The following is a 230,686-nucleotide window of genomic DNA, read 5'->3' on the forward strand; positions in this document are numbered from 1 at the left end:
CTTGGGCTCGCGGTAGAGCCGGCGCTCGGCATCATCGTCCGCGCCAAACCACCGCTGGCCCTGGGCATAATTGACGTCCAGGTTCCACACCGCAGTGTCGAGCCAGAACAGATTCAGCCCGGCTTCGGCCACGGTCAGGGTCGGGCTCTGAATGCCCAGGTGCGCGGTCCCCAGGTAGCTGTCGACCTCTTTGTGGGCCAGTTGCAGATTGGCGCTGAGTTGATGGCCCTGGCCGCGCCATAACACCCGATCGGTGCGCAGGCTGAGCTGATCGGTCGTGCCGGTACTTTGAAACGTCAGGTAGCCCAGCTTGAATGGCGCCCGATATTCCCCGTGGCTGGCAAAGACACTCCAGGTCCAGTAGCCGTAAGGAATGCTGTAATACAGGCTGGCGCTGCGGCTGTAGCGATCGCCCTGGTTGAGGGTGTCGCTGAAGCTGACATTGAACACATCATTGATTTGCAGCGGCGAGTCGAGTCCAAGATTGAGCGTATGACGATTGCGCCCGGTGATGGCGCTGCCGAGATTGTCCAGCCCCAGGTTCAACGCCCAGCGCGATTGATCGCGGGTGCGCGAACGCAAGATGATCCGCGAGGCGCCAGGCTCGCTGCCGGGTGCGATGTCGGCGCTCAGGTCCACGGAGCGCAGGCGGTTCAATTGATCCAGACCTTGCTCCAGGTCCCGCAGATTCAGCGCCTTGCCGAGCATCCCGGGAAATGCGCCGCCAAGGGCAACGGGCAGGCTCTGGTCGGCCAGTTCGATGGACTCGACGTAGCCTTCATCGACCAGGATATCCAGCGACTGCCCGGCCTCTGGCGTCGTGCTGAGGTACGGCCGACTGGCGATGTAACCCGCTTGCACATAAAGCCCGGTGATGGTCGCCAGCACCTGGTTGATCTGGTTTACGCCCATGCACGGCGACAATGTCGGGGTGAGGCGCTGGTCGAGTGCCTTGCGGTCGATCAGCGTGACGCCACCGACGCGCACCCCGCTGACGGACCAGCATCGCTCATCGACAACCTTTGTGTCGGCTGCCGCTGGCGCGGTCGGCGCGCCACTGAAACTGCCGCGCTCAAGTTGTCGGCGGCGTTGTTCCAGTTGTAGTTGTTGCAGGTCAATTTTTTGCTGTTGTTGCTGGCGTAATACTTCCTGTCCAGGCGCGGAAGGCTCGGCGGCATACAACGGTAAAATACTAAAACCCAGTAACAAGACCGATAAGGGCGAGCGAGTCTTGGGACGACGAGGTACAACGCGAATACTATTCGGCACCTGACTTCCTGGCGTTCTTGAAAGGGCGCGATGCCGTTTCGTCTGTGCGTTTAATAGTTAAAGCATCGTCCTATTTATGCAATACGGCGATTACGGACTTTTAAACGATTTAGAGTTTACACATTACTCGCGTCTTACTTTTCACCTCCCGACTCCTACTAAGGAGCACCTACTTATTACTTGCCACCTACTACTTTCATCAGGCAACTTCCTAATTCCTACATACTAGTTCATTGCGTCCTACTACCGACTTCTTACATTCAACTTTCAGCGTCCTATTTCCTACGCAAAGACTGGAAACCAAAAACAATTGGTACAAAATATTAATGGATAGTGATCTTCGAGAGTGAACGGGCGCGAGCCTGCTCGCGACGGCGGCTCTCAGGCAACCGAGACGAAAATCGATAAATCACTGGCCCTTGCGCTGTAGCCTGATCCCGGCCAGCACTAATGCCAACGCAGCGCACAGCATCAAGGTTTCACCCAGCGCCTGACCCCAGCCCACAATTATCAGCCCGCCGCCAATCAGCAGGTAATAAAGCAAACCAAACAACGCGCCCGCCGTGCCCAACCGGTCGCCATAGTTCACCAAGGCCGAGCCAAGGATGTTAGGGATCGCCATGCCGAACCCAAGCACCACCAGCAACATCGCCAGTACCAACAGAACACTGTCCTGCATCAGCCAAACGCCCATACCACCCAGCAGCACCGACACCGCCGCGAGCCGAATCAGCCGAGGGCCGCTGTAGTTTCTACCTAACAGTCGTTTGTTGAGCCAGGCACCCAGGCCGGAACCCAGGGCCAGGATCACGCCGCTGTAGCCGAACCATTGCGCACTCAAGCCCTGTCGCTGAAACACGAAGGGGCCAAGGCTGTAGTAGCTGAACAGGGCAATGTTGAACAGCGCCACCAACAGCGTCGAGCGCCAGATATCGAGGTCCTGGAGCATTCTCCATAGCGTCTCGAACAGCGCGGGTGTCGCCACATTCCGCGGCAAGGTTTCCGGCAAGGTTCGCAGGCACCACAGCCATAACATCGAGGCCAACAGCAACAGACATCCGACCACACCTCGATAGCCATAGGCATGTACCAGACTCGCTCCAGTGAACAGGCCGATCGCCGGGCTGGCCGCCAGCGCGATGCCCATCACTGAAAAAACCTGGGCCAGTTCCGCGCCCTTGAAGCGGTCGCGCAACAGGGTTTGCGTGACGACCGAGCCCACCGCGGCCCCAAATGCGGCCAGTGCCTGGGCCGCCAACAAGGCATTGAAGTGGCTGACATTCAGCGCCAGTACCGATGCAGCGGTGTACAGCGCCAGCCCGGCAAGCATCGTCGGCCGGCGCCCGATCCGGTCGCACATCCGGCCCCACACCACCACGCCAAAGGCGAAGGCCAGGAAAAACACCGACAGGCTTTGTGCCGCCTGTTGCGGCCCGACGGCAAAGACCAGGCTGATGTCGGCCAGGGCCGGGCTATACAGGGTTTGGGCGATTTGCGGAAACATCAGCAATGCAATCGCCAACATCAACAGATTTCTGGAATTCATCAAAGACATCGCTCTGCAAGATAATTGCCGAGCAGCATACGAAGTCAGGCCTGTCGTATTATCCAGATCCTGACAATCTATCGATGAAATCGGACAAACCATGGCATGGCTTGACGCCCGCGCGCGATTCGATCCCGACAGCTACCCAGCACCCGTCATTGGCATCGCGGCAATCCTGGGCGATCACGATTCCGGCGTGCATCGACATCATCGAGGGCAACTGCTGTTCACCCGTCAGGGCTGCACGCGCATCACCCTGGCGCAACAGTTGTGCCTGTTGCCGCCCTCCCGCGCCGCCTGGATTCCGCCCGGGGTTACCCACCGCGCCGTGATGCAGCAAAGCGTCGACTACCGCTCCATCTACCTGATTCCCGCGTTGTGCGCCGAACTGCCACAACACACCTGCGTGATTGAAGTCAGCCCATTGCTGCGAGCCGTGCTGGAGCCGATGGCCGACGCCGACTTCGACAGCGATTGGCAGCGAGGCAAGTTCGTTCATCTACTGGCGCTGTGCCTGAGCGAAATCCGTGACGCCGCGCACCAACCGATGCTGTTGCCACTGCCCTGGGACAAACGCCTGGCACCGCTACTCGCAACGCTCGAACAGCTGCCAGCGGAACTTCAAGTCCTGGAACGACAGATCGGCGCCAGCAGCCGAACCATCGGGCGAATCTTCCAGCGGGAAACCGGCATGGGTTATCAACAGTGGCGCCAGCAATGGCGGCTGATGCGCGCCATCGAACTCCTGGCCACCGGGCGAAACATCAGCTACAGCGCGTTCGAGCTGGGGTTTGCCAGTGACAGTGCATTCATTGCCTTCTTCAAGGACATGACCGGCGTCACGCCGGGTGCCTGGCTGAAATAGCCGCCTGACGACCGCAGTGAAAAACCAATTGCCACAAAATATTACATACGTCATATTATAGATGTAATATAGGCCCGTTCCCCACAGGTAATTCTCCATGACCAGCATGCCCACACTTGAACCCGACCTTGCTGCCTCGGTGAACACGGCCAAGCCTCGCCTGTTCAAGCGCGTGCTCCTGTTGACTGCCTCCGTGGCAGCCCTGGTATGCGCCGGGCTTTACGCGACTCACTGGTGGACCGCCGGCCGTTTCATCGAAGAAACCGACGATGCCTACATCGGTGCCGATGTGACGGTGATCGGGCCCAAGGTCGCGGGTTATATCGAAGAAGTGCTGGTCACTGACAACCAGCAGGTCAAGGCCGGCGATGTGTTGATTCGTCTGGATTCCCGTGACTACCGCGCCAACCTGGCCAAGGCCGAAGGTGCGGTGGCTGCCGAGCAAGCATTGCTGGCCAACCTCGACGCCACCGAACAATTGCAACATGCGGTGATCGGCCAGGCCCGCGCCGGGATCGATGCCGCCGGCGCCGAAACCGCTCGGTCACGGGACGACAATGCGCGCTACAAACGCCTGGTGAGCAGCAATGCCGTCTCGGTGGAAAGTGCCCAGCGCGCCGATGCCACCTTCAAGACGGCCCAGGCGTTGAGTGCCCGGGCCCAGGCCGAACTGCTGGCCGCGCAACGCCAGTTGGCCGTGATCGAAACCCAAAAACAACAAGCCCGCGCTGCATTGATGCAGGCCCGGGCCGAGCGTGACCTGGCGCAACTGAATGTTGGCTACACCGAACTGCGGGCGCCGATCGATGGCGTGATCGGCAATCGTCGCGCGCGGGCCGGCGCTTATGCCCAGGCCGGTTCACAACAGTTGTCGGTCGTGCCGGCCCGCGGGCTGTGGGTCGACGCCAACTTCAAGGAAGATCAACTGGCGCGCATGACACCGGGCCAGCGGGTGATCATCCATGCCGACGTGCTCTCGGGGCACGAATTCCACGGTCACCTCGACAGTCTCGCCCCGGCCAGCGGTTCGCAATTCAGCGTGCTGCCACCGGAAAACGCCACCGGCAACTTCACCAAGATCGTGCAGCGGGTGCCGGTGCGAATCCTGCTCGATCCGGCCGACGGCGTGCTTGGCCACCTGCGTCCGGGCCTGTCGGTGACCGCGGAAGTGGACACCCGCCAAGGGCCTGAAACCCCAGCCGTGGCCAGCGCACCATGAGCCGCGCCCTCCCCGCTCCCCCGCAACCATTCGATGCCGCGGGCATGGCGACGGCGACCAAGGTCTTCGCCTTCGCCAGCATGTGCATCGGCATGTTCATCGCCCTGCTGGATATCCAGATCGTCTCCGCCTCGTTGCGTGACATCGGCGGTGGACTTTCTGCCGGCACCGACGAAACCGCGTGGGTGCAGACCAGTTACCTGATCGCTGAAATCATCGTGATCCCGCTGTCCGGCTGGCTGTCCCGGGTGTTCTCGACCCGCTGGCTGTTCTGCGCCTCGGCGGTGGGTTTCACCCTGGCCAGCCTGCTGTGCGGCGTGGCCTGGAACATCCAGAGCATGATCGCCTTCCGTGCCCTGCAGGGGTTTCTCGGCGGTTCGATGATCCCGTTGGTGTTCACCACCGCGTTTATTTTCTTCAGCGGCAAACAGCGGGTGATCGCTGCTGCAACCATCGGCGCGGTGGCCTCACTGGCACCGACCCTGGGGCCGGTGATCGGTGGCTGGATCACCGACATTTCGTCCTGGCACTGGTTGTTCTATATCAACCTGATACCGGGGATTTTCGTCGCGCTGGCGGTGCCGATGCTGGTGAAGATCGACCAGCCGGAACTGTCGCTGCTCAAAGGCGCCGACTACCTGAGCATGCTGTTCCTGGCGCTGTTTCTCGGTTGCCTGGAATACACCCTCGAAGAAGGCCCGCGCTGGAACTGGTTCAGCGACAGCACGATCCTGACCACGGCGTGGATCAGCGGCCTGGCCGGCCTCGCCTTCATCGGTCGCACCCTGCACGTGGCCAACCCGATCGTCGACCTGCGTGCGTTGAAAGACCGCAACTTCGCCCTCGGCTGCTTCTTTTCGTTCGTCACCGGGATTGGCCTGTTCGCCACGATTTACCTGACGCCACTGTTTCTCGGCCGGGTGCGTGGTTATGGCGCGCTGGACATTGGCCTGGCGGTTTTCTCCACCGGCGTGTTCCAGATCATGGCGATTCCGCTGTATGCCTTTCTGGCCAACCGCGTCGACCTGCGCTGGATCATGATGACCGGCCTTGGGCTGTTCGCCCTATCGATGTGGGACTTCAGCCCCATCACCCACGACTGGGGGGCCAAAGAATTGATGCTGCCCCAAGCCTTGCGCGGGATTGCCCAGCAACTGGCGGTACCGCCCGCCGTCACCCTGACCCTCGGCGGCCTGGCGCCCTCGCGGCTCAAGCATGCCTCGGGATTGTTCAACCTGATGCGCAACCTGGGTGGCGCCATCGGCATCGCCGCGTGCGCGACCATCCTCAATGACCGCACCAACCTGCACTTCACCCGGCTGGCCGAAAACCTCAACAGCAGCAACGAAGCCCTGAACCAGTGGCTGGCCCAGGTCGGCAACAACTTCGCCGCCCTCGGCCAAAGCGGCGACGTCGGCGTCACCGCCAGCCTGCGTCAACTCTGGCTGCTGACCTACCGCGAAGCCCAGACGCAAACTTACGGCGACGCGTTCCTGATGATCATGGTCGGCTTCATCCTCGCCACGGCAATGGTGCCCTTGATGCGCAAGGTGCAACCACCGGCCGCGCCGAGTGCGGATGCTCATTGAGAACGCTCGTGGGTCTATACGTTAGATCAATATCACTGGAGGCTGCGCGGCCTCCAATCAACCAGTCAACTACGACGCACCCTCTTATACCGGCCCTGTTGCGACACCTTGAACTCGCCAACCCTATTGAACCTGAACCACGATCTGTGATTTCAAATCGCTTACCATAGAACCAATCACTGAACTCATGCCTTTGAAATCATCAGGACTGCACAACGCACTGGGGTTGTAAAACTTCAAGTATCGACGAACGACCACTGCGCCAGGCTCTTTTGAGTAGTTGGAAATGTACTCAAATTTTTCATGGCGCAAGGTCATGGACTTAGGCACCGCGACAATACTGACCTCTTTCGCAAACTCAAAACGCGCCTGCTCTTCAGTCTCTCCCGAGATGCAGGTAAAGGCCTGACCACGATCGCTCTCCGCTGCGAACGTAAAAACGTTCTGCGCAATACCTCCAGCGAAGCTGCTCATAGTGAAAACGCCCGTAGGCCCAGGAAAGCCAACAAGATTCTCCGACAGACCGATCATTTTTATTGAAAGTTCGTTAGTGTCAGCCTCGAGTTGGGCGGCGCTGAACTCTCCTTTACCCGTCTGTCCGTAGCTCGCCAGGACTTTTTGCACCCACTGGTTTCTATCAACGGCGCTCATGGAGTTAACGGCGTAACGATTGGGTTCTGCGGCCCAACCTGTGATTCGGGATGAGTGAGTAAAGTCGGCGTCACCGTTTGCGTGAACCTTGAACACCGTGTTGCTCTCAACCTTTCCGTCCTGGGTAGAAGGTGTACGTCCCAGCGTTCCTGACTTGCTGAAAACGACAGGCTTATCGAGATTGAAAATGGGCAGATAACCGCCCGCAACCCCTTCTGCGGTCGAGTCCAGATAAAGGTCCAGAGTCGGAATATAGGTAATTACATGATTGATCACACCCAGGGTTGGCACCTTGGGCAAGGTATACGCATTCTCGGCGTTAAGCAGCGCAGGCGTACTCTCTATAGCCACAGCCGCGAGCAATGACTCCAACAACACTACGTGATCTTTGCAGTCGCCATAGCGATTGGCGAGAATCGTTTCGACCGGATTAGGAACGACACTGCCCGCGCCCACATAGACTGCGACATAACGGATATTTTTTCGTACCCAATCATTCAGGGCAATCGCTTTGTCCCGAGGGTCAACCAGATGGGCGGTTATCGTTTGTGCCAACTGACTGATGTCTGCTGTTACACGACTCTTCGCTCGGGCATCGTAAGCCTGGGCAAAGGCCTGGAAGTCAGGAAATGTAGAAACGGCTAAATACTGACCGTAATCCTGGTAAGCGACAGAGCCATGTTCGATACGAGCTTTTTTTTCAGGGATATTGTCCCAACGGTAAAGGGTTCGTCCCGCCATAGTGACAGGATCGCTGGCCTTGAAGCCTCGAGCATCGGCGTACAACGGCATGCTTTGCGGCAAGTCATAAACAAGCGTGTACTGCTCGGCAGGGTGAAAAGTGGGATGCGATAACGACTCGAAGTGCTGCGGGAACAATGCAGTGTTGCGATGTGTTTTGTATCGAATAGAAAGACGGTCACCCACAGCAACGTCGGGAAAGATGACCACCTTGACCAATGTATCCTGAAACATTGGTGCGCCCGCTGAACCGCGCTCTTGTTGTTCTTTGATCTGGTCAGGCTTGACCACAAACTTGCGACCATCCGGCTTTTGCGTGAATGCCTCGACGACCTCCAGGTTTTCCAAGGTGCGGTTGTAGCTCAAGTGATGTTGTGCATAAACGTTGATGGCACGTTCTTCGTTAATCAAGATCACCCTGTCATTGGTGGCTATGAAGCTGCCGTCTGCGTTAATGACATGCTTGCGAATATCTTTTTCGATGGTGATCGAGGTGTCTGTGCCATCGTTGTTGGCCAACGCTGAGGTTACTGCCATAAGACAGCAGGCGATGAAACCAAGCAATCGCAAACACTGGAAGATATAAAGTCGCATATATGAACACACTTGATAAATGAGATGTGTTCGCAATATACCGCAGCATTACATCAAAAGTGCGCCTCCCTCGACGCTGAAAGTAGAATCAGAACACTCCTACATCGGTCCTACAGAAACGTCCTTCAGATGTCCGTAGTCCGTTTCATCCTCGCCACGGCGATGATGCCCTTTATAAGTAAGGTGCAACTACGGGCCGTGGCGAGTGCTCATTGAACCTTGCGTGTTACTCCTGAGGCATCTTGCGAAAACCTACCGCCAACCGGTTCCAGCTGTTGATGGTGGAGATCGCCACGGTCAGGTCGACCATTTCCTTGGGCGTGAACTGGGCCGAGGCCAGTTCATAGTCTTCATCCGGTGCGTGGGTCAGGCTGAGCTGGGTCAGGGATTCGGTCCAGGCCAGGGCGGCGCGCTCGCGGGCGGTGAAGAACGGCGCCTCGCGCCAGGCGGTCACGGCGAACAGGCGACGCGGGGTTTCCCCCCCTTTGATCGCATCGGCGGTGTGCATGTCGATGCAGAAGGCGCAACCGTTGATCTGCGAGGCGCGCAGCTTGACCAGTTCGATCAGCGACTTTTCCAGCGGCAGCTTCGACACCGCGGTCTCCAGGGCGATCATGGCTTTGAGGGCGTCGGGGGAAGCCGTGTAGAAATCGATACGAGGTTGCATGGTGGACTCCGGTAACAAAGGATGTGGCGCTACGTTAATCCCGCACCGACAGGCAGCAAATAGCCAATTATTGGGAAGTCGAGGATGCCAATTGAGGTTTGGCAACATACGTCGTTCGAGGACTGGAGCAGCTATGACCGCACCCTGGTCGGTAAACAGCTGGTCCGCCAGGCGCCGACTGACGGCCCACTCGATTGCAGCCGCCCCCATGACCTTCGAACCCCTACGTTCGATTGCGCAACCACTGCAGGAACCCCCTCTTCTCCTCGACCTTAGGCACTTCTTGGGTGAGCGTGCGAGCCTTGTTCAAGCGGAAATCCAGCAGCGCCGTCATCGCCTCGCTGATGTCATGCCGCGCATCCAGGCAGGGTTTGAGGTATTCCTTCTCGATCCGGTACAGGCTGCAGAACGTCTTGGCGGTGAATTGCGCCGGGAGCGCCGTATCGGACAATATCCCGCCCTCGCCGATCACCTCGCCCGGCCCCATGCGTCCGGACTCGAACATGACGCCGCCACGGCTCAGCTCCACCGAGACCACGCCGGATTCGATGATCAACAAATGATCGCTGACCTCTCCTGCCGGCAGGATCAGTTCCCCGGCGCGGAAGGTTTGCAGTGTCATGTTCTGGCTGAAGGTTTCCTTCTCTTCCTGACGCAGGGTCGAGAAGATGTTCGAGGTGTCGAGCAATGCCCGTGGCCGTGACAGATTGGCCGGTGCATTCGGTTCGACGTTCGACAACAGGTTGACACCGGAGGCTTGCAAGTGCCGGAACGCCAGGTCGAACAGCTGGTTGCGCACCATGCGCTTCTGATCCATGGACTCGACGAAACCACTGATTTCGTATTCCATGCCGGCGCTGCTGGCGCTTTTCAACGAGACGCTGGGCGCCGGTTTGCTCAACAACTGGCGGCAGCCCTGCATGGCTCGTTCCAGGGCTTCGATCACCGTGTTCGGACGCGCATGAGGGCTCAGTTGCAGGCTGATCGAGACGCCGAAAATGTCGCTCGGGCGGCTGAAGTTGATGATCTTGGCCTTGGCCGCCAGCGAATTGGGGATCACCGCCATGCTGCCCTGGGCGGTTTGCAGGCGCGTGGCGCGCCAGTCGATGTCGGTGACCCGGCCTTCGGTGCCGTCGATGGAGATCCAGTCATCCAGTTGATAGGGTTTGGTGGTGTTGAGGACGATCCCGGAGAACACGTCACTGAGGGTGCTTTGCAGGGCCAGGCCGACGATGATCGCCAATGCTCCGGACGTGGCCAGGACGCCCTTGACCGGGAGTTCGAGCACGTAGGCCAGGGCGGCGATAATGGCGATCAAAAAGATCACCGCTCCGAGCAAGTCTTGCAACAACCGCCCGGTGTGCCCGACCCGCTGCATCATCGCCGCGCCGATCAGCACCGTCAGGGTTCGCGCGCCGAACAGCCACCATCCAATCTGCAATCCGATCGCTGCCAGGTGCAGCGGGATGTTGTCAGCCCAGGGTGCCGGCTCCAGCGGGTTCAAGCCTTCGTTGAACAGCACGACGCTGAACAGCGAGAAAATCACCAGGCGCACCACCAGTTTCCAGTGGCTGCCATTGGCACTGATCAACCGCCACAGGCCGAGATCGATCAGGATCAGGACCAGGGCGCAGAGCAAGGGGTGATCGGTGAGCAGGGACAGCATCGAGCAGCTCCAGACAGGTGCGGATGGGCACAGTGTAGGAGCAAACGCAGACTCGAGAACAACACAAAAACCTGTGGGAGCGGGCTTGCCCGCGATGGCGGTTGAGCAGACACATTTGCAGTGACTGATCGATCGCTATCGCGGGCAAGCCCGCTCCCACAGGTTATGTGTGTTTCCAGGTTTATTTGCTGTTGGTCAGCGTGTTGTAGCTGGTCATCAGGTTGCGATAGTCCGGGATGTGGTTGGAGAACAAGGTGGCCAGGCCTTCCACGTCATTGCGCCAGTCGCGATGCAGCTCGCAGGCCAGGCCGAACCAGGTCATCAATTGCGCACCGGAGGACGACATGCGGTCCCAGGCCGATTGGCGGGTCAGTTCGTTGAAGGTGCCGGAAGCGTCGGTGACCACAAACACATCGAAGCCTTCAGCCAACGCCGAGAGTGCCGGGAACGCCACGCACACCTCGGTCACTACGCCCGCGATGATCAGTTGTTTCTTGCCGGTGGCCTTGATCGCCTTGACGAAGTCTTCGTTGTCCCAGGCATTGATCTGGCCAGGACGGGCGATGTACGGCGCGTCCGGAAACAGCGCCTTGAGCTCGGGCACCAGCGGGCCGTTGGGGCCGGTTTCGAAACTGGTGGTGAGGATGGTCGGCAACTTGAAATACTTGGCCAGGTCAGCCAGGGCCAGCACGTTGTTCTTGAAACGGTCCGGTTCGATGTCGCGCACCAGAGACAGCAGGCCCGCCTGATGATCCACCAACAAAACGGCGGCGTTATCCTTGTCGAGACGTTTGTAAGAAGCAGTCATGGGGAAATCCTCGCTTTTAATCGATGCCGAAGGTGCCGGCGTGAGTGAACTCTGTTTTTTCGTCAAATGCGGCCAGGCAAGCGTAGTCAGCCAAACCTGGCACGCCACAGGGTTGTCGCATTGATTCAACCGCTCATCCGGCCGAAACGGCCGGATTGGAAATCGGCGAAGGCCTGATGGATTTCCTGCTCGCTGTTCATCACGAACGGACCGTGACCGACGATCGGCTCGTCGATCGGTTCGCCGCTGAGCAGCAACACCACGGCGTCGTTGTTGGCTTCCAGGCTGAGCTGATGGCCGTCGCGTTCGAACAACGCCAACTGCCCTTCCCGCACCGGTTCCCGACCGTTGACCTGAACCGTGCCGCGCAGCACCACCACGGCGGTGTTGCGCCCTTCGTGCAGGTCCAGGGTCAGCAACTTGCCGGCGTTCAAGCGAAGGTCCCAGACATCGATCGGCGTGAAGGTCCGCGCCGGGCCGGTGTGGCCGTCGAACTCGCCGGCGATCAAGCGCAGGTTGCCGGCGTTGTCCTTGAGCGGGATGCTCGGGATGTCGCCATCGAGAATCGTCTGGTAGCCGGCGTCGGCCATTTTGTCCCTGGCCGGCAGGTTGACCCACAGCTGCACCATTTCCAGGGTGCCGCCGGTTTTGGCAAATCCTTCGGAGTGGAACTCTTCGTGGAGAATCCCCGACGCCGCCGTCATCCATTGCACGTCGCCGGGACCGATCTTGCCGCCGCTGCCGGTGGAGTCGCGGTGCTCCAGCTCGCCCTTGTAAACGATAGTCACGGTTTCGAATCCGCGGTGCGGGTGCTGACCAACGCCACGACGTTCGGTGGTCGGGGTGAAATCAGCGGGGCCGGCGTGATCGAGCAGCAAGAACGGGCTGATGTGTTTGCCCAGGTTGTCGTAGGAAAACAGGGTGCGAACAGGAAAGCCGTCGCCGACCCAATGGCTGCGTGGGCTGGTGTAGATACCGATGATGTTTTTCATCCTGCCTCTCCAATTCTGTTGCAAAAAGCTGATGTGTGATGCGATGGATAAAGCTTAAAACCAGCGCCTTTGATGCACTAGACTGCAAAAATCAGCCTTAGCGTTCTATCTGGAGAACGATGGTGGAAGACCTCAACACCCTCTACTACTTCACCCAAGTGGTGGAACACGGCGGTTTCGCTCCGGCTGGACGGGCACTGGACATGCCCAAGTCCAAGCTCAGCCGACGCATCGCCGAGCTCGAAGAGCGCCTCGGTGTGCGCCTGCTGCACCGCACCAGTCGGCATTGTTCGCTGACCGAAATCGGCCAGGCCTATTACCAGCGCTGCCTGGCCATGCGCGTGGAAGCGCAAAGCGCCGCCGAGCTGATCGAACGCAACCGTTCCGAACCCCAGGGGCTGGTGCGCATCAGTTGTCCCACCGCCCTGCTCAATTCCTGGGTCGGGCCGATGCTGACCCGCTATATGCTCAAGTACCCCTTGGTGGAGTTGTTCATCGAAAGCACCAACCGCCGGGTCGACCTGATCCACGAAGGGTTCGACATCGCCTTGCGGGTGCGCTTTCCGCCGCTGGAAAACACCGACATGGTGATGAAGGTCTTGGGCAACAGCACCCAGAGCCTGGTGGGCAGCCCGGCTTTTTGCGAACGCCTGTCGGCACCCGCGGCCCCGGCCGACCTCAGCGGTCTGCCGAGCCTGCATTGGGGCGCGGCGCAGCGTGAGTATCAGTGGGAACTGTTCGGCGCCGATGGCGCCAGTGCGCTGATTCGACATGCGCCGCGGATGGTCACCGATGACCTGTTGGCGCTGCGTCATGCGGTGCTTGCGGGGATCGGCATCGCCCACCTGCCCAACGTGGTGGTGCGCGATGACATCGCCGCCGGACGCCTGGTGGAACTGGTGCCGGGCTGGACCCCCAAGTGCGGGATCGTCCATGCGATATTCCCGTCGCGCCGCGGGTTGCTGCCGTCAGTGCGGGCGTTGATCGACTTTTTGGGGGAGGAGTTCAGTCATAGCGATATTGCTTAGGGCATGGTTTTTGAGGGGCGGGGGTAGAGCGGAAGATCTTTTGATTTTGATTCGTGACTTGCGGTAAACATTGCTTTGCCGATCCAGCGGTTTTTCTCAAGGATTCAGCCGGGGATACTCGTGTCCATTCCCACTGCAACCCCTGGAGTCATTGATGTCTATTCCCGCATTCGGTCTGGGTACGTTTCGCTTGCAAGGCCAGGTGGTCATCGATTCGGTGAGCACTGGCCTTGAGCTCGGTTATCGGGCCATCGATACCGCGCAAATCTACGAGAACGAAGCCGAGGTCGGCCAAGCCATTGTCGCCAGCGGCATTGCCCGTGAAGACATGTTCATCACCAGCAAGATCTGGGTCGCCAATTTCGCCAGGGACCGCCTGATCGACAGCCTCAAGGAGAGTCTGCAGAAACTGCAGACCGACTACCTGGACCTGACCCTGATCCACTGGCCGTCGCCGGAAGACCAGGTGCCGGTGGCAGAATTCATGGGCGCCCTGCTCGAAGCCAAAAAACTCGGCCTGACCCGGCAGATCGGCGTGTCCAACTTCACCGTCGACCTGATGAAACAAGCGATCGCTGCGGTCGGTGCCGACCACATCGCCACCAACCAGATCGAACTGCACCCGTACCTGCAAAACCGCAAGGTCGTCGAGTTCGCGCAGAGCCAGGGCATTCGGATCACCTCGTACATGACCCTCGCTTACGGTGAAGTACTCAAGGACCCGGTCATCCGGCAGATCGCCGATCGCCTGCAGGCGACACCGGCACAGGTCACCCTGGCCTGGGCCGTACAACGGGGTTACGCGGTGATTCCCTCGTCCACCCAGCGCGCCAACCTGGCCAGCAATCTGAAAGCCAGTGCGATGAAATTGAGCGACGCCGACATGGCCTTGATCGCTGACCTGGATCGCGGCCAACGGTTGACCAGTCCCAAAGGTATTGCCCCGGACTGGGACTAAACGTCAGCCCTGTGCAAGGCTTTGATCCAGGCGCGTCATGGCCTGTTGCAACTGATCGACGGCCTCGTCGATCAGTGCCGCGCGGCCCTCGCCACAGGCCTGCTCCAGTTGCTCGCAACACTGGGTCAGCCGGGCGGCGCGAACCATCAGCGCGCCGCCCTTGATCCGGTGCGCCAGTATCGGCAAGTCATGGAGATTGCCACTGGTGTGCAGCTGCAGCAGCAGCTCGCGGTCATCGCGGTTGCTCACGGCCAGATCGCGCAGCAATTGTTCGATCAGCTCACGGTCTGCGCCGACGTAGAGTTCCAGGCCGCTCAGGTCGATCTCGGCCGTTGCAGGTGCGGCAATCACCTTGGGCCATTCGCCCGCAAACCTCGATGCCAACCATGCACTCAGATCGGCCAGCCGGATGGGTTTGAACAGGCAATCGTCCATCCCCGCTTCGATGCAGCGGATCTTTTCCTCGGGCTGCGCATTGGCGGTAAACCCCAGAATCAGCATCGGTTGCAATCCCTGGGCCCGCTCCTCATCGCGAATCGCCCCCGCCAATTCATATCCACTGATCAGCGGCATGTTGCAGTCGGTAATGATCAGATCGAACTCATGTTCGCGCCATTGCACAAGACCGCGCGCGCCGTCCTCGGCCTCGAGCACCTGGTGCCCCAGAAAGCTCAGCTGCCGTGACAGCAACAATCGATTGGCCGGGTAATCGTCCACCACCAGGATCACCAGCGCCCGGGTGGGCACCTGAACTTCGCTGGCCGACGACTCGCGCGAAGGCAACGCTTGCAACGCCGCAAGTTCCAGGCTGACGTCGATCCGGGTGCCCTGCCCGAGAACGCTGTTGAGCTGCAAGCGACCGCCCATCATTTCACACAAGGAACGGCTGATCACCAACCCCAGGCCGGAACCACTGCGGCCGGACTGCTGGCTGTTGCCGCCCTGAACGAACGGACTGAACAACCGCTGCTGATCCACGGTGCCGATGCCGATGCCACTGTCTTCGATGCACACGCTGACCGCCAGATGCCCCGACAGGACAGGCTCGACCCGCAGCGTCAGGCTCACTTCACCCTGGTGAGTGAACTTGATGGCATTGCTCAACAGATTGGACAACACTTGCTTGAAGCGCGTGGGGTCGATCAACACGTCGCAGTCGCTGTGCCGGTCCAGATCGACTCGCCACTCCAGGTGCTTGTGCCGTGCCAGGCCCTCGAAAACCCGACACACCGATTCCACCAGTGTCCGCAGGTTGGCTCGCTCAGGGGTCAACGATAAATGCCCGGATTCGATGCGGGCGATGTCCAGGATGTCGCCGATCAACGCCAGCAATTGTTGCCCGGCATTCGACGCCACCTCGATGGCGGAACGGTCGGCAATCCCTTCATCGGCACGTTTCTGCGCCAGTTCGAGCATCCCGAGCAGGGCATTCATCGGCGTGCGGATCTCATGGCTCATGTTGGCCAGAAACGTGGTCTTGGCTCGATTGGCCTCGTCGGCGGCGTCCTTGGCGTCCTGCAGTTGCCTGAGCAACAGCTGGCGCTGGCGGATTTGCCGGCGCTGATAACCGATCCAGACCAGGGCGAGCACCAACAAGGCGCCAGCGCCGGCAAATGCCTGAATAATGGCCTGGCGATGACGCAGCCAGAAGCTTTGCTCCACCATCAGATCATTGCGCCAATAGAGCGTCAGTTCATCGATTTCTTCAGGGGCGATACTGAGCAGCGCCTTGTCCAGGATCGAATGCAGTTCAACGGCCTCGCGACTGGTCGCCAGGGTACTGCGGGCGGGGTCGGTGCCGACAGTGCTGGTCACCCGCAGCTGACCCCGATAGCGCCGGGAAATCATGTAGCGGGCAGCGATCAACGAGTTGATACCGCCGTCAGCCTTGCCCCGGGCGACCATGTCCATCGCATCCGCGGTCAAGGGTGCATTGACCAGCCTGATCTGCGGGAAATGCTGACGAATGAATTCACCGGCACTGTTGCCCTGGGTGACCGCCAGAGTTTTGCCGGCCATTTCATCCAGAGTCGTGGGGTTGTTCGGCCCCGAGCGAGTCACCAGCACATTCGGGCTGGTGAGAAACGGCCGGGTGAAGCGCAACTCGACCTCGCGTTCGATACTGGGGCTTATCCCCGCTACCAGATCGATCTCTCCGGTCTTGAGCGCCTCCAACATCTCGGCGATCGATCTGGCAGGCCGTATATCGAACTGCAAGCCGGTGCGCAGACTGATTTTTTCCAGCACGTCAGCGCTGATGCCGCGAAACTTGCCATCGCTGTCGATAAACGAAATCGGCAGGATGTTTTCGTTCATGGCCACCCTTGCTCGCGGATGTCGATCGAGCCAACGCTGCTCGGCCTCGCTCAATTGCAGCGCTTGCGTACCCGGGATGGAAGTCCCGCTGGCGCCCCATCGACGCAGGATGTTCATCTGTTCATTGGTGCTCACCGCCGCCAGCGCGCTGTTGACGATGCGATGCAAGGGTTGATTGTCGCGGGCCATCGCGAATGCAAAGAGACCAGGCTCCATGGACGAAAAATCGGCCAACTGCACGTTGTTCAGATAGTTCTTGCTGATCAGGTAATGAGCGCTGATCGCGTCGCCCAGATAAACGTCCGCTTGCCCGAACGCTACGGCCCCCACCGCACTCAGGGTAGAGGGAAACAATTGGACGCTGGCCTCGGGGTAGAACGCCTGCACGTCATGCTCAGGTAAATAGTGGTACAGCGTCGCCAGCCGTTTGCCGGCCAGGTCCGGGTCCAGCGGCTGCGATGACTCTGTGTGCGTCACCAGCACCGGTTGGTCGACGGCATAGGCACTGGACATGCGCAGCGCTGTGTTTTCGGCCTCATAACTGTTGGCCGTGCCAAGTAAATCCGCGGCACCTTGCTTGATGGCTTGCACCGCCTCCTCTCGCGATTCGTAACGCTGAACGTCGATCTCTACCTGCAGAAGCTGCTGCAGCAGACCGGCATAGTCAGCGGTCAATCCCTCGTAGTCAGTGCCGGTGGTCGTGATGTCGAAGGGCGGATAATCCGGTGCGGAGACGGCGAGCACCAATCGGCCCTTTTGCCGCAGCCAGCGTGAATCGGACTCCGACAGTTTGGCGACATGCCCCTCGGCACTGGAGCGCCCCAGCAACGTCAGTGCCTGCGGCTGCGCACAGACACTCGATATCCAGAAACATCCCGGTAGCAGCAGGAATGTCAGGCTGCGCCAACGCCGCAAGGTTCTCATTCAGATCAAATGATTGCGCAGGGCGAAATCCCTCAGGTGCACCGGGGATTCCACATTGAGTTTTTCTATGGTCCGGGTCTTGTAGGTGCTGACCGTCTTGTGGCTCAGGTTCATGATTTCGGCGATTGCCTTGTTACTCATGCCATGGGCCAGATACTGGAAGATCGTCAATTCCCGGTCGGAGAGTTTGTCGATCAACTCTTTTTCGCTGCGTTGCAAGCTATTGAGCGACACCGAGCTCGTCGGCAGCCTGGCGAAATAACTGTAGCCGGCCATGACCGCCTGCACGGCTTTGTGCAGATGTTCCAGATCATTGGCCTTGGACACATACGCCGAAGCACCGGCACGCATGCAACGATCTTGATAAAACAGGCCTTCCAGGGAGGTGAACACCACGACCCGGCACGGCACGTCACCGGACTGGATCCGTGCCAGCACATCAAGCCCGTCCAGCGAGGGCATGATCAGGTCCTGCACCACCAGATCAGGTTTATGTTCGCGGATCATCGGCAAGACCTCGTTACCGTTGGACACCTCGTAGATCTGTTTGAACCCCTCCTGTGTAAGCAAGATTTTCACAGCAGCGCGAACCACCGGATGATCGTCCGTTGTACGAAGCCAGCAAAGGCGTATAGTAAGGACACGCCAAACCACCCTGTAACACCCGAAAATACTGGCCTTAAGGCTCAGATCGTTGTTCGTTGCTACCCGCTGCTGAACATTGCTTACTGGGGGCATAGGGGGCACAATTGGCGGCACATCACCCCACGCCCGAACAGGATGCCCCCAGATGAAGGCCCTCAGCGATACCAAAGTCAGATCCTTGAGCGAACCCGGCAGGCACACCGACGGTACGGTGCCGGGGCTTTATCTGGAGGTGAGCAAACCCCGCAAAGATGGAAAACCCGGCTCGAAGCTGTGGCGCCTGAAGTACCGCCTGCACGGCGAGGAGAACCGTTTTGCAATGGGTGCCTATCCAGACATTTCGCTCGCCAGAGCCCGCGAACTGGCACAGGAAGCGCGCACCTCGGTAGCCAATGGCATTGCCCCATTGAAAGCCAAGAAGGACAAGATTGAGGCCGAGCTCGAAGCCCAGCGGATGAAGGAAACCCACACCTTCAAAGCAGTCGCCGAGCAGTGGCTCGAGTTCAAATCGAAGCTCGCGCCAAAGACCCTTTCCGGTTACCGCGGCGGGTTGGAAAACCACGTCTATCCATTGATTGGCCATCTGCCGATAGCCGACGTCAAGTACAGCCACGCACTGACCCTGGTGGACCGTCTGCGCGATTCGACGGCTACGGTTAAGCACGTCATGAGTCTGCTGAAGATGGTGCTCGACCACGCCGAAGGACGCTTCGTGGAAGGCAATGTGTTGGCCGGCCGACGCGTCGCACTGCCGAAGCATAAAAAAGTCAGCCGCAAGGCGCTGGAAGACCCGGTCGACCTCGGCAACTTCCTGTGCCTGCTGGACCAATACCCGAGGCGCAACGGCATCAGCGTGCTGTCGGCACTGCGTCTGCTGACCTTGTTGCCGGTGCGCCCGGTCGAGCTGGTGTGCATGCGCTGGCAGGACGTGAACCTCGAGGAAGCGAAGTGGGTTTACAAGGTTTCCAAGACCGGAAAGATTTTGCAGGTTCCGTTGCCGACACAGGCGCTCGACATCCTGCGCACCCTGAAGGCCGAGAGCCTCACCGACTGGGTGTTCCCCTCCCCCATGCACGCGGCTCGGCACATCGCTCGCGACAGCCTGCTGGCGGGGCTGATATACAGCCTTGGGTGCGAGCGCGGATCGATCTCGGCGCATGGTTTCCGCGCCACATATCGGACGCTGGGCGAGGAAGAGCCACTCAGTATTGATCCGATCGTTCTGGAGTTGGCATTGGGGCACAAGATGCCCGGTGTGCTGGGCGACACCTACGCTCGGGCGCAGCTGTTGGATAAGCGCCGTGCCGCTGCACAGCAATGGGCTGACTATCTGGATCAACTGAAAACCGAAGCCCTGCGCAGAGCCTGACGAACGGTAGACACTAGTTTCATATCTCGTATTTACCTCCCGAATTCCCACCTATCATGGGCCTCAGTTGCTCGTTGCTACCCGCCACTGTTTGCTGAGGAAGACCGCTATGAACGACGCCAACCAACCACTAACTCTAATCACCGGCAGTGCCGATGCCTTGTTGGAATTTGAGGTTTTCTCGGCGCGTCTTGGTGGTCTGGGCAAGACGACTATCGACAAGCTGGAGAGGACCGTCCCCAACTTTCCCAAACGCATTGCGATTGGCGAAGTTCGTGCGAACGGGCGTCCTGCGCGTGTGGCCTGGCTCGAATCTGAAACCACAGCGTATATCCAAGATCTGGTCGCGAAGGCACGGTCGAAGGACTCGAGCGGTGCCGGTCAACCGGCCTAAATAGCGCGCAAGAAAAAGCCCGGTGAACGCTACCAACATTCGATCCGGGCTGAGCGACATCTTGGGGACGATCCAAAATGAAGAAGTTACATAGTAACATTCCAGCCACCGAAAATCAGCCGTCACCATCCATTTTCGACCTCGTCGACCAGCTTCGAGCCGATAAGGCGAAGGCGCCGGCTACAGGCTCCGTTGTGGAACATCAGAAACGAGCGAGCCTGGGGCCGACTACTCTGCTTTCGCAGCCTATCGACGTTCTTAACGCGCAGCGGCCTGACTGGCTGGCCGAGACCGATTCGAAGCGGGTGGAAGCTGAGGAGGCAGCCAGGGAAGCGAAGGAAGCGCAGCAGACAGCCAGGGACGCCGCACTCGAGGCAGAAGCGCAGAAGTCCTACAAGGACCAACCGTCCGCCCACGGCAGCGGTGACAAAGAAGGCGACGCCCGAAAGCGCAATCCATCTGATGACAGCACCACCGGAGTGCGCATTGACCACGAATCCCGCGAGATTCTGAAATACATCTCCGAAGACTTCGTCATGCTGGCCAGCGGTTCCAAGCTGGTGGCATATCACATCAAGGACGGTGACGAACTAGGAAAGGAAGGTCTTCAAAAGTACTGTGCCAAGCATTACGGGGCGATCGTCGTCCTGGCGCCGCCTGACAAGGAAGGCAGACCAGTCGATCCGAAGCGGGCACCGGCTGGCAACATCTGGTGGGAGTGGGACGACCCTGCTCGCCGGGTAGTCCGTCGAATCGTGATGGAGCCAACTAGCAAGTCTGAGGCCGACGACAACCCGGAGGTGTTCAACCGCTGGCATGTGCTCAAGCACACCATGGCTGAACGCAACACGAACGCCACGGCCGACGACATCGCGATCCTGGCCAACCATCTGATGTACCTATCGGGCGGTGACGTGGTTGGTGTCACCTTCTTTCTGTGCTGGCTCGCGCAGCTGTACCAGACGCCAGAGATCAAGATGCCAACGGCCATCCTGATGTATTCCAAGTTCGGCCGGGTAGGTAAGAACCTGATGCAACGGCTGCTGGTGAAGGTGTTCGGCAAGCCCCTTGTCACTGGCTGTACAGGCAAGGTACTGCAGAAGAACTTCGACGACGCCGTCAAGCATCGGCGCCTGGTGTTCATCAACGAGCTGGCCCGATCGGAGAAGGTTGACGGCTACGAGAACTTCAAGAGCCAGGTGTCCGAAGAGTTCGTGCAGTTCGAGGGAAAGGGCGACAAGTCGGTAGAGATCAAGAACATCACGCACTATGTGATCACTACCAACCACGAAGACGCGCTGCCGCTGATGGAAGGTGACGGCCGGATCGCGGTGCTGCGCTGTCTTGAGCCGCGCAAGGATGACAGTTACTACGACGAACTAGTGAAGTGGATCGATGGGCCTGGCGCACCGGCGCTGGCACAGATCCTGGCTACTTGGCGGTTCCCGGTAGGTTGGAACCCGCACGCGCCTGTACCACAAACGGCAGCGGCTAAGGCTATGCAGAAAGCGTCGCGGGATGAGCTGGAGGTCTTGCTGGCGGAACTCGTAGAGGCCGGCACAGCGCCGTGTGAAAAAGACATCATCATCGTCGACGACCTGTGCGCGCAGCTGAACACCCTCTATGGCAAAAGCCTTAAACGTCCAGCCAACCGGACTTCAGCCGGCAAGGCGTTGCAGGCCATCGGCGCCGAGTTTTGCGAGAAGCGCATAGAGATCCAAGGGAAAAGCACGCCGCGCAAACACTACGTCATTCGCAACGCAAAGCAGTGGGAGAAGGCAACACCCAAACAGCGTGGCGACCATCTGAATACCGGTGCTCGACTGTTCGCCGTTCAATCACCGGAAGACGAGGTGAGTGAATCATGAATGAATCACGCAAAGCGCTGGTACGGGTGCACCGCGAGGGGCAGCTGACACTTGCCACCTACAAGATCGGTCGTCGACGAGTGGTGCACATGACAGTCGATGCTAAACCTGACACGTTACTCGTCTGTGCCGAAGAACTGGAGCGCCTGCGCACGCTGTGCGAGGAGGAAGCGCGATGACTGAATGCTCATCCGAAGTCGATTGCGACGATGCGCTTGTAGGACGGTATCAGTTGAAGCTGCTCTTTTGAAAGCTCACCAGGGAGAAGCGGGCTCGCAGCCAACCGGCGCAGCACATCAGCCAGTTCACAGATCGGCCCGGCGTTCTGGAGGACAATAGCGCCAGTAATGCGCCAAAGTTGATTCAGGCGAAATGCAGACTTCGCCGCCACCCCCGTTGCAGGATCAATTTCTACCGGCATCATGTTGTGCAGCAGCTGTATAGATTCCATCGCGGTGGCGTAATCGATCGCCGCCCCTGTGTCGCCTTCAGTCAAAATTTTCCATGCCTGATCCGCATCAACTGCAAGCGTCGCATTATCTAGCGTCTCAGCCAACGCGCCGGCAAGCAGCGTGATGATCCTTCGCTGAAGGTAACTCTGAACCTCCTCTGGTGTTTCCAAACGAGCGCTGAGGTCCTGCTTGCATTTGCCTCGATGAACCTCAAGGCTTTGTACTTGCAGACTAACACCGAGGGGGTCGAACCCAAGCGCTGTGGCCACGACAAAATGTCCAAGCTCATGCTGAGCAAGAGCCCGAGTCCTTGCAACGAGGGGGTCAACAGTCAAGGTATTCATCAACGGCTCAGGATTGGCGGGAGGGGGCACAATACTACTTGCTCGCTGCAGCGCCCGAAAGCTCTCGCCTGAGTGCCTCATTGAACTGGGGGTCAGTCGAAGGCTACTATCGGCATGCCAATTGGCTATCACACAGGGAAATTGTAATGCCGAAGCAAGAAGCTTTTCAGGTTGGGAATATCGTCAAACTCAAGTCAGGCGGTCCAGGCATGACAGTCCAAACGGTCCCAGAAAAACGGGAGGGCTACAGGTGTCAATGGTTCGCGGGCAAGAAGTTGGAATATGGTTACTTTCAGTTTGAGTCGCTGATGTCAGTAGACGCCGAGCAATAACCATGGACGCAAAAAACGTCGCTGATTGGATGCTTGCACAGGTTGATAAGGACGGGTGCATCTACCAAGACGATGCCGTTGACCACATCGTCAGGGCCAAGGCCGAAGAACTTCTACGCGAAAATAGCGATGGGAACCTTGTGCTTGGAACCACAGTGCTGAACGCTTTCAAAAATCTGACTCCCGACTCGGTCGTTTGGGTCGGTCCAGATCGGTACTGGAGATGGCGTGTTGCGGAGGATGAGCCGGGGCGAAATGCCCGCGGCTGACACCCCCATCAAAAATAAAGGGCGCCACCTATAGCACCCGGCGCCCGACTCCCTTCACCACCCGATTGCTGCGCAACCTGGCTGCTGCCGCTATGATCGCCGGCTATTTGCCACGAATCATCGCGGCGTCGAGCAAGAGGGATCGTGATGGCAAGTCTATGGGAGCCAGTGTCGGGCGTGTTTTGGAGCGCGCCTCCTGCTGCGCCGGACGAGGGGTGGCCACTGTCAATGGTTATCATCGGCGCACTGGTAGTAGCGTTTGCAGTTGTGGCAGTGCTAAAGCGCGTCGCGAAGCACAGCAGGCCAAACGGGTGGCACCTGCGCCAGCATCTGGGGGAGATCGGCGGCACCCTCACTCTCACTTACCTCGTCATAGTCGTCGTAGTGATTTGGGGTCGCGCAGATACCCTTATGACCATGCCGTTGAACGAGGTGGGTGACTTCCTGGCTGGTGCGTTCGGGCCGGTAGCATTCCTCTGGTTGGTTTTTGGCTTCCTCCAGCAGGGCGACGAGTTACGGCAAGGCACCGAGGCATTGAAGCTACAGGCTATCGAACTCAGGAATTCGGTCGAGCAGCAGTCAATCATGGCAGCGGCAGCGTTAGATCAAATAGAAGCGCAGCGCGCCGCGCTACAGATGCAACTGAATGAACGAGACAAGGCGCTCATGGCGAATTTCTCGATTCGCCCCATATCTAGCGGCGGCGGCGGACCTCAGGGCATGGCGAAGAACACGATCAGGATCTGGAATGAGGGCGCGAACGCCACCGATCTGGCGATCAGTTTTGAACCTCAGATCCCTGGAGCCCACCCACTTAATCTCGGGGAGATGAGAACCGACGCCAGTGTTGAACATACATTCTTTTTCCCCCCAGCGGAGAGCCCCGACGAGGGCGCGACTCACATTGCTTATCTCGACACCGAGGGCACTATCCGGCATCAATCCTTCGCGTACACGCTCGACAGGGAAAAAATGAGGTACGTATTCAAGAAGGTTCACGAAAAGTTCAGGTGAATAGCGAAAGGGGCCACCCGTGAGAGTGGCCTTGTCGTCTGTGCTGCACACCGTCAATTATCATACGGTTGCTTCGGTGCCTTCTTCTGGCTGGGTTGTACGTCCTTCGTCGGTAGTTCCGATTTCGTCCGTGGGAACCACGGCTCCTGACTCGGGATTGGCTTCTTGGTTTCACCTTCGCGCTTGTCTATCATTTCACACCTCATCGTCGGTTGTTGTGCCGGATTGGCACAGTTCATCATCTTCGGCCACCACCGGCAGCGCATGGCCGAACAGCTCAGCACGCAGCACCTGGGCGAGTTCACCCAGCTTCGGCTTGTTGGCCATCGTCCACAGGCCTGCACGAAACCCCTTGAGCAGCAGCCGGCGACGTTGCTTCACGCGCTCATCGCCGTACACTTCGATGTCGTTCTGCAAGCCACGTAGCAGGGCTTCGATGTTCGCCGCATTGGTCGGCTTGTTCATCTGTCGTGGTCTGTAATAGGCCATGGCACACCTCCGTCAAAACTTCGGCCCGATAGCGCTGTCGCCCTTCATCTGCGACCAGAACTTGTCGAACTCAGCTTCGGACATGCTGCTGATATCAGACACGCCGATCGAACCGTGCTCGTCCGGTGCTCGAGCACTGCCGCTCAGGGTGCCCAGGCTGGTGTTTGGCTGCACACGTGGTGCTCGACTGGCCGGCTTGAAGCCCATTGCCTGCGCACGCTGATACAGATACTCGGCTGGGTTAACACCCTGTGCCTGGCACTGCTTCGCGAGTGTGACCAGTGCAGCGGTCTTCAGCATCCCGAGCTGTTGGTCGTTAATGCCTGGGTGCTGGGCGCGCATGTTAGCCTCAACGGCTGCCAGAGCGTGTTGGGCTGCCTGCGGGTAGTCCGGGTTAGCAGCTTCGAACCGTGCCTCAGCGTCGACGACTACAGGGCCAAGCACAGCGGCTTCCTGCATCACCTGCTGCTCGAGCTGCTGGTGTTGTGGTTGCTGGCCTTGCTGGTTTTGTAGCTGCTCGAGCTGCTGTGCGAACTGCTTCTCCTTGGCTTCGATATACCCGCGTGGGTCTTCGTCGAAGTCAGGGATGGCAGCTTCCTGTTGTGCCTGCAACTGTGCCTGCTGTGCGGCCTGCTGTTGCGCCATGAACTGTTGCAGCTGTTGGGCTTGGGCCTGGAGCTGCACCTCCAACGCTTGACGCTTGGTGCGCTCTTCGTGCAACGCGGCCAACGGCACTTTCTTGCCACGCTGCTGGGACTGCTCGACGTCTTCAGCACGGGTGGCTTCGTCTTGACGGGTGTCATCGAGGTCAGAATTTACCGGGATGTCACGTTCCGCAGCATGCTGTTCCTGCTCAGCCACGGCATCGAGCACATCGTCCGGTGCGTTACCGCCGTCTTCGGTCATGCCAGTGGTGCCGGTCAACTCAGCCGCGAGGCTCTGGCTCAGATCTTCGTTAAGGTCGCTCATTATACGTTTGCTCCGCGAGAGGGATTGCGTTGACGTTTGGCGCTAGGCGTTGTGGCTGCCTGCACCGGCTTGTCTGGGGTCTTGGTCGGTGCCGATAAGCCGTATCGAGCACCGAGCTCAGCCTCGCCGGCAGCGGTGGTTGCAGCGATGGCATTCGACTCGACCACCTGCGCCAGTTCCTTGGTTAACCGGGCAACCTGTGCCTTATGGGCGACCTCGGCCAGGTATTCATCGACCTCGGCCTTGGTCAGCAGGCGTCTGGAAATCTGATCGCCGCTAAGGCCGAAGCAACGGCCAATGCGCAGCTTCTGACGCTCACTTCGCTGGATCAACAGCAAGCCTGTCAGCAGCTGAAATTCCGCGTCGGAAGCGGTGTGTGCATCACGCTCGGTCGGCACATCGTCCGAGGCAAGCAACGGCGCACAGTCGAACAGTGGCTTGTCGAAGGTCACGGTGTAGCCGCCGCCTTTGGCTTCGCGGATATGACCACGGGTGAAGTCGATGGAATTCAGCTTGGCTTCCTGGCGAAGCTGCTCCAGCTGTTTGGCGTCATACATTTCGGGCCACCTCAAGTTTCTGTTTCAGAAGGTCGAGTTCGTGTTTGCGACTGGCACTGCGGGTTGGCCGGGTGGCGGCGCGCAACTTCTTGTTGGCGGCATGGAACGACGCCCATGCGGCCGGCAATTCGGTCTCGAGCATCCGCTCGATTTCCAGAAGTTTGTCGAGCGCTTCACGCGCTACCGTCACGGCACGGGCGGCATCGACCGCCTGTTGGTTGTGAATCATTTCTTAACTCCAGGGTGCCCCGTTGCCCGGAGCAGGTTGTCGATGGCGCGGCGGTTACCGTTGGCCACCAGTGGGATGAGCGCAAGACGCACAGCGGTGCGAGCCTTCTTCAATTCGGTATCGAGGAAATCGCGTTTTTCGTCGTCGTCCATCGCGGCCCAGCCCTTGGATTGCATGGCGCGCTGCACAGACTTGCGCATCAGCTTCCCGGTCAGCTCGTTGAACTCGCCCATCTGTTCATCGTTGAGGTCGTAACGCTTACCTTTGACGGTGAAGTGGTCCTGCGCCTTGCCTGGCGCCCAACCAATGCGAGCGGCTTCTAAGCGGACTGGGTCGGTCGTCTCTTTCGACTGCGCAATAGGTGCGGCAATGGAGAGCGGTCCACCCGGGTAAGTACGATTCGGGACGGGCTCGCCGAAGTGATCGACCTTGGCGCGCAGGTCCTCGCGCAGGCCTGGCGTCCTGTAACGGATCTGGTCCAGCACAGAGTTGGTTTCGCGGGCGTAGGGGTCGTTCTCGCTGGCGATGTTGCTGGCCAGGGTAACGGGCTGCGCAAGCGTCCCGGCCATCTGCCGCACATACCAGCCGGCGTTGCGCTGAGGGTCTTGCAGGAACTCGACGAGATTAGAAACGCCCTGCATGTAGGTCTTGTTGACGGTGTTGTTTACCAGCGACGACAGCGCGGTAGTCGCAAGGTCGCCGGCGTCCTTGTGCTGGTAGTCCATCGTTGCCAAATCGCTAGCCAGGCCCAGCCACTGGCTGAACGGATCCAGACGACTGTATTCGTGGTAGGTGTCCCCGGACTTGATGCTATATGGACGCCACCCTGTCGCCATGAGCGCGGCTTTTTCTTCCTTGTCGTCGGGTCCGGCACCGGTGAGGTAGCCCGCCTGGGCCAGTGCACCGGCACCAACCATGACACCGGTGCCCCACAAAACCCGGGCAATGGCACGTTCCTGCTTGGCACCACCGGCCATGATGTCGGCGCGCACCGAGGGCATGAGGCCCGCAAGCGGCGTGCGCTTGATGCCGTACTTGACGATGTTGACGGGCGTGCGAATGAACGGGACGATCAGGTTTAACCACGGCATCTTGGTCTTGGCGCGCATGATCGCCTGGGTGAAGTCACCCGCCTGAGTGTTGAACGTGGCCGTCCGGGCATGTTCCCCCGCGGCTTCGATCATCTTGGACGTGGGGTTCTGCACAATGGCGTCGATGCGTTGGCTGAGCTTCACGCCTGGCGGCAGTGTGCCGAGTTTCTTTTCAGCGACCGCCTGTTGACGGGCAATCGTGCGCATTTCCGCAGCGTACCCAAGGCTGGCGAACCAAGCATCTTCAGCGCCGAGGGCGCGGTAAGGGAGGGAGGCGACTCGGTCTGCGGCCCATGCCGCTGTAGGCAGTGCGCCAGTCGGGCGCGGGCTGTTCATGTTGGGGGTACCAGTCTCCTGTTTGCCGCCACCCAGCATAGGTGAGTCGCCCGTCACAAAAGCATCGGCGGCAGCGCGACCCGCCTGCATGGTGTTCTTCGCCATGCCCACCAGCATGTCTACGGGTTCCGCGAAAACCGTCTGGCCAGAGCCTGGCTTGAAAATGTTCTTCACACCCGACACGCCAGCGGCAACGCCGCGCTCGATGATCTCGTTGCCCAGGGTCATGGTGTTGGAAGTGATGTTTACCGCGTGGGTGCGAACACCACTGAGCAGCGCGGCACGGTAGTAATAACCCAGCAGCCGGGACATCTTGCCTTCAGGCTGGCGAATAAGTTTCGCGGCGTTCGACAGGCCACCACTCTGCATGGCCTTGCCCAGCGCCTTGGCGGCATTATCTGCACCACCGGCACCGTTGACCGCTTCAAGCACCGCTTGAGCCTGGTTGTAGTCCATCGCCTGACGTTTGTAGGCGGACAATGCGCGGCCTGCCTCGGCCCTGGCCCCAGCGAGGTCGGCAAAGGTGCTGCGCAGTTGGCCCAACGACTGGACAAAACTCGCCCGTTCGATGTCACTGGCCTGGCCGGTGACGATTCGTTGCTGTAAGGACAGCACGTCTTTGAGGTGATCTTGTACATTTGTGACGGCAGCCACCGTCTGTTCGGCGTTCAGCGCTTCGCCGATCTTGCGATTGAAGACCCGTGCGTCAGTGCCCTGTAGACCGATCAACTGCGCCAGTCGATCACGATCGGCATTGGACTGCACCCCGCGCCGGGCATCCTGCACATTGTGTTCGACCGGCTCCAACAGCTTGAGCGTGGTGTTGCGCTGCTCGCCTTGTACGCCAAGACGATCGAGCAGGGGCGAGATATCGGAACCGGCAAATGGTGTTGGTGCTGGTGCGGCTGGCGCTGCCTGTGGTGCGATTGGGGCGGCGGTGGCGGCTGGGCCTGGTGTTGGCATGGACACAGGGGCCGGTTGCGGCAAGCCTTGTTGCTGCTGTGCTGGCTGTTGCATCGGCACAGGTTGCGGTGTGACCGGTCGACGAAGACCACTTGCCCCACCCATGAGGCCACCCAGAACCGCGCCTTGTCCTGCAGCGTTACCGATACCCTGGGTCAGCGGGTTGCCCAGTGAGTAATTCTGCGCCATCTGTTCCTGCGACGACTGCAGCGTCTCTTCGCCCGCTTCCATGCCAGCACCGATACCCGCCCTCGCGAGCATGCCACGACCAGCCGCTGGGCCAGCCGCGCCACTCAAGATGGCGTCAATATCAGACGCGCCAAGACGGCCACCCAGGCCAGCAGAGCCGGCACCGATAATCCCGGTCAGTGCGCCCGAACCCAGCGCGGCGGCGGTTTGTTCCAGCGTCAGGCCGCCCGTTTGCTGCACAGTGTTTGACGCTTGCCCCCCAGCGGCGACAAGCCCTTCACCTGTACCGGCACCAACGAGTGCGGCGCGACCAGCATTCAACCCTGCCGCTCGAGCACCAAGCGCGGCGCCTTTTCCCGCCACGCCCCCCAACGCCATGGGTCCAACGCTCTCAATCACTTGGCCCCCAGCGTACGCAGGGTTTTGCAGCAGCGCCTTGACGGTCGGACCGAAGCCCTGTGCGTTCTGCACTGCGTCACGCTCGGCGCGTGCTTGCGGCGACATTTCAGCATCGAGCTTGGCTCGCGCTGCCTTGGAATCCATACCGTGTTCGACGAGCCACGGCGTCACCTTGCCCCCGGTCAGGATATCGCCAACACCCGCGCCCGCATCGAACGCGTTGTAGGCACTGCGCCCGATGTTTCCACCGACGCCTGTCGCCCACTGGCCGGCTGTACGGTTGGGCAATGGCGATTGACCGGCCATCAGTGCACCGGCCATACCACCGGCGGGCGCAGTTTGTGGCTGCGCGTAATCCGCCCAAGGTGGGACATCGTCCGCTGTGGCCTGCGGCGTATCGGCCGCGTAGTCATCCCACGGCATACCGGCCATCAGACTTTGCTCCAGCTCTTAGGATCGGCCGGGTTGCCACCGAGGAACTTGAAACCCTTGCGCACAGTTCCGACGGCAGGCGCGCCGGGGTACTGCGGCTGACTGGCCTTAGGCGGCGTGGCGTACTTGGGTGTGATGTTGTTGAGGATTCCATCGGCCACCCCTTGGCCGTCGGGAATCGTGACGCTGGCGAGGACGCCGTCCGCGGTGCTGTTTGATGGCGGACGTGCCATCGGATTAGCCCCGTTGCTGTGTTGTAGGAGCTCGGCACCCTGCATCGGCTGCTTGGTGTAGCTCGACAACGGCGCATTGCCTGGGAGTTGCCCAAGACCAGCACCGACGTCTGGGGTCAGTTGGTCGACAGTCTCTTCCACCGCGCCGGACTTGCCAGGGGCGAAGGCTGGATAGGCCCGGCCGTAAGGTTTGTAACTGCCCGACGCAGCGTCGTACAGATGCTTCTGGAGCATATTATTTTCAAGCGGTTCGATGATCAGCTGGCGCGGGGTCGGTGCTTTCGGACCACGATCACCACCACCACCACCACCAACGTGTGCCTGGCGCATGTCGAACTGGCTTTGATTCTGTGCCAGTTGAGCAGCACGGTGGGCTTGCAGGTTATCGCCACTGGCAGCCTTCAACACGTCATCCAAAGGCATACCCAACCCGGCAAGCGTTTTAGCTAATGGGCCGAGCTGGCTTTGCAGGTTTGGGTCTTGCAGTGCCTGGGCTTGGCGCTGTTGCTGCTCGGCCTTGGCCTGAGCTTGCTGTTGCTGGAAGGTTGCCGCCTGCTGTTGCTGAGCGATCATCTGCTGGCGGTACTGGGCAAGCCCCTGCTGATGCTGCTGTTGCTGCATGAGCTGTGCGGCCTGACTGCCGGCCTGGCCGAGTGCCTGAGCACCGGAGCCTTGACGCCCTTGGGACATCATCTGCAAGCCCAAGAGCATGCGCGGGTCGCTCATCAATTTGTTTACCGATTCTGCCGAGAAGGCGTCAGCGAAGGCCATGGTTGTATCCCCCAATCGGGCAACGCCCGGTATTCAGTCTGTGAACAGGCGCATTACGTTGCGCGCAGTACGAAGTGGTGCCCACCAGATCCAGAGCACCCGCGCCATAAAGTCAGCGCGGCGATGAGCCTTGAGAACCTGTTTCAGGGTGTTGGCGGTCAACCGCGCTGACAGCTCAGGGTCGAGCGACGTCTGGCCAGCCTGGGCGAGTACGTGACCCATGGTGTGATGGATGACTTTGTTTTCTACGGTCATGGCTGCGTACCTTCTGAAGTGGTGTGGCGGGGTTGGCGGCTGGCACCGCGGCGGGTGCGCAGCGCGGCCTGTTCCTGGGCCATCAGGGCTTCGACCTTGGCGCGCAGTTCAGGCGTCAGGGCACCGTGGTCGCGAGGGACTACCTCGAGGACGCCATCGACTTCAATGAGGCTGTGGGCATCAAGGAAGCGGGCCATGGGCGATCTCCTTTTGCGCAGGTTGGCGCTCAAGGCCACGCGCAAACGGCACTCGGCGTCGGTCAGGAAACTGGTTTCGTTCAGGATGAAGTTTGCGAGGGCTTCTAGCGGGAACATGTGCATCGGCTTACCCCCTTGCGGGTTGCCAGTCGGCACAGCGAAGTGATTCGGCAAGACGTCCTTGAGGTTGCTGATCGAGGCCGGGGAATAGCCGGTAAGGCTGCACAACTGGCGCACGCTGATCGCGTTGGCCGGGTCGGCTTTTTTGGTGGCTTCGGGCTGCTCGTTCATTTTCCTGACCTCCCCAGTCAGGTGTGTTCACGAACTAAACATACTCCTCAAACGCAACGTGATCACGTCACATTAGACGAACGGTATCTGTGATGGCATGAAAATAGCAAGTGGGTAATCCGCGTGTTTTAGGCGTTAAAAATTAAGTGCTGAAATAGACAGCTTTTTAAGTTTGTGTCTTGGTGCTTAGCGGGCTGGCTTTACGGGCGACTGACTTAATTTTATTTTATAAGGCTCTAGCACAGTGGTTATGGCTGTGATGACTTAAAATTATGGGGGCGGCGGCTAAAACTATCTGGGGAAATTTTGGGAAAATAGACAGTTGTCACGGTTCGTTTAACCGGCTCTGGAATTTTAAAAAATAGTATTGAGGCCTCACTACCCTATTTACGTGTATTACGTGATCGAAAGCCCTGCACCCCTGGCACCCACCCCCTTCGAATGCGCCTTATAAATCAATGACTTACGTGTTTCCCAGGCGGCCAGTTGATCCCTTGCGAATCAATGACTTGCGTTCGGCTTACGAGTTGACGAGTTGGTCAGCTTTCTACATGAATCAACGATCTGATTGTGTGCGGGTGGGGCACAATGATCTGAGGGCAAAGGGTCTTTTCCCTAGCTCAAAAGGTACACCTTATGAGCCACTCGTCCGATGTGCATCACGGGATAGCTCAAAGGTGTTGATTGATTGTGAGCTAGGTAGTTATATATGAGCCATAGATTGTGAGCTACCCCAGCCACAAGGTGATGAGGGTTCAATCATGGCTACCATCGGATACCTGCGCGTCAGCACAGATGAGCAAAGCGTCGAGGCCCAGCGCCACGCACTCAGCGGCGATCTCTACAACATCGAGCATTGGTACGAGGATGTCGGCGTATCAGGCGCTGTGAAGGCCCTGGAGCGTCCTGGGTTCGCAGCGCTGGCAGCGTACGCCCGCAAAGGCGATGTCGTCGTGGTGGGGGCTATCGACCGATTGGGGCGCGATACCATCGATGTGCTGAGCACAGTGGAAATGCTGAAGGGCAAAGGCGTTGGCATCATCAGCAGGCGCGAGGGCTTCGACCTGAGCACTGAGCACGGCCAGTTCATGCTCACCATGCTCGCGGCTGTGGCGCAGCTCGAGCGCTCCAACATCAAAGCGCGGCAGATGGCCGGGATCGAAAACGCAAAGGCGCAGGGCAAGGCGCTGGGGCGCAAGCGGACCATTGACCAGGGCGAGGTAGCTCGGTGGCGGGCCGAGAACGCCGCGAGTATCACCAAGACGGCTGAGCACTTCGGCATCAGCGAGGCGTCAGTGAAGCGAGCGATGAAGGGGTGACCCAGTCAAAACTGCCGAATAGCACAGTGGCGGGGAAACCCGCCTTGTCGCTATGTTTCGCTATGTCGCTATGTTTTCCCCTATTCCGGTCAGCACATAGGGTTTATATGGGTATACATGGAGTTATATTGTAACAATATACCTCTTTTCCATCTCTCTCTCTAAATCATAAAAAAACATAGAGACATAGCGACAACAACTGTGCAAGCCACGGCCTAGAGCTGTGCAAACTTGTCGCTATGTGCTGATAAAACACAGCGACACGGCCTCATGACCCCGCGACATAGCGACAGCTAAGCGGCCTTAGCCTCTCGATGTCGCTATGTGTCGCTGTGCTTGTCGCGGAGTAACATAGCGACAACGTCGACAGCTCGCCCTCCGACACCACGCAACAATACCTGTCGTTTTTAACTAAAAACAGACTCCAGCCACCTGTGCCGAAAGCCCTCCCCGCTACGCTCCCATGCCAAGATTTCAGCACCGGCCACCTTGCCCCAGTCCGAGACCCTCCCCACCAAGGCTCCGTGCCCCTGGTGGCATATCTGGGGGCATATCCCGCACGACCAACCGCAACACCATTGCGGTAGAGCCTTCCAAGCCATAATTCACGGATGATCGTCCGCTATCAGCGCTGACTTCGCTGACTTCATGGCAACTCCCCGTGCAATGGCACTACGAGTGGGCAATCAATGCCCTTGGGCCAGGCCCGGGTTAACACAACGGCTGCGCAGAGACTGTTGCATGGAATTTCGGGTGAATCTACCTGACAGAAATGACAGTACCGACGAACGGTACCGGGCGATCAATGATCGCCATCAGCCGTTCAATGGACGCCAGATCGGGCAGCGAACCATGGCTCACTTGAACCTTCTGCTGCCCGCAGGCTGGAATCGGCGGCAAATGCGCCTGCTGGCCGTCGTAGATCAAGGCGTAATGAACCTGCGGGTGATCGAGGAAAAAATCGAGCAGGTCCAGCGCGCCGCCGGCCAACGAGGCATTGATGACCACCAGATCCAATGGCGTGTCGCTGAATTCGACCAGCGTCAGCAGCTCCGCCAGGTTTTGCACCGGTGCCACCCGGTAATAGCCAAGCTGGTTGAACAGGCGCTCGATTCTCATCCGCTGAAAATGTTGCTCGTCGGCAATCAGGATACGTAACGCTTTGTTCGACAACAGAGGCCCCCGGCAGGGTGTGAGTTTCGCGAGGGCACAAGACTACGCAAGAGCCGGCAAGCTTTCTGTAGGACTATTCCTAAAAACAGGAGCGCCTGATCCGGTGTCGTGTAGGGATGTCGGTGGCGAGCGAGTAAAGGCTGCATTGCGGGGGAGAATTGCGGGGGTTTTCAGGAAGGGTTCAGGATTGTGGATTTGTGGTGTCTGTAAGGCCCTCATCGTCGGAACGCCGCCCGGGGCAAGCCCGCTCCCACAGGGATCCTCAGTGGCCACAGCATTTGTGACAGAAGACCAACCTGTGGGAGCGGGCTTGCCCCGGGCGGCGTTCCGACGATGGCGGCTTAACAGGCGCTACATTTTTAACTGGCAGTAGCGAGTAATACATCCATCACCGACCGCCCCTGCCCACGCGCCTTGCCATGCTCATACAACGAACCGGCAATCTCATCGGCACGAATCGGCAGGATCGACAACAAGGTATCGCTCAAGCCGTGACTGGCCTGGCAGAAGCCCTGCATATAGATGCCGGCCTTGCAGCGTTCGTCGGTGATGAGTTTGTAGTTGCGATCCACTTCGAAATCGCCCAGGTACTGTTCCAGTGGCGCCAGCAGCTTGCGGTGCATCTGCCGCTCGTAACCGGTGGCCAGCACCACGGCATCATACTGACGCACCGTCACTTCACCGGTGGCGTTGTTGCGCACGGCCAGTTCGATGCCGTGCTCGGTGGCGGTGGCTTTTTCGAGGGTGGTCAGGGTGCGGAACGCATGACGGGCGATGCCCGAGACTTTCTGCCGGTAGAAGATGCCGTAGATGCGTTCGATCAGGTCGATGTCGACCACCGAATAATTGGTGTTGTGGTACTCGTTGACCAGACGCTCGCGCTCGCTGCTCGCCTGCTGGAACACCAGGTCGGTGAACTCCGGCGAGAACACTTCATTGACGAACGGGCTGTCATCGGCCGGTTTCAGTGCCGAGCCGCGCAGGATCATGTCCACCTGCACCGACGGGAAGCTGTCGTTCAAGTCGATGAAGGCTTCCGCCGCGCTCTGCCCGCCGCCGATGATCGCAATGCTCATCGGTTGGTTGTTCACACACGGCTGCCTGGCCATCTGTGCCAGGTACTGGGAGTGATGGAATACGCGACTGTCATTTTTCAGCGCCTTGAACACTTCGGGAATGCGTGGGGTGCCGCCGGCGCTGACCACCACCGAACGGGTGGTGCGAACGTGCTGCTGACCCTGGGTATCGCGGGAGATCACCCGCAGCGCTTCGACCTGCTGGTTGTGCAACACCGGCTCGATCGTCAGCACTTCTTCACCGTAACGGCTCTGCGCTTCGAACTGCGCGGCAACCCAGCGCAGGTAATCGTTGTACTCCATGCGGCACGGATAAAAGGTGCCGAGGTTGATGAAGTCCACCAGACGTCCGTGGTGCTTGAGGTAATTGACGAACGAGTAAGGGCTGGTCGGGTTGCGCAGGGTCACCAGGTCCTTGAGGAAGGAAATCTGCAGCTCGCTCTGGGTCACCAGGGTGTTGCCGTGCCAGCGATAATTGGCCTGCTTGTCGAGAAACACGACATCCAGTTCGCCCTGGCTCGGCCCGCGCTCTTGCAGAGCGATGGCCAGCGCCAGGTTCGAAGGGCCGAAACCGACGCCGATCAGGTCGTGAACGATGGGCGATGCAATTGCCTGTGTCATTTCCAGTGTCCTCTGGATGAACCCCCCAGCAGCGGGGCATAAGCCTGAATGACCTGACCGGCCTGGGGCAGGACAGCAGATCGTCTGTTGATAGGGAACGAGGACAATGAAACAAAATTTAATATAGTTTTTTCATGAGCCCGACGAGGTCAATGGGCATCCCACTGACGCATCCGTACGCGGCAATGCTTCATGGCATTGACGATGTGCTTCTCCACCAGGGCCCGGGAAATCCCCAACTGTGCGGCGATCTCGGGGTGGGACAAACCCTCGATCTTGCGCAGCAGGAAACTCTCGCGGCATAGCCGCGGCAGTTCCGCCAGGGCACGCTGGAGCATGTCCAGGCGCTGGCCGTGATCGAGACTGTTATGCGGCGAGGGGGTGAAGTAGCGTTCTTCGTTGTCGAGCACTTCCAGCGACTCGACCTGACGCAGGGCATTGCGCCGATGGTCATCGATCACCAGATTCAGCGCGGTGCGATAAAGGAAGGCCCTGGGCTGCTCGATCGGCGTGTCGCTGGAGCGCTCCAGTATCCGCAAATAAGCGTCATGCACCACATCTTCGGCCACCTGACGGTTGCCCAGCTTGGCGTTCAGGAAACACACCAGCTCGCGATAGTAGTTTTCCAACATGACTCCCGTCCGCACCCGCGCGGTCTTGAGCCACCGCGACAACCACCGAAACAGGCAGTGGCACGATAGTGGCAATTTGAGTCGCGTAATTTATAGTAATTCTCATATAGATTTAAAGTGTTGGTTTGGCTTGCCTGATAAATAGTCACGTTTGGGGCCGCCACTTCATCTTTTGATCTTGATCTTAAAAAAAATCAAAAGATCGCAGCCTCGTTTCACTCGGCAGCTCCTACAGATATCTCCTACAGACAGCCCCTATAGGTGTTACGCCATATGTCTGGGGCTAAATTCGCCACTGCGTTTCTCGTTTACAGGACAGCTCCCCGTCCCTGCCGACTCCCCGGCAGTGTTCAACTGAACGACGGGCCGATACTCATTGGCCGGAACCCTGCATGAAACGTCCCCGACAGACCCGACGCGCCCTGCTAGTAGCACTGTGTCTGATCCCCGTTATCGCCGTCGCCGCCTGGCAGATCATCCCCCCCGGTCGCGAGCAGTTCGCCACCGTCCCCGTGACCCGGGGCGACATCGAAAGCAGCGTCACGGCCCTGGGCACGTTGCAGCCGCGGCGTTATGTCGACGTGGGCGCCCAGGCGTCGGGGCAGATCCAGAAGATCCACGTGGAAGTCGGCGACGTGGTCAAGGAAGGCCAGCTGTTGGTGGAGATCGATCCCTCCACGCAGCAGGCCAAACTCGACGCCGGACGTTACTCCATCGAAAACCTCAAGGCGCAGTTGCAGGAACAGCGGGCGCAGCACGACCTCGCCCGACAAAAATACCAGCGTCAGCAGCACCTCAAGGCCGGCGGCGCCACCCGCGAAGAAGATGTGCAGACCGCCGAGGCCGAACTGCGCGCCACCCAGGCCCGCATCGACATGTTCCAGGCGCAGATCCGCCAGGCCCAGGCCAGCCTGCGCAGCGATCAGGCCGAGCTCGGTTACACCCGAATCTATGCGCCCATGGGCGGCACCGTGGTCGCACTCGATGCCCGGGTCGGCCAGACCCTCAACGCCCAGCAACAGACGCCGCTGATTCTGCGCATCGCCAAGCTGTCGCCGATGACCGTCTGGGCCGAGGTGTCGGAAGCCGACATCGGCCACGTCAAACCCGGCATGACGGCGTGGTTCACCACCCTCAGCGGTGGCCAGCGTCGCTGGAACAGCACCGTGCGGCAAATCCTGCCGGTGCCGCCCAAGCCGCTGGACCAGACCGGCCAGGGCGGCGGCAGCCCGGCCAGTTCGAGCAAAAGCGGCAGCGCGCGCGTGGTGCTGTACACCGTGTTGCTCGACGTCGATAACGCCGACAACGCGCTGATGGCGGAAATGACCACTCAAGTATTCTTTGTTGCCGAGCAGGCGAAAAATGTCCTCACCGCGCCGATTGCGGCCCTGCAAACCAGCACGCAAGCGCACAGCCAGACCGCCCAGGTCGTCGCGAAAAACGGCCGCATCGAGCAACGCGACGTCCGCACCGGCATCAGCGACCGCCTGCGGGTACAGATCCTCGACGGCTTGCAGGAAGGCGATCACTTGCTGATCGGTCCGGCCGACGGGAGTGGCGGCTGAATGCTGACGCCCCTGATCGACCTGCAGGACATCCGCAAAGCCTACGGCGGTGGCGATTCACCTGAAGTTCACGTGTTGCGCGGCATCGACCTGTCGATCCACGCCGGGGAATTCGTGGCGATTGTCGGTGCCTCCGGTTCCGGCAAGTCGACGCTGATGAACATCCTCGGCTGCCTCGATCGCCCCACGTCGGGCGAATACCGCTTCGCCGGGGAAAACGTCGCCGGCCTCGACAGCGACGAACTGGCCTGGCTGCGCCGCGAAGCCTTTGGTTTTGTGTTCCAAGGTTACCATCTGATCCCGTCCGGCTCGGCCCAGGAAAACGTCGAGATGCCGGCGATCTATGCCGGTACTCCGGCGGCCGAACGTCATACCCGCGCCGCCGCCCTGCTCGACCGCCTCGGGCTGGCCTCGCGTACCGGCAATCGCCCGCATCAACTCTCCGGCGGCCAGCAGCAACGGGTGTCCATCGCCCGCGCCTTGATGAATGGCGGGCACATCATCCTCGCCGATGAACCCACCGGCGCCCTCGACAGCCATAGCGGCGCCGAGGTCATGACCCTGCTCGACGAACTGGCGAACCAGGGCCATGTGGTGATTCTCATCACCCACGACCGCGAAGTCGCGGCCCGGGCCAAACGCATCATCGAAATTCGCGACGGACTGATCATCAGCGACAGCGCCGTGGACAACCCTGATGCACAGATGTCCGCCAATCCCGGCGCGCTGCAGGCGGTGGACCTGCGCAAGCGCCTCAGCGAAGGCGCCGAAGCCACCGGTGCCTGGAAAGGCGAACTGGTGGATGCGGTGCAAGCGGCCTGGCGGGTGATGTGGATCAACCGCTTTCGCACGGCGCTGACGTTGCTCGGGATCATCATCGGCGTTGCGTCGGTGGTGGTGATGCTGGCTGTCGGTGAAGGCAGCAAGCGCCAGGTGATGGCGCAGATGGGCGCGTTCGGCTCCAACATCATTTACCTCAGCGGCTCGTCACCGAACCCACGCACGCCATTGGGCATCGTCACCCTGGACGACGTCGCCGCCGTGGGCAGCCTGCCGCAGGTGACACGGATCATGCCGGTCAATGGCCAGGAAGCCGGGGTGCGCTTCGGCAACCTCGACCACTTGAGCTACGTCGGCGGCAACGACACCAACTTCCCGGCGATCTTTAACTGGCCGGTGGTGCAAGGCAGCTATTTCACCCAGGAAGACGAACGCAACGCCGCAGCGGTCGCGGTGATCGGGCACAAGGTCCGGACCAAACTGCTCAAGGATGTGGCCAACCCGATCGGCCAGTACATCCTGATCGAGAACGTGCCGTTCCAGGTGGTCGGGGTACTCGCCGAAAAAGGCGCCAGTTCCGGCGACTCCGACAGCGACGACCGCATCGCCATCCCCTACTCCGCCGCCAGTGTGCGGCTGTTCGGCAGCCACAACCCCGAATACGTGGCCATCGCCGCCGCCGATGCGCGCAAGGTCAAGGAGACGGAACACGCCATCGAGCAATTGATGCTGCGCCTGCACAACGGCAAAAAGGATTTCGAACTGACCAATAATGCGGCGATGATCCAGGCCGAGGCGCGCACGCAAAATACCCTGTCGTTGATGCTTGGCTCTATTGCCGCGATATCCCTGCTGGTGGGTGGCATCGGGGTGATGAACATCATGCTGATGACCGTGCGCGAACGCACCCGCGAGATCGGCATTCGCATGGCCACCGGCGCCCGTCAGCGTGACATCCTGCGCCAGTTCCTCACCGAAGCGGTGATGCTCTCGGTGGTCGGCGGCCTCGCCGGGATCGCCCTGGCGCTGATCGTCGGCGGCGTGCTGATCCTCAGCGAAGTCGCCGTCGCGTTCTCCTTGATAGCGGTGCTCGGTGCCTTCGGCTGCGCCCTGGTCACCGGTGTTGTCTTCGGCTTCATGCCGGCCCGCAAAGCTGCCCGGCTCGACCCGGTCACGGCCCTTACCAGTGAATGATCGATTTATGAAGCCGTCACTCAGCCTGCTGACTCTCTGCCTGTTGCTCGGCGCCTGTGGCAGTCCCGCCCAGCGTCCGGACAGCGGCATCCAGCCGCCTTCGTCCTGGCAATCGCCGCACTCGCCACATGCCACGCAAAGTAACCTGCAATGGTGGACGCAGTTCGGCAGCCCGCAGCTCGATCGCCTGATCGAGCAAGCCAGGGTCGGTAGCTACGACCTGGCCGCCGCCATCGCCCGCGTACGCCAGGCGCAGGCCGATACGGTGATTGCCGGTGGCTCGTTGCTGCCGGAGGTCAAGGCCGGGCTGAACGCCAATCGGCAAAAACTGCTGCGTGGCAACGGCTACAGCCAACTCGACGCCGACAGCAGCAATAAGGCGGTGGATTACTTCGACGCCAACCTCAGCGCCAGTTACGAAATCGATTTCTGGGGTGGCCAACGCGCCTCCCGCGACAGCGCGCAGTTCGGTTTGCAGGCCAGCGAATTCGATCAGGCAACGGTGGAGTTGACGCTGCTCAGTGGTGTTGCCAACAGCTACGCGCAAGCCTTGTCATTGCGCGAGCAAAGCCGCATTGCCGGGTTGAACCTGGCCAACGCGCAGAATGTCCTGAAACTGGTGCAGACCCGTTTTGACTCGGGCTCGGCGACGGCGCTGGAACTGGCCCAGCAGAAGAGTCTGGTGGCGGCGCAACAACGGCAATTGCCGCTGGTGCAGCAACAGGCGCAGGACGCCTTGATCAGCCTCGCCGCCCTGCTCGGTCGACCGGTTCAGCAATTGCGCCTGGGTGCAGAACGCTTCGATCAACTGTCATGGCCGACCATCGCGGCCGGCGTGCCCAGCGAGTTGCTCACCCGTCGCCCGGACATCGCCCGGGCCGAAGCACAACTGGCCGCCGCGCAAGCCGACGTCACGGTTGCCCGTGCCGCCATGTTGCCGGCCGTGACCCTGAGCGCCGAACTGGGCTCCGGCGCCGACCGCGCCGCCGACATCCTGCGCAATCCGTTCTATAACCTCACGGCCGGATTGCTTGCACCGATCTTCAACAACGGCCGCCTGAGCGCCGAGCGCGACAAGGCCACGGCGCGCCAGGAAGAGCTGCTGGAGAATTACCGCGGGGCGATCATCAACGGTTTCGCCGACGTGGAAAAAGCGCTTAACAGCATTCGCGGGCTGGATGAACAGCGGCAGTGGCAAGGGGAAGAACTGAACCAGGCACAGACTGCGTTCAACATCGCCCAGAGCCGCTACGAGGCCGGGGCCGAGGACTTGCTGACGGTGCTGGAGACACAGCGCACCTTGTATGCGGCGCAGGATTTGAATGTTCAGCTGCGGCTGTCGCGGTTGCAGGCGAGTATTGCGTTGTATAAGGCGTTGGGTGGGGGGTGGCAGGCTTTGTGATTTTTCGGCGTCTGATCAGCCGCCATCGCGGGCAAGCCCGCTCCCACAAGGTTATGTGTCATACCCCAATCATGCGGCACACCTGAAACCTGTGGGAGCGGGCTTGCTCCGGGCGGCGTTCCGACGAAGAGGCCGGCACATCCAACATCAATGTCGCCTGCAAGACCGCCATCGCGGGCAAGCCCGCTCCCACAAGGTTATGTGTCATACCCCAATCATGCGGCACACCTGAAACCTGTGGGAGCGGGCTTGCTCCGGGCGGCGTTCCGACGAAGAGGCCGGCACATCCAACATCAATGTCGCCTGCAAGACCGCCATCGCGGGCAAGCCCGCTCCCACAAGGTTATGTGTCATACCCCAATCATGCGGCACACCTGAAACCTGTGGGAGCGGGCTTGCCCGCGATTGAACGATAACGTGGTCGACCGGTTTAACTGGTAATCGGCCTGGCCTTCAAATGCCGCGCGTACCAAGGCCGCTGCGGCACCTTGCGCAACAGGTCCGCCAGCTTCTGCTCATCCTCGCCAAAGGTAATGCGCAACGCCAGCTTCATGGTTTCCGGGTCCATTTCCACCGACTTGCCCGCCTGCAACCCCGGTGTAGTGCTGCAGCCATGGGTGCTCGGGCCCAGCCACGGGTCGTCGACTTCCACCCAGCGACCCGGCGCAAACCACGCCACGCCATTGACCTCCAGCCGACTGACCTCCCCCGGATGAAAGCGCTCATGGGCGCGGAACCAGTCTTCCAGGCGATCGTCGATCCAGCCGTGGAAATGCCAGAACACCGGACTCACATGGGACGAAAACGGATCGCCGAGGAAGTCGTTCTCCGGGGCAAACCAGCGTGCCGAGAAGTCCGCCGGATCCCGGGCGAACGGCACCGGCTGGCCGTTGGACGGATCGCGGGGCACCGAGGCCCAGCGCATGTGCAGCCAGTCGTGCAGCCCCAGCTCCACCTCTGAACCGAACTGACCCAAGGTCAGTTTCGACAGATAGCGCGGGTCACGATAGCGCGACTCCCAGACCTGGAAATTGCTGTGGTAGGTCTCGGCGGTCTTGATGTCGGCGACCCATTGCGAGTACTCGGCATCGTCGTCCGCCCGCCAGGTCGGCGGCAGCGCGGTGCCGTCGTGGTTGTCGCAATAATTGGCGAAACCGATGCGATCCCGCGCCAGCTCCGGCTGTGGCAACGGGAAATGTGGCCACGACGGCAACTCCTGCAGGGAGCGCGCCGTGCCGAGCATGTGCCGGTGCATGAAGAAAAAATCCACACCCGAGCCGTTGCGATCCTTGTGCGCGCCACGGGCATCACGCTCCTTGTCGCGAGGGCCAGGCTGCCAGCCGATACCGCGCAGGGCACCGCGTTTGTCTTCGGGCAAGGTGTGCCATTTGTCCCGGGAGGCATGCCAGAGCTGGTGAAACAGGCGATGCTCCGGGGACACCAGCCAAGCCAGCAGCGCCGGGTTGAGGCCGGTGCGTTCGCGGGCTTCGGGGAACACCCGCTTGACCGCGATGAAGCGGTTGTCCTGGGCGGTCATCATCAGCGGCCGATCCAGGTTCAACACCCGGCCACTGAGGGTGCCGCTGCCGGCGTTGCCAAAACCGGCCCAGACTTCGTCCAGCGCCATGCTGAATTCGTAATCCGGCGTGCCGTTGGCCGCGTTGGCGCTGACCAGCCGCCAACTCAATGCGGCGGGCTTGGCTTCGGCCAGGTCGCCAAGCACCCGGTAACGCGGTTCTTCGCTCGAGCGCAAACGCTCGGCGGTGTCGAGGAAGCCGATCAAGCCGCGTCCTTTATGACCGACGTCGAGGAACACTTCCAGTCCTTCCCGGGGCAGGCCTTCGATGCCGGCGTCACCCCCTTCGAAACGAATCTGCCAGACGCCGCGCAAGGTGTTTGCCAGGTGCTGGCCGGCGACGTCCGCAACATCGAACGACGCTTCGCCGGGGGTGATCGTCGGATCCGGTTTCGTCCATTCACGATGCCCATAAAAAGCCGCAGGCACGGCGGCGCCGGTCAGCGCCAGGCCTGCCATGAACCATCGTCGAGAAATCGTCATTGCCCTACCTGTGTCAGCCATGAAGCAGGCTTTATCCAAGCTAGAACGATTGTTGCCCGCATAAATTTAAAAGCATCGCGGGCAAGCCCGCTCCCACAGGTGTCTGCTGTGGACACAGATTGTGTGAACACCACCGGTCACTGTGGGAGCGGGCTTGCCCGCGATGAGGCCATAAGCCCCACTAAATTTCGCACTCGGTCACTCGTTCTTCCCAGATAGCAAAGGCCCCTGCGCACGCTTCGGGGGCGGCGAACCTGACAGAGACGGCAATGACCAAACCACGTTCGAAAAAGGCGCTCTACATCGGCCTGCCGCTGGCCCTGGCGATCTGCGCCGGTGCAGGCTATGCAGCCTGGGATTACTGGTTCAAGGACAACCCCGGTTACCCGGTCAAAGTGATGAAACAGGCCGATGACCTGCAGGAACGCATGCTTTCGTTCGACAGCCACATCACCGTGCCCATGGATTTCGGCACCGCCGGCAACGAAGCCGACAAAGACGGCAGCGGCCAGTTGGACCTGGTCAAGAGCGGGCGCGGACGGTTGTCCGGTGCGGCCCTGACCATCTTTGGCTGGCCGGAAATCTGGAACGGCGACAACGCCCCGCACCGCCCCACCGCCGGTTTCGTCGACGAGGCACGCTTCGAACAGGAAACCCGCTACAAAATCATCAGCACGATGGTGCGCGACTTCCCCAACCAGGTCGCCATCGCCTACACCCCCGACGATTTCCGCCGCCTGCACGGCGAAGGCAAGTTCGCGATCTTCCTGAGCATGCTCAATGCCTATCCCCTGGGTAACGACCTCAACGCCCTGGACAAGTGGGCGGCCCGCGGCATGCGCATGTTCGGCTTCAGCTACGTGGGCAATAACGCCTGGGCTGATTCATCCCGACCCCTGCCGTTTTTCAACGATTCCCGGGACGCCCTCGGCGGCCTGTCGGAGATCGGCAAACAAGCCGTGCACCGCCTCAATGACCTCGGCGTGATCATCGATGTCTCGCAGATGTCGACCAAGGCCCTGGAGCAAGTCGCCCAACTGAGCCGCACCCCGATGGTCGCCTCCCACTCGGCACCACGGGCCCTGGTGGACATCCCGCGCAACCTCAGCGACCAGGAAATGCAGCTGATCAAGAACAGCGGCGGTGTGGTGCAGATTGTCGGCTTCCCGACCTATATCCGACCGCTGAGCCAGGCCACCCAGGACAAGCTCAACGCCCTGCGCGCCCGCTTCGACCTGCAACCGCTGCAAGGGCTGGAGATGGCCCTGATGCCGGGCGATCCGGTGATCACCGTCTGGTCCGAGCAACGCTTCGGCGAGTACGCCAGCCAGCTCTACGCAATAGTCGACGAAGAACCCAAGGCCACCCTCAAGGACTACGGCGACGCCATTGATTATGCGGTGAAGAAAATCGGCATCGACCACGTCGGCATCAGTTCCGACTTCAACGACGGTGGCGGCCTCGATGGCTGGAAGGACGTCAGCGAGGGGCGCAACGTGACAGCCGAGTTGCTCAGCCGCGGCTACAGCGAAGCCGATATCGCCAAGCTCTGGGGCGGCAATTTCCTGCGGGTCTGGGACCAGGTGCAGCAGTCCTCCAGGCCTGTGGCCAAACACTGACCCCTCTTTTGCAAAAGCGAACCGAGCTCATGACCAACCGTCGTTCATTCCTCAAGCAGGCCGGCATTCTCGCGGCGGGCCTGCCCCTGGGTGCCGCCGTAAACCTGCCGGCGCTGGCCGCCAGCCCGGCACCGCTGGCCTTGGACAAATGGGCGCAGTTGCGCCAGCTGTTCAATCAGGACCCGAACTACCTGCACTTCGCCAACTTTTTGCTGACCTCACACCCAAGGCCCGTGCGCGAGGCGATCGAGCTGCACCGCGCCAACCTCGACCGCAACCCCGGGCTGGCGATGGATTGGGACCTGGGAGAAACCGAAAAACGCGAGCACCAGGTGCGGGTCTGGGCCGGGCGTTATCTCAAGGCCGCACCGGAACAGATCGCGCTCACCGGCAGCACCACCGAAGGCCTGTCGCTGATCTACGGTGGCATCCATGTGCGCCCGGACCAGGAAATCCTCACCAGCGAACACGAACACTATGCGACCAACTATGCCCTGGCGTACCGCCAGCAAAAGGATGGGGTCAAGGTGCGCAAGCTCACGCTGTTCGAGCACAGCCACAGCGTGTCGGTGGATGAAGTTGTCGGCACCATTGCCAAAGGGATTCGCCCCGAAACCCGCGTGCTGGGCATGACCTGGGTGCAATCGGGCAGCGGCGTGAAGCTGCCGATCGGCGAGATCGGCAAATTGGTGGAGGAACACAACCGCAATCGCGAGGAAAAGGACCGCATCCTGTATGTGGTCGACGGCGTGCACGGTTTCGGCGTCGAGGACCTCGACTTCCCCGACATGCACTGCGACTTCTTCATTGCCGGTACCCACAAATGGATGTTCGGCCCGCGCGGCACCGGGATCATCTGCGCCCGTTCGGCCGAGCTCAAGGACGTGACGCCGACCATCCCGACCTTCTCCGAGGCGACCACCTTTTCGACCATCATGACCCCTGGCGGCTACCACAGCTTTGAACATCGCTGGGCGCTGGACGAAGCCTTCAAGTTGCACCTGGAACTGGGCAAGGCCGAGGTCCAGGCGCGGATCCATGCCCTCAACACCTACGCGAAAAATCGTTTGCTGGAGCAGCCGCGGATCGAACTGGTCACACCGAAAAGTCCGCGGCTGTCCGCCGGTTTCACCTTCTTCCGGGTCAAGGATCGGGACTGCGAAAAAGTCGCGCTCCAGCTGATGCAGAACCGTGTGGTCTGCGACTCGGTGGACCGCGACGTCGGCCCGGTGATCCGCATCGCTCCGGGCCTGCTCAACACCGAAAACGACATCGACCGGTTCATGGCCTTGCTGGACAAGACCGCCTGATGCAGAACCGCTTTTCTGTAGGAGCGAGCTTGCTCGCGAAGGACGTCCGAGCACCGCGGTTCGTCAGGCAATCGCGCGTTATCGTTGACGTTTTTCGCGAGCAATCGAGCGTCGACCGGCTGCTCCTACAGTTATCACTTTTCCTTTATTCGAGATGACTCATGAACAGTGATCTATTGCCCCGTCCGCTCAAGGCCCTCGCCCTGACCGCCCTCCTGGCCGGCCTGCTGCCCGCCACCGCCCAAGCCGCTGCCGCCCCGCAACCCGGCAAAGTATTCAAGGACTGCCGCGATTGTCCGGAGATGGTGGTGCTGCCCGCCGGCACCTTCACCATGGGCACCCCTGACGACGAAGTCGGACGCGAGCCCGATGAAGGGCCGATGCACGAGGTGACCTTCGCCAAGCCCTTCGCCATGAGCCGCTTCCAGGTCACCGCCGGCGAATGGGACAGCTACGTGCGCGAAAGTGGCGTGACCATCGCCAATGGCGACCCCCGCCCCGGTCGCGAATGCATCGCCAGCAAGCCACGTTATCCGCAAAGCCCGCGCCAGCCGGCGGTGTGCATGAACTTCGATGACGTGAAGAATTACGTCGCCTGGCTGTCGAAAAAGACCGGGCACAAGTACCGCATGGTCAGCGAAGCGCAACGCGAATATGCGGCACGCGGCGGCACCAAGGGTCCATTCCCCTTCCCGTTCGATGAAGGCAAGGCATACAGCATCGCCAGGCACGCCAACACCTATGGCCCGGCGGACGGTTACAGCTACAGCTCGCCAGTGGGCAGCTACCCGCCCAACGCGTTCGGCCTGTACGACATGCATGGCAATGTCTACGAGTGGGTCGAAGACTGCGAACACCCGGACTACGTCGGCGCCCCCACCGATGGCAGCGCCTGGGTCGAGGCCCAATGCGAAGCCGTACGCATACGCGGCAACGACTGGGGTGAAGCCCCGGTGTTCTCGCGCTCCGGCAATCGCAACAGCCAGTACCCGCAAGAGCGCGGCGACTGGATGGGCTTCCGCATAGTTCGCGACCTCTAACCCCTACGCGCCCCCTGTAGGAGCCAGGCTTGCCGGCGAAGGCGATCTCTAGGACGCCTTCGCCGGCAAGCCTGGCTCCTACAGGTCCGCGTAGTGTCAGTTACCTCACCACCAGTCGGCGCCCTTGTAAATTAAGCCTCCCACCAGACGTTCTACTGGGTATCTGCCTTCACGACCCAAGGAACCTTCTTCCATGACCCAGCCAACCCGTGGCGCCATCGGCGAATTGTTCGCCCTGTTGAAACCCTTTCGGCTCATTGTCGCGGCCTCCATTTTCCTGGGCATGGTCGGCGGCCTGAGCGTCACGGTATTGCTGGCGACCATCAACAACGCCCTGCACTCGGAAACCGGCCTGAGTCAAGGTGTGGTCGCGCTGTTCGCCGGCCTGTGCCTGCTGGCGCTGGCCAGCTCGATCTGCTCGGACATCGGCACCAACTACGTCGGCCAGCACATCATCGCGACGCTGCGTAAACAGTTGGGTGAAAAGGTCCTGTCGGCCCCGATCGAACAGATCGAACGCTATCGCAGCCACCGCCTGATCCCGGTGCTGACTCACGATGTGGACACCATCAGCGACTTCGCCTTCGCCTTCGCGCCGCTGGCGATTTCGGTCACCGTGACCCTGGGCTGCATGGGCTACCTGGCGATTCTGTCGTGGCCGATGTTCCTGATCATGGTCGCCGCGATCCTGATCGGCACGGCGATCCAGACCTATGCCCAGAGCAAGGGCGTGCAGGGTTTCATGGCCGCCCGCGATGCCGAAGACGAGTTGCAAAAACACTACAACGCGATTGCCGAAGGCGCCAAGGAACTGCGCATTCACCGCCCTCGCCGCCAGCGCATGTTCGTCTCGGGCATCAAGGCCACCGCCGAGTTCATCTGCAACACCCAGGTGCGCTCGATCAACACCTTCGTCATCGCCAAGACCTTCGGCTCGATGCTGTTCTTTGTCGTCATCGGCCTGGCCCTGGCACTGCAAACCTTCTGGCCGAGCGCCGACAAAACCGTGATGAGCGGCTTCGTGCTGGTGCTGCTGTACATGAAAGGCCCGCTGGAGCATTTGATCAGCACCTTGCCGATCGTCAGCCGTGCGCAGATCGCCTTTCGCCGGATTGCCGAATTGTCCGAGCAGTTCTCCACCCCTGAGCCGCACCTGCTGCTCAGCGATCAGGGCAACGTCCAACCGGTGGTGCACGAACTGAAACTGGCCGATGTGCGTTTCGCTTTCCCGGCTGCCGAAGGTGCCGCACCGTTCCAGCTTGGGCCGGTGAACCTGACGATCAAGCAAGGCGACATCACCTTCATCGTCGGCGAGAACGGTTGCGGCAAGACCTCGCTGATCAAATTGCTGCTGGGCCTGTACACGCCGCAGCAAGGTGAAATCCGCGTCAACGGCGTGGGCATCGATGCGCAGAACCGCGACGACTATCGCCAGTTGTTCACCACCATCTTTGCCGACTATTACCTGTTCGATGACGTGGTCCAGGGCGATACGCACATCCCCGAAGACGCCAACAAATACCTGCAACGGCTGGAGATCGCGCACAAGGTCAGCGTCAAGGACGGCAATTTCACCACCACCGACCTCTCCACCGGCCAACGCAAACGCCTGGCCCTGGTCAATGCCTGGCTCGAAGAACGTCCGGTGCTGGTGTTCGATGAATGGGCGGCCGATCAGGACCCGACCTTCCGCCGGATCTTCTACACCGAGCTGCTGCCGGACCTCAAGCGCCTGGGCAAGACCATCATCGTGATCTCCCACGATGACCGGTATTTCGATGTGGCGGATCAGTTGGTGCGTATGGAAAGCGGCAAGGTCATCACCGAGCTGACGCCCGCCTGATCGGTATTTTCATGGCCTTGCGCGGACCTGTGGGAGCGGGCTTGCCCGCGATTGCGGTGGGTCAATCGCCATCTCTGTTGAACGTGATGACCCCATCGCGGGCAAGCCCGCTCCCACAGGTTCTGCGCAGTTTTCAACCTTCGCACATTTATTTTTCCGGTTTCTTTCCGGTTTTCCGTTCGTGCTGCGTCTAATAATCATTCCTATTAACAAAAACTCTGCACAACACTTTTTCAGGAGCTCAGGTAAGTAATGCGACCTCAACCCCCCCGCACACCTCTCGCGCTGGCCGTACAGCGCCCGACTTTGCATCGCACCCTGTTCACCAGCGTACTGCTGACCGCCACCTTGCTGGGGAGCTCGATGGCCAATGCTGCACCTGTAAAAGTAAGTATCCCGGTCCAGCCGCTGTCCAGCGCGCTGACTGAACTGGGCATGCAGACCAACCTGCAGATCCTCTACAGCCCGGACCAGGTCGCCGGGATCAAGTCCCGCGCGGTGTCCGGTTCGCTGGAGCCTTCCCAGGCCCTGGCGGAACTGCTCAAGGGCACCGGGATTTCGTTCCAGATCAACGGCAACACCGTCACCCTGGTCTCCGGCGGCGGCTCGAGCCTGCAACTGGGCGCAACCACCATTTCCGGCCAGGCCCTGGGCCTGACCACCGAAGACACCGGTTCCTACACCACCGGCGCGACCACCACCGCCACCAAGTTGCCGTTGACCCTGCGTGAAACGCCGCAATCGGTGACCGTGGTGACCCGTCAGCAGATGGACGATCGCGGCGTTACCAGCGTTGCCGACGCCTTGCGCAATACTCCGGGCGTTACGTCGCAGAAGTACGACAGCGACCGTACCGAGTTCTCCTCCCGTGGTTTTGCCATCACCAACTATCAATACGATGGCGTCAACATCCCCTACGACGGGGTTTACGGTGAGAACCCGAACAACAGCGACGACTCCGCCAGCCTCGACCGCATCGAAGTCATCAAAGGGGCTACCGGCCTGATGACCGGCTCGGGTGACCCGTCTGCCACCGTCAACCTGGTGCGCAAGAAACCGACCAAGGAATTCAAGGCCTCGGTCAGCGCCACCGCCGGTTACTGGGACAACTACCGCACCGAAGGCGACATCTCCGGTTCGCTGACCGAATCCGGCAATGTGCGTGGCCGCTTCGTCGGCGCCTACCAGGACAAAGATTCGTACATCGACCACTACAGCCAGAAGAAAGACCTGTTCTACGGCATCCTCGAAGCCGACCTGACCGACGACACCCTGCTGACCTTCGGCATCGACAAGTCCAGCGCCACCCCGCGCGGCAGTTCCTGGACCGGTAACTCGCCGTTCTTCAGCGATGGCGGCCGCACCGACTTCTCGCGCAGCTTCAACCCGGGGGCCGACTGGAGCCGTCGCGACTTCGAGAGCACCACCTACTTCGCCTCGCTGGAACAGGCCCTGGCCAACGACTGGAAACTCAAGGTCAGCCTCGACCAGAAAACCACCGATCACGATACCCGCCTGGCCTCGGCCAGCGGCGGCAACCCGGACCGCGCCACCGGTGAAGGCATGTTCCTGTACTGGGGGCGCTGGGAAGGCCATCGCGTGCAGAACACCGCTGACGTGAACGTCTCCGGCCCGTTCACCCTGGGCGGTCGCGAGCACGAACTGGTCGCCGGTTTCATGGCTTCGCACTCGCGCCAGACCGGTGCCACCTACGACACCAGCGCCTTCGAAATGGTCCCGGGCAGTATCTTTGACTGGAAAGGCAACCTGCCGGTCCAGGACTTCCCGAAAAACGGCAAGTACGAGCGCACCACCAGCCAGAATGGCGTTTACCTGGCCACGCGCCTGCGTCCGACCGACGACCTGTCGTTCATCCTTGGCAGCCGCCTGAGCACCTTCAAATACAACGAAGACTACAGCTACTACCCGGGCGGTACCCTGACCGACACTCACGCCAGCTACAAGGAACATGGCGTGGTCACGCCGTACGCCGGTGTGGTCTATGACCTGAACGACACGTACTCGGTCTATGCCAGCTACACCAGCATCTACCAGCCGCAGATCTACAAGGACGCCAGCGGCAAGACCCTGGAGCCGGTGGAAGGCGACGCCTACGAGACCGGCCTGAAAGCGGCCTATTTCGACGGCAGACTGAACGCCAGCCTGGCCTTCTTCCGCATCGAACAGGACAACGTCGCCCAATACGTCACCACCGACGGCACCGGCCAGGACGTGTACGAAGCCATCTCCGGCGCCACCACCAACGGTGTGGAACTGGAACTGGCCGGTGAACTGGCGCAAGACTGGAACGTCTCCGCCGGCTACACCTACGCCCGCACCCGCGACCAGGACGAACAGCGCATTTTCGGCTTCCCACTGGCCACCAGCAAGCCGGAACACAGCGTACGCACGTTCACCACCTACCGCCTGCCGGGCGCGCTGAACCAGGTCACCGTCGGTGGCGGTGTCAGCTGGCAGAGCGCGTTCTACGGCCAGACCTTCAGCCCTACCGATGGCAGCGTCAATCTCAAGCAAGGCGGCTACACCCTGGTGGACCTGATGACTCGCTACCAGTACGACGAACACCTGAGCTTCACCGTCAACGCCAACAACGTCTTCGACAAGAGGTACCTGACGGGCCTGGGCAACTTCGGCACCACCTTCTCCGGCGAGCCGCGTAACATGCAAGTCACCGCGAAGTATGATTTCTGAGCGCTGAGCTGAACTGAGAAATGCCCGTGTCGTGAGATGCGGGCATTTTTTTGGGCTTCAGGATTGTGGTGAATATGAAGCCGCCATCGCGGGCAAGTCGGATCGCCGCACCGCCGCTCCCACAGAGGTTCATGTTGGCCGCATGACTTGAGTACGACTCAAAACCTGTGGGAGCGGGCTTGCCCGCGATGGGGGTATGCCAGTGACAAAGATGCTGGATGTGCCGACCTTTTCGCCAGCAAGCCGGCTCCTACAGGTCTTGCGTTTAACAGGGCGGGTCGAGTCGATCCAACGCCCGATTCACCGCCAACTCCCCCAGCATAATGACCTGCGCAATCCCCAGCAGCGAATTGCGGCTCGGCCCCTCCATATGGTCCGCCAGGTCCATGGCCATGACATTGGCCGACGCCAGAGACTCGCAGGCATGGGCCAGCAGCGTCTCGGTATCGAGTTCGGGGTTGACGATGAACATGGTGCAGAGTTTGCGTGGGGTGGCGTTGATGTCGGCAGCTGAGGGAACGCGGCCGGCGGGTTCGTGGTGAATGTTTGAGTCGGCATTTTCTGAGGAGGATGTCGGATCGGGATCCGGCGGATTCGGTGTGACCTTGAACATGGGTACTTTCTCCAGTAGAGCCACGACTCTCTCGCGACTAAACGAGAGGGAGGCAGCTGTGCGCAAGTTAGTCGACCGGTAAAGAACCCAAACCCGGCGCGCCCGAAGACGCCATGCGCACAGCCACCATCAAGTACAGGTGGATACCTGTCTGGATGACACATGTGCAACCGTGAGGGAACTAGCCGGGCGACTAAACCCGATCACTGATGGGCAGTGATGGGTATCAAGTTACCGAGCGACCCCAAGACGCACAAGCCGGCGGATTCTGGCGTAACTGTAGGCAACGGCGCAAGGTGTTGTAGCTTGTAGGAAGCCATCTTGCTGACGCTTAAACAAACGCACACAAGCGCTGTTTAATGATCGGAAAATTAACAATGTTGTATCGCGAGATGTGGGCATTTTTCATGGCTCAATGATTGTGGTGACCCTGATGCCGCCATCGCGGGCAAGCCCGCTCCCACAGGTTTTGAGTCGTACTCAAGTGACATGGCCAACATAAATCCCTGTGGGAGCTGGCTTGCCTGCGATAGCGGTAGCCGCCCTACCAAAGATGCCCGCACCAGACACAAAAAACCGTCGTCACCTTTCGCATTTCCACGCAGAGCGTGGGAACGATCTGACTTCAGATCAAACCCGTGCCCGCACCCACCCCGCCACTTGCGTATGAATCCCTTCCACCTCACTCAGCAACCCACCCATGCGCATGAAGTCATGGGTCATGCCTGGCTGTTCCAGCAACGTCACCTCATTTCCGGCAGCGCGCAAGCGCTCGGCATAGGCCAGCCCTTCGTCATGCAACGGGTCATGCCCGGCCAGGTACACCAGCGCCGGTGCCAGGCCTGACAGGTCAGCCGCCAATAACGGCGAGCAGCGCCAGTCCGCCAGGTCCTGGGTTGTGCGGGCGTAATGGGCGTAGAACCAGTCCAGCGTCGGCGTCTCCAGCAGGTAGCCTTCGGCGAAGTCGCGGTGTGAGGCGCGTTGGGTGGTGGCATCCGTCACCGGGTACACCAGTACTTGCGCCTTGGGTTTCAACAGTAATTCTGCAGGTTCGCGCACGGCCATGATCGACAGCACCGTGGCCAGGGTCGCGCCCACGCTGTCACCGGCCACGGCCACCCGCGTTGCGTCCAGGCCGTGGGCCGCGCCTTCGCGCACCAGCCAGTTGCCGGCATCGCAGGCATCCTGCACCGGGGTCGGGAAACGCCATTCCGGTGCCAGGCGGTAATCCACCGTCAACAGGGCGAAACCACCTTGGGCTGCCAGGCGTCGGCACAGTGCATCGTGGGAGTCGAGGCTGCCGACCACGTAACCGCCGCCGTGGAAATACAGGACCACGGGCTGCAGTCCGTCGACCGGGGTGCCATCGCGATACAGCCGCGCCGACAGGCTATGGCCGTCCCGCGCGGCGATGGTGAAGTCTTCGCAGGCGACGCTGTCCAGCGGCACGTCGAGAAATGCCGAGGAGGCTTCGAAATCGATCCGTGCCTGTTGCGGCGACTGTTCGTGCATGGCGCGGCTTTTGCCGGTCAGGCGGCCGAATTCGGCGAGTTCGAGGAATGCTTCAAGTTCTGGCAAGACAGCCATGGGATGAATCCTTTTACACAATGGGGTCAATGATCGGGCGGTACACAATATTGAATTGAGCGAAGATCCCCTGTAGGAGCTGGCTTGCCAGCGAAGGACTCGAGAGCGCCGCGTTTTTCCAGGAAACACGCGTTATCGTTGACGACCTTCGCTGGCAAGCCAGCTCCTACAGGGGGCTTTGTTTTATGCCGTGGCCAGGCGGTGCTCCAGCAGGTTTTCCAGCTCGTCGAGCAACTCGTCACCGCGCAGCAGTTCGTAGTGCCCGCCCGCCAGCAGGCGATCAACGCCATGGCTACCGACCTGGGCCTCGAACACCCGACGCTCGTCGTCGCGCCCGGCGACCCACCAGCGATGGGCCGTGGCCTGGATCGCTGGCAGTTGTCGTTGCGCCAGTGACAGTTGTTTGAGCGATGAACCGGTGGCGAAGATCTGCGTCAGTTCACTGGCGCCCAACGCCGCGTGGTCATTGGCGCCGTGCATGGCCGCTTCGATCACTGCGGCGGCGCCTTCGCGCTCGTTCAGGCCTGCGGCTTTCGAGGCAATCAACGCCTGTGCTTCTTCAGACGGCTGACCGAGGACAAACTTCAGGAAGTCCGCCAAATCTTCGCGCCAGTCCCCCGCCTCTGCGGTGCCTGCCACATAACTGTCGACCAGCCCGGCAAACGCCACCGTCTCACCCTGGCTTTCCAGTTCGTGGGCCACCAGTTGTGTCAACGCCCCGCCCAAGGACCAGCCGAGCAAGTAATACGGCCCCATGGCTTGCTGGGCACGAATCCGTTGCGTATAGGCCTGGGCCATGGCCAGCAGCGACTCATCCTGCCACTGTGGATCGAGCAGCATCCGGCATTGCAGGCCGTACACCGTGCGTCGTCCTTCCAGGCGCCGCGCCAGCGGTTCGTAGTCGAACACTGTGCCGAAGCCGGCGTGCAGGCAGAACAGCGCTGGCACGTTGGGGATTCGCGCATTCAGCGCCAGCAAGGGGTCCGGCGCCGCGGCAACGGGCTCGGCGACTTGATAGCCGCTGAGTTCGGCGATGCAGGGTTTCTGCATCAGGTCGCGCAGTTTCAATTCGAAGCCCAGTTGCGGCTGGCTGCGCACCCGCGAGATGACCTTGAGCACCTGCAGCGAGTCGCCGCCCAGTTCGAAGAAGTTGTCGTCGATGCCCACCTGCACGCCAAGCACCTCTTGCCAGATCGCGGTCAGCGCCGTTTCCAGTGCGTTGCGCGGCGCGCGATAACCACCGAGGGCCCATTCAGGCACAGGCAGTGCGCGGCGATCGAGCTTGCCGTTGGCCGACATCGGGAAGCGTTCCAACACCAGGATCCGTGCCGGCACCATGTAGTCCGGCAGTTGCGCCTGCAGTTCAGATTTCAAGCGGCGATCAAGTCCAACAGCACCGGCAGCGACTACATAACCCACCAATTGCTTGCCAGTCGGCGTGTCGTGCACCACCACGGCGGCATCCTGCACCCCGGCGCAATCGCGCAGGCGGGCTTCGATTTCGCCCAGTTCGATGCGGAAACCACGGATCTTCACTTGCTGGTCGAGACGCCCCAGGTAGTCGATCAACCCACACTCACGCTGGCGCACCAGGTCGCCGGTGCGGTACATGCGGCCACCGGCCTCGAACGGATCGGGGATGAAACGTTCGGCACTCATGCCCGGACGCTGGTGATAACCACGGGCCAGGCATTCGCCACCCAGGTACAGCTCACCGCTGACACCGACCGGCAATGGATTGAGGTCGGCATCGAGCACATAGAGTCCACGCCCGGCCACGCCACGGCCGATCGGCGCATAGGCCGCATCGCAGGTTTCGCTGACTTCGGCACGCCACAACAGCGGCGTGACCACGGTTTCGGTCGGGCCGTAGCCGTTGACCAGACGCTGTGGACGCAAGGCCCGTTTGACCTGTTCGAAACTGGCTTCCGGCACTGCATCACCGCCGAAACAATACACCTCAACCGCTGGCGGATTGCCCAGGCGCTCGGCCACTTCCGCCATTTGTTGCAGGTACGCCGGCGGGAAGCAGGCCACGGTGACGTCGTGACGATGCAGCACGTCCAGGGTTTGTTCCGGGGTCCACAGACTGTCGTCGCGGATCACCAGGCTGCCGCCGGCCAACATCACACTCAGCCAGCGCTCCTGGGCGCCGTCGAAAGCGAAGGACATGAAGTGCAGTTCGCGGCTGCGCGGTGCCAGTTCGTAGAGGTCGATGATGCCGCGGCAATGCCGGGCAATCGGCCCCCGCGCCACCGCCACGCCTTTCGGTTGGCCGGTGGAGCCGGAGGTGTAGATCAGGTACGCCAAGTGTCCCGGCAACGGCTGGGAAACCGGGCACGCAACGTCGTCGGCAACGCTCAGTTGATCCAGCAACAGGCGTGGCGGGCTGTCGGCCAGGGTCACTCGATCCCCCAGATCGCTGTCGCACAGCACCAGGCTGGCCGCAGAATCGCTCAACATGTAGGCCAGTCGCTCGGCTGGGTACGCCAGGTCCAAAGGCAAATAAGCAGCCCCGGCCTTGAGCACCGCAAGGAACGCGACGATGGTGCGTTCGGAGCGCGGCAACGCCACTGCCACCAGGCTTTCCGCACCGATACCGCGACCAATCAGTTGCTGCGCCAGCCCGTTGGCCTGCGCCTCAAGCTCGACATAGCTGACTTGCCGATCTTCACAGATCAAGGCGATTTTCTGCGGCTGGCTGCGCACATGCTGATTGAAAGCGTGCAGCAGATCGGCAGGGTCATCGCTCGCTTGCGGCAAGCTGATAACCGCTTGCGGCAAACCGATATTGCCGAGCAGGCACGTGGCATCCTCAGGCAACGCACGCAGCAAGCCTTCAAGCTGCGCACGAATCCGCTGCACTTCCACTTCACTGAAGCGATCACGCAGGAACAGGTATTCAACCTCCAGGCCTTCCTCGTTGGCGCTGACCATCAAGTCCATCGGGAAGTTGGTGACTCCGCCGCTGCCGACTTCGGCAAAGCGCAGCTCACCTTCCTCGCCCCCTTTCAAGGCACGGTCTACCGGATGGTTTTCGAACACGATGATGCTGTCGAACAAGCCCTGGCCACCCTGCCCGGCCCAGCGCTGGATGTCCGACAACGGCGTGTGCTCGTAATCGCGGACCATCAGGTTGTAGTCCTGCAACGCACGCAACCACTCGCCCAACGGCTGTTGCGGGTCGAGGGTCTGGATCACCGGCAAGGTGTTGATGAACAGGCCGAGCATGTCCTGCGCACCCGCCAACCCGGTCGGACGCCCCGCCACCGTGGCGCCGAACGCGACGCTGCGCTGGCCGCTGTGCCGTTGCAGCAGCAACAGCCAGGCGCCTTGCACCAGGGTGTTGAGGGTCACGCGCTGGCGCTTGGCGAAGGTGTGCAGTTTGCGCGTCGCCTCGGCGTCGAGGTTGCTGTACATCACGCCGTGGCCGGAGCCCGCAGCACCGGAAGCCTTGGCCAGAATGGTCGGCGTTTCGAGCAGCGCCAGGCGCTCGCGCCAGAAGCCTTCGGCCTGGGCACCGTCCTGGCGTTGCAGCCAGGCGATGTAGTCGGCGTAGCGACCGGTCAGGGCCGGCAGGCTGTCGTTGTGGTACAGGCGCAGCATGTCGGCCAACAGTCGCGAGGCGCTCCAGCCGTCCAGCAACAGGTGATGGTAGATCCAGATCATCTGGTAACGATCATCGCCCAGGCGCACCAGGATAAAGCGCATCAGTGGCGGGCAGCTCAGGTCGAAGCCTTTTGCCTGTTCCGCTGCCGCCAGTTCGCTCAACGCTTGCTCGGTGTCGGTACGGTCGCGCCAGTCGAGTTCTTCGATCGGCAACTCGACGTCGGCGAACACCGCTTGCAGCGGATCGGCCAAGCCATCGCGCCAACGGAACGCCGCGCGCAGCACTTCATGACGTTCGACCAGGGTCTGCCAGGCCGCACGGAAACGCGGCACCTGCAAGCCGTCCACCGCCACGCTCAACTGGTTGACGTAGGGATTCAGCTCCGGTGAGTCGAGACAATGGAACAGCATGCCTTGTTGCATCGGCGACAGCGGATACAGGTCTTGCAGACCCTCGCGGGCGGCGATGTCGATGTGCGGCACCAAGGCGAAGGCATCGACTTTCGGCACTTCGATCAACACGGCTTCACGGCTGATCGCCACCGCTGCGAGGGCTCGAATGGTCTGCTGTTCGAACAGTTGCTTGGGACTGAACACCAACCCGCGCTGCCCGGCACGGCTCACCGCCTGCAGAGAGATGATCGAGTCCCCGCCGAGCTCGAAGAAGTTCTCGGTGACACCCACCGACTCCAGGCCCAGCAGTGCCTGCCAGATCTCCACCAGCAAGGCTTCGGCCGGTGACGCGGCGGCCACTTGATCGTGGGTTTCACGGGTAGCTTCGGGCGCCGGTAAACCCTGGCGATCGAGCTTGCCGTTAGGCGTCAGTGGCAACGCGGCCAGGCACATCAAATGCGCCGGCAACATGTGCGCCGGCAGACGGCTGCGCAGGTGCGACGTCAGCGCTTCACGCAAATCCTGCTCATCGGCGAGCGGATCGCGTGGCACCACATAACCGACCAACTGGCGGCTCACCGGGCCTTCGCGGTCGATCACAAAAGCTTCACGTACCCCTTCGTGCTCCATCAGGCAGGCTTCGATTTCGCCGAGCTCGATGCGGAACCCGCGAATCTTCACTTGCTGGTCGATACGGCCGAGGTATTCGACCACGCCATCGGCACGGAACCGCGCGAGGTCGCCACTGCGATACAAGCGACCGCCTGGCACGAACGGATCCGGCACGAAACGTTCGGCCGTCAGGTCCGGACGCTGGTGGTAACCCCGCGCGACGCCTTCGCCGCCCAGGTACAACTCGCCCGCCACGCCGACCGGCAATAGCTGCAAGCCGCCATCGAGAATATAGGCGCTGCGGTTACCGACCGGCCGGCCAATCGGCATGAACGCCGAGTCGAATTCGGTATCCGGATACGCCAGCCAGATCAGCGGCGTGATCACGGTTTCGGTCGGACCGTAGCCATTGATCAGACGCTTGGGTTGCAGCACTTGCTGGACTTCATCGAACGCATGTTTAGCCATGCCTTCACCGCACGGGGTGTAGGAACGAATCGGCAGATCACGCCCCGCTTCGCCCATGAAATCGGCGATCTGCGCCAGGTACGTCGGGGTGAAGCAGGCGATGGTGATGCCGTGCTTTTCGATCTCGGCGCAGGTGCGCTCCACGCTCCACAACTCGTCGTCGCGCGGCATCACCGCCGAGCCGAACACCAGCGGCGTCAGCCAACGTTCGTGGGCGCCGTCGAAGCTGATCGAGGCGAATTGCAGCTCGCGGTCGTCCGGGGTCATGCCGTACAACTCGCCGATCGACAGGCAATGCATGGCCAGCGGACCGTGGGCCACGCTCACGCCTTTGGGCCGGCCGGTGGAGCCCGAGGTGTAGATCAGGTAGGCCAGGTTCTCGCCGCAGGTCAGGTTGACCGGGTTGGTGTCGGCCATGGACGCCAGCGGTTCGCGGTCGATTTCCAGCACTGACAAGCCTTCGGGCAATGGCAGTTTATCTCGCAGCCACGATTGGCTGATCAGCAGTGAAATACCGCTGTCTTCCATCAGATAACGCAGGCGTTCGGCCGGGTACGCCGGGTCCAGCGGCACGTAGGCGCCGCCGGCCTTGAGGATGGCCAACAGGCCAATGATCATTTCCGGGGTTCGCTGCATCGCCAGGCCGACCCGCACTTCCGGGCCGATGCCCAATGCGCGCAAGCGATGGGCCAATTGGTTGGCGCGGCGGTTGAGTTGGTCGAAGCTCAATTCCTGGTCGCTGAAGATCAGCGCCGTGGCGTCCGGGCGGATGACAGCCTGATTTTCGATCAACTGATGCACGCAGAGCGGATTTTCCGTCGTGGTGAACGATGGGTTCCACTCGACCAACTGTTGCGCACGTTCCGGCGCGGTCAGCAGGTCCAGTTCACTCAACGCAGCCTGTGGCGCGGCGACCATCGCCGCCAGCAGCGCCGCCAGATGCTCGCTCATGCGGGCAATGGCGTCGCGGCTGAAGTGCGCGCACTGGTAGCTCCAGTTCAGGCTGAGCTGGCTTTCGGCGGTGGCCGCCAGCGTCAGCGGAAAGTTGGTGCGTTCATGGTTCTGCGGGATGGAGAAGCTCAAACCGGCCGGCGCGCCCTGTTGCAGCGCTTCGGCGACCGGGAAGTTTTCGAACACCAGCAGGCTGTCAAACAGCGGCTCGCCGGCACGTCCGGCCCAGCGCTGAATATCGCCGAGGGCAGTGAATTCATGCTCGCGCAATTCGAGGTTCTGCGCCTGCAAGCGGGTCAGCCACTGCTCGACGCTTTCGACAGCGTCCGGGCTGCTGATCACCGGCAAGGTGTTGATGAACAGACCGAGCTGGCTTTCAGCCCCCGGCAAGTCCACCGGCCGTCCCGCAACCGTCGCGCCGAACGCGACACTGCGCTGGCCGCTGTAGCGTTGCAGCAGCAGGGCCCAGGCGCCTTGCACCAGGGTGTTGAGGGTGACTTTCTGCTGCCGGGCAAAGTCACTGAAGCGCTTGCTGGTGGCGACATCAAAGGTCTGGCGGTGGTCGGCGAACTCCGCCTTCGACAGGTTTTTACTGGCGCCATGGGCCAGGCTCTGGGCCAGCAGGGTCGGGTTGTCGAGGGTCGCCAGTTGCTCGCGCCAGAACAGCTCGTCGGCCTGGGCGTCCTGGCGTTGCAGCCAGCCGATGTAGTCGGCGAAACGCCCGGTGGTTGCCTGCACCTCTTGCCCGGCATAACGCTGCAGCACTTCGCTCAACAGCAGCGAGTTGCTCCAGCCATCGAGCAACAGGTGATGGTGGGTGTAGATCAGTTGCTGGCGCTCGTCGTCGAGGCGCACCAGGGTCAGGCGCATCAGCGGCGCCCGGGTCGAATCGAGTTGCAGGCGTTCGCTGTCGATCAGTTGCACCAATGCTTCGGCCTGATCACTGCGGTCGCGCCAGTCGAGGCAGGTCAGCGGCAAGTGCAGGTGACGATGCACCAGTTGCACCGGCGCTTCGAAACCTTCCGGGAAATGGAAGCTGCTGCGCAGGATCGGATGGGTGTCGAGCACCGCTTGCCAGGCGCGCCCCAAGCGCTCGGCATCGAGCCCGCGGGCTTCGACGTTGAGCTGATTCACGTACGCGCCGGAATCGGACTCGTAGAGGCTGTGGAACAGCAGACCGGCCTGCATCGGCGACAACGGATACAGGTCTTCGATCTGCGCCGGCGGCACCGGCAGGCCATCGAGTTGCGCCTGGGTCAGACGCGCCAACGGGAAGTCCGCCGGGGTCACGCCGCCTGCGCCATCGCTCAGGCAGTGGGCGATCAGCGCCAGCAACTCGCTTTGGTAATCCGCAGCCAGCGCTTCGATTTCGCATTGGTCGAAGCATTCGCGGCTGAAGGTCCAGTCCAGTTTCAGTTCGCCGCCATAGACCTGGCCGTCCACCGACAGCCAGTTCGGCAACGGTGCGTCTGCCGATTGTGCGGCACCGCTGGATTCGCGCGCAGGGGTGAACAGCGCGTCCTCGGCGAAGCTCTGGTCGAACTGCCCGAGGTAGTTGAAGGTGACCCGCGCTTGCGGCAACGCGGCCAACGCCGCTTGGGTCGAGGCATCGCCCAGGTAGCGCAACAGGCCGTAGCCCATGCCTTTGCCCGGGATTTCACGCAGTTGCTGCTTGATCGCCTTGATCGAACCCGCAAGGTCGGCGGTCGGCGTCAGGCGCACCGGGAACAGGCTGGAGAACCAGCCGACGGTGCGGGTCAGGTCGATGTCGTCGAACAGCTCTTCGCGGCCATGGCCTTCAAGCTGGATCAATGCTGATTCGTGGCCGGTCCAGCGGCTGAGGGTGCGGGCCAGGGCGGTCAGCAGCAGGTCATTGACCTGGGTGCGGTAGATCGCCGGCGCCTGTTGCAGCAGCTTGGTGGTTTGCGCGCGGTCGAGGCCGATGCTGACGCCTTGGCGCAGATGCCCGGCCTGACTGGCTTGGGCATTGGCCGCAGGCAGCGAATCATTGGCGAGGCTCAGTTGCGCCTGCCACCAGCTCAGTTCGCTGGCAGCGGCTTCGGAGCATGCGTACGCGTCAAGTTTTTCGGCCCAGGCCTGGAACGAACTGGTCTTCGGTGGCAAGTCTTGCCCTTGGTAGGCCGCCTGCAGATCTTCCAACAGCACTCGCCACGACACACCGTCGACCGCCAAATGGTGGATGACCAACAGCAAACGCTGGGAGCCATCGGCCTGAGCGATCAAGGCCACGCGCAACAACGGCCCATCTTGCAGGCTCAGGCTGCGCTGGGCTTCGTCGCACACCGATTCCAGCGAGGCATCGCTGGCCACGCGGGCAGTCCAGAGCATGTCGATCACATCGGCGCTGTCGGCCCCGACATAACGCGCCGACCACTCTGTGGGAGCGAGCCTGCTCGCGATGAGGCCAGCACCGGCAACATTGATGTTGCCTGCCCCACCGCCATCGCGAGCAGGCTCGCTCCCACAGGGATCCTGCAGGGATTGCGGTGTCGTGGCGACCTGGCTGAAGCGCAAACGCAGGGCATCATGCTGTTTGAGCAAGCGTTGCAGAGCGGCTTGCAGACGTGGCAATTCGAGGGTTTCCCGTGGCACCAGCAGCACCGCCTGGTTCCAGTGCGCACGCTGCGGGATCGGTTCGTCGAAGAACCAGCGCTGGATCGGCGTGAGCTTCTGCACGCCGTCCACCGGCCCTTGTTGCGCCAGCGGAGCGGCCTGCTCTTTCACTACGGCGGCCAGTGCTTGCAAGGTTTGCTGCTGGAACAGATCACGCGGTTGCAGGCTCAAGCCGGCGCGGCGGGCACGGCTGACCACCTGGATCGAAATGATCGAGTCACCGCCCAGCTCGAAGAAGTTGTCCTGACGCCCCACCTGCTCCACACCCAACACGTCCTGCCAGATCTGCGCCAGCACCTGTTCGTGTTCGCTGCGCGGTGCTTCGAAGGCGCGTTGACTGACTTGTGCAGTCGGCGCGGGCAGGCGCTTGCGGTCGAGTTTGCCGTTGGGGCTCAGGGGCATCTGCTCGATCAGTACGGTCTGGGCCGGCACCATGTAATCCGGCAGGCTCGCCAGCAGATGGCTTTTCAGGGTTTCACGCCATGCGCCTTGCTGCTCGGCAGCGGCGCTGACCAAGACTCGATCCTGCGGCACGATGTACGCGACCAGTTGCTTGCCGCTCGGGCCATCGAGGGCCAGCACCACGGCTTCCTGCACGTCGGCATGTTCTTGCAGGCGCGCTTCGATTTCCCCCAGCTCGATGCGCAAACCGCGAATCTTCACCTGATGGTCGATACGCCCGCAGTAGTCGATGGCGCCATCGGCGCGGTAGCGCGCCAGGTCACCGGTGCGGTACAGGCGCTCGCCACTGCCGAACGGATCGACCACGAAACGCTCGGCGGTCAGCGCGCCACGACGGTGATAACCGCGCGCCAGACCGACACCGCCCAGGTACAACTCGCCCACCGCGCCCAGTGGCAAGGGTTGCAGTTCGCTGTCGAGGATGCAGGTGCGCAGGTTGGCGATCGGGCGACCGATCGGCACGCTGTCGCGGCCTTCTTCCACGCATGTCCAGTGGGTGACGTCGATGGCTGCTTCGGTCGGGCCATAGAGGTTGTAGAGATTGGCTTGGGGCAGGCTGCGCAGAGTCTGGCGTTGCAGCTCCATCGGCAGCGCTTCGCCGCTGCAGATGATCCGCTGCAGCGAGGTGCAGGCCAGCGACTCATCGGCACCGATAAACGCCGAGAGCATCGATGGCACGAAGTGCAGCGTGGTGATCGCCTGTTCGACGATCAACGCGGCCAGACGTTGCGGATCGCGGTGCTCGCCCGGCGCGGCGATGACCAGGGTGGCGCCCTTCATCAGCGGCCAGAAAAACTCCCACACCGACACGTCGAAACTGAACGGCGTCTTTTGCAGCACGCGGTCCGTAGGCCGCAAGTTGTAGGCTTCTTGCATCCATTCCAGACGGTTGTGCAGCGCCACATGACGGTTGCCTGCGCCCTTGGGTTTACCGGTAGAACCGGAGGTGTAAATCACGTAGGCGAGGTTTTCTGCGACCGCCCGGCTCTTTAAATCAGAAGCAGGCAGATCGGTGCCCGGCAGATCGCTCAGCCAATCGGCTTCGGCGCGCAGGCACAAGCTGCGTACGTTGTCCGGGGTCGGCAATTGCGCCAGCAGATGTTCCTGGGTCAGCAACAGCGAAATGCCGCTGTCTTCGATCATGTAGCTCAGGCGATCGAGCGGGTATTCCGGGTCCAGCGGCACATAGGCGCCGCCGGCCTTGAGAATCGCCAGCAGGCCGACGACCATTTCGAATGAGCGGTCGCAGGCAATCCCCACCAGCACTTCCGGGCCGACGCCTTGGGCGCGCAAGTGATGGGCCAGGCGGTTGGCGCGCAGGTTCAGCTCGGCGTAACTCAGGCGCTGGCCCTGGAACACCAGCGCGGTTGCGTCACCGTCTTCAACCACGCGCGCTTCAAAATGGCGCTGCACGCAGACTTCGCCCGGATAGCTTTGCGCGGTGTCGTTGAGCTCGTCGAGGATGCAAAGGCGTTCGTCGGCATCCAGCAGCGGCAATTCGGCCAGCGGGGTTTGCGGGTTCGCCAATACACCGGCCAACAGGTTGCGCCAATGGCGAGCCAGATGCTCGATGCGCTCGGCGTCGAACAGGTCGGTGGCATAGGTCAGGCTGGCGAACAGCTGGTTGCCCTCTTCCTGAGTATCCAGTTGCAGGTCGAACTGGGTGGTGTGCGCCGTCGCGTTCAACGCCTCGACCCGCAGCCCGGCGAGCAAGCCGCTGACTGCCGCCGGCTTGGCTTGCTGGTGGTTGAACATCACCTGGAACAACGGACTGTGGCTGAGGCTGCGTTCACCTTGCAGCGCTTGCACCAGACGCTCGAATGGCAGGTCCTGATAATCCTGGGCATCCAGTGAAGCGGCGCGGGTCTGGTCGAGCAATCGGCTGAACGGCTGGCGCCCATCGAGCTCGGCACGCATCACCTGGGTGTTGACGAAGAAGCCGATCAGGCCCCGGGTTTCCGTGCGATTGCGGTTGGCAATCGGTACGCCAACGCGCACATCGGACTGACCGCTGTAGCGATAGAGCAAGGCCTGGAAGCTTGCCAGCAACAGCATGAACGGCGTGACGCCGCGCTGTTTGGCCAGGCTCATCAGGCCGCTGGCCAAACCCGCATCGAGGGCGAAATCCAGACGCGCGCCGCGCTGGCTCGGTTGCGCCGGGCGCGGGCGATCCGTCGGCAATTCCAGCAGCGGTTGTTCGCTGCCCAGGGTTTCACGCCACCAGTTGAGCTGACGCTCCAGCTCGCCCGCTTCCATCCAGCGGCGTTGCCACAGGGCGTAGTCGGAGTACTGGATCGGCAGCGCTTGCAGCGCCGCATTCTGCCCTTGGCAATGGGCGGCGTAGAGTCGGGAAAACTCTTCGACCAACACGCCCATCGACCAGCCATCGGTGACGATATGGTGCAGGGTCAGCAACAGCACATGGTCTTCGGTATCGAGTTGCAACAGGCTGACCCGCAACAGCGGACCGTGTTGCAGATCGAACGGCTGGGCAATGTCCTGCTCGACCGCTTTCATCGCCCGTTCGAGACGTTGATCCCGGGGTTCGCCGCGCAGGTCGATCTGTTCGATCGGCAGCGAAGTGAACCCGGCCAGCGTCTGCACCACCTGACCGTCATCCTCGACGAAACGGCTGCGCAGGCTCTGATGCCGTTCCAGCAGCACATCGAAGCTCTGCTGCAACGCCGCGACATTCAGCGGCCCGTGCAACCGCAGGGCTGCAGGAATGTTGTACGCCGGGCTCTGTGGATCGAGCTGCCAGAGGAACCATTGGCGCTGCTGCGCATAGGACAGTTCGAAGCTCGCTTGCGGCTCGGCGGCGGGCGGAATCGGCAACTGGCCGAAGCTCACGCCCTGCTCTTGCATGCGTTGCACAAATTCGCGGCGCTTGTCGGCAGGCAGGCCGGCGAAGCGGGTGGCGATACGCTGGGCAGTGGTGTGTTCCATCAGTTGATCTCCATCTCGTCCAGAAGCGACTCAAGCGCATCAAGACGTGCATCGTTGTCAGCCGGGGCGTGGTGCCCGGCCATGGCGGCATAAGCCTGCAGGTCGGTGGCTTCGAACAGCGCGCGCAGCGGCAGATCGATGCCCAGTTCCAGTTCCGCGCGGGCGCTGGCCTGGGCGGCGAGCAGCGAGTGCCCGCCCAGTTCAAAGAAGTTGTCGCGCCGGCCGACCTGCGCCACGCCCAGCACGTCGGCCCAGATCGCTGCCAGTTGCCGTTCGAGGTTGCCTTCGGGGGCTTCGAAGGGTCGCTGCCAGTCCTCGGCATCGGGCAGCGGCAAGGCCTTGCGGTCGAGCTTGCCGTTGCCGGTCAGGGGCAAGGCCTCCAGCAGCAGCCAGTGGCTCGGCACCATGTAGTCCGGCAGGTCGACCTTGAGCGCGACGCGCAGGGTGTCGCGCCAGGCGATCGGGTCGTGCGGGGTGTGTTCGGCGACGACATAGGCGCAGAGCTGCGGCCCGGCGTCGCCTGAGTGCACGCTCAGCACCGCCTGGCGTACACCCGGTTGCGCCAGCAACGCGGCTTCGATTTCACCCAGCTCGATACGGAAACCGCGAATCTTCACTTGCTGGTCGATCCGCCCCAGGTAATCGATGCTGCCGTCGGCCCGCTGACGCGCCAGGTCGCCGCTGCGATACAGGCGTTGCGCGGCATCGAACGGGCTCGGCACAAAGCGCTCGGCGGTCAGGCCGGAACGCCCGTGATAACCCCGGGCCAGGCCGGCACCGGCGATGTACAACTCCCCCGCCACACCCACCGGCACCGGTTGCAACTGGCTGTCGAGCAAGTACCAGCGCAGGTCGCGGATCGGCAGGCCGATCGGGCTCTGGGCCTTGCCGTCGAGGTCGGCCCGGCGAATGGCGCGGTAGGTGACGTGCACCGTGGTTTCGGTGATGCCGTACATATTGACCAGGGTGGGCTGTTGGTCGCCGAAGCGTTCGAACCAGGGACGCAGGCTCGCGACTTCGAGGGCTTCGCCACCGAAAATCACCTGGCGCAGCGCCATATTCCGTTCGCTGGCGCAGGCCACTGGCAACAGTTGGCGGAAGGCGGTCGGGGTCTGGTTCAACACCGTCACGCCCTCATCACAGAGCAAGCGGTGGAACGCCTGCGGCTCGCGACTGATGTAATACGGCACGATCACCAGGCGCCCGCCGGTGCACAGCGAACCGAACAGCTCCCACACCGAGAAATCGAAGGCGTAGGAGTGGAACAGGGTCCAGACATCGTCCGGGCCGAAGTTGAACTGCGCAGCAGTGGCCGTGAGCAGCCGCCCGACATTGCCATGGCTGAGCAGCGCGCCTTTTGGCCGGCCGGTGGAGCCGGAGGTGTAGATCACGTACGCGAGATTTTCCGGGGACGCCAGCGCTGGCAGGTTGTCGGTGCTGTAGGCGTCCAGTTGCAACGACTCCAGGCTCAGCACCTGCACGCCGTCGCGGGCCGGCAACCCGTCGATCAGCTGTTGTTGAGTCAGCAGCAGGGTGATGCCGCTGTCGTCGATCATGTAGCTCAGGCGCTCGGCCGGGTATTGCGGGTCCAGTGGCACGTAGGCGCCGCCGGCCTTGAGGATCGCCAGCAAGCCGACCACCAGTGGCATCGCCCGCTCGGTGGCGATGCCGACCCGCACCTCGGGACCGACGCCCTGCTCGCGCAGTTTGCGCGCCAGGCGGTTGGCCTGGGCGTTGAGCGCGGCATAGGTCAGTTGCTCGCCTTCGTAGACCAGCGCGATTGCGTTCGGCCGTTGTGCGGCTTGAGCTTCGAACAATTGGTGCAAGGCAGGCGACGGCGGTTGCACCTGGAACGTCGGGTTCCAGTGCTGGATCAGCGCTTCGTATTGCGGTGCTCGCAGTATCGGCAGATCGGCAACCCGCTGCTGCGGATCCGCGACCACCGCTCGCAGCAGGTTCAGCCACTGCTCGGCGAGGCGCTTCATCGACGCCTCGTCGTACAGATCCGTGGCGTAGGTCAGGCTGGCGTCGAGGGTTTCGCCCTGCTCCTGGGTATCAAGCACCAGATCGAACTGGGTGGTGTGCTGTTGCCACTGCAGGCGCTCGACCTGCAAGTCTGCAACGTTGCGCTCGACACTCGCGCCCAACTGCTGCTGGTGGTTGTAGAGCACCTGGAACAAGGGGCTGTGATTGAGGCTGCGGTCAGGCTGCAGGGCATCGACCAGTTGCTCGAACGGCAAGTCCTGATGGGCCTGAGCGCCCAATGCGACCTGCTTGACCTGCTGCAGCAAGGCACTGAACGGTTGCTGCCCATCGATCTCGGCACGCAGCACCTGGGTATTGATGAAGAAGCCGATCAGGCCTTCGGTTTCGAGGCGCGAACGCCCGGCACTCGGCACACCGACGCGGATGCTCGACTGGCCGCTCTGGCGATGCAGCAAGCTCTGGAAGCTCGCCAGCAACAGCATGAACAGGGTCACCTGGTGTTCCTGGGCACGTTGGCGCAAACCGGTCAGCAACTCGCAATCAACGTTCAATGCCAGGCTGGCGCCGCGCTCCGTGCGACGAGCCGGACGGGTCAGTTCGCTCGGCAACTCAAGCGGTGCCTGGCTGCCAGCCAGTTGCTCGCGCCACCAACTCAGTTGCCGTGCGCCCTCGCCGGCTTGCAGCCAGTCGCGCTGCCAGCGGGCGTAGTCGCTGTAGTTCACCGGCAGGCTATTCAGGTTCGCAGCACTACCGTCGACGGCGGCCTGATACAGCGCACTGAACTCATCGACCATGACCTGCATCGACCAGCCATCGGCGGCGATGTGGTGCACGGTGAGCACCAGCACATGCTCGTTGGCATTGACTTGCAGCAGCAATACTCGCCACAGCGGGCCATTGCGCAGGTCGAACGGCCGGGCGATTTCTTCGGCGACGGCGCTGTCGATCGACAACTGATCGCAACGGCGTTCCTCCAGTTGCAGCGACAGGTTGTCGTGCAGCACGGGACGCGCCTGCTGACCATCCTGTTCGAAGGTGGTGCGCAGGGTTTGGTGACGGAGCTGCAACCGGGCGAAGGCTTCGCGCAGCGCTTCGCGGTTCAGCGGGCCCTTGAGGCGCAGCGCGGCCGGGATGTTGTAGGCCGGACTCTGCGGATCCAGCTGCCAGAGAATCCATTGGCGTTGTTGGGCGTAAGACAGGATCTGAGGCTGATCGGCCGCTGCACGCTGCAGGACCGGTTGCCCGCTGATGCTTGCCAGTGCAGCACGCTCGGCAAATTGCGCCAGATTCGTTGCAGAAAACAGACTGCTCACGGACAGTTCGAGCTGCAGTTGCTGGCGCACCCGCGAGATCACTTGCAACACCAGCAACGAGTGCCCGCCCAGCTCGAAGAAGTTGTCGTCGCGGCCCACGCGCTCGACCTGCAGCACCTCTTGCCAGATCAGCGCCAGCTGCGTTTCCAGCCCTTCGGCCGGGGCCACGAACTCACGTTGCGCAGCGCCAGCCTCAGCACGCGGCAAGGCTTTGCGGTCGAGCTTGCCGTTGTTGTTGAGCGGCAGTCTGGCCAGCAGGATCAGGTGGCTTGGCACCATGTATTCCGGCAACGACTGTCGCAAAACGGCTTTGAGCTCTTCCAGATAGTCAGCCTGGGAGACCACTGCACCGCTGGCCACGATGTACGCCACCAGTTGCGTCCCGTCCTGCGCGATGACGGCAGCTTCGCGCACTTGGTCCCGGGCTTGCAGGCAGGCTTCGATCTCGCCCATTTCAATGCGGAAGCCGCGAATCTTCACTTGATGATCGATGCGGCCGACGTATTCCAGATAGCCCTGCGCGTTGTAACGCGCCAGGTCGCCACTGCGGTACAAACGCGCACCCGGCTCACGGGCGAACGGGTCCGGCAGGAAACGTTCGGCGGTCAGTGCCGGGCGATCGAAGTAGCTTTGGGCGAGGCTGGCATTTGCACCGATGCACAATTCGCCCACGCCGCCGGTTGGCAGCAACTGACCCGCCGCGTCCAGCACGTACAGCGCCCGGCCAGCGATGGCGCGACCGATCGGGATGCCAAACGCGTCGCTGGCATCCTCAAGACGGCATTGATGAACGCTGGATACCACAGTCGCCTCGGTCGGGCCGTAGGTGTTGAGCAACCGCACATGGCTCAAACCGGCCTGATGCCACAAGCGCAAACCTTCCACCGACATCGCTTCGCCGCCGACGTGAACCTGGCGCAAATCGCCCAGGCTGCTCACCACGCCGCTCGCACATTCGCGCGCCAGCAAATACCAATAAGCCGCGGGCAAATCGGCAACCGTCACGCCGTGCTGGACGATTTCGGCGGCGAGTCGGCCGGCATCCCACACCTCGTCGCCACGCATGATCAACGCCGCACCGACGCACAACGCCGGGAAGCACTGCTCGACGAAGCCATCGAAACTGAAGGTCGCGAACTGCAACACGCGATCCGAGGCCGACAGCACTGAATAACCGGCGGCGGTCTGGCAGAACTCGCGCAATGCGGCATGGGTGATGGCCACGCCCTTGGGTTGGCCGGTGGAGCCGGAGGTGTAGATGATGTAGGCCAGATTTTCGGCGAGTGAGCCAGCGCTTTCGCGAGCCAGCATCGCGCCTGCAGGGACCGCGTGATTTCGCGGATTGCTGTCCGGGTAGTGGGCGTTATCTTCGAGGTCCAGACGCAGCACGCCTGGCACCTCTTCCAGCAGACCGGATTCGCACAGCAGCACATCGAGACGGCTGTCGTCGATCATGTAGGCCAGGCGCTCGGCCGGGTATTTCGGGTCCAGTGGCACATAGGCCGCGCCGCTTTTGAGCACCGCCAACAGGCTGACGATCAGTTGCGGACCGCGATGCAAGGCCAGGCCGACGCGCTTGCCAGGGCCGGCACCGGTTTCGATCAGACGATGCGCCAGGCGATTGGCCTGAGTGTTCAACTGGCCGTAGCTCAGGCTTTGACCGTCGACCCGCAATGCCAGCGCATCTGGCGTGGCGGCGGCTTGCGCAGCGATTTGTTCGTGCACCAGCAGGGTTGTGGATAACTCGACCGCCGCCGGTTGGCTGATCGCGATCACAGCCTCTTTGCCGTCGGCATCGAGCAACTCCAGCGCGCCGAGTGCCGCGTCCGGCAGCGCCACCAATTGCGTCAGCAGGTGCTGCAGATTGGCCGACAATTCGGCAACCTGCGCCGCACTGAATCGCGCCGTGTCATAGCTGAAATCCAGGCTCAGACCTTCGCCCAGTTCAATGCCCAGCGTCAGCGGATAGTGGGTGCGCTCGTGATTGCGCAGGTTGGCGAACGACAACCCGGCCGGTGCGCCCTGCTTCAGCGCTTCGGCCACCGGGAAGTTTTCGAACACCAGCAGGCTGTCGAACAGTGCAGCACCCTGCTGCCCCGCCCAACCCTGAATGTCGTAAAGCGGCACATGCTCGAACTCGCGCATCGCCAGGTTCAGCCCTTGCAGCTCGCCCAGCCATTGGCTGACGGTCTGATCCGGCTTCATCGCACACACTAGCGGCAGCGTGTTGATGAACAACCCGAGCTGTTCTTCAATCCCCGGCAGCGGCGCCGAACGCCCGGCCACGGTGGCGCCGAACGCCACGCAGTCCTGGCCGGTGTAGCGTTGCAGCAACAGGCTCCAGGCCGCTTGCAGCACGGTGTTGAGGGTGACTTTCTGCTGGCGGGCGAACTCGGCCAGACGCTGGGTTGCGCGGCTGTCGAGGGCGACGCGGTACGCTTCGCTACCCTCGGCGCCCACCGGTGGTCGCAGGGCTTCGGCCAGCAAGGTCGGGGCTTCCAGCGGCGCCAATGTCGCTGTCCAGAACTGCTCGCCAGCAACGGCCGATTGCTGCTGCAACCAGCCCAGATAGTCGCGGTATTGCCCGGATGGCACCGGCAGCGACCGCCCGGCGGCGTAATGCTGGATCACTTCGGCGAGCAACTGCGCGTTGCTCCAGCCGTCCATCAAAATGTGGTGGCTGGTGTAGATCAGGTGCCAGTCCTGTGCACCGGTGCGTACCAGTTTCAAGCGCAACAACGGTGCCGTGCCCAATTCGAAACCCTGGGCGCGCTCGGCGTCGGCCAGCGCATCGGTGTCAGTCGCTTCAAGCACTTCAAGCGGCAGCGTCACTTGGCGGGCAATCGCCTGATGCGCGGTGTCGAGGCCTTGCCAGTGGAAGCTGCTGCGCAGAATGTCGTGACGCTCCAGCGCGGTCTGCCAGGCCTCGGCGAAGCGCTGCGGATCGAGGCCTTGAATGTCCAGGCGCAGCTGACTGATGTAGGCGCCGACTTCGGGCTCATGCAAGGTGTGAAACAGCATGCCTTGCTGCATCGGCGACAGTGGATAAAGGTCTTCAAGCGTCGAGATGACGATCGGCAGCACGTCGAGTTGCGCCTGACTGAGCCGCGCCAAAGGGAAGTCCGACGGCGTGGCTTGCGGTGCCTCAACGGTGCAGCAATGTTCGATCAGCGCGTTCAGCTCTTGCGCATATTCATCCGCCAGACGCTGGATGGTCGCGGCGTCGAACATCTCGCGGCTGAAGCCCCAGCTCAGGGACAGCTCGCCACCGTAGACCTGGCCTTCGACCGTCAGCCAGTTGCCCAATGGCGCCGATGGATCCTGAGCCGCACCGTTGCCTTCAGTGGACGGGACAAACATCGCCGCGTCATCGAACTGACGATCGAACTGCCCCAGATAGTTGAAGGTGATGCGCGGTTGCGGCAGCGCGGCCAGTTCGGCACGAATCGCCGGTGTGCCGAGGTAGCGCAATGCGCCGTAGCCCAGGCCTTTGTCCGGCACGGCGCGCAGTTGTTCCTTGATGGTTTTGATCGAGGCGCCAAGATCGCCGGAAGGCATCAGGTTGACCGGGAACAGGCTGGTGAACCAGCCGACGGTGCGGGTCAGGTCGATGTCATCAAACAGGTCTTCGCGGCCATGGCCTTCCAGCTGGATCAGCGTGCTGCCCTGCCCGCTCCAGCGGCACACCGCCCGCGCCAGTGCGGTCAGCAGCAGGTCGTTGACCTGGGTGCGATAGGCCGCTGGCGCTTGCTGCAGCAGTTTGCGGGTTTGCTCGGTGTCGAACTTGAGCTCGAGCTTGTGCTCGAAACGGTTTTCCAGGGCACCGTTCGGACGATCGCAGGGCAGATCGGTGGGTGCGCCTTGCAGCTGGGTCTGCCAGTGGCCGAGGCAGTTTTCAAAGGCTGGAAGATGCTCCTGCAGACGGGCGACCCAGCGCTGATAGGTGCTGGTTTTCGCCATTGCAGCGTTGCCACTGTAGAACTGCTGCAGATCTTCCAGCAGCACGCGCCAGGAAACACCGTCCACCGCCAGGTGATGAATAACCAACAGCAAACGCTCGGTGCCGTCAGCCATTGCCACCAGCAGCGCGCGCAGTAACGGGCCGTTCTGCAAGTCGAGGCTGCGTTGGGCTTCATCGCACAGAGCGTTGAGTTCCTCCACCGACTGTGCCTGGCGCTGCCACAGTACCGATTCAGTGGTCGGCGCGGCGTAAGCCTGCTGCCAGCCGTTTGCGGTCTGCTGGTAGCGCAGGCGCAAGCTGTCGTGATGCGTCAGTAATTGCTCCAAGGCGCGATCCAGCGCCTCGACGTTCAACGCCTCGCGCGGCACCAGCAGCAGCGACTGGTTCCAGTGCTGACGCTCGGGGATGGCTTGCTCGAAGAACCACTGTTGCACCGGCGCCAGCGCCACCGCGCCAGTGGCCGGGCCTTGGTCGATCAGTGGCTGTTCACCGCTGCGAGCGGCCTGGGCCAGGCTGCGGATGGTCTGGTGCTGGAACAGATCCTTGGGGCTCAACAGGATCCCGGCCTGACGCGCGCGACTGACCACTTGCATGGAAACGATGGAATCGCCGCCCAGTTCGAAGAAGTTGTGTTCCAGGCCAACGCTGTCGATGGCCAGCACGTCCTGCCAAATCGCCGCGAGGGATTTTTCCAGGGCGCTGCGTGGCGCGACGTGTTGCCGTTGTTGCTGAGTGCCGTCGATGGCCGGCAAGGCCTTGCGGTCGAGCTTGCCGTTGGGAGTCAGCGGCAATTGGGCGAGGAACAGCAAGAACGCCGGGACCATGTAGTCCGGCAGATGCTGACGCAACGCCGCTTTCAGGGTTTCACGCAGGTGCGCTTGAGCGTCGATGTCATCCAGCAACGCCGGATCGGTCGGCACGATGCAGGCGACCAGTTGCTGACCGTTGACACCCTCCTGCGCCAGCACCGCCAACTCGCGGACCGCGTCTTGCTGCAACAGCCGCGCTTCGATCTCACCCAGCTCGATGCGAAAGCCACGGACCTTGACCTGATGGTCGATGCGACCGACGTAGTGCAGCGTGCCGTCGGCCTGATAACGGGTCAGGTCGCCAGTGCGGTACAGGCGCTCGCCGTTGCTGGCGAACGGGTTCGGCACGTACTTTTCGGCGGTCATGCCCGGACGTGCCAGGTAACCGCGGGTGATGCCGGCACCGGCCAGATACAGTTCAGCCGATACGCCTTGGGGGACCGGTTGCAGCTCGGCATCGAGGACATAACTGGCGGTGTGCTTGAGCGGTCGGCCAATGTTGGCGCGGCCACCGGCTTCGCGGCGGGTCCAGGTCGAATAGGTGGTGTCTTCCGAGGGGCCGTACAAGTCGTAGACGTGTTCGACGGTGGCCTGCTGATACAGCGCCTCCACCAGGCTCTGCTTCAGCGGCTCGCCGGCGAGATTGATGATGCGCACGCCCGGCGGGATCTGCCCGTCGCGCTGCAAGGCGTTGATCGCCGATGGCACGGTGTTGATCAGCCGCACCTGGTCCCGGGCCGGCAGTTGCGGCAATTCCAGGGCATTGCGGGCGATGATCACCGAGCCACCATTGGCCAGGGTGACGAACAGCTCCCACACCGACAGGTCGAAGCAGACCGAGGTCGAGGCCAGGACGCCTTGGATGTCTTCGCGGCGGTAGACCGAGGTCGACCAGTCGATCAGCGCCAGCACGTTGCGGTGGGCGATGGCCACGCCTTTGGGCTTGCCGGTGGAGCCGGAGGTGTAGATCACGTAGGCGAGGTTGTCCGGCGTGACAGGGGTCACCGGGGCGCTGCCGGGGTAATCGTCCCACGCCCTGTCTTCCATCAGCAGCACTTGGGTGTCGGCGGTCACATTGAGTGTTGCCGCGACGGGTTGCTCGGTCAGCAGCACCAGGGCACGGCTGTCTTCAAGCATGTAGGCGACCCGCTCGGCCGGGTAATCCGGGTCCAGCGGCACATAGGCGCCACCCGCCTTGAGCACGGCGAGCAGCGCCACCAACAGATGCTCGGAACGCTGCATCGCCACGCCGACCCGGGTTTCCGGGCCCACGCCCAGTTCGATCAGTTTGTGGGCCAGGCGATTGGCCTGGGTGTCGAGTTCGGCGTACGTCAGTTGCTTGTGAGCGAAGGTCACCGCCAGTGCAGTCGGATGCGCGGCGACTTGCTGGCTGATCAATTCGTGGATGCAGGCGTCTTGCGCGTAGCTTTCATCCGCACGATTCCAGTCATGCACGATGCGCTGGTATTCGGCGCTTTCAAGCAGCGGCAAATCACTGATGCGCTGTTGCGAATCGCTGACCATGCCCTGCAGCAGGTGCGTCCAGTGCCGGGCCATGCGCCCGATGGTCGGGGCGTCGAACAGGTCGTTGGCGTAGGTCAGCGCGGCGTGCAGCTTGCCGCCCTTTTCATAGGTGTCGAGGGTCAGGTCGAACTGCGTGGTGCGCCCTTCCCACTCGATCACGCCCAGCGCCAGGCCGGATGCGGTACTGACAGTGGAGATGTCCGCGACTAGCGGCTGGTGGTTGTACATCACCTGGAACAGCGGCGTGTGGCTGAGGCTGCGCTCCAGTTTCAACGCCTCGACCAGGCGCTCGAACGGCAGGTCCTGATGGGCCTGGGCGCCGAGGGCGGTTTCCTTGATGGCGCTCAGCAACGCGTCGACCCGGGTCTGGCCATCCAGTTGGGTGCGCAGTACCTGGGTGTTGACGAAGAAGCCGATCAGGCCTTCGATGTCGGTGCGGTTGCGGTTGGCGATCGGCACGCCGACGCGGATGTCGGTCTGCCCGGTGTAGCGGTGCAGCAGCACGTTGAAGGCGCCGAGCAACAGCATGAACAGCGTGATGTTGTGCTTCTGGGCGGTGGCCCGCAGCTGCTCGGCCAATTGCGCATCAACGGCGAACTCGTGACGGGTGCCGCGATAGCTCGGCATCGCCGGGCGCGGGTGATCGGTGGGCAGTTCCAGTACTGGGTGCTCGTCTCCGAGCTGCGCTTGCCAATAGTCGAGCTGACGCGCCTGTTCGCCGGCTTCCAGCCAGCGGCGCTGCCACAGTGCGTAGTCGCTGTACTGGATCGGCAACGGTGCGAGTTGCGGTTGGGTGCCCGCTTCAAAGGCGTCGTAGCAGCGGATGAATTCGTCGATCAGCACGTTCATCGACCAGCCGTCGGACACGATGTGGTGCAGGGTCAGCAGCAGCACGTGCTCCTGGTCGGCGAGCTTGAGCAAGGTGACGCGCAGCAGCGGACCGACCGAGAGGTCGAATGGCAGCACGGCTTGTCGCTCGGCCGCTTGGGCGACTGCCACTTCACGCTCCGCGGCCGGCAATGAGCTGAAATCCACCTGTTCAATGTCCAGCGGCGCACTGGCCGGCACTTGCAGCAGGGTGTCGTCGGTCTGGTGCTGGAATACCGTGCGCAGGGTTTCGTGCCGCTCAACGAGGCTGGCGAAGGCTTGCTCCAGGGCAGACAGGTTCAGGTGCCCGGTCAGGCGCACCGCGCCCGGCAGGTTGTACGCGCCGCTTTGCGGGTCCAGCTGCCAGAGAAACCACATGCGCTGCTGGGCGTACGACAACGCCTGGCGATCTTCGGCCTCGACACCGGCGGGAATCGGGAAGCGGGTGAAATCAACGCCTTCCTTGTGCAAGGCCGCCAGGAACATCTGGCGCTTTTCCAGCGGCAACCCGATAAACCGGCGAGCAAGTTTCAAGGAGTCTTCAGCATTCATTTCTGGGTATCCGGATCAGTGGCGGGAAGCACAAAGGCACGTCGTCCCTATAAAACGAATGCAGACCGGAAAAATTAGCGAATGAGAACAACTATCAGAAAGGAGCTGGATCGCGGACTGTGAGGCCGCCGAAAATCATTGTGGGAGCGAGCTTGCCCGCGATGGCGGCGGCACATTCAGCAGCTAGGTGACTGACAGACAGCTATCGCGGGCAAGCCCGCTCCCACAGGGATGGTGTGATGTTTGAGATGGGTTAACCGACAGTGTCCATGGCATGCCGCCGATGATGAACCTCAAGCTGATCCTTGATCACCCGCAACACCTTGGCCTCGTGCTCATGGATAAAAAAGTGACCACCGGCCAGCATGTCCACGGAAAAACTGCCGTGGGTTTCCTTGCGCCAGCCGATCAACTGCTCGGTGGTGGCCCGGTCAGTCGTACCGCCGAGCACGTGGACCGGGCACTGGAGCAAGGGTCGCTGAATGGGCTCGAATCGACCGCAGAGAAGAAAGTCCGCCCGCAAGACCGGCAACGTCAGGTTCATCAGCTCTTCGTTGGCCAGGACCTCTTCGCTGGTGCCATTGAGCGTGCGCAATTGCTCGATCAACTCGGCGTCCGACTTGGGTTCGGCAAAACCGCGGTCGTAATCGGCACGCAGGGTCGGCGCAGCGGTGCCCGACGCGAACAGTGCCACCGGCTCCGGGCAACCCAGCGAGCGCAGGGCATGGGCCATTTCACAAGCGAGCAACGCGCCCAGGCTATGGCCGAACACCGCGTAGGGTGCCTTGAGCGTGGCTTTCTGTTCATGGGCCAGTTGCAGCGCCAGGCGCCGCATGTCGGTGTGCAACGGCTCACCAAACCGCGCACCGCGTCCGGGCAACTCGACGGGCTGAAGCTTGAGCCACTCCGGCAACTTGCGCCGCCAGCGGCTGTAGACCATGGCGCTCGCGCCTGAATAGGGCAGGCACAGCAATGTCAGCTGGGTCACCGGGCTTACCTCGAAAAGTTGTCTGTATAGGAGAACGGATGAGGCAGGAGGGGAATTAGTCTCAATGTTGTAGAGGGGCTGGACACTGACATTGTGGCGAGGGAGCTTGCTCCCGCTGGGCTGCGAAGCGGCCCCACAATCTCAGCCCATGTCGAAAATTTTGCGAGCGCTTCGCACTCGAGCGGGAGCAAGCTCCCTCGCCACAGGTTCTGTGGTTCACTTATCTAAGGTGGCGAAAGCTTTGGATTGCAGAACCGAGCACCACAGCCCCCGCCCCGATCGCCACCCAGAACCCGCTGCGGGCGCCAAAGGCATCCACCAGCCAGCCCGAACCGGCCGCGCCGATCGCCACGCCGATACTCAACCCGGTCACCAGCCAGGTCAGGCCTTCGGTGAGCTTGGCCGGCGGTACGATTTGCTCCACCAACGCCATCGCCACAATCAGTGTCGGCGCGAAAAACAGCCCGGCCACGAACACCGCCAGCGACAACCCGAGAATGTTCGCCGCCAGCAGCAACGGCAAGGTGGTCACCGCCGTCGCCACCCCTCCGTACAGAAACAGCCGAGGCAACGGCACTGTCGAGCGCAACGCGCCGAACGCCAGCCCGGCCATGCAGGAACCGATGGCATACACCGACAGCACAATGCTCGCCGCCGCCGGTTGGCCCTGCTGCTGGGCGAAGGCGACGCTGACCACATCGATCACGCCGACGATGGTGCCCATGGCGACCATCAACAGCACCAGCCATTGAATTTCGCTGGAACGAATGATCGAAGCCTGATGGTGTTCTTCATGGGGATGCACCGGCGGCTCGGTGTCGCGTTGCAGCACAAACGCGGTGACCCCGATCGCCAGCATCAGCAACGCCGCCAAGGGCCCGGCTTCGGGAAACGCCACCACGCACAACCCTACCGACAATGGCGGCCCGACGATAAAACAGACCTCGTCGAGCACCGACTCCAGGGCATAGGCGGTTTGTAGCTGGGGCTGACCGCGATACAACTCGGTCCAGCGGGCCCGCACCATCGCCGACATGCTCGGCATGCAACCGGCCAGCGCCGCGAACAGGAACAAGGTCCAGTTCGGCGCCTGCAGGCGGGTACAAAGCAACACCAGCAACAGCGCCCCGCCACCGACCAGCGCCGAGATCGGCAAAATGCGCCGTTGCCCGAAACGGTCCACCAGGCGTGAAACCTGCGGTGCGCAAAATGCCGTGGCCAAGGCAAAGGTGGCGGCCACCGCACCCGCCAATCCGTACCCACCCTGCAGTTGCGAGAGCATGGTGATCAGGCCGATGCCGGTCATGGATATAGGCATGCGCGCGATCATCCCGGCCAGCACAAAAGCTCGGGCGCCTGGGGCTTTGAATAGCTCGCGGTAGGGGTTTGCCATGGGGTGCAGGTCTCGACAAGGGCCTGCAAGTTGCCATAAGGCCGATCGTGGGGGAAGCAGGTAATTGTTGGCTGAATGTGAAGGCCTTGAAGATCAAAAGATCGCAGCCTGCGGCAGCGCCTGCGCCATCACTTGCATACCGCTGGATTGTGGAAAACGCCGGACCCTGTAGGAGCCGGCTTGCTGGCGAAGGCGTCTTCATGGGCGCTGCAAGGCTCAAGGCCGCCTTCGCTGCGGTGCGGCGATCCGACAAGCCAGCGCCTGCAGAGAGTCGGAATGCCAAAAATTTGCGAATAAACGCGATCAATGCAGGAGCTGCCGCAGGCTGCGATCTTTTGATCTTGCCGCTGAACTCTTGAAGCATTCGGCCAGTCAGCTACTTAGGCCCTCAACTCAAGGCGCTAACGTTCATGCTGCTATCCCTCGCCCAACAAGTCGCCCTGGTCACCGGCGCCAGCTCCGGTATCGGCGCCGCTGCTGCCAAAGCCCTGGCCGCCGCCGGTGCCGCGGTGGTGATCAACTACCATTCCCAGGCCGAACCCGCCGAAGCACTGGCCCGGCAAATCAATAATGAAGGTGGTCGCGCCATCGCCATCGGTGCCGACGTTTCCCAGGAGGAGGACGTCGAGCGGCTGTTTGCGCAAGCCCTCGACGCCTTTGGTTACCTGGACATTCTGGTGGCCAATTCCGGGCTACAGAAAGACGCCGCCGCCGTGGACATGACCCTCGCCGACTGGAACCAGGTGATCGGCGTCAACCTCACCGGCCAGTTCCTCTGCGCCCGCGCCGCCCTGCGTATTTTCAACCGGCAAGGTGTTCGCGAAGGCGTGTCCCGGGCCGCCGGCAAGATCATCCACATGAGTTCGGTGCACCAGCGGATTCCCTGGGCCGGCCACGTCAATTACGCCGCGTCCAAGGGCGGTGTCGACATGCTGATGCAGACCCTCGCCCAAGAGGTCAGTCACCAGCGCATCCGCATCAACGGCATCGCGCCGGGGGCCATCCGTACGGCGATCAACCGCCGCGAAACTGCAGGTGCCGCCGAGCAGGAGTTGCTCAAACTCATTCCCTACGGCCGGGTAGGCGATGTCGAAGATGTGGCCAACGCGGTGGTCTTTCTCGCCTCCGATGCCTCCGACTACATCGTCGGCACCACCCTGTTCATCGACGGCGGCATGAGCCTCTATCCGGAGTTTCGCGGCAATGGCTGATCATCATCTTGAACGACAAAGCGCCATCGACGCCCACGGCATCATTGGCGACATGCGCAGCGCGGCGCTGGTCAACGACAAGGGCAGCGTGGACTTTTTCTGCTGGCCCGAATTCGACAGTCCGTCGATCTTCTGCTCGCTGCTGGACACGCCCGAAGCTGGCATCTTCCAACTGGCGCCGGACCTGCCCGACGCTCGATGTGAACAGATTTACCTGCCAAACACCAACGTGCTGCAAACCCGCTGGCTCAGCGACCGCGCGGTGGTCGAAGTCACCGACCTGCTGCCCATCGGCGACAGCGAGGATGATCTACCGGTGTTGATGCGGCGGGTGCGGGTCGTCAGTGGCCGGGTCACCTTTCATATGCGTTGCGCCGTGCGGCACGATTACGCGCGCGCCAAGACCCGCGCGCGCATGGATGAAAAACACGTCACCTTCGAGGCCAGCGATCAACCATCGCTGCGCCTGTCTTCGGATCAGCTGTTGCGCATCGATGACAACGCGGCGGTTGCCGAATTCACCCTGGAACAGGACCAGCATGCCGAGTTCCTGCTCGGCGGCATCGACGATCCGCGCTTCAAGGAAGGAGGCGCCACCCTGTGCCTGGAGCGCACCCTGAAGTACTGGCGCGACTGGTCCGGCCAATCCAGTTACCGGGGTCGCTGGCGGGAAATGGTCAATCGCTCGGCCCTGGCCCTGAAACTGCTGACCTCGCGCAAACACGGCGCGATCCTCGCTGCCGCGACCTTCGGCTTGCCGGAAACGCCTGGCGGCGAACGCAACTGGGATTATCGCTACACCTGGATCCGCGATGCCTCATTCACCGTCTACGCCTTCATGCGCCTGGGATACGTCCAGGAAGCCAACGACTACATGCGCTGGTTGCGCGGGCGGGTCAGCGATTGCCAGGGCAAGCCGATGAAAATCAACATCCTCTACGGCATCGACGGTCGCCAGCAATTGCCGGAAACCGAACTGTCGCACCTGTCCGGCCATGGCGGCGCGTTGCCAGTGCGTATTGGTAATCAAGCTTATGATCAGATCCAGCTCGACATCTTCGGCGAACTGATGGACGCGGTGTACCTGGTCAATAAATACGGCGACGCCATCTCCCATGAGGGCTGGAAACACGCCGTGGAAGTGGTCGATCAAGTCTGCGAAACCTGGGAGCAAAAGGATGTCGGCATCTGGGAAATGCGTGGCGAGCAACATCACTTCCTGCACTCGCGGCTGATGTGCTGGGTAGCGCTGGATCGAGCCATCCGTCTCGCCTCCAAACGCTCGTTGCCCGCCCCGTTCGCTCGCTGGGACCAGACCCGACAGGCGATCTACGCCGACATCTGGGAAAATTTCTGGAACGAGGAACGTGGGCACTTCGTCCAGCACATCGGCGGCACCGCCCTCGACGGTTCGATGCTGTTGATGCCGCTGGTGCGCTTCGTCAGCGCCAAGGATCCGCGCTGGCTGTCGACCCTGCAAGCCATCGAAAAAACCCTGGTGCGCGATGGCATGGTCTACCGCTACCGCAACGAAGACAGCGGGATCGACGGCCTCGCCGGCACCGAAGGCGCCTTTGCCGCCTGCTCGTTCTGGTACGTCGAATGCCTGGCCCGGGCGGGTCAGGTGGAAAAGGCCCATCTGGAATTTGAACAACTGCTGAGGTTTGCCAATCCGCTGGGGTTGTATGCCGAAGAATTCGACAGCCATGCCCGGCACCTGGGCAACACACCGCAAGCGCTGACGCATCTGGCGCTGATCAGCGCTGCGTGTTTTCTGGATCGGAAATTGAGTGGGGAGAAGAATTACTGGCAGCCGTGAAACCGCGCCGCCCCCTTCGCGAGCAAGTCGAATCGTCGCACCGCCGCTCCCGCATTTGATCTTCCGGGAACACAAAATCTGTGCACGACGGTAATCCAAATGTGGGAGCGGCGGTGCGACGATTCGACTTGCTCCGGGCGGCGTTCCGACGAAGAGGCCATCCGCCACAACACAAGACGGGATGAATAGCGGCGAAAGAACCGGCGGGCTATGTAGGACAACTCCTACAACCAGCAAACAAATCTGCCCAACCACCGCGGAATACCGCACTTCCACAACCGTTAATCCCTTGTTGCCAACTACCACATCCCTCCCTACCATCCACCCTCAACGGGCACAGCGGAGCTGTCCAACAAAACCCGAATTCAAGGAACCAGAATGTCCCAGCGCATCCACCGCAGCATCGACACCCCACTCCGTTCAGGCCTGAACCGCGAAGAACTGTGGGAAGCCCATGACAAAGGCCTGATCAAATGCTGGGAAGTCGGCCGCCAACGCGCCGCCCGCTTCCCCGACCTCGCCCAACAATGCCTTGCCGGCGAACTGCCAGTGCTGGGCTGGAAAGGTGGCGTCAGCCGCAGCCTGAAGAAACTCGAAAAATACGGATCCCTCAAGTACCTCGCCCAGTGGCAGGGGTTGCGCGGGGAGGATCTGGATATCGATCTGAGTGAAGAACGGGCGCTGACCTGTTCACGGACCAAAATGGTGGTGACCTTTACGCCGGATCGGTCGAAGTATTTCAATCAGGTGGCGGAAGCAGAAGTCTGACGGTCGTTGAGGAACACTCAGCTGTGTCTGGTAACCCGATGGGTGGCGACCGGATCTGTCAGGTACGAGATCCCTGGGGCAACTGCATCGGGCTCAGACAAAAGCTCGCTCAATAAAGCAATGACCCGGCGATTCAGTATGCTCAAATAATCTGGAGCTTGTCATGACTGGCTATGCAATCACGATTACCCGAACACCCCACCTTGACCTCGCCTATGAAGAACACGGTCCCATCACTGGCGAGCCGATAATCCTGCTCCACGGCTTCCCCTACTCCCCTCGCGCCTACGACGAAATCGCCCCGGTGCTCGCCGCGAAGGGCTACCACGTCATTGTCCCGTACTTGCGTGGTTATGGCCCGACCCGTTTCAACAGCCCCGACACCCCGCGCTCCGGGCAACAAGCCGCCCTCGCCCAGGATCTTCTGGATTTGATGGACGCCCTGGGCATCAAGCAAGCCGCCCTCTGCGGCTACGACTGGGGCGGTCGGGCAGCGTGTATCGTGGCGGCATTATGGCCCGAGCGGGTTCGCTGCCTGGTCACAGGGGACGGCTATAACCTTCAGGACATTCCCCACTCGACCCGACCGCGGGACCCGGAAACCGAACATCGCCTGTGGTACCAGTACTACTTCCACACGCCTCGCGGCGTTGAAGGCCTGACTGAAAATCGCCGAGCCCTGTGTGAATTACTCTGGACATTGTGGTCACCGACCTGGAGAAAAGCTCCCGAGTTGTACCCATTAAGCGCTCCGGCCTTCGATAACCCGGATTTCGTCGAGGTAGTGATTCACTCTTACCGCCACCGCTTCATGTACGCCCCCGGCGATCCGGCGCTGGAGTGGATGGAAGAAGCGCTGACCAGGCAGCCACCGATCAGCGTCCCGACGATTTCCCTGTGTGGTGCCGACGATGGCGTAGGACCTGCACCGGAAGTCGATGACGATGCCGACCATTTCACCGGGTGGTACGAACGGCGAATGCTGGCGGGCGTCGGGCATAACATTCCCGAAGAAGCGCCCGAAGCGACGGTCAAGGCATTACTGGATCTGCTTGAGCACTGACGGAAAAACGCTCGCGATAGGCCTGCGGCGTCACGCCCATGGCTCGCAGGAAACTGCGCCGAAGCGTCTCTTCACTGCCGAAGCCGCACTGCACCGCCACCCGTTTGATCGGCACGCCGGTGTCGCTGAGCAAACGCCGGGCAGTTTCGACCCGGATCAGTTCGATCGCCCGGGCCGGGGTCTGGCCGGTGTCGGTGCGGTAGTGGCGCACGAAGCTGCGCTCGCTCATGCCAGCCTGCAGGGCCAGGCTCGGGATGCCGAGGTCCATGGTGAGGTTTTCGCTGATCCAGGCGTGAAGGTTGTCGAAACGGCTGCCTTCCTTCTGTAAGGACAAGGTCACGCTGAACTGTGACTGCCCCCCCGGACGCTTGAGGAACACCACCAGTTGCCGGGCGACTTCCAGCGCCATGGTGCGGCCGAGGTCTTGCTCGACCATGGCCAGTGCCAGGTCGATACCGGCCGTGACGCCGGCCGAGGTCCACACCGGGCCGTCATTGATGAAGATCGGATTGGGTTCGACCCGCAAGCGTGGATGCTGCTGTGCCAACTGCTCGCAGCGGGTCCAGTGGGTCACCACCCGCCGGCCATCGAGCCAGCCGCTGGCCGCCAGCAAAAACGCCCCGGTGCACACCGATGACACCCGTCGACACCCCGCTGCATATTCACGCACCCAAGCCACCAACAGCTCATCTTCTGCCGCCGTGTACACACCCCAGCCACCGGCGATGATCAAGGTATCGCTGCCCGCTTCCGGCAACGGTTCGGCCAGCAACGCCAACCCCGCCGACGACATCACCGCCCCGCCGCCGCTGGCGATGACTGTCGGCGCATAGGGCGGCGGTAGACCTTTTTGGCCAGCAATGTCGTTGGCCGAGGCGAACACCTGCAACGGCCCGGTGACATCGAGCAGCTGTACGTTGGCAAACGCGAGGACGCGGATGGTTTTCGGCATTTTGGCGTAATTCGTGGGGTTATTGGCGTATGCGCCAAATCCTACGAGCCTAGAGTGAAGCCGTCCACCCACTTCAGGAGAAAAACACCATGACGTTGCAGATCGGTTTTCTGTTGTTCCCCCAGCTTCAGCAACTGGACCTGACCGGCCCTTACGACGTACTGGCCTCGCTGCCGGACGTGAAGGTGCATTTGATCTGGAAGGACCTGGTGCCGGTCACTGCGAGCACCGGCCTGGTGCTGAAACCGACCGTTACCTTCGACGATTGCCCGGCACTGGATGTGATCTGCATTCCCGGCGGCAGCGGTGTCGGGCCGTTGATGGAGGATGACGAGACGCTGGCGTTCATCAGAACTCAGGCGGCCAATGCGCGTTATGTCACGTCGGTGTGCACCGGCGCGCTGGTGCTCGGCGCGGCGGGTCTGCTCAAGGGCAAGCGCGCCACCACGCACTGGGCTTATCACGAACTGCTTGAACCATTGGGCGCAATCGCGGTGAAGGATCGGGTGGTACGCGACGGCAATCTGCTGACCGGTGGCGGGATCACCGCCGGGATCGATTTTGCCCTGACCCTGGCGGCTGAGTTGTTTGATAAGGACACGGCGCAACTGGTGCAACTGCAGCTGGAATACGCGCCGGCGCCACCATTTGCTTCGGGCAGTCCCGAGACCGCTCCGGGCAGCGTGCTGGAGCAAGCCCGGCAACGGGCGGCCGGTTCGTTGAAATTACGCGGCGAAATCACCGCTCGAGCAGCCGCGAAGCTCGATCAGATGCCTGCACGCTGATCCATTCCGGCCGGCAGTCAGTCATGGCTGCCGGTGCTCCTGGGCCAGAGTGATGCACCGAGGACTTTCCATCGATCAAAAAAAACCCGCCGAAGCGGGTTTCTCAAGACCATGGCGACATCCTGTCTGCGGCCATCCAGGCCTATGGTCGATCATCCGTGATCCTGAGTGCATCCTGCTCCTCAGTTGATGGATCCAGAATAAGTGCGTGGCCCAAGCATGAACAGAGGACATACCACCGCTCTGGTGTAAGCGATTGACCATCCGGATCCAGAATCGCACGCGCACCCTGTAGGAGCGAGCTTGGTCCGGGCGGCGATCCGACGAAGAACGATGACGCGGTCCCACTGATACACCGCGTTGCCTGCTTCGTCGGATCGCCGCCCGGACCAAGCTCGCTCCTACAGAATGATCAGTGGCATTTCAAACGGACGAAAAAAAACCCGCCGAAGCGGGTTTTCCCAAGACCATGGTCGACTCCCTGTCGGAAGCGTTCCTTGCGATGGTCGATCATCCGTGATCCTGAAGTACTTCCTGTGCTTCAGTTGATGAGGTGATATTACGCTTCGGATCCAATCCGTAATAGACGACATCGTTACTATCGCGTGTAAGACATTCGCTATACCACCCTGTCGAATAACCCTGGGCACACTTCAAATGGCGAGCACGGAGGCCGCGAGTTCCGCGACTTGCAGCTGACCTTCGGCAGCCAGGGCATCGTCGTCCTCCAGGAACCAGGCCGCCGACAATCCGGCAAACGCGAGCACCCATTGCAGTAACCGGCGGCGCTCGAGTCCGGCAGCAACGGTCACCACCTCGACCTGCCTGCAAAATCGTTGCGGATCGGTCGCCGTGGGCAATTCGGGGTTACAGAGCAGGTGGGCGTAATCGAATCCGCGCTCGCCGATTACCCGCTTGGGATCAATGGCCAGCCAGCCCCGCAGGCCAAAGTCCAGAACATTGTCGTGATGGAGATCGCCATGCAGTACGGCAACATCTCGCGGATCGGCCAGCAAGGCTTCGGCGGTGGCGAGGCAGAGGGAATAAGTGCCGCCATGCCGTGCGGCCGCCAGACGTAGCGACTTGAACCAGGGCGTGAGTGGAACCAGCGGTGGTGGCGGTAACGGTCGCGGCGCGTGCAACCGCGCCAACGCCGCACACATGATCTGGCTGGCTTGGTCGTCCTGACCGTTAAGCGCCATGTGCATCAGCGATCGCTGACCCATGGCACGCTCCATCAACAGCCCGTCACCTTCATGGGCATAGACGCGGGCAGCGCCCTCGCCGCCCCACCAGGTCATCAGCAGGTTGCCGAACTTTTCTTCGGCATCGACGGCAATCTTCAACATCGCGGGTACGTCATCCATGCGCACCGGCAGCAAACGACTGCCAGGCGTGATGATCGGCGCACCGTCCGGCACCAGCGCCCAGCGTTTCAACCAGGGTTCGAACATGCCGCCCTTACTCTTGCTGATGCTCGCGAGCCTTGGCGCTGACTTTCAGAAACTCTTCGATGTTGCTCATCTGCTCATCCCAGCCACGGCTGTCCATGCGAAATGCCTTGAGCCGGCGGGTTTGCGGTATATGGTCAAACCCGGACTCGGTGACCTTGAGCAAGGTGCCCTCATCCATGTCCTCGAGTTCAAACTTCACCAGCGTGGTGGGTTCCTGGGAATAATCGACTTCGGGCTCCACGGCATAGGGGTGCCAGCGAAACGAAAACACCCGCTCCGGCTCGACCCGCTCCACCAGTACATTCCACAGCAAGTGCTCGTAACCGGGGTAGGTAATCTGCCCCTGGGTCCACTCGCCGGCGACAAAACGCTTGCCTTCCAGCGCCACGCCAAACCATTGGCCGAACGCTTCGGCATTGGCCAGCACACGCCACACGTGCGAACGCGGCGATTTGAGCAGGATCTTCCTTTCGATGCGATCTGATGCTGGATTCATAAGTCACCTCCTGTACTGAACAGTAGGCCTGTAAGACCACAAGACCAACCCTAAGTTGTATCAATCGGGCTGAGCAATCAACCCTGTCTGTAGTATTCGGCTGCATTTACCGCGGTAAGTTCGCAATTTCCCTGCATTTCTCCCTTCAGCACAGGGGGTCACCAGGGGTTGGCCATCTGCTTGGCTACACTGCCCTCTATTTCCATGCCCACAGCGAGAATTTTCATGAACCCACGTGTTCTTCTGGCGTTGACGCCTTTGCTGTTCGCCTCAGTTGCTCATGCCGTGGACTGCGACAATGCCGCGGATCAGGCCACGATGAACCAGTGTGCGGCGCAACAGAACAAGACGGCGGACAAGGAGTTGAATGCGCTTTACCAGCAGATGACCGCGCGATTGAAAAGCAGCCCCGACGTCAAGAAGCTGTTGGTCGGCACCCAGCGGTCGTGGATTGCGTTTCGGGATGCCGAATGCAAGTTCTCGGCGTCCGGGGTGGAGGGTGGCAGTATTTATCCGCTGATCTACAGCAATTGCATCACTGACCTGACCAAGGCGCGGGTGGAGACGTTCAAGAATTACTTGAAGTGTCAGGAGGGGGATTTGGGGTGTCCGGTGCCTGGCGCTTGATGCGGCGGTGTCTGTGAGGGCCTCTTCGCGGGCAAGTCGGATCGCCGCACCGCCGCTCCCACAGGATCTCCAGTGTGATCACTATTGTGTGAACACCATATGACCCTGTGGGAGCGGCGGTGCGGCGATCCGACTTGCCCGCGAAGGCGTCAGTGCAGGCGCGACATTACCGGACAAATATCTGCGCGGTGGTGATCGCCATATCCCCACCCGGCAATTTGATGCTGCCGATCTGCTTCATGCTCTCGGGATCGAAGATCGCCACATCGTTGAACGTCCCGGCCAGGTAGATCTTGCTCCCGTCCTTGTTGAAGGAAATGCAGTAGTAGGAGTGATCCAGCGTCGCCGCCTGGAGCATTTTCTTCTGCTTGATGTCGTACTTGGCCAGACGGTTGAGTACGCCGAACATCAGGTTCGGGTCCTTCGGTGAGCGCATGCCGCTGAAGTAGATTTCCGTCAGCGGGCCGAAGTCGGTGGTTTCGGTCTTGCCGGTTTTCAGGTCGATGCTGAACAGCCCGTAGAGGTACTCGGCGGTGGCCGGGTCCTGCTTTTTGTCCTTGAATTTCGCCGTGGTGTAGAGCAGCGAGAAATCATGCCGATACGTCTGCTGGTTCCACACGTAGAGCACATCCGGTGCGCTGTAGTTCGGGCGTTTCCAGTGGCGGCTGGGAATCAGCACGTCGAACTTGCCGGTTTTGACATCGACCTTGTAGATGTCCGCCCCGGCCACATACAGCGTGCCATCGTCGCCGCTCTGCATGATAGTCAGCTGCCGGGGTGCCGGGAAACTGCGCACGGGCTTGGCGTCCAGGCCGGCGTCGGTCGCGTAGACATCCAGGCGTGGCTGCTGCACTTCGTAACGGTCATTGAGCATCAGTGTCGGGTTGGCAATGGCGAACAGTTCCTTGCCGTCATGGCTGAGGGTGAAGGCGAACATCGACTTCGCTTTCTCCCCCGGCTTCTGGGTGATGCTGGCGTGGAACACCTGCTTGCAGCTGTCGAGTTCGACGCCGTAGACATCCGCGTAGTGATTGTTCAGTACGTAGGCGGTCTTGCGATCCGGTGACATCTGCACGCTGCCGGGACCGAAAGCGTCCGGCATCTTGCAGGTCTTGAACAGAGTGTCCGTGGACAGGTCGATCACGTGCAGGTTGTTCGGGTAATTGGTGGTCACCATATACTCGTGACCGGTTTCGAGAGCGGTGTTTTCATCGGCCAGAACAGTGAACGAACAGGCGCTCAGGACGGCGAAAGCGGCCAGGCCGCAGGCTTTGATGCTAGGCATGCTGGAATCCTTCTTCTCTGTCCGGTCACTTGTCTTTAGGGAAGACAGTGCCAAGGTTGCGCCAATTGTCGTTGGACGCCTGGGCATCCTTGTTCCAGTCCGGGTAGGTGCTCATCATGTCGGGCACCTGGGCCGGCCACCAGCAAGGGTCGGAGCAGCCATACAGGTCGGCTTCCATCGGCTGGCACAGCGACGACACGCCGCCAAAGGCGTCGATTTCCCAGCCCGGGTCGGTGGTCGAGGCACAACCGGCGACGGAACTCATCGCCACCACTTCTTCGATGCGGTTTTCGGCCGCGGCCTCATCGAGTTTCAGCGCTTTGTTATTGATTGCCTTGAGATGTTTCATATCAGTGAGCCTTGCGCGGAGTGATGTAGCTGCTGATAAACGCAGGGTTGTGGGCCATGATCCGGGTGTAGACCTCGATGCCGAAGTCGACCCAGTCACGCATCAGTTCGCAGTAGTGATAGGTCGGATGGGTCGGGTCGCCGTAACGGGCGTAGCTCTCGTGATAGCAGCCGCCGGAGCACAGGTTGCGGATCTGGCAGTCTTCGCAGCCGGTGTTGGTACGGTCCAGGCGCTGGGACAGGAAGTCGTTCAACTCGACCTGTTTCACACCACTGTGGACGTTGCCGAAGGTCGGCAACGATGACCCGGTAAAGCGGTGGCACAGGTTCAGTTCGCCCTTGTGATCCACCGCCAGCATCTTCAGGCCCGCGCCGCAGGGCAGGGCTTTCTTGTGGCCTTCGTGGATATCGGTGATCAGTTGGTGCAGGTTGGAGAACCCGATGTTGCGGTGCTCCAGCGCCGCTTCCAGGTAACGCCGACCGAGCCTCTTCATGCTGGCGAAGACCTCGATCAGCTCGTCACTGGAGAGGTTGAAGGTGCTGATGTCACCGGAGGTCACCGGGGCAAACCCGACCTCGGCAAACCCCAGTTCGTTGAACAGGTGATCCCAGATGGTTTCGACGTCGGTGACGCCGGTGGTCAAGGTCACCCGCGCACCGACCGGGCGGCTGTTGTAGCGCGACAGCAGCATCTCGGCCTTGCGCCGCACCACGTCGTAAGTGCCCTGCCCGCCCACGGTGATGCGGTTGCGGTCGTGCACGGTTTTTGGCCCGTCGATGCTGACCGAGAGCCCGAACCGGTGGGCATTCAGGTAGTCCACGGTCTCCTCGGTGAGCAGCGTGGCATTGGTGGTCATGACGAACTCGACGAACTTGCCCGCCTCGCGGAAACGCTTCTCGCAGTAATCGACCATGTACTCGATCAGCTTGCGATTGCTCAGCGGCTCGCCACCGAAGAAGACCACGGTGAAACGCTCTTCATCCGGGGATTCGCGCAGCAGCATTTCCACCGACGCCACCGCGGTATCGATGTCCATCTTCTTGCCGGCCGACGGCTTGTCGAGGTCTTCCTTGTAGCAGTAGGTGCAGCTCAGGTTGCAGCCGGTGTTGACGTTGAGCACCACGGTATTGATCGCCGTGCGCTCGACCCGCTTGGTGCCGATGTCCGGGGTCAGCGGCGAGCCGTCGCTGACCAGTTCCAGGGACATCAACTCGCGCAAGGTCTCGGTGATTTCTTCGCCGTTGAAGCGTGAAGCCAAGCGCTGGATCAGCTCGTCCGAGGAACAGCCAGGGCCGCGCAAGGTGTCGATGATGGTGCCCGTCAGCTCATCGCTGGCGAACAGCGAACTGCTGGGGATGTGAAACAGCATGCGGTCGGCATCGACATGCACTTCGTGCAGGTTCCGTTCGACCAGATTCAAAATAGCGCCCATTGCAACCTCCTGTGCAAACCCCGTTTTACGGGGCCTGCGGTCATTCCGAAAAGTGTCTGAAACGGTTAGAACTCAGCCAACTCATGGAATGGGTGGATTGTTCCAGCGTTGCACGGTGACGATCATGTGGCCTTCGCCGGTCAGGGACTTCCCTGCATCGTCGACGGCGGCGATCACCTTGAGGTTGCCGGCATTGTTGGTGGACATTTTGCGTTGCGGGTTCGGCCCGGCGTCTCCCGGTGTGAACACGCCGCTGTCGGCCTGCATGGTGCCGGCAAACTTGACGTCCTCGTCTTCCCTGGCGCGATCGTCGAAGGCTTCGACCGACCACTGCGCCGGGAACACGCCGATGCGATACGGCTTGCCATCGGCACCCTTGCCCCAGGCTTCGGCATCGAACCGACCCTGGACTTTCGGCGTCGAACCACCGCCCTCGCCGATCCGCGCCACCGAGAACTCGGGCACGACTTTGACTTCGGCGATTTTGCTGTAGACCGACAGGGTCGGGCCTTTCAACGTGCCGACGGTGACATTGCGCAGACCTGGCTGGGCATTGGCAGCGGCCTTGAGCTTGACCTTGATCCGATCCGGGGTCTGCTCGACGACTTCGACCACTTCCACACCTTTGCCGAAGTTCGGCTTACCGGTGAGACCGCTGCCAATCAGGGTCACTTCAGTTTCGGCACCCGCCTTCAGGTAACCCGGCTGCACCGCCAGCAAACGACTGCTGCCCTGCTTGGAGGCGACGAAGTCGAGACCGCGCTCATCGTGCTCGGCCTCGAACATCCGGCCCTGCATCGCGTTGCCTTGGGCGGCGAACACCTGACGCATCGTCACGCCGTCGATGGTCACGTTGCCGCGCCATTCGTAGCCGGTGTAGAGAATCGCGCTGCCGTCGCCGTTGAACGGGCTGCCATCGGCGTATTGGCCTTTGACGCTGACCTTGAACGTGTCGCTGCCATCGGCCGTGACGCTCATCACCCCGGCCAACTCGCCTTTACCCGGCAAGTGGCCGCTGAAACTCCAGTCCCCGACCAACGCCTGGGCTTTCGGTGCGGTGCTCTGCCATTTTTTCCAGGCCGGGTTGTCCAGCGGATAACGCTTGGCCAACAGCGGCACCATTTCTTTGCGAGCCAGGTCGAACCAGTCGCGGTCACGGGACAGGGCCTGGTATTCCAGGGACGGCCATTGGCCGAGGTGGAAGTTCACCAGACGCTCCCATTCCTGGGCGGGACGCCGTTGCAGGGCGACCCGTGCGCCGGAGTGGCAGCGGCCACACATCTGGCTGGTCTGGTCGTCGAATTTCTCTACGGTATTGAGTCGACGCTCCAGCGCATAACGTACGCCGTCGGTCTCGCTTGGGGCCAGGCCTTGAGTGTCGGCCAGGTATTTGACCAGGGTGCGGCGGTCGTCATCGCTGATCTGCAAACCGTGCATGGTTTGCATCCGGGCGATGCTCATCAGCCAGCCTTCCGGGGTCTTGCGCTGGTGGCTGATGCGGCTCAGGGCATTGTCCGCTTCGGGGGTATGACAGCCCTGACAGGTTTCCTTGAGGATGGTCTGGGCGTCGCGAGCTGCCAGGCTGTAGGGCGAATGCAGCGCCACACAGGCCGCCACGGCCAGCAGGCTGGCGCTCAGGCCTGATCGGAGTTTTCTCTTCATCAACGTCGAACCTCGCACGGTGCTTTCTTATTTTTGTGGCTTCTCGTTTTTATGGTTTCTGCCGTCGGCGGCGGACCGCTGACGGAGGCAAGAGAAACGTCTGCGATGAGCAATACACGGAGCGTGCCAGCTTGCCGATAACCTTTCCTATCAAGCAGTTACGTGAAGACAAGGCCTGCGGGGCGCGTCTGGACGGGATCGACGGCGTCTAATATCGCGACAGGTGTTGCACTCTGAGACAGCATAGTTGCCGCGACCGGAACAGTTCATCGCCCGACGATTGACGACAATCCCCAGCGAGCGCGAAATGGGTATTCACCGATTGCCGACAGGGGATACAAAATGGCAAGCATCACTGTCCTGGCGGGGGACTTTCTGCAGGGTGATGGAGGGATGACAGGAAGCTGCTCGCTGCCGTGAATGGCAGCACATATGACGAGATTTACCGGCAGTTTTCCAGCTGATCGATCAGCGCAGGTCGCACCGGATCCCGACGGTGCGGCCTGATGCCCATTCAGATGTTATAGGTGGGGTGAAGGCTTTTGTGAGCCTCGATTTCCTGCCGCATGTCCGCCACCAGCGAGGCGATGGCATGGGGACTGTCCAGTGTCCACAGGGGAACATGGGTCGCCACCAGATCCACTTTGCCAGTCATGCAGTCGCAGACCCGAATGGTCAGGGACTGGTCTGCCTCCATGACGCATGTGCACACGGCGGGCAGCATTTGGTGTTCGATGATGTTTTGAATTTCCAGGGTTGAAAGGAACATTACTACCTCCCTCGCGCCAGATAGGTTGCCGGATGAACGGTTCGTCATTTCATCCACCGAGCCAGAAAATTCTATTCCTCAATAATGGCAGCCTCAAGGTCGCAACCCGGTTGCTCGTCGTCTCATATTGTCGCAATTTGCAACAGTCACGCAGCCCATCGATCCCGTTGATTGCCCCTGAACCCCGCCAATCAACCGTTATCCGGCTCTCTCGGGCACTTGGCACAGCCATTGCCAGCCGTTAAGAAAGCCACGTTTCACGAACAACAAGAGGTCTCGACAAATGTCCCTCCCCTATCTGCTTCCCGCCACCTCGGCATTCATCCAGCGCGCCCCGCGCATGCTTATCGGCGGTGACTGGGTCGAGGCCGCCGACGGTCAGACCATGCCCCTGCACAACCCGGCCACCGGCGAAGTGCTGTGCGTGGTGCCACGGGCCACACCTGAGGATGTCGACCGTGCCGTACTTGCCGCCCGCCAGGCGTTCGACGATTCGGCCTGGACCCGCACCCGGCCGCGGGAGCGGCAGAACCTGCTGTGGAAACTCGCCGACCTGATGGAGCGCGACGCCGAACTGCTGGCGCAACTGGAATGCCTGAACAACGGCAAAAGTGCCGCGGTCGCCCAGGTCATGGATGTGCAGCTGTCCATCGATTTCCTGCGCTACATGGCCGGCTGGGCGACCAAGATCGAAGGTTCCAGTGTCGAAGTGTCGATGCCGTTGATGCCCAACGATCAGTTCCACAGTTTCATCCGTCGCGAAGCCGTGGGCGTGGTCGGTGCGATCGTCGCCTGGAACTTCCCGCTGCTGCTGGCCTGCTGGAAACTCGGCCCGGCCCTGGCCACCGGCTGCACCGTGGTGCTCAAGCCCGCCGACGAAACCCCGTTGACCGCGCTCAAGCTGGCCGAACTGGTGCTGGAAGCCGGTTATCCCGAAGGCGTGTTCAACGTGGTGACCGGCACGGGCATCACTGCAGGCTCGGCGCTGACCCACAACCCGCTGGTGGACAAGCTGACCTTCACCGGTTCCACCGCCGTGGGCAAGCAGATCGGCAAGATCGCGATGGACTCCATGACCCGGGTCACCCTGGAACTGGGCGGCAAATCCCCCACCATCGTCATGGCCGACGCCGACCTCAAAACCGCCGCCGCGGGCGCCGCCAGCGCGATTTTCTTCAATCAGGGCCAGGTGTGCTGTGCCGGGTCCAGGCTGTATGTGCAGCGCAAGCACTTCGATAATGTGGTGGCGGACATCGCCGACATCGCCAACGCCATGAAGCTCGGCAACGGCCTGGACCCGAGCGTCGAGATGGGGCCATTGATCTCGGCGCGCCAGCAGGAGCGCGTGTACCGTTACATCGAAATGGGCCGGGAAAGTGGCGCGACCATTGCCTGCGGCGGCGAGCAGTTCGGGCCGGGGTTCTTCGTCAAGCCGACGGTGATTGTCGACGTCGACCAGAAGCACTCGCTGGTGCAGGAAGAAATCTTCGGCCCGGTGCTGGTGGCGATTCCGTTCGATGACGAAGCCGATGCGTTACGCATGGCCAACGACAGTCCCTATGGGTTGGGCGCGAGCGTCTGGTCCAATGATCTGGCGGCGGTGCACCGGATGATTCCGCGGATCAAGTCGGGCTCGGTGTGGGTCAACTGCCACAGTGCCCTGGACCCGGCGCTGCCATTCGGCGGGTACAAGATGTCGGGGGTCGGGCGGGAAATGGGGTATGCGGCGATCGAGCATTACACCGAGTTGAAGTCGGTGTTGATCAAGCTGTGACCCGCTCTTTGTAGGAGCGAGCTTGCTCGCGATGATTTCAACGGCGACGCGTTTATCCAGGATGAACGCGTTATCGTTGACGCCCTTCGCGAGCAAGCTCGCTCCTACAGGAATCAGAACGGCAGTTTCATGCCCGGCGGCAGTTGCATGCCCGCGGTCATGCCGGACATCTTGTCCTGGCTGTTGGCTTCGATCTTGCGCACGGCATCGTTGACGGCGGCGGCGAATACCGCTTCCAGCATTTCCTTGTCGTCTTCGCTCAGGCCTTCCACCAGGCTTGGGTCGATGGTCACGCGCTTGACGTCGTGACGACCGGTCATGACCACGGTGACCATGTCGCCGCCGGCTTTACCGATCACTTCGGCGTTGGCCAGTTCTTCCTGCATCTTGGCCATTTTTTCCTGCATCTGCTGCGCCTGCTTCATCAGGCCGGCCATGCCACCCTTCATCATGGTAATCACCTCAAAGTACTTGGATAAAAATAGCGCTCGGCCATCGGGGCCAAACGCCTTCAGTTATTAGCCCTGACTGGCCAGGGCTTCGACAGGTTCAATAGTATCGTTACGGACCACCGCACCGAACTGCTGCATCATTTGCTGGATGAACGGATCACCATGGATCGATTCCTCGGCCTCGCGCTGACGATTGACACGCCGACGGGACGCGGCCTGGGCTGGCGTTTCCTGCTCGGGCTTGATCAGCTCCATGCTCAGGGTCAGCGTCCGCCCGTGATGCTGGTTCAGCGCATCGTTGAGGCGACGTTGCTGGGTCGCATTGAACAAGGCGCTGTGGGCCGGGTCCAGGTGCAACAGCCAGTTGTCGCCATCGACTGCGATCAGGGTGCAGTTGGCGGCGATGCTACCGGTCATGCCGGAGATCGGCAATTTCGGGAACAGCTCCAGCCACTGCAGGGCCAAGCCGGTCGCCGGCATGGCGGCCGGTTCGGGCTCGGGCTCCGGAGCCGGCTCGGCGGCATGCTCGCTGGCCAGCTCGTCCAGGTAACTGTAGGACGAATCCATGTCCGGCTCGATGTAATCCTCGTCCAGCGGCGGCTCGTCGTCCTGGTCCATGCCCGGCGTCGCAGCCTCGACTTCGGTCACGGAGGGTTCCGGGATCGGCGCAGCGGCCCACTCCGGTGCGTCCGGCACGACGCTGTCGGGCGTCGGCAACGGCATCGGCGACAATTCGGGTTGTTCAGCAGCGGTTTCCAGAACCGGTTCGACCGCGGGCTGCTGGACGACTTCAGGTTCTACCGGGTCGTTCCACGGCAGGTCGACGACGGCCTCGACCGCTACCGCCTCAATCACCGGCTTGGGCGCGACGATCGGAACAACCGCTTCCTGCACCGGAGCTGGAGCTGGAGCTGGAGCTGGAGCTGGCGAAACCACCGGTGTAACCACTGGCGCAACCGGCGCAGAGACGACCGGTGCAACTGCCGCAGCCACTACCGGCGCAGCCACTCGCGCGGCAGCCACTGAATGGGCGGAATCAACTGTGGCCTGGCTGATCCCCACTGTCTTTAGCGGCTGCCTCGGGGCGTCCGCGGTGTCTGCCGGCCGGAACGCGAGCATGCGCAGCAGGACCATTTCGAAGCCACCCCGCGGGTCCGGCGCCAAAGGCAGGTCGCGGCGTCCGATCAGGCCCATCTGGTAATAGAACTGTACGTCTTCGGCCGGCAGCGCCTGGGCCAGCGCCAATACCCGATCACGGTCGCCATGACCGTTGTCGACGCCTTCAGGCAAGGCCTGGGCGATGGCGACACGGTGCAGCACGTTGAGAATTTCCGAGAGCACGCCGTTCCAGTCCGGGCCTTGTTCGGCCAGGTGACGCACGGCTTCGAGCAATGCCTTGGCGTCGCCCTCGATCAGCGCATGCAAAACGTCGTAGACCTGACCGTGATCGAGCGTGCCGAGCATCGCCCGCACGTCGGCGGCCATGACTTTGCCTTCACCGAATGCAATCGCCTGGTCGGTCAGGCTCATGGCATCACGCATCGAACCATCGGCGGCGCGGCCCAGCAGCCACAGCGCATCGTCTTCGAACGGCACGTTCTCGACACTCAGCACGTGGGTCAAATGCTCGACCACGCGCTCCGGTGTCATGTTTTTCAGGGAGAATTGCAGGCACCGCGACAGAATCGTTGCAGGAAGTTTCTGCGGGTCGGTGGTGGCCAGGATGAACTTGACGTAGGGCGGCGGCTCTTCGAGGGTTTTCAACAGCGCATTGAAGGAATGGCTGGACAGCATGTGCACTTCGTCGATCAGGTAGACCTTGAAGCGCCCGCGACTCGGGGCGTACTGCACGTTGTCGAGCAGCTCGCGGGTGTCTTCGACCTTGGTCCGGCTCGCGGCGTCGATTTCGATCAGGTCGACGAAACGGCCTTCATCGATCTCGCGGCACACCGAGCACTCGCCGCAAGGCGTCGACGTGATACCTGTTTCACAGTTCAGGCATTTGGCGATGATCCGCGCGATGGTGGTCTTGCCCACACCGCGGGTACCGGTGAACAGATAGGCATGGTGCAGCCGCTGGCTGTCCAAGGCATTGATCAGAGCCTTGAGCACATGGGTCTGGCCGACCATTTCGCCGAACGAGCGCGGACGCCATTTACGTGCAAGAACCTGATAACTCATCGAAAACCGTCGCAACGAAGGAACAGAAGCGGCTAATGCTAGCGGAGCAAGGCCGAAATTGCATCCGGTGTGCTCGTCTAATCTGGCTAAGATGCACTTTGGGGGGCTTTTATCGGCCAGGGATTGTTCAGGACCGGAGCGTTTATGCGGCTCGCCTTGGGGGCATTGCTGTTGATGAGCTGGAGTGTGGCGGGCGCCGAAGCGCCGCTGCGCTTCGTGGTGCCCGACAGTTGGGCAATGCCGATGGTCCAACTGGAACGCGGCCGCCCGACCCAGGGCATTCTGCATGACGTGATGGTCAGCCTGGCGACCCAGGTCGGGGTACCGGCCGAATTTCACGTCTTGCCCAGGGCGCGGGTGCAAAACGCCATGGAACACGGCGAGGTCGATGTGCGCTGCTATGCCGCGCAGTCCTGGCAACCGAATCAGTCCGGCGACTACATCTGGAGCATTCCGCTCTGGACCCAGCCCGACGTGCTGATCAGCCGGCCCGACCCGCTGACCGCCGTGGTGGCGGCGCACTTGCCACGACAATCCATCGGCACGGTCCACGGCTACAGCTACCCGACCCTGCAACCGCTGTTCGACACCGGCCGGCTGCTGCGCGAAGACGCGCGCAATCAGGAACAGGTGCTGGAAAAACTGCTGGCCGAACGCTATCGCTATGCCGTGAGCAACCAATGGACCCTGGACTGGTTCAATCAGCGTCTGTTGCCCGATCGGCAATTGCAGCGCGTGGCGGTGCTACAGGTGCAGAGCGTCGGTTGCTACGTGCGCAATGATCCGAAAGTACCTGTGCAACGCATCCTGCGCACATTGCTGCGAATGAAAATGTCCGGGGAGATCGATGACATTATCCGGCTCTATGTCGGTGTCGCGCCCGGAGCAAACCCATAACCCGTGGGAGCGAGCCTGCGATAACCTGTGGGAACGGGCTTGCTCCGGAACTAAGATGAGGATGAGAGCGGTGAGTGGCAAGCTGAATGCCCGGAGTGCTTAAAGCACGTGTGGGAGCCCATGCTGCCATCGCGCTGGCGCAACAAAACCTTCGACCCAAGCCGGCACCTCTGCGGGCGGCATCGGCCGGGCAATGAAATGGCCCTGGGCAACGTCGCAACCCAGCCGCAACAGCAGTTCACCGTGCTCGATACTGTCCAGCCCCTCGGCGATCACCTGCCGCCCGAATGCCCGGGCCAGGCCAATGACCGCTGTGGTCAGTGCCAGGTCGTCATCATCATGAAGAATGTCGCGGACAAAGGACTTGTCGATCTTGATGGTCTGGGTTCGCAGGCGCTTGAGATAGCTCAGCGACGAATAACCGGTGCCAAAATCCCCCAGCGAAAATTGCACGCCCAGTGCCTGACAGGCCTTTAGACAGGCGCTGACATGTTGAATGTTCTCGACCGCCACCGACTCGACTATTTCCAGGTCGAGCATCCGCGGTGCAACCTGGGCATGCCGGGCGAGCACCTGACCGAGCCGGTCGACGAAATCCGCCCGCTGGAAATGGCGCGCCGCGATATTGATGCTCACCGGCCACCCCTGACCCGCCTGCTGCCAATGATGCAACTGCGAAAGCACTTGATCCATGACCCATTCACCGATATCGACGATCAGATCCGTCTCCTCGACCAGCGGCAGAAAATCCCGTGAGGGCACCGTGCCGTCCAGGGGATGCTCCCAGCGCAACACTGCCTGGAAACCGACGACCTCGCCGCGACGCATGTTCACCCTGGGCTGGAAATGCAAACACAATTCACCCGCCAGCAGTGCCTGGCGCACTCGCTCGACGGTCTGGTGCGTGACCTTGACTTCCCGATCCCGGATCACGTCGAACAAATGAAAACGATTGCGCCCGCCCTGCTTGGCCACGTACATCGCCTGATCGGCATGACGCAGCAAGGTTTGCGCCTCTTCGTTGTCGTGGGGGAACAGGGTGACGCCGATGCTGGCAAACACATTGAGTTCTTTGCCATGCAGCGTGTATGGCGCCGAAATCGCGCCCAACACCCGGTTCACTGCCGCGCGCAGTTCCGGCAGATCCCGCACGTAACGCAACACCAGCACAAACTCGTCACCGGCCAGCCTGGCCACCACGTCTTCACCGCGCACGATACTGCGCAGGCGCCTCGCCACTTCCACCAGCAACAGATCGCCACTGGCATGCCCATAGCCATCGTTGACCGCCTTGAAGCCGTCGAGGTCGAGCATGCACACTGCCAGCGGGATGTTTTCCTGCCGGGAGAATTCGAGGGCCTGGTCCAGCAAATCCGAAAGGAACGCGCGATTGGGCAACCCGGTCAACACATCATGGCCGACCCGCCATTGCAAGGAATGCAGCAACTGGCGTTTTTCACTGATGTCGAAACGAATCGACAAGTAGCGATCAACCCGTCCGGTAGCGTCATCGAGCACCGGCACCATGGTGCTTTCGACCCAATACAGGCTGCCATCCTTTGCCCGATTGCAGATCTCGCCCTTCCAGACACTGCCCAGCGCGATGGTGCGCCACATGCCAGCGAAAAATTCAGTTGAATGCAGGCCGGAATTGAGCAGCCGATGGTTCTGCCCCAGCAGTTCCTCGCGGCTGTAACCGGACAAGGCGCAGAATTGCTCATTGACGTAGGTGATCCGGCCGCTCAGATCGGTCTCGGAAAAAATTGCTGCGGCATCCACAGCCCTGCGGTATTTCTCATCCATGAGTCAGGCTCTATGTCGCTAGCGATGGTACCGCTCGACCAGTGCAGGATGCCCGGAAGAGATGTTTTGAGACGGACTGCGCAGAAACACGTGATCACTCCATGAACAGCGTTTGATGTTCCCCCGGACAGCCTGAGATCAACTAATCTCAAAGTCCCGGTGAACGGGCAGCAACAGGGAATTAAGCGAGCATTCTGCAAGATTTCAGTGCGGCTTTGTGACTGTCTGCAAACCTTGCCTGTGCGCGCAATACTGGCGCTTTCGCATCACTCTCACTGTCGAGAACAAGTGACCGATTACCCTTTCGGAGCGGCGATTCTACGAAATGCATCACATTTTGCAAGGCAAGGTGATGGATCATGCAGTTGTCATACGCAAAAATCTATCGTTAAGTTCTTGATTCTAAATGGGAATCGAGCGATGCAAATTTCAAGTTTGGGTCCAGCCATACGGCGCTACCGCAAGGTCGCGGGGCTTACTCAGGCTGAACTCGGCGAAAAAACCGGTTTTGACCCCAAAACCATCAGCCGCTTCGAAACCGGCACCTATACCCCCAGCGTGGACGCCCTGTTCCTGCTTGCCGATGTGCTGGGGGTGAAGCTGAAAGCCTTCTTCGCCGATCCGGGCGATGAAGATGAACAGCGGGCGTACCTGTTCGGTGTCATTCATAAAGCCACCCCGAAGGATCTGGGAAAGCTGATTGCAGCGGTTGACCAGGCCTTGTCCAAGCCTTAGTCCGTAAATGAAAAGTGCGGATATGAAAAGCGCAGAAATGAAAAGGAGGCCGACTCGTCAGATGAGGCAGGTCGGCCTCCTTGTTCAGTACGATTTCAAACATCGGAAACGACAAAAATCCGCCCCGGAACGATGTCCATGGCAGAGCAACAGGAAAGTAGTTTTGAACAGAAAACGCGAGAGGGATCCGCGGTTCGTTAAGGTGGTAACCCCACCAGCCACACCCCGGCACACAATGTTCCCGCTGTGGCTGCTTCCTTCCGGATCTGACCAGGTTCACGGGTAATCGTTGCGGGGGGACCGATGGGGTCACCATAACGACGCTCACCTGTTGGCGAGCCGCGCCATTGTACCTATCTGAGACGAAGTTACAACCGTTCGGCCAGATTAAAAAAAATGAGTCGGCTCAAGGACATGCAGCGGCCTTTAAAAGATCGCAGCCTTCGGCGTTTTGAGTTGTTCACGAATGCAGCGCCCCGATAGCTCGGACAGTGGAACGGAAACGGAAACGGCAACGGCAAGATCAAAAGATCGCAGCCTCGCTTCGCTCGACAGCTCCTACAAGGGGGCGGTATGCATCCGAAGGCTGCGATCTGTTGATCTATTGCGCCAACACCTCATCCGCCCTGCCGCCCTCCTGCTGGATCACCAGGTGGATGAAGTGCAGCTTGGCGATCACTGCCGGTGGCAGGACGAAGGGATAGAAATCCGGCTGGCCCATGCTGCGCGACAGTTCGTTGAGCATGCCGGCCAGTTCGATCCAGGCGTTGACGAAGGACAGGAACGCCGCGCCTCCGGGATGTTGTGGATCGTAGAGGGTGCTGGAGGGAAATGGCTGGTAGTCGAAGTCCAGTTCCCGGGCGCTCATGCCGAACCCCAACGCGGTGTCCACGGCGTCCATCATGTGCAGGTAGTGCGCCCAGGTTTCGGCCCAGTCCTCCCACGGATGCATGGTGGCGTAGGCGCTGACGTACTGCTGTTGCCAGTCGAGCGGCGCGCCTTGCTGATAGTGGCGCTCGAGGGCATCGGCGTAGCTGGCGCGCTCGTCGCCGAACAGGCCGCGGAACGGTTCCAGCCAATGGCTGTTGGCGATCAGCCGGTCCCAGTAGTAATGCCCGACCTCGTGACGAAAGTGCCCGAGCAGCGTGCGATAGGGTTCATGCATTTGCACCCGGATCTGTTCGCGGTGGGCGTCGTCGGCTTCCTTGATATCGAGGGTGATCAAGCCATTGGCGTGGCCGGTGGTCGGTGGTTGGCCTTCGAGGTCGACGCCGATGAAGTCGAAAGCCAGGCCGTGCTCTTCATCCTGGTTTTTTGCAATCACCTGCAAACCAAGGCTGACCAACTGCGCGACCAGACGCCGCTTGGCGGTTTCGACCTTGCGCCAGCGTTCGGGGTTTTCGGCAATCGACAGGTCGGGAATGGTGTGGTTCAGGCTGCAGGCGATGCACAGCGCATCATGGTCGTTGGCGGAGAGCAGCCAGTTGCAGGCGGCCGGGGAGTCGAGATTGGCGCAGCGGCGGAAGATACCCGCCTCGGGATCGGCGTCGAGCAGCCACGTGTCCGCCTGCAAGCCGGGCTGCAGCGAGGACAGGCGGCTCTGCTCGGGTTGATATCCCAAGGCCGCCGAACAGGCCAGGCACTGGCTGTTGCGAAAGAACAGCGACTGCCCGCATCGGCACTGCCAGACTTTGCTGTTGCGCGGGCTCTCGGCCATGAACGGCGCGGCGATGCGTGAGCTGAGCTGTTCGAAGAAGCGGTACATGGCGATCTCTCCCTGGGACTGGCCAAGACTAGATCATGAATGGGTATCGATCGTTCCCGCTTTTTGTACGAGGGCTGACATCGCCTTCGCCGGCAAGCCGGCTCCTACAGGGGTTGGCGTTCACCACAATTCATCTGTATGCAGGTGATCATGTAGGAGCTGGCTTGCCAGCGAAGGCGGTCTTGAGCCTTGCAGCGCCCATGACGACGCCTTCGCCGGCAAGCCGGCTCCTACAGGGATTGGCGTTCACCACAATACATCTGTATGCAGGTGATCGTGTGGGAGCGGGTTCGCTCGCGAATGGCATCACACGGAAATATCGTGCTTGCTCAGGAACACGACAAACGCTTCTTCATCCAGCACTTTCAACCCCAGCTCATTGGCCTTGGTCAACTTGGAACCGGCCCCCGGTCCGGCAACCACGCAGTGGGTCTTGGCCGACACCGAGCCCGCCACCTTGGCACCCAGGCTTTCGAGTTTGTCTTTGGCCACCTCGCGGCTCATCAGCTCCAGCGAACCGGTCAATACCCAGGTCTGGCCAGCCAGCGGCAAGCCTTCGACGACTTTTTTCTCGCTCTGCCAGTGCATGCCGAAATCGCTCAGCTGCTTTTCGGCGGCCTCAGCGAGTTGGCGATTAGCCGCCTGCGCAAAAAACTCCCGAACCGAATTCGCCTGCTTTTCCGGCAACGCCTGACGCATGTCCAGCCAGTCGGCGTTCATCACCGCTTCCAGCGAACCAAATTTGTCAGCCAGCTTCTGCGCCCCGCCCGGCCCTACCGAGGGAATGTGCAGCTTGTCGAGGAAACCGCCAAGGGTGGTGCTGGCGGAAAATTCGGCGCCCAGCTCGCCCTGGTCCTGAATCTGCAGGCCGTGCTTGAGCAGTTCCGTGATCACCTGCTGGTTGTGCGCATCTTCGAAGAAGCTGTGGATCTCGTGAGCCACCTCCAAGCCGACATCCGGCAAATACGTGAGCACTTGCGGCAAGGCCTGCCGGACCCGCTCCAGCGAACCGAGGGAGCGTGCCAGCACCTTGGCGGTCTCTTCGCCGACGTCGGGAATCCCGAGGGCGTAGATGAAGCGCGCCAGGCCTGGTTGCTTGCTGTCTTCGATCGCACTGAGCAGTTTTTTGCTCGACAACTCGGCAAACCCTTCCAGGTCGACAATGTCGTCGAACTTCAGCGCATACAGGTCTGCCGGCGAACTCACCAGGCCTTCATCCACCAGTTGCTCGACGCTCTTGTCGCCCAGGCCTTCGATGTCCATGGCGCGACGGGAGACGAAGTGAATGATCGCCTGCTTGAGTTGCGCGCCGCAGGCCAGCCGACCGACGCAGCGATACACCGCGCCTTCGCTGATGGTCTCGCGCCCCTTGCTGCGCTTGACCAGCTGCGTGCGCTCGACATGGGAACCGCACACCGGGCACTGCTCGGGAATCTGCACCGGCCGCGCGTTATCCGGGCGGCGCTCGGTGACCACTTGCACCACCTGCGGAATCACGTCGCCGGCGCGACGGATGATCACCGTGTCGCCGATCATCAAGCCCAGGCGCGCGACCTCATCCATGTTGTGCAAGGTCGCATTGGCCACGGTGACGCCGGCCACCTTGACCGGTTTCAAGCGCGCCACCGGCGTCACCGCGCCAGTACGGCCTACCTGGAATTCCACATCGAGCAACTCGGTGAGTTCTTCCATGGCCGGGAATTTGTGCGCGATGGCCCAGCGCGGTTCGCGCGCGCGGAAACCCAGTTCACGCTGGGAGGCAATGCTGTTGACCTTGAACACCACGCCGTCGATTTCATAGGACAGCGCATTACGGCGCTCACCGATATCGCGGTAGTAATCCAGGCATTCATCGATGCCGTACGCCAGTTTCAGTTCATGGCTGATCGGCAGGCCCCAGGCTTGGAGCTGCTTGAGATTGCCAATGTGCGTGTCGGCAATATCCGCTGAAATCTGGCCGATGCCGTAGCAGCAGAATTCCAGAGGACGGTTGGCAGTGATCTTCGAATCCAGCTGGCGCAAGCTGCCCGCCGCCGCGTTGCGCGGATTGGCAAAGGTCTTGCCGCCGACTTCCAGCTGCGTGGCGTTGAGCCGCTCGAAACCGGCCTTGGACATGAACACTTCACCGCGCACCTCCAGGGTCGCCGGCCAGCCGCTGCCATGCAGCTTGAGCGGGATATTGCGCACCGTGCGCACATTGACGCTGATGTCTTCACCGGTGGTGCCATCGCCGCGGGTCGCGCCGCGCACCAGCACGCCATCCTGATACAACAGGCTGACCGCCAGACCATCGAGCTTGGGCTCACAACTGTATTCCACCGCGGCGGCGCTGCCGAACAAGTCGCCGGTCGGCAGATCCAGGCCTTCGGTGACCCGGCGATCGAACTCGCGCATGTCGGTTTCTTCGAAGGCGTTGCCGAGGCTGAGCATTGGCACTTCGTGGCGCACCTGGGTGAACGCCGACAGCGCCGCGCTGCCGACGCGCTGGGTCGGCGAGTCGCTGGTGATCAATTCGGGGTTGGCCGCTTCGAGGGCCTTGAGCTCGTGGAACAACCGATCGTATTCGGCGTCCGGAATGCTCGGCTCGTCCAGCACGTGGTAGCGATAGTTGTGCTGATCCAGCTCAGCGCGCAGCTCTAGAATGCGTTTGTTGGCGGCGGTCATGGGTGTTCTCTCATAAAGCAAAAGAGCAGCCGAGGCTGCTCAATCTGTTGATACTGTACATATCACTGTAGGAGCCAGGCTTGCCGGCGAAGGCGATCTCACGTACGCCTTCGCCGGCAAGCCTGGCTCCTACAAAAATCAGCGCTTCTGGGTCAAGGCGCGGCGTTCGAATTCGACGATGCGCTGACGGTAATGCTCGATCGTCTGGGCAGTCAAAACGCTGCGCTGGTCGTCTTTCAGTTCGCCGTTCAGTTCCTGGGACAGCTTGCGCGCCGCAGCCACCATCACGTCGAAGGCTTGCTTGGGATGACGCGGGCCCGGCAGGCCGAGGAAGAAGCTCACCGCCGGCGTGCTGAAGTGATCGATGTCGTCCAGGTCGAAAACGCCTGGCTTGACCGCATTGGCCATCGAGAACAGGACTTCGCCGTTGCCGGCCATGCTTTCGTGGCGGTGGAAAATGTCCATCTCGCCGAAGCGCAGGCCGCTTTCCAGAATATTCTGCAACAGCGCCGGGCCCTTGAAGCCGGCGGCGTCGCGGCAGATCACACTGATCACCAGCACTTCTTCGGCTTGCGGCTGTTCCCTGTCGGTGGCCGAGCCCGAGGTCTTGGTGTCGTCAGGGTAATCGTCGTCACGGCTGCTGAAGCTCGGGCCGCCTTCCAGATCCAGGTTGAGGTTCAAGTCGCCCTGGGAGGGTTCGCCCTGGCCACGCTTGCCGCGCTTGGCACCTGATTCGCGCTGTTCACGGGCCGACATGCTCACCGACGGCAGATCGTGCTCGTCCAGGTGCGGTTCCTTATGGGTATCCAACACCCGGGGCGGGCCCAACAGCTCGGCACTGGTGTCCTCGTCCGGCAAATTGGACAAATTGCGGTCAAGACGGAATTTCAGTTTCCCCTTGCCGCCGCGCATGCGGCGCCAGCCGTCGAAAAGAATCCCGGCAATGACAATAATGCCGATGAGGATCAGCCACTCGCGCAGACCGATTTCCATGTAATCCCGTGCCTCTATAAAAAATGCTGAAAAATAAGGGGTTTACAACTGGTAAACCGCTTTAAAACGTGGCGCCAACTCTATGTTCTGACAGGCGTTTTGCCCACGCATACGCTAAATTGACATTAAACTAGCACGACCCAAGGCAACTTTACACCGTCTGTCTCGATGGCTTGATCGAATATGTCGATTGGCCAGCAAGTAGCGACCGGTAATTCGTCCCGCTGCTCACGAATACTGAATCCTACATTGTCCTACAAGCCCGAAATTCAGGCATCGACCATCGCCATCGCCTCCTCGACATCCACCGCCACCAGACGCGAACAACCCGGTTCGTGCATCGTCACCCCCATCAGTTGATCGGCCATTTCCATGGCGATCTTGTTGTGGGTGATGTAGATGAACTGCACCGTCTGCGACATCTCTTTTACCAGCCGTGCATAGCGCCCAACGTTAGCGTCATCCAGTGGCGCGTCAACTTCATCGAGCATGCAGAACGGCGCTGGGTTCAACTTGAAGATGGCAAATACCAGGGCCAATGCGGTCAGGGCTTTTTCGCCACCGGAGAGCAAATGGATGGTGCTGTTCTTCTTTCCTGGCGGCCGCGCCATGATCGTTACCCCTGTATCGAGTAGATCTTCGCCCGTCAGTTCCAAATACGCGCTGCCTCCACCGAAAACTTTTGGAAAAAGGGCCTGAATACCGGCATTGATCTGATCAAAGGTATCCTTGAAGCGGTTTCGGGTTTCCTTGTCGATCTTGCGAATCACATTTTCGAGGGTGTCCAGCGCCTCCACCAGATCGTCGTTCTGCGCATCCAGATAACGTTTGCGTTCGGATTGTTGCTGGTATTCGTCGATGGCCGCCAGGTTGATCGCGCCCAGGCGCTGGATCCGCGCCGCGATGCGTTCGAGTTCCTCCTCGGCGTCTTTCTCGTTGGCCCCGGCCACCAGGGTGGCAAGCACGCCGTGCAGGTCGTAGCCGTCTTCGTGCAACTGATCTTCGAGGGCCTTGCGGCGCACGGTCAGGGCTTGCCATTCCATGCGCTGATGTTCGAGCTGGCCGCGGATCAATTGCGATTGCTGCTCGGCCTGGTTACGCCGTTTTTCCGCTTCGCGCAATTGGCGATCGGCATCTTCCAGGGCGATCTGCGCAGTCTTGAGTTCTTCATCGACGGTCATGCGCTTGTCGAGCAACTCTTCGAGCTTGAGCCGCAACTCTTCCAGCGGTGCCTCACCCTCCTCCAGATTGAGGCTCAGCTGTTCGCGTTTTTCGGTCAGGCGCTCGGACTGCATCTCCAGCCGCTCCAGCGCCTGACGCGTGGAATCGTGCTGGGCCTTGAGCGAACCCAGGCGCACCGCCAGTTGATGCGCGTGGTCCTTGTGCTGCCGGGCTTCCTGGCGCACCCGATCGAGGCGCTCGCGCAGGCTGTCGCGCTGGGCCAGCAGCAACTCACGCTGCTCGGTATCGAGCGCCATGCTGTCGAGGGCTTCCTGCAATTGCAGGCGTGCTTCGCCGATATTTTCGTGCTCCAGCGCGCGTTGCTCGCCGAGCTCGACCAGCTCTTCGTCCAGACGGGTACGGCGCAATGTCAGCTGTTCGACCTTGGCTTTACCGGCCGACAACTGGGCTTTCAATTCGCCCTGCTGGCGGGCTTCGTCTTGCAGCAAACGGCGCAGATGCTCGCGACCGTTTTCCTGCTGACGTTGCTGGGCCCGCAGGTTCTGCAGACGGGTTTCCAGGGTTTCCACCGTGGCTTCGCGCTCTTCGCGCTCAAGGCCCAGGCGCTGGATTTCCTGGCCTCGGGCCAGCACACCACTTTCCGCTTCGCTGGCCCGACGCACGCGCAAGAAGTGCGGGCCGACCCAGTACCCGTCGCGGCTGATCAGGCTTTGGCCGGCGCTCAATTGACTGCGCAGGGCCAGGGCCTGTTCGAGACTGTCGACCGGTTTGACCTGCCCCAACCAGGGCGACAGATCGATCTGCGCCTCGACCTTGTCGAGCAAGCTGCCGGCGATGCGCGCGCCATCGCTGGCCGGGCTGAGCAAGCGCAGATCGCCCTGGGCAAACCCGGCCAGGTCGAAAGCGGCAAAATCGTCCACCAGCACCGCTTGCAGATCGGCGCCGAGCACGGTCTCCACCGCCAGCTCCCAACCGGCTTGCACCTTCAGGCCTTCGGCCAGGCGCGGGCGATCCGCCAGGTGCTGTTCGCGCAGCCATTCGGCGGTGCCGGTGCCGGGATCGAGTGCGGCTTGCTGCAAGGCTTCCAGGGAAGCGAGGCGCCCGTTGAGGCGCTGCAAATCCCCCTGGGCCTGCTGCTGCGCCGACAGCGCTTGCTGCAGCTCCTGACGCAGTTGCTCCAGGCGTTCGACCTGCGCTTCTTCGCTGGCCTGCAAGTCTTCAAGGGTCGCTTCACTCGCGGCCAACTGCTCGCTGAGTTCGAGGATCGCCGCGTCTTCCGGATCCGCCGAGAGCAAGGCGCGCTCTTCGCCAAGACGCTTCTGTCGATCGGCCAGGCGCTCCATGCTGGTTTCCAGCTGCTGGATCCGCGACTGCTGGACTTCCGCCTGACGCCGGGGTTCGGCCGCCGAGAGGTTGAAGGTGTCCCACTGCTCCTGCCAGCCGTGCATGGTGGTTTCGGATTCTTCCAGCGCGGCGGCAGCCTCTTCGGCGGCGGCGCTGGTGACTTCCTGTTCCGGGGTGAGCATGTCCAGCTCTTCGCCCAGGGTCAGCAGCAACGTGCGGTCGTGGCCCAGATGAGATTCGGTTTCCAGGCGCGCGCGCTCGGCTTCCTTCAAGTCATCCTGCAACTGACGCAAGCGCTGCTGTCCGTGCTGGATGCTCTGCTCGACCCGGGCGATGTCGCCGCCGACCGAATAGAAGCGCCCCTGCACCAGATTGAAGCGTTCGGACAGGTCGTGGTGCCCGTCGCGCAGGCGTTCGATCGCCGCATCGGCATTGCGCTGCTCGGCCACCAGGGCTTCGAAGGTGATTTCCTGGGTGCCGATGATCGCTTCGCGCTGGCCGACCTGTTCGTTCAATGCCTGCCAGCGCAGGGCCGACAACTGGGCCTTGAGCTGCCGCTCCTCGCCTTTGTATTCCTGATACTTCTTCGCCGCCTCGGCCTGGCGGTGCAGCCGTTCGAGCTGACGCTCGAGTTCTTCGCGCAGGTCGGTCAGGCGGGCGAGGTTTTCGTGGGTGCGGCGGATGCGGTTTTCGGTCTCGCGCCGGCGCTCCTTGTACTTGGAGATGCCGGCCGCTTCTTCGATGAAGTTGCGCAGGTCTTCAGGCTTGGCTTCGATCAGCTTGGAGATCATCCCCTGCTCGATGATCGAATAGCTGCGCGGGCCGAGGCCGGTGCCGAGAAAGATGTCGGTAATATCACGACGACGGCACTTGCTGCCGTTGAGGAAGTAGCTGTTCTGGCTGTCCCGGGTGACTTTGCGCCGGATCGAAATTTCGGCGTAGGCCGCGTATTCGCCGATCAAGGTGCCATCGGAGTTATCGAACACCAGTTCGATGCTCGCCTGGCTCACCGGTTTGCGGCTGGTGGAGCCGTTGAAGATGACGTCGGTCATCGACTCGCCGCGCAAGTTCTTGGCCGAGCTCTCGCCCATCACCCAACGGACGGCGTCGATAATGTTCGACTTGCCGCACCCATTGGGCCCGACCACCGCCGCCATGTTACTGGGGAAGTTCACCGTGGTCGGGTCGACGAAGGATTTGAACCCCGCCAGTTTGATGCACTTGAGCCGCACGCTTAAGCGTCCGTCAGGGCGGAAACCACCAGATCGCAGCTGCGCTGGGCATAGGCCGTCAGCACCTCGCGGATCTGCGGGAAGTCACGGGCCAGCACGGCGGCGAGCAAGCGCTCGAACAGTTCAAGGAACTCGCTCATCGAGGCCTTGCGCTGGTCCAGGGCGAGGAAATACGCACGGCTCATGGCCGGTTGCAGATTCTCGACGGTTTCCTGCAAGTACGGGTTATTGGCAAACGGATACGCGGCGCGCATCACGTTGAAGCTGTCATCGACGAAGGTGCGGATGTCCTGGCGTTCGTAGCTGGCGGCCAGGCGCTGCTGGATCTGCACGAACGGCGCCATGTCGGCCTGGACTTGCCAGCCGTTGGCCACGGCGTTGCCGAGCAGGATGTACAACTCGCTCATCAGCGTGCACAGGCTCTGCACCTTGTGCACGGTGAGCTCGGTGACGTGGGCGCCCCGTCGCGGCAGGATCGCGATCAAGTGGCGCCGCTCGAGGATCAGCAAGGCTTCGCGAACCGAACCGCGGCTGACATTGAGGGCCAGCGTGACCTTCTGTTCCTGGATGCGCTCTCCGGGCTTCATTTCGCCGCGAATGATGCGTTCGGCGAGGTGGTGAGCGATTTGCTCGGCGAGGCTGTCCGGCGCCTTGAACGTCATGGTTGTCCTTCAAACTCTTCGATTTGCACAAGCGGCGCAGTGTAGCGCAATTGATCCGTCAGGGCGGAGTGCCCGTCCGGTGGTTTTTGGCACGATTCAAGCAAAAAGCAGGCTGGCGAACGAGGGTCAATAATGAAGATAACCAGTCGTTGATCGACATTTGATAATTTCCTGACCTTTAAGTCAGAAAATCATTGACCGAAAAGTCAGACCTGCTAAATTCGGTTCATGTCGGTTAACAACAATAATGAGTCTGCGAGGCCTTCCGTGATCCAGTTTTTACTAAACCAGGAACTCCGTAGCGAGCACGCCCTGGACCCGAACCTGACCGTGCTCAATTATCTGCGCGACCATGTGGGCAAACCCGGCACCAAAGAAGGCTGCGCCAGCGGTGACTGTGGCGCCTGCACCGTGGTGGTTGGCGAACTGCAGACCGATGACGCCGGCCGCGAGTACATTCGCTACCGCAGCCTCAACTCGTGCCTGACCTTTGTTTCGTCGCTGCATGGCAAACAACTGATCAGCGTTGAAGACCTCAAACACCAGGGCGAACTGCACAGCGTGCAGAAGGCCATGGTCGAATGCCACGGCTCGCAGTGCGGTTTCTGCACCCCGGGCTTCGTCATGTCACTGTTCGCGCTGCAAAAGAACAGCGATCAACCGGATGCGCATAAGGCCCACGAAGCGCTGGCCGGCAACCTGTGCCGCTGCACCGGTTATCGGCCGATTCTGCAAGCCGCCGAACAGTCCTGCTGCGGCCAGCAAACGGACCAGTTCGATGCCCGTGAAGCCGACACTATCGCCCGCTTGAAAGCCATCGCGCCTACCGACATCGGCGAACTCAACAGTGGCGACAAGCGTTGCCTGGTGCCGCTGACCGTGGCCGATCTGGCCGACCTCTACGACGCTTATCCACAAGCGCGCCTGCTGGCCGGCGGTACCGATCTGGCGCTGGAAGTCACGCAGTTCCATCGCGCCCTGCCGGTGATGATCTACGTCGGCAACGTCACCGAGATGAAGCGCATCGACGTGTTCGACGATCGCCTGGAAATCGGCGCCGCCACCGCCCTCTCCGATTGCTACGACGCCTTGAAGGCCGAGTACCCGGACTTCGGCGAACTGCTGCAGCGTTTCGCCTCGTTGCAGATCCGCAACCAGGGCACCCTCGGCGGCAACATCGGCAACGCTTCGCCGATTGGTGACTCGCCGCCGCTGCTGATTGCCCTGGGTGCGCAGATCGTTTTGTGCAAGGGCGACACCCGCCGCACGATGGCGCTGGAAGATTACTTCATCGATTATCGCGTGACGGCGCGTCAGGAAAGCGAGTTCATCGAGAAGATCATCGTGCCCCGCGCCAGCGTCGAACAACTGTTCCGCGCTTATAAAGTGTCCAAGCGTCTGGACGATGACATTTCCGCGGTCTGCGCCGCGTTCAATCTGCGCATCGACAACGGCGTGATTGCCGACGCTCGCCTGGCTTTTGGTGGCATGGCGGCCATCCCGAAACGCGCCAGCCACTGCGAAGCCGTGTTGCTCGGCTCACCGTTCAACAACGCCACCGTCGAGCGCGCCTGCGCCGCACTGGCCGAAGACTTCACGCCGCTCTCGGACTTCCGCGCCAGCAAGGAATACCGCCTGCTCAGCGCGCAGAACCTGCTGCGCAAATACTTCATCGAACTGCAAACACCGCACATCGAGACTCGGGTGACCGCTTATGTCTAATCATCATGCCGTAGAGAAGACCCAGGCCGAACTGGCTGAACTGTTCGCCAAGGACCTGACCACCGGTGTCGGCCGCAGCGTCAAGCACGACAGCGCCGCCAAGCATGTGTCCGGCGAAGCGCAGTACATCGACGATCGGCTGGAATTCCCGAATCAGCTGCACGTTTACGCACGGCTGTCGGACCGCGCCCACGCGAAAATCATCAGCATCGACACCAAGCCCTGCTACGCCTTCGAAGGCGTGCGCATCGCCATCACCCATGAAGACGTGCCGGGCCTGAAAGACATCGGCCCCTTGCTGCCGGGCGATCCGCTGCTGGCCATCGATGACGTGCAGTTCGTCGGCCAACCGGTGCTCGCCGTCGCGGCGAAAGACCTGGAAACCGCGCGCAAGGCTGCTATGGCCGCGATCATCGAATACGAAGACCTCGAGCCGGTACTGGACGTGGTCGAAGCCCTGCGCAAACGCCACTTCGTGCTCGACAGTCACACCCATCAGCGAGGCGATTCGGCCAACGCCCTGGCCACGGCTGAACATCGCATTCAAGGCACGCTGCACATCGGCGGCCAGGAACACTTCTACCTCGAAACGCAGATCTCTTCGGTGATGCCGACCGAAGACGGCGGCATGATCGTCTACTGCTCGACCCAGAACCCCACCGAAGTGCAGAAACTGGTGGCCGAGGTGCTGGACGTGTCGATGAACAAGATCGTCGTCGACATGCGCCGCATGGGCGGCGGTTTCGGCGGCAAGGAAACCCAGGCGGCCAGCCCGGCGTGCCTGTGCGCGGTGATCGCGCACCTCACCGGCCAGCCGACCAAGATGCGCCTGCCGCGCGTCGAAGACATGCTGATGACCGGCAAGCGTCACCCGTTCTACGTCGAATACGACGTCGGCTTCGACAGCACCGGTCGCCTGCACGGCATCGCCCTGGAACTGGCCGGCAACTGCGGTTGCTCGCCGGACCTGTCGGCGTCGATTGTCGACCGTGCGATGTTCCACGCCGACAACTCGTATTACCTGGGCGATGCGACCATCAACGGTCACCGCTGCAAGACCAACACCGCGTCGAACACCGCTTACCGTGGCTTCGGCGGCCCGCAAGGGATGGTCGCCATCGAAGAAGTGATGGACGCGATTGCCCGCCACCTGGCCCTGGATCCATTGGCGGTGCGCAAGGCCAACTACTACGGCAAGACCGAGCGCAACGTCACCCACTACTACCAGACCGTCGAGCACAACATGCTCGAGGAAATGACCGCCGAACTGGAAGAAAGCAGCCAGTACGCCGAGCGCCGTGAAGCGATCCGTCGCTACAACGCCAACAGCCCGATCCTGAAAAAAGGCCTGGCGCTGACCCCGGTGAAATTCGGGATTTCTTTCACCGCCAGCTTCCTCAACCAGGCCGGCGCGCTGATCCATATTTACACCGACGGCAGCATCCACCTGAACCACGGCGGCACGGAAATGGGCCAGGGTCTCAACACCAAGGTTGCGCAGGTGGTGGCCGAAGTGTTCCAGGTGGAAATGGACCGCGTGCAGATCACCGCGACCAACACCGACAAGGTGCCGAATACCTCGCCGACCGCCGCGTCCAGTGGTGCCGACCTCAACGGTAAAGCCGCGCAGAACGCCGCTGAAATCATCAAGCAACGCCTGGTTGAATTTGCCGCGCGGCACTATAAGGTCAGCGAAGAAGATGTGGAATTCCACAACGGTCACGTGCGGGTTCGCGATCACATCCTGACCTTCGAATCGCTGATCCAGCAGGCGTATTTCGCCCAGGTTTCGCTGTCGAGCACCGGGTTCTACAAGACCCCGAAAATCTTTTACGACCGCAGCCAGGCCCGTGGTCGTCCCTTCTACTACTACGCCTTCGGTGCAGCCTGCTGCGAGGTGATCGTCGACACCCTGACCGGCGAGTACAAGATGCTGCGTACCGACATTCTTCACGACGTCGGCGCCTCGTTGAACCCGGCCATCGACATCGGCCAGGTCGAGGGCGGCTTCATCCAGGGCATGGGCTGGCTGACCATGGAAGAGCTCGTCTGGAACAACAAGGGCAAGCTGATGACCAACGGCCCGGCAAGCTACAAGATTCCGGCGGTGGCGGACATGCCGCTGGATTTGCGGGTGAAGCTGGTGGAAAACCGCAAGAACCCGGAAGACACGGTGTTTCATTCCAAGGCTGTGGGTGAACCGCCGTTCATGCTGGGGATTGCGTCGTGGTGTGCAATCAAGGACGCCGTGGCGAGCCTGGGCGACTACCGGCATCAGCCGAAAATCGATGCGCCGGCGACGCCGGAGCGGGTGTTGTGGGGGTGTGAGCAGATGCGGCAGTTGAAGGCTGTGAAAGCCATTGAGGCTGAGACTGAGTTGGCTTCGCTCTAAGACCGAGGTGCTGCCATCGCAGGCAAGCCAGCTCCCACAGGATTTGCGTGGAATCCAAATTCTGTGAACACCACAAAACACTGTGGGAGCTGGCTTGCCAGCGATGAGGCCGGAACAGACAACACAGATGTCGAGGTGAAACATGTACAACTGGATCGACGCCCTCGCCGACCTGCAAAACCAGGGTGAACCCTGCGTGCTGGTGACCATCATCGAAGAGCTCGGCTCGACGCCGCGCAATGCCGGCTCGAAGATGGTCATCAGTGCCACCCGGACCTTCGACACCATCGGTGGCGGGCACCTGGAATACAAGGCCATGCAAATCGGCCGCGAGATGCTGGCCAGCGGTAAGCAGGACACCCATCTGGAGCGCTTCAGCCTCGGCGCCAGCCTCGGCCAGTGCTGTGGCGGTGTGACCGTGTTGCTGTTCGAACCGATGGGCCAGGTCCAGGCACAGATCGCGGTGTTCGGCGCCGGCCATGTCGGTCGCGCGCTGGTGCCGCTGCTCGCCAGCCTGCCCTGCCGGGTGCGCTGGATCGACTCGCGGGAAGCGGAATTTCCGCAACAGCTCCCCCATGGCGTACGCAAGATCGTCAGCGAAGAACCGGTGGACGAAATCGACGACCTGCCCGCCGGCAGCTACTGCATCGTCATGACCCACAATCACCAGCTCGACCTCGAACTCACCGCCGCGATCCTCAAGCGCAACGACTTCGCCTACTTCGGCCTGATCGGTTCGAAGACCAAGCGGGTGAAGTTCGAACACCGCCTGCGTGAACGAGGCTTCGACAACGCCGTGCTGCAGCGCATGCGCTGCCCCATGGGTATCGGCGAAGTCAAAGGCAAGTTGCCTGTGGAAATCGCCATCTCCATCGCCGGTGAAATCATCGCCACCTACAACGCCGATTTCGGCCAGCACACGGCCAGCGCCGGATCCTCGATCGCCAAGCTGCTGCCTGCTTCGCGCCGCGGTCAGGCCACGAACCTGAAAGCGTCAAACTGATAAGCCTCATCAATAGAGAACGACCATGCCTCTGACTCGCAAAGCCTACCGTGCCGCCATTCTGCACAGCATCGCCGATCCCGCCGAAGTGGGGATCGAAGCCTCCTATGAGTATTTTGAAGATGGCCTGCTGGTGATCGATAACGGCAAGATCAGCGCCCTGGGTCACGCCAGTGAACTGCTGCCGACCCTGCCGGCCGACATCGAGATCACCCATTACCAGGATGCGCTGATCACCCCCGGCTTCATCGACACTCACATCCACCTGCCGCAGACCGGCATGGTCGGCGCCTACGGCGAGCAACTGCTGGACTGGCTCAACACCTACACCTTTCCCTGCGAAAGCCAGTTCGCCGACAAGGCCCACGCCGATGAAGTCGCGGACATTTTCATCAAGGAACTGCTGCGCAACGGCACCACCACCGCGCTGGTGTTCGGCAGCGTGCATCCGCAATCGGTGAACTCGTTCTTCGAGGCCGCCGAACAGCTGGACCTGCGGATGATCGCCGGCAAGGTGATGATGGATCGCAACGCGCCGGACTACCTGACCGACACCGCCGAATCCAGCTATGTGCAAAGCAAGGCGCTGATCGAACGCTGGCATGGCAAGGGTCGCCTGCACTACGCGGTCACCCCGCGCTTCGCCCCGACCAGCACGCCGGAGCAACTGACCCTGGCCGGCCAGTTGCTGGGTGAATATCCCGACCTGTACATGCAGACCCACATCAGCGAAAACCTCAAGGAAGTCGAATGGGTCAAGGCGCTGTTCCCGGAGCGCAAGGGCTACCTGGACGTTTACGATCACTACCAACTGCTGGGTGAGCGCTCGGTGTTCGCCCACGGCGTGCACCTGTGCGACGACGAGTGTGCCCGGCTGGCAGAAACCGGCTCGGCCATCGCCTTCTGCCCGACCTCGAACTTCTTCCTCGGCAGCGGCCTGTTCAACCTGCCCATGGCCGAGAAGCACAAGCTGAATGTCGGTCTGGGGACGGACGTCGGCGGTGGCACCAGTTTCTCGCTGCTGCAAACGTTGAACGAAGCGTACAAGGTCATGCAGATGCAAGGGGCGCGTTTGAGCCCGTTCAAATCGCTCTACCTGGCCACCCTCGGTGGGGCGCGTGCGCTGCGTCTGGAGGACAAGATCGGCACGTTGTTGCCGGGTACTGATGCAGACTTCCTGGTGCTGGACTACAACGCCACGCCGTTGCTGAGTTATCGCTTGAAGCAGGCCACCAACATTGCCGAGACGTTGTTTGTGTTGATGACGCTGGGGGATGACCGGACGGTTCTGCAGACTTATGCGGCGGGGAATCAGGTGCATCAGCGGTAGGTTATTCCGGGCATAAAAAATCCCCCGTCGCGTTACAGCCCGGGGGATTTTTATTGCCTGTCATATTGCTATCGCGGGCAAGCCCGCTCCCACAGTGATCTGTGCTGTTCACAAGGTTTGCATTCCACCCTGAACCCTGTGGGAGCCGTGCTGTTCACAAGATTTGCATTCCACCCTGAACCCTGTGGGAGCCGTGCTGTTCACAAGATTTGCATTCCACCCTGAACCCTGTGGGAGCCGTGCTGTTCACAAGATTTGCATTCCACCCTGAACCCTGTGGGAGCTGTGCTGTTCACAAGGTTTGCATTCCACCCTGAACCCTGTGGGAGCTGTGCTGTTCACAAGGTTTGCATTCCACCCTGAACCCTGTGGGAGCGGGCTTGCCCGCGATGGGCGCGACTCGGTCTGACCTATAGCTTCGCGGCCGGCCGCCCCGGCTTCTTGGTCTGCAACAAATGCGAGAACACCGCATGCAGGTCATCCGACGCACTTTCCTCGTCAAGGTTGAGCTTGCTGTCGATGTGATTCATGTGATGCATCATCAAATCCACCGCCAGCTCAGCGTTGCGTGCTTCGATGGCATTGATCAGCTGGGTGTGTTCGTCGTAGGAGCAGTGGGAACGGTTGCCGCTTTCGTACTGGGCGATGATCAGCGAAGTCTGCGACACCAGGCTGCGCTGGAAGCTGATCAATGGGGCATTCTTTGCCGCTTCGGCCAACTTCAGATGGAACTCGCCCGACAGACGGATACCGGCACCCCGATCGCCACGGGAGAAGCTGTCGCGCTCGTCGTCGACCATCTGTCGCAATTCGGCGATCTGTTCGGCAGTGGCGTGCTGCACCGCCAGTTCAGTAATCGCGCGCTCCACCAGACGCCGGGCCAGGAACACCTGGCGGGCTTCTTCCACACTCGGGCTGGCGACGACTGCGCCGCGGTTCGGACGCAGCAACACGACGCCTTCATGGGCCAGGCGCGACAGCGCACGGCGGATGATGGTGCGACTGACCCCGAAAATTTCCCCCAGCGCTTCTTCGCTCAACTTGGTGCCGGGCGCCAGACGCTGTTCGAGGATGGCCTCGAAGATATGCGCGTAGACAATATCGTCCTGGGTACCGCTGCGGCCGGCTTTGCCTGCGCGCGGTTGTTTCTTTAGGGGCTGCAACTGTTCGTTCATGGGCACTCGAGTCGGTAGAACGGCGGCGAATTGACCGTGACTGTAATACGGCACAGTGGGTCACTGGCAAGTATCGCGTAAAAAACACTGCGATTGTACACAATGACCGGTGGCAACACGACTGTACGGCTGTTTGTCGCTTCCGCTGTATTGCAACGATTCCTAACGTTTGAGTTTAGGCTTGATCGCAGAATCCGTGGTTTACACGATTCCCTGTAGGAGCGAGGCTTGCCCGCGAAGCAGACGGTGCGGTTTATCAGTTGAACCGCATTATCGTTCTTCGCGGGCAAGCCTCGCTCCTACAGGGGGAACTGCGTTGCCCTGGATATTTTCGTATGTATAAGGAACACCGCTGTCATGACCGACGCCACGCACACGCAACTCCGCCCTCTGGCCGACACCTCACCTTCGGCCATCGTCGCCGGCTTCATCGCGATGATGACCGGCTACACCAGCTCCCTGGTGCTGATGTTCCAGGCCGGGCAAGCGGCGGGCCTGACCAGCGGGCAGATTTCATCGTGGATCTGGGCGATCTCGATCGGCATGGCGGTGTGCTCGATCGGCCTGTCGTTGCGTTATCGCACGCCGATCACCATCGCCTGGTCGACCCCCGGCGCGGCCTTGCTGATCACCAGCCTGGGCGGCGTGAGCTACGGCGAAGCCATCGGCGCCTACATCACCTGCGCGGTGCTGGTGACGGCCTGCGGTTTGACCGGCAGCTTCGAGCGCCTGGTGAAAAAGATTCCGGCCTCATTGGCCGCGGCCTTGCTGGCCGGGATTCTGTTCAAGATCGGCAGCGAAATCTTTGTCGCCGCGCAACACCGCACCGCGCTGGTGCTGGGGATGTTCTTCACTTACCTGCTGGTCAAGCGCCTGTCCCCGCGTTATGCAGTGCTGGCGGCATTGCTGATCGGCACGGCACTGTCGGGCTTGATGGGGTTGCTGGATTTCAGCGGTTTCCATCTGGAACTGGCGACGCCGGTCTGGACCACGCCGCACTTCTCCCTGGCCGCGACCATCAGCATCGGCATCCCGCTGTTCGTGGTGGCGATGACGTCGCAGAACATGCCGGGCATCGCCGTGTTGCGCGCCGACGGTTACACCGTGCCAGCCTCGCCACTGATCACCACCACCGGCATTGCCTCGTTGCTGCTGGCCCCCTTCGGCTCCCACGGGATCAACCTGGCGGCCATCAGCGCAGCGATCTGCACCGGCCCCCATGCCCATGAGGATCGCCACAAGCGCTACACGGCGGCCGTCTGGTGCGGAATTTTCTACGGCATCGCCGGGGTATTTGGCGCAACGTTGGCGGCACTGTTTGCCGCATTGCCCAAAGAGCTGGTGCTGTCGATTGCCGCGCTGGCGCTGTTCGGGTCGATCATCAATGGCTTGAGCATTGCCATGAGTGAAGTGAAGGAGCGTGAAGCGGCGCTGATTACCTTCATGGTCACGGCGTCGGGGTTGACGCTGTTTTCCATCGGGTCGGCATTCTGGGGGATTGTGGCGGGGGTGTTGACATTGGTGATTCTGAATTGGCGTAAAGCCCTGTAGGAGCAAGCTTGCTCGCGATGGACGTTAACGATAACGCGTTTTTCCTGAATGAACGCGTCGACCTTGAGACCATCGCGAGCAAGCTCGCTCCTACAAAAAAAGCAAAAAAAAACGGCGACCCGAGGGTCGCCGTTTTTCATGACATCAAGCTACCGGATTGATCGGCTTTTCCGGGTACCAGACGTCGATCAGCGGGCTGACAGTCGCTTCGGTCAGTTCGCTGCGGCCCTTGAGCCAGGCTTCAACAGCGGCACGCTGCTCTTCGGACACCGAGCCACGCTTCTGCAGGCAAACCAGACCGAAGTCGTCGCCGCCAACATAGCCCAGGCCGTTGGCTTCCATGGCTTCTTTGAGGAATGCGTCGAGGAAAGCATCAATGGCTTCATCAGCCAAATCTTCTTTGAAATCCAGGTTCAGCTCGAAACCCAGCTCTTGAAATTCATCGACGCACAGTTTTTTGCGCAGACGCTGGGAACGGTTAGTCGCCATTGGAACAATCCTCATAAGTAATAACGGGCGGCACTTTAGCAGTTTAAGCCGCCGATTGCCCGTCTCTCGGCGGCGCCACGCCTACCGTCGGTAAAAAAATAGCGGAATTGAACGCCAGGGCACGGCACAAGCCGCTACACCTTGGGGCATAATGCCGACACTTTCATGACCACTGAGGGAATTCATCTTCATGCCCTCGTCTTTTTCCCCTCGGCTGTAGGGTTTTATTGCACATGATCAAGTCTTTGCGCCCATTGTTGCTGGCCGGTTTACTGCTTCCCCTGGCCTTCCCCGTTTCCGCCGCTGCCATCAACACCGGGCTGTCGCCCAACGTCGAAAAGGCCATCAAGGCCAGCAAAATGCCGAACAGCGCCCTGTCGCTGGTGATGATCCCGCTCAACGGCCCTGGCACCCCGACCATTTACAACGCTGACGTCTCGGTCAATCCGGCCTCGACCATGAAGCTGGTCACCACTTACGCGGCCCTGGAAATGCTCGGCCCGAACCACCAGTGGAAAACCGAGTTCTACACCGACGGCACCCTCAGCGGCGGCATTCTCAACGGCAACCTCTACCTCAAGGGCGGCGGCGACCCCAAGCTGAACATGGAAAAACTCTGGCTGCTGATGCGCGACCTGCGCGCCAACGGCGTGACGCAAGTCACCGGCGACCTGGTGCTGGACCGCAACTTCTTCATGCAACCGCAACTGCCCGAGTTCAACGACGACGGCAATGACGAGAACAAACCGTTCCTGGTCAAGCCCGACTCGCTGCTGGTCAACCTCAAGGCCCTGCGTTTTGTCGCGCGTAACGACAACGGCCGGGTGCTGGTGTCGGTGGAACCGCCGATCGCCAGCATTCGCATCGAGAACCAGGTCAAGGCCGTCAATTCCAAGCAATGCACCGGGGGCGTACGGTACAACCCGGTCACTCAGGCCGACGGCAGCGTGACCGTGACCGTCGGCGGCCAGCTCGGCGATGGCTGCAGCTCCCAGACCTACCTGTCGCTGCTCGACCACGCGACCTATACCGCGGGTGCGGTACGGGCGATCTGGAAGGAGTTGGGTGGCAGCATTCAAGGCAAGGATGTGCTGGCGCCAACGCCGAAAGACGCCAAGGTTCTGGCCCGCGCCTTCTCGCCGGACCTGGCGGAAATCATCCGCGACATCAACAAATACAGTAACAACACCATGGCCCAGCAGCTGTTCCTGAGCCTGGGCCAGAAATTCCGCACCGACGCCGACGGTGACGACGCCAAGGCCGCCCAGCGTGTGGTACGGCAGTGGCTGGCGAAGAAAGGCATCACCGCGCCGCACCTGGTGATGGAGAACGGCTCCGGCCTGTCCCGTGCAGAACGTGTGAGCGCGCGGGAAATGGCGGCGATGTTGCAAGCCGCATGGCGCAGCCCGTATTCCGCCGAGTTCATCAGCTCGATGCCGATTGCCGGCACCGACGGCACGATGCGCAAACGCCTGAAGACCACCGCCATGCGCGGTGAGGCCCATGTCAAGACCGGCACACTGAACACGGTACGGGCGATCTCCGGCTACAGCCGCGACATCAACGGCAACACTTGGGCGGTGGTGGCGATCCTCAACGACAAGGCACCGTTTGGCGCTTCCTCGGTGCTGGACCAGGTGCTGCTGGACTTGTATCGCCAGCCGAAACTGCCGGAAACGGCTTCGGTGTTGTAACCCACAGTTCCCTTGTAGGAGCGAGCTCGCTCCTACAGGGGGTATGCGAACAGCCTTAATCCATCTCGCTTTCAACCCGATCCCGCCCTGCCTGTTTCGCCGCATAAACCCCGGAATCCGCCCGCAGCAGCAGCTCATCCGCCCCCTCCCCGACCCGCCGGCTGGCAATGCCGAAACTCGCGGTGACGATCCCGACGTCGTCGATCGGTGTGTTGCGCAACCCTTGCCACAACTCCAGCGCCAACACATGGGCCTGTTTGCCGTCGATACCGGGGCAGAGCACCATGAACTCCTCGCCACCCAGGCGACAGAACACGTCAGAGCGGCGCAGCCGATGGCCGATGCGCTCGCAGACTGCCTGCAACACCCGATCGCCCACTGCGTGACCATGCTGGTCATTGATGCGCTTGAAGTGGTCGATATCGAGCATGATCACCGATAACTCGCCGCCACCGCGCTCGACCCGGGCCATTTCGGTCGTCAGGCGTTCCTGGAAATAGCGGCGGTTGTGGATCCCGGTCAGGGAGTCCGTGACCGACAGCGCCCGCAGTTCTTCCTCGACCCGTTTCAGGTCGGAAATGTCCGAGACGTAGCCATGCCAGAGTACACCGCCGCCGGGCAGTTCCTCCGGGGTCGCCTCGCCACGGACCCAGCGTAGGCCGCGCACGGGCAATTGCACGCGGTACTCTTCGCGCCACGGGCTGAGGGTGTCTGCCGACGCCCGGATCGAGGCGCGGACCCGGGCCGTGTCCTGGGGATGAATCCGGGTGAAAATCGTTTCGGCATTGAGCAACAACACGTCGGGCTCCAGCTCATAGATCTCACGGATACCGTCGCTGGCGTAAATCACACTGAAGCGCCCGTCGAACTCCATCTTGAATTGGTAGATGCCGCCGGGCACATGGGCGCTGAGTTTCTTCAGCAACAGATCCCGGGCCGCCAGGGCCTCGTGGACCCGTTTGCGCTCGGTGATGTCGATACAGATCGCCAGGTGGCCGACCCACAGGCCTTGCTCGTCGAGTACCGGGGTTGCCAGCATGTTCACCGTCAGATGGCTGCCATCGCTGCGCAACAGCGTCCACTCCCGCGCTTCGTGACCGCCCTCTTCACCTCCCTCGACCAGCATCGCCTGGCAGGTCGGAATCGGCTTGCCGTAACGCGCGCTCAACTCCGCCGAGCGCGCCATGAGTTCGTGGGGCAGGTGCAGGTTTTCCAGGGTCATATGGCCCACCGCCTGCGCGCTGGTGTAGCCGAGCATTTGCTCCGCACCGGCGTTGAACGTGCTGACGATGCCCCGCAGGTCGGTGGCGATGATCGCAACCTGCGTCGCGGCATCCAGCACGCCCCGCAACTGGCCATGGGTGCCGCGCAGCTCCTGTTCACGGGCGCGCAGTTCATGTGTGCGCTGTTCGACCATTTTCAACGCCCGCTGACGCTGACTGACCAGCACGTAAAGCAAGGCACTGAGCAACACACTGAGCAAACCGCCCAGCACCACCAGGCTGGTCACCGAAGAATGGTTGGCCTCCAGAAAAGCCGCGCTGGGCAGTATGTCGACTTGATAGTCGCGGTCGGCCATTCGCAGCAACCGGGTCGCCGACAATTCGCTGGTCGCCGGCGTATTGAAGGATTCGAACAGCACTTCGTGCTGATCGTCGGTGGAAAAGTCGAGGATTCGCACCGAGAGATAATCATGATCCGCCTCGGGCAACCCATCCGCCAGCAACTGGCGCATGCTGATGACCGCCATCACATAGCCGTAGGGTTTGCCTGCCGCCGTGCCCGCACGGTTGCGCGACATCACCGGCGCCAACAGCAGCACACCGCGTGCATAGGCCGGTTCGATACTGATCAGATGCAGCGGCTGCGACACCGCCATGCCGCCCGACGCGTCCGCGCGTTCAAGTGTGGCGCGACGCAAAGGTTGGGCCAGCAAGTCATAGCCCAGTGGCGAGCCGAGCTTGCTCCGGGTCTGGCTGAAGAGCACCGGCACGTACTCATCCCGCTCGGCCGCCAGTTGCAGCTGCCCGTCGGCAACGAGTTCCCGGATGGTGAAATCAGGCAGCCCTTCTTCGCGCACCTGACGCTCGAATTCCGGCCGTTCGGCACGGGTCACCCGCCGAGCGAACGAGTACGCTTGGGTTCGATGAAGCAAAGGTTGGGTGTAACCGTCGAATTCGTCCCGGGACACCGAGTCGGAATTGGCAAAGAACCGGCGCAGGCCATCGAGGCGCTGCACCTGGTCTTCGAAGCGTTCTTCGATACGGCTGTAACGCTCGCTGGCCAGCAGCTGGAACCGTTGCCGCAATTGTTGGTGAAACAGATTCAGCGTCGACCAGGCCAGCAATCCCGTGAGAATCCCCCCGGCGAGCAACACCAGCAGCGCGACCAGCCAGGCCGAGACGTCTTCACTGATAAACCCCAGGATCTTTGGGCGCACGGCGTTCAACGACATAGACGCAACTCGAGACGCCAGGTGCGGGAAAGCCCATTGGCTATCTTGAGTTATAGCTATTAGCCACTAACTTCACCAGTCCCTGTAGGAGCGAGGCTTGCCCGCGAACCAGGCGCCGCGGTGTCTCTGTAATACCGCGTCATCGTTCTTCGCCGGCAAGCCTGGCTCCTACAGGTGTTCCAATCGATTCAAGCCTCAGCGCGCCATGATTTTCCAGGCACGGTGGATTTTGCCGTTACGGGCGAAATCCGGATCAATGGTCTGGGCGGTGATTTCCTCCACCGCGTAACGCTCGGTAAGGTTCTCCTCCAGGGTGAACTTGCGGAAGTTGTTGGAGAAGTACAACACCCCACCCGGTGCCAGCCGCGCCATGGCCAGGTCGATCAGTTGCACCTGGTCCCGTTGCACGTCGAAGATGCCTTCCATGCGCTTGGAGTTGGAGAAGGTCGGCGGGTCGATGAAAATCAGGTCGTACTCGTCACGGCAGGCGTCGAGCCAGGCCATCACGTCGCCCTGCTCCAGCCGGTTCTTGTCGGAGAAGCCATTGAGCGACAGGTTGCGCCGCGCCCAGTCCAGGTACGTTTTCGACAAATCGACGCTGGTGGTGCTGCGCGCACCACCCTTCGCCGCGTGGACGCTGGCGGTCGCGGTGTAGCAATACAGGTTGAGGAAGCGCTTGCCGGCCGCCTCTTTCTGGATTCGCATGCGCATCGGCCGGTGGTCAAGGAACAGCCCGGTGTCGAGGTAGTCGGTGAGGTTGACCAGCAGTTTCACGCCGCCTTCGCTGACCTCGACGAACTTGCCCTGGGCCGCCTGGCGCTCGTACTGCTTGGTGCCGCTCTGACGCTCGCGACGCTTGACCACCACGCGGCTCTTGTCGATGTTCAACGCCTGGGGAATGGCCGCGAGGGCATCGAACATCCGCGCCGAGGCTTTTTCCGGGTCGATGGATTTCGGTGCGGCGTATTCCTGGACGTGGACCCAATCCTGATACAGGTCGATGGCCATCGAGTATTCCGGCATGTCGGCGTCATACACGCGATAGCAATCGATGCCTTCACGCTTGACCCACTTGCCCAGGGCCTTGAGGTTCTTTTGCAGGCGATTGGCGAACATCTGTCCGCCTTCGCTCAAGCGCGGTTGCTCGACCACCACCGGCGCCGGTTTGATCGGGTTGCCGTTCTTGTTGTACTTCTCGTACTTGCCGGGTGCCACATCGTTGTCGGCAACCTCGACTTCGGCTCGAACTTGTTCGCGCTCGACCTGACGCTGTTCCGGGGTGCGTCGCTCACCGGTGACGAACTGGTCTGGCGTGACCTTGATCAGCAGCAATTTGCACGGCAAGGCGCCGTTCCAGAATGAATATTGTTTGTGGCTGCGAATACCCATGCGCTTGCCCAGGTCCGGGGCGCCGGTGAAGACCGCGGCTTCCCAGTTCAGGCAGGCCTGACGCAGACGTTCGCCGAGGTTCTGGTAGAGATAGAGCAAACTCGCCTCGTCACCCAGACGTTCGCCGTACGGCGGGTTGCAGATCACCAGGCCTTTCTGGTTCTGGTCCGGACGCGGTTCGAAGGTACCGACTTCGCCCTGGTAGATCTTGATCCACTCGCTCAGGCCGGCGCGCTCGACGTTGTTGCGGCCCGGTTGTATCAGGCGGGGGTCGGCTTCGTAACCGCGAATCCACAGGGGTGGCTTGGCCAGGCCGGCCGCGCAACGTTCAGTGGCTTCTTCGTGAAGTTTTTTCCACAGCGCTGGCACGTGACCGAGCCAGGCCGTAAAGCCCCACTGTTCGCGACGCAGGTTCGGCGCCATGTCGGCGGCGATCATCGCTGCTTCCACCAGGAAGGTACCGACACCGCACATCGGGTCAGCCAGGGCGCCGCCTTCGGCAGCAATCCGTGGCCAGCCGGAACGGATCAGGATCGCCGCCGCGAGGTTTTCCTTCAGCGGCGCCGCCCCCTGCTGCAAGCGATAGCCGCGCTGGTGCAGGCTGTGGCCGGAGAGGTCGAGGGAGAGAATCGCTTCGCCGCGATCCAGGCGCAGGTGAATGCGCAGGTCCGGGTTGAGCTTGTCGATGGATGGACGGTCGCCCTGCGGGGTGCGCAGTTTGTCGACGATGGCGTCCTTGACCTTCAGGGCGCCGAAGTGGGTGTTGTCGATCCCCGAGCCGTGACCGCTGAACTCGACGGCCAGGGTGCCGTCATTGAGCATGTGGTCTTGCCACTCGATATCGAGCACACCGTGGTAGAGGTCTTCGGCATCCTTCATCGGGAAACGCTTGAGCACCAGCAGCACCCGGTTCGCCAGACGCGACCACAGGCACAGGCGATAGGCGGTTTCCATGGTTGCCATGCCGCGCACGGCAGAGGTGTGCTCACGCGCTTCTTCAAGGCCAAGCCCGATGGCTTCCTCGATAAGCAGGCCTTCAAGGCCTTTGGGGCAAGTGAGGAAGAGTTCGAAACGATCGGACATGGGAATTCCAGAACCTTTAGCTGAGTGGACCGGCAACGCATTGCCGGCCCGGTTTTCAATCAGGCGCTTTTCTAAAAGAGCGCCCGCGTGGCACGAAGGTGTGCCGTCCCACCGGTGCTGCTCCGGTCAAAGGAGCTTAGATGCACAGGTAGATAAAAAAGTTGAAGCAACAAAATGTCATAAATCGACCCTTCGTCGAATAATGCCCCGCGTAATGCGAGCCATTCTCAGCAAAGGATTAACCCCATCATCTAGCGCAGGGCCCGATCATACCGGGGTTTGACCAATCACAGGCGGACAAACATCGTGTTACTTATTGCCTTACCATCTTTATCGTTACGTCCTTATGACAAAACGATCATTCCCTCGATGTGACGCATTGGTTAGAACTCAACACAGGTTGACGTCGCAACGGCGTCAACACCTTGGCTCGCGACGCCGGCAGCGAGCCCCAACGGCAGGAGTTTTTCTGCCAGACCTCAATTGAGGTCGACGCGATACATACAGTCAACAAGTGAGGGCAACACCCTATGAGAAGACTTAAGCGTGATCCGTTGGAAAGAGCATTTTTGCGCGGATATCAATATGGCGTTGGTGGCAAATCCCGTGAGCTTTGCCCATTTACTCTACCGTCGGTACGTCAAGCCTGGATTAACGGCTGGCGAGAAGGACGCGGCGACAACTGGGACGGTATGACCGGCACTGCGGGAATCCACAGACTCAACGAACTTCACGCCGTCGGCTAATACAGGGCACAACACTCCGACACGACAATCTGATTACGTAAAAACTTACCACGCACGCCCCATCCGGGCGGCGGGCTCCGGCCCAAGGGCTCCCTCGAGGAGCCCTTTTTTATGCCATCGCCTGTCGGACGCCTTCCCCTGTAGGAGCCAGGCTTGCCGGCGAAAAACGCTGACGCGGTACAACAGATACACCGCGGCGCCTGGTTCGCCTGTAGGAGCCAGGCTTGCCGGCGAAGAACGCTGACGCGGTACAACAGATACACCGCGGCGCCTGGTTCGCCTGTAGGAGCCAGGCTTGCCGGCGAAGAACGCTGACGCGGTACAACAGATACACCGCGGCGCCTGGTTCGCCTGTAGGAGCCAGGCTTGCCGGCGAAGAACGCTGACGCGGTACAACAGATACACCGCGGCGCCTGGTTCGCGGGCAAGCCTCGCTCCTACAGGGATCAGCGCAAGGCGGCGATGGCGTCGACGGACTCGCGAATCAGCGCCGGGCCCTTATAGATGAAGCCGGAATACAGCTGCACCAGGCTCGCCCCCGCCGCGATTTTCTCGGCCGCGTGCTTGCCTTCGGTGATACCGCCCACGGCAATGATCGGCAAGCGACCGGCCAGTTCCGCCGCCAGCACTTTTACCGTGTGGGTGCTCTTCTCGCGAACCGGTGCGCCGGACAGGCCGCCCGCCTCGTCCCCGAACTCCATGCCTTCGACGCCGACACGGCTCAGGGTGGTGTTGGTGGCGATGACCGCGTCCATCCCCGTTTCGATCAACGCTTGCGCGACCTGAACGGTTTCTTCGTCGGTCATGTCCGGGGCAATCTTGATCGCCAGCGGCACATGTTTGCCGTGACGCAACGCCAGTTCCGCCCGACGCGTGGCCAGGTCGGCCAGCAACTGCTTGAGCGAGTCGCCGAACTGCAGGCTGCGCAAGCCCGGGGTGTTCGGCGAGCTGACGTTGACCGTCACGTAGCTGGCGTGGGCGTAGACCTTGTCCAGGCAGATCAGGTAGTCGTCGACCGCGCGCTCGACCGGCGTATCGAAGTTCTTGCCGATATTGATCCCCAGCACGCCCTTGTACTTGGCCGCGGCCACGCGGGCCAACAGGTGATCGACGCCGAGGTTGTTGAAACCCATGCGGTTGATGATCGCCTCGGCTTCCGGCAGACGGAAAATCCGTGGCTTCGGGTTGCCGGGTTGCGAACGCGGGGTAATGGTGCCGATTTCGACAAAGCCGAAACCCAGTTGGGCAAAACCGTCGATGGCCGCGCCATTCTTGTCGAGACCGGCGGCCAGGCCCACCGGATTCGGGAAGTCCAGGCCCATGACGGTCACCGGCATTTTCGCCGGCGCCTTGCACAGCAAGCCGTTGAGGCCCAAACGCCCGCCCGCGCCGATCAGGTCCAGGGACAGATCGTGGGAGGTTTCCGGGGAAAGTTGGAACAACAGCTGACGGGCCAGGGTGTACATGGGCGGCTTTGACTCGATTGGCGGCGAAATGAGGCGGCGATTATAGCCGGGCATCGGGGGTGCAGGCGAGGCACGCCGCAAAAACAGCCGGCGATGGCATATGCCTTGCACCGTCACTGGCATCAGCACCCATGCCAACGGCGGGATGGGTCGAAAGACAAAGGCGTCGTCACCTGGCCTTGCTCTGGCAAGCAGCCGATACGGCGCTTTTTTATGGAAGGTGTTTACCCATGATTGAAAATCCAGCCACCCCCCTGGCCTGGGTCCACGGCAGCGATGCCCCGGAAAAGACCGAAATCAACCTCGGCTTCATGGCCCTGAGCGACTGCGCTTCGGTGGTCGTCGCGGCCACCCAGGGTTTCGCCCAGCCCTATGGCGTGACCCTGAATCTCAAACGCCAGTCGTCGTGGGCCAGCCTGCGGGACAAACTGGTCAGCGGGGAACTCGATGCCGCTCATAGCCTGTACGGTCTGATTTATGCGGTTCACTTGGGGATAGGCGGTGTGGCGGCGACCGACATGGCCGTGCTGATGGGCCTGAACCAGAACGGCCAGAGCATCAACCTGTCCCATGGCTTGCAGGCCCTGGGCGTGACCAGTCCTGAAGCACTGGAGCGGCACGTGCACCAAAGTCGCCCAAAACTCACCTTTGCCCAAACGTTTCCAACCGGCACCCACGCCATGTGGCTGTATTACTGGCTGGCCAGCCAGGGCATCCACCCATTGCACGACGTCGACAGTGTAGTGGTGCCGCCGCCGCAAATGGTCGCGCACCTGCAAGCGGGACGCATCGACGGTTTTTGCGTCGGCGAACCCTGGTCCGCCAGTGCGGTGAAACAGAATCTCGGTTTTACCCTGGCGACGACCCAGACAATCTGGCCCGATCACCCGGAAAAAGTCCTCGGCTGCACCCGCACCTTCGTCGAGCAATATCCCAACACCGCACGGGCGCTGGTGATGGCGATCCTGGAGGCCAGCCGCTTCATCGAAGCCAGCACCGAGAATCGCCGCAGCACTGCTCAATTGCTCAGCGCAGCGCAATACCTGGACGCGCCACTCGATTGCATCGAACCGCGCTTGCTTGGCGACTATGCCGATGGCCTCGGCAATCGCTGGCAGGACCCGCACGCACTGCGCTTGCACGGCGCTGGCGAGGTCAACTTGCCATACTTGTCCGATGGCATGTGGTTCATGACCCAGTTCCGCCGCTGGGGTCTGTTGCGCGACGATCCGGACTACCTCGCAGTGGCGCGTCAGGTGCAGCAACTAGACTTGTACCGAGAGGCCGCCACTGCAGTAGGGGTTGCCGCCGGCAGTCAGCCAATGCGCAGCAGCCAGTTGATCGACGGCAAGGTCTGGGACGGCTCGGACCCCGCCGGCTATGCCCGCAGTTTCAAGCTGCATGCCATGAGCGACAGCTCACCGCTTTTCGCCAGCCGCTGACAGGAGACTGCAAATATGTTGCGAATCCTGCTGATCAACGACACCGCGAAGAAAGTTGGCCGCCTGAAAGCGGCCCTGACCGAAGCCGGGTTCGAAGTAATAGACGAATCCGGCCTGACCATCGACTTGCCCGCGCGCGTCGAAACGGTGCGTCCGGACGTGATTCTGATCGATACCGAGTCACCGAGCCGCGATGTCATGGAGCAAGTGGTGCTGGTGAGCCGCGATCAACCGCGGCCGATCGTGATGTTTACCGACGAGCATGACCCTGACGTGATGCGCCAGGCGATCAAGTCCGGGGTCAGCGCCTACATCGTCGAAGGCATTCACGCACAACGCTTGCAGCCGATTCTCGACGTCGCCATGGCGCGCTTTGAAAGTGACCAGGCCCTGCGTGCGCAACTGCAGGCCCGGGACCAGCAACTGGCCGAGCGCAAGCGCATCGAGCTGGCCAAGGGGTTGCTGATGAAGATGAAGGATTGCAACGAGGAACAGGCCTACACGCTGATGCGCCGCCAGGCCATGAGTCGCCAGCAGAAACTGATTCAGGTGGCGGAGCAGATCATCGCCATGAGTGAGTTGTTGGGCTGAAGCCCTGTATTGCCTTTAAGGGCCCCATCGCGGGCAAGCCCGCTCCCACAGGTTTCTCGGTGTCCACAAAACCTGTGGGAGCGGGCTTGCCCGCGATGGCCGCGACTCGGTGTTACTTGTTGGCACAGATCTCGCTAGGTAATCACCACAGGTAACCAACGGCGGTTGCCCCACCTACGACAAAGACGTCGCTCACCCCATTCGCTCCTGGCGAATCGGGTGGCGGCGTTTTTTTTGTTTTGGCCCCGCAGCCCGGGGCCGGTGGTGCGGCCGAATGCGGCGCCCCACTTGCAAGCTCATGACTCCTTCTCGAGACGACTAACAGCTGAGGTGCGCGATGAATTCAAGCTTCTGGAAATCCGGCCATACCCCGACCCTGTTCGCGGCCTTCCTCTATTTCGACCTGAGTTTCATGGTCTGGTACCTGCTCGGCCCCTTGGCGGTGCAGATCGCCGCCGACTTGCAATTGACCACCCAACAACGCGGGCTGGTGGTCGCCACGCCTATCCTGGCCGGGGCCATCCTGCGCTTTGTGATGGGTTTGCTGGCTGACCGCCTGTCGCCCAAGACCGCCGGGCTGATCGGCCAGGTGATCGTCATCTGCGCCCTGTTCGTCGCCTGGAAACACGGGATTCACAGTTATGAACAAGCGCTGCTGCTGGGCCTGTTCCTCGGCATGGCCGGCGCCTCCTTCGCCGTTGCGCTGCCGCTGGCCTCGCAATGGTACCCGCCGCAGCATCAAGGCAAAGCCATGGGCATCGCTGGCGCCGGCAACTCGGGCACCGTGCTCGCCGCCCTGATCGCCCCGGTGCTGGCCGCTTCGTTTGGCTGGAGCAACGTGTTCGGCTTCGCCCTGATCCCGCTGATCCTGACTATCATCACCTTTGCCTGGCTGGCCAAAAACGCCCCTGAACGGCCGAAAGCCAAGTCCGTGTCCGACTACTTCAAGGCCTTGGGCGACCGCGACAGCTGGTGGTTCATGTTCTTCTACAGCGTGACCTTCGGCGGCTTCATCGGCCTGGCCAGCGCCCTGCCCGGCTACTTCAACGACCAATACGGCCTGAGCCCGGTGACCGCCGGTTATTACACCGCGGCCTGTGTGTTCGGTGGCAGCCTGATGCGTCCGCTGGGCGGGGCCCTGGCCGACCGTTTCGGCGGGATTCGCACACTGCTGGCAATGTACACCGTGGCCGTGATCTGCATTGCGGCAGTAGGTTTTAATCTGCCGAGTTCCTATGCAGCCTTGGCGCTTTTCGTCTGCACCATGCTCGGTCTGGGTGCGGGCAATGGCGCGGTATTCCAGCTGGTTCCGCAGCGCTTCCGTCGGGAGATCGGTGTGATGACCGGTTTGATCGGCATGGCCGGCGGTATCGGTGGCTTCGCGCTTGCGGCCGGCATGGGCGCAATCAAGCAAAGCACCGGCAGCTATCAGCTGGCACTGTGGTTGTTCGCCAGTCTCGGGGTCCTTGCCTGGTTCGGCCTGCATGGGGTCAAACGTCGCTGGAGAACCACCTGGGGTTCGGCCGCCGTCACCGCTGCACGGGTGTGAAGGTTGAATGAGCCTGCAATTGAGTTTCGCCGAAGCGAGCGCCATCGGCCCTCGCGAGGAGAACCAGGACGCCCTGCGCCTGGTCACTCCGACCCCGGCGCTGGCGGCGAGCAAGGGTTACCTGTTCGCCATCGCCGACGGCGTCAGCCAGTGCGCCGATGGCGGCCTGGCCGCCCGCTCGACCTTGCAGGCCCTGGCGCTGGACTATTACGCCACCCCGGAAACCTGGGGTGTCGCCCAGGCGTTGGATCGCCTGTTGCTGGCACAGAATCGCTGGTTGCAGGCCAACGGTGGAGGGCAACCCTTGCTCACCACCGTCAGCGCTTTGGTCATGCGCGGCAGGCGCTTCACCCTGGCCCATGTCGGCGATTGCCGGGTCTATCGCTGGCACGCCGATGCGTTGCAACGGGTGAGCGAGGATCATGTCTGGGACCAGCCGGGCATGCAGCATGTACTCAAACGGGCGCTGGGGCTGGATCAACATCTGGTGCTGGATTTTCTCGATGGCGAATTGCGCGTCAACGAGAGCTTCGTGCTGCTCAGCGATGGGATCTGGGCCGTGCTGGGCGATACCGCTATTGCGGCGATCCTGCGCGATCAACCCAATCTGGAGAGCGCCGCGCAGACCCTGGTCAGCGCGGCGCATCTGGCCGGCAGTCAGGACAATGCCAGCGCCTTGCTGGTGCGGGTCGATGCCCTGGGTGAAACCAGCATCGGCGACGCGTTGATTCATTTGCAGCAATGGCCGCTGCCGCCAGTGCTGAAACCGGGCCAGGCCTTCGAGGGCTGGCAGGTCGAAGGAATACTCGGGCAGAGCCAGCAATCGCTGCTGTATCGGGTTCGCGACGGGCAACAACAGCCCTGGCTATTGAAAACCTTGCCCGGCGCGTTGCGCGACGACCACCTGGCCGGACAAGCGTTGCTGTCGGAGGAATGGTTTCTCAAGCGCGTTGCCGGACGGCACTTCCCTGAAGTCCACGCCGCCAGCCAGCGTCAGCATTTGTACTACGTGATGCGTGAATACTCGGGGTCGACCCTGGCGCAACTGCAGGAAAAAGTCGGCCCGCTGCCCTTGGCCCAATGGCTGGATCTGGCCGAACGCCTGCTGCGGGCGGTGGGCATGCTGCACCGACGGCAGATTCTCCATCGCGATATCAAGCCGGAGAACCTGCTGCTGGGGGACGACGGGGAGTTGCGCCTGCTGGACTTCGGCCTCGCCTACTGCCCCGGCCTCTGCGAAGACCAGCCCTCTACCCTGCCCGGAACGCCCAGCTATATCGCGCCGGAAGCCTTTGGCGGGGGCGCACCGACGCCGCAGCAGGACCTGTATGCCGTCGGCGTGACCTTGTATTTCCTGCTCACCGGGCACTATCCCTACGGCGAAATCGAAGCGTTCCAGCGACCGCGATTTGGCGTGCCGGTCAGTGCCAGCCGCTACCGGCCCGACCTGCCGGAATGGATCGCGCAATGCCTGGAACGCGGCGTTGCGGCGGATCCGGATCAGCGGTTTGAAACGGCGGAAGAATGGTTGCTGCTGTTGGAACAGGGCGAGCGGCGCAGCTTGAGCGTGCGGCCCAGACCCTTGCTGGAGCGCGAGCCGCTGAAGGTCTGGCGGACCTTGGCGCTGGTGTCGTTGGTGGTGAATCTGGTGCTGCTGGTTTTGGTGTTTCATGGGTAAAGATCAAAAGATCGCAGCCTCGTTGCACTCGACAGCTCCTACAAAAGCCCTGATGAAGCGGGTCCGGACTCCATTTTGAGACGCCATGACCGCTCTGCGAGGCCTTTTTCTACGCCGACCCCGGCATCGACAGCCGCTAACGCCCTGCGCTGCTCATACGCGCTGCCAGGGCCGTCGAGCCGGCTTGGCAACTATTGAGTGAGAAAGTCAACTCGTGAGGAAAAACACTATGAGCGCAAAAGTCTGGCTGGTGGGTGCGGGTCCTGGCGACCCGGAATTGCTGACGCTGAAAGCGGTACGGGCACTGCGAGAAGCGGATGTGGTGCTGATCGATGATCTGGTCAATCCCGCGGTACTGGAACATTGTCCCCAGGCGCGGATCATTCCCGTGGGCAAGCGCGGCGGCTGTCGCTCCACGCCCCAAGCGTTCATCCATGGTCTGATGCTGCGGTATGCCCGTCAGGGTAAATGCGTGGTGCGGCTCAAGGGTGGCGATCCGTGCATTTTTGGCCGGGGCGGTGAAGAGGCGCAGTGGTTACGCGAACGTGGCGTCGAGGCGGAGCTGGTCAATGGCATCACGGCCGGCCTTGCCGGTGCGACGCAGTGCGATATTCCGTTGACCCTGCGCGGCGTTGCGCGTGGCGTGACGCTGGTCACTGCCCACACCCAGGATGGCAGCTGCCTGAATTGGCAAGCCTTGGCCCAGGGCGGCACGACGCTGGTGATCTACATGGGGGTGGCGAAGCTGAGCGAGATCCGCGAGCAGTTGCTGGCCGGCGGAATGGCGGCAGATATGCCGGTGGCAATGATTGAAAACGCTTCACTGCCGCATCAGCGGGAATGTCGGAGCGATCTGACGGCCATGGAGGAAGATGCCTGCGCCTTTGAGTTGAAGAGCCCGGCGATCCTGGTGATCGGCGCTGTGGCGGCTTGTGATGAGATCAAAAGATCGTCCGAAACGCGGCCCGAACCTGCGGCAGCTCCTGCATGGGTTCGGCGTACATCGTTGTAGGCGCTGTGGCGGCTTGGGGAGATCAAAAGATCGCAGCCTCGTTTCACTCCACAGCTCCTACGTTGGTTCGGCGTACAGCCTTGTAGGCGCTGTGGCGGCTTGGGGAGATCAAAAGATCGAAGCCTCGTTTCACTCGGTAGGAGCTGTCGAGTGAAACGAGGCTGCCATCTTTTCGGGGCGCCGCCAAACCGCCAAAGCAAGGTTGAAACCCCAAATCGCAGGCAAAGAAAAGCCCGGCCGAAGCCGGGCTTTTCAGAGCTGCGAGCTAATTACTTAGCTTGAGCTTCAACCTGCGCTTCTACGCGACGGTTTACAGCACGGCCAGCTTCAGTAGCGTTGTCGGCAACTGGGCGGGATTCGCCGTAGCCAACAGACTGAACGCGGGACGATTCAACACCGTACTGGTTGGTCAGAACTTGCTTAACGGCGTTTGCACGACGCTCGGACAGTTTCTGGTTGTAAGCGTCAGGACCGACGGAGTCAGTGTGACCTTCAACAGTGGTGCTGGTCGATGGGTACTGCTTCATGAAGTCAGCGAGGTTCTTGATGTCGCCGTAGCTGTTAGGCTTGACTACCGACTTGTCGAAGTCGAACTTCACGTCCAGCTCAACACGAACAACTTCAGCAACTGCCGGGCAGCCATCAGCGTCAACAGTTACGTTGGCTGGGGTATCCGGGCACTTGTCAACGTTGTCGCACACGCCATCGTTGTCGCTGTCGGAGCAGACTTCAGCCGGTGCTGGAACTGGAGCAGCAGCAGGCTTGGAGCCGCCACCGAAGTTCACACCGATACCGACGCTTGGAGCCCACTCGGTGTCGCCCTGGTCGATGTTGTATTGAGCTTCAACGCCAGCACGGGCGTAGAAATTCTCGGTGAAGTACAGCTTGGCACCGCCGCCAACGTTGGCGAAGGTGGAACGGTTGCGACCGTTCGAGCCGTTCTGATCAATGCTCTGATCGGAGAAGCCAGCCGAGACGTACGGACGGACCATGTCGCCTGGGTTGTTGAAGTGGTACAGAGCGTCCAGAGCGGTGTTGGCGCCCTTGATGTTCTGGCCGGAGTCAGAACGAACGTTGTGCACTTCGTCGTAAGCCAGACGCAGTTCAACGTCGTCGGTCAGGAAGTAACCTACGGAACCGCCGAACAGGTTGCCGTTGTTCTTGAAGTTACGAGCGCTGTCGAATTGTTCTTTCTTTGCGAAGCCTTCGATTTCAACTGCGCCTTGGCCTTGTGCCAGAGCGCCGAACGAAGTGGCGGCAATCAAAGAACCAATGGCCAAGCCCAAGGTGTTTTTCAGTTTCATCCGTTAAATCCCCATCTGGTGATTGTGAAGCAGTCCCGCAAACCGGGGGACAACTCGGCGGCAAGTCTATCAGAACTTGCCTACACGTAAGAGATATTTGCGCTGAACTAAGTTTCAGCAACGCCTGCAAATTTCTCACGCAATTTGTCTAGAGCACGTTTGTAACGCATTTTTGTCGCACTCAAACCCATGTGCATGATGTCTGCGATCTCCTGAAATTCCAGCTCTGCGACAAATCGTAGCACCAGGATTTCACGGTCGATCGGGTTCACATACACCAACCAGCGATCAAGTCCGCCCTTCTCTTCGGGTTTCGGCGCCTTCTCTTCAGACGCTTCCTCGAGGGGGTCCAGACTCAAAGCGTCCATCAAGCGACGCTTTCGCCGTTCTTTCCGATACTGCGTGATGCATTCGTTGTACGTGATGCTATAAAGCCATGTCTTGAACTTCGATTTGCCCTCGAAGTTCTTCAAGCCATACAACACCTTCAACATCACTTCCTGACAGACATCATCTGCGTCGCGATCGTTCCCAAGATACCGTGCACAGACGTTAAATAATGTTCGCTGGTAACGCCGCATCAGTTCTTCATAGGCGCGCGTTACGTGAAACAGCTCGGTGTGCGAGCGCGCGACCAACTCCTCATCAGAGAGCTCGCGGGGGTCGTAGCGCGTGGAGAGCGATTGAGCTTTATTCAAAACAAGTCAGGGCCGACAGTCAGGTCAATGTCCGCCGCGGCCCTTGCGGGCTTTCAGCGGCGGCATACATTAGCAGGGTTTGCCGGGTTAGCGGCTACTCACATGCTGCTCCAGGAGGATCCGATTGGAGAGAGAGACTAGCTCACCCTCATCGGTCAGCAATGTGGTTTTAACCGTGCCGATCTCTTCGATCTGACCTTCGACCTCGCCAACACGCACTTGTTGCCCAACCTGATACAACTCACGCACATAGATTCCCGCAAGAATCTGACCGGCAATTTCCCGGCTTCCCAAACCCATGGCCAGCGCAACCGCCAGACCAACGGTAATCAAAACAATCACAATCACATGGTTGAGCAGGTCAGTCTTGACCTCCAACTGGCTGATTGCGACCGAAATACTGATGATAATCACCAGCCCCTGGGCAATTCGCCCCAGGCCAGCGGCGTAATCCAGTCCTACACCCTCTGCCGCTCCACGCACCAGCCCATTGGCCAATTGCGCCAGCAACACACCCACCAGCAGCACCAGCGCGGCGCCGAATACTTTCGGCAAATACAGCGCAAGCATATCCAGCGTAGCTGAAACTCGCTCAAGTCCAAGGGATTCTGCCGCAGAAACCAGAAAAATCAGCAGAACGAACCAGTAGACGATCTTCCCGATCAGGGTCGAGATCGGCACTTGCAGACCGGCCCTGGACAGCAATTTGGTCAGGCCGGTGCCGCCCATCAGACGATCGAGTCCCAGCTTGGCGAGCAACTTGGACAACAAAGTATCCAAAAGTTTCGCAACGACGAAACCCAACAGCAAAACAACCAGTGCACCGAACAGGTTCGGGATGAAATTTGCAACCTTGGTCCATAACGCAGTCATTGCAGTGACGAGGCTCTGAGTCCAGAGATCAAGTTCCATATTCAATCAGCCTTATCTGCAGTGCGAGCGGTAGGTTTACGGTGACGGGAAACCGGCGAGACGTGGGCCGATCCGTTATTCAGGGCGATCATCAGCGCGGGCAGCCAGCGGCCCAGCAGGCTGAACAGATCACCGGCGCCGACCTGGCGGTTGGCGGTTTTCAGTACACGGCCAAGGCACGCATCGTCGTCCCGGGTGGACGGTGACGCCTTGAGCATGTCACGCAAAGACTGTTCGAACGGATCGTGCATACGCACCTCTCGTGATGTCTGTGAAAAGACGCGATCAAATTTGCCCGGGTCACATGGCGCACCCTCAGACCCAGCGCAAACGTCGGAATAACCACCACTGTCCCAGTGCCACCGAGAGCATCAACGCACAGGCGACGAGGAAGCCATAGGGGCTTTCGGAGAAGGGAATTCCGCCGACGTTGATCCCCAGGAGCCCGGTCAGAAAACTCATCGGCAAAAAGATCCCGGTGATGATCCCGAAGCGGTACATCGTGCGGTTCATGCGCACGCTCAAACGTCTATCTTCGGCCTCGAGGACCAGCCCCACCCGCTCCCGGGTCAATTCCAGCTCCTCGAGATAGCGGGTCAGGCTGTTGTTCAATTCGTTCCAGTAATCGCCATCGTCCTCGACGAACCAGGGCAGTTTTATCCGCGTCAGCTGACCGAAAATATCCCGTTGCGGAGCGAGAAAGCGCTTCAGCGCAGCGGCCCTGCGACGGATCTGCAAAATGGCTCCATGCTCGGGGGTGTACCGTTCGTCGGCATCCAGCTTTTCTTCTTCCTCATCGACCACTTCCGAGAGGCAGCTGACCAGATCCTGCACCTTGCTGGTGAGGTACTGAGCCATATAAAGGATGAGTTCGGAGGCGGTTTTCGGCCCTTTGCCTTCGGCGAGCTGCGCCAACAGCTCGTCGGTGGCGCGCAATGGACGCAAGCGCAGGGAAATGATCCGCTGGGCCGAGGCGAAGATCCGCACCGACACCATGTCTTCAGGCTCGGCCCCGGGGTTGAGGTTGACCCCACGCAAAAACAGCAGCAGCTCGGAGTCCGGCAATGGCAAAAGACGCGGCCGGGTGTTTTCTTCGAGCAGCAGGTCACAGCTGAATTCGCTCAGGCCGCTGGATTTACGCAGCCAGGTCCGGGTTTGCGGGTGGCTGCGATCCCAGTGCAGCCACAGGCTTTCATGGGCCTGCAGCTGCAAGTCATCGAGTTCAGTCCGGGCTATCGAACGCGCACCGCCTTTACCGTCCAGCACCAGGGCATGTACCAGCCCCCATTGCGCGTTTTCTTCCTCGAACATCCTCACTCCTTTGTGGGTACGCCAGCTTATTCAGGCATTTCAAGCGGGCTTGGCGAGATGATCACGCCGTTGTTGTCCGCATAAATGTAATGGCCCGGATGGAACGTCACGCCAGCAAAGGTCACGGCCACGTTGAGATCGCCGATACCGCGCTTGTCGGTCTTCATCGGATGACTGGCCAGGGCCTGAACCCCCAACTCGGTTTGCGCGATGACATCGACGTCGCGGATGCAACCGTAGATCACCAGCCCTTCCCAGCCGTTTTTCGCGGCTTTCTCGGCCAGCAAGTCGCCCAGCAGTGCGCGGCGCAGAGAGCCGCCGCCGTCGACTACCAATACCTTGCCGTCACCCTTGAGTTCGACCTGCTCCTTGACCAGCGAGTTGTCTTCGAAGCACTTGATGGTCACGATTTCGCCGCCGAAAGAATCATGGCCGCCGAAATTGCTGAACATCGGTTCCAGCACCTGCACCAGCTCCGGATAGGCGTCGCACAGGTCAGGCGTGAGGTAATGTTTCATCGAGAAACTCCTGTAAAGAGGAAGGCAAGCACGAACATCACTGAGGGCACAGCAATCGAAAATGACCGGAAAAGCTTAGGGGGCGTTCTCAATTAGTTTCCCCGCCGCGTTGTCGCCTTAAAGCGGGCCAGGCAAGGCGCAGGCCGCCGGGAATGGTTGTTCCCTTTCCAAGGCCTGCAACGCAGCCTGGCCCGCTTTAAGGCACAACCCGAAGGGCCGGGCCTGCTGTTGTGCAGGGCTGCGTTGTTCGAAGCTTATTTGGAATGACCAAACCACGCTTCTCGCGCCTTGCCCTGCACAACAGCAGGCCCGGCGCGGTGTGGAAACTAATTGAGAACGCCCCCTAACGCGTCATATCTTAGCCGCAAGCCGATGCAAGCGAAATGCCCTTGTTAGAGCATCAGGCTCGGATCGCAGTGGCAAAATCCGATTTTTCGCCCAGCAAAGGTGTGCGCTGATCCGCCAGCCAGCGCGGCACCAATGGCCAGACTTCGGTCTGGGCCGCTTTGCTGACGAGCATTTCCACGTGACCGAAATTATCGCCAAAGCCCTGTTCGCGACCCAGGGTGATAAATTGTTTGTGCTCGGACCCCACCTGATCGAACAGTTTACGACAGGCCCAGGCTGGATCCTGATGGTCACCCGTGGCACTCACCGCCAGCACTGGCAACTGGACGTCGGCCAGTCCGGCCCACCAATCCTTGTCGGCATCGCCAAAACGCCCGAACAGGCCATACCAGCGCATGCTTTCCAGGGCCAGACCGATCGGCTCGTCTTCCGGGCCGCGCTTGAGCCGCGACCCGGACAGTTGGGCGAAACGCTTGAGAATAAAGCGCCCGCTCCACTCCACCGGCGGAAATTTCAACGGCCAGTAGGTTCGGCTGACCTGTGTGCCGAAGAATGCCGCAGAAGCCACGACCGATTCGCCGATGTACTCACCGCCTAATGCCGCGGCCAGTGTAATGCCGCCGAGGGAGTGACCGATCCAGTGCGGGACCTGGTCACTTTGCTCACGCACGAAGGCGCCAATGGCAGGCAGATCGTATCGAGCGTAGTCGGCAACGCGGTTATTGCGATAGTTCTGGTTGCGCTGGGACAAGCCATGGCCGCGCATTTCCGCGATCCACACATCGAAGCCCTGGCGCGCCAGATAAGCGCCCAGCCCCAGGCCCTTGGGGGAAAACCAGAATCGTCGATTGGAAAAGCTGCCATGCAACAGGATCACCGGCACGCCACGCACGGCGGGCTCGTCGGCCATGCCGAGACGTGTCACAGCCAGTTCGACGGTGCCGTCGGGGCTGTTGCCAGGTTTCAAACGATAGACGTCTTCGCTCAGATCACCGCGTCGTTCGGCGCTGATCAGGGCGACAGGAAATAGGTTGCTGCTGCTTTGCATAATGCTCTTGCACAAAAAAGGGCGGCTTCCAGAGGAGCCCGCCCTACTTCAATCTCTGAAGGGGTCAATCAATGACTGCACGACTGTTCACCTGTGGCGAGCGAGCTTGCTCGCGCCGGACTGCGCAACAGCCCCAAAAATCCGACAGCCAGCGCCGGTTATTGTGAGTGCTGTGCACTCAAGCGGGAGCAAGCTCCCTCGCCACAGAGTCCCCAATCACACCATCAAACTGCCGCTTGACCTTCAGCCAGGAAGAACCAGGTTTCCAGCACGGAATCGGGGTTCAACGACACGCTTTCAATGCCCTGCTCCATCAGCCATTTGGCCAGGTCAGGGTGGTCCGAAGGGCCCTGACCGCAGATGCCGATGTACTTGCCAGCCTTGTTACAGGCCTGAATCGCGTTGGCCAGCAGCTTCTTGACCGCCGGATTACGCTCGTCGAACAGGTGAGCGATAATCCCGGAGTCACGGTCCAGGCCCAAGGTCAACTGGGTCAGGTCGTTGGAGCCGATGGAGAAACCGTCGAAGAACTCGAGGAATTCTTCAGCCAGGATCGCGTTGGACGGCAGTTCGCACATCATGATTACGCGCAGACCGTTGTCGCCACGGGCCAGGCCGTTTTCGGCCAGCAGGTCGACGACCTGGCTCGCTTCGCCCAGGGTACGCACGAACGGCACCATGATTTCCACGTTGGTCAGGCCCATCTCGTTGCGAACGCGCTTGAGGGCACGGCACTCGAGTTCGAAGCAGTCGCGGAACGCTTCACTGATATAACGCGAGGCACCGCGGAAGCCCAGCATCGGGTTTTCTTCTTCCGGCTCGTAGAGCTTGCCGCCGATCAGGTTGGCGTATTCGTTGGACTTGAAGTCCGACAGACGCACGATGACCTTTTTCGGGTAGAACGCTGCAGCCAGGGTGCTGATGCCCTCGACCAGTTTCTCGACATAGAAGCCGACCGGGTCGTCGTAACCGGCGATGCGCTTGTCGACGCTGTCCTTGATGTCCTGCGGCAGGCCGTCGTAGTTCAACAGCGCCTTGGGGTGAACACCGATCATGCGGTTGATGATGAACTCCAGGCGGGCCAGGCCCACACCGGCGTTCGGCAGTTGCGCGAAGTCGAAGGCGCGGTCCGGGTTGCCGACGTTCATCATGATCTTGAACGGCAGATCCGGCATGGCATCCACGGAGTTCTTCTTGATGTCGAAGCCCAGTTCGCCTTCGAAGATGTAACCGGTGTCGCCTTCAGCGCAGGACACGGTCACGCCCTGGCCGTCTTTCAACAGCTGGGTGGCGTTGCCGCAACCGACCACGGCCGGGATCCCCAGCTCGCGAGCGATGATCGCCGCGTGGCAGGTACGGCCGCCACGGTTGGTGACGATGGCGCTGGCGCGCTTCATGACCGGTTCCCAGTCCGGGTCGGTCATGTCGGAGACCAGCACGTCGCCTGGCTGGACCTTGTCCATCTCGGACACGTCCTTGATGATGCGGACCTTGCCGGCGCCGATGCGCTGGCCGATGGCGCGACCTTCCACCAGCACGGTGCCGGTTTCTTTCAACAGGTAGCGTTCCATGACGTTGGCCGAGGTACGGCTCTTCACGGTTTCAGGACGGGCCTGAACGATGTAGAGCTTGCCGTCGTCGCCGTCTTTGGCCCATTCGATGTCCATCGGGCACTTGTAGTGCTTCTCGATGATCATCGCTTGCTTGGCCAGCTCGCTGACTTCGGCATCGCTCAGGCAGAAACGGGCGCGATCGGCCTTGTCGACGTCGATGGTCTTGACCGATTTACCGGCCGTGGCGACTTCGCCGTAGATCATCTTGATGGCTTTGCTGCCCAGGTTACGGCGCAGGATCGCCGGACGACCGGCGGCCAGTGTGTGTTTGTGAACGTAGAATTCGTCCGGGTTCACCGCGCCTTGTACGACGGTTTCACCCAGGCCGTAGGCGCCGGTGATGAACACCACGTCACGGAAGCCCGATTCGGTATCAAGGGTGAACATCACGCCGGCCGTACCGGTTTCGGAGCGGACCATGCGCTGCACGCCGGCCGACAGGGCCACCAGCTTGTGGTCGAAGCCCTGGTGGACGCGGTAGGAAATGGCGCGGTCGTTGAACAAAGAGGCAAACACCTCCTTGGCGGCGCGAATGACGTTTTCGACGCCACGGATGTTCAGGAAGGTTTCCTGCTGACCGGCGAAGGAAGCGTCCGGCAAGTCTTCAGCGGTAGCCGAAGAGCGCACGGCCACGGCCATGTCAGGGTTGCCGGCCGACAGCGTGGCGAACGCGGTGCGGATTTCGGCGTTGAGCTTCTCGGGGAATTCGGCTTCCATGATCCATTGGCGGATCTGCGCACCGGTCTTGGCCAGGGCGTTCACATCGTCGACGTCCAGGGCATCGAGCGCGGCATGGATCTGCTCGTTCAGGCCGCTCAGCTCCAGAAAATCACGATAAGCCTGAGCTGTCGTGGCGAAGCCACCGGGCACCGATACACCGGCACCGGCCAGGTTACTGATCATCTCGCCCAGGGATGCGTTCTTGCCCCCTACGTGCTCTACATCATGGACGCCGAGCTTATCGAGGGAAACTACGTACTCTACCAAGGTGATCTCTCCACTAACTGTGTTGGATAAGCTCAGACGCCGGCTGCTCCAGGGGAGCGTTTGCCAGCTGTATGGCCTGGACCTGGAAAATAAGTGAGAATGCAAGCCACTGGCGGCCGGCAAATCGCGCCTATCATATCCAAGAATGATCATTAGCTTAAGGCCCAAGGTGCAAATGAAACGATCTGCCTTCTTTATTTCCGACGGCACCGGCATCACAGCCGAAACCCTCGGCCAAAGCCTCCTGGCGCAGTTCGAAAACATTACCTTCAGCAAATTCACGCGACCGTACATCGACAACGCGGATAAAGCGCGGGCCATGGTACAACAAATCAACAAAGCCGCCGAAAACGACGGCTTCCGGCCGATCATCTTCGACACCATCGTCAATCAGGACATCCGTGAGATCCTCGCAACGTCCAATGGTTTCATGATCGACATTTTCTCGACCTTTCTGGCGCCTCTTGAACAGGAATTGACCGAGCATTCGTCCTACACCGTCGGCAAGTCCCACTCCATCGGCAGCAATTCCAATTACATGGAGCGGATCGAGGCGGTGAACTTCGCCCTGGACAACGACGATGGCGCCCGCACCCACTATTACGACAAGGCCGACCTGATTCTGGTGGGCGTGTCCCGTTGCGGCAAAACCCCGACCTGCCTGTACATGGCCATGCAATTCGGCATCCGCGCGGCCAACTACCCGCTGACCGAAGACGACATGGAGCGCCTGCAACTGCCGACCGCCCTGCGCACCCACCAGCACAAGCTGTTCGGCCTGACCATCGACCCGGACCGCCTCACCGCGATCCGCCACGAGCGCAAGCCCAACAGCCGCTATTCGAGCTACGCCCAGTGCGAGTTCGAAGTGCGCGAGGTGGAGAACCTGTTCCGCCGCGAGAACATCCCGCACATCAATTCCACGCATTTTTCGGTGGAAGAGATTTCGGCGAAGATCCTGGTGGAGAAAGGGGTGGAGCGGCGGTTCAAGTGAAGTAATCCGACGCAAACCAGCAAACAGGAGCAAGAGCAAGAGCCAGCCGGGCTCTTGCTTGATGATCGAAGCAGCCTGCAGGTTATTTCAGGCGTTTAAGCAATTCGTTGGCCACGCCCAGGGTTGATTCGGGATTTTGCCCGGTGATCAGTTCACGATCGACCACCACATTCGAACTCCACGGCAACAGGCTGGACTTGTACGCCCCTCCGGCCTGTTCAAGTGCGTTCTGAGGCAGGTACTTCATTTCCCCCCCGGCCAGACGGCCATTTTTTTTCGCCCAGTTTTCCTCGGTATTGCTCATCACCGTCATTTTGTAGCCTGCATAGATCCAGTCTGGACGGGTAGCGACTTTTCCTGACGCCTCAAGCTCGCGGGCGAAGCCCGACGCATCGGGCAGGGTCGAGAGCAGGGCCGCAGGGCCGTGACAAACCATCGCAGTGGTCTTGCCCCGCGCGTGAAAATCAGCCAGGAGCCTACCCATCAACGGGCTCAGCGTCAGGTCCTGCATTGGTGCACGGCCACCGGGAACATACAGGGCGTCGAACTGTTGATAACCCATCTGCTCCACTTCGGCCAGGCTGATTACCGGTGATTCACCGGGCGAGGTGAGCTAGAGCGTCTCCAGCAATGCCTTGTGCTGGCCGAAGACCGCCTCATCATTGCCGAAGTAGGATTTGTTGAGCGAGCCTTGATCCAGAACGGGCGCATTCCCCAAGGGGGTGGCAAAGGTCACCTTGTGGTTGGCATCGAGCAGCAGCTTCACTGGCTGCATCAGTTCATTGAAGTAAAAGCCGGTATCTACCGACTTGCCATCTTTGAGTTCAAGCCTCCCGGCGTCCGACAGGACCACCAACACATGGGCTGCCTGAGCCACCTGGCTAATGGCCCAAAGTCCTGCACTCAGAAGCAGTGTCGTGAAAATCTTCATATCGTCTCCAAAGGTTTCCGCAGGCGTTTACTGCCTGATCCAAGGCACAATTTATTGATACCTTGGATGCCGATAAACCTGCTCGAAAGACAATCACCTGGCCTCTGGAAGCAAGAATGGCGCGTCAATTCGCACACCTGAGCGATGTCGAAACCTTCATCACCGTTGTCGACAAGGGCTCGCTCAGCGCTGCTGCCGTCGCGCTGGCCACCACCCCTTCCGTCATCAGCCGGGCAATCAAGCGCCTGGAAGCACGGATCGGGGTGCAACTGCTCAGACTCTCCACGCGAAGACTCTGCCTGACCGAAGCCGGGCGTCTGTATCTGGATCAGACGCGCAGAGCTTTTTGCCTGATCGGTGAGGTGGAACTTACGTTACGCGATCAATTGAGCCAGCCATCCGGGTGCTTGCGCCTCAGCGCACCGACCACCTATGGGCATTACCGGCTGCCGGCGCGATTGGCGCTCTTTCACCGACAACATCCCAAAGTGCGGATCGAGCTGAGCATCTGCAATCGCAATGTCGATCTGGTGGCAGAAAATTTCGACCTGGCCATACGCATGGGCACCCTGCCAGACAGCGGGCTTGTTGGACGCAAGCTGGAAGATGCCCGCTTGTGCCTGGTCGCGGCCCCCGAGTACCTGCAACAAGCTGGCACGCCGTGCGAAATCGATGAGTTGAAGAATCACGCGTGCCTGCCCTTCATCATTCCCAGCAGCGGCAGGGTCAGGCCCTGGCAACTGCTGAAAGACGGACAGGCGGTCGAGTTGATACCGGCTGCGATGATGCAGGTCTCGGAAGATGTACTGGGCATCGTTTCTCTGGCAGAACAGGGTTTAGGCATCTGTCAGACCTACGACTTCATCGTTCGCGAGCGCATTCAACAGGGACGCCTGGTGGAATTGCTTGAACAATCGCGCGGACGGACGCGACCGTTTTCAGTGATCTACCCACCTCACCGGCAGTTATCCGCGGCCGCTCGCGCGTTGATCGATTGCCTGGCGGAACACCGCAGCCAGTGATTGTGGCGATTCGGCGATTTTGCTGGGCGGGTTCGCCATCACCGAATCGCCTGTGGAAGCCTTGTAGGAGCTGGCTTGCCAGCGAAGAGGCCGTCACATCCAACATCATCGCTGCCTGTGCCACCGTCTTCGCCTCGGCTTGGGCGAGTCCATCCAATTACACGGGGCTTGCGTAGGTGCCAATCAGATTACGAACAAGTCCACGAAGCGGTTGACCGGCGTCGCCTCAAGCGCCGCCTGGTCCTTGCACAACGCAAAGATCTCGGCGCTGCGCTGCACCGTGAAACGCGTCGCCAGGTTGGCCTGGAATTTTTCTTCAAGCAGCGGGATACCGTCCGTGCGACGACGGCGATGGCCGATCGGGTACTCCACCACCACGTTCTCGGTACTCGAACCGTCCTTGAAAAACACCTGCACCGCGTTGGCGATGGAGCGCTTGTCCGGCTCCAGATACTCGCGGGTGTAACGCCGATCTTCGACAATGACCATTTTGTCCCGGAGTACGTCGATGATTGGATGCGCGCGGTGAAAGTCATCCTCGTACTGCTCGGCTACCAGATTGCCGAAGGCCAGCGGCACCGCCGTCATGTACTGAATGCAGTGGTCACGGTCGGCAGCGTTGGCCAGCGGGCCGACCTTGGAGATGATGCGAATCGCCGATTCATGGGTGGTGATGACGATCCTGTCGATCTCGTGCAGGCGATTTCTGACCTGCGGATGCAGGGTCACCGCCGCTTCGCAGGCCGTTTGCGCGTGGAATTCGGCCGGGAAGCTGATTTTAAACAGCACGTTTTCCATCACGTAGCTGCCGTACGGCCGGGAGAAACTGAAGGCACGCTTGTCCTCAGGCTTGAGCGCCAGGTCGTTGTTGGTGTGGCTGAACAATACGTCGTAAAAGCCCCACTGTTTGGCGGTCAACACCCCGGGGATGCCCATTTCACCGCGCATCGCGATGTCCGCCAGGCGCACGCCACGGCTGGATGCGTCGCCCGCCGCCCAGGATTTTCGCGAACCGGCATTCGGTGCATGCCGATAAGTACGCAACGCCTGGCCATCGGCAAAAGCGTGGGACAGCGCCGCCAGCAACTGCTCTCGATTGGCCCCCATGAGTTTGGCGGTGACGGCGGTCGAGGCAATTTTCACCAGGATGACGTGATCCAGGCCTACGCGATTGAAGGAGTTTTCCAGCGCGATGATGCCCTGGATCTCATGGGCCATGATCATGGCTTCAAGCACCGTGCGAACGGTCAGCGGTGCGTCGCCATTGGCCACGCGCTTTTGCGACAGGTGGTCCGCCACCGCCAGAATGCCGCCAAGGTTATCGGACGGATGGCCCCATTCGGCGGCGAGCCAGGTGTCGTTGTAGTCGAGCCAGCGGACGATGCAACCGATGTCCCAGGCTGCCTTGACTGGATCGAGACGGTAGCTGGTGCCCGGCACGCGGGCGCCGAAAGGGACGACGGTGCCTTCGACGATGGGGCCCAGGTGCTTGGTGCATTCGGGGAAGCGCAGGGCCAGCAGGCCGCAGCCGAGGGTGTCCATCAGGCAGTTGCGGGCGGTGTCCAGGGCTTCCTTGGACTCGATGTTGAAGGTCAGGACGTAATCGGCAATGTCCTGCAGGACCCTGTCGTAGTCGGGGCGGTTGTTCAGGTCGACGTTGGCGCTCATGTTCGATTCACTCTTGAAGTGGTTCGTTGATGGGACCTCGGTTCAGGTTAAATCTCAGCTGGTCGCTACTTTCTTATTGTGAAATGCAATCCCCTGTAGGAGCTGGCTTGCCAGCGAAGGCGGTGTCACAGACAACGATGATGTTGGATGTGACGGCCTCTTCGCTGGCAAGCCAGCTCCTACAGGGGGCGGTGGTGTGGTTAGAAAGAATCGCCCGGCACGCGGACGTAGCCTTCCATCAACACCCGCGCGCTGCGGCTCATGATGGCTTTGTTCACGGTCCATTCGCCGTTTACGAGGCTGGCCTCGGCGCCCACACGCAACGTGCCGGATGGATGGCCGAAGCGCACAGCGTTGCGTTCGATACCGCCCGCGGCGAGGTTCACCAGGGTGCCGGATATCGCTGCAGCCGTACCGATCGCCACGGCCGCCGTGCCCATCATCGCGTGGTGCAGCTTGCCCATGGACAGTGCGCGCACCAGCAGGTCGACATCACCTGCAGCAATCGCCTTGCCGCTGGATGCCACGTAGTCCGCCGGTTTGGCCACAAAGGCGACCTTGGGCGTGTGTTGACGCTTGGCCGCTTCGTCCAGATCCTTGATCAAGCCCATGCGCAACGCGCCGTAAGCCCGAATGGTCTCGAACATCAGCAGGGCTTTCGGGTCGCCGTTGATCGCGCCTTGCAACTCGGTGCCGGTGTAGCCGATGTCTTCGGCATTGACGAAGATGGTCGGGATGCCGGCGTTGATCATGGTCGCCTTGAAGGTCCCCACTCCGGGCACTTCCAGGTCATCCACCAGGTTGCCGGTGGGGAACATCGAACCACCGCCGCCCTCTTCTTCCGCTGCCGGGTCCATGAATTCGACTTGCACTTCGGCGGCCGGGAAGGTCACGCCGTCGAGTTCGAAGTCGCCGGTTTCCTGCACTTCACCGTTGGTGATCGGCACATGGGCGATGATGGTCTTGCCGATATTGGCCTGCCACACGCGAACCACGGCTACACCGTTGTGCGGGATGCGGCTGGAATCCACCAGGCCGTTGCTGATGGCAAACGAACCGACCGCCGCCGACAGGTTGCCGCAGTTGCCGCTCCAGTCGACGAACGGCTTGTCGATGGAGACCTGGCCGAACAGGTAATCGACGTCGTGATCGGCCTTGATGCTTTTCGACAGGATCACGGTTTTGCTGGTGCTGGAAGTCGCGCCGCCCATGCCGTCGATTTGCTTGTCGTAGGGATCGGGACTGCCGATCACGCGCAACAACAGCGCATCGCGCGCCGGGCCGGGAATCTGTGCCGCTTCGGGCAGGTCTTTGAGGCTGAAGAACACGCCTTTGCTGGTGCCGCCGCGCATGTAGGTGGCGGGGATTTTGATCTGCGGTGCGAAATGAGTTGCGCGAGCCATGGTGCTCTTTACTCCTTGCTGAAACAGACACGGGACTTGAAGTCCCGTGTTTGCATGTCGCGATTTAAACGGCTACCGCCGATTCTTCGAGGAAGTCCTGGGCGAAGCGTTGCAGCACGCCGCCGGCCTCGTAGATCGACACTTCTTCGGCGGTGTCGAGGCGGCAGGTCACCGGCACTTCGACGCGTTCGCCGTTCTTGCGGTTGATCACCAGCGTCAACTCGGCACGCGGTGTGCGTTCGCCGATCACGTCGTAGGTTTCGCTACCGTCGATGTTCAGCGTGTGGCGGTCGGTGCCCGGCTTGAACTCCAGCGGCAACACGCCCATGCCCACCAGGTTGGTGCGGTGGATGCGCTCGAAGCCTTCGGCCGCAATCGCTTCCACACCCGCCAGCCGCACGCCCTTCGCCGCCCAGTCCCGGGACGAACCCTGACCGTAGTCGGCGCCGGCGATAATGATCAGCGGCTGCTTGCGTTCCATGTAGGTTTCGATGGCTTCCCACATGCGCATCACTTGGCCTTCCGGCTCGACGCGGGCCAAGGAACCCTGCTTGACCTTGCCGTTTTCCCGGACCATTTCGTTGAACAGTTTCGGGTTGGCGAAGGTGGCGCGTTGCGCAGTCAAATGGTCGCCCCTATGAGTCGCGTAGGAGTTGAAGTCTTCTTCCGGCAGGCCCATTTTCGCCAGGTATTCGCCGGCGGCGCTGTCGAGCATGATCGCGTTGGAAGGCGACAGGTGATCGGTGGTGATGTTGTCCGGCAGCACCGCCAGCGGACGCATGCCCTTGAGCGGACGCGCGCCGGCCAGTGCGCCTTCCCAATACGGCGGACGGCGGATGTAGGTGCTCATTTCGCGCCAGTCGTACAGCGGGGTCACTTTCGGACCGGTGTCTTCGTGGATGGCGAACATCGGGATGTAGACCTGGCGGAACTGCTCCGGCTTGACCGAGGCCTTGACCACCGCGTCGATTTCTTCGTCGCTCGGCCAGATGTCTTTCAGGCGGATTTCCTTGCCATCCACCACGCCCAGCACATCTTTTTCGATGTCGAAACGGATGGTCCCGGCGATGGCGTAAGCGACCACCAACGGCGGCGATGCGAGGAATGCGTTCTTGGCGTACGGGTGAATCCGGCCGTCGAAGTTACGGTTGCCGGACAGCACGGCGGTGGCGTACAGGTCGCGGTCGATGATCTCTTGCTGGATCACCGGGTCCAGCGCGCCGGACATGCCGTTGCACGTGGTGCAGGCGAAGGCGACGATGCCGAAACCGAGTTGCTCCAGCTCGCTGGTCAGGCCGGCCTCGTCGAGGTACAGCGCGACGGTTTTCGAACCCGGTGCCAGGGACGATTTGACCCACGGCTTGCGGGTCAGGCCGAGCTTGTTGGCATTGCGCGCCAGCAGGCCGGCAGCAATCACGTTGCGCGGGTTGCTGGTGTTGGTGCAACTGGTGATGGCGGCGATGATCACCGCGCCGTCCGGCATCTGGCCGGGCACTTCGGTCCACTGGCCGGAGATCCCCTGGGCGGCGAGATCCGAGGTCGCGACACGGGCGTGCGGGTTGCTCGGCCCCGCCATGTTGCGCACCACCGAGGACAGGTTGAAGGTCAGCCCGCGCTCGTATTGCGCGCCCTTCAGGCTGTCGGCCCACAGGCCGGTAATCTTGGCGTAGTTCTCGACCAGCTGTACTTGTTCGTCTTCACGACCGGTGAGCTTGAGGTAGTCGATGGTTTGCTGGTCGATGTAGAACATCGCCGCGGTGGCGCCGTATTCCGGAGCCATGTTGGAGATGGTCGCGCGGTCGCCGAGGGTCAGCGCGGAGGCGCCTTCGCCGAAGAATTCCAGCCACGCGCCAACCACTTTCTGTTTGCGCAGGAACTCGGTCAGCGCCAGCACCATGTCGGTGGCGGTGATGCCCGGTTGCAACTTGCCGGTCAGTTCGACGCCAACGCTTTCCGGCAGACGCATCCACGACGCGCGGCCGAGCATCACGCTCTCGGCTTCCAGCCCACCGACGCCGATGGCAATCACGCCCAGCGCATCGACATGCGGGGTATGGCTGTCGGTGCCGACGCAGGTATCAGGGAATGCCACGCCATCACGCACCTGGATCACCGGAGACATTTTCTCCAGGTTGATCTGGTGCATGATGCCGTTGCCCGGCGGGATCACATCAACATTCTTGAACGCTTTTTTGGTCCAGTTGATGAAGTGGAAGCGGTCTTCGTTGCGACGATCTTCGATGGCGCGGTTTTTCTCGAACGCTTCCGGGTCGAAGCCACCACGCTCGACGGCCAGGGAGTGGTCGACGATCAATTGCGTCGGCACCACCGGGTTGACTTGCGCCGGGTCACCGCCTTGCAGGGCGATGGCGTCACGCAGGCCGGCAAGGTCCACCAGGGCGGTCTGGCCGAGAATGTCGTGGCACACCACGCGGGCCGGGAACCATGGGAAATCGAGGTCGCGTTTGCGCTCGATGAATTGCTTCAGGGATTCGGTGAGCGTGGCCGGGTCACAGCGGCGCACCAGGTTTTCCGCCAGCACGCGGGAGGTGTACGGCAGAGTGTCGTAGGCGCCGGGCTGGATGGCCTCGACAGCCGCACGGACGTCAAAGTAATCCAGATGGCTGCCGGGCAGCGGTTTGCGGAATTCAGTGTTCATCGTCAGGGACTCGGTCACGGTGATTACAAAGGGTGGGGCCTGGCACTAAATTCGAATTCAACACACCCCCTGTGGGAGCGGGCTTGCCCGCGATTGCGGTGGGTCAGGCGACATTTATGTCGAATGTGACGCCGTCATCGCGGGCAAGCCCGCTCCCACAGGGATTTGCGTAATGTTCAAATCCCTGCGCAAAGCCCCCACCATTCAGCGTTGTTCGATTGGCACGAACTTGCGCTGTTCGACGCCGACGTACTCGGCGCTCGGGCGGATGATGCGGTTGTTGGCACGTTGTTCGAACACATGCGCCGCCCAGCCGGTCAGGCGCGAGCAGACGAATATCGGGGTGAACAACTTGGTCGGAATGCCCATGAAGTGATACGTCGACGCATGGTAGAAGTCGGCGTTCGGGAACAGTTTCTTCTGCTCCCACATGGTCTTGTCGATGGCTTCGGAGACCGGGAACAGCACCGTGTCGCCCACTTCGTCAGCGAGTTTTTTCGACCACGCCTTGATCACCTCGTTGCGCGGATCGTTGTCCTTATAGATCGCGTGACCGAAGCCCATGATCTTGTCCTTGCGCTCGAGCATGCCGAGGGTGCCCTTGATTGCTTCCTCCGGGGAACTGAAGCGCTCGATCATTTCCATCGCCGCTTCGTTGGCGCCGCCGTGCAGCGGACCGCGCAGGGTACCGATGGCTGCGGTGACGCAGGAGAACAGGTCGGACAAGGTCGAGGCGCACACTCGCGCGGCGAAGGTCGAGGCGTTGAACTCGTGCTCCGCATAGAGGATCAGCGAAACGTTCATCACCTTGACGTGCAACTCGCTCGGCTTCTTGTCGTGCAGCAAGTGCAGGAAGTGACCGCCAATGGTTTGTTCGTCGCTCACGCAGCTGATGCGCTTGCCGTCGTGGCTGAAGCGATACCAGTAGCACATGATCGCCGGGAACGCGGCCAGCAGGCGGTCGGTCTTGTCGTGCTGCTCGGAGAAGTCGTTCTCCGGTTCGATGTTGCCCAGGAACGAGCAACCGGTGCGCATCACGTCCATCGGGTGGGCGTCGGCGGGGATGCGTTCGAGCACTTCTTTCAAGGCTTGCGGCAGGTCGCGCAGCTTGCCCAGTTTGCTGATGTAGGCGGCGAGTTGCGCTGTGGTCGGCAGCTCGCCGTACAGCAGCAGGTAGGCCACTTCTTCGAATTGGGCGTCAGCCGCCAGTTCGCGAACGTCGTAGCCACGATAGGTCAGGCCTGCGCCCGACTGGCCCACGGTGGACAGTGCGGTTTGCCCGGCAACCTGGCCACGGAGCCCGGCGCCACTGAGTACTTTTGCTTCGGCCATTGCTGTCTCCAGTTTTTCTTGAATTTGTCAGGGAAACTTGTAGGAGCGAAGCTTGCTCGCGAAGACAGACTGACATTCAACATTTATGTCGTCTGAGACACCGCTTTCGCGAGCAAGCTTCGCTCCTACAGGGCTTTCGTTACTTCTTCGCAGCAAACAACGCGTCGAGCTTCTGCTCGAAGGTGTGGTAGTCGATGCGATCGTAAAGCTCCATGCGCGTCTGCATGGTGTCGATCACGTTCTGTTGCGTGCCGTCGCGGCGGATCGCGGTGTAGACGTTTTCCGCCGCCTTGTTCATCGCGCGAAAGGCCGACAGCGGGTACAGCACCAGCGACACATCGGCGGCGGCCAGTTGCTCGGTGGTGTACAGCGGCGTCGCGCCGAATTCGGTGATGTTGGCCAGGATCGGCGCTTTCACGCGGCTGGCGAACAGCTTGTACATGTCCAGTTCAGTGATGGCTTCCGGGAAGATCATGTCGGCGCCGGCCTCGATGCACGCCGCGGCGCGATCCAGGGCCGATTCCAGTCCTTCCACTGCCAGGGCGTCGGTGCGAGCCATGATCACGAAGCTGTCGTCGGTACGGGCATCGACCGCGGCCTTGATGCGATCGACCATTTCCTGCAGGGACACGATCTCTTTATTAGGACGGTGACCGCAGCGCTTGGCGCCGACCTGGTCTTCGATGTGAATCGCCGCCGCGCCGAACTTGATCATCGACTTGACGGTGCGCGCGACGTTGAACGCCGAGGAACCGAAACCGGTGTCTACGTCCACCAGCAGCGGCAGGTCGCAGACGTCGGTGATGCGACGCACATCGGTCAGCACGTCATCGAGCCCGGTAATGCCCAGGTCCGGCACGCCGAGGGAGCCGGCAGCCACCCCGCCACCGGACAGATAGATAGCCTTGAAACCGGCGCGCTTGGCCAGCAGCGCGTGATTGGCGTTGATCGCGCCGACCACTTGCAGCGGATGCTCGTTGGCGACCGCATCGCGGAAACGCTGGCCTGGAGTGCTCTTGTTGGAACTCATGACTCACCTCGTTCAGTGGCTGTCGGGTTAACGCCGTCCTGGTAGTGACGGGCGATATTGCGTTTGGAGGCGCCGATGTGGCGGCGCATCAACAACTCGGCCAGCTCACCGTCACGGTCGGCAATGGCGTCGAGAATCCGGTGGTGCTCGGCAAAGGCCTGGCGTGGCCGATTGGGCGTGGTGGAAAACTGGATGCGATACATGCGCACCAGTTGATAGAGCTCGCCGCAAAGCATCTGCGTAAGGGTGCGGTTGCCGCTGCCCTGGATGATTCGGTAATGGAAGTCGAAATCGCCTTCCTGCTGGTAGTAGCCGACACCGGCCTGAAACGCCGCATCGCGCTCGTGGGTTTCGAGAACCCGGCGCAGTTCGTCGATTTCTTCAAGGGTCATGCGTTCGGCTGCCAGACGGCAGGCCATGCCTTCGAGGGACTCGCGGATTTCGTAGAGTTCCAGCAGCTCGGCGTGGTTGAGCGACACCACCCGCGCGCCGACGTGCGGTATGCGCACCAACAGGCGCTGGCCTTCCAGGCGGTGGATCGCCTCACGCAACGGGCCGCGACTGATGCCGTAGGTGCGCGCCAGTTCCGGCTCGGAGATCTTGCTGCCCGGAGCGATTTCGCCTTTGACGATGGCCGCCTGAATGCGTCGGAAGACATTCTCGGAAAGGGTTTCCGAATCGTCCTGCGCAATGACCGGCGGATCGAGTTGATCCAGCATATTGTCGACACCTTGATAACCAATGCCGCAAAAACTAACGAATACAGGCCGTATAGTCAAAGGATAATTAGGTATTGTCGACAATCGTCTAATAACCGTCTGCTTTCCATCAACGCAGCCGTTCGGTTTACAGCCACCCGCCAGCGCTGGCGCCATAAAACCACCGTGCTAGAATGCCGGCCGCATTTGTTTGTGACATCTGCACGGCTTGTCATAGTTGATAGGCATACGAGGGAGCTTGCGCAGCGATGCCAGGGCCTTGAATTGAAGTATGGACCGCCGCGCACCAGGATTTATGAGACTCAAGCCCTTCCCCGCATTCCTCTTTATGCTTTGCCTGCCCGGTTATGCCGCGGCGGGGGAAAAAACCGTGTACGGCCTCAACGAGTACGCCTCGCTGGACGGCATCAACCTGGAAGTCGCCGCCAAACTCGACACTGGAGCGAAAACCGCCTCCCTGAGTGCCCGCGACATCAAACGTTTCAAACGCAATGGCGAGTCCTGGGTGCGCTTCTACCTGGCCATCGACGCCGCCCATTCGCACCCGATCGAACGGCCGCTGGCCCGGGTCAGCAAGATCAAGCGCAGGGCCGGTGACTACGATCCGGAAGCCGGCAAGAAGTACACCGCCCGTCCGGTGATTGAGCTCGATATCTGCATGGGTTCGGCTTTACGCAGCATCGAAGTGAACTTGACCGACCGAAGCGCCTTCCAATACCCGCTCTTGATCGGCTCCGAAGCCCTGAAACGCTTCGATGCGCTGGTCGACCCCAGTCTTAAATACGCTGCTGGCAAACCCGCCTGCGCCACCGACGCACATACCGCAGAGTAATTCCAATGCGCTCTCTTACCCTCCATCTGAAACTGCTGATCGCCATCCTGGTGGTGCTGGGCATTTCAGTTACGGCCTATCAGATCTTTGTGCTCGGGATTCCCGTGACCGAAGACGCCACCGACGACTTGTGGAACATCGACGCCAAGGTCGAGTTCGTCGCCAGCACCAAGGACCCGGTCAAGATCCAGATGTTCGTGCCGCCACTGAGCCGCGATTACGTCAGCCTCAACGAGAGTTTCATCTCCAATAACTACGGCGTGGCGGTGAACCGGGTTGACGGTAACCGCAAGGTCACCTGGTCGGCGCGTCGGGCCAAGGGCAACCAGACCCTCTATTACCGCCTGGTGCTGACCAAGCGTTACAGCGGCGAAAAACTGAAGATCAAGGGCCCGACCTTCCGTGACAGCATTGCCGTGGAAGGCCCGGAAAAAATCGCCGCCGAAGCCCTGCTTGCGCCGATCCGCCAGCACTCGGCCGACGTCGAGACCTTCATCGGCGAAGCCATCAAGCGCGTCAATAACGTCAACGATGACAATGTGAAGCTGCTGCTGGGCGGCGATCCGTCCACCGCGAACAAAGCCAAAATCGTCGAGCTGGTCCTGTCCATCGCCCACGTGCCGGTGGAAAAGGTCCACACCATTCGTCTGGTAGCCGACCAACCGCAACTACCTGAACTCTGGCTGCGCAGTTTCAACGGCACCGACTGGCTGTACTTCAACCCGGAAACCGGCGAACAGGGCCTGCCGACCGACCGCCTGCTGTGGTGGACCGGTGACGAAAACCTGATCACCGTCGATGGCGGCAAGAAGGCCACTGTGACCTTCAGCATGAACAACAGCGAAATGAACGCCATTCGCCTGGCCAAGCTGACCGACGAAAACACCGACGCCAACTTCCTCGAATACTCGTTGTACGGTCTGCCGCTGCAAACCCAGCAGACCTTCATGATCATGGTCATGATCCCGATCGGCGTACTGGTGATCCTGATCCTGCGTAACCTGATCGGCATCCAGACCCTGGGCACCTTCACCCCGGTGTTGATCGCCCTGGCCTTCCGCGAAACCCAGCTCGGCTTCGGCATCGTGCTGTTTACCATCATCACCGCATTGGGCCTGTCGCTGCGTTCCTACCTTGAACACCTGAAGCTGCAAATGCTGCCGAGGCTTTCGGTAGTGCTGACCTTCGTGGTGGTGCTGATCGCGACGATCAGCCTGCTCAGCCATAAACTCGGCCTCGAACGCGGGTTGTCGGTTGCGCTGTTCCCGATGGTGATTCTGACCATGACTATCGAACGCCTGTCGATCACCTGGGAAGAACGCGGCGGCGGCCACGCCATGAAGGTGGCGATCGGTACGTTGTTCGCCGCGGCCCTGGCGCACCTGATCATGAGCGTTCCGGAGCTGGTGTACTTCGTGTTCACCTTCCCGGCGATCCTGTTGATCCTGGTGGGCTTCATGCTGGCGATGGGACGTTATCGCGGCTACCGCCTGACCGAACTGGTGCGCTTCAAGGCCTTCCTGAAGAAGGCTGACGCCTGATGTTCGGCCTCTGGAAGACCTGGAAGGCCCTGGAAGCCCGGGGCATCATGGGGATCAATCGGCGCAACGCGGACTACGTGCTCAAGTACAACAAGCGCAGCCTGTACCCGATCGTCGATGACAAGATCATCACCAAGGAGCGCGCCATCGCCGCCGGCATCCATGTGCCGGAACTGTATGGCGTGATCTCTACCGAGAAGGAAATCGACAACCTCGACGAGATCATCGGCGGGCGCAACGACTTCGTGGTGAAACCGGCCCAGGGCGCGGGCGGTGATGGGATCCTGGTGATCGCCGACCGCTTCGAGGGGCGCTACCGCACGGTGTCCGGCAAGATCATCAGCCACGAGGAAATCGAGCACCAGATTTCCAGTATCCTGACCGGCCTTTATTCGCTGGGCGGTCATCGCGACCGGGCCCTGATCGAATACCGCGTGACCCCGGACCAGATCTTCAAGAGCATCAGCTACGAAGGCGTGCCGGACATCCGCATCATTGTGCTGATGGGTTACCCGGTCATGGCCATGCTGCGCTTGCCGACCCGTCAGTCCGGCGGCAAGGCCAACCTGCACCAGGGCGCCATCGGCGTCGGCGTCGACCTCGCCACTGGCCTGACCTTGCGTGGCACCTGGCTGAACAACATCATCACCAAACACCCGGACACCACCAACGCGGTGGACGGCGTGCAACTGCCCTATTGGGACGGTTTCATGAAACTCGCCGCCGGCTGTTATGAGTTGTGCGGGCTGGGCTACATCGGGGTCGACATGGTGCTGGACCAGGAAAAAGGCCCGCTGATTCTTGAGCTCAACGCCCGCCCCGGGTTGAACATTCAGATTGCCAATGATTGCGGCCTGACGTTGCGTACCCATGCCGTTGAAGCGCGGCTGGAAGCATTGAAGGCTCGCGGGATCAGCGAAACGGTTGAGGAACGGGTGGAGTTTGTCCAGGAGATGTTTGGGCATATTCCAGCGGTTGAGGGCTGATCCGGGACCGAGTCGCCCCTTTCGCTGGCAAGCCAGCTCCTACAGGATGGCGCTGAACCTTGTAGGAGCTGGCTTGCCAGCGAAGACGGCCTCACTGCCAACACACACCAACCCTGCCGCCAATCTGCCAATCCCCGACTTCCCCTCTAGGAGCAATTCCCAGAGGAGACTACAATCGCCACCCCCGCCTCGATGGCTGATCCGCCCTGCCCATGTTGACCTGTTCCGTACACCCGCTCCCCTATCGCGCCAATCCCGCAGACTACTTCGCGGCGATTCGGCATGCCCCCGGTGCCGTACTGCTCGACAGTGGCCGACCGACTGCCGATCGCGGTCGTTATGACCTGCTCAGCGCCTGGCCGCTGGAACAACTGGCCGTATTGCCTGACGAAAGTGGTAGCGATTTCCTGCAACGCCTGCGCGATAACCTGACACGGCTGGGTGAAGCCGCGCTGCCGTTTGACTTGCCTTTCGCTGGCGGATTGATCGGCTACCTGAGCTATGACTTCGGCCGCCACCTGGAGCACCTGCCGAGCCTGGCGCAGGACGACCTGCAATTGCCTGATGCGCGTTTCGGGCTCTATGACTGGGCACTGATCAGCGATCACCAACTGAAGACCAGTCAGCTGGTGTTTCACCCGACGCTGATCGACAGCGAGCGGCAACGTCTGATCGCCTTGTTCAGCCAGCCCGGGATCGACCCGATCGAGCCTTTCACACTGAAAGCACCGATGAATGCCGACTTGAGTGCTGATGAGTATCGTCACGCACTGGAGCGCATTCAGCACTATATCCAGGCCGGTGACTGCTATCAGGTCAACTTCGCCCAGCGTTTCCGTGCGCAGTGCCAGGGCGATCCGTGGGCCGCCTATTGCGCCTTGCGCGCGGCGTGTCCGACGCCGTTTTCCGGCTTCCAGAGCCTGCCCGAGGGCGGCGCGGTGCTGAGCCTGTCGCCGGAGCGTTTCGTCAAAGTCAGCGAGCGCCATGTGGAAACCCGCCCGATCAAGGGCACCCGCCCTCGCGGCCTGACCGCTGGCGAAGATGCGGCGAACGCCGCCGAACTGTTGGCCAGCCCCAAGGACCGCGCGGAAAACCTGATGATCGTCGACTTGCTGCGCAACGACCTCGGCCGCACTTGCCGCATCGGCTCGGTGCGGGTGCCGGAGTTGTTCAGTCTGGAAAGCTACCCGAACGTGCATCACCTGGTGAGCAGCGTGACCGGGGAACTGGCGGATGACCGGGACGCCCTGGACCTGATCGCCGGCAGCTTCCCGGGTGGATCGATTACCGGCGCGCCGAAGATTCGCGCGATGCAGATCATCGACGAGCTGGAACCGACGCGTCGTGGGTTGTATTGCGGATCCTTGCTTTACCTGGACGTGCGCGGCGAGATGGACAGCTCCATCGCCATTCGCAGTCTGCTGGTGAAGGATGGGCAGGTCTGTTGCTGGGGAGGCGGCGGGATCGTCGCCGATTCCGAGTGGCAGGCCGAGTATCAGGAATCGATTACCAAGGTGAAGGTGTTGCTCGATACCCTGCAAAATCTTTAAGAGCTTCGCCGGCAAGCCGGCTCCTACAGGTTTTGTGTCAAGCCACAATTATGCGGTCAACACATAACCTGTAGGAGCCGGCTTGCCGGCGAAGGCGCCCTCGAAATCGACTACAGACTCAGGGCCCGATTCGAGGCCTTGATGAACTCCTGCTTCAGCTCTTCAAAGCTGTGCACCGCCGGGAACTGTGGAAACTCGCGAATCACATTGTCTGGCGCATGGAACAGAATCCCTGCATCCGCCTCGCCCAGCATCGTGGTGTCGTTGTAGGAATCCCCTGCCGCAATCACCCGATAGTAGAGGCTCTTGAAGGCCAATACCGACTGGCGCTTGGGATCGCGCTGACGCAACTGATAGCTCGTCACCCGACCGGAGTCATCCGTTATCAGGCGGTGGCAAAGCAAGGTCGGGAAGCCCAGCTGACGCATCAGCGGCTGGGAGAATTCGTAGAAGGTGTCCGACAGAATCACCACCTGAAACCGCTCACGCAGCCAGTCGACGAACTCGACGGCACCGTCCAGCGGCTTGAGCGTGGCGATCACTTCCTGGATGTCGGACAGCTTCAGGCCGTGCTCGTCGAGAATCCGCAGGCGCTGTTTCATCAGCACGTCGTAGTCGGGGATGTCCCGGGTGGTGGCCTTGAGGGATTCGATCCCGGTTTTTTCGGCAAAGGCGATCCAGATTTCCGGGACCAGCACACCTTCAAGATCCAGACAGGCAATTTCCACGAGACACTCCCATTTGTATTGATTATTGAGTCGAGCGAGCAAAAGGACTGCCGAACTCTAGCGACTCGGGCGGGCCTGCGCAACGCAGAGGGCGCGCCAGTCGCTGCAGGATTTTGTTACCATCAGTCCCATATAGAGCGCCCAGCGCCACCGACCTGTAGGAAGCCGCCCTGATGAGCCCATCGTTCGATGTCGTGGAACTCGCCACGACCTATGCCAACAAATCCGCCCAGGACATCCTGAAACTCGCGTTCGCCGAGTTCGGCGATGACCTGTGGATATCTTTCAGCGGCGCCGAAGACGTGGTGCTGGTAGACATGGCCTGGAAGCTGAACAAAAACGTCAAGGTATTCAGCCTCGACACCGGCCGCCTGCACCCCGAGACCTATCGGTTCATCGATCAGGTGCGCGAGCACTACCAGATCGAGATCGAGCTGGTGTCACCGGACTACACGAAACTTGAACCCTTCGTGAAGGAAAAAGGCCTGTTCAGTTTCTATAAGGACGGCCATGGCGAATGCTGCGGTATCCGCAAGATCGAGCCGCTGCGTCGCAAGTTGTCCAGCGTGACGGCCTGGGCCACCGGCCAGCGTCGAGACCAGAGCCCGGGCACCCGCAGCGCCGTCGCCGTGCTGGAAATCGACACCGCGTTTTCGACGCCGGAACGCACCCTGTACAAATTCAACCCGCTGGCACAGATGACCAGTGAAGAGATCTGGGGTTACATCCGCATGCTCGAGCTGCCATACAACAGCCTGCATGAACGCGGCTTCATCAGCATTGGCTGCGAACCTTGCACCCGTCCGGTGCTGCCAAACCAGCACGAGCGTGAAGGTCGCTGGTGGTGGGAAGAGGCAACGCAGAAAGAATGCGGGTTGCATGCGGGGAATATCATCAGCAAGTCCTGACCTCGAATCCTGCGAGATCCCTGTGGGAGCGGGCTTGCCCGCGATGAACCTGAGAGCGCAGCGGGGTGTCAGGCTTGCCGCGTTATCGTTGACGACCATCGCGAGCAAGCTCGCTCCCACAGGTTCTGTGATGAGCCTGAAAAGTGTGTACACACGAATGTCACCATAGGTGCCATTTGTGTGTGTGTGCACTTTTCGTTTCTGCGCCCCAAAAAGTTACATCCTCCTTGCCTGACTTTCCCAGCCGACCTTTCTCCCAAACCCCGCCAATAAATAAATACCTGCTCGATCGGTCAATTTATATCTCTATATTTTCAGCCATTTAGCCAACCAAGATAACAAAACGAAATTAGCACCGTGATTGATAGCTCGGCAACTGGCATAGATCTGGCTTTAGTGCATACATGTTTTGTATACAATAATATCAAAACATAAACACACTTTAGATCCGCAAGCCTGAAGCGCCCTATCCCGTACAGGCTGCAGCCGCACTACGCCGACGTCAGCGGCGAATCCATCGCGGTCGACAACGTCAGTCATTAATCCCGTGACGGCCCGGCGATGCCGGGCCGCAGAACCATCCGCCATAAGGACTTTCCATGCGCATTCTCGTGGTCAACGTCAACACCACCGAGTCCATCACCCAGGCTATCGCACGTTCGGCGCAGTCCGTGGCCGCGCCAGGCACCGAAATCATTGGCCTGACACCCTACTTCGGCGCCGATTCCATCGAAGGCAACTTCGAAAGCTACCTGGCTGCCATCGCCGTGATGGATCGGGTGCTGGCCTACGACCAACCCTTTGACGCGGTGATCCAGGCCGGTTACGGCGAGCACGGTCGCGAAGGGTTACAGGAGTTGCTCAACGTGCCGGTGGTGGATATCACCGATGCGGCCGCCAGTACCGCAATGTTTCTGGGCCATGCCTACTCGGTGGTCACGACGCTGGACCGCACCGTGCCGCTGATCGAGGATCGTCTCAAACTGTCGGGACTCTGGGACCGCTGTGCGTCAGTGCGCGCCAGTGGCTTGGCCGTGCTGGAGCTGGAGTCCGATCCAGAGCGCGCGCTGGAGGCCATTGTCCGTCAGGCGGAATTGGCGGTGCTTGAGGACAAGGCCGAGGTGATTTGCCTGGGATGCGGCGGCATGGCCGGGCTGGACGAGCAGATTCGTCAGCGTACGGGGGTGCCGGTGGTGGATGGTGTGACGGCGGCGGTGACCATTGCCGAGTCGTTGGTGCGGCTGGGGCTGTCGACGTCGAAGGTGCGGACTTATGCGACGCCGCGGCCGAAGAAAATTGTGGGTTGGCCGGGGCGGTTTGGCAGGTAGACCGCGTTATCGTTCATCGCGGGCAAGCCCGCTCCCACAGGTTTTGTGTCGTTCACATAACCGCCATACGATAGAAAACCTTGTGGGAGCGGGCTTGCCCGCGAAGGCAGCACCTCGGTCCCAAGCCAGCCTCCCACAGGGTTTTATGTTGTTCACATAACCGTCATACAACACAAAACCCTGTGGGAGCGGGCTTGCCCGCGAAGGCAGCACCTCGGTCCAATGCCAGGCTCAGAGCGCACTGAACCGCTGCCCCAACCCGCGCTCCGCAAACTGCTCAATAATGAAATCGACAAACGCCCGGGTCTTGCCCGGCAGCAGTTTGTGCTCAGCGTAATAGATAGAGATGTTGCCATCGTCGACATACCACTGCGGCAACACCCGCTGCAACGTCCCGGCCTCCAGATAACCCACGGCGAACGGCATGCTCACCAGCGCGATGCCCAGGCCCTGGACTGCAGTGGCGCAGGCAGCCTCGGAATCACTCATTGTCATCCGTGCCTTGAGCGTCAACGGACTGTGTTGTTGGGTGCGACTGGTCAACTGCCAGGAGCGCACGCGACCGGTTTGCGGCGATCGAATCAGGATCCCGTCATGATGTTGGAGATCATCGGGCTCGACGATAGCTCCATGTTGCGCCAGGTAGTCGACTGACGCCACCAACACCCGATGCGCCGGCGTCAGCTTGCGCGCCACTACGCCCTGAGGCAGTTCGAATCCCCCGCCAATGGCCGCGTCGAAGCCTTGGGCGATCAGGTCGACTTGCCGGTTATCGAAATGCCAGTCCGGGTTGATGGCCGGAAACCGTCGCAGAAACTCCCCGAGCAACGGCACGACGTACAAGCGTCCGAATACGGTGCCCATGCTGACCTTTAATGTGCCGGCCGGTCGTCCTTCGGCGCTGGCCAGATTGGCCACGGCATTCTGGATCGTGAGCAGGCTGGCGCTGACCTCGCCGAGAAAAAGATGACCGGCTTCGGTCAATGTCAGGCTTCGGGTGCTGCGCTGGAACAGACGCACACCCAATCGAGCCTCAAGCTTGGCCACGCTCTTGCCCACCGCCGCCGGGGTCAGGCTCAAGCGCCGCGCGGCCTCGGCAAAGCTGCCGACTTCGGCGCTGCGCACGAAGCATTCGATACTGCTGAAGGTTTCCATAAGCGTCACTATAAACTTCTGGTTTACACAGACTATCGCAATTACCCTCTACACAGCCTGTAATCCTGAATCGATACTAGGCTCCATCAACCGAGACACCTCGCCTCGGGACTTGGAGATCGATATGACTACTCAGAACCTCAGCGGCAAAGTGGCGTTGATTCAAGGCGGTTCCCGCGGTATCGGCGCAGCCATCGTCAAACGCCTGGCCGCTGAAGGCGCGACGGTCGCCTTCACCTATGTCAGCTCTACGGCCAAGGCCGAAGAATTGCAAAACAGCATCACCGCCAACGGTGGCAAAGCCTTGGCCATCAAGGCTGACAGTGCCGACGCCGAGGCCATTCGCAGCGCCGTCACCGCCACAGTCGAAGCCTTCGGCCGCCTGGATATCCTGGTCAATAACGCCGGCGTACTGGCTGTCGCACCGCTTGAGGACTTCACGCTCGAAGACTTCGACCAGACCCTGGCGATCAACGTGCGCAGCGTATTCATCGCTACCCAGGCCGCCGCCAGGCACATGACCGAAGGCGGGCGCATCATCAACATCGGCAGCACCAACGCCGAGCGCATGCCCTTCGCCGGCGGTGGACCCTACGCCATGAGCAAATCGGCGCTGGTCGGTCTGACCAAAGGTCTGGCTCGCGACCTCGGTCCACGGGGCATCACCATCAACAACGTGCAGCCAGGTCCGGTCGACACCGACATGAACCCGGCCAGCGGCGACTTCGCCGAGAGCCTGATTCCGTTGATGGCGGTGGGCCGTTACGGCCAAGTGGAAGAAATCGCCAGTTTCGTCGCCTACCTGGTGGGCCCCGAAGCCGGCTACATCACCGGCGCCAGCCTGACCATCGACGGTGGTTTCGGCGCCTGATACAGGTCAGTCAACCGCAATCCATTAATGTGGGAGCGAGCAGGTCGAATCGTCGCACCGTCGCTCCCACACTGTTTCCGGTGGTCAAGCCCAGTCGAGGTGGGGCAAACCACAGGCACTCGGATTGAACGCCTTCAGCGTACGAAGAATGCCATCGGCGTGTGCGTACTTTTCGTCGGCCATCGCCGCGTCCGGAATGGCAATCGCCGTCATCCCTGCCGCTTTCGCCGCCGTGACACCGAACGGCGAATCTTCGAACACCAGGCAGTCCCCGGGCAAGACACCCAGGCGTCGCGCAGCGGTGAGGAAAATATCCGGCGCCGGTTTGGCCGCGCCGACTTCTGGATCATCGGCAGTGACGATGAAGTCGAACAGCGCAAACCAGTCGCGGTGCAAAGTGGTTTTCTGGCCAAACGACTGACGCGAGGAACTGGTGCCCACCGCGATCGGAATGTTGTTGGCCTTCAGATGCCGAACCAGTTCCTGGGCGCCCGGCATGGCCAGCGCCGCTGGAAAACGCTCGCGCATCAGCGGTTCACGGATCTGCAGAAACTCTTCGGCCGTAATCGGCAGGTCCAGCGCCTCGACCACATACCGCGCCAGATCACCCGCGCCACGGCCGATGATGTTCTGTTTGACGCTCCAGTCGAAGGTCCGCCCATAACGCCCGACAATGAGGGAGGTGACTTCGGTGTAAATGCCTTCGGTGTCCAGCAGCAAGCCGTCCATATCGAAAATCACGGCCTTTATCGGGCCGAATTCATTCAGCGCTGCATTCATCGCATCTAATCCGTTTTTAATGACATCCCGGAGATTCAGGCAAAGCCCGATCCGTGATTGATTAAAGGTTTCAGCAGCATAACGAGCGGGGCCGTCATAGAGCAACGGCCACACGCCCGACGGATGCAAAAACCTGTGCTGGAGGATGACCGTGATTCAGCGATCACTCACCTCCCGAGCCTCCTGTACCACCGCCCGCGCTACCCTTATCTCCACCGGCACTGCCCGAACTGCCACCGCTGCCGCTGCCACTCATTCCCGAACTACCGGATTCTCCAGACCCACTTCCAGAACCGCATGCGTCAACTCGGCTCGTTGGAGCCGTCGTTACCGGCAATGTCCGGATCATCAGGCAGTGCTTCAACATCAGTGTCAGTGCGCCTCACATCATCGTTCGGCACTTGTTCCACTCCCGCGTCATCATCCGGCGGGCGCTGGTCGCGGGGAAGCGGGTCGGTAGGAGAAGGCAGCGGGTATTCAGGCGTGTCGTCGATGTCGGAATCTTTTGGGTCAGCGTTCATAAAACACCTCTCAGGGGGCCTGAAACCAGGTCCTGCAATTTCGATGACAGCACATAGGCCACGGTTCGATCAGGCGGACGATCGGTCAGCCGGTCCCGGAGCCGGATCATTGTTCGTCTTCGTCGTCCTCGTCTTCAAATTCGGTCTGGTCCACGTTACTGGCGTCGCCGGCGTCGTCGGCATCGTTGAGCGGCACCGTCGCGTCATCCATCAGGGAGCCTGGGTCTTCATTGCCGGGATCGTTGATGAACGGGAGCCCGCTCGGGCCTTTTTCTTCCGTACCTTCGGTTTCAGGCGTCATGGCAGTCCTCGCAACAATCAGGGAGTGTATGAAGTTCGAGGCGCCCGTCAGTCAATCGTTCCGCCCACAGGACCACAGATACGACAAACCCGGCACCAGGCCGGGTTTGCGCGTTGATTCCGGGTCGAATCAGTGATGCCTGTTCTTGTTCTTGTTCTTGTGCTTATTCTTGTGCTTATGGCCGTTGCCGGAATGGGAACTGCCGCTGTCGGTCCCCAGGTTATTACCCACCGCACCACCCGCCGCACCGCCCAGGCCTGCTCCGATGGTAGAGCCGGTCGAGCCACCGAGACTGTTACCAATCACCGAGCCGCCAGCCGAGCCCAAACCGCCGCCAATGGCAGCTGCGGTCCGACTGCCTTTCGGGGCACCTACCGCACTGCCTGCCGCGCCGCCGACGCCGGCACCAATCGCCGCCCCCGTGCTGCCGCCCATTTGCTGGCCGACCACGTTACCCAGCGCACCGCCAATACCACCACCTACTGCAGCCGTGCCGTCACCGGCAGCCATTGCACCTTGAGCGACCAAAAGTCCCAGAACTACTGTGGACAATGTCAAACGCATGATATGAACCTCTGATTCCGCTTCGGGGGAATAAAATACGCACTGCGGATCGGCGAGAGTCTAGCACCTGCGCCCGCTGAATCCGGTCAGCGATGAGCGTTGGACCGCTGTCGGCTCGAAGAATAAGGTCCCAGAAACATCCAGATACTAAAAGCCCGGCATCAAGCCGGGCTCAGAAGCGATCGCACAGGATCAGTGACGCTTGTGACCCTTGGCCAGGTTGCTGCCCACGCCGCCGCCCAATGCACCGCCCAGGCCCGCGCCGATGGTCGAACCGGTCTTGCCACCCAGGCTGTTGCCGATCACCGAACCGCCCGCCGCGCCGACACCGCCACCAATGGCGGCCTTGGTACGGCTGCCTTTGCGTGCGGCAACCGCACTGCCCGCTGCGCCGGCCACACCGGCACCAATCGCCGCACCGGTACTGCCGCCCATGTTCTGGCCGACCACATTACCCAGCGCGCCACCCAGGCCGCCACCCAGCGCGGCAGTGCCATCGCCGGCAGCCATTGCACCCTGAGCAACCAAAAGTCCCAGAACCAGAGCAGGCAGAGTCAAACGCATAACGAGAACCTCAAAAAAGGGGGAACCGAAAGGTCGGTCATTGAATACTTTTGAGGAGGCAACGACCCGGATAAACGGTCACAACCTCACTATTAGCGACGATTTGACAGCGTTTACGGGAAAGGTTTTATGACAGGCAAAAAAAAGCCCGCTGGGGAGACGGGCTGGAGTATTGCTTTCTAACGGATGAGCTGAGACTACGTCGATGGGTGTGAAAACTTTGTGAAAGATTTCGTGGGAAACATTTGTCGGCACCTATTTCTTCAACGCCTGAAAAACCCCGTTCGATGACGGGGTTGGCGGGTGCGTTACTTCCTGGACGTTGCCGCTACCTTGGGTAAAAATTTCGCCTTCGGTCCTGGGCGCGCCATGGATTTCATCTTGTCGTTCCGGGTCTGGTCTTCACCGAAGCCCGCCACATAATCGGTCTGCCCACATTGCACGCAGTTGTTGATCGGAAACTCTGCGCCGTCGTCTTCGATATACGGATCAGCCATATCTTCGCCCCTCTCAAAAACGGGATCGACACCGGCAAGCCCTTTTGCCTGAAAAATATCGATCGCCAAGGCGTTTCAGACTAGCCGGTCATTACTGGACTTGTAATTCAGATTGCCCCGTCCCCGACGAATGGCCTGCGCGAACTCACTTCAGCTTGACCGCCGTCCCGGTCACAAATACCACCACCATCGCGCCCTTCCCGGCCCGCATGCTGATCTCGTCATCCAGTCCCACCACCGCATCCGCCTGCAGCGCCCGAACTCAGGGCAACCTGGACAAATACTGAGCCAACGCTTCAAACGCCGGCAACGTCACTGGATCATTGGCCGAATTAGCGGCAACCGGATGGGATGCATAGCGAACAATCACCATCTCGGCTTTCGGGTCGACATATATACGCTGCCCATGCACTCCGCGCGCCATGAAGGCGCCGCCTTCCTTGTTCGTCACCCACCACATCGAGCGGTAGCTCCAGCCCTTGAGCAAGTCGTAACCGGCCTTGGCAAAGGCCTGCTTATCGCCGCCATGGCGGATCTCGTCCACCACCGCTTTGGGCACGATCTGCTGACCGTTGAACGCGCCATCGTTGCGCAACATCTCGCCAAACCGGGCCAGGTCGCGCAAGCCAGTGTTCAAGCCGCCGCCGGCAAACGGGGTGCCGATGGAGTCCACCGTGAAATAGGCATCCTGCTCCGCCCCCAGCCGACTCCAGATCCGCTCGGACAGCAACTGCGCGACGTTACGACCGGTCACTCGAGCGATGACCCAGCCCAATACGTCGCTGTTCACGGTTTTGTAGGCGAACGCGCTGCCATGCTCACCTTGCAGCTGCACCGTCTGTAAAAACTCGTAGTAGCTTCGCGGTCCCGTGTAGTCCTTCGGCTTGGGCAAAGGACTGCCGGCTTTGGCATGGGCCCAGACTTCGGCATTCGGGTCGGCATAATCCTCGCTGTATTTGAGCGCGGTGGTCATATCCAGAACCTGACGCACCGTGGCACTGCCAAACGCCGAGCTCGCCAGTTCGGGGATGTAATCGGCGACGTGCTTATCCGCGTCGATTCGCCCTTCAGCCACCAACATCGCCCCTAACGTGCCGACCACGGACTTGGTCACCGACATCGCAGCATGCTGGCCTTCAGGTTTCAGCACCCCAAAGTAACGTTCGTAGACAACCTTGCCGCGATGCATCACCACAATCCCGTCGGTGTAGGTGGCCGCAAGGGATTGATCCCACGTCATCGATGCCTTTGCGCCGAGCGGGACGAAGCCGAGGGCGTCGATGTCGTTGCGCAACGCGGATTGCAAGGGAACCGGGGCGCCAAGTCCTCGCGAGACATTGATGGTCGGCATGAGTTGGCGGAAGTTCGAAACACTCCAGCGCATCGCCGGGAACTGGTAATAGCTACCGTCCTCGAAGCGCACGGTGCGATCGGCGGGCGGTGGCGAGCCGATCATCCAACCTAATGTTGCCGGGTCGCTGGCGGCGGCGTCGGGGAAGGTTGTGGGGGTGGATGCGGTGGTGAGGGATGACAGGACGGCCGTCAATACGGCTGTGATGGACACTGCCAGACGGCGGGAGGAGATGCGGGGGTGAGACATGGTGTCGATTCCATTCGAGGGGTTCGGGCAGTTTAACAGGTGGACGCAGAGGCTGAAGATAGGTCTTGTGGAGGAGCCGCAGGCTGAACAGATGGGCGAGAGGCCAATACGATCTACAATCAGGAGCAACCGCACTTGTCCTTAAAATACAAAACGCCCGATGCGGTGCACCGGGCGTTGGGGTGATACAGGTGTAAACCTGTTTCAGGGCTAGACAGCAGTCGGTTAACCGATGCTCACGCCGTGGGATTCAGCCAGAGGCTTCAGGCCGCCGGCGAAACCTTGGCCGATTGCCTTGAATTTGAACTCTTCACCGCTGCGATACAGCTCGCCAAAAATCATGGCGGTCTCGGTAGAAGCATCCTCACTCAGGTCGTAGCGAGCCAGCTCTTTGCCGTCAGATTTGTTCACAACGCGAATATAGGCGTTGGCAACCTGACCGAAGCTCTGTTTACGCTCTACGGAATCGTGGATGGTCACAGCGAAGACGAGTTTCTTCACCGCAGCGGCCAAGCCATTCAACTTCACGGTGACTTGTTCGTCGTCGCCTTCGCCATCGCCCGATTGGTTATCACCCATGTGCTCGACCGAACCGTCGGCAGATTTCTTATTGTTGTAGAAGATGAAGCTTGCGTCATCGAGAACCTTGCCATTCTCGCCGACGATGAAAATTGAAGCGTCGAGATCGAACTTGGCGCCATCAGTAACGCGCGGGTCCCAGCCCAGTCCAACGATTACTTCGGTCAGGCCGGGGGCCTCTTTCGACAGCGAGACATTGCCGCCTTTAGTCAGACTTACAGCCATTTTCAGATTCCTTGTTCCGTGGGTTCGATCAAGCGTTCATGCCGGTGATCTCGCCAGCGACTCCAGGCCGCTAGCGAAACCTTTGTCCACCAGCACAGATTTAAAAGTTCATGCCAAACGAATTTGCAAGCGCCTTCAGGCCGCCAGCGAAGCCTTGGCCAACGGCGCGGAATTTCCACTCGCCGTTGTTGCGGTAAAGTTCGGCGAAGATCATTGCCGTTTCGGTCGAGGCATCTTCGGCCAGATCGTAGCGAACCACTTCAGCGCCGGTCACTTCGTTGGCGATGCGGATGAAAGAACCGCCCACCTGGCCGAAGTTCTGCTTGCGCCCCTCTGCATCGTGGATGGTAACGATGAATGCGATCTTGTCGACGTCAGCGGGTACGCGGCTCAAGTCGACCTTCAACACTTCGTCGTCACCATCGCCAGCACCAGTCCGGTTATCGCCGGTGTGCTCAACCGAGCCGTCGACGCTCTTCAACTGGTTGTAGAAAACGAAGTCAGCGTCACTGCGTACCTTTGCGTTTGCACCCAACAGGAAGGCGCTCGCATCCAGGTCAAACTCAACGCCATCAGTGGCGCGAGGATCCCAGCCCAGACCGATCAGAAGCTTGGTCAAGCTCGCATCGGTTTTCGTGAGAGACAGGTTGCCGCCTTTTTGAAGTGTCAGTGCCATGGGTAGAGCTCCTTGTGGTAAATGCTATTGCTCAGTTGCTTTCGGGCTGAGTGGCTTCTTTGTCAGGGAAGATCCAGCTCGCGACGATGCCGATAACCAGGACCACCATAACGATCATCAAACTGGTGTTCGCGTCAATGTTGTAGCCGTGGTGGAACATGTGGTCGGTCGCATTCAAGCCGAGCTTGACTGCGATGAAGAACAGCAGTGCGATGACCGCTTTCTCCAAGTGGACCAGGTAGCGTTTTGACGCTTCAAGGACGAAGTACATGGTCCGCAAGCCCAGGATTGCGAACAGCATGGCGGAATAGACGATCAGGGGTTCACGGCTCACCGCGATAATCGCTGGAACGGAGTCAAATGCGAAGAGGATGTCAGACACTTCAGCAACCACCAGGCAGAGGAATAGCGGCGTAGCGAAGATGGTGCCTTTTGCCGCCAGAGTCATGCCTTTGTTTTCTGGCTTCTTGAGCTCTACCTCCAGGGCCTTGCGAGTCACGAAGAAGTTATGGCCGTACAGCTTTGGCCACACTGGGAACAGCTTCTGTGCGAAGCGATAAGCCATGTGCTTGGAATAGTCTTCTTCCTCTTCGCCATCGCCTTTGGCGCGTAGCATCATGACTGCAGTCCACGCAACGATCAGCGCGAATACAATCTCAACCCAGGGTCCGAAGGCCAAGAGACCGGTGCCGATAGCAACGAAAATGCCGCGGAACACGATAGCGCCGATGATGCCCCAGTACAGAACGCGATGGCGCAGGCCATCCGGCACTTTGAACCAGGCGAAGATCGCCATGAATACGAACAGGTTGTCCACGCTCAGGACTTTCTCCAGGGCGTAACCGGTTACGAAGAGACTTGCGACTTGCGGACCATGCTGGATGTACAGGAAACCTGCAAACGCTAGCGAGATTGCGATCCAGAAGACCGACCATATCGAGGCTTTGGCCAGCGAAATTGGCTTGTCGCCACGATGAGTGACCATGTCGAGCAGAAGCGCGCCAACCGCGATTCCGACGAATACAGCCATGGTCAGCGGAGGGAATCCGATTTGAGTAGCTTCCACGGTACCGCTCCTTAGAGTTCGAAATCGGCTGGGTCGAGGCCCAGCTCAAGGCAGATCGAGCGACAGGCCGCTTTTTCCTGGTCGTCGAAGTTGCCATCCGATGCACCCACAGAACATACGACCCGGACCAACAGGCGAGCAGCGCCATCGTTGCCTTTGAGCTTGCCGACAACCTTCAGCGCTTCAGCCCGACCGATCTGCAGGTCGAACTCGAACTTCGTGCAGTGGTCGTTGAAGGAATTGATCACGTCCTTGAGTTCGAAGACTTTCAGTTCAGGCGAGTGGGTGATAAATCCAATCATCTTCGACTTCTCAGCCGCAGAGATGTCGTTATCCGCCGCCGCGACAATGGCGCAACCCGCGGTGGTGGCATCCATGAACTTTTGATTCTTGAATTTCGCGACCTCAGTGGACAGTGTGTCTCGAGCTTTCGCCGCGTTCGTTTTAAGCCATGCAAGCATTTGAGTTCCCCTCAAGAGGCAGGGTCAGAGGACCCTCCAAAATTCCTATTTCGAGCCGGCTTTCCAGCTCATGCCCCAACCGTAAGCTTTGTCCACCGCGGAATGCCCTCGGTGGAAGTCCACTCGCCGGGAGACCTTGACTGCACCGTTGACGTTTTCAAGCATGGCGATAGCGCACATGGCGTCACGCCCACCCTCCTCGTTGAGACGTACTTCAATGTCTGGCTGACCAGGAATGTAGATAGTCACCACCCCATCAGTCGCTTTCCAATCAGGCGCACCCTCGTAGATGAAGGCGAAGACCAGGATGCGACGCACCTCCCCCCACTTCGCCCCGTTGATGTGCAGCCACTCCCCTCCAGCAACAGAGCCTGTCCGGTCGTCGCCCATCAACTGGATGTAAGGTTCATGCTTCAAGCTGCCGAATGATTCGCCCAATGCTTGAACCGCGCCCTTGTGACCATCCTGGAGTTCGTAGAGACAGCCGACGTCGAGATCTATGGATTTGCTACGGCTGAAGAAACCGCCACCGCTGCCCTTGTTCCAGTCCAGGTTCACTTTTATTTCACCGAATCCGGCAGCCGTTTTCTCAAGGCTGATCGAGGGACGTGTCTTATCGAGGGTAACCTTGCTCAGGCTGACCGAAGACTTCGGTGCGGCTGGTGGGACCGGGACAGGCTGGGGAGCGGCTTTAGCGGGGGTCGGAGTCGGGGCAGCGACTTCGACACCAAAATGTTTGGCCAAGGGTTCCAGGCCTCCGGCAAAGCCTTGGGCCACGCAGCGGAACTTCCACTCGCCCTGTCGGCGATAGAACTCGCCAAGGATGAGTGCAGTTTCCTTCATGCCAGCTGTAGGAAGTTGAGCTTCAACCCCGCCTGACACCGTTACCGAGAGCTGCGAGACACGGTCGAAGCTGGCTTTGTTTTCGTAGATCGTCGCAGTCAACGCCACTTTCTCGACAGCCGCTTGCAGACGGCTCAAATCAAGGGTAAACACTGCGCGACCGGCTGACGACTCAGTCATCTGCACCGCGCCACCCAGCACACTGGTTTGCCCGTAGAAACACATATCGCCGTCGCCACGGACTTTGCCTGCTGAGCCCAGCACGAAGGCCGAGACATCGATGTCAGCGCCGGGAACCGGCGAGTAGTTGATGTCCACGCGAAGTTGGCCAGTGGCAACCGGTGCATTACCACCCGGTAGGAGAGTCGCCATCAGCGCACTGCCTGAACAGCCAGACTCACCAGATCATCTGCCGTGCGGCCGTTGGTCACCTTGCCGATTGCCTTGAACTCCCAGCCACCACTTTCGCGTGCCAGGCTCGCCATGACGATGCCGGTGTGACCGCCACGCTCAGACAGGTTGAAACGTGCCAGCTCCGACTTGTTGCCCGCGTTCACGATACGGCAGTAGGCGTTTTCCACTTTCTCGAATGTCTGCCCGGTGAAGCTGTTTACGGTGAACACCAGATACTTGACCGACGCAGGCAGGCGCTGCAGGTCAACGTGAATGGTTTCATCGTCACCATTACCGTCACCCGTGCGGTTGTCGCCCGAGTGCTTGATCGAACCATCCTGTGACTGCAGTTGGCGAAACCACACCAGATCAATGGATTTCAGGTCGCTGTCGAGGAGGATGCAAGAAGCGTCAAGGTCGATCGCGCCGCCGCTGCCCATCAGCTTGCCAAGGAAGCCGGTTTTCACCGGATCCCAGCCGAGGCCGAGGCTGATATTGGTCAGTCCACCGCCAGCGGTTTTTTCCAGCGAGATGGATTGGTTTTTGCTCAGGGTAAGTGCCATCTGTACGTTCCTTGTTGATCTTCAGTGTTCGCGAGGTGATCAGGTTTGACCGACATTCGCAGGTTGGTGAGAGCAACATCGCCCACACATCAATTCCCGACCTGGGTCCTGTACTGGCGTCCACGACGCCACGCAGGATGAAACTGTCGCCAATGGGCTTCTTGCGCCGCGGCCAACAATTCATGGTCACCACGGGTGTCACCCCATGCTTTGAGATGGTATTGACTCAGCGGTCCATAGACCGCCTCGAGCCTGAACACCTTGTTCTCGCACCTGCAGTTGTTGCCGGCGATGCGCCCGGTCAGCAAGCCATCGACCACCTCAAGCTCCGTACCGATCAGCTTGACGCCAAGGCGATCCGCGAAAGGTTGAAGCACCAGGACGGGAGATGCAGAGCACAGGGTTACCATGGCACCGGCCTCCCTCTCGGCGGCAAGGGATGGTAACCCTGAAGGGCGCATCAGCCGGATCCAAAACTCCGTACAAAACATTTCTGCTTGCTGCCGTACCCACTCCGCTTCAACGCCAGTCAGAAACGTGCTGACCAAATGCGCCTTGAGTTGGTCTCGATTCATCCGCCGCGCGAGGAAACGAATGCCCGGTAGCGCGAGCCTCAGCATGCGTCGACTGAACACTCGCGTTCCAAAGGCAAACTTGAGGAATAAGACGAAGCTGTCATACCGGGTAAGGGTGCCGTCGAAGTCAAAGACCGACAGCACCTTCTTCCCGTGCACATCCGCCTCGGGCAATGGCTGTGTCATCGAACAGCCTCGGCCAGGCGAATCGGCGGCTCGCCGCCGCCGACTTCTGCTTGCTTCACGCCGTGCCACTGCGCACGCTCGAGGATCTTGACTGCCCACTTGTAATGGGTCGCAGGCTCACACATCACATCGTTGTGCTTGAACACGGCCGGTGCAACGTCGCTCACGATCAGCTTCGCGCTGTTCAGGTCTTCGAGGCTGACGCGCAAAGTGTCCTGGATGATGCTGATCTGGCTTGGGTGAATCGCTGTCTTGCCTACCAGGCCATGCGCGATATCCAGCTCCAGCTCTTCTTTCAGCAAGTCCGGTGTAGCGAGCTGCTCGAATACAGGGGCGGTCAGGGCGAAGCCCTGCGAGCCCATAATCCCGGCCAACATCGGTATGACGAAGCTCATCGGAGTCTGGTACAGCGTTGTCGCAGGGTTGCGCCGAAGGCCCAGACACCCCATCAAATCGTTCCCGCCAATGCGCAGGGCAATGATTCGCTGGTCCAGGTTGGCCTTGAGCGCATGGCCCAATTCGACCATCGCACCCGGATTGAATACGTCGTGAGTTTCCAGTGTCGGCATGAGAAACAGGTCAGGGTTGGTGACCGCACGCTCCCATGCGACCAGGTTACGCAGCGTCAGTTTCGGCACGACAAACCCGTCAACATGCCGCATCAGCGGCCACTCATTCAGTACGGCCGCCATTGCCGAATCTCGCGGACGGACGAACAACAGTGGCCCCTCCGCGGGGCGGCCACCACGTTGATCAATCGCCGTCAGCAGGTTATGCAGATTGCGCAGCGCAGTGTCGACATCGATGTCCGCCACTGCGTCTTCCAGGCAAACCACCAGCGACCGAAGCTCTGGCAGCTTCCTGCGAAAAACGACGTCGAGCAGATCCACTCGCGTGGCCGGCATATAGAGCGTGGCCCCAAGGGCGTATGGAGAGCGCCTCTTCATCAGCTCAAGCTCCGAATGACAGTCACCGCCCGGTAAGGCCCCAGATCAGCACCGGCCTCCTCCACGGTAACGCCCGCCCCCTCGGTAAGGTGCAGCAACAGCTGAACGTCACTGTCGCGGCGATCCCGGACCAGGACCCGGTCAGGTACGCGGCGCAGTACGGCACGGGTCGCCTCGGCGATCCCCGGTTTCACCCGGTTCAAATTCGAGATATCAAAACGTATGGCCAACGACTCGACTACAGCTGAAGCGGCTGCCTGGAGTTCCAGTCTTTGACTGTGTGTCCACGGCGATGCTTGGGCCACCTCCCCTGATGCCCGGCGTTTCGTCTCGATCTGCTCGATGAAATCACGGGTCACATCGTGCTCTCGCAGGTGGTCGTAGACCACGCAACCATGCAGTCCGCCATCGACAGGCCAGATAGAGCGCGATACGAGACCGGAAACAGTGGCACCCAAAATGCCGGACGGAATGACCCAGTCCTCTGCCGAAGCCGATAGCCAGGCTCGGCCGCAAGGGTCGGCCAGCACGACTAACCGGGGATCTGTCGGGAAGCGCGAGTCGCCATTCAGGCTGCGCTTGATCTCACCAGAAATCGCACCTTTGCCCGTCCAGCCGTCGACAAACACGATGTTCTCGGCACCATGTGCCTGGATGATCGCTTCCAGCGCAACGGTGTCGATCCCGCGGTCCCGGACGATGCTGATTCCATAGTGGTAGGTGTTTCGGCCCATTTCGATGAGCGAGCGGCGCAGCAGTACACCCAGCGGGAGGCCTGCACGCACGAAGGACACCAGCACAATGGAAGTGCCGGCGCAGGCTTCATTCAATGCAAGCGCCAGGGATTGAACGTCCGTGGCCATACGCGTGCCATTCTGCGCAAGTGCCCGCTCGTATAACGCCTTGTGAACGGCAGTCGGAGCGCTCTCCAGACTGATCATCTCGGAGTAGTGCTTCTGCCTGGTCTGAATCAGACGCTCCTTCTCGACGACATCGGTTACTTGCATCTGCACCGGCTGGAGGAGGAAGTGAACGTCTTCAGGTGCGTAGCTGCCGCTGCCCACGGTGTTGAGGTCGCGAACAGGATCAACCATTGATCACGCCCCCCACTAGCCTGGCCAGTTGGCTACGCGCCGGGGTGGCCCACATGTGACACTCATCCATGAAGCCCAGGTCGGTGATGCTGTCGCCAAAGCCCAGCACGGGACGTTCGCCATTGACCTCGCGATCACGGCGCAGCCATTCCTGAACTGCCACACGCTTGGACAGGCCAGCCGGCAGGAATGCCAGATTGTTACTGTTGCCATGGATGTGCATACCCTCCAACAGCCCTCGAGCCTGGACTTGCGCCAGTACCGAATTCAGCACATCGTCATTGGATTCGTTGTGTTTGGTCACCACGTAGTTGCGCAAACCTTCCTCTTCGACCACCCAACCGCGCAACGAGATGCCAAGCTCCTTGCCGATTGCCAGCGTCGCTTCGCTCAGGGCCGGCAGGCGATTCTGGAAGCTGTCGAGCATTTCGCACATATACGCATGCCAGTCCTGATCGAGCCTTCCATCAGGACCAAGAATCACGCCGCCGTGTGAGCATATGGCGCCGAGGCTAAAAGGCAGTTTCACCCGACTGTAGGCTTCGACGCTGCGGGCAGTGACAGGCACAACATCGGCGGTCGCCAGCAACCATTCGGCAAAAGACTTCTGGACGGTGCTCATGTAGCCGTTCGGTTGCCCATCCACATCAAGGGTCGCTGGATGGCGTGGCGCGCCTGGCGGCATCTTGCGAGCGGTTTGAAACAGCGTGTCATCGAGGTCGATCAACACCAGGGGGCGATTACTGCTCATCGACGATTACCTCAGCGTTCAGGGCAGCAACCAATTCAGCGGGGACGGCCTGGGCTGGGGTTTCCGAACAGATCAGCACGCGGTCAAACTGACCGGGGCTGACGTTGTAGAGGAAGTTGGGGATGCCGAGACCATAGTTGTCCGAAAACGACAATGCGTGCTCGATGGCATGGCCAAGCGCGATGGGCGAGCGGCTCGTGGAACTGAAATGCACATCGGCGCCAGCACGTTCCAGGCGCTCGGCGAGGAGGAAGGGACGCCAGACGAACTCACTGGTGCCAACCACAAGGATCCGCTCACCTGCAGCGACCTGCAGCTCGGGGGCCAGGGTGTCCTCGACATTGCGCACGCCTAGACGGCCCCAGTCGTTTCGTGGCGACAGCGGCCACACGCCGGCGGCGATGGTGCCTACGGAGGGCATTTGCGGTAACGGGGCGTCGCTATCTTCGATAAAGCGGTAGGCCCCCTGCAACAGGGAAACCTGATGGGCGGATGGGCCAATGGTGTTGCGCACAGCACCGCCGGACCAGTCCGTCAGAACGCAGGTTACGACCCGTTCGACCTTGCTCAGGCCGGCATCGACCAGGGCGCGGTGCAGATTGATGAAAGTCTTGCCGGTGGATGCTTCGTCGTCGACCAGCACCAGCGAACGGGCGTTCAACATCATTTCCCGCACATCGGGATCGACGGGCAGGTGGATCAGGTGCGCACTGGCGTGACTGTGCTCTTCTTCGAATCGAGTGAACAGTTCGGTACCCGTCGGGTGACGCGTACTGACCATGTAGACGGCATCAGGGCGGATGGCGCTGAAGGCACGATGAACACCGGCTCCGAGGCCAACTGCCGTCTCGGCCATGCCAATAACGAGAACAGGGCCTGGCAAGTCAGCAGGAATTTTCGCCGCCAGGTTTTCAAAGCTTGCGTTCATCGCCGACGGCCGCACGGGGATGTGACGTCCCAGGACTTTGGACACAAACAGGAACGCACGCTTCGGGTTACGGCGCTCGGCAAATCCGAACAGTGCGTCGGGGGCGATTACACAATCATCGACGTTGACGTCGAGTCGCCCGCGCACCAGTTGCGCGCTAAGCATTTTTGTAGCGGCGTTACGTTCCATGAACACATTCCTAGGTTGGCGGAGGTCGATGACCTGACGCCTCTTCCGTGGGTTTCAAATCAAAACGGGGTTACGGATTGCTGGCTTCGATCCACCACAGCCGATACTGGAACAGCAACGGTTAGGGCCTTCACGCGCACGCCCGACTGCCAGACGGTCGCCGGTTCCTTCAGCCCCAGCCGGCGAGCGGCAAAGATACCTGGCAGGTTTGTTCCAGTAGCACGGGTGTAACCAATGCCGCCCGAGTAACGAGGATTGATTTCCAGAAGGTGAGGCTTGCCGTTGGCGTCATCGCGCGTCTGAACATTGACGATACCGTCACAGTTGAAGTGCTGTGCGGCCTTGAGCGCCAGCTCCACCGCTGCGCCGTCGCGCTCGAATGTCTGATACAGGCCTTCTTTGCGCCGACCGACAAAGGCCACTGGATAACCTGCCTCACAAACCATATCAACCGAACATTCGTTACCGTCCATGTAGGGCATCACCAGCATCGGTGGTCGGGTGGAGCCCGCGCAGTAGGCCTGCAGGTAGGTCTCGAAGCTCACTTCACGCGCATCCGGATTGGCAAAGCAACGAAAAGGATCCGCGTCCTCGGTAAATCGCCAGAAGCCTTGACCATAGATCCCGACTGCAGGCTTGATGCAAACCTCTCCCACTGCCGAAAGGGTTTCATAGGCAGCGGCCAGTTCCTTCGCGTCAGTCACAGTGATTGCAGGTACACAGGCCAGGCCTGCACGCTCTGCCTCAGCGGTGAATAGACTCTTGTCGTCGACCCTGTCGAAGGTATCGATCGACAGTCCACCCGTCACAAGGACCAGGCCCGATGCTTCGAACCGAGGCCGGGCACGTTCAAATACACTGCCCTCACGCCCGGCCAGGATGACCTTGATGTTGTTCGCCCGAGCGGTTTGAATCACCCATTCGATGCGTTCCAGGTTTTCCTTCGGCTCCTTGAGGCCGACATCGGCGAGCCCCGTGATTTCGGGACGGTCTTGACGGTGGGAGGCAAAAATCTTCACTGCAGCCGGCAACGCCTCGCGTGCGCCAATGATGATATCGCGCTGGCTGGATTGCCCTTCGAGTAACCAGATCATGTGGAGCTCCTGAAAAATTTGCACGTCCGCCGCTGCCCTCCTCTGAGGTAACAGCGGCCTGAACTCCAATGGAAAGGAGGGACGATAACGGTCCGATCTGTGACTGAAGACAATGCGTGGCGTCGATGCCGACTTGTTAAAAAAATCCTGATCAAACAGCGGTTCGCGAATAAGTGTGTGAATGTTTCTAACTCGATAAAAACCGAAACATCTCTTTACATAAGTGTCGGTTTGATTATTACGCCGGCCAACAATAATCAGTTTGCCCCTCGGTAACTCGGCCAGACTTACCTTGTATCAATATTCCGCGCTTAATAGCCCCGACACGACGCTGCACACACTAAGTCAATTCATGTCGGGTTTCTGTGTGTTATCGAGCATGTCGGACAGTAAATCGTTTCAACGAATGTCTACGGACAGATATCGGGCCCAGTCAGAATTAAACACTGTCCGTGATCGGCGGAATTGGGGCAGAATTCCGCTAATTAAAAACGGAGTGTGTACATGAAGTGGTTAAAGGGGTTGGTACTGGGTGCGATCTTCCTGGTAGTCGGTGCTAGCGCGCTAGGGCTTTACTACGTGCTGCCTCAACACGAGGTGGTATTGATCACCGGCGTCGAAGTCAAGCGCGTCGACAACGACGGCGTCATCAATGCCGAGAACCCTGCGGACGGCCCAACCCGGGATGTTTACTTCATCAATACCGAGGACCCGGACACGAAGCAGGTCGTTGTCTATCGCAACGAAGATACCGGCTGGAGCTTCCCCTGGTACTTCAAGTTTGACTCCGCCGATGTGCAGGCGAAGGCTCAGGGCTATTCCCGCGACGCTCAACAGCTGGCGCTCATCCGCTACTACGGCTGGCGGATCAAGATCCTGTCGGTCTTCCCTAACATTACTCACATCGAAGCAACGACCAGCCGAAATCAGCCGTTCCCGTGGTTCAACACAGTATTCTTCGGTGTAACAACATTGTTGCTGCTTATTGTCGCCATTGTCGTACGGCGCCGCCTGAAACGCCGTGGCGAGATTGCGATGAATTGATCACCCGGGGGGCTGGTGCAAAAGATCGAAGCTGTCAGAGGCAAGCGGTATCAAGCCCATTCGGCCTGCCTTAGTAGACTTGAGGCACGATGAGTTCCGGTGGCGTCGGACTACGGGAGTAATCCTCCTGCCTGACGCGCTGCGGCAGTTCGATCACCGGCAGCTCCACTTCTTCATAGGGCATCTGCCCGAGAAGGTGGTGGATGCAGTTGAGTCTGGCTGTCTTCTTGTCATCGGCTTGCACCACCCACCATGGCGCTTCGTCGATGTGGGTTCGCTCAAGCATGATTTCCTTGGCCTTTGTATAGGCTTCCCAGCGCCGACGGGATTCCAGGTCCATGGGGCTGAGTTTCCACTGCTTGAGCGGGTCGTGAATGCGACTGAGAAAGCGCAAATGCTGTTCCTGGTCGGAAATGGAGAACCAGTATTTAATGAGCTGAATGCCGGAGCGTGCAAGCATCCGTTCAAACTCCGGCACGGTACGGAAGAACTCTTCGTACTGATCGGCGTTGCAAAAGCCCATGACTTGTTCGACCCCTGCCCGGTTGTACCAACTACGGTCGAAGAGCACGATCTCACCCGCTGCAGGCAGGTGCGAGACGTAGCGCTGGAAGTACCATTGAGTACGTTCGCGGTCATTGGGTGCAGGCAGCGCGGCGACCCGACAGACTCGAGGATTGAGTCGTTGGGTAATGCGCTTGATCACACCGCCTTTGCCGGCGGCGTCACGTCCTTCGAACAGGATCACTACCTTGTGGCCCGTCTTGACCACCCAGCTTTGCAGCTTCACCAGTTCGCCTTGCAGGCGGAATAACTCGCTGAAATAAACTCTTCGAGCGGCCTTTTCACTTCCATCCTCCAAGTGCTCATCGAACAGCGCATTGAGGTCAGTGCCGTCTTCGGATAATTCCAGTTCCAGCTCTTCGTCACTGTGATCAAGCAGCTCACGGTGGATGCGCTGTATCAAGGTGTCTTCGGTGGAGGGCATGGGAGAAACTCGCGTCGTGGATGGCCTCGCAAAGTGTTAGTCGTAACTTGTTACGAAGTAATTACATCAATCGGTGATTCGAGGCCGGCCGCATAAGGTGTGGGGCCACCAGCGCCAAGCGATAGCTGCCTGGACCGACTAGTCAGGTCAGCGAGTTCCGGCGCCATCGGACCCTCATAAAAATGTAACAAAAATGCTGCAAAGTTCTGGAGCCCGTTATCACGAAGAGTTCCTACGATGAAAAGTTTGATGAAGTCTGCTGCGCTCGCCATTGCGGTTTCTCTTTGTGCCACTTCGGTGTCCTTTGCCGGGGAAAGCATCCGTCTGACAGGTTCCGGCGCCAGTTTTCCGGCACCGATCTACCTGACCTGGTTCAAGGATTTCAGTAAAAAAACCGCTGGCGTCACCGTGGATTACCAATCCAAGGGCAGTGGTGCGGGTGTGCAGGACTTTCTGAACAAAACCGTTGATTTCGCGGCCAGTGACTCGGCAATGAAAGACGAAGACATTGCAAAGGTTGCCGAGGGCGCGCAGTTGCTGCCGATGACGGCGGGTGAAATCGTGCTGGCTTATAACCTGCCGGGCAGTCCCAAAGGGCTTAAATTGCCACGCGACGTTTACTCCAATATTTTCCTGGGCAAGATCACTCGATGGAACGATCCACAGATCGTCGCCGCCAACCCGGAGCTGAAACTGCCCGATATGCCGATCACGGTTGTCGTACGTGCAGACTCCAGCGGTACTACCGCGGTATTCACCAAGCACATGGCGGCAATTAATCCTGAGTTCAATAAGGCGTTAGGTGAAGGCAACACGGTCAACTGGCCGGCCAGCGACAAATTCATCAAATCGCCCAAGAACGATGGTGTGACAGCCACCGTGCGCCAGACCCCGGGCGCCATCGGTTACATCGAATACGGCTTCGCCAAGCTGGCCAAGGTCGATTTTGCCCAACTGCAAAACAAGGCCGGCGCCTACGTTGTGCCGAACGCCGAAAGCGGTGCAGAGGCCCTGGCTGCAGTGAAGATGCCGGAAAGCCTGGTGGCCTGGCTGCCGGATCCGGACGGTGCCAAGTCCTACCCGATCACGTCCTACACCTGGATGATTTTCCGCAAGCAGAACGAGAACCCGGCCAAGGCCAAAGCCATGCGCGAAATGGTCGAATACAGTCTGACTGAAGGTCAGAAAATTGCCGATTCGATGGGTTACATCCCCCTGCCGCAATCGGTCGTCGACCAGGTTCGCAAGGCTTCCGCCAACATCCAGTGACACTCGCGAGGCCTCTTTCGGCGTGTGCTATCAGCCTCGCCGAAGAGATTTCTCCCACGCTCCGGAATTAGCCCATGAACAAGCCATTTGTCGTACCGGTTAATCCGGGCTCTGCTTGCCAACCTCCTTCTGCGAAGGATTTCCTGGTTGATCGTACCTTTCGCGCCCTTGCGCGCATCGGTGTGGTTCTCGTTCTGGCGCTGGTATTTGCCTTGGTGTTCGAGGTGGGGCGCAAGGCACTTCCAGGCATGGAGAAGCACGGCCTGGACGTCCTTTTGGGTACCGTCTGGGACGTGAACCAAGGCAAGTACGGCATTCTGCCGGCCATTTGGGGCACGCTCTACAGCGCCCTGATCGCGTTGGTGATCGCAGGCTTTTTCGGCGTCAGCATGGCGATTTTCCTGACCCAGGATTTCCTCCCTGCCCAGCTTGCAGCCATTTTCCGCACCATTGTCGAATTGCTCGCGGCGATTCCCAGCGTCGTTTACGGCCTGTGGGGGATCTACGTGGTGATTCCGGCCATTCGGCCCCTCACGGACTGGTTAAACAGCGAACTTGGCTGGATACCCTTTTTCGGCACGACTTTGAGCGGACCGGGACTGTTACCTGCAGCCTTGGTGCTTGCCATCATGATCCTGCCGACCATTGCCGCCGTTTCGCAGGATGCGCTTACGGGCGTACCGATGAAAACCAAGCAGGCCGCGTACGGCATGGGGACCACCCACTGGGAAGCGATTCTCAAGGTGATGGTGCCATCGGCTGCCACCGGCATTTTCGGCTCACTGGTGTTGGGCCTGGGTCGTGCCTTGGGTGAAACCATGGCCCTGGCCATGCTGGTAGGCAACTCGAACAACATCTCCCTTTCTCTGTTTGCACCGGCCAATACACTGGCGGCTTTGTTAGCGCTGAATTTCCCCGAAGCGGGGCCGACCGAGATTGAGGTTCTGATGTATGCCGCACTGGTCCTGATGTTGATCACCCTGATAGTGAATATCATCGGCTCCATGATCATGGTCTATGCCCAGCGTGGTACTAAATGATGACTGACCTCACGTCTTCCGCCACCGCGTTGCCAAGTCTGCAGCGCAAATTCGAAGGCCGCGCCCTGCGCAGCCTGATACTGACTACGCTGGTCTGGGGCGGCGCCCTGCTGGCCAGCGTACCCCTGATTTCCGTGCTCTACATGCTGATCACCCGTGGTGGTGCTCGCCTCAGCCTGGAGGTGTTCACCGAGCTACCGCCGACCGGATTCGAGACGGGCGGCGGCTTCGGCAACGCGATGGCGGGCACCTTTGTCATGGTCGGTATCGCGGCCGCGATCGCGGTTCCGGTCGGCATCATGGCGGCCATATTCCTGGCGGAACTGGGACCGGACAGCAAGCTGGCGAACGCCGCGCGCTTCGCCGCCAAGATGCTCACGGGTCTGCCATCGATTCTGGCCGGGGTTTTCGCCTACGCCCTGGTGGTGATGACCACCGGTACCTACTCGGCACCGGCGGGCGGCGTGGCACTGGCGGTACTGATGCTGCCTATCGTCGTGCTGACCGCTGAAGAGTCGATGCGGATGGTGCCCAAGATCATGAAGGATGCCGCCTACGGCATGGGCTGCACCCGATCGCAGGTGATCTGGAAAATCGTATTGCCTACCGGCATGCCGGCGATCCTGACCGGCGTGATGCTGGCGGTGGCGCGGGCAGCCGGCGAAACCGCGCCGTTGCTGTTTACCGCCCTCTTCAGCAACTACTGGATCTACCACGACGGCAGCCTGGCGGTCATGAATCCGACCGCGTCGCTGGCCGTACTGATCTACAACTTCTCCGGCATGCCGTTCGACAACCAGCTCGAGCTCGCATGGGCGGCCTCGCTGGTGTTGGTGATGATCGTGCTGGTCGTGAATATCGTCAGCCGTATTTTCGGCAAGCCTAAGTTTTGAGAATGGGAGCAAATAGTGTGAACGTATTATCTGCGCAAAAAGTTGCCCCGCTCGAGGCCCAGGTACCTGTGGTCATGGACTGCAAGCTGGACAAGATTTTCTACGGCAACTTCATGGCGGTACGTGACAGCCATGTGCCCATCGAAAAAAACAAGATCACCGGATTCATCGGCCCTTCCGGCTGCGGCAAGAGCACTGTGCTGCGCAGCCTCAATCGAATGAATGACCTGGTAAAAGGCTTTCGTTTCGAAGGCCATGTGCATTTCCTCGGCCAGGACGTCTATGGCAAGGGCGTCGATCCAGTGGTCGTGCGCCGCTATATCGGGATGGTGTTTCAGCAGCCGAACCCGTTCTCGATGAGCATTTTCGATAACGTCGCGTTTGGCCTGCGCCTCAATCGCTACCAGGGCGACCTGGGTGACCGCGTCAAGCACGCCCTCCAGGGCGCCGCGCTGTGGGATGAGGTCAAGGACAAACTCAAGGTCAGCGGCCTGTCCCTATCAGGGGGCCAGCAGCAACGACTCTGTATCGCCCGCGCTATCGCCACCGAACCGGAAGTCCTGTTGCTGGATGAGCCGTGCTCGGCACTCGACCCGATTGCCACCCGCCGTGTCGAGGAATTGATGGTCGAGTTGAAGAAGGATTACACCATCGCTCTGGTCACCCACAATATGCAACAGGCAATCCGTGTCGCTGACACGACGGCATTTTTCTCGGTAGATATTTCGCAGGGCACGCGTACCGGCTATCTGGTTGAGATGGGCCCAACTGCCCAGATATTCGACAATCCGCGCGAGCAAATGACGAGCGATTACATCAGCGGCAAATTCAGCTAACCAACAACCGTCCGATCAAGACCGAATGCAGCCAAGCGCTAAATGACATTGGCGTGCTTTCGGTCGTTTACCTTCTCACACCTCTTTGATCAGGATTGCCAATGTCTGCAAAGCATCGTCTTGATTTGCCAGCGATCGAACGTGCACTGCGTGAAGTGCAAAGTCGATTCGCCGAGCTCAGCAGGCACTTCACCGAACCGCGTGATCCCTTGACGGACGAAGTGCTGCAGAATGTGCTGGATGGCTATGCCCTGATCGACGACTACGTCGCACGCGGTGTCGACCTGTTTGATCTTCAGCAGTTGAATCTGATGCTGGAAATCAATGCCACTGTCCTCTGCGGCCGAGACCCGGCGCGCCGGCTGGAATTCGCTCAACACCTTGCTGCCACCGAGGAACACTTCTTCAACAACGTGGAGGGTGGAATCAAGGACTTGTTCAATTGGTACTGCGCGTATCGCAGTGAGTCAGTCTGGAAGCGTGCAGCCGGTGTTTATGTTCGAATCCTCAGCAAGCCGCAATTGTTCATTGAAGGCAATAACCGCAGTGGATCGCTCATCGTCTCCTATCTGCTCATGCGCGCCGGGCATCCGCCGTTCGTGCTGACGCTGGAGAACGCCGAGGGCTATTTCAACCCGTCATCGGTCATTCGCAACTCCGCCAAACATGGTGTCAAGGCGTTGTACGAACTGCCCAAGATCAAGAAAAAATACGCAGCCTACCTGGAAGAACAGGCCCCTGATCCAAAGGAGTTTTTTCTGAGCGACAAACCAGTGCCCGTCTATCAGGGGAGCGCTTGATGAGAAAGTATCCGACGCTCGACAAATACCGGGCTTCCAGCAGTCAGGCATGGCAAGCCATCAAGCGTCTTGTCCCGATGCGCTTGTCCGGGCGTCCGCAAATACGTATCTCGTTTGATATTGATGACACGTTGGCCTGCCAGCGCCACCACTGTGCAACCGAGCACAGCAGGCTGCCGGTATTTGTTCATCGCTGGCTGGGCGAGCCATTGCGCATTGGCACACGCTCCCTCACCCGAGAATTACGTCGCCAGGGTTGCAGCATCTGGGTCTACACCTCGTCCGGTCGGACCCCCTCCTACATCAGGCGCTGGCTCTTGCTGTACGGTATCCACGTTGACGGAGTGGTCAACAGTGTCCGGCATAACCGTGCCCTGACGGTACATGGGCTTTCGAACTCCCCCTCGAAATTTCCGCCAGCATTCGATATCGACCTGCATGTCGATGATTCCGAGGGAGTGCAGATTGAGGGCCATGATCACGGTTTCCGCGTCGTTGTAGTACGCCCGGATGATGAGAACTGGGCGCAAAGAGTCCTGGACGCAGCAGCTGAAGTCCAGGTACAGCTAGCCTGGCAACAACCGCTCAGACACAAGGCTGCGGCGCAACAAAGTTCGGAAGCTTTTTCCTCCTGAGTGTCGAGTTGAACGCGGCCTTCGCGACGGGCCGCTCGGCGCGAACACCATGATCTCAAAGTCGTCCACTATTCAGGGGATGTCTGCTGAACTTCTGCAAACGCTGGACGGTCATCATACCGACATCTTCGTCGCGCACTCTGGTTGACAAGCATCTGATGGTGCTTGACCTACCTATTCAATAATAAGACGGAAGGTATCACTCATGGGCGCAATGGAAGCCGCGAGCGCAAATGACAAGAGTCTTAAAAGACGAGCGACTGTGATCTATCGGCGCGACGAAGAGATCCTTTTTGTGCGCAAACGCAATGCGAAGTGGAACCTGCCCGGCGGTCGCGTCGAGCAAGGCGAGACGCCCCTGCAAGCTGCCGTGCGGGAAATGGCAGAGGAGACCGGTTTGACTTTTGACCAACTCGCCTACGTCTCCGAGTACGAACAGGACAAGGTTATCCATTTCCTCTTCGAAGCTCGGCGGACAGGGCAGCGCAAACCCCGCCCTTGTAACGAGATCGATGATTGTCGCTGGTTTTCAACGAAGGAGTTGGACAAGCGCAACGTTCGAGGCTCGATCAGGACGTTGCTCAAGCGCTGTGCGTGCGACTCCAGCAATAGATCTTCGGCAAGCAATTCGGTTTAGCGACGTGGCCTTGATGTCCTGCCTATCGAATCCTACAAACCGTCTGAACCAGGCTAGAGCCCAAGCGTCTGAACGGAACACATAGTTAAGTTCCAGAATTTCCCGCGTCTTGGGCGAATGAGTGGGACGCCGCTTCGATCCGCTCTTCCAGCTGGGCAATGTAAGCTCTGGCGTCGTCCAGGTTTGGGAACGAAACGGCATTGTCGCCAAGCCAGACCTTGCATCCGTTACCTTGCTCGTTTGCTTCAATTCTGATTTTCATCTGCAATCCCTATGCTGTTGTTGCGGCGCAGGGTATAGCATTTTTTCGATGTGTCAAAATGTTTCGAAGGCTCTATGACAAGGCTTTCAGTGGATGTGTAAGCGTTAACTTTTTGACTTTGCCAAGTCTGTCTCAAGGCGATCGAGCAGTGAGGCTAATTTCAGCTCAGCATCGGCCAACGCTTTTTCTGACGCGATTTCCCATTGCGGCGCGACATCGAGCAGGTCAGTTTCTGTCTCGGCCCGCAGACACCACTGATGATGATCGTGCCATGACCCGAGTGACGACTGCACTGACTTCAGTTGAGCTTTGGATTTTGCCCTGAGAGGCGACAGCGTTGGAAAGGCATCGGTAAGATATCTAGCATTTTTCACGATGATCCTCAGCTCGTGCCGATCAAAATCCTTGTCCCGAAGCCCGGTTACCAGCTGATTGATCCTTTTCTTCAGGGCTTTTTGTATCTGTCTTTTGATATCGGCTAGATCGCCGACTCTCTCGGCGGCCCTGAACACATCTGTCCATCGATCCATTTCTTCAAATAGCTTATTGAGCGCCGAGCTCCTGGCAATTTTCTGATGATTCTCTTTCAGAGTTTCGGTTCGGCTCATCGCTTGGCGCAGATACCCCATCTTCTGTAGCTCATGAATGATGACTTCCAGATCCCTCGTTGGGGTCGTCGTTCTACCGACTTCAGCTGCAGCCTGGTTCAACGCCACTACTTCTGGCAGGTTGCGCAGTGGACGTAACAGGCTGCGTATTTTCCGAACCGCGATCCGCAGGTCATGGAGGGCTTCGCCATCACTGCTGGCAACCAGGCGAGCGCGCGAGTGATAGAGGGACACTTCCAGAGCAATGATCTGGGCCACAAAATCATCAACAAAAGACATCGTCGTCCTCGCGAGGGTGCATGTGAGGACAGCGTAGCAGAACCCTTGTTCATTACACCGATGGCACACGCTGTCGTCCGACGCCTGTCGGTCAAATGTTTAACGGGCTGTGCTCCCGGTCGGTGGTGCCTGATTCTCTCACCGGCAAGTGCCTGGAATTGCGGGGAGCATGCTGTCACATAAAGTTCATCAACTCGCCGCTATGGCATCAATCACAAATCGATAAACTGGAATCTTTTGCCACGGGAAGGGCATTGATGCGCCGGGTCATTTTCAATCAAAAAGGTGGAGTAGGTAAGTCGAGCATCGTGTGTAACCTTGCCGCCGCCAGCGCCGCTGAAGGCTACCGAACGCTAGTGGTGGATCTGGATGCCCAGGCCAATTCCACTTATTACCTCACGGGGTTGGCCGGGGATGCCATCCCGGCGGGTATCGCCGATTTTTTCAAGCAGACGCTGTCTTCAGGGCCGGCAGCCAAGAAGAGCCGCGCTCAGGTCTTTGAGACCGTTTACGATAATCTCCACATCATCCCAGCCAGCGGCGAACTTGCCGATCTACAACCCAAGCTCGAAGCGAAATTCAAGATCAATAAACTGCGCCGGTTGCTGGACGAGATGTCTCAGGACTACGACCGGATTTACATCGATACGCCTCCGGCGATGAATTTCTATGCGTTCAGTGCGCTCATCGCGGCAGATGCGGTGTTGATTCCATTCGATTGCGACACCTTCGCCCGCCAGGCGCTGTACCAGGTGCTGGCGCAGGTGGCAGACCTTCAGGCTGACCATAACGAGTCACTGGTCGTTGAAGGAATTGTCGTCAATCAATTTGTGAGCACCACTGGCTTCCATCGAAATCTGGTGGAAGAGCTCATTGCGGAGGGGTTGCCGATTCTTCCTGTGTATCTGGGCAGCTCGGTCAAAATGCGTGAATCTCATGAGAGGTGCCAACCTTTGATTCACCTCGACAAGCATCACAAGCTGACAGGCCAGTTTATTGATCTCTTGCACATGCTGGAGGAAGCAAGCTGAGTCAGCCCGCCTCAATCTGACCTGCCTACCGCTGCTGCTATGCCCACGGATAACCCGAGCACTGAAAAATTTGGAAACAGTGCATTCCATCGACTTGAAGTCGAGTGAGCAAAGCGCTGCTTAACTGAACAGTCGGAAAATCAGCCTTTGGTCGAAAAACACTGAGCCATCCAGGGTATGGGCCAAAGTAGGGGCTGTGATTTTTTTTCAGACACACAGAAACGAAAAAGCCCTGAATAATCAGGGCTTTTTCGTATAAATGTGGCGGTGAAGGAGAGATTCGAACTCTCGATACAATTTCTTGTATACACACTTTCCAGGCGTGCTCCTTAAGCCACTCGGACACTTCACCGTATCTCGTCAAACAAGTTCTGTCTGTCGAGGCGCGCTAATGTAGTCGAAAGCTTTTCCGATGGCAAACTTTTTTTGCAGAATTTTCATGCGGTTAGCGATTTAGTCGTGGCGACGGGTTTCGGGCCATGGCAAACCTGCCAATCTCCGGCTTGCCATCCCCTTCCTTATAGAGGGCAATGCACGGCCAGCATGGCGGGCTACGCCTGGCGGGCGGGGAAAGGGTGACTGGCGGGTCAGTCATAGCGCTTTACCTGGCCTATGACGCTGGGTAACGTCTGCCCTACTTCATTGAAAGGAATAGCGTCATGAGTGAGTTGATTTCCTACCATCTCGAAGACGGTATCGCGACCCTGACCTTGAGCAACGGCAAGGTCAATGCGATCTCGCCAGACGTGATTGCTGCATTTAATGCTGCGCTGGATCAGGCGGTGACTGATCGCGCAGTGGTGATCATTACCGGTACGCCCGGGATTCTGTCCGGCGGTTACGACTTGAAGGTGATGACGTCCGGCCCTGAACAAGCCGTGGCGCTGGTGACGGCCGGTTCGACCCTGGCCCGTCGTCTGTTGGCGCATCCGTTCCCGGTGATCGTGGCGTGCCCTGGGCATGCGGTGGCCAAGGGGGCGTTTCTGTTGTTGTCGGCCGACTATCGCATTGGTGTGGACGGTCCGTTCAGCATTGGTCTGAACGAGGTGCAGATCGGCATGACCATGCACCACGCCGGCATCGAGATCGCCCGTGATCGTCTGCGCAAATCGGCGTTTCACCGTTCGGTGATCAATGGTGAGATGTTCAATCCGCAGAGCGCCGTGGATGCCGGTTTCCTCGACCTGGTGGTGTCGGCCGAAGAGTTGCAGGGTGCGGCGCTGGCTGCGGCGCGTCAGTTGAAGAAGATCAACATGACGGCGCACAAGAACACCAAGCTCAAAGTGCGCAAGGCACTGCTGGAAACGCTGGATAACGCGATCGTTCTGGACCAGGAGCATTTGGGTTGAGTCTGGCGCTGCACTATTGAATAGCAACGGCGGGAGTACATATCCGTTTCTGCGGTAACGGCCGCTGACGGTTCCGCCCTTACGGCGGGTCACTTGGAAAAGCCCCAAGTAACCAAGGGCTTTTGCCCCGCCATTCGGTGCCTCGCCCAGGCTCGGCATGCCCTCACTCCGGCATTGCTTCGGGGGCCCGCCGCCATCGGCCATCCATGGCCGAGGGCGTCTACCGCGGCATCCTTGCCGCGGTGCCCCCTGCGCAACGCCTGCGTTCGGCCTCTGGGAAAGGGGCGGCAGATCTGAAGCCAAAGCAAAGCCAAAGCAACGGCAACGGCAAAATCACCAGCTTCGCAAGCAGGCTCGCTCCCACAGGGATCGGCGTCGCCGCCGATCGGGGTTCGCTGAAGGTCCCCCGTAGGAGCTGGCTTGTCGGATCGCCGCACCGCAGCGAAAGCGGCCTATCAATCAACACTTCTATTGAATGTGCCGCCGTCTTCGCCAGCAAGCCGGCTCCTACACGGGGATCGGCGTACAGCTTTTGCTCTTCACCACTCATCAGGCCGAGCGTTAGCTCGCCTGCAGCTTTTGATCTTGATGCACCGCCCCGTCCGAGAGGCCGAGTGGAGGTTCTGCGCAGTGGGCAACCCGGCATGGATGCCGGGTTAGCCGCGCACGGCCATGGATGGCCGATCGCGGCGGGCCCACGGAGCAGGACCGGAGCGAGGGCATGCCGAGCCTTAGCGAGGCACCGAACGAAAGGGGCAAGAGCCCTTGGTTACTTGGGGCTTTTCCAAGTGACTCGCCGTAAGGGCGAAATCCTAAGTGGCCGTTACCGCAGAAACGGATATACACACATCATCTCGCTCCCGTTGAAAAGCCCACAACAGCCCTAAACCGCGCCTGACCGATAATTCGGAAACATGCGCTCAAACATCGCCCATCTCCTGACTCTATAGCGGCAATTGCCGAACACAATGCACGTCCGTACACTGCGCCACCTTTTGTCCCGGTGGGGCCTGTAAATGCTGTTTGTGTTTCGTATGTTATTGATGGGGCTGCATTTTATTCTGGCCGGTGCACTTGGCGTACTGCTGGGCCTGTGCCGCCCGTTCAATCCGGACAACAGCCGTTTGTGCGCCCGTCTGTATGCGTGGCCGGCGATGTGCATCTTGCGTTTGCGGGTGAAGGCCGAGGTCGGGCCGCTGATGGATAAACCCGACAGCTGCGTGATCATCGCCAACCACCAGTCCAACTACGACCTGTTCGTGTTCGGCAATGTAGTGCCGCGCCGCACCGTGTGCATCGGCAAAAAAAGCCTGAAGTGGGTGCCGCTGTTCGGCCAGCTGTTCTGGCTGGCGGGCAATGTGTTGATTGATCGTGGCAATGCGCAGAAGGCGCGGCAGTCGATGCTGACCACCACCCATACGCTGCAAAATGAAGACACCTCGATCTGGGTGTTCCCGGAAGGCACGCGCAATCTCGGCGAAGCGTTGTTGCCGTTCAAGAAAGGCGCGTTCCAGATGGCAATTGCTGCGGGCGTGCCGATCGTGCCGGTGTGTGTCAGCACTTACGTCAAACACATGCGTTTGAACCGCTGGCACAGTGGGAAAATTCTGATCCGCTCGCTGCCAGCGATCCCTACGGCTGGATTGAGCCTGGATGACATGCCACTGCTGATCGAGCAGTGCCGTGAGCAGATGCGCGAGTGCATCGCCTCGATGGACCGGCAGCTGCAAGCCGCTTGAAGGAAAACCCGCCTGGTGCGGGTTTTCTTTTGCCTGCGAGCTTTTTGCCTACGAACTCTGCAGACTTTGCTGACTCTCAAGCAGCAGACAAGGCTAAGCTGAACATTGCCTGCCACTGCCATCTGCTTACAAGAAGTGAACCACCATCATGGGTAGAGTTGTTGCTGCTGCGGTTTATAGTGCCGGTAAGAAAGTCACCAATATCACCCTCGACGAAGGCGCGGCCTGGGCGGCAAAGCCGGGCCACTTTGTGTGGATCGGCCTTGAAGAGCCGAACGCTCAAGAGCTGTCCAATCTGCAACGCCAGTTCAACCTGCATGAACTGGCCATCGAAGACGCCTTGGAAAAACACAGCCGACCGAAACTCGAAACCTTCGGCGACGCGCTGTTTATCGTTACGTATTCGCCGATCCGCAATGAAGGCAAACTGGAGTTCATCGAGACTCACATCTTTGCCGGCAAAGGCTACATCATTACCGCACGCAATGGTCACTCCGCGTCCTACGCCTATGTCCGCCAGCGCTGCGAGGCGCGTCCACTGTTGCTGGAGCACGGAGAAGACTTTGTGCTCTATGCCATCCTCGACTTCGTGATCGAAAACTACCAGCCCGTGGGCGAAGCGATCCATGCCGAGATCGACGAGCTGGAAACCAATGTCATGTGCGGTTCCCTGAACGAGCGCGACATTCAAAAACTCCACAGTCTGCGCCGTGATGTCCTGCGCCTGCGACGTTACGCGGCACCGATGGTGGAAATCGGCGAGGAACTGCAGAAGCTGAGTTTCCCGTTCATCGACAAGAACATGCGCCCCTATTTTCGCGATGTGCAGATCCACGTGACACGGCAGATGGAAGACCTGACGACCCTGGCGGACATTGCCAGTCAGACGATCGAAGTCGGGGTGTTGCTGGAGGCGTCACGGCAGAGCGTGGTGCAGCGCAAGTTTGCGGCATGGGCGGCGATCCTGGCGTTCCCGACGGCGGTGGCGGGGATTTACGGGATGAACTTCCAGAACATGCCCGAGTTGACCTGGCACTATGGGTATTTCGCGGTGTTGGGGTTTATTGCGGTGGGGTGTGTGGGGTTGTGGGCGAGTTTCAAAAGATCCGGGTGGTTGTAGTCGACACCGAGGCGTCTGCAAGATTCGCGGGCAAGCCTCGCTCCTACAGGCACACCGAAATCCCGTAGGAGCGAGGCTTGCCCGCGAAGCTCTTAGCTTTTAGGTGCTTCAGCATCCGGCTTGTGCGCCACAAACCGCATCATCCACTCGGCAACCGTGGCGCCATGGTGCTGATGTTCCAGGCTGGCCACGCCCTTCTGATAAATCTGCTCGCCCAGCGCCTCCTGTCGAATCTCCAGCAACGCCCGCGAGTAATCGTGAATGAACTCCGGATGCCCCTGGAAGCACAGCACCTGATCGTTGATGTGGTACGCGGCAAACGGGCAGAAATCGCTCGAGGCAATGACCGTGGCATTTTCCGGTAACGCCGTTACCTGATCCTGATGGCTGATCAACAAGGTCAGTTCTTCCCGCACCGGGCTCATCCACGGCGCCTTCGCGGCGAGTTTGTAGTTATGCGTGCCGACGCCCCAGCCCTGGGTCGCGCGCTCGCTCTTGCCGCCCAGCAGCAACGCCAGCAATTGATGACCAAAGCATACGCCCAGCAGTTTGTCGCCACGCTCGTAGCGGTTCAGCAGATAAGCCCTGAGGGTTTCGATCCATGGGTCGGTGCCGAAGGAATCGGCCTTGCTGCCCGTGACCAGGTAAGCGTCAAAGGTCAGCTCATCGCCGGGGTATTCACCTTGCATCACGTTGTAGACGGTGAACTCGGCCTCGATGGGTTGCTGCGAAAACAGACGCTGGAACATCTGCCCGTACCCCTGATACTGATCGACCAGTTCTGGACGCAGGATGTCGGTTTCCAGAATGCAGATGCGTAACGACATAAAAAATACCTGACACGTGACGGGAATAATGCACACCCAGAGCGTGCCTCGAAACACGGTGGCAAGGCAAGCCCCGGAATGCGTCATCGGTCCTTAGAACGTCTGCCCTTTCGCAGCTTTCTCCAGCAATAGCGCGGGCGGCGCGAATCGCTCGCCATATTGCCCGGCCAGGTACTGGGCGCGGGCGACGAAATCCTTCACGCCGTACTGGTTGATGAACTGCAGTGCGCCGCCGGTCCAGGCCGCGAAGCCGATCCCGAAGATCGAGCCGACGTTGGCATCCGCTGTCGAGGTCAGCACGCCCTCTTCCAGGCAGCGCACGGTTTCGATGGCTTGCACAAACAGCAGTCGATCGCGCACGTCCTGCGGCGAAATCTGCCCGTCAGCCGTTTCAAAGCGGGTTTTCAGTTGCGGCCACAAATGCTTCTGGCCACCGGCCGGATACTCGTAGAAACCGCCTCCAGCGGCCTTTCCCGGACGCTTGTACTCGTTGAGCAGCAAGTCAATCACGGCGAACGCCGGGTGCTCGACCAGCGGTTTGCCTTCGGCTTGCAGGTCTTTGGCGGTTTGCTGGCGGATATGGCTCATGAGGCTGAGGGACACTTCGTCAGAGATCGCCAGAGGTCCGACAGGCATGCCGGCCTTGCGGGCTTCGGTCTCGATCATCGGCGCGCTCACACCTTCGCCGAGCATGGCGATGCCTTCGTTGGTGAAGGTGCCAAACACCCGCGAAGTGAAGAAACCGCGGCTGTCGTTGACCACAATCGGAGTTTTGTTGATTTGCAGGACGAAATCGAACCCGCGCGCCAGGGTTTCGTCGCTGGTGTTGGCACCCTTGATGATTTCCACCAGGGGCATTTTTTCTACGGGGCTGAAGAAATGCAGGCCGATGAACTTGCTCTGGTCCGGCACTGCCGTGGCCAGGCCGCTGATCGGCAGGGTTGACGTGTTGGAGGCGATCACCGCGTCCGCGCCGACGATTTTTTGCGCCGCCAATGAGACCTTGGCCTTCAATTCCCGGTCTTCAAACACCGCCTCGATGATCAGGTCGCACCCGGCCAGGTCCGCATCGCTTTGCGTGGTACGGATTCGCGCCAGAACTTCCTCGCGCTGTTCGGTACTCATCTGACCGCGCGCGATTTTTTTGTCCAGCAGCGCCGCCGAATGCGCCTTGCCCTTCTGCGCTGCGGCGAGGTTGATGTCCTTGAGCACCACTTCAATACCGGCCGAGGCGCTGACAAAAGCGATGCCGGCGCCCATCATCCCGGCACCGAGTACGCCGACTTTTTTAGTGACATAGGGCGCAAAACCCTGGGGCCGCGAACCGCCGGCATTGATTTCGTTGAGTTGAAACCAGAAGGTGCCGATCAGATTCTTCGCTACCTGGCCGGTGGTCAGTTCGGTGAAGTAGCGGGTTTCGATCAGGTGCGCGGTGTCGAAATCCACCTGGGCGCCTTCAACCGCGGCGCAGAGGATTTTCTCCGGCGCGGGCAGGCAGCCCTGGGTCTTGCTGCGCAGGATCGACGGCGCGATGGCCAGCATCTGCGCGACCTTCGGGTTCGAAGGCGTGCCTCCGGGGATCTGATACCCCTTCACGTCCCAGCGCTGAACCGCTGCCGGATTGGCCAGAATCCAGGCGCGCGCCTTGCTCAGCAACTCGACGCGATCTTGCGCCAATTCATCGATCAAGCCCGCCTGCAAGGCCTGTTGCGGCCGCACTTTTTTGCCTTCGAGCAAATACGGCAGGGCTTTTTCCAGACCGAGCATGCGCACCATGCGCACGACTCCACCGCCGCCCGGCAGCAGGCCGAGGGTCACTTCCGGCAGGCCGAGTTGCACGGATGGATGGTCCAGCGCCACGCGATGATGGCAGGCCAGGCAGATTTCCCAACCACCGCCCAGCGCTGCGCCGTTGATCGCGGCAACCACCGGCTTGCCCAGGGTTTCCAGGGTACGCAGTTGGCCCTTGAGGTTCAGCACCATGGCGTGAAAGGCCTTGGCTTCGGGCTTGCCGACCTTGATCAGTTCATTGAGGTCGCCGCCGGCGAAGAAGGTTTTCTTGGCCGAGGTAATGATGATGCCGGCAATGGCATCCTTGTCGGTGATCAGTCGGGCGACGCAGGCAGCCATGGCGTCGCGGTACACCGCGTTCATGGTATTGGCGCTCTGGCCCGGCATGTCGATGGTCAGGACGACGATCCGGTCCTGCCCCTTTTCGTAACGAATGGCTTCGCTCATTACACTATTTCCTTGAAGTCGGGGCTCAGAGGCGTTCGATAATGGTGGCAATGCCCATGCCGCCGCCGACGCACAGGGTCGCGAGGCCATAGCGCAGGCGGCGGGTTTCCAGTTCATCGAGCAGCGTGCCGAGGATCGCGCACCCGGTGGCTCCGAGCGGGTGGCCCATGGCGATGGAGCCGCCATTGACGTTGACTTTGTCCGGGTCGATGGCCATGTCCTTGATGAATTTCAGCACCACGGAGGCGAAGGCTTCGTTGACTTCGAACAGGTCGATGTCCTGGATCCGCAACCCGGCCTTGGCCAGTGCCTTGCGCGTGGCCGGCGCAGGGCCGGTGAGCATGATGGTCGGATCGGTGCTGGTGACCGCCGTGGCCACTATCCGTGCCCGGGGTTGCAGACCCAACGCCCGGCCTTTGGCTTCGGAACCGATCAGCATCAACGCCGCGCCATCGACGATCCCGGAGCTGTTGCCCGGCGTGTGCACGTGGTCGATTCGTTCCACGTGGCTGTAGACCCGCAACGCGGTGGCGTCGAAGCCCATTTGCCCGATCATCTCGAAGCTCGGCTTGAGCTTGCCCAAGCCTTCCAGGGTCGACTCGGCGCGGATGAACTCATCGTGATCGAGCAGGATGATGCCGTTCTGATCCTGCACCGGCACCAGTGACTTGTTGAACGAACCGTCCGCGCGCGCCCGTGCGGCCTTGCGCTGGGAGTGCAGCGCATAGGCATCGACGTCCTGACGACTGAAGCCTTCAATCGTGGCGATCAGGTCGGCGCCCACGCCTTGAGGGGTGAAATGACTTTGCAGGTTGGTTTCCGGGTCCAGTGCCCAGGCACCGCCGTCGCTGCCCATGGGCACGCGCGACATCGATTCGACGCCGCCGACCACGACCAGGTCTTCGAAGCCGGAACGGACTTTCATCGCACCGAGGTTCACGGCTTCCAACCCTGAGGCGCAGAAGCGGTTGATCTGCACACCTGCCACGCTGACATCCCAATCGGCCACCTGGGTCGCGGTTTTGGCGATGTCGGCGCCTTGATCGCCGATCGGCGTTACGCAGCCGAGCACCACGTCATCGACCTGGCTGGTGTCGAGCGAAGTGCGCTGTTGCAATGCCGTGAGCAGCCCGGCAACCAGGTTCACCGGTTTGACGCTGTGCAAGGCGCCATCGGCCTTGCCCTTGCCCCGGGGCGTGCGTAACGCGTCGAAAATCAAAGCTTGGGTCATGATGTTCTCGAACCTGATGGTGAGTGGGTACTCTTTTGGTATTTGATCTCTCACCTTATGCCGAGCCGCAACCGATTCAATGACCGCAACGCTCAGCCGCGTTGACCTCACGCTCAGACGGACGGTAGTCCGCCATGGGATTAACCGATTCAGAACACCAAGCGGTCTAGCCAACGGGCGCCCAAGCAGCTGGCAATAGGCCTCATACCTTTTTAACAGCAATTAGCGACCACACCATATGAAATGGATCTAAACCAGGCGTGACGCGGGCTCTAATGTGAAGTTGTACGAAGTTGTCGTCGGGTTTTGCCGAGGCGCTCGTCCTACAGGAAGTGCAACGCCTTGCCGTCGTGGAGCTATGCAGGCAGGCATCAGGAAATAACAAAAAAAAAGGCGGTCAGCCATGTTCAAGCAATCGAAAGTACGTCAAGCCGGGCTCATTCTATTCGCCACCACGCTGTTGTTGATTTTGCCGAACCTGACCAAGGTGATTGGTTAGTCGGTCTTTAAAATACGGCGTCAGTTTTTTACATCGCCTCATTAAAAATGTGACTGGCTCGCTACCCGGGCCAGCGTGGGTGTGCCAACCTTTGTGGCACTTCCACGACATGGACGGCGATCACTTGAAAACGCTCATTCTGTTCGGGGCCTTGCTGCTGAGCACGCCCCTCTTTGCCGCACAGCTTGACCTGGGGCTGGGCGCGAACAGTCGCACCTGGCAGACCGGGGAATTGCTCACGCATCCTCAGGTTCAGACCATCACCATCACCAACGACGTTTCCTACAAACGGGACATGAGCTATCGCGCTGTTCCGTTGGCGGCCTTGTTGACGGGTATCAAGCCTGAAGATCACTTGCAAGCCGTGGCACTGGACGGGTTTGCGGCAGAGCTGTCGGCGGCGCCGCTGCTCAATGGCAAGGGTGCGCGGGCGTGGCTGGCGATTGAAGACCCGGCCAACCCCTGGCCGGCGTTGTCCGAGGGCAAGCACAGTGCCGGACCGTTCTATCTGGTCTGGACCGATCCGCAAGCCGGCAATATCAGTCCTGAGCAATGGCCGTTTGAAGTGGCGAGCATCAAGCGCATGGCGCCGGTAGCCGAGCGCTTCCCTGCCCTGCTGCCCGACCCTGCGCTGGCGGCGGATGATCCGGTGAACAAGGGCTTTGCACTGTTTCAGAAGAACTGCCTGGCCTGTCATCGGCTCAATGGGGCCGGGGATGCGCAGTTCGGGCCGGATTTGAATATTCCGTTCAACCCGACCGAGTACTTCGGCGCGGACTTCCTCATGCGTTACATTCGTGACCCGCAGAGTTTGCGGCAGTGGCCGCAGGCGAAAATGCCCGGGTTTACGGCGGCTGTGTTGCCGGAGGGGGACCTGGAGATGTTGGTGGGGTATTTGAAGCATATGGCGGGGCGCAAGGTTAAGCCCTGACATTGCTCCCCCCTGTCCTGTAGGAGCAAGCTTGCTCGCGAAGGCGGCCTGACATTCAACATCGATGTTGACTGTCAGGCCGCCTTCGCTGGCAAGCCAGCTCCTACAGGGGGTATGTGGTGATCCTGGTTACTGTTGTTGCACCGAAATCACAGGCGCCGGCATCGGCGTCGGCGAAACAAACACCTTCGCATGCATCTGCTCACACCCACCGCCCCGGCGCATGCCGCGCACCGGGCAGGCATCCAGGTAATCCAGGCCCACCGCCAGTTTCAGGTGGCGCTCGGGCCGGGCCAGTTCGTTGGTCACATCGAAGCTGTACCAGGCGTCATCGAGCCAGGCTTCAGCCCACGCGTGGCTGGCCAGGTGCTCGCAGTCCTCGCTGTACAGATAGCCCGACACATAACGCGAGGCAATCCCCAGGCTGCGGGCGCAGGCGAGGAAGGCATGGGTGTGGTCCTGGCACACGCCCGAACGCCCGGCGAAGGCCTGGGCGGCGCTGGTGTCCACGGCGGTGGAGCCCGGCGTGTAGGTCATGTACTGGTTCAGGCCATGCATCAAGTCGATCAGCGCCGTGCGATCCCGACGTTGCTTGCATTGCTTGCGGGCAAACGCGCGCAGGGCTTCGTCGGCTTCGGTCAGTCGGGTGAAACGCAGGAACGGCAGCGCCGACTGGCTCTCATGCTCGGCTTCGCGCAGCTCATCGATGTCCACCTGGCCCCGGGCACCGATGATGATCGCCTCGTGGGGCTCATCCATGGTCAGCACATGCAGGATGTTACCGAACGGGTCGAGTTGTGCGCGCACCGGACGCGGCAGGTCGAGTTGCCAGCTGAGCACGTGTTGGCGTTCGCTGTCGTGGGGGGTCAGTCGCAGGTACTGGATGCTCGCCCGCACCTGATCTTCATAGTGATAGGTGGTCTCGTGGCTAATGGAAAGTCTCATGCGGCCTCCAGGTAAGAACTGTGAATGGCATTGCCCAACTGGCGCACCAGCGGGATGAACTCGGTCAGCCAGGTGTGCAGGCCTTCGTCGAGAATTTCGCTGATACCGGTGTAGCGCAGGCGCGCGTCCATTTCTGCCGCCAGGCGTTGCGCAGGACGGCCGTTGGCCCCCGGCAGCTGGGCGAGGATCTGGTCGATCTCTTCGGTACACGCCCGCAACGAACGCGGGACGTCAGCACGCAGTAGCAACAGTTCGGCGACATGCCGGGCACCGGGCGCGTCGCGGTAGATCTCGGTGTAGGCCTCGAACGAGGACAAGGCCCTCAATAAGGCACTCCACTGGTAATAGGCGTGGGCCGTGCCGTCGCTGACCGCTTCGGCCTGGTCACCGGCCATTTCGTAGCGTGCATCGAGCAGGCGCAAGGTGTTGTCTGCCCGCTCGATGAAGGTACCCAGGCGAATGAAGCGGAACGCGTCGTTACGCATGATCGTGCCGTAGGACGCGCCGCGGAACAGGTGGGAACGCTCCTTGATCCACTCGCAGAAACGGCTCATGCCGTAGCGACTCAAGCCCTGGTCGGCGATCCCGCGAATTTCCAGCCAGGTGGCGTTGATGTTTTCCCACATGTCGGCGGTGATTCGCCCACGTACCGCATGGGCACTGGCCCGCGCGGCACCGAGGCAACTGTAGATGCTCGCCGGGTTGGCCGCGTCCAGGGCGAAAAAATGCAGCAGCCGCTCGGCATGCAGCTCGCCATGGCGCTCCAGGTAATCATCCAGGGTGCCGGTAATCAGCAACGGCATGGCGAGTTCGTGCAAGCCGTCACCGCGACCATCCTGTGGCATCAGCGACAGCGAATAACTGATGTCGAGCATCCGGGCGAGGTTTTCCGCCCGCTCCAGGTAACGCGACATCCAATACAAATCCGAGGCAGTTCTACTTAACATGGCAGGCTTCCTTCAATCCTCGACCACCCAGGTGTCCTTGGTGCCGCCGCCCTGGGAGGAGTTCACCACCAGGGAGCCTTCACGCAGGGCGACACGGGTCAAACCACCGGGCACAACCCAGGTTTCGCGGCCAGACAATACAAACGGACGCAAGTCGATATGGCGTGGAGCGATGCCGTTTTCGACAAAAGTCGGACAGGTCGACAACGACAATGTCGGTTGCGCGATGTACGCGTGGGGCTTGGCTTTGATCCGCGCGCGGAAGACTTCGATTTCCGCCGCCGTCGCCGCCGGCCCCACCAGCATTCCGTAGCCGCCTGAACCCTGGGTTTCCTTGACCACCAGCTCTGGAAGATTGGCCAGTACGTGGGACAGTTCAGAGGGATTACGACACTGCCACGTCGGCACATTCTTCAGGATCGGCTCTTCGTCGAGGTAGAAACGGATCATGTCCGTGACGAACGGGTACACCGACTTGTCATCCGCCACCCCGGTGCCGATGGCATTTGCCAGTACCACGTTGCCCGAACGGTAGGACGACAACAGCCCCGGGACGCCGAGCATCGAGTCCGGGTTGAACGCCAGCGGGTCGAGGAAGGCATCGTCGAGGCGCCGGTAGATCACGTCGACGGCTTTCGGCCCGTCCGTGGTGCGCATGAACACCTTGTCGTCACGCACGAACAGGTCCGCGCCTTCCACCAGCTCAACGCCCATTTCCCGAGCGAGAAAGGCATGTTCGAAAAACGCGCTGTTGAAACGGCCCGGCGTCAGCACCACCACGCTGGGGTTATCGATCGGGCTGGAGCTTTTCAGGGTATCGAGCAACAGGTTCGGATAGTGATCGATCGGCGCAATGCGTTGCGCCGCGAACAATTCGGGGAACAGGCGCATCATCATCTTGCGGTCTTCGAGCATGTAGCTCACGCCGCTCGGTGTACGAAGGTTGTCTTCGAGCACGTAGTACGTGCCGTCGCCATCGCGCACCAGATCGACACCGGAAATGTGCGAATAGATATTCCGGTGCAGATCCAGCCCTTGCATCGCCAACTGGTATTGCTCGTTGGCCAGCACTTGCTCGGCCGGGATGATGCCGGCCTTGATGATGCGCTGGTCGTGATAGAGGTCGGCGAGGAACATGTTCAGCGCCTTGACCCGCTGGATACAGCCGCGTTCGACGACTCGCCATTCACTGGCGGGGATGCTGCGGGGTATGGTGTCAAAGGGAATCAGGCGCTCTGTCCCTTGCTCGTCACCGTAGAGCGTGAAGGTAATCCCGGCGCGATGAAACAGCAGATCGGCCTCGCGTCGCCGTTGGGCCAAAAGCTCATCAGGCGTTTCGGCCAGCCAACGGGCAAACTCCCGGTAATGCGGGCGGACCTGGCCGCCGGCATCATACATTTCATCAAAATAGGTGCGGATCATGCCGTACTCCTTGTCACCCGGACATCCAGGCCTTCGCAAGGCCCGTGCCATCGGCAGAAACGCTTTGATATCAATCAGTTGGATAATGACGCCGGATCCACCGCACCAATCCTGTGCGGTAAATGCCCCAAGCTGATCGCCCCCGCTTCATTGCGAAGCAATGTCTTCGCCCATCAGCAGCATAGTCAATTAAAAAACAAGATCAAAAGATCGCAGCCTCGTTGCACTCGACAGCTCCTACAGGTAACGAGGCTGCGATCTTTTGATCTTCACAAACCCGCAAACGAAAACGGCCAACCCGAAGGTCAGCCGTTAGTGAATGTTGTCGCTGTTCATAATGTTATGCGAGTCGCCCTCGTACCTCCTGCTTGACGCCCCACCCTTCGATGATCCCGCCCAGAGGCTCCACCACTGCCTCGAAGTCCTGCTCGAAGTCGCCGATACCGTCGTAGGTGGCGTACATCACTTTACTCAGCTCCAGATACCACGCGCCGTCATCGCGCACGCTGATCTGGGCATTCAAGGATTCACCGCAATAATGCCCTGCCGCCCTGCGCGCCCGCTCCTCGTCGGGGAAAATGGCGTAGAACTCGATGGGATGGAATCGTGAAAAGTCGAAACCGCCTTCTTTCATGCGGCGCAGCACGCTGCTGCTGATGTCTTCTTGATAGGCTGTGCTCATGAAACGTCCCCCTCACATTGATGGATAGACTTTCCGTATTCCCGGCACACGCAACCGATTGGTGCGAGTGATGCGGCAACAAATTGCCGGTGGGAAGCAAGCATGTAGCTGACAAGACCAGACCTTAGCGATCCGTTCGCTGATCTCGCTTGCAGAGTAGCCCCAAGAGAGAGGCGCTGCCAAGGTCTGGTTGTTTCACGAATGTGCCAGGAAGTGTTTCAGACGGGAGTAATGCCGAGGATTTGTATGCTGTTCTGGGCCTTGAGACTTTTGACGCTCGCATCAGCGGTGCGCCCTTCCAGATCATTCAGATCCAGTTCGGCAGCGACAGGCAGGAGACGGGCCTTGATCAGTTTGGCGGCTTGCTCGTTGTCCGGGCATTCGTCGCACTCGAAGACTTCGTCGACTGTTTCACCGTGATCATCCACGAAAGTGATTTTCCACTTTTGCATCAGTGCCTCCTCGAACAAACCCGCAAATGGGCTTACAACTATCTGGACTTTTGCCCTGACTGATCGTTCAAACGGATTACAGCGCGTCAGCCTAATCCTGACGAATTACCCTGTAGGAGCGAGCTTGCTCCGGGGCGGCGTTCCGACGATGAACTTGAAGGCGGCGCTTGTTTCCAGACAGCACGCGTCATCGTTCACGTCCATCGCGAGCAAGCTCGCTCCCACAGGGGTTTTGTGGTGTTTGTGAGACCGAGTCAGATCCGCACGTTACCCCGCGGTCCGGCGATGGCCCAGATAATCAGCCCCAGGACCGGCAGCAGCAGGATCAACAGCACCCAGACGATTTTCATCCCGGTGTCGGTGCCACTTTTCAACACGTTGATGATTGCCCAGATGTCCAGGGCAAGAATGATCAGGCCAACCAGACCATTGAACGTGGAACCCATGGTGTCGCTCCCGAAGAGTGGTGTGCACTCTTAGGATAGCTGGCCCCTAGGGTTCCGTTTTATTCGGCCCAGAGTGGCGTCAGACGTGGATCGCCAGTTTCAGGGCTTCCAGCGAAGGCGCGGCAGCGATGCCGACTTGAGCACACAACTCGAGCACCCGCGGCACGTCATTGCCGTAGACCAGCACCACTTGCAGCTCGTCATCGAGCAACTGGCTGAAGTTCATCAGCACGTAGCCGCCGTTATCCTTGTTCATGCTGCTCATCTGCACCTGGATGCGATTGAGCGCGGTCAGGGCTTCGGTCTTGGCCAACTGCTTGGGTTTGATATTGAAATCAACGCCAGGGCCGAACGAAGCAACGATCCGGGCGAACAGATCCACATAGGTGTCGGCCTGGAACAGCACGGTCTCCGGCAGGCTGCCGACGACCACCCACTCGCCCAGAGGAATCGGGAAGGTCTCGTCGTAGTTGATATCCGGATTGGCCGCCAGGAAAGCCGCTGGATCGGCGTAGGCCTGGGCCGCTTCATCAGCGATTTTCAGGATTTCGTCATCGCTCATGCACCCGGAGCTGATTTTGCTGATGAGTTCGACGAGTGCGGCTTTCATGGGGCGGAATCCTGTAGCGAGGGAATTTTGAAGGCGCGAAGGATAGCGCATTCCGCCCCGCCGTGGCTGTAGGGGCGCACTGCCGGGAAGGTTGACCCACATCAAGGCCTGGCAGACTCGGTAGCGGCACAATACTGGCACCTTGCCGAAACTGTTTCCGCTATCAGAGAAGACCTCCATGGGTGCCTGGCTTAGCAATATCTCGTTGAAGTACAAATTCTGGGCGGTCAACGCCGTCGCTTTCGTGACCACCCTGTTGTTGGTGTTGTACGCCGTACAGCTTGAACAACAGTCGCGCAGCCATGATGCCCGGGCTTCGGCCCAGGCCCAGGCACGGCTGCTCACCGTGTGGCCTGCCGGGCAACCGTTACCGCAGGCCGAAAACCTGCTGACCTTCAATCCCGGGCAGGCGCCGCTGCTCAATGGCCAACCGGTATTGGAACTGGCCGATGCCAACGGCTGGGTCGAGATCAATGCCATGCCACTGTTCGGTGACAACCCGTTACTGGGCGCCGAGGTATTCACCCGTGCCGATGGCCAGCAGGTCGCGGCAATTGCCTATGGGCCGAGCCTGACCCAGGTGTTCGGCGAGCGTTTCGCCCACTATGCGGTGGCGGTGTTGATCCTGATGCTGGCAATGCTCGGGGCTTCGCAATTGTTGATCCGCTTCCTGCTCAGTCAGCTCAACACCTTGAAGGACGTGATGCTCCACGTCGAGAAAACCGGCGATCTGTCCGCCCGTGTCCCGCTGGCCTGCAACGACGAAGTCGGGCAGATGGCCAACGCGTTCAACGCGATGCAGGCGGGTTACCAACGGGTGGTCGGCACCGTCGCCAGCACCGCCCGGCAACTGGATGTCGGCGCGGCGCGACTGGCGTCGAGCATGAACGAGGTGCGCCTCGGCATGCTTGGCCAGCAAAGCGAAACCGATCAGGCCGCCACCGCGATCAACCAAATGACCGCCACCGTCTATCACATCGCCCAGCACGCCGGCGCGACCCGCGATCTGTCGCAAACCGCCGATACCCTGGCCGGCAGCGGCCAGGCAGTGGTCAGCCGGGTGCAGCAATCGATCAGCGGGTTGTCCACCGGGGTGCAGCAGACGGCCGAGATGATTCAGCGCCTGGCCGAGGACAGTCAGAAGATCAACGGCGTGGTCGGTGTGATCCACAGCATCGCCGAGCAGACCAATCTGCTGGCGCTGAATGCCGCGATCGAAGCGGCCCGGGCCGGTGAAATGGGGCGCGGCTTTGCGGTGGTCGCCGATGAAGTGCGTAACCTGGCCAAGCGCGTGCAGACCTCCACCGACGAGATCACGCTCATGGTGACCGCGTTGCAGGCCGGGACTCGGGACGCGGTGGACTTCATGCAGGAAAGCTCGTTCAAGGCCGATGATTGCGTGCGACAGGCACAGGAGGCCGGTGCAGCCTTGGCCGACATCACCCGCGCGGTGGCACAGATGCGCGAAAGCAACACGCAGATCGCGGTAGCGGCCGAGCAGCAGAGTCAGGTGGCGGAGGAGATGAATCGGGCGGTGGTGAGCATTCGGGACGTGACCGAGAATACGGTGCAGCAGACGGTGGGTTCGGCGACTACCAGTAATGAACTGGCGGCGCTGGCGGGGGAATTGAACAAGGCTATAGGGCAGCTCAAGCTGTGAGGGCCTCATCGCGGGCAAGTCGAATCGTCGCACCGCCGCTCCCACAGTGATCTTCAGTGGTCATAAAATCGGGGCAAGACATAGACCTGTGGGAGCGGGCTTGCCCGCACACAGTGATCGCGGTAGTCATAAAATCGGGGCAAGACACAGACCTGTGGGAGCAGGCTTGCCCGCACACAGTGATCGCGGTAGTCATAAAATCGGGGCAAGACACAGACCTGTGGGAGCGGGCTTGCCCGCACACAGTGATCGCGGTAGTCATAAAATCGGGGCAAGGCACAGGCCTGTGGGAGCAGGCTTGCCCGCACACAGTGATCGCGGTAGTCATAAAATCGGGGCAAGACACAGACCTGTGGGAGCGGGCTTGCCCGCGATGGCGTCAGCCCGGCCAACATCAATATTGAACATGGCACCTATCACATCGATAGCCACCTTTGATTCGCCGCGCACTGGCGCCAGGCCTATTCTTCAATCATGTGTCAAACACGGATCGAGGATCGGCATCATGGGCAAACGTCACCCCAACCTACCCGCCTGGCAATGGCGAGCTTACCCGAACAATCATCAGCACCCGACCAATCTGGTGCTGCACCTGATAGCCGTGCCGCTGTTCATCGTGGGTGTCCTGCTGATTGTCTGCGGGGTGTTCAGCCTGAATCTGGGCAATTTCGCCATCGGCATTATCGGCCTGTTGGCTGCGTTGGGCCTGCAACGCCATGGTCACAGCCTGGAGGCGCAAGCCTCCGAGCCGTTCAGCGGTCGCAAAGACGCGGTATCACGCTTGCTGGTCGAGCAATTCCTGACCTTTCCCCGGTTCTTCCTGAGCGGCGGCTGGTGGCGCGCCTGGCGTGAGCGCCACCGTCGTCACTGATTCAGGCAAAAATGGTCACGGTCTGTCGGCTCATGGCGATCAACTGGCCATCTGCACTCCACAGCTTCGCGGCGGCATGACCATAGCCGTCAGCGGCGTGATCGATTTCAACCCGGTATTTGCACCAGTCCAGCGTGCTCAGTTCAAGCAATGGCTGAACGAATTCGATGGTCCAGGTCAGCGTACTGCCCATCGCCGGTTTGTTCAGGTGCGGCAACAGCGCCGGCGGCCAGGCGTCGACCAGTGCCAGAATATGCGACTCACTGACCGTCTCTGCCTTCACGTCCCCGCGTAAACGCACCCAGCCGCCCATCTCGCGGGATTTGTTACCGGTGAACGGCAGTCCGCCGACACTCCAGCGCATGGCCAGATGACGCATGAACTCCGGGGTCACGCCTTTGATATAAGGCAATTCCTGGCAGTCGTCCCAGTGTTTCATCTCCGGTGCCGGGTCGGCGGTCACAGCCACTTCGGATGGACGCGAGGCACCGAAACTGCCCTGAATCAGCGTCACGACCTGGCCCTTCTGCATCGCCCGGCCCAATACCTGGCTCACGGCCTTGCCTTCACGCAACACTTCGACTTCAAAGCTGACCGGCACTTCGGGCTCGACCGGCCCGACAAAGGTGATCGCCAGCGAACGCACCGGACGATCCGCCGGTACCTTGGCGCGCATGGCTTCGTATTGCAAAGCGGCCACCAGGCCCCCAAAGCTGGCCCGCCCTTGAGCCCATTCGGCCGGGATAGACAGCTCGCACGGCTGGCTGCGGACGGTGTCGAGCAGATCGGAAAAGCGCATGAAAACCTCAGGCAGGAAAAGGATGAAGGAATCTTAACCAGCCTGCGAAGACAGCACAGCGCTTATTCTGGCCAAATTGACTGACAGATAAGCCGGATACACACGCTCCATGTAGGAGCTGCCGCAGGCTGCGATCTTTTGATCTTTGGCGCTATCAATGACGCCGAAAATCAAAAGATCGCAGCCTGCGGCAGCTCCTACACGGGACCGAGGTGGTCTCAGGATTTGAAGCAGGCGGAACTGAGTTTATCGAGGACACGATCGGCGCGTGCTTCGGCCTTGGCCAAATCAGTTTTCCAACCCGCCACACAGGGTTGCAAATCCGCTTCCTCTTCAGCCCTGGCCAGCCATTGCCAGCAATCGTGCCAATCGCCCAAGGCGGCCTGGGCAGACTTCAACCTGGGCATGGCCGCCTTCGGTAAACGGTCCAGCTCGGGATACGCTTCGATGCCATAACGCACGCGCTTGATCAGCAGGCGCAGACGATGGCGATCATGGGCCGGGTCATGCAGCGCCATATCCAGTTTTTTCCATTGTTTGGCCAGGCGCTTTTCAATGTGTGTGCGCAGGCCCTTGAGCAGGCCTTGTCGCTGGGAAGCGCGCAAAAACCGCGGAAATGCGTCGAGGATCATCAGCAACTGCGCCAACTGGGGACTGGCCGCCACCGCCGGATAGGCCTCGGCCATTTGTGCCATGCGCCGGTGCGCAGCCTCGGGTTGATCATGCTCGAGCAAATACGCGGCCAAGACTTCGCGATCGCGCAATGGCGTGGACAGATCACCGACCGCGGACGCCGCCGCTTCCAGCTGTTCGACGCCGGGCAAGCCACGCAATGGCCGCAGTAGACTGCGCAAACGGCGAACCGTGGTGCGCAGGTCATGCAAGGCTTCAGGGTCGGTGCGGGCACTCAGGCGCGCCTGGCAGGCCAGCAAACGAACGTCCAGGCCCAGGATCCGAGCCACCAACCGATCAACCAAGGCAGACATCATTTAGCTCCCAGAATCGAATTTTCCCAGTCGCTCATCATGCCTCAACGGCCGGCGCGAGACTCTCGAATATAGAAACGCGCCCGCTCGGCCTTCTTGGAGCAGCCTTCGAACGCTTCAAATTGCTGCTGGGTCTTGGCACCGGTCAACAGCGACAGCGCCTTGGAGTAACTGACGGTTCCGGCAAACCCTTCAGCCTTGGCCAGGTCCAGTTCGTGCCACGCGGCATCGATTCCAGTGGCGCAGCTGTCGCGATAGGCGGTTTTGCCGGCGCATCCGGCGAGTGCCAGCGCAATCAGGGGCACACAGATCCAGGCTTTCATTACTCACACCTCAAAGATAGGTAAACAGTCGTGCAGGTAAGACGGTAAGGCGCGGGAAAAGTGCCTTGACCCCGTCACGGAAACGACAGCGCTGGGAAGAATACCCATCTGCCGCCACGGAGTGTCGAAAAAACGACGCGAATGCCCCGCCGAGTGACCTTGGCGATTGAAGCACAACCCTCGATGGGTGCATTGTTGAACCTTGTCAGACGAGGGCGATTCATGAAAAAGCGCGTCGCACTGGTGCTGGGCTCGGGTGGAGCCCGGGGTTATGCCCATATCGGGGTCATTGAAGAGATCGAACGGCGTGGCTACGACATCGCCTGCATCGCCGGTTGCTCCATGGGCGCCGTGGTCGGCGGGATCTACGCCGCCGGCAAACTCAAAGATTATCGCGACTGGATCGAGAGCCTCGATTACCTGGATGTGTTGCGCCTGGTCGACGTCAGTTTCCGCCTGGGTGCGATACGCGGGGAGAAGGTCTTCGGGCAAATCCGCAAGATTGTTGGCGAAATCAACATCGAAGACCTGCGCATTCCCTACACCGCAGTGGCCACCGACCTGACCAACCAGCAGGAAATCTGGTTCCAGGAAGGTTGCCTGCACCAGGCCATGCGCGCCTCGGCGGCGATCCCCAGCCTGTTCACCCCGGTGATGCAAGGCAATCGCATGCTGGTGGACGGGGGGATCCTCAACCCTTTGCCAATCGTGCCGGTGGTGTCGAGTCATTGCGACCTGATCATCGCGGTCAACCTCAACTCCACCAACCAGCGCCACTATCAACTGCCGGTGATCCAGCGCCCGGCCGCGTTCAAGACCCGTTTCGACAGCCTGATCAATTCGTTGGGATCGAAATTGCCATTTCGCCGCAAACAGGCGGAACAATTGCTGCTGCTGGAAAAGGAAGCGTTGCTGGCGGAGGCTGCCGAGATCAATCCCTGGATCGAATCCGCCGAACCCGAAGCCCAGCAACCGGCGGCCGCTCCTGAACGTGACGGCGCGCCGAAGTCCGCCACCGGTTCGTTCATCATCGACAACGTGGGCCCGGCCTCGTTGCTGGATTTGATCAACCAGAGTTTCGAGGTGATGCAGACCTCGTTGGCGCAGTACAAGATTGCCGGTTATCCGCCGGATATTCTGATCAACGTACCGAAACGGGTGTGCCGGTTTTTCGAGTTCTACAAGGCGCCGGAGCTGATCGCGCTGGGGCGGGAGATTGCGCGGGATACGCTGGATCGGTATGAGAATGAGCAGAAGCGTGATTCTTGAGATTTTTGGGTGGACTTAAGGGCCTCATCGCGGGCAAGCCCGCTCCCACAGGGGACGGTGGTGTATCGACAAACGCATACACTTGTGGGAGCGGGCTTGCCCGCGATAGGGCCGGATCAGGCAACACAGAACTAAAGGCTGTCCTCGCTCAATAGCCGATACCCCACCCCCGCTTCAGTCACGATAAACCGCGGCCGGGTCGGATCATCCGCCAGCTTCTGCCGCAGATGCCCCACCACAATCCGCAAATAGTGACTGTCTTCGGTATGGGTCGGCCCCCAGATATCCTTGAGCAATTGCTGCTGGGTGATGACCCTTCCCGGATACCGTGCCAATTGCGCCAGCACCGCGTATTCCTTGCGGGTCAACGCCACTTCGACGCCATCGAGCAGCACACGGCGATACGCCAGGTCCACGGTCAACGGGCCGAACGTCAGTGCCGCCTGCTGGGCTTCACCGGCCGGGGCCTGACGCAACAAGGCGCGTACCCGCGCCAAAAACTCCTGGATGCCGAACGGCTTGGTCACATAGTCGTTGGCACCGCCATCGAGGGCCTCGACTTTCTGCCCTTCGTTGGCACGCACCGACAGCACCAGCACCGGCACCGTCGACCATTGGCGAAACTCACGCAGCACTTGCTGACCGTCCATGTCCGGCAAACCGAGGTCGAGCACCAGCAAGTCCGGTTTGTTCAGCGCGGCCTGCGCCAGGCCTTCGGTACCGCTGCCGGCCTCCAGCACTTTGTAGCCCTGGGAAGCGAGGCTGATGCGCAGGAATTTGCGAATCTGCGGTTCGTCGTCGATGACCAAAATGGTCGCGGTCTGGCTCATGGTTTTCGATCGCGGCAAGGTGAGAGGCAAAGGGTATCAGGCTTCACTTTCAAAGCCCGGCTGTTCCTGCACCGGCAAGTGAAGGGTGATACAGGTGCCGCGCCCTTCGATGCCGTCGGCGACGCTGATCCGCCCGCCATGGGCACCAACCATGCCTTGACAGATTGCCAGCCCCAGCCCTGTGCCCTGTCCGCCACGATCGCCCCGCGCCGCGGTGTAGAACATGTCGAAAATTTTCGCCCGCTCCTCTTCCGGAATCCCCGGACCTTCATCGCTCACCGAAAAAAACAGCTCGCTGTCGTCGGCTCCGGCGCGCAATTGCAGGCGCCCGTGAGTCGGTGAAAAGCGTGCAGCGTTCTCCAGCACGTTGACCAGCGCCTGTTCGATCAGCGCGGCGTGGACAAACAGCAGCGGCAACTGCGCGGGCACTTCGGTGCTGACCTGCAACGGTGCCAGCACCGCGCGCAGGCGATTGAGCGCACTGCCGACGATGTCGGCCGGCGATACCCAGTCGCGGGCCAGCTTCAGGGCGCCGTGACCGAGGCGCGTCATGTCCAGCAGGTTTTGAATGTAGCGATCGAGGCGTTCGGCCTCATCGCGCGTGCCTTCGAGCAGCTCCCGGCGATCCTCCAGCGGGATGGCTTCACCCAGGGCCAACAAGCTGTCGATGCTGCCGCGCATCGAGGTCAGCGGCGTGCGCAAGTCATGGGACACCGACGCCAGCAAAGCACTGCGCAGTTGTTCGGTTTCGCCGTGCAGCCGCGCCGCTTCCAGGTCCTCGGCCAATTGCGCGCGAGCCAGCGCCTGGGCCAGTGGCTGGCTCAACGCGGTCAATAAACGCCGACGCTGGCCGCTCAGGGTCTGACCTTCCTTGGCACACACCCCCAGCAGCGCCAACGGTCCATCCTCTACCGAAAGCGGCCACCACCACCATCGGCCGAACGGTAAGGTGCCGGTGCCTGCGCCAGCCGGCTGATCGTGTTGCCAGGCCCAATCGGCAGCGGCGCGTTCGGCTTCGGAAAACTCAAGCGGCCCACCGGTTTCGACTCTCCAGCCACTGTCCCCGTCGCGATCGAGCAGGCACACCTTCAGATCGGTCCAGCCGTTGAGGTGCTGGGCCGCCGCGCTGACCACGGCCTGGCGATCGGTGGCGGCCGTGAGCTTGCGCGACAGGTCGAGCAGTTCCGTGGTCTCTTCCTGGGTGTCGCGCAACGCCTGCAATTGCCGGCGCTGCCGGGCCGCGAGGTTGCCGGTGAGCGCCGCCATCAGCAGGAAGAACAGCAAGGTCAGGACATCTTCTTCGCGCTGGATGCTGAGGGAGAAATTCGGCGGAATGAACAGAAAGTCATAGGTCAGAAACGACAGCGCCGCACAGGCCAGCGCCGGCCCGAGGCTGCTGCGCACCGCCACCAGCAACACGGCGGCGAGAAACACCAGTGAGATATTCGGTAGCGGCAGCACACTCGCCACTGCCCAGGCCAGCGCACTGGCCAACACCGTCGCCACGAACGCCAGGGCGTAGTCGAACCACACCAGCGACTGCGCCGAACGCTGGCGCGGTTGATGCCCTTGCTGATCACTGTCGAGGACGTTGATTTCCAGGCCGCGGGCATTGCGCAGCAAGCGCGATGCCAGACCACCGCCGAACAGGCGCCGACGCCAACGTTGCCGGGACTGGCCCACCAGCACCAGGCTGGCACGACGTTCGGCGGCGTGCTGGATCAGGGTTTTCGCCACCTCGCCGGCGCGCAGCAACACCACTTCACCGCCGAGACGCTCGGCCAGTTGCTGGGCGCTTTGCAGGCGCAGGCGCGATTGCTCGTCGCGCACGCTGCCGTTGTCCACATGCACCAGACTCCATGGCAGATGCCGCCGCTGGGCGACGCGGCTGGCGTGACGCACCAGGCGTTCGGCCTGGGCATCGCCATCGACGCCGACCAGCAAACGACCGCGCACCGCCGGTGCTGCCTGGCCGAGCTGGCGATAGCCCTGGGCCAGATCATTATCGACCTGGGCGGCAGCGGTCTGCATCGCCAGTTCACGCAGGGCGGTGAGGTTGGTCTGGGTAAAGAACGCATCGATGGCCGCCCGCGCCTGCTCCGGCACGTAGACCTTGCCCTCACGCAGGCGCTCGAGCAGCTCGCGCGGCGGCAGATCAACCAGCAGCAATTCGTAGGCCTCTTGCAACACCCAGTCCGGCAGGGTTTCGCGAACCTGCACGCCGGTGATGCCGCGCACCTGGTCGTTGAGGCTTTCCAGGTGCTGGACGTTGACCGTGGTGAACACGTCGATGCCGGCGGCAAGCAGCTCCTGGATGTCTTGCCAGCGCTTGGCGTGGCGACTGCCGGGGGCGTTGCTGTGGGCCAGTTCATCCACCAGTGCCAGTTTCGGCCGGGCCGCGAGCAAGCCGTCGAGGTCCATTTCTTCGAGCATCACCCCGCGGTATTCCGAACGCACCAGAGGTTGCTGCGGCAAGCTGCCGAGCAGTGCCTCGGTTTCGGCGCGGCCATGGGTTTCGACCACCCCGGCGATGACTTTGACGCCCTGACGCAGTTGGCTGTGGGCTGCCTGCAACATGGCGTAGGTCTTGCCGACGCCGGGCGCGGCGCCGAGGAATACCTTGAGCCGGCCACGGCCATCCCGGGGCAGGTCTGCTAACAGCGCGTCGGCGCGGCCGGAGTTGCTCATGCTTGAAGCTCACTTTATTCAGAGATTAATGCAGTGGCTGTCAGGGCCTCTTCGCGGGCAAGCCCGCTCCCACAGGGGACAATGGTGAATACAAAATTTGTGACCACTGTTGATCCCTGTGGGAGCGGGCTTGCCCGCGATTGGGGCGCCACAGATTTAAAGTTTTTCCAGCGCAATATTCAACGCCAACACATTCACCACCGGCGGCCCCACCAACGGCTGCTCGATGTGCGCATCCAGCAGCTGCTGCAGCGCAGGCACCGGCAAATGGCGCGCCGCCGCGACTCGCGCCAGTTGATAGGCAATCGCCGCCGGTGGCAAGTGTGGATCAAGGCCGCTGCCAGAAGTGGTCAGCAGCGCCAACGGCACCGCGCCCTGGCCGGGCACCAACAGTTTATTGGCATCATCGATCACCCTGGTGGCCAGGGCCGGGTTGCTCGGCGAGAGGTTGCTGGCGCTGCTCGACACGGTGGCAAAGGTACCGGCCGATGGCCGTGGATGGAACCAGGCGTCACCGGCGAAATCCTGGGCGATCAACGCCGAGCCACGAACCTTGCCGTCGGCGTCGCGCACCAGGCTGCCATTGGCCTGATCCGGGAACGCGACCTGGGCGACACCGGTGACCACCAAGGGGTAGGCGACGCCGGTGATCAGGGTCATCAGGACCAACAGGCTCAGGGCCGGACGTATCAGAGTGGACATTTCAAATTCCTCGAATTCAGAGATCACTACTGCGTTTATTCATGTTCATTGCGGTGAATTCATCGCGGGCAAGCCCGCTCCCACAAAAGCACCGCATTCCCTGTGGGAGCGGGCTTGCCCGCGATGGCGGCGTATCTGACACACCGCCGTGCAAGATCAAACCAGATGCAATCCCGTCAACAGCATGTCGATCGCCTTGATCCCCACGAACGGCACCACAATCCCGCCCAGCCCGTAGATCAGCAGATTGCGCCGCAACAACGCTGCCGCACTCGCCGCCTGCACCCGCACACCGCGCAATGCCAACGGGATCAGCACCACGATGATCAAGGCGTTGAACACGATCGCCGAGAGGATCGCGCTCTGCGGACTGTTCAGGTGCATGACGTTGAGCACGCCGAGTTGCGGGTAGATCGAGGCGAACAACGCCGGCAGGATCGCGAAATATTTGGCCACGTCGTTGGCGATGGAAAAGGTCGTCAATGCACCGCGGGTCACCAGCAATTCCTTGCCGATCTGCACCACGTCCAGCAGCTTGGTCGGATCGCTGTCGAGGTCGACCATGTTGGCCGCCTCGCGCGCGGCCTGGGTACCGTCGTTCATCGCCATGCCGACATCCGCCTGGGCCAGGGCCGGGGCATCGTTGGCGCCGTCACCGCACATGGCGACCAGGCGACCATCGTTCTGTTCATGGCGAATGCGCGCCAGTTTCTTCTCCGGCGTGGCTTCGGCCAACACGTCATCAACGCCCGCCTCGGCCGCAATCGCCGCCGCCGTCAGCGGGTTGTCGCCGGTCACCATGACGGTGCGGATGCCCAGCTTGCGCAGTTCGGCGAAACGTTCGCGGATGCCTGGCTTGACCACGTCCTTGAGGTGAATCGCACCGAGCAATTTACCGTCGGCGCAGACCAGCAACGGAGTGCCGCCGCTTTGGGCGATCTTGTCGATTTCACGGGACAGAGGTGCTGCCAGATCGGCACGTTTCAGGCCGACGAAAGCGAGTAGCGAATCCACTGCGCCCTTGCGATAGACCCGCCCCTGATAGTCGACACCGGACAGGCGAGTCTCGGCACTGAACGGCACCGCCACCAGCCCTTCGAGGGTCGGCTCGGGCTGTGGATGAGTCCCGCGCAGATACTCGACAATGGATTTGCCTTCCGCCGTGTCATCGGCCAGTGAAGCGAACAGCGCGCCTTCGGCCAGCTCCCTGGCGCTGACACCCGGTGCGGCATGAACCGCGGTGCAACGCCGATTACCGAAGGTGATGGTGCCGGTCTTGTCCAGCAGCAGGACGTGCACGTCCCCCGCCGCTTCCACCGCGCGCCCGGATTTGGCGATCACGTTCAGACGCACCAGACGATCCATCCCGGCAATCCCGATAGCGGACAGCAACCCGCCAATGGTGGTCGGGATCAGCGTGACCAATAACGCCACCAGGAACACCAGCGGCAGGCTGCCATTGGCGAAGTGGGCGAAGGGTTGCAGGGTGACGACCACCAGCAGGAAGATCAGTGTCAGACCGATCAGCAGGATGTCGAGCGCCACTTCGTTCGGGGTTTTCTGGCGTTTGGCACCTTCGACCAGGGCGATCATGCGATCCAGGGTCGACTCGCCGGGGTTGGCGGTGATGCGCACCAGCAACCAGTCGGAGACCAGGCGGGTGTTGCCGGTGACGGCCGAACGGTCGCCGCCGGACTCACGGATCACCGGCGCGGACTCACCGGTAATCGCCGCTTCGTTGACCGCGGCAATGCCTTCGATCACCTCGCCGTCACCGGGGATCATTTCCCCGGCTTCGACGCGCACCACATCGCCCTTGCGCAAGCTGGCAGCGGGCACCACCTGGAAGGCGCCGCTGGTGGTTTTGCGCCGGGCGCTCAAACCTTCGCTGCCGGCCTTGAGGCTGTCGGCGCGTGCCTTGCCGCGCCCCTCCGCCAGGGCTTCGGCGAAGTTGGCGAAGAGCACGGTGAACCACAGCCACAGTGCGATTTGCGCGGCGACAAAGGTCGGCACGGCGTTGTCGGGAATGAAGCACAGCACGGTGGTGAGGATAGCGGTCAGTTCCACCACCAGCATCACCGGTGCACGCTGCAATTGCCGTGGGTCGAGCTTGACGAAGGCTTGCACCAGCGCCGGACGCCACAGGGCCGAGATTGCGGTTTTCGGTTGTTCCGGGGCCTTGACGGTGGCGGCTTTGGTTACGGGCATGTTCATTATCTTGCTCCTAAAATAAAGAGGCTCAGAAGCCCATGCTCAGATGTTCGGCAATCGGGCCCAGCGCCAGGGTCGGCAAGAAGGTCAAACCACCCACCAGCAAAATGGTCACGGTCAGCAAGGTCACAAACAGCGGGCCATGGGTCGGGAAGCTGTTCTGGCCGATCGGCGCGGTCTTCTTCATCGCCAGGCTGCCGGCCAGGGCCAGTACCGGCAGGATGTAACCGAAGCGACCGATCAACATGCCCAGGCCCAGCATCAGGTTGTGGAACGCCGTGTTGGCGCCGAAGCCACCAAACGCCGAACCGTTGTTGGCACTGGCCGAGGTGTAGGCGTAAAGCAACTGGCTGAAACCATGGGCCCCGGGATTGCTCACCGCCGCGACAGGACCGGGCAGACTGGCGGCAATGGCGCCGAGCACCAGCACACCGACCGGCATCACCAGCAAGGTCACCACCAGCAGCTGCACCTCCCTGGCCTGCAGTTTCTTGCCGAGGTATTCCGGCGTGCGACCAATCATCAGCCCGGCGAGGAACACCGCGATCAACACGTTGAGCAACATGCCGTACAGCCCGGCGCCGACGCCGCCGAAGATCACTTCGCCGACCATCATGTTGACCAGCGCCACCATCCCGCTCAGCGGGTTGAGGCTGTCGTGCATGCCGTTGACCGAACCGTTGGACGCCGCGGTAGTCGTCACCGACCACAGCACCGTGGCGGTGGTGCCGAACCGCGCTTCCTTGCCTTCCAGCGGCGCGGTCTGTTCGACGGCGACGTTGTCCAGGGTCGGGTTCGGCTGGTACTCGGCCCACAGCGAAGTCGCGCCGCCGATCAGGAACAGCGCCAGCATGCAGGCGATGATCGCGCGGCTCTGACGCAGGTCCTTGACGTAGTGGCCGAAGGTGAACACCAGCGCCACCGGAATCAGGATGATCGACGCCATCTCGAACAGGTTGCTCCAGGCCGTCGGGTTCTCGAACGGGTGCGCCGAGTTGACGCCGAAGAAGCCACCACCGTTGGTGCCCAGTTGCTTGATCGCAATCTGGCTGGCGGCCGGGCCGAGCGGGATCACCTGATCGACGCCCTGCATCGTCACGGCATTCACGTACTGCGCGAAGGTTTGCGGCACGCCCTGCCAGACCAGATACAGCGCCAGCAGCAGGCACAGCGGCAGCAGGCCATAGAGGGTGGCGCGGGTCATGTCGACCCAGAAGTTGCCCAGGGTGGCGGTCGACTTGCGACCGATACCGCGACACAGCGCCACCAATACCGCCAGGCCGGTGGCGGCGCTGACGAAGTTCTGCACGGTGAGGCCGGCCATCTGGCTCAGGTAACTGAGGGACGCTTCACCGCTGTAGGCCTGCCAGTTGGTGTTGGTCATAAAACTGATGGCGGTATTGAACGCCAGGGTCCATTCCTGACCCGGCAAGTGCTGCGGGTTGAGCGGCAAGTAGTCCTGGAACAACAGGATCAGGAACAACAGCAAGAAGCCCGCGAGGTTGAAAGCGAGCAAGGCCAGGGCGTATCGCTGCCAGCTCTGTTCGACCTGCGGATCGACGCCGGCCACTTTGTAACACCCGCGTTCGACCGGTCCGAGGATCGGGGTCAGCCAGGTGCGCTGCCCCTCCATGATCTTGTAAAAGAACCGCCCGAGAAACGGCGCCGGGATCAGCACCACGGCCAGGAAGGCGAGGATCAGCCAATAGTCGTAACTGTGCATGATCGCTCCTAGTTCCGGTCTGCGCGCAACAGCGCAACCAACAGATAAATGAACAGTCCCACTGCCAGCAGCAGTGACACTCCGTCCAGAACACTCATGGAAATTCTCCGTGTTACGGCGTATTGCCGCGTGTGCAGTCATTGTCGGCAAGGAGGCTGTAAAGGAACGAGATCGAGGGGGGTGGCGGGGTATAAAGAAAGCGTAAAGAGTGGGGTTACGCCGGGGTTACAGGGGTGCTCGGTTGACGCTCGCTTCGTCTAGCGCGCCACGCCTGACGGGTTAACGCATCGGCTACTCGCATCAGCGCACGCTTTAAGCAAGAATGTCGGCCATTGATGACTATTGCCGGAAGACTACCCATGAATGTAATCGCCACCGATTTGCCCGGTGTTCTGATCATCGAACCGAAAGTCTTTGGGGATGAGCGAGGTTTCTTCTACGAGAGCTTCAACGCCAAGGCTTTTGAAGATGCCACTGGCCTGCACGCTCAATTCGTTCAGGACAATCATTCGCGCTCGCAAAAGGGCGTATTGCGTGGGCTGCATTACCAACTGGAAAACACCCAGGGCAAACTGGTTCGCGTGACGGCCGGTGAAGTACTCGATGTAGCCGTGGACATTCGCCGCAGCTCGCCGCAATTCGGCAAATGGGTCGCGGTGCGCCTGTCCGCCGAAAACCATCGCCAGCTCTGGGTCCCGGAAGGTTTCGCCCACGGTTTTGTGGTGTTGAGCGATTTCGCCGAGTTTCTCTACAAGACTACCGACTACTACACGCCCTCTGCCGAGCGCAGCATCCGCTGGGACGATCCGGACCTGGCTATTGACTGGCAACTGGACGAAGCACCGCAACTGTCCGCAAAGGATCAGGCTGCGAAGTTCTTCAAGGACGCTGACGTTTTTGCCTGACCCTGAGCGATCAAAGCCGTTGCATCACCCCGTTCCTGCCGACAAGCTACATCCATTCGCGCTATCGACTTCTGAAAAAGGCAGGCCAACATGCGTATCCTCATTACCGGCGGTGCAGGCTTCATTGGCTCTGCCCTGATTCGCGAGCTGATTCGGCACACCGAGCATGAAGTGCTCAATCTGGACAAGCTGACCTACGCCGGCAATCTTGAATCGCTGACCAGCATTGCCCATGACACTCGCTACGAGTTCGTTCAAGCCGATATCGTCGATCAGGTGACCGTCAGCGCGGTGCTGACACGTTTCCAACCGCACGCGATCATGCACCTGGCAGCGGAATCCCACGTCGATCGTTCCATCGACGGACCTTCGGATTTCATCCAGACCAACATCGTCGGCACCTACAGCCTGCTGGAAGCCACTCGTGCCTATTGGCAAACCCTCGCCGAGCCGGACAAAAGCGCCTTTCGCTTTCATCACATTTCCACTGACGAGGTCTACGGCGACCTGAGCGGCACTGATGATCTGTTTACGGAAACGACGCCCTACGCCCCGAGTTCGCCCTACTCCGCCAGCAAAGCGGCCTCCGACCACCTGGTCCGTGCCTGGCAGCGCACCTATGGCCTGCCGGTGTTGCTGACAAACTGCTCGAATAATTACGGACCGTTCCACTTCCCCGAAAAACTGATTCCGTTGGTGATCCTCAATGCCCTGGCCGGCAAACCGCTACCGGTGTACGGCGATGGCCTGCAAGTTCGCGACTGGCTGTTTGTTGAAGATCACGCCCGGGCGCTGCTCAAAGTAGTGACCACGGGCATTGTCGGCGAGACCTACAACATCGGTGGACACAACGAGCAGAAGAATATCGATGTGGTGCGAAGTCTCTGCGCCCTGCTCGACGAGCTGGCACCGCACAAGCCTGAAGGTGTCGAGCACTATGCCGACCTGATCACGTTCGTCCAGGATCGTCCTGGCCATGACCTGCGCTACGCGATCGATGCCGGCAAGATCGAGCACGAGCTGGGCTGGGTGCCCCGGGAAACATTCGAAACCGGCTTGCGCAAGACGGTGCAGTGGTACCTGAACAACCTGGAGTGGTGCCGTCGGGTTCAGGACGGCAGCTACCAGGGTGAACGCCTTGGCGCCATCAATTCCCGGGAGCTGCTCGCATGATCAAAGGTATCGTTTTGGCGGGTGGCTCGGGCACACGCCTGCATCCGATCACGCTTGGAGTGTCCAAACAGCTGTTGCCGGTCTACGACAAACCGATGATCTATTACCCGATATCGGTCCTGATGCTGGCCGGCATCAAAGAAATTCTAGTGATCTCTACACCACAGGACCTGCCTCAGTACCGCAACCTGCTGGGGGATGGCAGTCAGTTCGGGGTCAGTTTCCACTATGCCGAACAACCGTCTCCGGATGGACTGGCCCAGGCTCTACTGATTGGCGAAGCGTTCATTGGCGATGATTCTGTGTACCTGATCCTCGGCGACAACATTTTCCATGGCCAGCACTTCAGCGAGCAGTTGCAAAACGCGATAACACGCGGTTCTGGTGCGACCATATTCGGCTATTGGGTCAAAGACCCGGAACGTTTCGGGGTGATTGATTTCGACAGCCAGGGCCGTGCCTTGTCGATCGAAGAAAAGCCGAACGTACCGAAATCCAACTATGCGGTCACCGGCCTGTATTTCTACGACAACGATGTCGTCGAGATCGCCAAGTCGATAAAGCCGTCGCCTCGCGGCGAACTGGAAATCACCGACGTCAACAATGTGTATCTCAAACGTGGCGATCTGCAAGTCGAGCGTTTCGGACGCGGTTTCGCCTGGCTCGACACGGGCACCCACGACAGCTTGCTCGAAGCGTCTCAGTACGTGCAGACCATCGAACATCGACAAGGCTTGAAAGTCGCCTGCCTCGAAGAGATCGCTTTTGAAAATGGCTGGATCAACCGCGAACAGTTGCTGGAGCGCGCCCACTACTTCGGCAAGACCGGATATGGCCAGTACCTGGCCAAGCTGGCCGGGGAAGCACAATGAAAATGTTTGAAACCTGTCAGCGCAGCGCAGGTAAACGCTTGTCAGGGGCTGATCCGTTTCCATGAGAATTCTCATCAGCGGCCAGCATGGCCAGGTCTCACGCGCACTGCAGCGTCGACTGGGGAGTATCGGCGAGTTGATTGTGCTGGGTCGCGATCAGCTCGATCTTTTGCAGCCCGACCGGATTCGCCAACAGGTACAGCATGTTCGTCCCGATCTGATCATCAACGCGGCGGCCTATACAGCGGTCGACCTGGCCGAAAGCGAGCCAGCAACAGCCTTTGCCGTTAACGCGGTGGCACCCGGCATTTTTGCCGAGGAAGCGCTGATGCTCGGCATCCCGTTGATTCACTACTCCACTGATTATGTATTCGACGGCACGAAGATTGGACCTTACAACGAAAGCGACACGGCGAATCCGCTCGGGGTTTACGGCCAGAGCAAGCTGGCGGGCGAACGGGCGATCACCGAGGTGCAAGGCCAACATCTCATCCTGCGCACCAGTTGGATCTATTCAACCCATGGCCGCAATTTTCTGCTGACGATGCAACGCCTGCTGCAAGAACGTCCGGAGGTACGCGTTGTCGCCGATCAGATCGGGGCGCCTACCTGGGCAGGCACAATCGCCAACAGCACCCTTTCCCTGATCAAACGCTGGCAGGCGGGTGACGTTGCTGCCTGGGGCACCTATCATCTGACCGCCCAGGGTCAAACCTCCTGGTTTGGCTTCGCCCAGGCCATCGGCGAAGCGTTGCGGCAACAGGGGAAGCCCTGTGCAACCCTGCTGCCCATTCCCTCCAGCGATTATCCGACGCCGGCAGCCCGGCCGCTCAACTCATGCCTGGATTGCAGGCGCCTGCAACTGGATTGGGGCGTCAGGCTACCCGACTGGCAAATTGCGTTGCGCGAGTGTCTTGCCGAGCAAGGCTAAACAGATGTTTGCCATGCGTTGGCGGATGCGATGTTAACGAACCTCACACAATCCCCATGTAGGAGCTGCCGCAGGCTGCGATCTTTTGATCTTTGGCGATTCATCTGACAACCAAGATCAAAAGATCGCAGCCTGCGGCAGCTCCTACAAGGATGTGCGGCGTGCACGGCAGATCAGGCATAGAATGGAACCACTGCGAAAACAAATCGCTCAAAGTGGTATGCACGATCGATTGGCGAAACCCGCCAACCGGCCTGCCCTCAAGGAGAGCCCTATGCCCTGGTATGCCTGGTTGATTCTGGTCGTTGCAATCGGCTCGATCGTCGGCGGTTTAATGATGCTGCGCGACACCGCCAACAAGGTCGAACTGACCGAAGAGCAACGCAAACGCGTCGCTGAACGCAACGCGCAAGCGGATGCCAAGGATGCGCAGGACCGCTAGATAGATTGCAAAGATCAAAAGATCAAAAGATCAAAAGATCAAAAGATCGCAGCCTGCGGCAGCTCCTACCGGGGGGATGTGCGTTTTCCTGTAGGAGCTGCCGCAGGCTGCGATCTTTTCGCTCTTGCCATGGTCCGTTTACTTCTCCCAGTCCGCCTTGGCAATGTGCAAGCCATGCAGCCCTTTGTACGCCGCGCGCTCCGGCTGGCTCCAGCCCGCCAGCAGCGAATCCTCCAACTGATAAATCTCCACCCCAAGCGGTCGACACACACTCAGCGGATCCTGCGCATCCGGCCCCCACATGGCCAGCGAAAGATCGCCGCCCGGACAGGTTGACAGCGCACACAGCAGATCGATTTCGGCGAAGAACTCCAGGTAGTCGCCCTTCTGGGCCGGACAGGCTTTCATGAAGTACATGTCGTCGTGGTTCAGGCCGGTGCACTGGAAAATATTCAACACGTCATGCACGTCGAACTCGGTCAAGCCATGGGGCAACACCGCACGCGTCAGGTTCGAATGACAGTGGTGATGGAAGTCTTCGCCGGTGAGCATTTTGTTCACATAGGGATCGCAACGCGTGCCGAGCAAATCGTGCAAGCGACCACCGTGCTCGTCGATACCGTAACCGGCCAGGCTGTCGTCGGTGATGGTCACCAGCGGCCGTAAAAACGGCAAGTTCGACCAGAGCCGGTCATGGGTACTGACATGCGCACCTTGCAGCTGTCGGGTCCGGGCCGCCCACAAGCGTTCACGCGGGTCGTTGGCATTCCACACATTGAAATCCCCGACTTGCGGGCCAACAGGCGTCGTGACCCGGAACACATGCCCGGCCGGCACCTTCCACGCGCGACCGGTGCGGATCGGCACTTCAAAGGCTTCAATCAGCGTGCGCCCATCCCTGGTGTCGCGGATCCGTTCGTAGAACGCAGTGTCCACCTGCAAGGCCGAGCCTTTGCTGACTTGATAGGCCGCCGGATAGTCTTTGTACATGGCACGAGTCCTCGATGAGTGATGGGAAACCGGGGCAAGCATCTGCAGCAGGCGCTGTAGCTCAATCGATATAGCAAAGACGAAGTCGGACGCATCTGCATGCTTTTTAGCAGTAGAAGTACAGTCACCATCTAATTTTCATTGGTTAAGATGGGGCATTGTTGCGGAGATTCGAAATGCGTTACTCGCAGGACCATAAAGCTCAGACCCACCAACGCATCATCAAGGAGGCATCCGCGCGGTTTCGTCGCGACGGTATCGGCGCGACCGGCCTGCAGCCACTGATGAAAGCGTTGGGTTTGACTCACGGCGGCTTCTACTCGCATTTCAAGTCCAAGGACGAACTGGTAGAAAAAGCCCTGCAAGCGGCGGGTGATCAGGTAGATGTCGTGTGCGCCGAACTGTTCGCCCAAGAGCACCCGCTGGAAACATTCATTGACACCTATTTGTCTGAATGGCACCAGACTTCACCGGATGAAGGTTGTCCACTGCCAACCATGTCATCGGAACTCGGCCTGCGCGGACAGCCCAGCCCGACCTCTGATGCCGTGCTCAACGCACGGCTTGAACAGGTGCAAGCCACCCTCGAAGGCGAGGACACCGCCGATCGCAGCATCGTCATCATGTCGGCGCTGGTCGGGGCGCTGCTGTTATCGCGCAGTGTCGAGAATCCGCAGTTCGCTCAGCGGATTCTCGACGTCACGCGCGCCTTTCTCAAACAACCCCGGGATTAACCCTGCCAGCGCTTGAACAGCACACTGGCATTGACCCCGCCAAAGCCGAAGCCATTGGACAATGCGTATTCAATGGCCATCGGCCGCGCCTGACCATGGACGATGTCCACGCCTTGGCTGGCGGGGTCCGGGTTATCGAAATTGAGGGTCGCCGGCACGACCTGATCGCGAATCGCCAACAGCGTGAAGATCGCCTCGATTCCGCCTGCCGCACCGAGCAAATGCCCGGTGGCCGATTTGGTCGAGGTCACCGCAATGTTGTTGTCCGTGCCGAACACGGCCTTGATGGCGGCCAGCTCACCGAGGTCTCCAATCGGCGTCGAGGTTGCGTGGGCATTGAGATGCTGCACCTGCGCAGGTGAAATACCCGCCTGGGCCAACGCAAGCGACATGGCTCGCTGTGCACCGCTTCCATCCTCGGGTCCGGCGGTCAGGTGATAGGCGTCGGCGCTGGTGCCATAGCCGACCAACTCGGCCAACGGCTGCGCGCCGCGAGCCAGTGCATGTTCCAGGGATTCGATCACCAGAAGACCGGAGCCCTCCCCCATGACGAAGCCATCACGACCGCTGTCGAACGGCCGCGAAGCACGCTCCGGGGTGTCGTTGTAAGCACTGGACAAGGCGCGAGCCGCGGCAAATCCGGCCAGACTGACGCGATCGATCGCCGCTTCCGCACCACCGCACACCGCAATGTCCGCCTCACCGCAACGAATCAGCCGCGCCGCATCACCAATCGCCTGAACCCCCGCCGCGCACGCCGTCACCGGAGCACCCAACGGCCCCTTGAAACCGTGCTGAATCGACACATGACCGGCAGCCAGGTTGACCAGAAACGAAGGAATGGTGAACGGCGACAAGCGCCGCGGACCACGGCTGTCAGTAGTACGCACCGCATCGGCAATCGCGCCGAAACCACCCACACCGGAACCGATAATGGTCGCCGTACGTTCCTGGGCATTGGCGTCCTGCGCCTGCCAACCCGCTTGCTCGATCGCCTGACGAGCCGCCTCCATGGCAAACAGAATGAAGCGGTCCATCTTCTTCTGCTCTTTGGGCGACGTGGCCCGGTCCGGGTCAAAACCCGCCTCGGCATCCTCCGCCAGCGTCGGCACTGCACCACCGACTTTGGTCGACAGATCGGCAACCACCTCGTCGGGCAAATTGCGCACCCCTGAACGCCCCGCCAACAAACGCGCCCAGACAGCCTCGACACCACTCCCCAACGGCGACACCAGGCCCATGCCTGTCACAACCACTCGACGATCACTCATACTGCAATTACCTCAAGCCAATGGATGGCACCTCACTTGTAACGCGAGGCGGCCTTGCTTTTGGAAAGATTCGGCGCCATCACGTGACGCGCCGCAACAAAGGCATCCCAGTCGGCGGCATCCGGCAACGAAGGGATGGTGACCAACTCACCCTGGTCCAGACCCGACAACGCCGCATCCACCATCTCCCCCGCCTCCATCACCATATCCTCAGGGATCTGGGTAGCATCGATACCGGAGCGCTCCCAGATCTCGGTGCGTGTTACACCAGGCAACACGGCTTGAACCTTGACCCCGGTGCCCTCCAGCTCGGCATTCAACGACTGGGTCAGACTTAACACATAAGCCTTGCTGGCGCTGTAAGTTGCGTTGAAGCGCTCGGGAAACAAGGCCACCACCGACGCAATATTGATGATCGTCCCCCGGCCCGCCTTGGCAAAACCAGCCGCCGCCGCCGACGCCAACCGCGTCACCGTTGTAACGTTCAGCTGGATCAACTGCTCCAACTGATCCATGTCGGCATTGGCCAACAAACCATCCGCCGCAACACCGGCGTTGTTCAGCAGCAAGCTGATACTGGAATCGCTACGCAGGCGCTGCTCAAGCTTGAGCACATCATCCTTTTGCGTCAGGTCAGCCCTGAGCACCTCGACCTGAACCCCATGCTCGGCGCGCAACCTGCTCGCCGCAGCCTCC

Annotated in this window: 182 protein-coding genes, 1 tRNA gene, 1 other RNA gene and 1 pseudogene (2 of these 185 cut by a window edge); 73 read left to right on the forward strand and 112 right to left on the reverse strand. The window is 60.6% G+C overall.

The genetic code is table 11. The features are described from left to right. Nucleotides 1-1,269: the 5' portion of a ShlB/FhaC/HecB family hemolysin secretion/activation protein gene (locus ACA062_RS23000; protein ID WP_497453153.1), read on the reverse strand. It extends 456 nt beyond the left edge of the window; only the first 1,269 of its 1,725 coding nucleotides appear in the window; it begins with the start codon at nt 1,267-1,269; the stop codon falls past the left edge of the window. 409 nt (nt 1,270-1,678) lie between these two features. Beyond that, complete coding sequence (locus tag ACA062_RS23005) at nt 1,679-2,815, reverse strand: MFS transporter (protein ID WP_497453154.1); 1,137 nt, start codon at nt 2,813-2,815, stop codon at nt 1,679-1,681. Nucleotides 2,816-2,915: 100 nt separating this feature from the next. Here ACA062_RS23005 and ACA062_RS23010 point away from each other — a divergent pair, with 100 nt between their 5' ends. The 3 genes from ACA062_RS23010 to ACA062_RS23020 all read left to right on the forward strand — a co-directional run bounded on the left by ACA062_RS23010 (nt 2,916) and on the right by ACA062_RS23020 (nt 6,488). Continuing rightward, the gene (locus ACA062_RS23010; protein WP_497453155.1) at nt 2,916-3,680 is read left to right on the forward strand and encodes an AraC family transcriptional regulator; all 765 of its coding nucleotides are present in this window, start codon (nt 2,916-2,918) and stop codon (nt 3,678-3,680) included. Nucleotides 3,681-3,777: 97 nt separating this feature from the next. Continuing rightward, nucleotides 3,778-4,899, forward strand: coding sequence for an HlyD family secretion protein (locus tag ACA062_RS23015; RefSeq protein ID WP_497453156.1), 1,122 nt, complete (start codon nt 3,778-3,780; stop codon nt 4,897-4,899). Further along, nucleotides 4,896-6,488, forward strand: a complete 1,593-nt coding sequence (locus ACA062_RS23020; protein ID WP_497453157.1) for a DHA2 family efflux MFS transporter permease subunit — start codon at nt 4,896-4,898, stop codon at nt 6,486-6,488. The genes ACA062_RS23015 and ACA062_RS23020 overlap by 4 nt, the downstream gene beginning before the upstream one ends. A 123-nt stretch (nt 6,489-6,611) precedes the next feature. Here ACA062_RS23020 and ACA062_RS23025 read toward each other — a convergent pair whose 3' ends face one another. From ACA062_RS23025 to ACA062_RS23045, 5 genes are all read right to left on the reverse strand, one after another. Continuing rightward, nucleotides 6,612-8,474, reverse strand: coding sequence for a DUF3857 domain-containing transglutaminase family protein (locus ACA062_RS23025; protein WP_497453158.1), 1,863 nt, complete (start codon nt 8,472-8,474; stop codon nt 6,612-6,614). Nucleotides 8,475-8,700: 226 nt separating this feature from the next. Then, nucleotides 8,701-9,141 carry a carboxymuconolactone decarboxylase family protein gene (locus tag ACA062_RS23030; protein ID WP_497453159.1) on the reverse strand — a complete coding sequence of 147 codons (441 nt, stop codon included), beginning with the start codon at nt 9,139-9,141 and terminating at the stop codon, nt 8,701-8,703. Between the two features lie 223 nt (nt 9,142-9,364). Continuing rightward, a complete protein-coding gene (locus ACA062_RS23035; protein ID WP_497453160.1) occupies nt 9,365-10,807 on the reverse strand; it encodes a mechanosensitive ion channel domain-containing protein in 1,443 nt (480 codons plus the stop codon). A gap of 181 nt (nt 10,808-10,988) precedes the next feature. Then, a complete protein-coding gene (gene ycaC / locus ACA062_RS23040; RefSeq protein ID WP_497453161.1) occupies nt 10,989-11,615 on the reverse strand; it encodes an isochorismate family cysteine hydrolase YcaC in 627 nt (208 codons plus the stop codon). A 125-nt stretch (nt 11,616-11,740) separates the two neighbouring features. Beyond that, nucleotides 11,741-12,607: a pirin family protein gene (locus ACA062_RS23045; RefSeq protein WP_497453162.1), complete on the reverse strand. Its 867-nt coding sequence runs from the start codon at nt 12,605-12,607 to the stop codon at nt 11,741-11,743. Nucleotides 12,608-12,726: 119 nt separating this feature from the next. Between ACA062_RS23045 and ACA062_RS23050 the strand changes: the two genes are divergently transcribed. Both ACA062_RS23050 and dkgB read left to right on the forward strand, forming a co-directional pair. Continuing rightward, nucleotides 12,727-13,635 (forward strand): LysR substrate-binding domain-containing protein, encoded by a 909-nt coding sequence (locus ACA062_RS23050; protein WP_497453163.1) that lies wholly within the window; start codon nt 12,727-12,729, stop codon nt 13,633-13,635. Between the two features lie 154 nt (nt 13,636-13,789). Continuing rightward, a complete protein-coding gene (dkgB, locus tag ACA062_RS23055; RefSeq protein WP_497453164.1) occupies nt 13,790-14,593 on the forward strand; it encodes a 2,5-didehydrogluconate reductase DkgB in 804 nt (267 codons plus the stop codon). A gap of 3 nt (nt 14,594-14,596) precedes the next feature. On the opposite strand, the gene ACA062_RS23060 is transcribed toward dkgB, so the two are convergent. Then, nucleotides 14,597-17,833, reverse strand: a complete 3,237-nt coding sequence (locus ACA062_RS23060) for a transporter substrate-binding domain-containing protein (RefSeq protein ID WP_497453165.1) — start codon at nt 17,831-17,833, stop codon at nt 14,597-14,599. Continuing rightward, nucleotides 17,834-18,466: a response regulator gene (locus ACA062_RS23065; RefSeq protein WP_497457479.1), complete on the reverse strand. Its 633-nt coding sequence runs from the start codon at nt 18,464-18,466 to the stop codon at nt 17,834-17,836. 157 nt (nt 18,467-18,623) lie between these two features. On the opposite strand from ACA062_RS23065, the gene ACA062_RS23070 reads away from it, so the two are divergent. The 4 genes from ACA062_RS23070 (at nt 18,624) to ACA062_RS23085 (ending at nt 22,288) form a co-directional block, all read left to right on the forward strand. Beyond that, entirely contained in the window at nt 18,624-19,847 is a 1,224-nt protein-coding gene (locus ACA062_RS23070; protein ID WP_497453166.1) for a tyrosine-type recombinase/integrase, read from the forward strand. A 109-nt stretch (nt 19,848-19,956) separates the two neighbouring features. Next, the gene (locus ACA062_RS23075; RefSeq protein ID WP_497453167.1) at nt 19,957-20,241 is read left to right on the forward strand and encodes a helix-turn-helix transcriptional regulator; all 285 of its coding nucleotides are present in this window, start codon (nt 19,957-19,959) and stop codon (nt 20,239-20,241) included. Nucleotides 20,242-20,318: 77 nt separating this feature from the next. Then, on the forward strand, nt 20,319-22,109 hold the full coding sequence (locus ACA062_RS23080) for a primase-helicase family protein (RefSeq protein ID WP_497453168.1): 1,791 nt from the start codon (nt 20,319-20,321) through the stop codon (nt 22,107-22,109). Continuing rightward, nucleotides 22,106-22,288, forward strand: coding sequence for a hypothetical protein (locus ACA062_RS23085; protein WP_497453169.1), 183 nt, complete (start codon nt 22,106-22,108; stop codon nt 22,286-22,288). Before ACA062_RS23080 ends, ACA062_RS23085 begins: the two co-directional genes overlap by 4 nt. An 8-nt stretch (nt 22,289-22,296) precedes the next feature. Here the strand turns inward: ACA062_RS23085 and ACA062_RS23090 are convergent, their stop codons facing one another. Next, a complete protein-coding gene (locus ACA062_RS23090; RefSeq protein WP_497453170.1) occupies nt 22,297-22,905 on the reverse strand; it encodes a peptidase M41 in 609 nt (202 codons plus the stop codon). 146 nt (nt 22,906-23,051) lie between these two features. Here ACA062_RS23090 and ACA062_RS23095 point away from each other — a divergent pair, with 146 nt between their 5' ends. The 3 genes from ACA062_RS23095 (at nt 23,052) to ACA062_RS23105 (ending at nt 24,520) form a co-directional block, all read left to right on the forward strand. Next, nucleotides 23,052-23,237, forward strand: a complete 186-nt coding sequence (locus ACA062_RS23095) for a YodC family protein (protein WP_497453171.1) — start codon at nt 23,052-23,054, stop codon at nt 23,235-23,237. 2 nt (nt 23,238-23,239) lie between these two features. After that, nucleotides 23,240-23,506: a DUF6953 family protein gene (locus ACA062_RS23100; protein WP_497453172.1), complete on the forward strand. Its 267-nt coding sequence runs from the start codon at nt 23,240-23,242 to the stop codon at nt 23,504-23,506. Between the two features lie 228 nt (nt 23,507-23,734). Beyond that, entirely contained in the window at nt 23,735-24,520 is a 786-nt protein-coding gene (locus ACA062_RS23105; protein ID WP_497453173.1) for a hypothetical protein, read from the forward strand. 195 nt (nt 24,521-24,715) lie between these two features. Here ACA062_RS23105 and ACA062_RS23110 read toward each other — a convergent pair whose 3' ends face one another. Genes ACA062_RS23110 through ACA062_RS23145 form a run of 8 tightly spaced genes read right to left on the reverse strand, consistent with a single transcriptional unit; the run spans nt 24,716 to nt 31,921 of the window. Then, the gene (locus ACA062_RS23110) at nt 24,716-25,009 is read right to left on the reverse strand and encodes a hypothetical protein (RefSeq protein WP_497453174.1); all 294 of its coding nucleotides are present in this window, start codon (nt 25,007-25,009) and stop codon (nt 24,716-24,718) included. 12 nt (nt 25,010-25,021) lie between these two features. Further along, nucleotides 25,022-25,978: a hypothetical protein gene (locus ACA062_RS23115; protein ID WP_497453175.1), complete on the reverse strand. Its 957-nt coding sequence runs from the start codon at nt 25,976-25,978 to the stop codon at nt 25,022-25,024. Further along, a complete protein-coding gene (locus tag ACA062_RS23120; RefSeq protein WP_497453176.1) occupies nt 25,978-26,535 on the reverse strand; it encodes a hypothetical protein in 558 nt (185 codons plus the stop codon). Before ACA062_RS23120 ends, ACA062_RS23115 begins: the two co-directional genes overlap by 1 nt. Continuing rightward, nucleotides 26,528-26,764 (reverse strand): hypothetical protein, encoded by a 237-nt coding sequence (locus tag ACA062_RS23125; RefSeq protein ID WP_497453177.1) that lies wholly within the window; start codon nt 26,762-26,764, stop codon nt 26,528-26,530. The genes ACA062_RS23120 and ACA062_RS23125 overlap by 8 nt, the downstream gene beginning before the upstream one ends. Beyond that, a complete protein-coding gene (locus tag ACA062_RS23130; RefSeq protein WP_497453178.1) occupies nt 26,761-30,174 on the reverse strand; it encodes a hypothetical protein in 3,414 nt (1,137 codons plus the stop codon). Before ACA062_RS23130 ends, ACA062_RS23125 begins: the two co-directional genes overlap by 4 nt. After that, entirely contained in the window at nt 30,174-31,178 is a 1,005-nt protein-coding gene (locus ACA062_RS23135; RefSeq protein WP_497453179.1) for a hypothetical protein, read from the reverse strand. The genes ACA062_RS23130 and ACA062_RS23135 overlap by 1 nt, the downstream gene beginning before the upstream one ends. A gap of 33 nt (nt 31,179-31,211) precedes the next feature. After that, nucleotides 31,212-31,433: a hypothetical protein gene (locus ACA062_RS23140; RefSeq protein WP_497453180.1), complete on the reverse strand. Its 222-nt coding sequence runs from the start codon at nt 31,431-31,433 to the stop codon at nt 31,212-31,214. Continuing rightward, complete coding sequence (locus ACA062_RS23145) at nt 31,430-31,921, reverse strand: hypothetical protein (RefSeq protein ID WP_497453181.1); 492 nt, start codon at nt 31,919-31,921, stop codon at nt 31,430-31,432. Before ACA062_RS23145 ends, ACA062_RS23140 begins: the two co-directional genes overlap by 4 nt. Nucleotides 31,922-32,682: 761 nt before the next feature. On the opposite strand from ACA062_RS23145, the gene ACA062_RS23150 reads away from it, so the two are divergent. Then, complete coding sequence (locus ACA062_RS23150) at nt 32,683-33,240, forward strand: recombinase family protein (protein ID WP_497453182.1); 558 nt, start codon at nt 32,683-32,685, stop codon at nt 33,238-33,240. A 759-nt stretch (nt 33,241-33,999) separates the two neighbouring features. Here ACA062_RS23150 and ACA062_RS23155 read toward each other — a convergent pair. The 3 genes from ACA062_RS23155 to ACA062_RS23165 all read right to left on the reverse strand — a co-directional run bounded on the left by ACA062_RS23155 (nt 34,000) and on the right by ACA062_RS23165 (nt 36,742). Beyond that, nucleotides 34,000-34,413 (reverse strand): response regulator, encoded by a 414-nt coding sequence (locus tag ACA062_RS23155; RefSeq protein ID WP_497453183.1) that lies wholly within the window; start codon nt 34,411-34,413, stop codon nt 34,000-34,002. A 359-nt stretch (nt 34,414-34,772) separates the two neighbouring features. After that, nucleotides 34,773-36,110 carry a lysine N(6)-hydroxylase/L-ornithine N(5)-oxygenase family protein gene (locus ACA062_RS23160; RefSeq protein ID WP_497453184.1) on the reverse strand — a complete coding sequence of 446 codons (1,338 nt, stop codon included), beginning with the start codon at nt 36,108-36,110 and terminating at the stop codon, nt 34,773-34,775. A 149-nt stretch (nt 36,111-36,259) separates the two neighbouring features. Further along, entirely contained in the window at nt 36,260-36,742 is a 483-nt protein-coding gene (locus ACA062_RS23165) for a sigma-70 family RNA polymerase sigma factor (protein WP_497453185.1), read from the reverse strand. A gap of 392 nt (nt 36,743-37,134) precedes the next feature. Between ACA062_RS23165 and ACA062_RS23170 the strand changes: the two genes are divergently transcribed. Genes ACA062_RS23170 through ACA062_RS23180 form a run of 3 tightly spaced genes read left to right on the forward strand, consistent with a single transcriptional unit; the run spans nt 37,135 to nt 41,683 of the window. Beyond that, nucleotides 37,135-38,307, forward strand: a complete 1,173-nt coding sequence (locus ACA062_RS23170) for an efflux RND transporter periplasmic adaptor subunit (RefSeq protein WP_497453186.1) — start codon at nt 37,135-37,137, stop codon at nt 38,305-38,307. Next, a complete protein-coding gene (locus ACA062_RS23175; RefSeq protein WP_497453187.1) occupies nt 38,308-40,281 on the forward strand; it encodes a MacB family efflux pump subunit in 1,974 nt (657 codons plus the stop codon). Between the two features lie 7 nt (nt 40,282-40,288). Beyond that, nucleotides 40,289-41,683, forward strand: coding sequence for an efflux transporter outer membrane subunit (locus ACA062_RS23180; protein ID WP_497453188.1), 1,395 nt, complete (start codon nt 40,289-40,291; stop codon nt 41,681-41,683). A gap of 430 nt (nt 41,684-42,113) precedes the next feature. Here ACA062_RS23180 and pvdP read toward each other — a convergent pair whose 3' ends face one another. After that, complete coding sequence (gene pvdP, locus ACA062_RS23185) at nt 42,114-43,742, reverse strand: pyoverdine maturation tyrosinase PvdP (protein ID WP_497453189.1); 1,629 nt, start codon at nt 43,740-43,742, stop codon at nt 42,114-42,116. A 269-nt stretch (nt 43,743-44,011) separates the two neighbouring features. Between pvdP and pvdM the strand changes: the two genes are divergently transcribed. The 5 genes from pvdM (at nt 44,012) to ACA062_RS23210 (ending at nt 52,266) form a co-directional block, all read left to right on the forward strand. Beyond that, nucleotides 44,012-45,361, forward strand: coding sequence for a pyoverdine-tailoring dipeptidase-like protein PvdM (pvdM, locus tag ACA062_RS23190; RefSeq protein WP_497453190.1), 1,350 nt, complete (start codon nt 44,012-44,014; stop codon nt 45,359-45,361). 29 nt (nt 45,362-45,390) lie between these two features. Next, nucleotides 45,391-46,671, forward strand: a complete 1,281-nt coding sequence (gene pvdN / locus ACA062_RS23195; protein WP_497453191.1) for a pyoverdine-tailoring periplasmic protein PvdN — start codon at nt 45,391-45,393, stop codon at nt 46,669-46,671. A gap of 161 nt (nt 46,672-46,832) precedes the next feature. Beyond that, a complete protein-coding gene (pvdO, locus tag ACA062_RS23200; RefSeq protein ID WP_497453192.1) occupies nt 46,833-47,711 on the forward strand; it encodes a dihydropyoverdine dehydrogenase in 879 nt (292 codons plus the stop codon). 193 nt (nt 47,712-47,904) lie between these two features. After that, nucleotides 47,905-49,554 (forward strand): cyclic peptide export ABC transporter, encoded by a 1,650-nt coding sequence (locus tag ACA062_RS23205; RefSeq protein WP_497453193.1) that lies wholly within the window; start codon nt 47,905-47,907, stop codon nt 49,552-49,554. Nucleotides 49,555-49,806: 252 nt separating this feature from the next. Then, nucleotides 49,807-52,266, forward strand: a complete 2,460-nt coding sequence (locus ACA062_RS23210; protein WP_497453194.1) for a TonB-dependent siderophore receptor — start codon at nt 49,807-49,809, stop codon at nt 52,264-52,266. A 265-nt stretch (nt 52,267-52,531) separates the two neighbouring features. Here ACA062_RS23210 and ACA062_RS23215 read toward each other — a convergent pair whose 3' ends face one another. The 6 genes from ACA062_RS23215 to ACA062_RS23240 form a co-directional block, all read right to left on the reverse strand. Further along, nucleotides 52,532-52,879, reverse strand: coding sequence for a DUF6124 family protein (locus ACA062_RS23215; RefSeq protein ID WP_497453195.1), 348 nt, complete (start codon nt 52,877-52,879; stop codon nt 52,532-52,534). 630 nt (nt 52,880-53,509) lie between these two features. After that, nucleotides 53,510-54,466: an alpha/beta hydrolase gene (locus ACA062_RS23220; RefSeq protein WP_497453196.1), complete on the reverse strand. Its 957-nt coding sequence runs from the start codon at nt 54,464-54,466 to the stop codon at nt 53,510-53,512. Between the two features lie 183 nt (nt 54,467-54,649). After that, nucleotides 54,650-66,541: an amino acid adenylation domain-containing protein gene (locus tag ACA062_RS23225; RefSeq protein WP_497453197.1), complete on the reverse strand. Its 11,892-nt coding sequence runs from the start codon at nt 66,539-66,541 to the stop codon at nt 54,650-54,652. Next, nucleotides 66,541-77,553, reverse strand: coding sequence for an amino acid adenylation domain-containing protein (locus ACA062_RS23230; protein WP_497453198.1), 11,013 nt, complete (start codon nt 77,551-77,553; stop codon nt 66,541-66,543). The genes ACA062_RS23225 and ACA062_RS23230 overlap by 1 nt, the downstream gene beginning before the upstream one ends. 253 nt (nt 77,554-77,806) lie before the next feature. Next, nucleotides 77,807-78,541, reverse strand: a complete 735-nt coding sequence (locus ACA062_RS23235; protein ID WP_497453199.1) for a thioesterase II family protein — start codon at nt 78,539-78,541, stop codon at nt 77,807-77,809. Nucleotides 78,542-78,761: 220 nt separating this feature from the next. Further along, the gene (locus tag ACA062_RS23240) at nt 78,762-79,934 is read right to left on the reverse strand and encodes an MFS transporter (RefSeq protein WP_497453200.1); all 1,173 of its coding nucleotides are present in this window, start codon (nt 79,932-79,934) and stop codon (nt 78,762-78,764) included. A gap of 410 nt (nt 79,935-80,344) precedes the next feature. Here ACA062_RS23240 and ACA062_RS23245 point away from each other — a divergent pair, with 410 nt between their 5' ends. The 4 genes from ACA062_RS23245 (at nt 80,345) to ACA062_RS23260 (ending at nt 84,795) form a co-directional block, all read left to right on the forward strand. Continuing rightward, a complete protein-coding gene (locus tag ACA062_RS23245; protein WP_497453201.1) occupies nt 80,345-81,145 on the forward strand; it encodes a glucose 1-dehydrogenase in 801 nt (266 codons plus the stop codon). Further along, complete coding sequence (locus tag ACA062_RS23250) at nt 81,138-82,964, forward strand: glycoside hydrolase family 15 protein (RefSeq protein WP_497453202.1); 1,827 nt, start codon at nt 81,138-81,140, stop codon at nt 82,962-82,964. The genes ACA062_RS23245 and ACA062_RS23250 overlap by 8 nt, the downstream gene beginning before the upstream one ends. Nucleotides 82,965-83,342: 378 nt before the next feature. Continuing rightward, nucleotides 83,343-83,732: a hypothetical protein gene (locus ACA062_RS23255; RefSeq protein WP_497453203.1), complete on the forward strand. Its 390-nt coding sequence runs from the start codon at nt 83,343-83,345 to the stop codon at nt 83,730-83,732. A 163-nt stretch (nt 83,733-83,895) separates the two neighbouring features. Beyond that, nucleotides 83,896-84,795, forward strand: coding sequence for an alpha/beta fold hydrolase (locus tag ACA062_RS23260; RefSeq protein ID WP_497453204.1), 900 nt, complete (start codon nt 83,896-83,898; stop codon nt 84,793-84,795). On the opposite strand, the gene ACA062_RS23265 is transcribed toward ACA062_RS23260, so the two are convergent. Then, a complete protein-coding gene (locus ACA062_RS23265; RefSeq protein ID WP_497453205.1) occupies nt 84,764-85,747 on the reverse strand; it encodes a GlxA family transcriptional regulator in 984 nt (327 codons plus the stop codon). The genes ACA062_RS23260 and ACA062_RS23265 overlap by 32 nt on opposite strands. 89 nt (nt 85,748-85,836) lie before the next feature. On the opposite strand from ACA062_RS23265, the gene inhA reads away from it, so the two are divergent. Beyond that, a complete protein-coding gene (gene inhA, locus ACA062_RS23270; protein ID WP_497453206.1) occupies nt 85,837-86,532 on the forward strand; it encodes an isonitrile hydratase in 696 nt (231 codons plus the stop codon). 653 nt (nt 86,533-87,185) lie between these two features. On the opposite strand, the gene ACA062_RS23275 is transcribed toward inhA, so the two are convergent. Beyond that, complete coding sequence (locus ACA062_RS23275) at nt 87,186-87,986, reverse strand: aminoglycoside phosphotransferase family protein (protein ID WP_497453207.1); 801 nt, start codon at nt 87,984-87,986, stop codon at nt 87,186-87,188. Between the two features lie 7 nt (nt 87,987-87,993). Beyond that, nucleotides 87,994-88,482 carry an SRPBCC family protein gene (locus ACA062_RS23280; protein WP_150800724.1) on the reverse strand — a complete coding sequence of 163 codons (489 nt, stop codon included), beginning with the start codon at nt 88,480-88,482 and terminating at the stop codon, nt 87,994-87,996. A gap of 225 nt (nt 88,483-88,707) precedes the next feature. Here ACA062_RS23280 and ACA062_RS23285 point away from each other — a divergent pair, with 225 nt between their 5' ends. Next, nucleotides 88,708-89,109, forward strand: a complete 402-nt coding sequence (locus ACA062_RS23285; RefSeq protein ID WP_497453208.1) for a lysozyme inhibitor LprI family protein — start codon at nt 88,708-88,710, stop codon at nt 89,107-89,109. 166 nt (nt 89,110-89,275) lie between these two features. Here ACA062_RS23285 and peaD read toward each other — a convergent pair whose 3' ends face one another. From peaD to ACA062_RS23310, 5 genes are all read right to left on the reverse strand, one after another. Continuing rightward, entirely contained in the window at nt 89,276-90,394 is a 1,119-nt protein-coding gene (gene peaD, locus ACA062_RS23290; RefSeq protein WP_497453209.1) for a quinohemoprotein amine dehydrogenase subunit beta, read from the reverse strand. 25 nt (nt 90,395-90,419) lie between these two features. Further along, complete coding sequence (gene qhpC, locus ACA062_RS23295) at nt 90,420-90,743, reverse strand: quinohemoprotein amine dehydrogenase subunit gamma (RefSeq protein ID WP_008027961.1); 324 nt, start codon at nt 90,741-90,743, stop codon at nt 90,420-90,422. Between the two features lies 1 nt (nt 90,744). Next, the gene (peaB, locus tag ACA062_RS23300; protein WP_497453210.1) at nt 90,745-92,175 is read right to left on the reverse strand and encodes a quinohemoprotein amine dehydrogenase maturation protein; all 1,431 of its coding nucleotides are present in this window, start codon (nt 92,173-92,175) and stop codon (nt 90,745-90,747) included. Between the two features lie 81 nt (nt 92,176-92,256). Further along, nucleotides 92,257-93,837: a quinohemoprotein amine dehydrogenase subunit alpha gene (gene peaA, locus ACA062_RS23305; protein ID WP_497453211.1), complete on the reverse strand. Its 1,581-nt coding sequence runs from the start codon at nt 93,835-93,837 to the stop codon at nt 92,257-92,259. A gap of 514 nt (nt 93,838-94,351) precedes the next feature. Beyond that, nucleotides 94,352-94,606 (reverse strand): DUF1652 domain-containing protein, encoded by a 255-nt coding sequence (locus tag ACA062_RS23310; protein WP_497453212.1) that lies wholly within the window; start codon nt 94,604-94,606, stop codon nt 94,352-94,354. A gap of 283 nt (nt 94,607-94,889) precedes the next feature. Here ACA062_RS23310 and ACA062_RS23315 point away from each other — a divergent pair, with 283 nt between their 5' ends. Further along, nucleotides 94,890-96,380, forward strand: a complete 1,491-nt coding sequence (locus ACA062_RS23315; RefSeq protein ID WP_138968331.1) for an aldehyde dehydrogenase family protein — start codon at nt 94,890-94,892, stop codon at nt 96,378-96,380. A gap of 113 nt (nt 96,381-96,493) precedes the next feature. On the opposite strand, the gene ACA062_RS23320 is transcribed toward ACA062_RS23315, so the two are convergent. Together ACA062_RS23320 and dnaX are read right to left on the reverse strand one after the other, a co-directional pair. Continuing rightward, nucleotides 96,494-96,832 carry a YbaB/EbfC family nucleoid-associated protein gene (locus tag ACA062_RS23320; protein ID WP_218436146.1) on the reverse strand — a complete coding sequence of 113 codons (339 nt, stop codon included), beginning with the start codon at nt 96,830-96,832 and terminating at the stop codon, nt 96,494-96,496. Nucleotides 96,833-96,898: 66 nt separating this feature from the next. After that, entirely contained in the window at nt 96,899-99,013 is a 2,115-nt protein-coding gene (gene dnaX / locus ACA062_RS23325; RefSeq protein ID WP_497453213.1) for a DNA polymerase III subunit gamma/tau, read from the reverse strand. Between the two features lie 144 nt (nt 99,014-99,157). Here dnaX and ACA062_RS23330 point away from each other — a divergent pair, with 144 nt between their 5' ends. Then, nucleotides 99,158-99,910, forward strand: coding sequence for a substrate-binding periplasmic protein (locus ACA062_RS23330; protein WP_497453214.1), 753 nt, complete (start codon nt 99,158-99,160; stop codon nt 99,908-99,910). A gap of 99 nt (nt 99,911-100,009) precedes the next feature. On the opposite strand, the gene ACA062_RS23335 is transcribed toward ACA062_RS23330, so the two are convergent. Then, nucleotides 100,010-101,713, reverse strand: a complete 1,704-nt coding sequence (locus ACA062_RS23335; RefSeq protein ID WP_497453215.1) for a putative bifunctional diguanylate cyclase/phosphodiesterase — start codon at nt 101,711-101,713, stop codon at nt 100,010-100,012. Nucleotides 101,714-102,133: 420 nt separating this feature from the next. Between ACA062_RS23335 and ACA062_RS23340 the strand changes: the two genes are divergently transcribed. Further along, the gene (locus ACA062_RS23340) at nt 102,134-102,448 is read left to right on the forward strand and encodes a helix-turn-helix domain-containing protein (protein WP_497457480.1); all 315 of its coding nucleotides are present in this window, start codon (nt 102,134-102,136) and stop codon (nt 102,446-102,448) included. A 209-nt stretch (nt 102,449-102,657) separates the two neighbouring features. Here ACA062_RS23340 and ffs read toward each other — a convergent pair. From ffs to ACA062_RS23370, 6 genes are all read right to left on the reverse strand, one after another. After that, nucleotides 102,658-102,754: signal recognition particle sRNA small type (gene ffs / locus ACA062_RS23345), an RNA gene on the reverse strand. A 295-nt stretch (nt 102,755-103,049) separates the two neighbouring features. Continuing rightward, nucleotides 103,050-104,213: a zinc-binding metallopeptidase family protein gene (locus ACA062_RS23350; protein WP_497453216.1), complete on the reverse strand. Its 1,164-nt coding sequence runs from the start codon at nt 104,211-104,213 to the stop codon at nt 103,050-103,052. 306 nt (nt 104,214-104,519) lie between these two features. Next, on the reverse strand, nt 104,520-106,877 hold the full coding sequence (gene ligA, locus ACA062_RS23355) for an NAD-dependent DNA ligase LigA (RefSeq protein ID WP_497453217.1): 2,358 nt from the start codon (nt 106,875-106,877) through the stop codon (nt 104,520-104,522). 138 nt (nt 106,878-107,015) lie between these two features. Next, a complete protein-coding gene (gene zipA / locus ACA062_RS23360) occupies nt 107,016-107,870 on the reverse strand; it encodes a cell division protein ZipA (RefSeq protein WP_497453218.1) in 855 nt (284 codons plus the stop codon). Between the two features lie 269 nt (nt 107,871-108,139). Next, nucleotides 108,140-111,628 carry a chromosome segregation protein SMC gene (smc, locus tag ACA062_RS23365; RefSeq protein ID WP_497453219.1) on the reverse strand — a complete coding sequence of 1,163 codons (3,489 nt, stop codon included), beginning with the start codon at nt 111,626-111,628 and terminating at the stop codon, nt 108,140-108,142. A 2-nt stretch (nt 111,629-111,630) separates the two neighbouring features. Continuing rightward, nucleotides 111,631-112,290: a GntR family transcriptional regulator gene (locus ACA062_RS23370; protein WP_497453220.1), complete on the reverse strand. Its 660-nt coding sequence runs from the start codon at nt 112,288-112,290 to the stop codon at nt 111,631-111,633. A 267-nt stretch (nt 112,291-112,557) separates the two neighbouring features. Here ACA062_RS23370 and xdhA point away from each other — a divergent pair, with 267 nt between their 5' ends. The 4 genes from xdhA to guaD all read left to right on the forward strand — a co-directional run bounded on the left by xdhA (nt 112,558) and on the right by guaD (nt 118,737). After that, complete coding sequence (gene xdhA, locus ACA062_RS23375; protein WP_497453221.1) at nt 112,558-114,012, forward strand: xanthine dehydrogenase small subunit; 1,455 nt, start codon at nt 112,558-112,560, stop codon at nt 114,010-114,012. Continuing rightward, nucleotides 114,005-116,404, forward strand: coding sequence for a xanthine dehydrogenase molybdopterin binding subunit (gene xdhB, locus ACA062_RS23380; RefSeq protein WP_497453222.1), 2,400 nt, complete (start codon nt 114,005-114,007; stop codon nt 116,402-116,404). Before xdhA ends, xdhB begins: the two co-directional genes overlap by 8 nt. A 142-nt stretch (nt 116,405-116,546) precedes the next feature. Further along, nucleotides 116,547-117,407, forward strand: coding sequence for a xanthine dehydrogenase accessory protein XdhC (xdhC, locus tag ACA062_RS23385; RefSeq protein ID WP_497453223.1), 861 nt, complete (start codon nt 116,547-116,549; stop codon nt 117,405-117,407). A gap of 25 nt (nt 117,408-117,432) precedes the next feature. Beyond that, the gene (gene guaD, locus ACA062_RS23390) at nt 117,433-118,737 is read left to right on the forward strand and encodes a guanine deaminase (protein ID WP_497453224.1); all 1,305 of its coding nucleotides are present in this window, start codon (nt 117,433-117,435) and stop codon (nt 118,735-118,737) included. Between the two features lie 410 nt (nt 118,738-119,147). Here the strand turns inward: guaD and ACA062_RS23395 are convergent, their stop codons facing one another. Further along, nucleotides 119,148-119,912, reverse strand: coding sequence for a GntR family transcriptional regulator (locus ACA062_RS23395; RefSeq protein WP_497453225.1), 765 nt, complete (start codon nt 119,910-119,912; stop codon nt 119,148-119,150). 357 nt (nt 119,913-120,269) lie between these two features. Here ACA062_RS23395 and ACA062_RS23400 point away from each other — a divergent pair, with 357 nt between their 5' ends. Continuing rightward, nucleotides 120,270-121,463, forward strand: a complete 1,194-nt coding sequence (locus tag ACA062_RS23400; RefSeq protein WP_497453226.1) for a benzoate/H(+) symporter BenE family transporter — start codon at nt 120,270-120,272, stop codon at nt 121,461-121,463. Between the two features lie 144 nt (nt 121,464-121,607). On the opposite strand, the gene ACA062_RS23405 is transcribed toward ACA062_RS23400, so the two are convergent. Then, complete coding sequence (locus ACA062_RS23405; protein WP_007896965.1) at nt 121,608-121,952, reverse strand: YggL family protein; 345 nt, start codon at nt 121,950-121,952, stop codon at nt 121,608-121,610. 233 nt (nt 121,953-122,185) lie between these two features. Here ACA062_RS23405 and dacB point away from each other — a divergent pair, with 233 nt between their 5' ends. Next, nucleotides 122,186-123,646: a D-alanyl-D-alanine carboxypeptidase/D-alanyl-D-alanine endopeptidase gene (gene dacB / locus ACA062_RS23410; RefSeq protein WP_497453227.1), complete on the forward strand. Its 1,461-nt coding sequence runs from the start codon at nt 122,186-122,188 to the stop codon at nt 123,644-123,646. Nucleotides 123,647-123,701: 55 nt separating this feature from the next. Here dacB and ACA062_RS23415 read toward each other — a convergent pair whose 3' ends face one another. Both ACA062_RS23415 and rlmKL read right to left on the reverse strand, forming a co-directional pair. After that, nucleotides 123,702-126,101: a sensor domain-containing diguanylate cyclase gene (locus tag ACA062_RS23415; RefSeq protein ID WP_497453228.1), complete on the reverse strand. Its 2,400-nt coding sequence runs from the start codon at nt 126,099-126,101 to the stop codon at nt 123,702-123,704. Between the two features lie 195 nt (nt 126,102-126,296). Further along, nucleotides 126,297-128,573 carry a bifunctional 23S rRNA (guanine(2069)-N(7))-methyltransferase RlmK/23S rRNA (guanine(2445)-N(2))-methyltransferase RlmL gene (gene rlmKL, locus ACA062_RS23420; RefSeq protein WP_497453229.1) on the reverse strand — a complete coding sequence of 759 codons (2,277 nt, stop codon included), beginning with the start codon at nt 128,571-128,573 and terminating at the stop codon, nt 126,297-126,299. Nucleotides 128,574-129,103: 530 nt separating this feature from the next. Here rlmKL and rmf point away from each other — a divergent pair. After that, a complete protein-coding gene (gene rmf / locus ACA062_RS23425; protein ID WP_003223300.1) occupies nt 129,104-129,319 on the forward strand; it encodes a ribosome modulation factor in 216 nt (71 codons plus the stop codon). A gap of 446 nt (nt 129,320-129,765) precedes the next feature. Here rmf and ACA062_RS23430 read toward each other — a convergent pair whose 3' ends face one another. Then, the gene (locus ACA062_RS23430) at nt 129,766-130,785 is read right to left on the reverse strand and encodes a quinone-dependent dihydroorotate dehydrogenase (protein ID WP_497453230.1); all 1,020 of its coding nucleotides are present in this window, start codon (nt 130,783-130,785) and stop codon (nt 129,766-129,768) included. 230 nt (nt 130,786-131,015) lie between these two features. On the opposite strand from ACA062_RS23430, the gene ACA062_RS23435 reads away from it, so the two are divergent. The 5 genes from ACA062_RS23435 (at nt 131,016) to cobA (ending at nt 137,057) form a co-directional block, all read left to right on the forward strand. Continuing rightward, nucleotides 131,016-132,227, forward strand: coding sequence for a CmpA/NrtA family ABC transporter substrate-binding protein (locus ACA062_RS23435; protein ID WP_497453231.1), 1,212 nt, complete (start codon nt 131,016-131,018; stop codon nt 132,225-132,227). Nucleotides 132,228-132,242: 15 nt separating this feature from the next. Beyond that, the gene (locus tag ACA062_RS23440) at nt 132,243-132,818 is read left to right on the forward strand and encodes an ANTAR domain-containing response regulator (RefSeq protein WP_150745416.1); all 576 of its coding nucleotides are present in this window, start codon (nt 132,243-132,245) and stop codon (nt 132,816-132,818) included. 337 nt (nt 132,819-133,155) lie between these two features. After that, nucleotides 133,156-134,367, forward strand: coding sequence for a nitrate/nitrite transporter (locus ACA062_RS23445; protein ID WP_368990730.1), 1,212 nt, complete (start codon nt 133,156-133,158; stop codon nt 134,365-134,367). Between the two features lie 7 nt (nt 134,368-134,374). After that, complete coding sequence (locus tag ACA062_RS23450; RefSeq protein ID WP_497453232.1) at nt 134,375-136,045, forward strand: bifunctional protein-serine/threonine kinase/phosphatase; 1,671 nt, start codon at nt 134,375-134,377, stop codon at nt 136,043-136,045. Nucleotides 136,046-136,274: 229 nt separating this feature from the next. Continuing rightward, nucleotides 136,275-137,057: a uroporphyrinogen-III C-methyltransferase gene (gene cobA, locus ACA062_RS23455; RefSeq protein WP_497453233.1), complete on the forward strand. Its 783-nt coding sequence runs from the start codon at nt 136,275-136,277 to the stop codon at nt 137,055-137,057. A gap of 269 nt (nt 137,058-137,326) precedes the next feature. Here the strand turns inward: cobA and ACA062_RS23460 are convergent, their stop codons facing one another. The 8 genes from ACA062_RS23460 to ppsA all read right to left on the reverse strand — a co-directional run bounded on the left by ACA062_RS23460 (nt 137,327) and on the right by ppsA (nt 145,796). Then, nucleotides 137,327-138,361 (reverse strand): OmpA family protein, encoded by a 1,035-nt coding sequence (locus ACA062_RS23460; RefSeq protein ID WP_128870632.1) that lies wholly within the window; start codon nt 138,359-138,361, stop codon nt 137,327-137,329. A 107-nt stretch (nt 138,362-138,468) separates the two neighbouring features. Further along, nucleotides 138,469-139,059: an RNA polymerase sigma factor SigX gene (sigX, locus tag ACA062_RS23465; protein ID WP_064678884.1), complete on the reverse strand. Its 591-nt coding sequence runs from the start codon at nt 139,057-139,059 to the stop codon at nt 138,469-138,471. Nucleotides 139,060-139,146: 87 nt separating this feature from the next. Continuing rightward, a complete protein-coding gene (locus tag ACA062_RS23470) occupies nt 139,147-139,971 on the reverse strand; it encodes a mechanosensitive ion channel family protein (protein WP_008027407.1) in 825 nt (274 codons plus the stop codon). A gap of 2 nt (nt 139,972-139,973) precedes the next feature. After that, on the reverse strand, nt 139,974-140,222 hold the full coding sequence (locus ACA062_RS23475) for a hypothetical protein (RefSeq protein ID WP_064678886.1): 249 nt from the start codon (nt 140,220-140,222) through the stop codon (nt 139,974-139,976). Between the two features lie 64 nt (nt 140,223-140,286). Beyond that, a complete protein-coding gene (gene cmaX, locus ACA062_RS23480; RefSeq protein ID WP_497453234.1) occupies nt 140,287-141,282 on the reverse strand; it encodes a divalent cation transporter CmaX in 996 nt (331 codons plus the stop codon). Nucleotides 141,283-141,308: 26 nt separating this feature from the next. Continuing rightward, the gene (gene rraA, locus ACA062_RS23485; protein WP_150764331.1) at nt 141,309-141,800 is read right to left on the reverse strand and encodes a ribonuclease E activity regulator RraA; all 492 of its coding nucleotides are present in this window, start codon (nt 141,798-141,800) and stop codon (nt 141,309-141,311) included. 400 nt (nt 141,801-142,200) lie between these two features. Then, the gene (locus ACA062_RS23490) at nt 142,201-143,196 is read right to left on the reverse strand and encodes an alpha/beta fold hydrolase (RefSeq protein WP_497453235.1); all 996 of its coding nucleotides are present in this window, start codon (nt 143,194-143,196) and stop codon (nt 142,201-142,203) included. A gap of 224 nt (nt 143,197-143,420) precedes the next feature. Continuing rightward, nucleotides 143,421-145,796: a phosphoenolpyruvate synthase gene (gene ppsA / locus ACA062_RS23495; protein ID WP_497453236.1), complete on the reverse strand. Its 2,376-nt coding sequence runs from the start codon at nt 145,794-145,796 to the stop codon at nt 143,421-143,423. A 175-nt stretch (nt 145,797-145,971) separates the two neighbouring features. Between ppsA and ppsR the strand changes: the two genes are divergently transcribed. Continuing rightward, complete coding sequence (ppsR, locus tag ACA062_RS23500) at nt 145,972-146,790, forward strand: posphoenolpyruvate synthetase regulatory kinase/phosphorylase PpsR (protein WP_064678891.1); 819 nt, start codon at nt 145,972-145,974, stop codon at nt 146,788-146,790. An 82-nt stretch (nt 146,791-146,872) separates the two neighbouring features. On the opposite strand, the pseudogene ACA062_RS23505 reads toward ppsR, so the two are convergent. Next, nucleotides 146,873-147,721: pseudogene (locus ACA062_RS23505) on the reverse strand (type 1 glutamine amidotransferase domain-containing protein). A gap of 116 nt (nt 147,722-147,837) precedes the next feature. Between ACA062_RS23505 and ACA062_RS23510 the strand changes: the two are divergent. Further along, a complete protein-coding gene (locus ACA062_RS23510; RefSeq protein WP_497453237.1) occupies nt 147,838-148,743 on the forward strand; it encodes a LysR family transcriptional regulator in 906 nt (301 codons plus the stop codon). Between the two features lie 183 nt (nt 148,744-148,926). Here ACA062_RS23510 and prpD read toward each other — a convergent pair whose 3' ends face one another. The 6 genes from prpD to ACA062_RS23540 all read right to left on the reverse strand — a co-directional run bounded on the left by prpD (nt 148,927) and on the right by ACA062_RS23540 (nt 157,551). After that, the gene (gene prpD, locus ACA062_RS23515; RefSeq protein WP_497453238.1) at nt 148,927-150,411 is read right to left on the reverse strand and encodes a 2-methylcitrate dehydratase; all 1,485 of its coding nucleotides are present in this window, start codon (nt 150,409-150,411) and stop codon (nt 148,927-148,929) included. 200 nt (nt 150,412-150,611) lie between these two features. Next, complete coding sequence (gene prpF / locus ACA062_RS23520; protein WP_497453239.1) at nt 150,612-151,814, reverse strand: 2-methylaconitate cis-trans isomerase PrpF; 1,203 nt, start codon at nt 151,812-151,814, stop codon at nt 150,612-150,614. 64 nt (nt 151,815-151,878) lie between these two features. Then, nucleotides 151,879-154,473 (reverse strand): Fe/S-dependent 2-methylisocitrate dehydratase AcnD, encoded by a 2,595-nt coding sequence (gene acnD, locus ACA062_RS23525; protein ID WP_497453240.1) that lies wholly within the window; start codon nt 154,471-154,473, stop codon nt 151,879-151,881. 204 nt (nt 154,474-154,677) lie between these two features. Next, a complete protein-coding gene (gene prpC / locus ACA062_RS23530) occupies nt 154,678-155,805 on the reverse strand; it encodes a bifunctional 2-methylcitrate synthase/citrate synthase (RefSeq protein WP_497453241.1) in 1,128 nt (375 codons plus the stop codon). A gap of 139 nt (nt 155,806-155,944) precedes the next feature. Beyond that, a complete protein-coding gene (gene prpB, locus ACA062_RS23535; protein WP_218537331.1) occupies nt 155,945-156,835 on the reverse strand; it encodes a methylisocitrate lyase in 891 nt (296 codons plus the stop codon). Further along, on the reverse strand, nt 156,832-157,551 hold the full coding sequence (locus ACA062_RS23540) for a GntR family transcriptional regulator (protein WP_178084770.1): 720 nt from the start codon (nt 157,549-157,551) through the stop codon (nt 156,832-156,834). Before ACA062_RS23540 ends, prpB begins: the two co-directional genes overlap by 4 nt. 298 nt (nt 157,552-157,849) lie before the next feature. On the opposite strand from ACA062_RS23540, the gene rloA reads away from it, so the two are divergent. From rloA to pabB, 4 genes are all read left to right on the forward strand, one after another. After that, the gene (gene rloA, locus ACA062_RS23545) at nt 157,850-158,386 is read left to right on the forward strand and encodes a retropepsin-like aspartic peptidase RloA (RefSeq protein ID WP_128870642.1); all 537 of its coding nucleotides are present in this window, start codon (nt 157,850-157,852) and stop codon (nt 158,384-158,386) included. 5 nt (nt 158,387-158,391) lie between these two features. Next, nucleotides 158,392-159,927, forward strand: coding sequence for an osmotic stress tolerance membrane protein RloB (gene rloB, locus ACA062_RS23550; protein ID WP_497453242.1), 1,536 nt, complete (start codon nt 158,392-158,394; stop codon nt 159,925-159,927). After that, entirely contained in the window at nt 159,927-160,913 is a 987-nt protein-coding gene (locus tag ACA062_RS23555; protein WP_497453243.1) for an alpha-L-glutamate ligase-like protein, read from the forward strand. Before rloB ends, ACA062_RS23555 begins: the two co-directional genes overlap by 1 nt. Before the next feature lie 212 nt (nt 160,914-161,125). After that, nucleotides 161,126-162,463, forward strand: a complete 1,338-nt coding sequence (pabB, locus tag ACA062_RS23560; RefSeq protein ID WP_497453244.1) for an aminodeoxychorismate synthase component I — start codon at nt 161,126-161,128, stop codon at nt 162,461-162,463. A 110-nt stretch (nt 162,464-162,573) separates the two neighbouring features. On the opposite strand, the gene thrH is transcribed toward pabB, so the two are convergent. Further along, nucleotides 162,574-163,191 carry a bifunctional phosphoserine phosphatase/homoserine phosphotransferase ThrH gene (thrH, locus tag ACA062_RS23565; RefSeq protein WP_150783266.1) on the reverse strand — a complete coding sequence of 206 codons (618 nt, stop codon included), beginning with the start codon at nt 163,189-163,191 and terminating at the stop codon, nt 162,574-162,576. A gap of 173 nt (nt 163,192-163,364) precedes the next feature. On the opposite strand from thrH, the gene ACA062_RS23570 reads away from it, so the two are divergent. Continuing rightward, the gene (locus tag ACA062_RS23570) at nt 163,365-164,099 is read left to right on the forward strand and encodes a phosphoadenylyl-sulfate reductase (RefSeq protein WP_497453245.1); all 735 of its coding nucleotides are present in this window, start codon (nt 163,365-163,367) and stop codon (nt 164,097-164,099) included. A gap of 599 nt (nt 164,100-164,698) precedes the next feature. Continuing rightward, complete coding sequence (locus ACA062_RS23575; protein WP_150764348.1) at nt 164,699-165,427, forward strand: aspartate/glutamate racemase family protein; 729 nt, start codon at nt 164,699-164,701, stop codon at nt 165,425-165,427. Between the two features lie 231 nt (nt 165,428-165,658). On the opposite strand, the gene ACA062_RS23580 is transcribed toward ACA062_RS23575, so the two are convergent. Continuing rightward, nucleotides 165,659-166,582, reverse strand: a complete 924-nt coding sequence (locus tag ACA062_RS23580) for a LysR family transcriptional regulator (protein WP_497457481.1) — start codon at nt 166,580-166,582, stop codon at nt 165,659-165,661. Between the two features lie 124 nt (nt 166,583-166,706). On the opposite strand from ACA062_RS23580, the gene ACA062_RS23585 reads away from it, so the two are divergent. Then, a complete protein-coding gene (locus tag ACA062_RS23585) occupies nt 166,707-167,453 on the forward strand; it encodes a 3-oxoacyl-ACP reductase family protein (RefSeq protein ID WP_497453246.1) in 747 nt (248 codons plus the stop codon). 84 nt (nt 167,454-167,537) lie between these two features. Here ACA062_RS23585 and ACA062_RS23590 read toward each other — a convergent pair whose 3' ends face one another. From ACA062_RS23590 to ACA062_RS23680, 19 genes are all read right to left on the reverse strand, one after another. Beyond that, nucleotides 167,538-168,233, reverse strand: coding sequence for an HAD-IA family hydrolase (locus ACA062_RS23590; protein WP_497453247.1), 696 nt, complete (start codon nt 168,231-168,233; stop codon nt 167,538-167,540). A 302-nt stretch (nt 168,234-168,535) separates the two neighbouring features. Continuing rightward, nucleotides 168,536-168,754 (reverse strand): hypothetical protein, encoded by a 219-nt coding sequence (locus ACA062_RS23595; protein WP_497453248.1) that lies wholly within the window; start codon nt 168,752-168,754, stop codon nt 168,536-168,538. A gap of 106 nt (nt 168,755-168,860) precedes the next feature. Next, nucleotides 168,861-169,055, reverse strand: a complete 195-nt coding sequence (locus ACA062_RS23600) for a hypothetical protein (RefSeq protein WP_497453249.1) — start codon at nt 169,053-169,055, stop codon at nt 168,861-168,863. A 129-nt stretch (nt 169,056-169,184) separates the two neighbouring features. Next, nucleotides 169,185-169,619 carry a glycine zipper domain-containing protein gene (locus tag ACA062_RS23605; protein ID WP_497453250.1) on the reverse strand — a complete coding sequence of 145 codons (435 nt, stop codon included), beginning with the start codon at nt 169,617-169,619 and terminating at the stop codon, nt 169,185-169,187. Between the two features lie 192 nt (nt 169,620-169,811). Continuing rightward, nucleotides 169,812-170,183 carry a bacteriocin gene (locus ACA062_RS23610; RefSeq protein ID WP_128873396.1) on the reverse strand — a complete coding sequence of 124 codons (372 nt, stop codon included), beginning with the start codon at nt 170,181-170,183 and terminating at the stop codon, nt 169,812-169,814. 308 nt (nt 170,184-170,491) lie between these two features. Further along, complete coding sequence (locus ACA062_RS23615; protein ID WP_497457482.1) at nt 170,492-170,680, reverse strand: hypothetical protein; 189 nt, start codon at nt 170,678-170,680, stop codon at nt 170,492-170,494. Between the two features lie 262 nt (nt 170,681-170,942). Next, nucleotides 170,943-172,280 (reverse strand): serine hydrolase domain-containing protein, encoded by a 1,338-nt coding sequence (locus ACA062_RS23620; protein ID WP_497453251.1) that lies wholly within the window; start codon nt 172,278-172,280, stop codon nt 170,943-170,945. Between the two features lie 225 nt (nt 172,281-172,505). Beyond that, on the reverse strand, nt 172,506-173,084 hold the full coding sequence (locus ACA062_RS23625) for a TerD family protein (RefSeq protein ID WP_497453252.1): 579 nt from the start codon (nt 173,082-173,084) through the stop codon (nt 172,506-172,508). A gap of 100 nt (nt 173,085-173,184) precedes the next feature. Further along, nucleotides 173,185-173,760, reverse strand: coding sequence for a TerD family protein (locus ACA062_RS23630; RefSeq protein WP_497453253.1), 576 nt, complete (start codon nt 173,758-173,760; stop codon nt 173,185-173,187). 31 nt (nt 173,761-173,791) lie between these two features. Further along, a complete protein-coding gene (locus ACA062_RS23635) occupies nt 173,792-174,826 on the reverse strand; it encodes a TerC/Alx family metal homeostasis membrane protein (protein WP_497453254.1) in 1,035 nt (344 codons plus the stop codon). 11 nt (nt 174,827-174,837) lie between these two features. Beyond that, a complete protein-coding gene (locus ACA062_RS23640) occupies nt 174,838-175,287 on the reverse strand; it encodes a tellurite resistance TerB family protein (protein ID WP_497453255.1) in 450 nt (149 codons plus the stop codon). A 45-nt stretch (nt 175,288-175,332) separates the two neighbouring features. Next, nucleotides 175,333-176,502: a TerD family protein gene (locus tag ACA062_RS23645; protein ID WP_497453256.1), complete on the reverse strand. Its 1,170-nt coding sequence runs from the start codon at nt 176,500-176,502 to the stop codon at nt 175,333-175,335. Then, a complete protein-coding gene (locus tag ACA062_RS23650; protein ID WP_497453257.1) occupies nt 176,502-177,086 on the reverse strand; it encodes a TerD family protein in 585 nt (194 codons plus the stop codon). The genes ACA062_RS23645 and ACA062_RS23650 overlap by 1 nt, the downstream gene beginning before the upstream one ends. Before the next feature lie 89 nt (nt 177,087-177,175). Then, nucleotides 177,176-177,847, reverse strand: a complete 672-nt coding sequence (locus ACA062_RS23655; protein WP_497453258.1) for an HAD family hydrolase — start codon at nt 177,845-177,847, stop codon at nt 177,176-177,178. Further along, a complete protein-coding gene (locus ACA062_RS23660; RefSeq protein ID WP_497453259.1) occupies nt 177,844-178,794 on the reverse strand; it encodes an HpcH/HpaI aldolase/citrate lyase family protein in 951 nt (316 codons plus the stop codon). The genes ACA062_RS23655 and ACA062_RS23660 overlap by 4 nt, the downstream gene beginning before the upstream one ends. Continuing rightward, nucleotides 178,794-179,888 carry a cysteine protease StiP family protein gene (locus ACA062_RS23665; protein WP_497453260.1) on the reverse strand — a complete coding sequence of 365 codons (1,095 nt, stop codon included), beginning with the start codon at nt 179,886-179,888 and terminating at the stop codon, nt 178,794-178,796. Before ACA062_RS23665 ends, ACA062_RS23660 begins: the two co-directional genes overlap by 1 nt. Next, entirely contained in the window at nt 179,881-180,639 is a 759-nt protein-coding gene (locus tag ACA062_RS23670; protein WP_497453261.1) for an HAD family hydrolase, read from the reverse strand. Before ACA062_RS23670 ends, ACA062_RS23665 begins: the two co-directional genes overlap by 8 nt. Further along, nucleotides 180,629-181,756, reverse strand: a complete 1,128-nt coding sequence (locus ACA062_RS23675; protein WP_497453262.1) for a phosphoribosyltransferase domain-containing protein — start codon at nt 181,754-181,756, stop codon at nt 180,629-180,631. The genes ACA062_RS23670 and ACA062_RS23675 overlap by 11 nt, the downstream gene beginning before the upstream one ends. Before the next feature lie 59 nt (nt 181,757-181,815). Then, nucleotides 181,816-182,850, reverse strand: coding sequence for an ATP-grasp domain-containing protein (locus tag ACA062_RS23680; RefSeq protein ID WP_497453263.1), 1,035 nt, complete (start codon nt 182,848-182,850; stop codon nt 181,816-181,818). Between the two features lie 504 nt (nt 182,851-183,354). On the opposite strand from ACA062_RS23680, the gene ACA062_RS23685 reads away from it, so the two are divergent. Continuing rightward, entirely contained in the window at nt 183,355-183,894 is a 540-nt protein-coding gene (locus tag ACA062_RS23685) for a DUF1523 family protein (protein WP_497453264.1), read from the forward strand. Between the two features lie 70 nt (nt 183,895-183,964). Here the strand turns inward: ACA062_RS23685 and ppk2 are convergent, their stop codons facing one another. Further along, entirely contained in the window at nt 183,965-184,882 is a 918-nt protein-coding gene (ppk2, locus tag ACA062_RS23690) for a polyphosphate kinase 2 (RefSeq protein ID WP_497453265.1), read from the reverse strand. A 237-nt stretch (nt 184,883-185,119) separates the two neighbouring features. Between ppk2 and pstS the strand changes: the two genes are divergently transcribed. From pstS to ACA062_RS23725, 7 genes are all read left to right on the forward strand, one after another. Then, the gene (gene pstS, locus ACA062_RS23695) at nt 185,120-186,151 is read left to right on the forward strand and encodes a phosphate ABC transporter substrate-binding protein PstS (RefSeq protein ID WP_497453266.1); all 1,032 of its coding nucleotides are present in this window, start codon (nt 185,120-185,122) and stop codon (nt 186,149-186,151) included. Nucleotides 186,152-186,225: 74 nt separating this feature from the next. Next, a complete protein-coding gene (pstC, locus tag ACA062_RS23700) occupies nt 186,226-187,191 on the forward strand; it encodes a phosphate ABC transporter permease subunit PstC (RefSeq protein ID WP_497436618.1) in 966 nt (321 codons plus the stop codon). Continuing rightward, nucleotides 187,191-188,084, forward strand: a complete 894-nt coding sequence (gene pstA, locus ACA062_RS23705) for a phosphate ABC transporter permease PstA (protein WP_497457483.1) — start codon at nt 187,191-187,193, stop codon at nt 188,082-188,084. The genes pstC and pstA overlap by 1 nt, the downstream gene beginning before the upstream one ends. Nucleotides 188,085-188,158: 74 nt before the next feature. Then, a complete protein-coding gene (gene pstB / locus ACA062_RS23710; RefSeq protein WP_218232072.1) occupies nt 188,159-188,920 on the forward strand; it encodes a phosphate ABC transporter ATP-binding protein PstB in 762 nt (253 codons plus the stop codon). Between the two features lie 101 nt (nt 188,921-189,021). Further along, entirely contained in the window at nt 189,022-189,720 is a 699-nt protein-coding gene (locus ACA062_RS23715; protein ID WP_497453267.1) for a hypothetical protein, read from the forward strand. Further along, nucleotides 189,720-190,355 (forward strand): hypothetical protein, encoded by a 636-nt coding sequence (locus ACA062_RS23720; RefSeq protein ID WP_497453268.1) that lies wholly within the window; start codon nt 189,720-189,722, stop codon nt 190,353-190,355. The genes ACA062_RS23715 and ACA062_RS23720 overlap by 1 nt, the downstream gene beginning before the upstream one ends. Nucleotides 190,356-190,560: 205 nt before the next feature. Beyond that, a complete protein-coding gene (locus ACA062_RS23725) occupies nt 190,561-190,992 on the forward strand; it encodes an NUDIX hydrolase (RefSeq protein WP_497453269.1) in 432 nt (143 codons plus the stop codon). Between the two features lie 85 nt (nt 190,993-191,077). On the opposite strand, the gene ACA062_RS23730 is transcribed toward ACA062_RS23725, so the two are convergent. Next, nucleotides 191,078-191,254, reverse strand: a complete 177-nt coding sequence (locus ACA062_RS23730; protein WP_497453270.1) for a hypothetical protein — start codon at nt 191,252-191,254, stop codon at nt 191,078-191,080. Between the two features lie 104 nt (nt 191,255-191,358). Beyond that, nucleotides 191,359-192,141 carry a CHAD domain-containing protein gene (locus ACA062_RS23735; RefSeq protein WP_497453271.1) on the reverse strand — a complete coding sequence of 261 codons (783 nt, stop codon included), beginning with the start codon at nt 192,139-192,141 and terminating at the stop codon, nt 191,359-191,361. Between the two features lie 257 nt (nt 192,142-192,398). On the opposite strand from ACA062_RS23735, the gene ACA062_RS23740 reads away from it, so the two are divergent. Next, the gene (locus ACA062_RS23740; protein WP_497453272.1) at nt 192,399-193,172 is read left to right on the forward strand and encodes a ParA family protein; all 774 of its coding nucleotides are present in this window, start codon (nt 192,399-192,401) and stop codon (nt 193,170-193,172) included. 262 nt (nt 193,173-193,434) lie between these two features. Here the strand turns inward: ACA062_RS23740 and ACA062_RS23745 are convergent. After that, nucleotides 193,435-193,524 (reverse strand) — tRNA-Ser (locus ACA062_RS23745). A gap of 307 nt (nt 193,525-193,831) precedes the next feature. Between ACA062_RS23745 and ACA062_RS23750 the strand changes: the two genes are divergently transcribed. The 3 genes from ACA062_RS23750 (at nt 193,832) to ACA062_RS23760 (ending at nt 197,380) form a co-directional block, all read left to right on the forward strand. After that, on the forward strand, nt 193,832-194,521 hold the full coding sequence (locus ACA062_RS23750; RefSeq protein WP_497453273.1) for a crotonase/enoyl-CoA hydratase family protein: 690 nt from the start codon (nt 193,832-193,834) through the stop codon (nt 194,519-194,521). A gap of 1,016 nt (nt 194,522-195,537) precedes the next feature. Next, nucleotides 195,538-196,260: a 1-acylglycerol-3-phosphate O-acyltransferase gene (locus ACA062_RS23755; RefSeq protein WP_497453274.1), complete on the forward strand. Its 723-nt coding sequence runs from the start codon at nt 195,538-195,540 to the stop codon at nt 196,258-196,260. Between the two features lie 148 nt (nt 196,261-196,408). Beyond that, nucleotides 196,409-197,380 (forward strand): magnesium and cobalt transport protein CorA, encoded by a 972-nt coding sequence (locus ACA062_RS23760; protein WP_497453275.1) that lies wholly within the window; start codon nt 196,409-196,411, stop codon nt 197,378-197,380. 92 nt (nt 197,381-197,472) lie between these two features. Here ACA062_RS23760 and ACA062_RS23765 read toward each other — a convergent pair whose 3' ends face one another. From ACA062_RS23765 to ACA062_RS23775, 3 genes are all read right to left on the reverse strand, one after another. Next, nucleotides 197,473-198,207, reverse strand: a complete 735-nt coding sequence (locus ACA062_RS23765) for an amidotransferase (RefSeq protein WP_497453276.1) — start codon at nt 198,205-198,207, stop codon at nt 197,473-197,475. A gap of 93 nt (nt 198,208-198,300) precedes the next feature. Next, nucleotides 198,301-200,445, reverse strand: coding sequence for a 3-hydroxyacyl-CoA dehydrogenase NAD-binding domain-containing protein (locus ACA062_RS23770; protein WP_497453277.1), 2,145 nt, complete (start codon nt 200,443-200,445; stop codon nt 198,301-198,303). A 25-nt stretch (nt 200,446-200,470) separates the two neighbouring features. Continuing rightward, entirely contained in the window at nt 200,471-201,676 is a 1,206-nt protein-coding gene (locus tag ACA062_RS23775; protein ID WP_497453278.1) for an acetyl-CoA C-acetyltransferase, read from the reverse strand. Between the two features lie 608 nt (nt 201,677-202,284). On the opposite strand from ACA062_RS23775, the gene ACA062_RS23780 reads away from it, so the two are divergent. Beyond that, a complete protein-coding gene (locus tag ACA062_RS23780; RefSeq protein ID WP_497457484.1) occupies nt 202,285-203,106 on the forward strand; it encodes a c-type cytochrome in 822 nt (273 codons plus the stop codon). Nucleotides 203,107-203,235: 129 nt separating this feature from the next. Here the strand turns inward: ACA062_RS23780 and ACA062_RS23785 are convergent, their stop codons facing one another. The 7 genes from ACA062_RS23785 to ACA062_RS23815 all read right to left on the reverse strand — a co-directional run bounded on the left by ACA062_RS23785 (nt 203,236) and on the right by ACA062_RS23815 (nt 208,610). Next, nucleotides 203,236-204,051, reverse strand: a complete 816-nt coding sequence (locus ACA062_RS23785; RefSeq protein ID WP_497453279.1) for a transglutaminase family protein — start codon at nt 204,049-204,051, stop codon at nt 203,236-203,238. Continuing rightward, nucleotides 204,048-204,998, reverse strand: coding sequence for an alpha-E domain-containing protein (locus ACA062_RS23790; RefSeq protein WP_497453280.1), 951 nt, complete (start codon nt 204,996-204,998; stop codon nt 204,048-204,050). The genes ACA062_RS23785 and ACA062_RS23790 overlap by 4 nt, the downstream gene beginning before the upstream one ends. 12 nt (nt 204,999-205,010) lie before the next feature. Continuing rightward, a complete protein-coding gene (locus tag ACA062_RS23795) occupies nt 205,011-206,420 on the reverse strand; it encodes a circularly permuted type 2 ATP-grasp protein (RefSeq protein WP_497453281.1) in 1,410 nt (469 codons plus the stop codon). 340 nt (nt 206,421-206,760) lie between these two features. Next, nucleotides 206,761-207,102 carry a ribonuclease E inhibitor RraB gene (locus tag ACA062_RS23800; RefSeq protein WP_064678940.1) on the reverse strand — a complete coding sequence of 114 codons (342 nt, stop codon included), beginning with the start codon at nt 207,100-207,102 and terminating at the stop codon, nt 206,761-206,763. 218 nt (nt 207,103-207,320) lie between these two features. Continuing rightward, nucleotides 207,321-207,554, reverse strand: coding sequence for a hypothetical protein (locus tag ACA062_RS23805; protein WP_497453282.1), 234 nt, complete (start codon nt 207,552-207,554; stop codon nt 207,321-207,323). 254 nt (nt 207,555-207,808) lie between these two features. Next, entirely contained in the window at nt 207,809-208,000 is a 192-nt protein-coding gene (locus tag ACA062_RS23810; protein ID WP_497453283.1) for a PLDc N-terminal domain-containing protein, read from the reverse strand. 79 nt (nt 208,001-208,079) lie between these two features. After that, nucleotides 208,080-208,610 carry a hypothetical protein gene (locus ACA062_RS23815; protein WP_497453284.1) on the reverse strand — a complete coding sequence of 177 codons (531 nt, stop codon included), beginning with the start codon at nt 208,608-208,610 and terminating at the stop codon, nt 208,080-208,082. A 955-nt stretch (nt 208,611-209,565) separates the two neighbouring features. On the opposite strand from ACA062_RS23815, the gene ACA062_RS23820 reads away from it, so the two are divergent. Next, nucleotides 209,566-210,270: a methyl-accepting chemotaxis protein gene (locus tag ACA062_RS23820; RefSeq protein ID WP_497457485.1), complete on the forward strand. Its 705-nt coding sequence runs from the start codon at nt 209,566-209,568 to the stop codon at nt 210,268-210,270. 505 nt (nt 210,271-210,775) lie between these two features. Then, nucleotides 210,776-211,141: a terminase gene (locus tag ACA062_RS23825; protein ID WP_497453285.1), complete on the forward strand. Its 366-nt coding sequence runs from the start codon at nt 210,776-210,778 to the stop codon at nt 211,139-211,141. 1 nt (nt 211,142) lies between these two features. On the opposite strand, the gene ACA062_RS23830 is transcribed toward ACA062_RS23825, so the two are convergent. From ACA062_RS23830 to ACA062_RS23840, 3 genes are all read right to left on the reverse strand, one after another. Next, on the reverse strand, nt 211,143-211,940 hold the full coding sequence (locus tag ACA062_RS23830) for an acyl-CoA thioesterase (RefSeq protein ID WP_497453286.1): 798 nt from the start codon (nt 211,938-211,940) through the stop codon (nt 211,143-211,145). A gap of 218 nt (nt 211,941-212,158) precedes the next feature. Continuing rightward, entirely contained in the window at nt 212,159-212,926 is a 768-nt protein-coding gene (locus ACA062_RS23835; RefSeq protein ID WP_497457486.1) for a CHAD domain-containing protein, read from the reverse strand. Between the two features lie 44 nt (nt 212,927-212,970). Continuing rightward, nucleotides 212,971-213,249 carry a hypothetical protein gene (locus ACA062_RS23840; protein ID WP_128873362.1) on the reverse strand — a complete coding sequence of 93 codons (279 nt, stop codon included), beginning with the start codon at nt 213,247-213,249 and terminating at the stop codon, nt 212,971-212,973. Between the two features lie 222 nt (nt 213,250-213,471). Here ACA062_RS23840 and ACA062_RS23845 point away from each other — a divergent pair, with 222 nt between their 5' ends. Further along, complete coding sequence (locus ACA062_RS23845; protein WP_497453287.1) at nt 213,472-214,518, forward strand: patatin-like phospholipase family protein; 1,047 nt, start codon at nt 213,472-213,474, stop codon at nt 214,516-214,518. A 131-nt stretch (nt 214,519-214,649) separates the two neighbouring features. Here the strand turns inward: ACA062_RS23845 and ACA062_RS23850 are convergent, their stop codons facing one another. The 6 genes from ACA062_RS23850 to kdpF form a co-directional block, all read right to left on the reverse strand. Then, complete coding sequence (locus tag ACA062_RS23850) at nt 214,650-215,348, reverse strand: response regulator (protein ID WP_497453288.1); 699 nt, start codon at nt 215,346-215,348, stop codon at nt 214,650-214,652. Nucleotides 215,349-215,384: 36 nt separating this feature from the next. After that, nucleotides 215,385-218,036: a DUF4118 domain-containing protein gene (locus tag ACA062_RS23855; RefSeq protein WP_497453289.1), complete on the reverse strand. Its 2,652-nt coding sequence runs from the start codon at nt 218,034-218,036 to the stop codon at nt 215,385-215,387. A 156-nt stretch (nt 218,037-218,192) separates the two neighbouring features. Then, the gene (gene kdpC / locus ACA062_RS23860) at nt 218,193-218,738 is read right to left on the reverse strand and encodes a potassium-transporting ATPase subunit KdpC (protein WP_497453290.1); all 546 of its coding nucleotides are present in this window, start codon (nt 218,736-218,738) and stop codon (nt 218,193-218,195) included. Between the two features lie 156 nt (nt 218,739-218,894). Then, nucleotides 218,895-220,952 carry a potassium-transporting ATPase subunit KdpB gene (gene kdpB, locus ACA062_RS23865; protein ID WP_497453291.1) on the reverse strand — a complete coding sequence of 686 codons (2,058 nt, stop codon included), beginning with the start codon at nt 220,950-220,952 and terminating at the stop codon, nt 218,895-218,897. 25 nt (nt 220,953-220,977) lie between these two features. Then, a complete protein-coding gene (gene kdpA / locus ACA062_RS23870) occupies nt 220,978-222,672 on the reverse strand; it encodes a potassium-transporting ATPase subunit KdpA (RefSeq protein WP_497453292.1) in 1,695 nt (564 codons plus the stop codon). An 8-nt stretch (nt 222,673-222,680) separates the two neighbouring features. Beyond that, nucleotides 222,681-222,770, reverse strand: coding sequence for a K(+)-transporting ATPase subunit F (kdpF, locus tag ACA062_RS23875; RefSeq protein ID WP_007899818.1), 90 nt, complete (start codon nt 222,768-222,770; stop codon nt 222,681-222,683). A gap of 261 nt (nt 222,771-223,031) precedes the next feature. On the opposite strand from kdpF, the gene rfbC reads away from it, so the two are divergent. The 5 genes from rfbC (at nt 223,032) to ACA062_RS23900 (ending at nt 226,995) form a co-directional block, all read left to right on the forward strand. After that, nucleotides 223,032-223,577, forward strand: coding sequence for a dTDP-4-dehydrorhamnose 3,5-epimerase (gene rfbC, locus ACA062_RS23880; protein WP_497453293.1), 546 nt, complete (start codon nt 223,032-223,034; stop codon nt 223,575-223,577). A gap of 90 nt (nt 223,578-223,667) precedes the next feature. Beyond that, entirely contained in the window at nt 223,668-224,750 is a 1,083-nt protein-coding gene (gene rfbB, locus ACA062_RS23885; RefSeq protein WP_497453294.1) for a dTDP-glucose 4,6-dehydratase, read from the forward strand. Further along, complete coding sequence (rfbA, locus tag ACA062_RS23890) at nt 224,747-225,622, forward strand: glucose-1-phosphate thymidylyltransferase RfbA (RefSeq protein ID WP_497453295.1); 876 nt, start codon at nt 224,747-224,749, stop codon at nt 225,620-225,622. Before rfbB ends, rfbA begins: the two co-directional genes overlap by 4 nt. A gap of 61 nt (nt 225,623-225,683) precedes the next feature. Then, nucleotides 225,684-226,553, forward strand: coding sequence for a dTDP-4-dehydrorhamnose reductase (gene rfbD / locus ACA062_RS23895; RefSeq protein WP_497453296.1), 870 nt, complete (start codon nt 225,684-225,686; stop codon nt 226,551-226,553). A 274-nt stretch (nt 226,554-226,827) separates the two neighbouring features. Then, a complete protein-coding gene (locus tag ACA062_RS23900; protein ID WP_064678955.1) occupies nt 226,828-226,995 on the forward strand; it encodes a DUF2897 family protein in 168 nt (55 codons plus the stop codon). Between the two features lie 138 nt (nt 226,996-227,133). On the opposite strand, the gene ACA062_RS23905 is transcribed toward ACA062_RS23900, so the two are convergent. Then, the gene (locus ACA062_RS23905; protein ID WP_497453297.1) at nt 227,134-227,985 is read right to left on the reverse strand and encodes an urea carboxylase-associated family protein; all 852 of its coding nucleotides are present in this window, start codon (nt 227,983-227,985) and stop codon (nt 227,134-227,136) included. Between the two features lie 176 nt (nt 227,986-228,161). Here ACA062_RS23905 and ACA062_RS23910 point away from each other — a divergent pair, with 176 nt between their 5' ends. Further along, complete coding sequence (locus ACA062_RS23910; protein WP_497453298.1) at nt 228,162-228,719, forward strand: TetR/AcrR family transcriptional regulator; 558 nt, start codon at nt 228,162-228,164, stop codon at nt 228,717-228,719. On the opposite strand, the gene fabF is transcribed toward ACA062_RS23910, so the two are convergent. Further along, nucleotides 228,716-229,990 carry a beta-ketoacyl-ACP synthase II gene (fabF, locus tag ACA062_RS23915; protein WP_497453299.1) on the reverse strand — a complete coding sequence of 425 codons (1,275 nt, stop codon included), beginning with the start codon at nt 229,988-229,990 and terminating at the stop codon, nt 228,716-228,718. The genes ACA062_RS23910 and fabF overlap by 4 nt on opposite strands. A 32-nt stretch (nt 229,991-230,022) precedes the next feature. Continuing rightward, a protein-coding gene (locus ACA062_RS23920; RefSeq protein WP_497453300.1) for an SDR family NAD(P)-dependent oxidoreductase crosses the window boundary here: on the reverse strand, nt 230,023-230,686 show its 3' portion. The gene runs 131 nt beyond the window's last position; only the last 664 of its 795 coding nucleotides appear in the window; its start codon lies off the right edge, out of view; the stop codon is at nt 230,023-230,025.

This window comes from Pseudomonas sp. LBUM1679, from assembly GCF_059695565.1.

Bases quoted from the DNA above. Each gene is read 5' to 3' on its own strand.
- ACA062_RS23005 (WP_497453154.1), bottom strand. From the start codon at position 2,815: ATGAATTCCAGAAATCTGTTGATGTTGGCGATTGCATTGCTGATGTTT.
- ACA062_RS23010 (WP_497453155.1), top strand. From the start codon at position 2,916: ATGGCATGGCTTGACGCCCGCGCGCGATTCGATCCCGACAGCTACCCA.
- ACA062_RS23015 (WP_497453156.1), top strand. From the start codon at position 3,778: ATGACCAGCATGCCCACACTTGAACCCGACCTTGCTGCCTCGGTGAAC.
- ACA062_RS23020 (WP_497453157.1), top strand. From the start codon at position 4,896: ATGAGCCGCGCCCTCCCCGCTCCCCCGCAACCATTCGATGCCGCGGGC.
- ACA062_RS23025 (WP_497453158.1), bottom strand. From the start codon at position 8,474: ATGCGACTTTATATCTTCCAGTGTTTGCGATTGCTTGGTTTCATCGCC.
- ACA062_RS23030 (WP_497453159.1), bottom strand. From the start codon at position 9,141: ATGCAACCTCGTATCGATTTCTACACGGCTTCCCCCGACGCCCTCAAA.
- ACA062_RS23035 (WP_497453160.1), bottom strand. From the start codon at position 10,807: ATGCTGTCCCTGCTCACCGATCACCCCTTGCTCTGCGCCCTGGTCCTG.
- ycaC (WP_497453161.1), bottom strand. From the start codon at position 11,615: ATGACTGCTTCTTACAAACGTCTCGACAAGGATAACGCCGCCGTTTTG.
- ACA062_RS23045 (WP_497453162.1), bottom strand. From the start codon at position 12,607: ATGAAAAACATCATCGGTATCTACACCAGCCCACGCAGCCATTGGGTC.
- ACA062_RS23050 (WP_497453163.1), top strand. From the start codon at position 12,727: ATGGTGGAAGACCTCAACACCCTCTACTACTTCACCCAAGTGGTGGAA.
- dkgB (WP_497453164.1), top strand. From the start codon at position 13,790: ATGTCTATTCCCGCATTCGGTCTGGGTACGTTTCGCTTGCAAGGCCAG.
- ACA062_RS23060 (WP_497453165.1), bottom strand. From the start codon at position 17,833: ATGAGAACCTTGCGGCGTTGGCGCAGCCTGACATTCCTGCTGCTACCG.
- ACA062_RS23070 (WP_497453166.1), top strand. From the start codon at position 18,624: ATGAAGGCCCTCAGCGATACCAAAGTCAGATCCTTGAGCGAACCCGGC.
- ACA062_RS23075 (WP_497453167.1), top strand. From the start codon at position 19,957: ATGAACGACGCCAACCAACCACTAACTCTAATCACCGGCAGTGCCGAT.
- ACA062_RS23080 (WP_497453168.1), top strand. From the start codon at position 20,319: ATGAAGAAGTTACATAGTAACATTCCAGCCACCGAAAATCAGCCGTCA.
- ACA062_RS23085 (WP_497453169.1), top strand. From the start codon at position 22,106: ATGAATGAATCACGCAAAGCGCTGGTACGGGTGCACCGCGAGGGGCAG.
- ACA062_RS23090 (WP_497453170.1), bottom strand. From the start codon at position 22,905: ATGAATACCTTGACTGTTGACCCCCTCGTTGCAAGGACTCGGGCTCTT.
- ACA062_RS23095 (WP_497453171.1), top strand. From the start codon at position 23,052: ATGCCGAAGCAAGAAGCTTTTCAGGTTGGGAATATCGTCAAACTCAAG.
- ACA062_RS23100 (WP_497453172.1), top strand. From the start codon at position 23,240: ATGGACGCAAAAAACGTCGCTGATTGGATGCTTGCACAGGTTGATAAG.
- ACA062_RS23105 (WP_497453173.1), top strand. From the start codon at position 23,735: ATGGTTATCATCGGCGCACTGGTAGTAGCGTTTGCAGTTGTGGCAGTG.
- ACA062_RS23110 (WP_497453174.1), bottom strand. From the start codon at position 25,009: ATGGCCTATTACAGACCACGACAGATGAACAAGCCGACCAATGCGGCG.
- ACA062_RS23115 (WP_497453175.1), bottom strand. From the start codon at position 25,978: ATGAGCGACCTTAACGAAGATCTGAGCCAGAGCCTCGCGGCTGAGTTG.
- ACA062_RS23120 (WP_497453176.1), bottom strand. From the start codon at position 26,535: ATGTATGACGCCAAACAGCTGGAGCAGCTTCGCCAGGAAGCCAAGCTG.
- ACA062_RS23125 (WP_497453177.1), bottom strand. From the start codon at position 26,764: ATGATTCACAACCAACAGGCGGTCGATGCCGCCCGTGCCGTGACGGTA.
- ACA062_RS23130 (WP_497453178.1), bottom strand. From the start codon at position 30,174: ATGGCCGGTATGCCGTGGGATGACTACGCGGCCGATACGCCGCAGGCC.
- ACA062_RS23135 (WP_497453179.1), bottom strand. From the start codon at position 31,178: ATGGCCTTCGCTGACGCCTTCTCGGCAGAATCGGTAAACAAATTGATG.
- ACA062_RS23140 (WP_497453180.1), bottom strand. From the start codon at position 31,433: ATGACCGTAGAAAACAAAGTCATCCATCACACCATGGGTCACGTACTC.
- ACA062_RS23145 (WP_497453181.1), bottom strand. From the start codon at position 31,921: ATGAACGAGCAGCCCGAAGCCACCAAAAAAGCCGACCCGGCCAACGCG.
- ACA062_RS23150 (WP_497453182.1), top strand. From the start codon at position 32,683: ATGGCTACCATCGGATACCTGCGCGTCAGCACAGATGAGCAAAGCGTC.
- ACA062_RS23160 (WP_497453184.1), bottom strand. From the start codon at position 36,110: ATGACACAGGCAATTGCATCGCCCATCGTTCACGACCTGATCGGCGTC.
- ACA062_RS23165 (WP_497453185.1), bottom strand. From the start codon at position 36,742: ATGTTGGAAAACTACTATCGCGAGCTGGTGTGTTTCCTGAACGCCAAG.
- ACA062_RS23170 (WP_497453186.1), top strand. From the start codon at position 37,135: ATGAAACGTCCCCGACAGACCCGACGCGCCCTGCTAGTAGCACTGTGT.
- ACA062_RS23175 (WP_497453187.1), top strand. From the start codon at position 38,308: ATGCTGACGCCCCTGATCGACCTGCAGGACATCCGCAAAGCCTACGGC.
- ACA062_RS23180 (WP_497453188.1), top strand. From the start codon at position 40,289: ATGAAGCCGTCACTCAGCCTGCTGACTCTCTGCCTGTTGCTCGGCGCC.
- pvdP (WP_497453189.1), bottom strand. From the start codon at position 43,742: ATGACGATTTCTCGACGATGGTTCATGGCAGGCCTGGCGCTGACCGGC.
- pvdM (WP_497453190.1), top strand. From the start codon at position 44,012: ATGACCAAACCACGTTCGAAAAAGGCGCTCTACATCGGCCTGCCGCTG.
- pvdN (WP_497453191.1), top strand. From the start codon at position 45,391: ATGACCAACCGTCGTTCATTCCTCAAGCAGGCCGGCATTCTCGCGGCG.
- pvdO (WP_497453192.1), top strand. From the start codon at position 46,833: ATGAACAGTGATCTATTGCCCCGTCCGCTCAAGGCCCTCGCCCTGACC.
- ACA062_RS23205 (WP_497453193.1), top strand. From the start codon at position 47,905: ATGACCCAGCCAACCCGTGGCGCCATCGGCGAATTGTTCGCCCTGTTG.
- ACA062_RS23210 (WP_497453194.1), top strand. From the start codon at position 49,807: ATGCGACCTCAACCCCCCCGCACACCTCTCGCGCTGGCCGTACAGCGC.
- ACA062_RS23215 (WP_497453195.1), bottom strand. From the start codon at position 52,879: ATGTTCAAGGTCACACCGAATCCGCCGGATCCCGATCCGACATCCTCC.
- ACA062_RS23220 (WP_497453196.1), bottom strand. From the start codon at position 54,466: ATGGCTGTCTTGCCAGAACTTGAAGCATTCCTCGAACTCGCCGAATTC.
- ACA062_RS23225 (WP_497453197.1), bottom strand. From the start codon at position 66,541: ATGGAACACACCACTGCCCAGCGTATCGCCACCCGCTTCGCCGGCCTG.
- ACA062_RS23230 (WP_497453198.1), bottom strand. From the start codon at position 77,553: ATGAATGCTGAAGACTCCTTGAAACTTGCTCGCCGGTTTATCGGGTTG.
- ACA062_RS23240 (WP_497453200.1), bottom strand. From the start codon at position 79,934: ATGGCAAACCCCTACCGCGAGCTATTCAAAGCCCCAGGCGCCCGAGCT.
- ACA062_RS23245 (WP_497453201.1), top strand. From the start codon at position 80,345: ATGCTGCTATCCCTCGCCCAACAAGTCGCCCTGGTCACCGGCGCCAGC.
- ACA062_RS23250 (WP_497453202.1), top strand. From the start codon at position 81,138: ATGGCTGATCATCATCTTGAACGACAAAGCGCCATCGACGCCCACGGC.
- ACA062_RS23255 (WP_497453203.1), top strand. From the start codon at position 83,343: ATGTCCCAGCGCATCCACCGCAGCATCGACACCCCACTCCGTTCAGGC.
- ACA062_RS23260 (WP_497453204.1), top strand. From the start codon at position 83,896: ATGACTGGCTATGCAATCACGATTACCCGAACACCCCACCTTGACCTC.
- ACA062_RS23265 (WP_497453205.1), bottom strand. From the start codon at position 85,747: ATGCCGAAAACCATCCGCGTCCTCGCGTTTGCCAACGTACAGCTGCTC.
- inhA (WP_497453206.1), top strand. From the start codon at position 85,837: ATGACGTTGCAGATCGGTTTTCTGTTGTTCCCCCAGCTTCAGCAACTG.
- ACA062_RS23275 (WP_497453207.1), bottom strand. From the start codon at position 87,986: ATGTTCGAACCCTGGTTGAAACGCTGGGCGCTGGTGCCGGACGGTGCG.
- ACA062_RS23280 (WP_150800724.1), bottom strand. From the start codon at position 88,482: ATGAATCCAGCATCAGATCGCATCGAAAGGAAGATCCTGCTCAAATCG.
- ACA062_RS23285 (WP_497453208.1), top strand. From the start codon at position 88,708: ATGAACCCACGTGTTCTTCTGGCGTTGACGCCTTTGCTGTTCGCCTCA.
- peaD (WP_497453209.1), bottom strand. From the start codon at position 90,394: ATGCCTAGCATCAAAGCCTGCGGCCTGGCCGCTTTCGCCGTCCTGAGC.
- qhpC (WP_008027961.1), bottom strand. From the start codon at position 90,743: ATGAAACATCTCAAGGCAATCAATAACAAAGCGCTGAAACTCGATGAG.
- peaB (WP_497453210.1), bottom strand. From the start codon at position 92,175: ATGGGCGCTATTTTGAATCTGGTCGAACGGAACCTGCACGAAGTGCAT.
- peaA (WP_497453211.1), bottom strand. From the start codon at position 93,837: ATGAAGAGAAAACTCCGATCAGGCCTGAGCGCCAGCCTGCTGGCCGTG.
- ACA062_RS23310 (WP_497453212.1), bottom strand. From the start codon at position 94,606: ATGTTCCTTTCAACCCTGGAAATTCAAAACATCATCGAACACCAAATG.
- ACA062_RS23315 (WP_138968331.1), top strand. From the start codon at position 94,890: ATGTCCCTCCCCTATCTGCTTCCCGCCACCTCGGCATTCATCCAGCGC.
- ACA062_RS23320 (WP_218436146.1), bottom strand. From the start codon at position 96,832: ATGATGAAGGGTGGCATGGCCGGCCTGATGAAGCAGGCGCAGCAGATG.
- dnaX (WP_497453213.1), bottom strand. From the start codon at position 99,013: ATGAGTTATCAGGTTCTTGCACGTAAATGGCGTCCGCGCTCGTTCGGC.
- ACA062_RS23330 (WP_497453214.1), top strand. From the start codon at position 99,158: ATGCGGCTCGCCTTGGGGGCATTGCTGTTGATGAGCTGGAGTGTGGCG.
- ACA062_RS23335 (WP_497453215.1), bottom strand. From the start codon at position 101,713: ATGGATGAGAAATACCGCAGGGCTGTGGATGCCGCAGCAATTTTTTCC.
- ACA062_RS23340 (WP_497457480.1), top strand. From the start codon at position 102,134: ATGCAAATTTCAAGTTTGGGTCCAGCCATACGGCGCTACCGCAAGGTC.
- ACA062_RS23350 (WP_497453216.1), bottom strand. From the start codon at position 104,213: ATGTACCGCTTCTTCGAACAGCTCAGCTCACGCATCGCCGCGCCGTTC.
- ligA (WP_497453217.1), bottom strand. From the start codon at position 106,877: ATGACCGCCGCCAACAAACGCATTCTAGAGCTGCGCGCTGAGCTGGAT.
- zipA (WP_497453218.1), bottom strand. From the start codon at position 107,870: ATGGAAATCGGTCTGCGCGAGTGGCTGATCCTCATCGGCATTATTGTC.
- ACA062_RS23370 (WP_497453220.1), bottom strand. From the start codon at position 112,290: ATGACGTTCAAGGCGCCGGACAGCCTCGCCGAGCAAATCGCTCACCAC.
- xdhB (WP_497453222.1), top strand. From the start codon at position 114,005: ATGTCTAATCATCATGCCGTAGAGAAGACCCAGGCCGAACTGGCTGAA.
- xdhC (WP_497453223.1), top strand. From the start codon at position 116,547: ATGTACAACTGGATCGACGCCCTCGCCGACCTGCAAAACCAGGGTGAA.
- guaD (WP_497453224.1), top strand. From the start codon at position 117,433: ATGCCTCTGACTCGCAAAGCCTACCGTGCCGCCATTCTGCACAGCATC.
- ACA062_RS23395 (WP_497453225.1), bottom strand. From the start codon at position 119,912: ATGAACGAACAGTTGCAGCCCCTAAAGAAACAACCGCGCGCAGGCAAA.
- ACA062_RS23400 (WP_497453226.1), top strand. From the start codon at position 120,270: ATGACCGACGCCACGCACACGCAACTCCGCCCTCTGGCCGACACCTCA.
- ACA062_RS23405 (WP_007896965.1), bottom strand. From the start codon at position 121,952: ATGGCGACTAACCGTTCCCAGCGTCTGCGCAAAAAACTGTGCGTCGAT.
- dacB (WP_497453227.1), top strand. From the start codon at position 122,186: ATGATCAAGTCTTTGCGCCCATTGTTGCTGGCCGGTTTACTGCTTCCC.
- ACA062_RS23415 (WP_497453228.1), bottom strand. From the start codon at position 126,101: ATGTCGTTGAACGCCGTGCGCCCAAAGATCCTGGGGTTTATCAGTGAA.
- rlmKL (WP_497453229.1), bottom strand. From the start codon at position 128,573: ATGTCCGATCGTTTCGAACTCTTCCTCACTTGCCCCAAAGGCCTTGAA.
- rmf (WP_003223300.1), top strand. From the start codon at position 129,104: ATGAGAAGACTTAAGCGTGATCCGTTGGAAAGAGCATTTTTGCGCGGA.
- ACA062_RS23430 (WP_497453230.1), bottom strand. From the start codon at position 130,785: ATGTACACCCTGGCCCGTCAGCTGTTGTTCCAACTTTCCCCGGAAACC.
- ACA062_RS23435 (WP_497453231.1), top strand. From the start codon at position 131,016: ATGATTGAAAATCCAGCCACCCCCCTGGCCTGGGTCCACGGCAGCGAT.
- ACA062_RS23440 (WP_150745416.1), top strand. From the start codon at position 132,243: ATGTTGCGAATCCTGCTGATCAACGACACCGCGAAGAAAGTTGGCCGC.
- ACA062_RS23445 (WP_368990730.1), top strand. From the start codon at position 133,156: ATGAATTCAAGCTTCTGGAAATCCGGCCATACCCCGACCCTGTTCGCG.
- ACA062_RS23450 (WP_497453232.1), top strand. From the start codon at position 134,375: ATGAGCCTGCAATTGAGTTTCGCCGAAGCGAGCGCCATCGGCCCTCGC.
- cobA (WP_497453233.1), top strand. From the start codon at position 136,275: ATGAGCGCAAAAGTCTGGCTGGTGGGTGCGGGTCCTGGCGACCCGGAA.
- ACA062_RS23460 (WP_128870632.1), bottom strand. From the start codon at position 138,361: ATGAAACTGAAAAACACCTTGGGCTTGGCCATTGGTTCTTTGATTGCC.
- ACA062_RS23470 (WP_008027407.1), bottom strand. From the start codon at position 139,971: ATGGAACTTGATCTCTGGACTCAGAGCCTCGTCACTGCAATGACTGCG.
- ACA062_RS23475 (WP_064678886.1), bottom strand. From the start codon at position 140,222: ATGCACGATCCGTTCGAACAGTCTTTGCGTGACATGCTCAAGGCGTCA.
- cmaX (WP_497453234.1), bottom strand. From the start codon at position 141,282: ATGTTCGAGGAAGAAAACGCGCAATGGGGGCTGGTACATGCCCTGGTG.
- rraA (WP_150764331.1), bottom strand. From the start codon at position 141,800: ATGAAACATTACCTCACGCCTGACCTGTGCGACGCCTATCCGGAGCTG.
- ACA062_RS23490 (WP_497453235.1), bottom strand. From the start codon at position 143,196: ATGCAAAGCAGCAGCAACCTATTTCCTGTCGCCCTGATCAGCGCCGAA.
- ppsR (WP_064678891.1), top strand. From the start codon at position 145,972: ATGAAACGATCTGCCTTCTTTATTTCCGACGGCACCGGCATCACAGCC.
- ACA062_RS23510 (WP_497453237.1), top strand. From the start codon at position 147,838: ATGGCGCGTCAATTCGCACACCTGAGCGATGTCGAAACCTTCATCACC.
- prpD (WP_497453238.1), bottom strand. From the start codon at position 150,411: ATGAGCGCCAACGTCGACCTGAACAACCGCCCCGACTACGACAGGGTC.
- prpF (WP_497453239.1), bottom strand. From the start codon at position 151,814: ATGGCTCGCGCAACTCATTTCGCACCGCAGATCAAAATCCCCGCCACC.
- acnD (WP_497453240.1), bottom strand. From the start codon at position 154,473: ATGAACACTGAATTCCGCAAACCGCTGCCCGGCAGCCATCTGGATTAC.
- prpC (WP_497453241.1), bottom strand. From the start codon at position 155,805: ATGGCCGAAGCAAAAGTACTCAGTGGCGCCGGGCTCCGTGGCCAGGTT.
- prpB (WP_218537331.1), bottom strand. From the start codon at position 156,835: ATGAGTTCCAACAAGAGCACTCCAGGCCAGCGTTTCCGCGATGCGGTC.
- rloA (WP_128870642.1), top strand. From the start codon at position 157,850: ATGAGACTCAAGCCCTTCCCCGCATTCCTCTTTATGCTTTGCCTGCCC.
- rloB (WP_497453242.1), top strand. From the start codon at position 158,392: ATGCGCTCTCTTACCCTCCATCTGAAACTGCTGATCGCCATCCTGGTG.
- ACA062_RS23555 (WP_497453243.1), top strand. From the start codon at position 159,927: ATGTTCGGCCTCTGGAAGACCTGGAAGGCCCTGGAAGCCCGGGGCATC.
- pabB (WP_497453244.1), top strand. From the start codon at position 161,126: ATGTTGACCTGTTCCGTACACCCGCTCCCCTATCGCGCCAATCCCGCA.
- ACA062_RS23570 (WP_497453245.1), top strand. From the start codon at position 163,365: ATGAGCCCATCGTTCGATGTCGTGGAACTCGCCACGACCTATGCCAAC.
- ACA062_RS23575 (WP_150764348.1), top strand. From the start codon at position 164,699: ATGCGCATTCTCGTGGTCAACGTCAACACCACCGAGTCCATCACCCAG.
- ACA062_RS23580 (WP_497457481.1), bottom strand. From the start codon at position 166,582: ATGGAAACCTTCAGCAGTATCGAATGCTTCGTGCGCAGCGCCGAAGTC.
- ACA062_RS23585 (WP_497453246.1), top strand. From the start codon at position 166,707: ATGACTACTCAGAACCTCAGCGGCAAAGTGGCGTTGATTCAAGGCGGT.
- ACA062_RS23590 (WP_497453247.1), bottom strand. From the start codon at position 168,233: ATGAATGCAGCGCTGAATGAATTCGGCCCGATAAAGGCCGTGATTTTC.
- ACA062_RS23595 (WP_497453248.1), bottom strand. From the start codon at position 168,754: ATGAACGCTGACCCAAAAGATTCCGACATCGACGACACGCCTGAATAC.
- ACA062_RS23600 (WP_497453249.1), bottom strand. From the start codon at position 169,055: ATGACGCCTGAAACCGAAGGTACGGAAGAAAAAGGCCCGAGCGGGCTC.
- ACA062_RS23605 (WP_497453250.1), bottom strand. From the start codon at position 169,619: ATGCGTTTGACATTGTCCACAGTAGTTCTGGGACTTTTGGTCGCTCAA.
- ACA062_RS23610 (WP_128873396.1), bottom strand. From the start codon at position 170,183: ATGCGTTTGACTCTGCCTGCTCTGGTTCTGGGACTTTTGGTTGCTCAG.
- ACA062_RS23615 (WP_497457482.1), bottom strand. From the start codon at position 170,680: ATGGCTGATCCGTATATCGAAGACGACGGCGCAGAGTTTCCGATCAAC.
- ACA062_RS23620 (WP_497453251.1), bottom strand. From the start codon at position 172,280: ATGTCTCACCCCCGCATCTCCTCCCGCCGTCTGGCAGTGTCCATCACA.
- ACA062_RS23625 (WP_497453252.1), bottom strand. From the start codon at position 173,084: ATGGCTGTAAGTCTGACTAAAGGCGGCAATGTCTCGCTGTCGAAAGAG.
- ACA062_RS23630 (WP_497453253.1), bottom strand. From the start codon at position 173,760: ATGGCACTGACACTTCAAAAAGGCGGCAACCTGTCTCTCACGAAAACC.
- ACA062_RS23640 (WP_497453255.1), bottom strand. From the start codon at position 175,287: ATGCTTGCATGGCTTAAAACGAACGCGGCGAAAGCTCGAGACACACTG.
- ACA062_RS23645 (WP_497453256.1), bottom strand. From the start codon at position 176,502: ATGGCGACTCTCCTACCGGGTGGTAATGCACCGGTTGCCACTGGCCAA.
- ACA062_RS23650 (WP_497453257.1), bottom strand. From the start codon at position 177,086: ATGGCACTTACCCTGAGCAAAAACCAATCCATCTCGCTGGAAAAAACC.
- ACA062_RS23655 (WP_497453258.1), bottom strand. From the start codon at position 177,847: ATGACACAGCCATTGCCCGAGGCGGATGTGCACGGGAAGAAGGTGCTG.
- ACA062_RS23660 (WP_497453259.1), bottom strand. From the start codon at position 178,794: ATGAAGAGGCGCTCTCCATACGCCCTTGGGGCCACGCTCTATATGCCG.
- ACA062_RS23665 (WP_497453260.1), bottom strand. From the start codon at position 179,888: ATGGTTGATCCTGTTCGCGACCTCAACACCGTGGGCAGCGGCAGCTAC.
- ACA062_RS23670 (WP_497453261.1), bottom strand. From the start codon at position 180,639: ATGAGCAGTAATCGCCCCCTGGTGTTGATCGACCTCGATGACACGCTG.
- ACA062_RS23675 (WP_497453262.1), bottom strand. From the start codon at position 181,756: ATGGAACGTAACGCCGCTACAAAAATGCTTAGCGCGCAACTGGTGCGC.
- ACA062_RS23680 (WP_497453263.1), bottom strand. From the start codon at position 182,850: ATGATCTGGTTACTCGAAGGGCAATCCAGCCAGCGCGATATCATCATT.
- ACA062_RS23685 (WP_497453264.1), top strand. From the start codon at position 183,355: ATGAAGTGGTTAAAGGGGTTGGTACTGGGTGCGATCTTCCTGGTAGTC.
- ppk2 (WP_497453265.1), bottom strand. From the start codon at position 184,882: ATGCCCTCCACCGAAGACACCTTGATACAGCGCATCCACCGTGAGCTG.
- pstS (WP_497453266.1), top strand. From the start codon at position 185,120: ATGAAAAGTTTGATGAAGTCTGCTGCGCTCGCCATTGCGGTTTCTCTT.
- pstC (WP_497436618.1), top strand. From the start codon at position 186,226: ATGAACAAGCCATTTGTCGTACCGGTTAATCCGGGCTCTGCTTGCCAA.
- pstA (WP_497457483.1), top strand. From the start codon at position 187,191: ATGACTGACCTCACGTCTTCCGCCACCGCGTTGCCAAGTCTGCAGCGC.
- pstB (WP_218232072.1), top strand. From the start codon at position 188,159: ATGGACTGCAAGCTGGACAAGATTTTCTACGGCAACTTCATGGCGGTA.
- ACA062_RS23715 (WP_497453267.1), top strand. From the start codon at position 189,022: ATGTCTGCAAAGCATCGTCTTGATTTGCCAGCGATCGAACGTGCACTG.
- ACA062_RS23720 (WP_497453268.1), top strand. From the start codon at position 189,720: ATGAGAAAGTATCCGACGCTCGACAAATACCGGGCTTCCAGCAGTCAG.
- ACA062_RS23725 (WP_497453269.1), top strand. From the start codon at position 190,561: ATGGGCGCAATGGAAGCCGCGAGCGCAAATGACAAGAGTCTTAAAAGA.
- ACA062_RS23730 (WP_497453270.1), bottom strand. From the start codon at position 191,254: ATGAAAATCAGAATTGAAGCAAACGAGCAAGGTAACGGATGCAAGGTC.
- ACA062_RS23735 (WP_497453271.1), bottom strand. From the start codon at position 192,141: ATGTCTTTTGTTGATGATTTTGTGGCCCAGATCATTGCTCTGGAAGTG.
- ACA062_RS23740 (WP_497453272.1), top strand. From the start codon at position 192,399: ATGCGCCGGGTCATTTTCAATCAAAAAGGTGGAGTAGGTAAGTCGAGC.
- ACA062_RS23750 (WP_497453273.1), top strand. From the start codon at position 193,832: ATGAGTGAGTTGATTTCCTACCATCTCGAAGACGGTATCGCGACCCTG.
- ACA062_RS23755 (WP_497453274.1), top strand. From the start codon at position 195,538: ATGCTGTTTGTGTTTCGTATGTTATTGATGGGGCTGCATTTTATTCTG.
- ACA062_RS23760 (WP_497453275.1), top strand. From the start codon at position 196,409: ATGGGTAGAGTTGTTGCTGCTGCGGTTTATAGTGCCGGTAAGAAAGTC.
- ACA062_RS23765 (WP_497453276.1), bottom strand. From the start codon at position 198,207: ATGTCGTTACGCATCTGCATTCTGGAAACCGACATCCTGCGTCCAGAA.
- ACA062_RS23770 (WP_497453277.1), bottom strand. From the start codon at position 200,445: ATGAGCGAAGCCATTCGTTACGAAAAGGGGCAGGACCGGATCGTCGTC.
- ACA062_RS23775 (WP_497453278.1), bottom strand. From the start codon at position 201,676: ATGACCCAAGCTTTGATTTTCGACGCGTTACGCACGCCCCGGGGCAAG.
- ACA062_RS23780 (WP_497457484.1), top strand. From the start codon at position 202,285: ATGGACGGCGATCACTTGAAAACGCTCATTCTGTTCGGGGCCTTGCTG.
- ACA062_RS23785 (WP_497453279.1), bottom strand. From the start codon at position 204,051: ATGAGACTTTCCATTAGCCACGAGACCACCTATCACTATGAAGATCAG.
- ACA062_RS23790 (WP_497453280.1), bottom strand. From the start codon at position 204,998: ATGTTAAGTAGAACTGCCTCGGATTTGTATTGGATGTCGCGTTACCTG.
- ACA062_RS23795 (WP_497453281.1), bottom strand. From the start codon at position 206,420: ATGATCCGCACCTATTTTGATGAAATGTATGATGCCGGCGGCCAGGTC.
- ACA062_RS23800 (WP_064678940.1), bottom strand. From the start codon at position 207,102: ATGAGCACAGCCTATCAAGAAGACATCAGCAGCAGCGTGCTGCGCCGC.
- ACA062_RS23805 (WP_497453282.1), bottom strand. From the start codon at position 207,554: ATGCAAAAGTGGAAAATCACTTTCGTGGATGATCACGGTGAAACAGTC.
- ACA062_RS23810 (WP_497453283.1), bottom strand. From the start codon at position 208,000: ATGGGTTCCACGTTCAATGGTCTGGTTGGCCTGATCATTCTTGCCCTG.
- ACA062_RS23815 (WP_497453284.1), bottom strand. From the start codon at position 208,610: ATGAAAGCCGCACTCGTCGAACTCATCAGCAAAATCAGCTCCGGGTGC.
- ACA062_RS23820 (WP_497457485.1), top strand. From the start codon at position 209,566: ATGACCGCCACCGTCTATCACATCGCCCAGCACGCCGGCGCGACCCGC.
- ACA062_RS23825 (WP_497453285.1), top strand. From the start codon at position 210,776: ATGGGCAAACGTCACCCCAACCTACCCGCCTGGCAATGGCGAGCTTAC.
- ACA062_RS23830 (WP_497453286.1), bottom strand. From the start codon at position 211,940: ATGCGCTTTTCCGATCTGCTCGACACCGTCCGCAGCCAGCCGTGCGAG.
- ACA062_RS23835 (WP_497457486.1), bottom strand. From the start codon at position 212,926: ATGTCTGCCTTGGTTGATCGGTTGGTGGCTCGGATCCTGGGCCTGGAC.
- ACA062_RS23840 (WP_128873362.1), bottom strand. From the start codon at position 213,249: ATGAAAGCCTGGATCTGTGTGCCCCTGATTGCGCTGGCACTCGCCGGA.
- ACA062_RS23845 (WP_497453287.1), top strand. From the start codon at position 213,472: ATGAAAAAGCGCGTCGCACTGGTGCTGGGCTCGGGTGGAGCCCGGGGT.
- ACA062_RS23850 (WP_497453288.1), bottom strand. From the start codon at position 215,348: ATGAGCCAGACCGCGACCATTTTGGTCATCGACGACGAACCGCAGATT.
- ACA062_RS23855 (WP_497453289.1), bottom strand. From the start codon at position 218,036: ATGAGCAACTCCGGCCGCGCCGACGCGCTGTTAGCAGACCTGCCCCGG.
- kdpC (WP_497453290.1), bottom strand. From the start codon at position 218,738: ATGTCCACTCTGATACGTCCGGCCCTGAGCCTGTTGGTCCTGATGACC.
- kdpB (WP_497453291.1), bottom strand. From the start codon at position 220,952: ATGAACATGCCCGTAACCAAAGCCGCCACCGTCAAGGCCCCGGAACAA.
- kdpA (WP_497453292.1), bottom strand. From the start codon at position 222,672: ATGCACAGTTACGACTATTGGCTGATCCTCGCCTTCCTGGCCGTGGTG.
- kdpF (WP_007899818.1), bottom strand. From the start codon at position 222,770: ATGAGTGTTCTGGACGGAGTGTCACTGCTGCTGGCAGTGGGACTGTTC.
- rfbC (WP_497453293.1), top strand. From the start codon at position 223,032: ATGAATGTAATCGCCACCGATTTGCCCGGTGTTCTGATCATCGAACCG.
- rfbB (WP_497453294.1), top strand. From the start codon at position 223,668: ATGCGTATCCTCATTACCGGCGGTGCAGGCTTCATTGGCTCTGCCCTG.
- rfbA (WP_497453295.1), top strand. From the start codon at position 224,747: ATGATCAAAGGTATCGTTTTGGCGGGTGGCTCGGGCACACGCCTGCAT.
- rfbD (WP_497453296.1), top strand. From the start codon at position 225,684: ATGAGAATTCTCATCAGCGGCCAGCATGGCCAGGTCTCACGCGCACTG.
- ACA062_RS23900 (WP_064678955.1), top strand. From the start codon at position 226,828: ATGCCCTGGTATGCCTGGTTGATTCTGGTCGTTGCAATCGGCTCGATC.
- ACA062_RS23905 (WP_497453297.1), bottom strand. From the start codon at position 227,985: ATGTACAAAGACTATCCGGCGGCCTATCAAGTCAGCAAAGGCTCGGCC.
- ACA062_RS23910 (WP_497453298.1), top strand. From the start codon at position 228,162: ATGCGTTACTCGCAGGACCATAAAGCTCAGACCCACCAACGCATCATC.
- fabF (WP_497453299.1), bottom strand. From the start codon at position 229,990: ATGAGTGATCGTCGAGTGGTTGTGACAGGCATGGGCCTGGTGTCGCCG.